Genomic DNA, 216303 nt, shown 5'->3' with positions numbered 1-216303 from the left:
GTCGTAACAAGGTAACTGTACCGGAAGGTGCGGTTGGATCACCTCCTTTCTACAGCGCTCCGCACCCTCTGCTTCACACCGCTCTCCAGCACTGTCTTCATCCCCAGCCCGGCCCCCTGAAAAGGAGGCCGGGCTTCTTTGTTGCTGTGGGTAAGGGCAGGCCTCAAGCAAAGGATGTGGGGATCGCGCGAGCCGCTACACTCGGCTGATGACTCCCTTCGAACAGGCCCAGCTGGATGTGAAGACGCTGACCCGCAAACCCGGAGTACCCGAGCTGCTGCAGCTGTATGCGCTGTACAAACAGGGCAGTCTGGGCGATGTGCAGGGAGACCGGCCACGGGGCTTCGATCTGGCGGGCGGTGCCAAGTTCGACGCCTGGGCCGCCCTGAGCGGCACGCCTCCCGAGCAGGCGCAGGAGGAGTACGTCGCGCTCGTCATGAAGCTGCGGGCCGCCGAGCTAAGCGTGATGGATTGACTTGAATCTCCGGTTTATCAAAGTGAGCTCCGTCTTCCGGTACTCCCTGTGCGCGTGAGGTGATAGCCCCCGGAATCCCGCTCGGCCGTCTCCGTCAATGGTTCTCTCAATGAGGTGTTCAGGCGCCGTGAGGTTTCCTGCTTATGGGAATCCGGGTAAGCTGCGGGCGTGACCGACGCGCTCGCCACACCGCCCGCGATGCTCGCCCAGGCCAAGGCCAGGATGCGAGAACTCGCGACCGAGTACGCCCGGGCCGTGCCGGGCCGGGACGCGCACAGCCTGATGGCGGGACTGCCGGACGTGAAACTGCTGTTCATGCCGATGGGCGACCGTGACGGTGCCTACGACCCGGAACACCACGTGATCATGATCAACTCCAGTGTCCGCCCGGAACGGCAACGGTTCACACTGGCGCACGAGATCAGCCATGCGCTTCTGCTGGGAGACGACGACCTGCTGAGCGACCTGCACGACGCCTTCGAGGGCGACCGGCTGGAGCAGGTCATCGAGACGCTGTGCAATGCAGGCGCGGCAGCCATCCTGATCCCGGCCGAACTGATGCAGGACATGCTGGAACGCTTCGGCCCCACGGGCCGCGCCCTGGGGGAGCTGTCCCGCCGGGCGGACGTGAGTGCCAGCACGGCGCTGTACACCCTGGCCGAGAACACGGGCGCTCCCGTGATCTACGCCGTGTGCGCCGTGACGCGTGCCGAACGCGAGGATGGCGGTGCGGTCGCTCCCGGCGGCCCGAAGGAATTGACCGTGCGCGCCAGCAGCGCCGCCCCTGGCGTGAAGTATTCCCTGCGGCCAGGAACGCCCATTCCCGCCGGACATCCGGTCGAGACGGCCATGGAGACGCGCCTGCACATCACTGAGGAGTCCTTCGTGCCGTTCCGTTCCGGGCGACGCATGCCTGCCTTCGTGGATGCCTACCCTGACCGGTACCGCGTGATGGCGAGCTTCCTGTTGAAGCCGGATCGCCCAACGGTGGAAGACTCTTCGGCAGATGGGCCGGAGGCTTGACCCGCCACTTCCGCCTGGAGTTCCAGTTTCCGGTTCCGGGTGCCGTGCGTGTGGCCGGCGGCTGGCAGCTGTCCTGGACGGGGACAGCGGTCATGGGGATCGTGAATGTGACTCCCGACAGTTTCAGTGACGGGGGCCGACACCTGGGTCTGGACGCGGCCCTGGCCTCGGCGCGCGCCATGCGGGATGCGGGCGTGCTGATGATCGACGTGGGCGGGGAGAGCACGCGGCCGGGAGCCGAGGTCGTGCCCGTGGCGCAGGAACTTGACCGCATCCTGCCGCTGATCCGGGTGCTGTCAGCCGAGAGCGTGGTCATCTCCGTGGACACCATGAAGCCTGAGGTGGCGGCGGAGGCCCTGCGCGCTGGAGCCCATCTGATCAACGACGTGACGGGCCTGCACGACCCGGAGATGGTTCTGGTCTGTGCGCGCGCCGGGGCGCCCGCCTGCGTGATGCACATGCAGGGCGAGCCACGCACCATGCAGCTTCGTCCTCAGTACGGGGACGTGGTGGCCGAGGTTCACGCTTTTCTGACTGAGCGGGCGGCCGAGGTGCTCGCGGCCGGGGTGCCTTCCGTGTTGATCGACCCTGGCATCGGTTTTGGCAAGACGCTGACGCACAATCTGGCGCTGCTGCGCGCCCTGCCGCAGTTCACGGCCGGGCCATTGCCGGTGCTGGTGGGGGCCAGCCGCAAGCGGTTGATCGACTTCATCGCGGAGGTGCCCACGGCGGCGGAGCGCGATCCGGGAACGCTGGCCCTGCACCTGCACGCCGCGCGCAGTGGAGCCGCGCTGGTGCGGGCCCATGCGGCGGCGGCCCACGTGCAGGCCCTGCGCGTGCAGGCGGCGCTGGACGACCAGCCCTGACCAGCGCGTCGCAGGGGCTACACTCGATCGCGTGACCAGCCGGGTTGTCCTTGAGGGACTGGAATTTCATGCGCGGCACGGCGTGTACGACACCGAGGCCGTGCTGGGCGCGCGGTTTGTGGTCGATGCCGAACTGCACTACGACTTCGCCAGGCTGCCCGACGACCTCAGGCGCGCCGTGAACTACGCCGCTGTGTACGACGCCATCCGGGACGAGGTCACGGGCCACCGGTACAACCTGATCGAGGTGCTCACAGACCGGATCGCGCGGCGGCTGTTGCAGGATCAGCGCCGGCTGAGCCGCGTGGTCGTGCGCGTCCACAAGCCGTTCGCGCCGCTTCCCGGTGTCTTCCGGGACGTGTACGCCGAACTGGCCCTGAACCGGGAGGAAGTCACGTCATGAGTGTGGCCTACGTCGGCCTGGGTGCGAACCTGGGCCGACCGCTGGAGACCCTGCGCTGGGCGGTCGGCGAAGTCGGTCGCCTGGGCACGCTGCGTGGCGTGTCGCGCGTATACCGCACCGCCCCGGTCGGCGGGCCGGCGGGCCAGCCGGATTACCTCAATGCCGTGCTGGCGCTGGACACGACCCTGCCCGCCGGGAGCCTGCTGCGCGGCCTGCACGCCATCGAGGCGCGGGGGGGCCGGGTGCGGCGCGAACGCTGGGCGGCCCGGACGCTCGATCTGGATCTGCTCACCTACGACGACGTGGTGTCCGGGGAGACGCCGCTGCTCCCGCATCCTCTGGCCTGGGAGCGGCCCTTCGTGCTGGTGCCCCTGGCGGAGCTGGCAGCGCACCTCGCAAATCCACGGACAGGGGAGCGGGTCGCCGAGGCCCTGACCCGGGTGGGTACGGCCGGCGTGATCCTAGAGGACGTGACCGGATGGCCCCCGGTCTGATCTGCCCCGCGACACTGGACGCTATGCTGGTGACGACATGAGCGAATTGACCCAGACGAACCGCCGCTCGGGCGTGGGCCGCGCCCTGCAGTGGCTCGCCCTGCTGCTGACCCTGGCCCTGCTGGGCTTCGTGACGGCGGTGGCCGTACGGAACAACCCCATCTACAGCGACCGAGAGGCAAACGGCATCAGCAAATACCGCTTCATCGAGCAGTGCAAGGAGGCCGCCGCCGACGCGGAGACCCTGACGGTGAACGCCTCCGGGCAGGCCGTCCCCCTGAAGACGCTGGTCACGCAGAGCCGCCCGCTGGCGACCGGAGAGCGCATCGGCAGCGCGCTGGAGGCCCCAGCGGCGGCCGTCGTGGCCGGCACCCAGAGCGTCGATGGGGGAGGCTGGACGCTCGCCGGCGTGCCCGTCACCATCAGCATCGTCGGAAAGAAGACCAGCACGCTGGGTCAGCTGCCCCTGCAATGCAGCTACGACAAGAAGGCCGGGAAGACCACGGCCCAGCTGCAACTGCCCGGCCAGGGCCAAGGTCAGTAAGCGCATCGGCCCCGTCAGTGACGCGCCGCTCCTTTACTGGAGCGGCGCCTTCTTCCTTGGCTCAGGAAGTGTCCTACATCACCACATCGAGACCGCTCAGGCATTCCTCGGCGATCGCGCGCGCCAGCGGATCGCGCGTGGCACGGGCATAACTGACGCCCAGGTGCAGGTGGTGCTGCCCGCCCCGCGCTCCGACCAGGGCGAGCGTCTGGTAGAAGGCCAGGTGCGTGTGCGCCAGCAGGACGTCCCGCGTGCGCTCCGGCGGCAGGACGCGGAGCAGGGCGAGCGCTTCCTCGTACGCGTCGAGCGCCCGGCGCTGGTCTCCCTCGACAGCCCACTCGCGCCCCAGTTGCAGGGCGCGGGCGGCCGTGAGGTAGGCGCTGCGCATGAGCGGATTCTACGGCAAGGGCGCCCGCCATTCCGGGCAGTGGTGCGGTGCCCTGGGCGGCACTCGTCTGCAGTGCGGTTCGTGCGGGTGTTAGCCTGCCGACAAGGACATCGGTACACAGCGCCCGGCCCTGCGGGAGTCGGGGCGGGAGGGCAGCATGGACAGCGCGCCACCACACAGCACGCCGCGGGAGCGCATCTTCACCATCGAGGCCACGCCCGTGAAATTCGGCCCCGGCGCCAGTGAGGACGCCGGGTGGGAACTCGTCCGCCTGAGCGTGCGGCGCGCCTTCGTGGTCATCGATCCGCAGGTGCGGGCCGCCGGGATCGCGCAGGGCGTGCTGGAGAGCCTGCGCGACGCCGGGGTGGAGGTCGTGCTCTACGACGAGGTGGACACGGAACCGGAGATCGGCGCGCTGAACCGGGCGGTGCAGGCGGCGCGGGCAGCGGACGTGGACGGCTTCGTGGCCATCGGCGGGGGCAGCACCATCGACACCGCGAAGGTCGCCAACCTGCTCACAACGCATGGCGGCGAGATCATGGACTGGGTGAACCCGCCGGTCGGGGGTGGCCGGATGCCAGCGGGGCCGCTGCGCCCGCTGCTGGCCATTCCCACGACCTCCGGCAGCGGCTCCGAGGCGACGACCGTGGCCATCGTGGATCTGCCGGAACTGGGGATCAAGACCGGCATCAGCCACCGCACGCTGCGGCCTGCTCAGGCGATCGTCGATCCGGAACTGACCCGCACGGCGCCCGCCGCCGTGACCGCCGCCGCGGGTCTGGACGTGGTCTGCCACGCCGCCGAGAGCTTCCTGAGCCGCCCCTACACCACCCGCCCGCGTCCCGAGACGCCCGCCGCCCGGCCCCCGTACCAGGGCAGCAATCCGGTCGCTGACCTGTGGTCCGCCGAGGCGCTGCGTTCCGGCGGTGCTTACCTGCGCCGCGCCGTGCAGGGGAGCGGCGACCTGGAGGCGCGTGGGGCCATGATGCTGGCCGCCACCATGGCCGGAGTGGGCTTCGGCTCGGCGGGCGTGCACATCCCGCATGCCTGCGCGTACCCCATCGCGGGCCTGCGCCATGTCGCGCACCCGGAGGGCTATCCCGGCACGAAGAAGTTCGTTCCGCACGGCTTCAGCGTGATCGTCACGGCCCCCGCCGCCTTCCGGTACACCTTCGCCGCCGATCCCGTGAAGCACGTGCGGGCGGCCGAACTCCTGACCGGAGAGGCCCAGGAGCCCGGTGACCGCGAGGCCCTGCCGCGCGCCCTGACGGCCTTGATGCGCGACGTGGGCGCCCCCACCCGCCTGGGCGACCTCGGCTACACGGCAGCCGATCTCGACATCCTGGTGGAGGGCGCGCTCAAGCAGCAGCGCCTGCTGGCTGTCGCGCCCCGCCTGCCCAGTCGGGACGATCTGGCGGCCATCCTGCGCGAATCGCTGTGAGCCCGCCGGTCAGCCGTCCAGCGGAATGACGGTGATGGGGCCGGTCTCGGCCGGGCCGTCGATGGTGAGCACCTCCAGCCGGCAGGGCAGGTCGTCGCGGCCCAGTTCACGCGTGAGGTACGTCAGGGCCGCGCGGTGCATCAGGGCGAGCTTGCGCGGGGTCACGGACTCGGCCGCGCTGCCGTACCGGATCTGCCGCCGCTGCCGGACTTCCGTGAACACCAGGGTGCCGCCCTCGCGCGTGATCAGGTCGATCTCGCCGCCGGGAATGCGGTAATTGCGGGCCACGATCTCACGCCCCAGCGAGGCCAGGTGCGCTCCGGCCCGCGCTTCCGCCTCCGCCCCCTTCACGCGGCCCCGGCCATCAGCTCACACGGACTCCGATGGAATCCCGCAGCCTGCAGGATGAAATCCGACCGGAGGAAGAAGGAGAGACTATGGATTCCGGGAGATGGACGGACAGTCGGTGGGGTTCCGACTGTCCGGGAATTGGACGGAATCCGTATCAGGCCAGCCACGCGGCCCAGTCGCTGAAATCCGGCACGGCCAGCGACGCGCCCGCGTCCAGCAGGGCCGGCGCGGGCGCGGTGGTCGTCAGGGCGACGACGCGGCACCCCGCACCGGCCGCGCTGCGCACTCCGTTCACCGCGTCCTCGTGCGCCAGACAGTCGGCGGCGTTCAGGCCCAGCCGTGCGGCCCCCAGCAGGAACGGTTCCGGGTGCGGTTTGCCGCGCGTCACGTCCTCTCCGGTCACGCGCGTCACGAAGCGGTGCCCGAAGCCGAGCTGCTCCATGCCGAAGGCCACGTTCACGAGTCCCGCGCTGGTCACCAGCGAGAACGGAATGCCGCGCGCCTCCAGGGCGTCCAGGTACGCGCTCAGACCGGCGACCTCGGTCAGGGCGCCGGCGGCCAGTTCGCGGTACCGGTTTTCCTTGGCATCGTCGAAACGGCCCGCGAGGTCGGCGTCGGGTGCGTGGCCCACCAGGCGTTCGATGATCTCCGGGTTGCGGCCGCCGTCGACCTTGGTGTCCAGATCCTCCTCGGTGAGGTGCAGGTTCAGCACGCTGCGGGCCGTTTCGGCCCAGGCCTGCCGGTGATGGTGGTTGTTCGCAGTGAGCACGCCGTCCATATCGAACAGCACGCCCGAGGGGCGCCAGGGCCAGGAATCCTTCATGGCCCCAGTGTCACGCATCCTCGGGGCCGTGCCCCAGGTCCATGAGCAGATCACGGTACAGCCGCGCGGCGTCTACCCGCACGTCGTCGAGCGTGGCGTGATCGTCCGACAGTTCCAGCGCGGCGTCGAGCGCCTGGGCCAGCACCGCCGCGTAGATGGGCCAGCGGCCCGCCGGGAAGGGAGGCGCTGTGCCGGGCTCCTCCGGGCCGCCATCCAGGGCGCGCAGGGCCGACTCGGCCGCCATCCGCTCGGCATCCTTCTTGCTGCGGCCCTCACCGACCGTGCCCAGCGGCTGCCCGCCTACCAGCACGCGCGCCCGGAACGTCAGGTCATGCGGCGGACCGCTCGACTCCGCCTCGAAGGTCGGCACGCCCAGGCCCAGTGCCGACACACGCGCGATCAGGTCACCCTTCGCATTCATGACCCAGAGCCTACCGCGCCTCGCCTGCTGCACCCCGCACCAGGTGCCGGAGCGCTAGCCTGACCCATGTCCTCCCGCCTGTCACGCCTTCACCTCCGGTTCCTCGGCCTGTGGGGTATGGTCGGCGGCCTGCTGGGCACGGTGCTGGGAGTCGCAGCGGTGCTCCCCGTGCAGCCCGGTCAGGTGTGGACGATCACGGCCACGACCGCCGAGCGAGAGCGGTTCACGACCACCCTGCGCCTGAACCCCGCCGCGCCCACCGGCATGCCCCTGGCGTTCCAGGCCGACCGTGGCGTGCTGCTCCTCGATGCCGCCCACGGCACCCTGATCGCCCTGGATCTGCTCGACGCCCGCGCGGGCGGCCTGGGCCTGGCATGCGTGGTGGACGGCGTGCTCGACGCGCCCGAACTGAACGGCGTGCTGGCCTCCGGCACGCTGGAGCAGTTGCCTGACCAGCTCAAAAGGGTGCTCGCCGTGGTTGCCGTGGCCCGCACGCCCACGGACCGCGCGGCGGCCGTCCAGGAGTTGCGGCTGGGCACCTGCACCCTGACCCGTTCGTCCTGACCGTCCGGGTGGATCTGCGGGTGAGGCGTCCATTTGTTTCTCTGCCTCCAGCTGGACGATGCCCTACTCCACCCGTTCGATCACCAGCGCCGTGGCATTGTCCGGGGCACCCGCCTCCAGGGCCAGTGCGATCAGGCGATCCACCAGCGGCTGGATGGGCAGGGTGGTCAGCAGCGGAATGAGCACCTCGTCCGGCACCTCGCCCCACACGCCGTCACTGACGAGCAGCACGCGGTCGCCCACGCCCATGACCATCGGCTGCTCCAGCGTCTGCACGTAATTCTCCTGGGGGACGCGCAGGCTGCCCAGCGACCTGAGTACCTTATTCCGTTCGGGACTGTTCTGCGCCTCCTCGGGCGTCATCTGCCCGGACGCGACCATGGCGGCCACGTACGAGTGGTCCCGGCTGAGCTGGCGCACCACGCCCGCCTGCCGCACGTATGCGCGCGTGTCGCCTACGTGTCCCAGCTGAAGGTGGGGGCCGCGCACTTCCACGCCGCTGAAGGTGCAGCCGCCGTCCCGCCCGGCCATGGCGGTCAGCACGGCCGCGTTCGCGTCCCACACCATCTCCGGAAGTGTGGCCTTGCCGGAAGTCAGGAAGGCGTCCACCGCAGCGGCGCTCGCCACCTCGCCCGCCGCCATGCCGCCCATGCCGTCCGACACACAGGCGCGCAGCACCAGCGTGGACGCGCCATGCAGACCGAGCTGCCGCCACGTGAACCCGTAACTGTCCTCGTTCATGGGCCGCTCGGGGTTCAGCCCCACCGACGTGGCCGCCGCCACCTGGTAAGCCGGCAGGGTCGGCGTGGTGAGTGTCTTCAGCGCGGCCAGCACCTCCGCCGGAGTCATCCGTTCCTCCACGGGTGCGAGCATGCCGCGCAGAAGCTGCGGCACGCCCGGCACACTCACGCCGTCCAGCACCGCGCCGGTCGTCCCCTCGGCGGGCAGCGTCCGGCCGGTCAGCCAGGAATACAGCAGCGCGCCCAGCAGGTACACGCCGCTGCGGGCGTCCACCGCCTGACCTGCCAGCACCTCCGGCGGGGTGAAGCCCTCGCGCACGGCGACCTCCGCCGGTTCGCCCATGCGGCTCACCCGTGGCGGAAAGCGCAGGCGCACGCCGCCCGGCGTCACCCGTGGCGAGTCGGGCTCCAGATCGACCACCGCGTTCCCCTGTTTCTCCAGCGCGAACAGCAGTCGGGTCAGCTCCGTGAGGTGCGCCAGCGCGGCGTCTGGGTTTACTGGGGCTTTTATGGTCTCACCGCCCACCGGCTCCAGCACATGCAACGCTCCGGCGGTCGAGAAGCGGGGCAGCGCCCGGTGTGGGGCCAGCGTCGCCCACAGCGGGTCTGGCCGCGCGTATACCTCGACGCTCGGGCCACTCGCCACGGGACTGGCGATAAACCAGCCGCGCCCCAGATCCTCGTTCAGGTGGTACCCGTCCAGGACATCGCCCACCACCGGCCCCGAAGTCGGCGCGGTGGGCGCGAACACCTCCTCCTCCAGATCGTCCGAGAAGCCAGAGGCAGCCGGTACGGAAGGAGCCTGCACGGATGCCGGTGCTGAAACCGCTGGAGCGGTCTCCACAGACTTGGGAACCAGCTCTCTGGACGCGCTGATGGCCGGAACGGCGTCTGCCGGCGGTGGAGCTGATGGCTCCGGCAGGATCGCAGGCCCGGATGCGGCGACCACGGCCGGAACGGCAGGCGCGGGAAGCTCCACCGGTTCTGTCGTCCCTTCACCGCCGGAATCGGATGCAGGGGCCGTGGGTGTGGTCGCATCGCCCGCCAGGGGAGAGGGAGACACGGGGTCGCCGGTTTCGTCCACCGATTCGGGCAGCGCGTCCTCGCCCAGCACGGGCAGGGGCAGGTCGCCGGGTTCAAAGGCCGTCAGGGCCGGCTCGGCCGCGTCGGACTCGGGCTGATCCGGTTCCGTGGGCTGCGCTGCCCGCTTCTGGCCGAACAGCTCGCGCAGGCTGGCAGCCGTGTCCTGCCAGTCCGGGGTGTGCTCCTTGTCGTCTGGGCGGGTCATCAGCCCTGGTGGAAGGTCAGCATCAGGTTCCCGAAGGCCACCTCGTCGCCGTCGTGCAGCGCCGCCGGTTCCTGCAGGCGCGGCGAGAAGGCGCCCTCGCCCGCATGCTTGACATACACGCCGTTGGTAGACCCCAGGTCGCGCACCATCCACACGCCGCCCTCGCGGTACAGCTCGGCGTGACGGCGGCTGATGTGCTCCTGGCCGCCCAGGCCCGTCAGGTCGATGTCCACCGGGCCGCTGGAGGCATCGAACCGGCCCACGACCAGCCGCTCGCCCTGCAGGGGAATAAACTCGCCGGTGGGCGCTCCGTACTTCTTGATGCCCAGCTTCGCGGGCGCGTCGGACGGTGCCGGAGCCGCAGCAGTGGGGGCAGCCACCGGGACAGAGACCGCCACGGGAGCCGGGTCGGTGGCCTCCGGCGTGACTGGCGCGGGTTCAGCGGCGGCCTCCGGTGCGGAGACGGCGTCGTCGACCGACGCAGGCGCGGGAGCGGTCGCCTCGGGCGCGTCGGTGACGGGCATGTCAGGGATGCCCGCCGCGAGTTCGGGGCTGGCCGGGACGGACGCGGTGGCCGGGTCGGTCAGGTCGCCGTCCACGGGTGCCGTGGAATCGGCCGCAGGAGCGGGCTCCGGGGTGATCGGGGCGGGTGCGGCGGCGTGCTGGGGGGTCAGTTCGACGCCGCAGCCCTCGCAGTACGTGGTGCCATCGGGATTGACGGTGCCGCAGACGGTGCAGGTGATGGTCATGGTGTGTTCCTCCAGGGGTAGGGGCGAGGGGACGTGTGGGCCGACGTTCAATCTCTTGCGTTGACCTCGGCGATCAACCGGGCGGAGCGGGAAGCAGGAACGAGGTGGTGCGGCGCAGAGGCATCCTGAACCCTCGGACGGGGAGCGGCACCATTCTCAGATACGGCGGATCAGCCGCAGAATGAAGATCGAGATGGTGGCCGCCATGACGCCCAGCGCCGCGACGGTCGGCCAGTGCAGGGCCGCGCCGTTCGCGTACAGCACCGCCAGCGCAGCCGTACCCAGCGGCAACGCGACGGGCAGCGCCAGCCACGCCAGCTGTCCGGCCACAAAGCCCACCGCCGCGCCGAGGGCCGCCGCGACCAGCAGGCCCACGGTGCCGAGTTGTCCTATGGCCGGCAGCAGCGCCGGCAGCTGTGCCAGCCCGGTCACGCCGCCTAGGCCGATACACAGCGCCACGAGGAGCGTGCGCGGCAGCGGATTGCGGCGCGGCGGCAGGGACAGATTCGGTGGGGCCGGGACGGGCTGCGGGAGGGGAACGGGGTTCGGCGTGGCCGGGACCGGCGTGACCACTGGGGTGGGCGGCTTGACAGGTACAGGCGGAGGGGCAGGCTGCGGTTGAGGTCTTGGGGCCGGGGGCGGCGTGGGCCTGGGTGCAGGAGCTGGGGTCGGTTGCGGACGCGGAACCGGCGCGGGCTGCGGCTGAGGGCGCGGAGCGGGCGCCGGCGGAACTGGAGCACTCTGCACCGGAGGGGATGGCCGGGGGATGGGCAACGGGGCGGCCGTCGCCTGACCGGGGCCGACCAGCAGTTCCTCCAGCGCGCGGGCCGTCTGCGGGCGGTCTTCCACGCGCAGGGCCATGGATTTTTCCACGGCGCGCCGGAGCGGGGCGGGCGTGCCCGGCGGCAGGGGCGGCAGCGGTGTACCCAGCATCAGGTCGGTCGCGGGGGGCGGCATCTGACCGGTCAGGGCGTGGTGCAGGGTCGCGCCCAGCGAGTAGATGTCCGTGTACGGGCCGTACCTGGCGCTGTTGCCGTACTGCTCCAGCGGCGCGTAGCCGGGCGTGACCAGCCGCGTGTGGCTCACCGTCTGCCCCGGCGCGAAGGTGCGCACGGAGCCGAAGTCGATCAGCACGATCCGCCCGGTCTTGTGCATGAAGATGTTGTCCGGCTTGATGTCCCGGTGCAGCAGCCCCGCGCCGTGCACGAGTTCCAGGGTCCGCGCCACCGAGCGCGCGACCTCCAGCGCCACGGTCGGGGGGAGCGGGCCGTTCTTCTCGATGGCGCTGCCCAGCGTCATGCCCTCCAGGAACTCCATCACGAGGTACGCGGTGCCGTTCTCCTCGAAGTAGTTCAGCACGCGCACGATGCCGGGGTCGTTGAAGCGCGCGAGCACCTTCGCCTCGTCCAGGAAGCGGCGTTTGGTTTCCTGGAATTCGGCGGTGCTCAGGTTGCCGGGCGGAATGACGGTCGCCACGCGCCGCTGCGAGCCGTCCACGAACAGTTCCTTGATCGCCACGCGCAGGCCCAGCCGCACATCCTGCGCGTCGTAGGTGATCCCGAAGCCGCCCCGGCCCAGCACGCGGCTCAGCACGTACTGTCCGCCGCCCAGCGTGCAGCCGGCCGGCAGGGCCAGGGCCGCCGTGACCGCTTTCGCAGCGGCCGAGGCGGCGCCGGGTGTGAGCGGCGCCCCGCAGGTGCGGCAGACGGTATCCGCCACGCCGACGGGCGAGCCGCACACCGGGCAGGTCGTGCTCGTCACGCGCGGCTCATACCGAAGTCACAGGGTTCCCGGCCATCCGGAACAGAACTGGATGGACGTCCATCACCTGAATTTCGGTGGTCATGGCCCAGCCTTCCCGTCGTTCCTCGTCTTCGCCTCACCGCCACTCCACGTCAAGCGCCGGTCATCCGCCGGATGTCCTCGTCCGACGGGAGGGTTCCGTCCGAGGCCTTGAGCGTCTGGGTCTTCGCGCCCAGGCGCATGGTCTTGGCGGTCCCCAGCGCAATGGTCTTGCTGCTGCCCAGCTCCCCGATGGCCTTGTCGAGCACCTGCGTCATCGCGCCGTTCCCGAGACGCTGGGTCATGCTGCGCGCCAGTTCCAGGGTCTTCGCGGCCTGCGCGGGGTCGTTGCGGGCCTCACGGGTCGCCTGGGCTACCAGTCCCTCGATGTTGCGCTGCTGCACCCACTGCATGATCCCCGGATCGACGCGGGCGGCCATGGACTCGTCGCCCGTGAACTCCACGACCACGTCCAGCGGGGGTACCTCGCCCCGGTAGTTCGCGCCGGGCACCTGGTACGTCAGGCCCAGCTGCGCCAGGCGCATGCGCGCGGCGGGGCGGGCGGGCAGCGTGAACTCCAGCACGTAGGTCGCGCCGATCCCGGCCTCGACATTCCCGAGTTGTAGCGGGCCGTCCACCCGCGCCACCTCGGTCTGCGTGGGCTGCACGCGGGTCACGCGTTCCAGCACCACGTCCTTCACGGTCCGCACGCTCAGGGCCACGTTCGTCACGACCTCGTTCGCGGCCTGCTTCAGGTCGCCCAGCAGCGCCTGCGGCAGTTCCGTGGCGCGCACGGCGGGCGGCTGCGGGTTGTCGGTGTCGGGGACGACGTCGATGGGCTGCCCCTGCGTGCGGTCCGTGATCATGGTCAGCAGGTCCGTGTTCACCTCGTCGCCCACGCCCACAGTCGTCACGGGAATCTGCAGACCGGCCAGCACGCCCGCCTGCTCCTCGACCACCGGCGCGTCGAAGGCCTGCCCGTCGGTCAGGAGCACCATGCGGCGGCTGCCGGTCTCCTGGCCCAGCAGTTTCGCGCCTGCCTGCATGCCCAGGCCCATGTTCGTGCCGCCCGAGTACCAGTCGAGCCGCTCCACCCCAGCCAGCAGGCGCGTGCGGTCCGTCGCGGGTGTGAACGGCACCAGCACGTCGGCCATGTCGTCGAACTTCACCAGCGCGATCCGGTCTGCCGGGTGCAGCAGGTCGGAATTGATGATCCCGGTCAGGGCTTCAGTAAGCAGTTCGAGCTTGTTCCGCGCTCCCTTGACGATCTCGTACTTCTTGCCGTCCACGGTGGTCGTCTTGCCGGTCGTGCCGGTCGGCTCGGTCACGACCTCCCGCATGGAGCCGCTGGTATCCACCACGAACACCACGCTCAGGTCAGGCCGCGCCTGTCGGGCCTGCGCGGTGGGTGTGACGGTCAGGGTCAGGAAGAGTTTCTGTCCCGCCGTCTGGGCGAGCAGGAACTCACGGTGGGGCTGGACCTTGGCATCGAGCATTCGGTTCTCCTTATCCACGCTCCATTATGGACAGTCCGGCTGAATGGTTCCCGAACGGGCGCTGAACTCCGCTCCGGCCAAGGCCTGTCGCAGCGCTTCGACGTCCGGCCACACGTACACCACCTCGCGCACCGGCCAGCCATCCAGGTCGTTCTCCTGCACTGCCACCTGCTCCCCACCGAGCGCTGCGTACCACGCGCGGATCGGATTGCCCTCCAGCGTCGAGAGGCCGACGCTGCCCGCCCCGGCGGCCCCCAGCACGCTCACGGCGGCAGACAGCAGCGCCCGGCCATGCCCGCACCCCCGCGCCTGCGGACGCACGTGCAGCGCCATCACCTCGGCCTCGGCCCCGTGGTACGGGTGAACACGGGCCAGCACGTAGCCCACGACCTCTCCGGCGTCCTCCGCGACCAGCAGCACGTCGTCCGGGTGATCCCTGGGCCACAGCAGCCAGTCTGCTGTCTGCTCCTCGACGCTCACGCCATCCCAGGAGCCCGGCGGGAACAGCGGCGCGTAGTCGTAGTGGTAATTGCCGACCTGTACCGCCGCGACCGCGGGCGCATCGGACGCGGTGAAGGGGCGCACGGTGGACACTGCGGCCCAGTGTGTGCCCCCCCAGCCCGTCCCCGGCATCCGCCGGCTGGCCTATGGCGGGGATGCCCCACACCGATGGCCGCAGTGATCCTTACCGCCGCCCGCGCTGTCTGACCTTCTGTCCAGGCACGGTCGCCTGTTTGAACTCCTTGCCCTGAAGCTTCGCCTCGATGGCTCGGATCTGGTCGCGCAGCGAGGCGGCCTTCTCGAAGTCCAGGTCTTCCGACGCCTGCCACATGTCGAGTTCCAGATCGGTGAGCTGCGCGGTCAACGAGTCGCGGTCCGTGCCCACGTTCGCGGAGCTGATCTCCTCGGGCTGCTCCTCGCCCCGGATGACGTCGCGTACGCCCTTGATGATGGTGGTGGGCGTGATGCCATGTTCCTCGTTGTACGCGGTCTGCTTCTCGCGGCGGCGGCGGGTCTCGTCCATGGCGAACTGCATGGCGGGCGTGACCGTGTCGCCGTACAGGATGACCTCGCCGTTGAGGTTGCGGGCCGCGCGGCCGATGGTCTGGATCAGCGCCCGCTCGCTTCTCAGGAAGCCGGGCTTGTCGGCGTCCAGGATGGCGACCAGCGACACCTCCGGCAGGTCGAGGCCCTCGCGCAGCAGGTTGATGCCGATCAGCACGTCGTAGTGCCCGAGCCGCAGGTCGCGGATGATCACCTGACGTTCCACGGTGTCGATGTCGCTGTGCATGTACCGGGCCTTCACGCCCTTTTCGAGCATGTACTCCGTGAGATCCTCGGACATGCGCTTGGTCAGGGTGGTGACCAGGGTGCGCTCGCCGATCTTCGCACGTTCCCGCACGCGGCCCAGCAGATCCTCGATCTGGCCGTTGATGGGCCGCACGCTGACCGGCGGATCGACCAGCCCGGTTGGGCGGATGATCTGATCCGCGATGCTGTCGCTGACCTCGCGTTCGAACGGCCCTGGCGTGGCCGACACGAACACGACCTGCCCGGTCTTGCTCATGAACTCGTCGAAGTTCAGCGGGCGGTTGTCCATGGCCGACGGCAGGCGGAACCCGTAGTCCACCAGCGTCTGTTTGCGTGCCCGGTCGCCGTTCGCCATTCCGCCGATCTGCGGCACCGTCACGTGCGACTCGTCGATGAAGGTCACGAAGTCGTCGTTGAAGTAATCGAGCATGGTGTACGGCGTGTGCCCGGCCACCCGCCCGTCGATGTGCCGCGAGTAGTTCTCGATGCCCGAGCAGTAGCCCAGCACCTTGAGCATCTCCAGGTCGTACAGGGTGCGTTCCTTCAGGCGCTGGGCCTCCAGCAGCTTGCCGGTCGCCCTGAAGTACTCCAGCCGCCCCTCCAGTTCCTCCTGGATGGTCACGATGGCCCGCTCGATGTTTCCCGCGCTGCTCACGTAATGTTTCGCCGGGTACACCACCGTGGCGTCCAGTTCCGCCAGCCGGTCGCCGGTCAGCGGATGCACCACCGTGATGCGCTCCACATCGTCGCCCCACAGTTCGATCCGCAGGGGCTGCTCGTCGTACGCGGGCCACACCTCGATCATCTCGCCCTTGGCCCGGAAGCGGCCCGGCATCATCTCGATATCGTTGCGCTCGTACTGCATGTTCACCAGGCGTCCCAGGATCTCGTCGCGGCTGACCGCAGAGCCCTTTTTCAGGATCAGGTTCAGTGCCGTGTACTCCTTCGGGTCGCCCAGGCCGTAGATGCAGCTCACCGACGCCACCACGATGGTGTCCCGCCGCGTGAGCAGCGACCGGGTCGTGGAGTGCCGCAGCCGCTCGATCTCCTGGTTGATGCTGGCATCCTTCTCGATGAACAGATCCTTGCCCGGCACGTAGGCTTCCGGCTGGTAGTAGTCGTAGTAACTGATGAAGAACTCCACCGCCGCGTCCGGGAAGAACTCCCGGAACTCGGATGCCAGCTGCGCGGTCAGGATCTTGTTCGGCGCCATGATCAGGGCCGGGCGCTGGGTCTCCTCGATGACCTTCGCCACAGAGTAGGTTTTCCCCGTGCCTGTGGCCCCGAGCAGGGTCTGGTAGCGCAGGCCGCTGTCCAGGCCGTCCACCAGGGAGCGGATGGCGGTGGGCTGGTCACCCGAGGGCGTGAAATCGGACTTGACCTTGAGCATGGAACCTCCGGGAGTGGGGAGTGCGGCAGCGGATGCCGAACGAATCTCCCCATTTTACGCCCCGAACGTAAGGGAACGGTAGGCGTAATGGCTGAAGGGAACCTTGACCTCCCCGCCCTACACTCCTCCCTATGCGCTCCCGCCCCGCCGCCCTGATCTTCATCCTGCTGACCGCGCTGATCGACATCATCGGGATCGGGCTGATCATTCCCGTGCTGCCGGGACTGGTGAAATCCCTGGCCGGCTCGGAGGTGGCGGGTGCCCGGACGATTGGTCTGCTCACCGCCGTGTACGCCGTGATGCAGTTCGTGTTTGCGCCGATCCTGGGAACCCTGAGCGACCGCTACGGGCGGCGGCCGGTGCTGCTGTTCGCGCTGAGCGGCATGGCGCTCGACTACGTGCTGCTGTCGTTCGCACCGAACCTGGCGTGGCTGTTCGTGGGCCGCGTGATCGCCGGGATCACTGGAGCGAGCCTGACGGTCGCCAACGCCTACATCGCGGACGTCTCGCCGCCCGAGGAAAGGGCGAAGAACTTCGGTCTGCTGGGCGCGATGTTCGGCGTGGGCTTCATCCTGGGGCCGGCGCTAGGCGGCCTGCTGGGCGAGTACGGGCTGCGCGTGCCCTTCATGGCGGCCGCGGCGCTGACCGGCCTGAACGTGCTGTACGGCCTGTTCGTGCTGCCCGAGTCGTTGCCCGCCAGCAGCCGGGGCAAGGCCGTGCAGCGCGGCGACCTGAATCCCCTGAAACCCCTCGCGGCGCTGGGCGCATACCCGATCCTGCGCTCCCTCACGCTGACCTTCGTGCTGCTGGGCCTCGCGGGGCAGACGATCTTCAGCACCTGGGTGCTGTACACCGAGGGGGTGCTGCGCTGGAGTCCGGCGCAGAACGGCGTGGCGCTCGCGTTCTTCGGCCTGCTCACGGCGGGCGTCCAGGCAGGGCTGCTGGGGCCATTCATCGCGCGCTTCGGCGAGCGGCGCACCATCATGACCGGTCTGGTCAGCAGCATCCTGGAATTCCTGGTGCTCAGCGTGGCCCGCAGCGGGCCGCTGCTCTACGCGTCGCTGGTCGTGGGGGCGCTGGGGGGCCTGGGCAACCCGGCCATTCAGGGCCTGATCTCCAAGCAGGTGGACGAGACCGAGCAGGGCCGCGTGCAGGGCGCGATCACCAGCCTGAACAGCCTGGTGGGCGTGGTGGGGCCGATCGTGGCGACCAGCGTGTACGCCTTCGGGATCACCCATCAGTTTCCCGGCGCGGCGTTCCTGATGGGCGCGCTGCTGTCGGTGGTGGGCACCCTGCTGATCCTGAACGTGCTGCGTAGTATTCCCGGCACGGGACGTGGTGAGACCTCCGGGAACGCGGTCAGCTGAGCGGCTGCCCGCCCGCACTGCCCAGCACGTCCGCCGCCACGCTCAGGAAGGCCCGCACGACGGGACTGCGGCCCTCGCTGCGGCTCCACACGGCGACGATCTCCACGATGGGGGCGTCGTCGATGGGCCGGTACACCACGCCGGGCAGCGACAGGCGCGAGAAGAACTCGATGGGCAGGAACACCCCGATTCCGGCCGCGACCAGCGACAGCAGGGTAGGCACCTCGATGGCCTCCTGCACGACGTGTGGCGTGAAGCCCGCCCCGGCGCACCAGCGCATGACCTGATCGAAGTACGTGGCGCGGATCTGGCGGGGGAAGAACACGAAGGATTCACCCTGCAGGTCGCTGATCTTCAGCCTGCGCCGGCGGGCCAAGGCGTGCTCGGCGGGCAGCGCGGCCACCAGCGGCTGCCGCCACAGCGCGCGGGAATCCAGGCTCGGATCCCGCACCGGCAGCAGCATCAGGCCCACGTCGATCTGTCCGCCGCGCAGCGCGGCCTCCTGCTCCTGCGCCGTCAGTTCCCGCAGATCCACGCTGACGTTCGGGTACAGCTCCCTGAATCTCCGCACGATCTCCGGCAGGCCGCCGAAGGCCAGCCCGCTCACGAAGCCGATGGTCAGGCGGCCCACCTCGCCCCGCGCGGCGCGGCGGGCACGCTCAACCGTCTGTGCCGCCAGCGCCAGCGTCTCGCGCGCGCCGATCAGGAACTCCTGTCCGGCGGGCGTGAGCTGCACGCGCCGGGTAGTCCGCAGCACCAGCGGCACACCGACCTCGTCTTCCAGATTGCGAATGGAGTTCGAGAGGGCCTGCTGCACCACGAACACGCGCTCCGCCGCCCGGCCGAAGTGTTCCTCCTCGGCCAGGGCGACGAAGTGACGCAGGTGCCTGAGTTCGATCATGCGTGCGTCCACGGTAGCAGCGCCGGGCGGCGCGCGTAGGATGGCCGTCATGTCTGCCCGCACTGCCGCCCTCCCTGCCGTGAGCACCGCCGTTCTGATCGCGCTGGGCGTGGTGTATCTGGTGTGGGGCAGCACGTACTTCGCCATCAAGGTCGCCATCGGATCGCTGCCGCCGCTGGGCATGCTGGGCCTGCGCTTCCTGCTGGCGGGCGCGCTGCTGTACGGCGTGCTGCGGCTGCGCGGGATGGCCGCCCCGACCCGGCGGGAGTGGGGCTGGAGCGCCGTGATCGGCACGCTGCTGCTGGGCGGCGGCACCGGCTTCGTGACCCTGGCCGAGCGTGATGCGAGTTCCAGCATCGCGGCCCTGATGATCGCGGTGTCCCCGCTGTTCGCCGCCGTCTTCGCCTCGCTGTGGGGCGAGAAGACCGGCCGGCGCGAGTGGCTGGGCATTGGCGTGGGCCTCGTGGGGATCGTGCTGCTGAACCTCGGGGAACTGCGGGCCACGCCCACGGCGGCCGTGCTGCTCCTGCTCGCGCCGCTGTGCTGGACCTTCGGCAGCCAGTGGTCACGCCACCTGCCGCTGCCCACCGGCCTGATGAACAGCGCCGCACAGATGCTGACCGGGGGAGTGGTGCTGACCGTCCTGAGCGTGGTGTTCCGCGAGCGCTGGAGCACGCCCACGCCCGGCAGCGTGTGGGCGCTCGCCTATCTGGTCGTCTTCGGCGGGGTGCTGGCGTACTCGGCGTACACCTACCTCGTGTCGCACGCGCGTCCGGCGCTGGCGACCAGTTACGCGTACGTGAACCCGGTCGTGGCGATCCTGCTGGGCGTTGTGGTTGGCGGCGAGACGGTCGGGCCGCTCGGGTGGGCCGCGCTGGCAGTGATCGTGGCCGGAGTGGTGCTCGTCGCATGGCCGGAGCGGGATGTGGTGGCATGAGGGCGGTGGAAGGGCCCGGAGGGTGACCGTGTTCCCGCTGTCCTGTGATCGTCGGCTTACGCCGTGCTCACGGCCATTCTGAAGGCGATGGGCTGGGTTCAGACGTCTGCTGCCACACGGTCAATTCACCATGTCGGGCGTCCCGGCTTGAGCCGATGCGCGTGAACCCCAGTTTTTCTAGGACACGCTCGCTGGGGCGATTGGTCAGGGCGGTCTGGGCCGTGACGCTCCGGACGTGTGGCTGCGTCAGAAGGTGCGCCACCAGGGCGCCCACGGCTTCGGTGGCGTAGCCCTTCCCCCAGCACGATGGATTGAACCCATAACCGATTTCCTGTGCTCCAGCCGCGTCGGGCGGGGCTTTTGCCCCGATCTGTCCCACGACGTCTCCGGTCTCCCGCAGCACCACACAGAAGTCCCCAGGATCGGCTGCCAGCCCCTGTGCCTTCATCTGGCGGAGCAGGTGCGGAAACAGGCCCAGTCGAACCCCCGGCCACTCTGGACTGAACTGTATGGTCAGTGGCCCTTGGGGAGTCACCGCGTTCAGCGTGAACGTGTCGGTTTCGAGCCGCCGCCGGATCATGTCACGGGACAGGGGCAGCAGAACCAGACGCCGTGTCGAGAGAACAGGCACAGGACGAGCTTACCGGCTGGGGTGGGCACCATACCGCTGGACTGCCCGCCACGAACCGTTGAAGTATGACCGGATGCCCTCGGTTCGGACACAGCGGCCGAGAACAAGCCCGGTTGTCACGCGCTTTCCGGTTGCCTTCTCAGTGAGGCTGGTACCAAAAGTGACGGAAGAGTTGACCGTCAGGCCCTGAACGCCTGCTGCATTCACCACCACTCATGGTGAATCACCGAAGAATTCCCTGTTGGAAGTGGGCAATGCGTGGGCCTAGACTGCTCGCATGACCACATCTCCGCCGAACAGGCCGCCCCGCGCCGGCATGAACGCCCAGGAACGGCAGCAGCTCAACGAGGTCGAGAAGAAGGAATGGCTCGACTCCCTGGCCTACGTCTTTGCCGACGCCGGCGACAACCGCGCGGCGGAGCTGCTGGAAGAACTCGACCACTACGCGTATTTCCATGGCGCGCCCATCACCTTCAAGCAGAACACGCCGTACATCAACACCATCGACGCCGACCAGCAGCCCGCGTACCCCGGCGACGCCGAGATCGAGCGCAAGATCCGCAACATCATCCGCTGGAACGCCGTGGTCATGGTCATCAAGGCCAACAAGAAGTCGGACGGGATCGGCGGTCACCTCAGCACCTACGCCAGCGCGGCCGAGCTGCTGGAGGTCGGTTTCAACCACTTCTTCCGTGGGCACGGGGCCGGGCAGGACCGCGACCTAATCTTCTACCAGGGCCACGCCAGCCCCGGCGTATACGCCCGCTCCTTCCTGGAGGGCCGCTTCGACGAGGCGCGCATGAACCGCTTCCGCCGCGAACTCCAGCCGGACGGCGCGGGCCTGAGCAGCTACCCCCACCCGTGGCTGATGCCCGACTACTGGGAGTTCCCGACCGTCAGCATGGGCCTCGGCCCCATCCAGGCGATCTACCAGGCGCGCTTCATCAAGTACCTGGAAAACCGCGAGCTGAAGCCCAAGGGCGATGCCAAGGTCTGGGCCTTCCTGGGCGACGGCGAGATGGACGAGCCGCAGAGCATCGGCGCGATCCGTTTTGCGGCGTACGAGAACCTCGACAACCTGATCTTCGTGCTGAACGCCAACCTCCAGCGCCTCGACGGCCCGGTGCGCGCGAACAGCAAGGTCATTCAGGAGTTCGAGGCGCTGTTCCGGGGTGCGGGCTGGAACGTCATCAAGGTCATCTGGGACAGCAAGTGGGACGAACTGCTCCAGAAGGACTACAACGGCACCATCGTCAAACGCTTCGAGCTGCTGGTGGACGGCGAGTCGCAGCGCTACGCGGCCTTCGGCGGCAAGGAGCTGCGCGAGAAGTTCTTCAACACGCCGGAACTCAAGGCCCTGATCGACGGCTGGAGCGACGCCGAGCTGGAACTGCTGAACCGCGGCGGCCACGACATCAACAAGATCTACGCCGCGTACAAGGCCGCCACCGAGCACAAGGGCAGCCCGACCATCATCATCCCGCGCACCATCAAGGGCTACGGCCTCGGCGAGAGCGCGCAGGCCCGCAACGTGGCCCACCAGGTGAAGAAGCTGGACTTCAGCACCCTGAAGGATCTGCGCGACCTGCTGGAGCTTCCGCTGACCGACGATCAGGTCGAGCACATGGAGTACTACCATCCCGGCCCGGACAGCCCCGAGGTGAAGTACACCCTGGAACGCCGCGCGGCGCTGGGCGGCACCATTCCCGCCCGAAAGGTCGAGTACCCGCACCCCACCATTCCCAACGGCGAGTTCTACGAGGAGTTCGCCAAGGGCAGCGGTGACCGGACGGTGAGCACCACCATGGCCGCCGTGCAGATCATCAGCAAGCTGCTGCGCGACAAGGAGATCGGCAAGTACATCGTGCCCATCGTGCCGGACGAGGCGCGTACCTTCGGCATGGACGCCCTGGTGCCCCGCATCGGCATCTACAGCCCGCGCGGCCAGACGTACACGCCCGTCGATTCCGGCAGCCTGATGGCCTACAAGGAAAGCGTCAACGGCCAGATGCTCGAGGAGGGCATCACCGAGGACGGCGCGATGGCGTCATGGATTGCCGCCGGCACCGCGTACGCGCACCACGGCGTGCCCACCATCCCCTTCTTCGTGCTGTACTCCATGTTCGGCATGCAGCGGGTCGGTGACCTCGTCTGGGCCGCCGCCGACCAGCGGGCGCGCGGCTTCATCCTGGGCGCCACCGCCGGGCGCACCACCCTGGCGGGCGAGGGTTTGCAGCACCAGGACGGCAACAGCCACCTGCAGGCGTACGTGGTGCCGAACCTCAAGACCTACGACCCGGCCTTCGCCTACGAGCTGGCGGTCATCGTCGAGAGCGGCATCCAGCGCATGTACGTGGACGGGATCGACGAGTTCTACTACGTCACGGTGGACAACGAGAACGAGGTGCAGCCGGCCATGCCGAATGATGGCCGCAGCCACGAGGAGATCCGCGAGGGCATCGTGCGCGGCATGTACCGCTACCAGAAGAGCCAGGGCAAGGGCAAACTCCGCGCGCAGCTCCTCGCCAGCGGCCCCGCCATGGGCGCGGCGCAGGAGGCCGTGAAGCGGCTGGAGGACTACGGGGTCGCCGCCGACCTGTGGAGCGTGACCAGCTACAAGGAACTCCACCAGGACGCCCTGCTGACCCAGCGGCACAACATGCTTCACCCCACCGAGGAGCCCCGCGTGTCCTACGTGGCCGGGCAGCTGTCCAGGGACAACGCCCCCGGCGTCCTCATCAGCGTCAGCGACTACATGAAACTCGGCGCGGACGGCCTGAACGGGCACCTCGACCGCAAGCTGTGGACGCTCGGCACGGACGGCTTCGGCCGCTCGGAGGCCCGCGAGGAACTCCGCGACTTCTTCGAGGTCGATACCAAGCACGTCGTTCTCGCCACCCTGTACGCCCTCCAGCGCGACGGCAAGATCAAGGGCGACATCGTCGCCAAGGCCATCACGGATCTGGGCATTGATCCGGAGCGCGACGCGCCGGTGCTGCGCTGACCCCTCCGGGCGGGCGGCCGACCAGCCGCCTGTGCTCACGCCCGCCTTGCCGCCCCCCTCTAGCCTTCTGCATCCTGAAAGGAGCCTCCCATGGCCACTGAACTGAAACTGCCCGACGTGGGCGACAACATCGAGCAGGGAACGGTCGTGACCGTGCTCGTGAACCCGGGCGACACCGTGAAGGCCGGCGACCCGATCATCGAGATCGAGACGGACAAGGCGGTCGTGGAGGTGCCGGCCGAGGCGGGCGGCACCGTCGAGTCCGTGAGCGTGAAGGTGGGCGATACCGTGAAGGTCGGCGGCGTCATTGCCACGCTCGGCGCCGACGCCAGCAGCCCCGCAGCAGGCGTCCCTGCCGCCGCCCCCAGCCAGGGTGGCGGGAACGAGGCCGCGCAGGCGGAGAGCAGCGCCACGTCTAGCAACGCCGGGCAGGCGAACGAGGTCGCGCAGCAGCAGCAGGCCGCCCAGAAGGAGCAGGCCGGAACGCCCGCGCCCGCTGGTTCGGCCGCGAGCGCTCCCGCGAGTGGCGGCGCGCAGATCACCCTGCCGGACGTGGGCGATAACATCGAGCAGGGCACCGTCGTGACCGTGCTCGTCAAGGAAGGCGACACGGTCAGCGAGGGCCAGCCCGTCATCGAGATCGAGACGGACAAGGCGGTCGTGGAAGTCCCGTCGAACGCCAGCGGCACCGTGCAGAGCGTGGCCGTGAAGGTCGGGGACACCGTGAAGGTCGGCGGGGTCATTGCCACGCTCGGCGCGTCAGGAGGGGCCAGCAGCGCCCCGGCCCCGGCGGCCGCTCCCGCCGTTTCGGCTCCGGCGCAACAACCCACGCCCGCTCAACCCGCCGCTGCCGCAAACGGGGGCGAGCAGCCCAGAGCGCAGTTCCCCACCTCGCAGGGCACGCAGAACCCGCAGACCTTCGACGGCCGCACCGTCGTTCCGGCCGCGCCCAGCATCCGCCGCCTGGCCCGCGAGATCGGGGTGGACATCCACGCCGTCCACGGCACCGGCATTGCCGGGCGGATCAGCGAGGAAGACGTCCGCCGCACCGGAGGCACCCCGACCGTGCCCGCGACCAGCGCCGCGCCCACCGCTGCCGGTCAGGCCGCCGCTCCAGCCGTGGCCGCTGTGCCCCTGCCGAACTTCGAGAAGTGGGGCAGCATCACCCGCGAGGACATGAGCGGCATCCGCAAGGCCACCGTGCGCTCCATGACCGCCAGCACGCTCATTCCCATGGTCACGCACTTCGACAAGGCCGACGTGACGCAGATGGAAGAGGTGCGCAAGCGCTTCGGGGCGCGCGTCGAGAAGGCCGGCGGCAAGCTGACCATGACGCACATCCTGATGAAGGTCGTCGCGAACGCCCTGCGCAAATTCCCCAAATTCGGCGCGAGCCTCGACCTGAACGCCCAGCAGGTCGTCTACAAGGACTACGTGAACATCGGCGTGGCCGTGGATACGCCCGTGGGCCTGCTGGTGCCGGTGGTCAAGGACGCCGACCGCAAGAGCATCACGGAACTCGTGCTCGACCTCTCGGATCTGGCCGCCAAGGCCCGCGACCGCAAGCTCAAGCCCGACGAGATGCAGGGCGCCACCTTCACCATCAGCAACCTCGGCGGCATCGGCGGGCACGCCTTCACGCCGATTGTGAACAGCCCCGAGGTCGCCATCCTGGGCGTGTCGCGCGGCGGCCTGGAACCGGTGTGGAACAAGGAGAAGGGCGAATTCGAGCCGCGCAACATGCTGCCCCTGAGTCTGACCTACGACCACCGCCTGATCGACGGGGCCGACGCGGCAAGGTTCGTGCGCTTCATCTGCGAAAGCCTGGAAGACCCCTTCCTGATCTCGCTGTAAAGCGAATTGAAAAGAACCCCCGTCCGTGTGGCGGGGGTTTTGCACTGTCCACATGGCGGATGTCCTTCCTATCCATCGCAGCTAGGCTCGGCCAGGAGGACATATGCGGAAGATTCTCAGCCTGTACGTTCGCAACTACGACACGAACCGCCTCGTTCGAGACGAGGTCGTGCCCGGCTCGGAATGGGTGCCCGCCGGTGAAGGTGTCGCCACGCGCAAGTGGGACGGCACCAGTTGCCTTGTCCGGAACGGCGAGCTGTGGAAACGCTACGACGCGAAGAAAGGACGCACGCCTCCCGGCGGGTTTGAACCGGCGCAGGAACCTGATCCGGTCACCGGGCATCACCCCGGCTGGGTGCCCGTCGGGGACGGCCAAGACGACATCTACCACCGTGAAGCCTGGGCCGGTGCGGCGCTGCCGGATGGGACGTACGAACTGATCGGCCCGAAAGTGCAGGGCAATCCCGAAGGTCTTCAGGCCCACCGGCTCGTTCCTCACGGTGCGGAACGGTTGGCCGATGTTCCACGCGATTACGTCAGCCTGCGTGCGTACCTGGAAGCCAGGCCGGACATGGAGGGCATCGTCTGGCACCATCCGGACGGCCGCATGGTGAAACTCAAACGCAAGGACTTCTTCGGCGGCCGCCGAAGCTGATGCCGAAAGGTCGGCTCTGGCTGCTTACAATCCATCTATGAACGATGACCTCCGCACGCTGTACTCCTGGGTGAAGTTCTCGCGTGAGCGGCTGTTCGCGTGGGCCGAGAGCTTGCCGGACGGCGTGTACACGCAGGAACGCCCGGACTTCGCGTACGGCAGCCTGCGGAACGTACAGGCGCACATCGCGGGCTGTTACCTCGTGTGGGTGGCGCGGCGCGGGCTGAAGGACACCCCCCATCTGGACTCAGAAGCGATACCGGACGTGGCCACCATGCGCGAGGTCTTCGCAGGCGTGGACGCGGTGATGGAGCGGGCCTTCGATGCCTTCACCACGCCGGACGACCTGTTCGACCTGGCCTTCCGGGATGAGGTGCTGCAGGTCACGCAGCGGTGGCTGGTCATGCACCCCATCACGCACGAGTTCCACCACAAGGGCCAGATGCTCACCATGGGCCGCGTCCTGGGGCACCCGTACCCGGCGGGGCCGGACACGGATCTGGGCCTGCCGGGCGAGGTGATGGCGCCGCATCTGGGCGGGTAGAGTCGTCCACGTCCCGCCGAACCTCGTGCGGCGGTCAGTCGGCCCCGCACGGAAGGCACGTTCGGCGCGGGGCGTGCCCTGTACTGTGGTGGGGTCGTTTCGACTGTGCTCAGGCTCGGGGGGGTCATGATGTCAGAGGAAGAGCAACTGCTCCTATCCACACCGGAACTGGATGGGCTGGTCGACCGTCTGGTGGACGATCCACGCTTCCTGAAGGCCCTGACAGACCGTCTGGTTCGGCGCAAGGCGTGGCGGGACGGGGTGCAGGACGCCGCCAGACGGCTGGTCGAAGCCGCGCCCACTGAGCCGGCCCAGGCTGGAGCGGAAGCGGAGGACTCGGGATCGCCGGTAGAGGGTGTGGATGCTCCAGCGGCCCCTGAGCAGCGTGGGCAGCGGGCGGTGCCGCCGGGCGCGGAGCAGGTGGTGGAGGTGCCGTGCAGCACTCCCCAGGAGATCCTAGATCGTTCGGTGATTTCCACGGCCCTCGCGGACTGGCTGGCGCAGAACCGGGCGCCCGGCTCGCCTCAGGTAGAAGACCCGTTCTCGGTGATCATCGACCTGAACCTGTCGCGGGCGGAGCTGGTGCAGGACACCAACGAGGCACTGGCCACCCTGATCCGGGAGCAGCTGGGCGGCGCGCGGGTGAATGCCACGAAGGGCAGGCTGATGCCGCAGTACGTGTTCGTGCGGCTCACGCGGTCGCAGCTGACCCAGCTGGTGAAACTGGATCTGGAGCAGGGAACCCGGTCGGCGTACAGCCTGCCGGACGCGCAGTCGGGGCGGCTGATCAAGCGGATCTGGCCGGACTTTCCGATCAAGGCGAAACTGCACCGCACGGGGGCGACCATCAAGGCCGAGGCGGCGCGCGTGGCCTTCGCGGCGGGCGGGCAGGACATCGTGTGGGCGGTCATGGATTCCGGGATCGACGGCGCGCACCCTCACTTTGCACGGCACCGCAACCTGGAGGTCGCGCCCCTGCAGCACACCAGCCTGCTCGACGACGACGATCCGAACGCGCAGAACCCGCTGGTGGACGAGTTCGGGCACGGCACGCACGTGGCGGGCGTGATCGGCGGGGAGTGGACGCCGGATCAGCCGTCGCCGTCCCCGCCGACCGAGCCGTTCCGGCTGCCCTTCGTGGCCCGCATCGCGTACCGCGAGGGCGAGGACGTGGAGTACCGGGAGCTGCCGCTGGAGCGGATCAGCGGCATCGCGCCGCGCACGAAGCTGGTGAGCTACAAGGTGCTCGACAAACTGGGCGAGGGGGAGGTGAGCACCCTGATGGCCGCGCTGGCCGACGTGCAGCAGCGCAACGGCTACGGCAAGGAGCTCAAGATCCACGGCGTGAACATCAGCATCGGGTACCCCTTCGATCCGGAGTGGTTTCCGTGCGGGCAGAGTCCGGTGTGCGTGGAAGTCGACCGGCTGGTACGAACCGGCGTGGTGGTGGTGGTCGCGGCGGGGAACAGCGGCTACGGCACGATCGCCAGCAAGCTGCTCGGCCCGGTGTCCACGGGCCTCGCCCTGACCATCAACGATCCGGGGAACGCGGAACTGGCGATCACGGTGGGCTCGGCACACCGTGAGGCGCCGCACACGTACGGCGTATCTTACTTCTCCTCGAAGGGGCCCACCGGGGACGGGCGGCTCAAGCCCGATCTGGTCGCGCCGGGCGAGCGCATCCTGTCGTGCGCGGCTGGGAAGAAGCGCGCGGATATGCAGGCCAAGGGCCTGGACGCCGATTACGCCGAGGACAGCGGTACCAGCATGGCCACGCCACACGTGTCCGGGGCGGTCGCGGCGTTCCTGTCGGTGCAGCGCGAGTACATCGGTCGGCCGGACGCGGTGAAACGCATCCTGAAGGACACGGCCACGGATCTGGGCCGGCACCGGGATTTCCAGGGAGCGGGCATGGTGGACGTGATGCGGGCCATTCAATCCGTGTAACGCGGACGCAGTGGGGGAAGACATGGACATTGCCGGAATTCCGTTCGTGACCGTGCAGTTCGGCCGTCTGGGCGAGCCGCTCGACCCGCAGGAGGGGGCGGCGGCCGTGGACATGGTGCGTTCGCAGAACCTGACGGACGTGCTGGTGTTCTCGCACGGGTGGAACAACAACATTCCTGCCGCCATGGATCTGTACACGCGCTTCCTGACGAACGCCCGCCCGCTGCTGGACGGCCCGCTGAAGGCCGCGTTCGAGGGGCGGCGGCTGGGCGCAGTGGGGATCGTGTGGCCGTCCATGCGGTACACCGAACCGGAACTCATTCCAGGCGGCGCGGCCAGCGCGGATCTGCGGCCCAAATTGAAAGAGGATCTGGAGGCCGCGCAGGAACTGTTCCAGGGCGTCACCGGCAGTCCCATCCCGGACGCACTGGAGGAACTCGCGCGGAACCTGGCGGTGCTGGAAGACAAGGGCAGCGTGCGCCGGGACTTCCTGAACGCCGTGAGGGCCCACCTGGCCGCCAGCGAAACCGAGCAGCACGAGGTGCCCATCCCGCAGAGGAACCTCACGGACGACCGCGTGAGGGAACGCCTCGCCACGAACGTGCAGGGTGTGGTCACGGGGGGTCCTGAGGGGCACGCGGCTGGCCTCTTTAGCGGGGCCTTGCAGGTGTTCCGGAACCTCCTGAACGTGACCACCTACTACGAGATGAAAGACCGCGCCGGACTGGTCGGCCGCACCGGCGTGCGCGATCTGCTGCGGGCGCTGCGGAGCGCCAACCCGGCCGTGAAGCTGCACCTGATCGGCCACAGTTTCGGCGGGCGGCTGGTGAGTTCGGCGGCGCGCGGCCCGGACGGCGACGCGCCCCTGGTGATCACGTCACTGAACCTGCTCCAGGCGGCGTTCTCCCACTACGCGTTCGCGGAGGCCAAGGACGACCTGCCCGAGGGCTACTTCCGGCCGGTGCTCACGGATCATCTGGTGAGCGGCCCGCTGCTGGTCACGCACACCCGGCACGACCTGGCCGTGGGGCTGGCCTACGCCGTGGCCTCCGCCCTGGCCGGGCAGGACGCCGCCGGGATCGGAGACGAACACGACCGCTACGGCGGCCTCGGCGGGAACGGTGCGCTGAACGCGGGGGCGGTGGAACTCACCCTGCAGGACGACACGCCGCTGGCCTTCGAGGGCGGCAGGGTCTACAACCTGCACGCGGACATCATCAAGGATCACGGCGACGTGACCCGCACGGGCGTGGTGCGGGCCGTTCTGCACGGCGTGGCGGCGACCTGAGCGGTGGGAGCTACTTCCCGTACTTCGTAAGCCGCCACAGGGTCACGCCGTTCACGATCATGAGCAGCAGGCACAGGCCAGCCATGACCCACTGCTCCTTGTAGAAGAAGCGGATGGTCAGGATGCCCCACCCGCAGACCAGCGCCGTGACCAGCCAGATCCGCCACGCGGGCGCGTTCATGTCGGTACCTTCATGCGCCCAGGGTACCGGGCGGACGCGGCCCTGACCGTGATCCTCACTTGCCCACGCTGGACGCCAGCGCGAGCTTCACGGCTGCCTCGGCGTTCAGCGTGCCCCGACCGCAGGTGTGGGCCGGCACAGGATCGCACGCACCGTTCGGGAAGGGCGTGGCCGAACGCGTCAGATATGAGCGCAAGAGGGCGGGACTTAGGTGAGGGCGCACGCTCAGCAGCAGGCTGGCCACGCCGGTCGCGTGCGGCGCGGCGAAACTCGTGCCGTCCGGGCTGCGTTCCCCGCCCGGCCCGCTGACCGAACTCGCGATGATGCCGTGCCCGCGTTCCCCGCCCGGCGCGGCCAGGGTCACGCTGCTGCCCCAGTTCGCGTAGTCGGGCCGCGTGCCCTCGGCCGACACGCTCGTGACCGTCAGGACGTTCCGGCACCCGGCGGGCGAGTACCCGCGCGCGTCCGCGCCGTCGTTCGCGGCTCCGGCGATGACCAGGGCGCCCTTGGCGGCAATCGTGTCGATGGTCGCCTGGATGCGCGGGTCGCAGCCGGTCAGGGGAATGAAATCCGCGTACAGGCTGAGGTTCAGCAGCCGCGCCGGATTCGGGTTCGTGGGCACGCCGGGCACGCTCATGCCGACGGCCCATTTCATGGCATCGGTCAGATCCGTGGGGTCGATCATGCCGTCGGTGCCGCCCACGCGGATGTGCACGATCTTCGCCCTGGGGTTGATGCCCACCATACCCTGTCCGTCCCGCCCGGCGGCAACGATGTTCGCCACGACCTCGGCGTGGTACGCGTACGGCCCGATGCCCGTGGCGTCCGGGTCGCGGCCGTCGCCGTCGCCGGAGCGGGCCTTGTCGCTCACGAAGTCGTAGCCGTTCACCACCCGCCCCGTCAGTTCCGGGCTGTTCACGAATCCGGTGTCGAGGACGGCCACCGTGACCGGCCCACCCGGCGCGAGCGTCCACGCCTGCGGCAGCCGGATCACGGGCAAGTCCCACTGCCTGGGATAGAGGGGATCGCTTGGCACGGACTGGGCCGAGGTCGGCGCCAGGGCCGGAGGCTGGACGTCCGACGCGCCGGGCGTGGGTGAGACGGGAGGAATCTCCGGTAGGGTGGGCCGAACCGGGCCGGGCGCGGTCTGGCCCGGCGGCAGCGCGGGAATGGGCACGAACCGGATGGCGTGCGTGGCGGCGGTCAGGGCCAGTCCCAGCAGCGCGCCGCCCAGCAGCAGGCGGCGCAGGCCCGGGGCGCGCGGAGTAGGTCGCGGATCCATTGCCCCGCAGTCTGCCGTTCCCGCCTGACGGGCGCCTGAGGAGCGCTTGCGGATACCATCACGTCATGACCACCGCCTCTTCTCCCCGCGCTCCGCAGGTCGTCGTCCTGACCGGCGCGTCGAGCGGCATCGGGCGGGCCACCGCCCACGAACTCGCGGCGCGTGGGCATACGCTCGTGCTGGCCGCGCGCCGCGCCGCCGATCTGGACGCGCTGGCCCGCGACCTCGACCCTGGTGGCCAACGGGTGCTGGCCGTGCCGACCGACGTGACCGACGACGCCTCCCGCCGGGCGCTGATCGCGGCGGCCACGGAGCGGTTCGGGCGTGTTGACGTGCTGATCAACAACGCCGGCATTACCGTCGAGAAGGGCTGGTGGTGGGACGACCCCGATCCGCTGCGGGTGCTGCGCGTGAACCTGGAAGCGCCCATCGAACTCGTGCGGCTCGCGCTGCCGGCCATGCAGGCCCGGCGGGGCGGCCACATCGTGAACATCGGTTCGGTCGCGGGCCGCGCGGCAACCAACGGCATGTACTCCGCGAGCAAGTACGGCATCCGGGGGTTCTCGCTGGGCCTGCGGCGCGAACTGCTGGGCAGCGGCGTGACCGTCAGTCTGGTCTCGCCGGGCTTCGTGAAGAGCGAGATGACGGCCAGCGCCCGCCTGCCCATGCCCGGCCCCGAGGTCGTCGCCCGCGCGGTCGCGGACGTGCTGGAGCGCCCCCGGCGCGAGGTGGTCGTCCCGAAGGGGTACCGCGTGGCCCTGTGGTTCGACCGCCGCCTGCCGGGCCTCGCGGACCTTCTCGTCAGCCGGGTGCTGATTCGCCGCCGGTACGCCCACGACCGAACACCCTGAGGGGAACGACGTGACTCGAGCGTCTCCCTGTGGACGCGGATCGCGCTGGTCGTCCGGGCGGACCGGCACCGCGCCCCGCTAGACTGCCCGCGTGATCCCTGTCAGGTCAGTCTTCCGCGCGCTGGCCCCAGTGCTGGAGCGGGGCGTCAGCGCCCTGGATCAGGCTGCCAGCGCCTTCCTGCAGCCCCGCCGGGCCCGCGGAAAACTGCTGCTCCAGCCGTATGTGGGCTGGGGCACCCCCAGCCGCGTGGAGGTATCGGGGCGGGTGCTGCTGCCCCGCACCATGCGCCCCCCGCAGACCGGCGATCCCCGGTGGCGCAACTTCCGCAACGCGCTGCGCCGCCTGTTCTCCCGCGAGGTCGGTGGGATCGGCGTGACCGGCACCCTGGACGGCCTTCCGGCACGCGGCGTCAGCGACTTCGACGGCTACTTCACCCTGACCTTCACGCCGACCGCGCCGCTGAGCCCCGGCTGGCACGAGGCCGCGCTGTGTCTCGACGCACGCGAGGGCAGCGCGACTGCCCGCGTCCAGGTCGTCGCGCAGGCCCGGTTCGGGATCATCAGCGACCTCGACGACACGGTCATCCAGTCGGACGTGACCAGCGTGCCGCGCATGCTGCTCACGGTGCTCACGGGCAATGCCCGCACCCGCTCGCCCTTTCCCGGCGTCAGCGCGCTCTACCGCGCCCTCACCCACAGCGAGCAGGAACGCAACCCGATCTTCTACGTCTCCAGCAGTCCATGGAACTTCTTCGATCTGCTGCTGCACTTTCTCAGTTACCGCCATATTCCGCTGGGCCCACTGTTCCTGCGCAACTGGGGCGTGGGCCTGCTGAACGGGCACGGCAGCCACAAGCACGCCGTGATCGAACGCCTCCTGACCCGCTTTCCGGAGCTGCCCTTTGTGCTGATCGGTGACAGCGGCGAGAAGGATCCGGAGATCTACGCGGAGGTCGTGCGCCGCTGGCCCCAGCGCATCCTGGGCGTGTACATCCGCGATGTGAGCGAGGCGCACCTGGACGCGGGCATCCTGGCCCTGCGGGACGAGGTGCGCCGGGCCGGCGTGGATCTGGTGCTGGCCAGCGATTCGCTGGACGCCGCCAGTCATGCCATGAGCCTGGGCCTGATCAGCGCCGAGGGGTACCGGGGCGTGCTCGCCAGCGTGACCCGCACCACGTAACCCTTCAGAAAAGAACGCGGGGGGTGCGGTGATCGCACCCCCCGCCCTGTTTTGGTCTGCTGCTCAGCTCTCGCCGCCGCCATTCCCGTTGCGGCGGCCCCGACGGCGGCGTCGGCGCTTGCCCGCGTCATCGCCGGACGTGCCCTGGGCCGGAGCGGGGGTGCTGGCTGCCTGTGCGCGGGGTGCGGGCGTCGACTGCTGGCCACCTGCCCGACCGGCGCCTGCGCCACCGCGTCCGCCTGCGCTGCGCTCGTGGGCACCCCGGTCGTTGCCGCCGCGCGTGTATCCCCGGCCGCGCTCCACGCCGGGCCGATCCGGACGGCCCCCACCCTGGCGCCCGCCGCCCTGGGGCTCCTCGGGAGGCATGTTGTCCAGCGTCCAGTCACCGAAGTACATGCGCTGCACCGTGATGTTCACGGGGCGCAGGTGCTCGTTGCGGGGGCGTTCCAGCGTGACCACCCGCCGCGCGCCGCGCGCCCCACCGCCCGTGCCCTGGCCACCCTGACGGCTTCCGCCCTGGCTTCCCGCATCGACGGGCACGCCGCCGAAGGTTCGTGGGCGGCTGCCCTGGCCCTGGGAGCCACCACGGGCCGCGGTCTGGGTGCGCTCGCGCGTGCTCGGCCGGGCCGGGGCCAGGGCGCTGCGGCCCTCTTCCGGGTCGTCCAGCGTGAACTTGCGCGGTTCACTGACCGGCACGGTCTCCAGGCGCTTCTGTTTTTCCTGCTCGCGGTCCTCACGGCGGCGGGCGCGGACTTTCACGGGTGAATCCATACTGTTCTCCTGCGGCATGACCCCTTCCTTGTAGGCGGGATCGGTGGGGTCGGCCAGCGTCAGATCCGTCTGACGGGCCAGGGGTTTCACGGTCTGAATGGTGACGTTCACGGGGTCACCCAGGCGGTAGCTGCGGCCCTTGCTGCGGCCACGCAGGATCTGCGCGTCTTCCAGGTACACGTAGTAATCGTCGTCCAGGTGCGAGATGTGCAGTTTGCCCTCTACACCATTGTCCAGCGCCACGTACAGGCCGCTGGCGGTCACGCCGCTCACGGTGCCGGGGAAGGACTCGCCCAGGTGCTCCTGCGCCCACTTGGCCTGGTAGTACTTGGTCAGGTCGCGTTCGGCCTCGGCGGCCGTGCGCTCGCGGGCGCTGGTGTGGTCGCCCATGCCGGGCAGCGCGGCCTGGAGGTCCGCCACGGCGCGGCTGCCCGCGCGCAGTTCCCCGCTCAGGACGCCGCGCAGCACGCGGTGAACCAGCAGGTCGGGGTACCGCCGGATGGGAGACGTGAAGTGCAGGTACTCGCCGAAGGCCAGCCCGAAGTGGCCGAGGTTCTCGCCCGCGTATTTCGCCTGCTGCATGGAGCGCAGCAGCAGCGTGTTCACGACGCTTTCGCGGTTCGTGCCGCGCACCTGCTTGAGCACCGCCTGGTACGCCTGCGGCGTGGGCTGCCCACCGGGGAACGAGAAGCCCAGCCGCCCGATGGCGTTCGTGACGTCCTGGAAGCGTTGCAGCGTGGGTTCCTCGTGGATGCGGAACAGGGCAGGCACGCTGCGCTCGATCAGGTAGCGGGCCACGACCTTGTTGGCCAGCAGCATCAGATCCTCGATCATGCCGCGCGCCGTCTCCTCGCGGATCGGGATGAGTTCCATCCTGCCGTCCGGGCCGACATCGACCTTGACCTCGCGCAGCTTGAAGTCCAGCGAGCCCTCGCGCAGGCGCTTCTGGCGCAGCTTGGTCGTGATCTTCAGCAGCAGGTGCAGGTCGCCTTCCAGCATGCGGGCCGCGTCGGGCAGCGTGGCGGTCGCCTCCGAGTAGGCCTGCACCTCGTCGTACGTCAGCCGGGCCTTGGAGTTGATCACGCTGGGCGCGAGCTGCACCTTCAGGATCTCCCCCTCGGCGCTCAGCTCGACCAGCGCAGTCATGGTCAGGCGGTCTTCGTACGGCACCAGCGAGCACACGCCATTGCTGAGGTGCTCGGGCAGCATGGGCAGCACCCGGCCCGGCAGGTACACGCTGGTCGCGCGGGCATACGCCTCCTCGTCCAGAGGGGTGCCCTCCTGCACGTAGTGGCTCACGTCCGCGATGTGCACGCCCACCACGAAGGTGCCTTCCGGCGTGGGCTGGATATGGATGGCGTCGTCGAAATCCTTCGCGTCACGGCCATCCACCGTGAAGATGTTGAAGCTCCGTAGGTCCAGGCGGCCCACCAGGGCGTCGGCGGGAATCTGTGCGGGAATGGCGTTCGCCTGCGCCTCCACCTCGGGGGGGAACGCGCCGCGCAGGCCGAACTTCACGATCACGGCCTCGGTCTCCGTGGCGGGATCGTCCTCGGCCCCTAGCACGCGCACGACCTGCCCGAAGACCTCATCCTCGCCGGTGTTCTCCGGCCAGTACAGTTCCGTGACCACGCGCGCCCCGGCCTCCAGCCCTTCCAGGCCCTCGGGCAGCACCAGAATCCGGTGCCGGGCGCGGTGGTCGTCGGGTTTCAGGATCGGGTGCCCATGGTGGAATTCCAGCGTGCCCACCAGCTGCGAGTACGCACGCTGCACGATCCGCACCACGCTGGCGCGCGGATTGCCGTCGCCCTTCTGCCCCCGGCGCGGCCCGGCCCGGTTGCCCACGTCGCCCCGACCCTCCATGCGCACCAGGACGATGTCACCGTTCCACGCTTCGAGGGTCTGCTCGGCCGGGATGTAGAAATCATCGCCGCCCGAATCGGGCACCACGAAGCCGAAGCCCGCCGCCGATGCCTGGAACCGACCGCGGACCAGGCTCATCGCCTCGGGCAGGCCATAGGTCTTCTTGCGCGTGCGGATCACCTGACCGTCCTCGGTCAGTTCGTCCAGCATGCGCTCCAGGTCACGCCAGTCGCCGATGCGTTCCAGCATCTGGCGCGTGAAGGTGCGTTCCAGATCCTTGACGTGCAGCGGGCGGCCCAGCTTGCGAAGCTGCGCGATCACCAGGTCACGGGCCGGGTCGCTCCCGGCGTCCTCCACGGCGGTGGGAACGGCCTCGGCCGCTGCCGGGCTTCCCCGTCCCTTGCGCCTGGCGGGCGTGGGTGGCGCAGACTCCTCGCCATCGTCGCCCGCCTGATCCACCAGCGGCCGCACGTGCGCGCGGGCCACGACCTGCACCGCGCCCGGAGCGGCCTCAGCCGGGACAGCCTCCACGCCGCCCAGCACTTCCGTCAGCGGGGCGTCCGGCAGGGGGCGCTTGCCCCGGCCTCCACGCCGCTTCGGCACCTCCAGAATCAGCGGCTCGTCCGCTTCCGGCCCGGCGGCAGGAGCGGCGTCCGCTGCGGCTGGCGGCACGGGCGTCGTCTCGACCGGGAGGGACGTGGCCGGACCGTCTTTCTTCCCACGCCGAACGGGCCTGACCGGCCCCTGCACGACCTCGGCAGCAGCGGCAACCGGTTCGACCGTGGGTGTCTTCCTTCCCCGGCGAGCGGTCGCGGCGGGTGCCAGAACAGGGGCCTGCTCGGACTCCTCGACCGGTTCAGGGGTGACGGGCACTGGATCGGGAGCCACCACCTTCTTCGGGCGACCCCGACGTGTGGCGGGAACCATGGCCGGTGACGCCGGGCCGGAAGCGGCGGGTTCGGCCTGGATCGGCGGGGCCTCGACAGGCACAACCTCGGCGAAGTCTGGGGCGACGGCCTGCTTCGCACTGGGACGGCCCTTGCGGGCGGGGGTGGTCTTCACGGGTGCTGTGGCCAGGACGGGCTCGGGCGGGTTCACGGCGGGCGTGGGAAGCCCAGCCTTGCGCGTGGAGCGGGCCGGGGCCTTCACAGGCACGTCGGTCGCCTTGGGAGGGGCGGCCGGGGCGGCGCTCCGGCGGGTGGTCGTGGTCTCTTTCGCCGGAGTCGCCTTGGTCGTGGCCGGCGTAGTGGCCTTCGCGGGCGTCTTGCGGGCGGGCGCGGCTTTCACCTCGGCCTTCGCCGGAGTCGTTGTGGGCCGCTGGCCTGAGCTGGTGTTCTCGGTCTTGGTGGATGGGGTGCGGGGCGCCTTGGCCTCCAGCACCGGATCCTGTTTTTTCTTAGGCATCAACGCACCTGGTCGTTCAGGACGCGCCCGTGAGGTTTAGCCTCGATTGGCACGCGGTCACCGGCCTTCTGGGCTTGCTCGGCCGACGGGCACCTGGTGCCGCACGCATCCCGCTCACGGGAACTTGGTGTTCGCTTCCTCGGGTCGCGCCCACCCGCGCTGCCCGGCTGGCTGTGTGGGGGCGCTGTCCTGTACCCGGCAGCACGGTCAGCATAACACGCGCACCTGACGGCACCGTGACGACCACCCCAGGCGGGCGTATCCTGATCACGAATCCACACCGACAGGGCCGTTTTCAGGGCAGCGTGACCAGACCGCTGAGTGGTGCGTGGTCGCTCAGCCGGGCTTCCCGATGCACGCTGACACCCTGCAGTGGTACACCCGACGCGAGCAGGTAATCGATCCGCCAGCCCACGTTCTTGTCGTACGCACCGCCCCGGCTACTCCACCACGTGTACTCGGCGGTGTCGCCCAGGTGAGCGCGGTGCGTGTCCACCAGCCCGGCCTCCAGGTGCGCGGTCATCCACGCCCGTTCCTGCGGCAGGAACCCGGAATTCTTCTGGTTGCTGCGCCAGTTCTTCAGGTCAATCTCGCGGTGCGCGATGTTGTAATCCCCGCCCAGCACCACCGGCCGTCCCTCCGCCAGCAGTGCGGACACCCAGGTCTGGTAGTCGCCCAGCATCCTCTCCTTGAAGCCCTGGCGCTCCTCGCCGCTGCTGCCGCTCGGCAGGTACACGCTCACGAACCGCACGCCACGCACCACCGCACTTATCACGCGGCCCTCGGCGTCCATCTCGTCGTGCAGCATGCCCGCCCGCATGTCCTCCAGCCCACCCCTCGCGAGGATCGCCACGCCGCTGTACCCCGCCTTGCGCGCCGGGAACCACACGCTCTCGTACCCCAGGTGCGCCAGCGCCTCCGGGTGAGGATCAGCCCGCACCTCCTGCAGCAGCAGCACGTCCGGCGCTTCCCGCTCGGCCCAGTCGACCAGTCCCTTGCGCAGCGCGCTGCGGATGCCATTCACGTTCAGGGTCGTAACTTTCAGACTGTCGGATGCGGGCATGCCGCCCGAGCATAGCGGAACGCGCGCTCCAACTTTTTGAACCGGGTGCTTTGTTCAAGACACGTTCAGCCAAACCAAAACCGACACCTTCATAAACGGCGTACGCTGCACTCACCATGGCTAACATCAAGTTCCTGAACGAAACCGACGGTGCCGAGTTCCGCATGACCCATCCCAAAGCCGAACGCGTCCTCAAGGACATCGATCAGTGGGCGCAGGCCAACGACTTCGAACACGTCGCCTTCTGGCGCGACCCCGAGGACGAGCATAAACTCTGGGTGCAGCTCGGCGACGACAGACTCAACTACTGGATTCACGACTCGACCTTCACCGAAGGCAAACATGAGACCGTCGAGATGCAGATGGACTACGCCCGTGGGGCCGCACGCCGCAGCGCCGCCGGGTACGGCAAGTTCGACAAGTAAGCATTCAGGTCAATCAGGGCGGCGGGCTCCGGCTCGCCGCTCACGTCGTCTGCACGGTGATGAGCAGTTGCAAGGTGTCTTCCGACATGTTCGGCTGGGAGGCAGTCGGCTCCTCGAACAGACGAAAGCGGCGCATCCCATCCAGGGTACGCGCCGCTTAACGTCTCCGTATTTACGCTTCAGGCGCGACCATCCTCGTTTTCAGGAAGTTGGTCATGACGGCCCCGCGTTTGTAGAAGGGGTTGTCCATGATCTTCACGTACAGGGGAATGGTGGTTTTCGGCCCCTGGATCACGGTCTCTTCCAGCGCGCGTTTCATGCGGGCAATTGCCTTGTCGCGGTTCTCGTGCCACACGATCAGCTTGCCGATCAGGCTGTCGTAGTGCGGGGGGATCGAGTAGCCGCTGTAGGTGTGGGTGTCCACGCGCACGCCGGGGCCGCCCGCGAAGTGCACGTCGTCGATCTTGCCGGCGGCCGGGCGGAAGTCCTTGTCGGGATCCTCGGCGTTGATGCGGCATTCGATGGCGTGACCGCGCAGCACGACGTCCTCCTGCTGGAGCTTCAGGCCTTCACCGGCGGCGATCTCGATCTGCATCCGCACCAGGTCGAGGTTGCTGATCATTTCGGATACGCAGTGCTCGACCTGGATGCGGGTGTTCATCTCCATGAAGTAGTAGTTGCCTTCCCGGTCGAGGATGAATTCCAGCGTGCCTGCCCCGGCGTAGTTCACGTGTTTCGCGAGGCGCACGCCCGCGCTCAGGATCTCCTGGCGCAGTGACTCGGGCAGGGTGCTGGGCGCTTCCTCGATCAGTTTCTGGTTGCGCCGCTGGATCGAGCAGTCGCGTTCCCCGATGTGGATGACATGCCCGGTGCCGTCGCCCATGACCTGCACTTCCACGTGGCGGAACTCCTCCAGGAACTTCTCCATGATCAGGGCCGGGTCGCCGAAGTACAGTTTGGCTTCCTCCTGCGCCTGCGCGAAGCCCTTGGCGAGCTCATCCTGCGTGCGGATGACCTTCTGGCCGCGTCCGCCGCCCCCGGCGCTGGCCTTCAGGAGCACGGGGTAGCCGATCTGCTTGGCGGCTAGCAGCGCGGCATCGGTGTCGTCGAGGACGCCGGTGCCGGGCACGACGGGCACGCTGCTCTGGGCGGCGATGTCGCGCCCGCCGGCCTTGCTGCCCAGGGCGCGCATGCTCTCTGGGGTGGGGCCGATAAACACGATGCCGTGCTCGCGGCACATCTCCGCGAAGTCCGGGTTTTCGGCCATGAAGCCGTATCCGGGGTGGATCGCCTCGGCGCCGGTCATCAGGGCGGCCGAGAGGATGTTCGGGATGTTCAGGTACGACTGGTTGCTGGCGGGTGGCCCCACGCACACGGATTCGTCGGCGAGCAGCACCGGCAGGCTCTTTTCGTCGGCGGTGGAGTACACCACGACGGTCTTGATGCCCATTTCCCGCGCCGTCCGGATGACGCGCAGGGCAATCTCGCCACGGTTGGCGATCAGGATCTTCTTGAACATGCTTGCCTCCGACAGGGAGGCTCCGGGCGGCGGGTTCTGGGTTCTGAACCGACGGAGTTCAGACGTCAGAGCCCACGGCCCAGGGCCCTCACTCGATGATGAACAGCGTTTGCCCGTACTCGACCGGCTCGGCGTTCTTCACCAGGATCTCGCGCACGGTGCCGCCCTGCTCGGCCTCGATCTCGTTCATGAGCTTCATGGCCTCAATGATGCACAGCACCTGCCCGGCCGCGACTGTGTCGCCGACCTTCACGTAGGGCGGCGCATCGGGGCTGCTGGAGGCGTAGAAGGTGCCCACGATGGGAGCTTTCACGGGCGTGCCCTTGCTGGCGGCTGGGGCGGCCGCGGCTGTGGGCTCGGCGGCGGCGGCAACGGTCGCCACGGCGGCGGGCTCGGCGCTGACCGGAGCCGAGGTCTCGGCGCTGGAGGCCAGGGCCTGCGGCGTGGGGCCGCTGGGGGACTGGAAGGCGGCCGGGCCACTCGGGGCCGTCACGGCGGCGTTCACGGCCTGCGGGCCGCGTTTCAGGGACAGGTCGAAGCTGCCGGTGCGCAGGGCAAATTCGCGCACGTCGGCGGACGTCAGTGCCGCGAGAATCTGTTTGAGGTCGTCTGGGTTCATGGCCCCTCCTGGGGTGGCGAAACGGGTGCGCCGGGTTGGACTGTGCATTGTGCCTGTGCTGCTGCGCTCCATCATGCCGCGCGCCGGGCCGGGCGCGGTGTCCCGGAGTGCCTAACGCGCGTTTGTCTGCACCGAGTGTACCGTCCGAATCCTGAGTTCCGGGTGCGGTCAGGCACGGCAACGCCGCCCCGGTCGCAGAACCTGGGGCGGCGCGCAGCGGAACTTAGGCTCGGCTGAGGTACATGCCGGTGCGGGTGTCGACCTTCACGCTGGTGTCCTGCTCGACGAACAGGGGCACCTGCACGACCGCGCCCGTTTCCAGCGTGGCGGGCTTGGTGCCGCCCGAAGCGGTGTCGCCGCGCAGGCCGGGATCCGTCTCCACGATCTTCAGAATCACCTGGTTCGGCAGGGTGATGCTCAGAGCCTTCTCGCCGTACATGGCCACGTCGACCTCGGTGTTTTCCTTCATGTACTTGGCGGCGTCGCTGACCAGGGCGGGGCTCAGGTGCACCTGCTCGAAGGTCTCCATGTCCATGAACACGAAGTCCTCGCCGTCCTTGTACAAATACTGCATCTTCTTACCCTCGACATAGATGTCCTGCAACTTTTCCGTGCTGTTGAAGGTGCGGTCGACGATCGAGCCGGATTCCATGTTGCGGAATTTCGTCACGACCTTCGCGCCGCCGCGGCCCATCTTCAGGTGGGAGTAGTCCAGGCACTCCCACAGGCCGCCGTCCATCTCTACTTTGGTGCCGTTGCGCAGTTCAGTCACGCTGATCATGGTGGTCTCCTTTGTTCTGTCCGGGCGCGCTCGCCTGCTGCCAGCGGGGGCACTACCCGACAACGCGCAGGAGTTTAGCAGAGGGCAGGGGCCCTCTTCCACCACCGCGTCACGGTTTGCTATGATGCTGCGGTTGCACGTCCGCCCCCGCCCCCTGGCCCGGGACCACACCCGGCCCGACGCGCGGCGAGGGCAGGGCAGCGAAGAATCAAGGAGATACGAACATGGAACTGAACGCAACGCCCCGCACGAGCCGGCAGAAGCTGGCCGAAGGCATGATCCCCGCCGTCGCCTACAACAAGGACAAGAACGTGTCCTTCGCCCTGGATCGCAAGGCCTTCGACCGGGCCTTCCGTACCCAGAGCACCACCGGCCTGTTCGACATCACCGTCGAGGGCGGCGAGACCTTCCCGGCGCTCGTGAAGACCGTGCAGATGGACAAGCGCAAGCGCACGCCCATTCACGTGGACTTCTACATGGTCACCTACGGCGAGCCCATTGAAGTGTCCGTGCCGGTGCACACCAAGGGCAAGAGCCAGGGCGAAGTGCAGGGCGGCCTGCTCGACACCGTCGTGCACAACCTGGCGATCATCGCGCCCGGCCCGCGCCGCATTCCGCAGGAACTCGTCGTGGACGTCACGCGCCTGAACATCGGTGACCACGTCACCGCCGGTCAGGTCAAGCTGCCCGAAGGCGTGAAGCTCGCCGGTGACGCCGATCTGGTCGTCATCAGCGTGCTGCCGCCGCGCATGAGCGCCGATGAGGCCGCCGCCGAGACGCAGGCCGCCCAGGTGGCCGGCATGGTCGCCGCTGGCGAACTGTCCGAGGAAGCTGCCGAGGCCGTCCTGGAAGGCGACGCCAGCCTGGACGAGGTCAAGGCCGAGGCGGCCGCCGCCGTGGAAGCCGAGAGCGACACCAAGGAAGACTGAGCCTCACGACCTGCGCGGCCCGCTCCTCGATGGGGAGCGGGCCGCGTTCTGTGGTTCTGCGTCTGACGGTCAGCTGCCCCGCAGGCACGCGGCCCGCTCGCCCGCCGGCCGCCTAGAGCAGAGTGTGGCGGCCGCGATGAAGTTGGAGATATCGCCCCCCACCCGCGCGAGCAGCGCCTGGAAGGCCGGCACCAGGGTGGCGTAGGCGGCCACCGCGCCCAGGGTGGCGTTGTTCACGCCCCGCGCGAAGAAGGCATCGTACCCGTCGTAGCCGCCCCACTGCGCCTTCAGGGTCGCGTAGTGGTCGTTCAGGCCGCTGAGAATGGCGGCCTTGCGCGTCCGCACCTCGGCTTCTGGAAGGGTCTGTGCGTACAGGGCTTCCAGGTCGTGCCGGGCTGTCAGCAGCAGCGCCTCGAAGCCCGCCGAGCGTTCCTGGGCCAGCCGGTCGGCCTCGCGGAGTTCCGGCGTGCCGTGTGCCGCCAGCCAGCGGCGGGTGCCTTCGGCCTCGATGGTGGTGGCGTAGGACTCGTTGAAGACCGTGTCGTCTTTGACGTACAGGCTGGGGTGCGACAGTTCGTGGATCACCGTGCGGATCAAGGTGGCGTCCGGGTAGAGCAGCATGGTCGAGAGCAGCGGGTCTTTGAGGTACCCCAGGGTGCTGTAGGCGCTGACCCCCCCCACGTCCACGTCCCGCCCGGCCGCGCGGCGCTCCTGCGCGTACGCCTGCGCGGCCGCCTCCATGAAGTACCCCCGGTAACCCACGCAGCCCGCGATGGGAAAGCAGGACGTGTCGAGCTGCACGCTGAATTCCGGCGCCGAGAAGACGTTCCACACCACGTACGGGCGGCCCACGTCCACGTACTTCAGGAAACTGCCATGATCCGGCAGGCCCAGGCCGCCGGCGCTGGTCGGTGCGACCGCGAAGGCGCGCACGTCGGCCGCGAGCTGCAACTTGCGGTGCACTCCGGCGGGCGTGGTGGGATCGGCCAGCACGTCCGCCACCGGCCGCGCCCGGCGCAGCAGGTCAAGTTGCCCGCCCGCCGCCTGCGACAGGTACCGGATCTCGCTGCACCCGCTCAGGATCACCGTCAGGGTGGCGACTCCCGCCAGGGCGGCCCACGTCCGTCTGCGCATACGTCCAATCCTACGCAGGGCAGCGTGATGATAGCGTGAAGGCCGCTCCTTCCTCCTTTCCAGGCGCGTTTCCCGAGGTGCCCATGACCCAGGTGGACTCTACGACGGACTTCACCCATGACCTGCTGGTGATCGGTTCCGGCCCTGGCGGGCAGCGCGCCGCGATCCAGGCCGCAAAACTGGGCAAGAAGGTGGCCGTGGTCGAGCGCAAGACGGTCGTGGGCGGCGTGTGCATCAATACCGGAACCATTCCGTCCAAGACCTTCCGCGAGGCGATCATGCACCTCAGCGGCTACAACGAGCGCGGGCTGTACGGCGCGTCGTACATGGTCAAGGAAGACCTGGGCATGGACGACCTGCTGCACCGCACGACCAGCGTGATCACGCACGAGCTGGACGTGATCCGTTCGCAGCTCCACCGCAACCGCGTGGATGTCATCGCCGCCGAGGCGAGCTTCACCGGCCCGCATACCCTGCGCCTGCGCGACGTCAGAGGTGGGAACGGCGGCGAGACGTGGCGCGAGGTGTCCGCGCGGCACATCGTGATCGCTGTGGGCACGCGGGCTGCGCGCGACCCCAGGATTCCCTTCGACGGCAAACGCATCCTGATCAGCGACGACATCCTCGACCTGAGCACCCTGCCGCGCACGGTCACCGTGATCGGCGGCGGCGTGATCGGCTGCGAGTACGCCAGCATGTTCGCCGCGCTGGGCGTGCGCGTCACGCTGATCGACAAGCGGCCCCGGCTGCTGGAATTCATCGACCACGAGATCACCGACATCCTGACCTACCAGTTGCGGCAAAACCGCATGACCCTGCGCCTGGGCGAGGGCGTGCAGGACGTGACCGCGCTGCCCGGCGTGGACGGCCGGACCGGCAGCGTGAAGGTCACGCTCGCCAGCGGCAAGGAGATCACCACCGACATGGTGCTGTACTCCATCGGGCGGGTCGGAGCGACCGACCGCCTGAACCTGGGAGCGGCGGGCCTCAGCGCCGATGGACGTGGCCGCATCGAGGTCAACGAGCACTACCAGACCGCGCAGGAACACATCTACGCAGTGGGCGACGTGATCGGTTTCCCCAGCCTTGCGTCGGTCAGCATGGAGCAGGGCCGCCTGGCCGCGTGCCACGCCTACGGCGTGCCCACCCAGAGCGTCCCGGAACTGTTCCCGTACGGCATCTACACCATTCCCGAGATCAGCACAGTTGGCAAGTCCGAGGAGGAGCTCACGCAGGCGGGCGTCCCATACGAGATCGGCAAGGCCCAGTACCGCGAGATCGCGCGCGGGCAGATCATCGGGGACGAGCAGGGCACCCTGAAACTGATCTTCCACATGGAGACCCGCGTGCTGCTGGGCGTGCACATCATCGGCAGCGGGGCCAGCGAGCTCATCCACATCGGGCAGGCGGTGATGTCCTTCGGCGGCACGGTGGACTACTTCGTGAACACGGTCTTCAACTACCCCACCCTGGCCGAGTGCTACAAGACCGCCGCCTTCGACGGCATCAACCGCCTGGGCAGCGTGCCCGTGCTGGAGCCCCGTCTGGAACCCGCCCCGGACGTGGGCGTGGTGATCCCGGCGGACTGAGGAACGGCCAGCCGATCCCCAAAGCGGCCTGGGGAAATTTTCATGTGCCGGCCCGATGCTCAACCTAGCTTCGGGCCATGCGACACACCTTCGTGACCGCCCTGCTGACGCTGCTGGTGACCACTGCACAGGCGGCGGAGGTGCGGGTGCCGAACAGCCGGGTCTCGTACGTGCTGGAGCAAAACGGCCAGGGTGCCAACACCAGCATCATCTACGTGGACGCCCAACAGGAGACCGCGACGAGCGGCCCGCGCAACTTCCTGAGCCTGAAGTGCGACGGCCAGGGCGGGTTTTTCTTCACCCTGAACACCCGGGGTACCCTGTACGGCGCGGGGCAGGAAGACAAGCTGAGCACGCTGTACCAGGTGCAGTACCAGGTGGGCAGCGCGGCCCCCCGTGGCGTGTCGGGACTGCGCGCGCCCACCTCGGGCGGCAAGCTGCTCACGGGCGCCCTGAGCCTGAACGGCACCGACGTGAACGACGCCATCGGCAAGGCGCTGGATGACGGCCAGACGGTGCGCCTGACCCTGACCCCGACCGATCAGGCCCCGGCCAGCGGCAAGCTCGACCTGAGCTTCTCCGGGAAGGGCTTCAAGACGGCCACCACGGCCGCGAACGGCTGCCGGTCGGGCAGCGCCGAGACGCGTGTGCCGGACAGCAACGTGTACTACAAGCCGGTCTCGCAGGGTGGCAAGAACCTCAGTGAGATCTACCTGGACGCGCGCGGCACGGCCGGCACCCAGGGCCGCGCCTTCCTGAACCAGACGTGTTTCGGCGGGGGCACATCGGTGTTCAGCATCGTGGCGCCCACGCCGCTGCTGAACACCACCCTGAAGGACAAGGCCGCCAGCATCTACACCGTCACGTACGCGGTGGGCGGCGGGGCGGCGGCCACGCCCGACAAGCTGCTCCCCACCGACAATCCCAAGGCGCTGGCCCTGGCCGACAAGGCGGCCAGTAGCGCCCTGATCGCTGCCCTGAAGGCCGGGAAGAGCGTACAGATCGTGGTGAAGCCCAGGGCCGGGGCCCTGACCGACCAGACCCTGACCTACCAGTTTGACGCGGCGGGCTACGTGACCGCCTGGAATGCCGTCAAGGCCTGCCAGTAGGCAGGGCTGGCCAGCGACGGGTGGCTGGAGGCCGACTCGCTCGCCTGAGCCTGTTCGCATCGTCGCGTGGCAGGCTCAAGCACCTTCGCCCCAGCCCAGGGCAAGCCGACCTTCCGCTGGCGGGGAAGGGCGGCTTGCGTGACTTTATCTGTGTGGGCACGGATGTGCCTAGGTGTGCCAAGTGTGGACAGAACCCGGATATCCGGCCGTCAGCTCCTGCGACGGGCGAGGAGGACATGCCACCGGTGAACCCTGGTTCTGGAGCCGAGTCTCTCCTCAGGAACCAGATTCAGTCGCCGGCCGGCAGACCGCGCAGCGAGAAGGCCTGTGGCGCGCGGCGGATGCGGCCCAGCCGGGCACGGGGCTGCACCTGGGGGGCGCGGCGGCGCTCGAACAGGTAGAACGCGGCGGGCACCACGTAGAAGGTCATCAGGGCGCTGACGCTGATGCCGCCCACGATGATGATCGACAGGCTGCGTCCGAACTCGCTGCCGCTTCCGGTATTCAGCAGCAGCGGAATGCTGATGACCAGCACGGTCAGGGTGGTCATGATGATCGGGCGGAAGCGCAGGCGTGAGGCCTCGATCAGGGCGGCCTTCAGCGGCAGCACCTTCATCTGCTCGACCACGAACTCCAAGTACAGGATCGCGTTCTTGGCGCTCAGGCCGATGAGCAGCAAGAAGCCCAGCACCCCGAAGATGTCCAGCGTGCTCCCAGTCAGGAACATCATCCAGTACGCTCCGGCCACCGCGAAGGGCACGGGCAGCAGCAGGTACAGCGGGTAGCGGAACGAGTTGAACTGCGCGCCCATCACCAGGTACACCAGCAGCATCGACAGGCCGAAGGCCTGCAGGCCGATGGTGCCCAGCTGTGAGCCCAGCGCGAAGGCGCTGTTCGTGTCGGCCTTCCCGACCGTGACGAGGTTGTCGATCACGCCCGCCTGCGTGAGCAGCTGCGTGTAGCGCTCCTGCTGCTGCGTGCTGCTCAGGGTGCTGGCCGGGTCGGGCTCGATGGTCAGGGTCAGCGAGTACAGGCGGTTGGTGCGTTGCAGGCTGGTGGGGGCGCTCGCCTGCACGATGCTGCCGAGCTGCCCGACCGGCACGGAACCCCCCAGCGTGTTCGAGTACACCGGCAGGGACAGCAGGGACTGGTCGTCCTTCAGCACGGTCGGGTCGAGTTCCACGGTGATCGGGTAGGTGACGCCGCCGATCTCGACGGTACCGCCGCTGCTGCCGCTGCCGTAGGTGCCCAGCGCGCCCGCGACCGTGCTGGCGCTCAGGCCGGCGTTGGCAAGCAGGGCGGCGTTTGGCACGAACTGGTTTTCCAGGGTGGTGTTGTCCAGGCTGCTGCTGGCGCTGAGCACCGAGTTGTCGGCCTCCAGGGTGTTCACGGCCGTCCCTGCGCGGGTCTTGAGCAGGTCGAAGTTGCTGGCGACCAGCGTGACTGCCTGGCTGTTGCCCTGGCCACGGAAGCCGCCGCCGCTGAACAGGTTGGCGCGCACGTCCGGCTGATCTGTAAACATGCTGCGCAGCGCCTGCTGGTACGTGGCGGTCAGCACCGAGGTCGCGGGCCGCTCGGACTTGTCCTTCAGGGTGATGTTCAGGTTGGTATTGCTGGTGGAGACATTTGCCTGCACGCTCTGCACTTCCGGGCGCGACAGGAAGTACGACTCCAGGCGGTTGCTGAGTTCGTTGCGCTTGCTCAGGGACAGGCCGCTGGGCAACCTCAGCCCGGCGCGCAGCGTGCCGGAGTCGGTGGCGGGCGTGAACGTGAAGGTCATTCGTGGCACGACCAGCACCACCGTCAGCGCCAGGAAGGCCGCCGCGACCAGCAGCACGCCCACGCTGGCGTGCAGCGCGCCGTCCAGGCTGCGGGCGTAGGCGTCCCGCACGAACGACACCCCACGGTCCGTGATGGCGTGCAGGGTGGTGGTCAGGGCTTCAGCCACGGCCAGCAGGACGCCCCACACGTACTGGAAGACCATCAGGGCCACCGGCAGCAGGATCAGGGCCAGCAGCCACGCATGGTTGGGAACCCGCGTCCACAGCAGCGCCCCGGCGGCCACGGCCAGCACCCAGAACCACCACGCGCGGGGCGCATCCAGTCCGAAGCGCACGGCCTGGGGCACGCGGGTCAACGTGCGCGGCACGTCCCGCCACCCCAGCGGTTCGGCGTCCGGCGTGTAGGCCATGCGCACCGTCAGGAACAGCAGCGCCTCCAGCCACGACATCAGCACGGCGGCCGCGAGGCCCAGCGCGAACTGCTTGACGTACTCGCCCACGATTCCGCCCATGAAGCTCACGGGGATCAGCACGGCCAGCAGCGACAGCGAGGCCGCCGCGACCGCGCTGAAGACCTCGGAGGCACCCTTCAGGACGGCCTGCACGCGGTCATAGCCCAGGGCGCGATACCGTTCCACGTTCTCCGCGACCACGATCGAGTCGTCCACCACGATCCCGATGGCCACGATCAGCGCCAGCAGCGACACCTGGTTGAAGGTGAAGCCCAGCAGGCCGTACAGGATCGGCGCGGCGGCCAGCGAGATGGGAATCGCGGCGATGACCGTGAAGGCCGTGTTCAGGCGGCCCAGGAACAGCAGCGCCACCACCGCGACGACCAGCGCCGTGACCCACAGTTCATGGGTGGTGCTGGAGATGCTCGCGCGGATCGGGCCGGTTGTGTCGTTGCTGAACGTGACCTTGTACCCGGTCGGGAGCTTCGTGCTGCCGATCAATGCCTTCACGCCGTCCACGACGGCCACGGCGTTGCTGCCCGACGACTGCTGGATGGACACCAGCACGACCGGCAGGCCGTTCACGCGCGTGACGCTGCTGGTCGTGGTGCTGTCGTGGACGGTCGCCACGTCCGACACCCGCACGCCCTTGGCCGCGTCGAGCAGCACATTCCCGATGTCCGTGACGCTCGTCAGCTTCGCGTTCGTGGTGTACGTCATCGAGTTGCCGTCACGCGTGATCGTCCCGATGGACGAGCTGACGTTGCTGCCGCTGATGGCGCTGGACACCGACTGCGGCGTCAGACCGTACGCGCTCAGGCGGTCCGGATTCAGCTGCACCTCGATCTGGCGCTGCGACCCGCCGCTGAGGGTGACGTCCGCCACGCCGTCCACACGCTGCAACGTAGGCACCAGCTGGGTATCCACGTAGTCGTACACGTCGGCCAGGCTGGCCGTGCCGCCGGACACGCCGAACTCCAGAATGGCCTGCGCGTTCGGGTTGAACGTCCGCACCGACGGCGAGCCGGCCCCGGTCGGCAACTGCCGCGCCGCGCCGGACACCAGCGACGCCACCTGGTTCGCGGCGGCGTTCTGGTCCGTGCCGTCCGCAAGCTGGAGGGTCACGCGGCTGCTGCCCGTGTTGCTGCTGCTGCTCAGCGTGGTGACGTTCGGCACCTGCGCCAGGGCGCTCTCGATCACCTGCGTGACCGAGGTGTCTACCGTGGCCGGACTGGCGCCGGAGTACGACGTGGTGACTGTGACCACCGGAATGGTGGTGCTGGGCAGCAGGTCCACGCCCAGCGAGCGCATAGAGATGAAGCCGAACACGACCACGCCGATAAAGATCCCGATGGCCAGCACATAGCGCGTGACCGAGAAGCCCACCAGCGGGTTCACGCCGGAGAACATGCCCTTCCCGACCTTGCGGATCACGGCATTCCTCCGGGGGGCGGGCCGCCCGCCTGGTTCGACGTGCTGCTGGCCGAGCCGCTGGCCGTGCTGACGCTCGCGCCGTCCAGCAGCCCGGTGGGCGGCTGCGTGACCACCTGCGATCCGGCAGCAATGCCGCTCACGGCGGACTGCGTGCCCGCCTGCCCCAGCACCGTGACCTGCGTGAGTGTCGCCTTGCCGCCGCTCACCGTGAACACGTAGGTCTGGTCACCGTCGGCCTGGAGCGCCGTGCTGGGAATCAGGACGCCGGTGGCGACCTTCGCGGTGTAGAACACCGAGCCCACGGCGCCCAGCGCCGGGATCGACGTGCCGGTGAAGCGCGCGGTGAGGGGCACGCTGCCGTTCGTGGGCGCGCCCGGATTCTGCGCGACCTTCAGCGGGTACTTCACGCTGCCGCTGGTGAAGCCCATGACCGTGCCGGGCGTCAGGGTGGTCGCCTCGGTCGCGGGGACGTTCACGTTCACCTGCCGGGCGCTGCTGACCAGCGTGAACGCCTCGCCGTTCGCCGTCACGTACTCGCCCGGCGCGACGTTCAACGCCGTGATCTGGCCGGCGAAGGGTGCGGTCACGCGCGCCGCGTCGGCCGCCGCCTGCGCCTGGTTCAGCGCCAACTGCGCCTTCTGCACGGTCAGCTGCGCTTCGGTCACGCCCTGCGCGCCCGACCGCTCATTTTCTGCGAGGTTCGCGCGCGCGGTCGTGAGGGTCGTCTGCGCCGCCGCCACCGCCGCCTGCTGAGCCGTGACCTCACTGCGCGCCACCGCGCCGATCGCCAGGAGCTGCTGCAGGGACGAGAGGCTGGCCTGCGCATTCGTCAGCGACAGCCCCGCCGCCGTGACCTGCGCCTGCAGGCCCGCCCGCGCGCCCACCGTGCTCGTCTGCTGGCCCCGCAGCTGCACCTGCGCCGAATCCAGCGCGTTCTGGGCGCTCTGCACCGCGCTGTTCAGGTCGGTGTTGCTCAGCGTGACGACCGTCTGCCCGGCCTTCACCGAGCTGCCCACCTGCACGCTCACGCCCGTCACCGTGCCGGACGTGCGGGCTGTGACGGCCGTGCTCTGCGCCGCCGCGACTGTGCCGGTCAGCGTGCGCGACGTGCTCAGCGTGCCGGACGTGGCCGCCGTGACCTGTACCGGGGTCACCACGCCGGACGCCGTCCTGGCTGCCGCGCCGCTGGTTGAGGTGGTGCCAGCCGTGCTGCTGCGGGTCGCCGCGCCCGAACGGCTCCCCGCCGTTCCCGCTGCCGCGTTCCCGGTGCCCGCCCCGGTTGCCGTCCCGCTGCCCGAACGGGTGCTGGAGCGGCTGGCTGTTCCCCCGCTTGCCGCACCGCCGGTCTGACCTGCGCCGAAGCCGCTGCCCGCTGAACTGCCTGTGCTGCCGCTGTCTGCGTGGCCCAGCTTGTAGCCGACGAAGCCCGCGCCGCCCAACAGCAGCGGCACGAACAGCCAGCCCCACGGAAAGGGTCGCCGGGGGGGCGTCGTCGGGCGGACCACCCGGCGCGGAGAGGATGGTGGGGGAGTGCCGGATGTCGAGACCTGTGCCATGCCGCCCATGGAACACGTCAACCGCGAATGAACGGAGAACGGCTCCGGCACTGTCTTTCGGTGTCTGAAAACGGCAAAGGGTGTCCAGGACGGTCTCGATCCGGCGCGACCACGTCTTCGCCAAATCTGCAAAATGAGAGGACGCTCAAGACAGTGGTACCAGAGCGGCGGCCAGCCCCACCGGGAGGCTGGCCGCCGCGACCGCGTGCGGAGTGGTATGTCAGGGCTGGCTGGGCGGCGGCTCCAGGGGTGGTAGGGGGGTGGGAGCCGGGTCGGCGGGAGCGGCCGGATCGGTCGGTTCAGGAGCCGCCGGAGGGGTATCGCCCGCGCCCGGTTCGGTCGGTGTGGCCGGATCTGCCGGGGCTGCTGTGTCTGCGGGTGCCGCGTCCGTTGGGGCCGTTTCGGTCGGGGCCGCGTCCGTCGCCGGGGCAGCCGTGTCGGGCGATGTCTGGGGTGCCGCGTCGCTCGCCACGAGGTCACGGGCGACCGCCACGACCGTGAGGCCCAGGGTCTCGGTCACGCGCACGGCCACCGTCTCCCCGCCTTTGTGCAGCGTGATGGTCTGGGCGGTGTCCGCCTGCGCGGCCGCACTGTCCGTGCCCGTGCTCGCGGCCTCGGTGAAGCCGTCGGCTTTCAGGCCGTCCACGGTGCGGCCCAGGGCGTTCTCCACCGTGCCCGCGTAGATCACGGCCTGGCCCAGCACGGTCGGCGTGGTCTTGAGCACCTGTTCACCGTCCAGGTGAGGCAGTTGTGTGGTCGTGGCGGTCACCGCCGCCGGGGCCTGCTCTGGTGCGGCCGGGGACGCGGTCTCTGTGGCTGGAGCCGCGTCCGTCGGTGCGGTCTCGGTGGTTGGTGCCGCATCGGTCGGGGCGGTGTCCGCCGGAGGGGTCTCGGCGGGAGTCGTGTCGGTCGGGGCGGTCTCGGCCGGGGCCGGCTCCGTGACCGGGGCCGTGACGGGCGGCGAGGTCACCGGCGGCAGGTTCAGTGGGGGCGGCTCCGCCGTCTGTGCCAGGGTGGTGGGCAGCAGCAGGCCGGTGCCCAGCAGGGCGCTCAGGGTCAGGGTATGCAGGGAAAACAGGGAGCGATTCATCATCGTCCTCCAGAAAGACGGTCAGAACGGCGCGGCGTGTGGTCGATCTCGCGCCGTCCGGCCGGTCGGGGCAAGCATGGGCGCCTGCCAGCGGAGAGGGCAGAGGGGCGCGCCCGGGGTGGGCGGCCCACGGTCACCCCACGGGGCGGGGTGGGTTCGGCGGCGGGAACGTCCGGCCGACCTGCATCACCGTACGGGCCGCGCCTGTGCCTTCCCGCCGGGAACGCTGAGGGCGCCCTGCACCCTGTTCTCCTGGGAAGTGCAGGAAGTGTTCACCGACCTCAGCGGCCCGCCACCGCGCGTTCACCTCTGGCTGGCCGTTCCGCCGGATCGGCCCCTCCACCGCCAGCGCCGTTAGCACAGTTGGCCCGGCTGGCGGTGAAGTCCGTTCCTCATGCCAGGAGGCCGGACTGGACGGCCTTGCGCGCCCCTGCGCGCGCCTGGGCTGAAGGTGGCCTCACGCCATGCGGGAACTCAGTGGCGCTCGCGTTGCAGCACCTGCTCGATCCGGCGGTCAGGAATCAGCCACATCAGGGCCACGCCGATCAGCATGACGCCGGATACCCACGCGCCCCACGCGCCCAGCAGCGGCGCGACGATCGCCACCACGTAGCCCGCCAGCGAGAGGTTGCCCTTCACGTCCTCGCCAATGGCGTCGGCCAGCAGGTGGTTCTCCGTGCCCGCGCCAATGATCACGCGCACCAGGATGGTGTACGCCAGTCCGGCCATCAGGGCCACCACGCCGTACGCGGTCATGGGTTCACGCGCGAAGTGCGATTCGCCCGCCCAGCCGGACACGAACGGGAACAGGGACAGCCAGAACAGCAGGTGCAGGTTCGCCCACAGCATCCCGCCCGTCACGCGGTGCACCGTGTGCATCAGGTGGTGGTGGTTGTTCCAGTAGATGCCCACGTACACGAAACTGATCACGTAGGCCAGGAATTTCGGCCACAGTCGCCCGAGTTCGTGCCAGTCGTGGCCCTCGGGCACCCGCAGTTCGAGCACCATGATGGTGATGATGATGGCCAGCACCCCGTCGCTGAATGCCTCCATGCGCGATTTCGTCATCATGTCTGCGCCCAGCATAGGGGGCGGGTGTGCGGCCCCGCCATTCGGCCAGGTCGTAGCGTGGGGCATGTCTGCCGAAGAACTGTCCCTGCCGCAGGGGGGCCGTGTGCCGAACAGCGCCCTGCCTGCGTGCCTGTATCGCGCCGCGCTCAGGGGGCTGACCCCACCGCAGATCGAGGCGCACCTCGCCGCCCGTGGCTGGAGCAACAGCTGGCGCAACGGCATCTACTCCTTTCACCACTACCACTCGACCGCGCACGAGGTGCTGGTGGTCGCGCGTGGGCACGTGACGGTCACGCTGGGCGGCGAGGACGGAGTGCAGCGCACCGTGGAAGCGGGCGACGTGCTGGTGCTCCCGGCCGGCACCGGGCACCGAAACGACGGGAGCAGCGCCGACCTGCTCGTGATCGGCGCGTATGCGGGTGGGCGGGCCTGGGACACCTGCCGCCCCGACCGCACCGACCCGGACGGAGCGCGGCGGCGGATCGCGCAGGTGCCGCTGTGGACGCAGGAACCGGCCGGGTAGACTCGCGCATGTCCACGCTGGCCGACCAGACCGCGTTCCTGCTCACCTGTGACCGCCTGAGGGCCGTGCAGCGCAGCACGTACCTGCACGACGGAGGCCGCTCCGAGAACAGCGCCGAGCACTCCTGGCATCTCGCTCTGATGGCCCTGACGCTGGCGGAGCACGCCCCCGCCGGAACCGACGTGAACCGCGTGATCCAGCTGCTGCTGGTGCATGACCTCGTGGAGATCTATGCGGGCGACCTGCATTTTGCCGTGCCGGACGCCGCCCACGCGCGGCAGGCACAGGCCGAGGAAAAGGGCGCCCACGCGCTGTACGGGCTCCTGCCCGAGGGTCAACGGGCCGAATTTCATGCCCTGCACGCTGAATTCGACGCCCGCTGGACACCGGAAGCCCGCTTCGCCCGCGCGCTGGACGCGCTCCAGCCCATGCTGCTCACCTGGGGCGAGGGCGGCCTGGGCTGTGTGGCGCGGGAACCGGAACTCACGGCCACACGGCTCCTGATCCTGAAAGCCCCGGCCCTGACAGCCTTCCCGGCCCTGTGGACGCTGGCTCAGGAGGTCGTGCAGCGGGCCGTGGAGTCGGGCACCCTTCCGCCCTGACAGGGAGTAGATTCGGGGCATCAACCGCGTTTGCGTTCCACCCGGCACCCGGCCGGCATCCGCCCTCCTTGTAAGCGAGGTTTTCGATGACGCACACCGCCCCACGGCCCGACGCCCCGCCTAGCCCCCAGCGCAGTCCCGTCGTCAACGACTTCACCATCAACGTCGCCACCGTGAACGGTAGCGGGTCGCAGACCTCCAATGCCACGCTGGTCGACGCCCTGTTCCACATGGGCATCCCGGTGAACGCCAAGAACATCTTCCCCAGCAACATCAAGGGCCTGCCCACGTGGTACTCGATCCGGGTGAGCGCGGACGGCTATACCGCCCGGCGGGATCACGCCGAGGTGCTGGTGGCCTTCAACGCCAAGACCCTCGACCAGGATCTGCGCGAGCTGCCCACCGGCGGCGTGATGTTCTATCCGGATCACCTGAAGCTGACCGTGGAGCGGGACGACGTGAGCGTGTACGCGCTGCCGGTGAACGCCATCATGAAAGAGCAGAACGTGGACGCCAAATTCCGCGACCGCATGATGAACATGGTGTACGTGGGCGCGCTGGCGCAGACCCTCGGCATCGAGATGGCCGCCATCCTGGATTACCTGACCCGCAACTTCGCCGGGAAGGCGAAGGTCGTGGCGAGCAACTACGACATCGCCCAGGCCGCCTTCGGGTGGTGCGCGACGAATCTGGAGAAGACCGATCCGTACGCCGTGCAGCGCATGAACGCCACCGCCGGGAAGATCCTGATCGACGGGAACACCGCCGGGGCGCTGGGAGCCATCTACGGTGGCTGCACGGTCGTCGCGTGGTACCCGATCACGCCCGCCACCAGCCTCGCCGAGGGCCTGATCGAGTGGATGCCGAAGCTCCGCCGCGACCCGCAGACCGGCACGAACACCTTCGCCATCGTGCAGGCCGAGGACGAACTCGCCGCGATTGGCATGCTCGTCGGCGCGGGCTGGGCGGGTGCGCGCGCCATGACCAGTACGTCCGGCCCCGGCATCTCGCTGATGGCTGAGTTCGCCGGGTACGCGTACTTCACCGAGATCCCGCTGGTCGTGTGGAACATCCAGCGCATGGGCCCCAGCACCGGCCTGCCCACCCGCGTGTCGCAGGGCGACCTGCTCAGCACGTACTACCTGTCGCACGGCGACACGAAACATATCGTGCTGCTGCCCGGCACGCCCGCCGAGTGCTTCGAGTTCGGCTGGCGGGCCTTCGATCTGGCCGAAGCCCTCCAGACGCCGGTGTTCGTGAACAGCGACCTCGACCTGGGCATGAACATCTGGATGTCCGAGCCCTTCGAGTACCCGAACCGGGCCATCCACCGGGGCAAGGTGCTGCGCGCCGAGGACATCGTGGCGCTGGGCGGCAGCTTTGCCCGCTACCGCGACGACGACCAGACCGGCGTCGGCCCGCGCACGCTGCCCGGCACGGACGCCCTGGGCGGCGCGTACTTCACGCGCGGCACCGGCCACACCGACGCCGCGACGTACAGCGAACACCCCGACGAGTGGCTCAAGAACCTCCGCCGGCTGGATCGCAAGCACGAGCACGCCCGCAACGTCGTGCCCGCCCCCGTTATCAGCGGCAGCGGCGCGAAGGTCGGGCTGATCAACATGGGCAGCACGGAACCCGGCGTCGTCGAGGCGCGCGACATGCTCGCCACCGCTGGCATCGCCACCGATGCCCTGCGTGTCCGCGCCCTCCCATTCTGCAAGGACGTCCACGCCTTCATCGCAGCGCACGAACAGGTCATCGTGGTCGAGATGAACCAGCAGGGCCAGCTTGCCATCCTGCTCCGGACCGAGTACCCCGAGTTCGCCACCCGCATCCAGAGCGTGGCGCACTGCGACGGCCTCCCACTCAGCGGGGCCTTCATTGCAGGCCGGGTGCAGGATGCACTGACCACCCCACAGCGCGAGGAGGTGCCCGCATGACCGCTCCCGCCCGTCCGCCCGCCCTGAACAGCGCCGGCCTGAGCAAGAACGACTACAAGGGCCTGCCCAGCACCCTCTGTCCCGGCTGCGGGCACGATTCCATCTCCAGCCGGATCATCGATGCGGCCTTCCAGCTGGGACTCAGGCCCCACAACGTCATGAAACTCTCGGGGATCGGCTGTTCCAGCAAGAGCCCTGCGTACTTCCTGAATGCCGCGCACGGCATCAACACCGTGCACGGTCGTATGCCCAGCGTGGCGACCGGCGCCATGCTCGCGCAGCGGCACCACACGGCCATCGGCGTGTCGGGCGACGGCGACACCGGCAGCATCGGCATCGGGCAGTTCAAGCACCTCGTGCGGCGCAACGTGCCCATGGTGTACATCATCGAGAACAACGGCGTCTACGGCCTGACCAAGGGGCAGTTCTCGGCCACTGCCGACGAGGGCCAACACCTCAAGTACATCGGCACCAACGAACTGCCCCCCTTGGACCTGTGCGCCGAGGCGATCATCGCCGGGGCGGGGTTCGTGGCGCGCTCTTTCGCCGGGGACGCCAAGCAGGTCACGGAGCTCCTGAAGGCTGCCATCGCGTACGGCGGGCTGGCCGTACTGGACATCGTCTCGCCGTGCGTGACCTTCAACAACCACGACGACAGCACCAAGAGCTATGCCTACGGCAAGGAGCACGAGGTGCCCCTGCACGACATCACCTTCATTCCCGACTACGCCGAGATCGCGGTGGACTACGACCCCGGCGAAGTCATCAGCGTGCAGCTCCACGACGGCCCCACCGTGCAGCTCCGCAAACTGGGCCGCGACTACAACCCCGCCACCCGCCTGGGCGCCCTGGCCCTGCTGGAGGAAGCCAAGGGCACCGGGGAACTGATCACCGGCCTGCTGTACCTCGACCAGAGCCGCCCGACGCTGCCCGAGGCGTTGCACCTGCCGGAGCTGCCGCTGGCCCTGCTGCCCGAGGAGCTGATCCGGCCGAGCCGGGAAAGCCTGGACGAAGTGATGGCGGGTTTCGCCTAAGTGGCCCATGAAACGGAGGAGGGAGGAATGCACAGGAAGACACTTGTCGGACTGCTACTCCTGGCCATGCTGATCGCCAGTTGTGGTCAATCGGGTGGCGGCACCGGAGGCTCACTCTGGAACGCGGCCACATGGAACGGCGGCACCTGGAAGTAAGCCCACCGCAGCACCACCAGCCTGAAGGAGTCCCGATGCGCAAGCCCACCTGGTTGGATGCCCGTTCGGCCGCTCTCGGCCTTCTCATCGGTCTCGCCGGCGCCTACGCGGCCACCGACGGCGCCGCCCTGATCGCCCACGTGTTCACGGCGGGCACCGTCATCAAGGCCGAGGAGGTGAACGCGAATTTTGCAGCGCTGGCGCAACCCATCACGACGGCCCGGCTGGCGGATGGCAGCGTGACCGCCGCGAAGATCGCCACGCTCGCCGCCGGACAGCCCGGGCAGGCGTTGACCCTCACCTCAGACGGCCTGGCGTGGGTGCAGGCCGGAACAGGGCCGCAGGGGCCGAAAGGCGATCCCGGCCCGGCTGGCCCTAGGGGTGATCCCGGCCCGCAGGGATCTCCCGGCCCGGACAAACTGCCGCAGTACTTCCAGACCGATGGCGCGTACAACAACTTCGCCAGCGGAGGCAGAGGGAGCCAGTGCGTGATCGGAGACGTGTGGCTGACCGCCGGCGCCGTTGGAGGGGCCGTGGTCGCTCAGGGACAGATCCTGCCGATTAGCCAGAACACCGCCCTGTTCAGCCTGCTGGGCACTCAATACGGTGGGAACGGTCAGACGACCTTCGCCCTGCCGGATCTGCGTGCCGTGTCTCCCAAATCCGCGAACGGTCAGGCCCTCACGTACGTGATCTGCACGGAAGGTGTGTACCCCAGCCGAAACTGAGCGGTTCGGTCAACGGGCCACGAACGACTCCACCTCGACCACGAAGCCGCCGGGCGCATCGAAGTAGAAGGTCAGGCGGCCGTGGTTCTGCTGGGGTTCCGGCACGGCGTAGCCGCCTTCCAGCAGACGTGCGCGGATGGCGTGCACCTGCTCGGGCGTGTCCTGTAAGAAGCCGACGTGGAAGGACTTCGGATAACTCACGTCCTTCGCACGGAACATGGAGAGCAGGAAGCCGCCCTCGTCGTGCAGGAACGCCATGTGCTCGTTCACGGGCATGTCGGAGCGGGTGAAGCCGAAGTACGTCTCGAACATCTCCACGCAGGCGGGCACGTCGGTGACGCTGAGGTTCAGGTGGTTGAGCTGCATCCAACTGTCATACCCCGGCCGGGCCGCCCTGTCTGAAGGCGGGCACGCAAAGCGGGAACGGTGAAGGGCCGCTCCACGCCCCCGCAGGGGAGGGTGAAGCCCCGCCAGCACCGGCCCGCACCCCGGCTGCCTAGCATCGGGCATGGCGAACAAATCATTGGCGACCCTGGCGAAGAAAATGCGTGGCCTCGACCTGTGCATGATGACGACCGTCACCAGTTACGGCCGCCTCGCATCCCGCCCCATGAGCAACAACGGCGAGGTCGAGTACGACGGCACCAGCTACTTCTTTACCTGGGCCGAGTCCCGCACGGCGAAGGACATCGAGAAGAACAAGCACGTGCAGCTGAACTTCCGTGCCGAAAAGGGCTTCCTGTTCGTGGCTGTGCAGGGCGAGGCGACCCTGAAGGACGACAAGGACGCCATGGCGGAGCACTGGCACAAGGAACTTGAGCAGTGGTTCAAGGAAGGGCTGGACACGCCTGGCCTGACCATGATCGAGGTCAGTGCCAAGCGCGTGAACTGGTGGGGCGAGGACGACGGTGAGATCGAATTGTAGGACTCATTCTTGCATCGCGTCCATCCAGACGATCTTGAACTGTTCGGCCGTCCAGCCCACCAGATCTGACACCTGACCATCGCCTATTTCCACGACGCGCCATACGCCGTCTGACCGGCGGGCTATATCCACCGAGAAGAATGGAGAGGGAATTCGCTCGGCCACGGTCTGTACGATGTCTGGCACAGCGCTCCCATTGGCCTCGAACGCGTGTCCGTCACGCACGAAGTATCGCGTCTCTGTATGGGTTTCCAGCGGTTCGAACTGACGGACGCACAGGCCGCCCTCAATCTGTCCCCGGAACTGTTCCATACGTCCCATCAGCTCCCCTATGTGTTCCGGGCGGGTGATGACGCTGCCTGCGCCAGTCTTCAAGGACTTCACGTAGTCTTTCACGAAGAACGCATCCCATCCCAACTCTGCCAGCTTGCCATCCATGCCGGTCAGGTCACTGAAGCACACCGTTTTGGGTGTCAGGTCGGCCAGCAGCGGGTACCAGTTCGGGATGTGGTGCGCCGCCAGATAAGCCGCGTGCGACGTGGCAAGCGTGGCTCCTGCAGAGGTCACGGCGTCCTCGAAATCGCGGTATGCATCTCCAGTGAGCATCCACCCCCGGTAGAGCACGGACTCGTCCGGCTCCAGCGGAGGGCGGAAGCGGCGGTCACTGTCGAGGGCGAACGTGGACACCTTCCAACCCAGCCCGGCGAACGCTGCCGCCTGATCGGCAAATGCCTCGTCCGGTTGCCGGGCGGTGAAGTAGTCGGCGGGAAACACCACGCGCCAGGCTGCTTGGGTCATGACTGCCACTGTAAAGCGGCCAGCCCCGCAGGACTGACCGCCTTTCCTTTTCCTCGCGTTACGCCGCGCCGACCTTCTTCGCGATGATGCCCTCGATGTACTCCACGACGCTCCTGAGGGGCACACGGGTCAGCACGTCCTCCAGGAATGCCGTGACCAGCATCTTCTCCGCGATTTCCCGGCTGATGCCGCGTGACCGCAGGAAGAACAGCGCCTCCTGATCGACCGGGCCGGTCGTGCTGCCGTGGCTGCAACGCACGTCGTTCGCGTTGATTTCCAGCTGCGGCACGCTGAAGTTGCGGGCCTCGCTGCTCAGCATCAGCGTGCGGTGCTTCTGGTACGCGTCCGTCTTCTGTGCGTGCAGATCGACTTTGATCATGCCGCTGAACACGCCCACGCTCTGGTCATCGCTGACGCCCTTGTACAGCAGGTCGCTGTGCGCGTTCGGCGCCGCATGGTGCTGCAAGGTGTAGTGGTCGAAGTGCTGATCCTCGTTCGCGAAGTACAGGGCCAGCATCTCACTGTCGCTGCCCTGTCCGCGCAGGTAGGACTGCATCTCCGTGCGCGAGAGGGTGCCCCCCATGGTCACGACCAGCGAGTTCAGGGTGGCGTCCCGGCCCACGTCGCCGCGCTGCCGCTGGATGTGCGTCACGCCCTTGCCCCAGTTCTGGATGCTCACGTACCGCACGCGTGCCCCGTCCTTCACGACGAGTTCCACCGCGCCAATCGCGTACGTCCCTTGCAGTTCCTCACTGTCCTGCTCGTCGATGAACGTCACCTGCGCGTTTTCCTCGGCCACAACCAGGGTGCGGGTCGCCGTGTACGTCCCCGCCTCGCTCATCACGCGGAAGCTCCCCAGGGGCAGTTCCACTTGCACGCCGCGCGGCACGTACACGAACGCGCCGTTCGTCCACAGGGCCGCCGCCAGCGCCGAGAACTTGCCCTCGCTCGGATCGGGCGACTTGCTGGGCGTCGTGCCCGGCGCGGCAATCGTCGTGTCGTCCGGCACCTCCGCCGGCACCACGCTGTACAGGTACTGCTGCACCTTGTCGGCGTGCTGCTCGACCGCCGTCTTGAGATCCGTGAAGATCACGCCCTTCGCACTCAAGTCTGCCGGGAGTTCCGTGCGGTACACCACGTCCGGGCCGTCCAGCACCAGGAACGCGCCCACGTCAGTCCCCGTCAGGCGATCCTGCACGCTCTGCGGCAGCGCCGACACGTCGGACACCACGTCCCGCTTGCCGTGTGGGCGCAGCTTCGTGAAGTCCACCGAGACGCGCGTGTACTTCCACGCCTCCACAGACTCTGTCGGGATATCGAGCGTGCTGAACAGCTCCAGCCCTGCCTGACGCTTCGTAGTCAGCCACTCCGGGCCAGCCTGCAACGCGAGTTGATCATTGAATTGGGTCATTGTTGCTCCTTTGGGTTCAGATGGTTGTTGAGTTGCTGCGCCAGTTCGTTCCGGCGCTCCTGCGATACCGCCTGGTCGGCCGGCACGCCCAGCAACTTGAAGATGTTCGGGCCTTTGAACTCCGGGGCCTGATCCGGCATCCGGGGAATGACATGCACGTGCAGATGCGGGTAATCGCCATGCTCGGCGAAGGTCACCGCGTAGGTCTTCTGCGCGCCGACCACCATCCGCAGAGCGTCCGTCAGCCGTTTCTGCACCAGCCCCAGCTCCTGCACCGCGTCGTCGCTCAGGTCGGCATACGAGAGCGCGTGCGTTCTGCTCAGGAGCACCAGCCAGCCCTCCAGAGCCGTATCGAACGCATGGACGACTGCCCAGTGCTCCGTGCCCCACACGTTCTCACTGGCGGGCAACGTGCCCAGCACCGCCAGCTTCTCGCAGATCACGCAGCCACGCACCGTCACCCCTCCACCCGGTCGTCCCGTGAGTTCCCGTCGCTGATGACCAGAAACTCCACGTCCTCCCCGCCCTCGTTCCGGGCCTGATGCCCCTGCTCCGGCCCGACTTCCAGACCGCTTGTGGCCGGAATGACGTGCGCCGCGCCCTCCACGTCCAGCGTCAGTTCGCCGCGCAGCACGTAGAAGAACTGCCGCACCCGCGAGTGCTTATGCCGGACTTCCTGCGTGCCCGTGGGCATCCGTTCCTGAATGACACTCAGGTTCGGCTTGTCCACGAGCTTCCAGCCGTCGCAGACATCAGCCCAGGTGTAGTGAGGAGCGGTGGCGGGGGAGATCATGGCAGCGGCTCCCAGTCTCCTGTCTGAAGGTTGAACTGCTCCGGTGCGTCGTACGAATAGCTGAGTAGGTACGCCGCACCGTTGAACTTAGCTTTGGTCTCGGACAGCCATACTTGATAGAACCAATCAGCGATAAAATGCAGTGTCTGGCGGAAAGCATCATCCGACCAGAACTCTTCCTCATCCGACAGACTCTCTGGATAGAGCCGATGCGGGTGGAGAAGTGTCCTAGTTTCCGTCGTTTCAAACCACCTCAATGGATTACCAGTATGGTCAAATGCGTAGACTGTGATGGGGGCACCCATGGTGTCGAACGTCAACTCAAACAGAAGACGGTGGACTTGGGATTGAAGTGGTTGAGAGAAGAGGTCGGCCAGTTCCTGTCGCAACTGACGCGTGAGGCCTGTCAGATGCATGTGGAGTGCATCGGCGTAGCGTTCCTGTTCTCCCAACTTGGCTCCTCCCATCCGTTTACCCGACCGAGCCTTCCATTTCCAGCTCGATCAGGCGGTTCAGTTCCACGGCGTACTCCAGCGGGAGTTCCTTGGCAATCGGCTCGATGAAGCCCCGCACGATCAGTCCGGCGGCTTCGTCCTCGCTCAGGCCGCGGCTCTGGAGGTACAGGATCTGCTCGTCGTTGATCTTGGACACCGTAGCTTCATGGCCGACACGGGCGTCCTTTTCCTCGATCTCGATGTAGGGGTACGTGTCGGTGCGGGCCTCGTCGTCCAGCAGCAGGGCGTCGCATTCCACATTCGTCTGGCTGCCTTTGGCGCCCTCGTAGATCTTGACGAGGCCGCGGTAGCTGCTGCGCCCGCTGTCCTTGCTGATGCTCTTGGACACGATGGTGCCGCTGGTGTGCGGGGCGAAGTGCACGATCTTCGCGCCGGCGTCCTGGTGCTGGCCGCGTCCGGCCATGGCGATGCTCAGGACTTCACCACGCGCGCCCTCTTCGAGCAGGTAGCAGGCCGGGTACTTCATGGTGACCTTGCTGCCCAGGTTGCCGTCCACCCATTCCATGACGCCGTTGCCGTACACGGCGGCGCGCTGCGTCACGAGGTTGTAGACGTTGTGGCTCCAGTTCTGGATGGTGCTGTACCGGAAGCGGGCGCCTTCCTTCACGACGATCTCGATCACGCCGGAGTGGAAGGAGTCGCTTGAGTATGCCGGGGCAGTGCAGCCTTCGATGTAGTGGGCCTGCGCGCCCTCGTCGATGATGATCAGGGTGCGCTCGAACTGGCCGCTGCTCTCGGCGTTGATGCGGAAGTACGTCTGGAGGGGGATGTCCACCTTGACGCCCTTGGGCACGTACACGAAGCTCCCACCGGACCACACGGCGCTGTTGATGGCCGCGAACTTGTTGTCCTCGGGCGGGATGATCGTGGCGAAGTGCTCGCGGAACAGATCCGGGTATTCCTTCAGGCCATCCTCGATGCTGAGGAACACCACGCCGAGCTTCTCCCACTCCTCCTTGAGGTTGTGGTACACCATCTCGGACTCGTACTGCGCGCCCACGCCGGCCAGCGCGGCGCGTTCGGCCTCGGGAATGCCGAGGCGTTCGAAGGTCTGCTTCACGTCGTCCGGCACGTCGTCCCACGAGCGGGCGTTGGCGCCTTCGGGCTTGATGTAGTAGTAGATCTCGTCGAGGTTCAGGCCGCTCAGGTCGGCGCCCCAGGTGGGCATGGGCTTGCTGAGGAAGATGTCCAGGGCCTTGAGGCGGAAGTCCAGCATCCACTGAGGTTCGTCCTTGGCCTTGCTGATCATCTCGACCACGTCGCGGCGCAGGCCCTTGGGGGCCTTGACGGCGTAGCGTTCAGGGTTGCTCCAGCCGTACTCGTAGCCGGCGTTGATGTCGTTCACTTCAGGATTGATGGTCATGTGGAGCTCCTTCGGAGGCGGAGTGGGGAGCGTCAGGCTGCGGGCCTGGGGTGCGGGGCTGCCGCCTTATGCCGTGGCCAGTTCCTTGACCCAGTCGTAGCCCTCGGTGTCCATCTTCTTGGCGAGTTCGGGGCCGCCGCTCTGCACGACCTTGCCGTCGAGGATGATGTGCACCTTGTCGGGGACGATGTAATCGAGGAGGCGCTGGTAGTGGGTGATGATCAGTCCGCCCAGATTTGGCCCGCGCATGGAGTTCACGCCCTTGGCGACGATCTTCAGGGCGTCGACGTCGAGGCCGCTGTCGGTTTCGTCCATGATGATGTAGTTCGGGTCGAGCATCAGCATCTGGAGAATCTCGTTGCGCTTCTTCTCGCCGCCGGAGAAGCCCGCGTTCAGGTAGCGTTCGACGATGCTTTCATCCCACTCCAGGGTTTTCAGGGCACCCTGCAGCTTGCCGTAGAACTCGGTGAACGAGACTTCCTCGCCCTCGGCCTTGCGGGCCTGCATGGCCAGGCGCAGGAAGTTGGCGATGGTGACGCCGGGAATCTCGACCGGGTACTGGAAGGCCAGGAACACGCCGAGGCGGGCGCGCTCGTCGGGTTCCATCTCGAGGATGCTCACGCCGTCGACCAGCACTTCACCCTGCGTGACGGTGTACTCGGGATCGCCGACGATGACCTTGGCGAGGGTGCTCTTGCCGTTGCCGTTGGGGCCCATGACGGCGTGCAGTTCGCCGCGCGGCACGATCAGGTCGATGCCCTTGAGGATCTCGGTGTCGCCGACGGTGGCGTGCAGGTTGCGGATTTCGAGCTGGTGGGGCGCGGTCTGTTCGGTCATGGGTCTCCTTGGCACGCCCGGGTGCGGGTGTGGTCGTGCGGGCGGCAGAATCCTTCTTGAGAATGATTCCTACTTGCCCCGGTATTTTACTCGGGTTGGGGGCTTAAAGTCGAGTGGTTTACTGCGGATTCTGCATGCCGTGCTGCACGCTTCCTGATCCGCAGATGACCAGCAGATGAGGACTGGCTATCGGCCTTTCACGCTTGCCACGTAGCGGCGTGTTACTTGGTTGGTGTGAATGTCCTCGACCTGATTCGCGCGGCCGGCCCCCTGCTGTGGGTGCTGCTGCTGCTGTCCGTGTACGTCGTCTACCTGGTCGCCGTGCGCGTTCAGGTGCTCACGCGCCTGGGGCGGGACGCCAGCGCGCTGATCGAACGGGCCCGCGCCGTCACCGCCGAGAGCGGGTCGGGCGCGGCCCTGGCCGAGGTGGATCGCGCGGCCCACCCCAGCCCCGCCGTGAGCGTATTGCGGGCGGGCCTGAGCCGAGCCGACCGTGGGGTCGAGGCCGCGTCCAGTGCCATGCAGGGCGCGCTGCTGGTCGAGGAAGACCGCCTGTACGCGGGCCTGAGCGCGCTGGGCACGGCCGCACAGGTCGCGCCGCTGCTGGGCCTGCTGGGCACCGTGATCGGCATGGTGCGCTCGTTCCTGGTGTTCAGCCAGACGACCGCGCCCACGCCCGAGCAGCTCGCCACGGGCATCAGCGAGGCACTGATCAACACGGCGGGCGGCCTGATCGTCGCCATCGTCGCGTATGTGGCGCGCGGCGCCCTGCGCGCCCGCGCCGACCGGATCGCCACGCAGGCCGAGCGCGTGCGGGAGGAACTGCCCGGCTGGCTGCGCCGCCCGGAAGTGTCCTTGAATTTTGAGGACATGCTGCCTGGGGGTGTTCGCCGGTGAGAGCCCGCGCGCGCGGCGGGGACGCCGTGACCTTCGACTTCGCGCCCATGGTGGACGTGGTGCTGCTGCTGCTGATCTTCTTCTTCCTGACCAGCAGCCTCGCGCCGCGCGACCGTGCCGTGCCGCTCACGCTGCCCGGCGCGAGCACCAGCGTGCAGCAGACCACCGCGCTGCCCGTAGTCAGCGTGGACAGCAGCGGTCAGGTCTTCCTGAACGGCCAGCCGACCGCCCTGCGTGAACTGGCCGGGCAACTGAAGCCCCTGCTGGGCGCTTCGGACGGCGTGGTGGGACTGCGCGCCGATGAGAAAGGCCAGTACGGCACGGTGGTCGGTGTGATGGACGAGATCCGCAAGGCCGGCGGGCAGAAGCTGGCGCTGGGTACCAAGGCCACGCCATGACCAGCCAGCCCATGCCCGGCGCGGCCCCGGGCCCCGGCCGCCCGCCACGCCCGCCCCTGACGCCTGAGGGCCGCGAGAAACGCCGCGCGACCCTGGCGACCGTGGCCGTGCACGTGGCCCTGCTGGGCGGGCTGCTGGCGTTCCTGGCTGACGTGAAGATCCCGCCGTCGTCGGCCCAGCCGCTGGAAGTGGTGCCGCTGGCGCCGCCGAAGCTGGCCACGTCACCCGCCACGCCCACGGCACCGATCATCCCGCCGAACAAGTTCCCTAACGTGCCCGTTCAGACCACTGCGCCGGAGCCCGTGGTGCCGGAGGTCGACGTTCCTAAACCCACGGTGCCCACGCCCGCGAAGTCCGTTTCCGTGAAGCCGCCGCCAGTCAAGCCTGTGGCCGTGAAGCCGCCGGTCGTGAAGCCCAGTCCGTCGCCAACGCCGTCGCCCTCGGCACGGCCGGCACCGGCGACGGCTGCACCGGCATCCTCCGGCGGGGCGACCACGACACCACCCGCGGCCCGGGCCCAGTCCGCCGCGCAGGCCAGTCCGGCCCCCCGCACGCCAGCCGTGACCCCAGCCCCCACGCGGACGCCGGCACCCGCCCAGGTGGCCCGCGCGTCCGGGCCGGCGACGCAGGCGGCGGCTCCCGTGACGCGGCCGACGAGTCCTGTCGCGACCTCGGCCCCCGTGACCCGGACGGCCCCCGTCCCCCCGGCGCCCGCGCCCAGGTCCGCGCCGGCCCTGAGACCGGTTCCCGTGCCCCGCCCTGCCCAGACGGCGCCGCCCGTGCCTACCAGCCGTCCCCGCGCGACGGCGACGCCCGCCCCGGCTCCTCAGCGGGTCACGACCCCGGCCCCGTCTCCGGCCCCCGTGGCTTCTGCCCCGGCGGTGCGGACGCCGACGCCGTCTGCCCGCGTGACCCCGGCCCCCACCACGACGCCCACCTCGGCCCGGTCGACGCCTGCGCCGGTTACGGCCCCCGCCAGCGCTCCCGCGGCGCCGATCACGCCCCGCGCCTCGGCCTCACCCGCCACTCCGGCGGCCGAACCGGCCTTGCCCGCGGCGTCGGCGCCTGCCGCCCCCAGTCCCGTGACGCCCCGTGCCGCCACCCCGGTCACGCCTGCCGAGACCAGCGCCGCGCCCACCCCCGCCACCTCGTCCAGGAGCACACCGGTCAGTGAACCGGAACCGGCGGCCCCGGCCGCGCCCGTCGCAGCCAGGGGTGGAAGCGGATCGGCGGCCCCAGTGGTGTCCGCGCGCCCCACGGCGGCCCCGACCGCCCCCACCCCCATCACGTCGCCGGCTCCCACGTCGAGCAGCGGAGCTGCGCCTGCCCGCGCGGGGGCCAGTTCTGCGCCCGCCCCGGCGCGTGCGCCCGAGGCAGCCAGCCCCGCCGCGCCCGTCGGGACGCCCTCCGGGGCTGGCCCGGCCGGTGCGGGGGCCGGCGGCAGCGGGGGAGCTGGTGACGCGCCCGCCGCGCGCGGTGCCGGCGGCGGCGCGGGAGCGGCGGGCACCGGTTCACCCGCCGGTTCCGGTGGAGGTGGTGGCGTCGCGCCGGCCGGAAATGGTGGGACGGGTGGGGACGGAAGTACCGGCGGCGGAGCCGGTGGCGCGGGCGGCACGACAGCACGCGCCGGAGCCGGTGCCGCCGGTACTGGCGCCTCGGCCGGGAAGCCCCTGTCGTGCACGGTGGTCATCGACGTGCGCGGTCTGGGCAACTTCCAGCGCGACATGACGAGCGCCGTGTACGACGACCAGGGCCGCAAGCTCTGGCCGGACGCGGCCCTAGTCAAGGGCGTCAGCAACGACCTCGTCCAGGAGGGGAACCTGCACACGTACATCACGTCCGAGTCGCAGATCGCCGCCTTCCCCGAGGTCACCCGCATCAAGGCGGCCCGCATCCGGCCCAATGCCCTCGCGCTGGAATCGAACGTGTACACCGACGTGTCCCTGTCGGTGCTCGCCACGGCGCTGTTCAAGTCGGCAGGTCAGGCCTGCCGCGTCGTTTACCTCAAGGACTGACGTCCCGGGGTCAAGTGTTTCAAGGAGACCGTCCTCATGCGCCAATCCTCTGCCGTGTCCGTCCTGTCCGCCGCCCTGCTGAGCCTGCTCACGCTGTCCGCGCCCGCCCACGCCTGGGTGCCGAAACTGGAGGAGACGACCGCGAAGAACGTCATCGACGGCGCGTATGCCCGCCGTGATCCGGTCGTCACGTTTCTGACCGTTGACCTGAACGTCAAGGATGGCGCGTTCGTGTCCGGCCCGGCGGCCGTTACTGCCTTCGACGGCGGCGACACCTGTATCAGCGACTGGCTGGCCGCGCCGCAGGCCTCAGGAACGGGCAGCCGCCCGCTCACCATCACCCTCAGCGGTCAGGCGGATGAGCTGGCCTTCCAGGCACAGGACTCCCGCAACAAGTTCCAGAACCTGAGCGTGAAAGACGCGCTCGGCCCCGATCTGAGCAAGGCGCGGCTGGCCGACGGGGAACTGCGGGTGGACATCGCCGTGAGGGGCCTGCCCAGCTTGCAGGCCCGCGGCGCGTATCTGGTGCGCCTGAAAGGCCCGGACGGCACCCTGGTCGCCCCGGTGCGCTCGTCGTACGTGAACGACTGGAAACCAGAGGCGGCCGGAACGGCGACCACGCCCGCTGCCACCAGCCCCGCCACCACGACCCCGGCGGCGGCCACGCCCGCCTCCACCAGCACTCCGTCCACGGCCACCCCGGCGGCCCAGGGGCCGTTCGCGGGCACGCTGGTCTACTACTTCCAGCCGCTCAAGGCCGGGATCGGGGCGAGCGACAAGACCGATCTGCTGCTGCGCACCGAGGCCGACACGAGCTGCGCGTACAGCATTCCCCTGAATCTCGGGGCCTTCCAGTAATGGTGCTTGCCACCACGGAACCGGTGGAGTAGACGGCGACCAGCACGGCCCGTCTGTGAAGAAAGCCTTGTGGGAGCACGGCACTGACCGGTGGTACAAGAGGGAGGTACCGGGAGGTACTCCGTGAGTCAGTCCCACCGCCGCCCCAGCTCCCCGCGCGCTCCACTCCAGGCCCCGACCCTGCCGGTCAGTGCCGTGCAAAGCGCGCTCGACGCGGTGGTGGACATCCTGGCCGTCGTGGACGCCCAGGGAGCGATCCTGACGGTCAACCGCGCGTGGCGGGCGTTCATGCACGAGAACGGCGGCAGCGAGGCCACGTGTGGTGTGGGCAGCAACTACCTGCGGGTCTGCGAGCAGGGGCAACCGCCCTGCGCCGATGAGGGCCCGACCGTGGCGGCCGGACTGCGCGCCGTGCTCGTGGGCGAGGCCGAGTCATTCGAGGCCGAGTACCCGTGCCATGCGCCCACCCGCGAACGCTGGTTCCGCGTGCGGGTCACGCCGTTCATGGATGGCGGAGCCCGCTTCGCGACCGTCCTGCACGAGGACATCACCGAGCGGAAGCACGCCGAGATCCGGGAATCCGACCTGGACTCCGAGGTGGCGCAGGTCGTCCGGGCGCGCACGCAGGAACTCCGTACCGAGCGCGACGAACTCGACGCCTTCGTGGGCGCGGTCTCTCACGACCTGCGTGCCCCGGTGCGGCACATCCGCAGTTTCATGCACCTGCTGCGCGGCCGGGCCGACGGTCGCCTGACCGATGACGACCGCCGCCTGCTGGACGTCATCGACGGCGCGGCCGGGCGGCTGGACGGCATGATCAGCGAGCTGCTGGGGCTGGCCCGCGTGTCGCAGACGACCCTGCACTTTCAGGACGTGAACCTCGCGCAGGTCGTGCTGCGCGCCTGGGCGAACATCAGTCCCGAGACGCAGGGCCGCCAGATCGAGTGGGTGGCCCGCGACCTGCCGGTGGTGCGCGGTGATCCCGACCTGCTGCGGCTGGTCTTCGAGAACCTGCTCGGCAACGCCATCAAGTACACGTCCGGCCGGGAGCAGGCCAAGATCGAGGTCGGGAGCCGCCCCGGCGACGGCGAGTGGATCGTGTTCGTGCAGGACGACGGCGTGGGCTTCGATCCGCAGTACACACACCGGCTGTTCGGGGCCTTCCAGCGCCTGCACAGCGACCGTGACTTCGAGGGCATCGGCATGGGCCTCGCGAACGTCAAACGCATCGTCGAGCGGCACGGTGGGCGCGTCTGGGCCGATGGGCACCCGGGCGACGGCGCGACCTTCTACGTGGCCTTCCCGAAGCCGCCACCGGCTGGCTAGGCGGCGAATCCGCCCGGTACAATCCGGGGCGTGCCCGCCTTTCCCCTCCTGGCCGTGGATATCGGCAACACCAGCACCGTGCTGGGCCTCGCGGACGACACGCTGAACCTCACGCACACGTGGCGCGTGCGGACCAACCGCGACGTCCTTCCGGATGACCTGGCCCTGCAACTGCACGGCCTGCTTACCCTGGCGGGCGCCCAGACGCCGCGCTCCGCGATTCTCAGCAGCGTGGCGCCGCCGGTCGGCGAGAATTACCAGCTGGCCCTGCGGCGGCATTTCAGCGTGGAGGCCTTCAGTGTGGCCGCCATGAACCTCCCGGACGTCTCGGTGGAACTCGACCAGCCGGATGCCGTGGGGGCCGACCGCCTGTGCAACCTGTTCGGCGCCGAGAAGTATATGGATGGCAAGGACTACGTGGTCGTGGTGGATTTCGGCACCAGCACGAACTTCGACGTGATCGGCCGGGGCCGCCGCTTCATAGGGGGGGTGCTCGCCACGGGCGCGCAGGTCAGCGCCGACGCGCTGTTCAGCCGGGCGGCGAAACTGCCGCGCATCACGCTGGCCGCGCCGCAGACCGCCATCGGGAAGAACACCGTGCACGCCCTGCAATCCGGCCTGGTGTACGGCTACGCCGAGATGGTGGACGGCCTGCTGCGCCGCATCCGTGCAGAGCTGCCGGGGCCCGCCGTGGCGGTCGCCACCGGGGGCTTCGCGCGCACCATCGAGGGCATCTGCCGCGAGATCGACCACTACGACGAGACCCTGACCCTGCGCGGCCTGGTGGAACTGTGGGCCAGCCGATGAGTGCGCCCCGGCGCATCGTGAGCCTGTTGCCCAGCGCGACCGATCTTCTCTTCGATCTGGGTCTGGGCGATCGGGTGGTGGGCATCAGCCACTCCTGCGACCATCCGGGCGTGGCGGGGCGCTCCGTCCTGACGCGGAGCATCGTGGACAGCGGGGCCCCGCAGGCCGAGATTGACCGCGCCGTGAGCGAGGCCGTGCGCGCGGGCCTGGCGCTGTACACCGTGGACGGCCCGCTGCTCGACGCGCTGGCCCCGGAACTCGTCGTCACGCAGGGCGTGTGCGAGGTCTGCGCGGTCACGCCGGGCACCATCGAGCAGGCGGTGCGGTACCTGCCCGGTTGCCTGCCCGCCGGGTCGGTGCTGAGCCTGGAGGGCAAGTCCGTGGCGGGGATCCTGGCCGACCTGCGCGCCCTGGCGGATGCGGCGGGCGTGCCCGACCGGGGAGAAACCCTGGCCGTCCGTGCCCAGGCCGAGTGGGACGCCGTGCCACCTGTCGCGCACGCGCCGCGCGTGCTGACGCTGGAGTGGATCGATCCGCCCTTCACTGGCGGCCATTGGGTACCAGAACAGGTTCAGCGGGCCGGAGGGGTGAACGTGCTGGGCGCCCCCGGCGTGGACAGCGCCCGCACCACCTGGGAGGCCATCGCCGCCACCGACCCGGACGTGATCGTGGTCATGTGCTGCGGCTACGGCCTGGACGAGAACGCCACCTTTGCCCGCACGGTGTTGGAGCGCCGTAACCTCCGCGCCGTGCAGAACCGGCAGGTGTGGGCCGTGGATGCGAACGCCCTGTACAGCCGCCCCGCGCTGGGGGTGATCCGGGGCGCGGCCGTGCTGGCCGACCTGCTGCGCGGCCGGGCGACCGATGGCGCCAGCGTCCGCCTCACGTAAACGACGCGGGGAGGGGCAGCCAGCCCCTCCCCGCGTGCGCCCGACGTTCCTCTACAGTCCTAGCAGGATGACCAGCTTGTAGAGCAGCCAGCCCAGCGCGATGCAGGTGGGAATCGTGAAGATCCAGGCCTGCACGATGCGCCCGGCGACCTGCCACTTGACCTTGCGGAAGCCCTTGGTGGTGCCCACGCCCATGATCGCGGTGGAGATCGTGTGCGTGGTGCTGACCGGGATGCCCAGGCGGCTGGCGACCTCGATGATCAGCGCGGCGCTCGTCTCGGCCACGAAGCCGTCCACGGGCTTCAGGTCCACGACCTTGAAGCCCATGGTCTTGATGATCCGCCACCCGCCGATCGCGGTGCCGAGGCCCATGGCGGTCGCGGCGGCCAGGATCACCCACAGGGGCACGGTGTCCAGGGTGGTGCCCAGGTACCCGGCGAGCGCGAAGGTGATGATGCCCATGGTCTTCTGCGCGTCGTTCCCGCCGTGGCTGAAGGCCATGAAGGCCGCGCTGAAGATCTGGAGCACGCGGAAGTTGCGCGTGACCAGCCGGGGTCGCATGCGGCGCAGTACGAGCCACGCCAGCAGGAACATCAGCACGATCGGCACCAGGAAGCCCAGGATCGGCGAGTACACCAGGCCCATCAGGGTCTTCTGCACGCCCTTGGGGATGATGATGCCCCACCCGCCGGCGGCGACGCCCGCCCCGACCAGGCTGAAGACCAGCGCGTGGCTGCTGCTGCTGGGCAGGCCACGCCACCACGTGAACAGGTTCCAGGCGATGGCGCTGAGCAACGTGGCGCCCACGACCTCCAGGGTGGAGTACTGCTGTGGCAGGATGTCCTTGCTGATGGTCTTGGCGACGGCCGTACCGGTCAGCGCACCCACCACGTTCAGGACGGCGCTCATGGCGATCGCCTGGGCGGGCGTGAGCACCCGCGTGGCGACCGAGGTGGCAATGGCATTCGCAGTGTCGTGAAAGCCGTTGATGAAGTCAAAGATCAGCGCCAGAGCGACGATCACGATCAGGGAGATCAGGGCAGTATCCACGGCCCGCCTACGCGTTCTTGAGCAGGATGCTCTCGACGGTCTTCGCGACGCGCTGCGCCTGGTCGCTGGCGTCCTCGATCAGGTTCGCGATCTCGCCGCCGCGCATGGCGCGGATCATGCCGGGCACGTCGGTCACGCCGTGGTACAGGGTGCGCTGCACCTCGTCGCTGATGGTGTCGCCCTCGTCCTCCAGCGTGCGGATCTGCACGGCGATCTGCGCGAGTTCACGGGCCTTTCCGGCGTCCTCGATCATGGGCATGCCCTGTGCGAGCAGCGCGCACTGCTGCTCGACCACCCGCGCGAGCTGCGCCATCTGCGGCAGGGGGCGCTCCACGCCGTACAGACTCAGCTTGCGCGCGGCGTCCTCCATGTCGTCCACCAGGTCGTCCAGCTCGTCGCGCAGCGAGATGATGTCCTCGCGGTCGAAGGGCACGATGAACGATTCGGCCAGCAGGTTCGTCACCTCGCGCGAGATGCGGTCGCCCTCGTGTTCCAGATCCCGGACACGCTGCACCTTGGTCTCGACGTCGGTGTAGTTCTCGAGCAGATCCACCAGGGCCTGCGCGGTCACGTGGGCGTTGCGGGCGCCCTCAGCGAACTTGGCCGCAAATTTCGGGTTGCTGGGCATGAATTTGGATAGAACCATGACAATCCTCCCGATTCTCCGCCCGGATGTCATGGGAGTGTCATGGCGGCCGGGCAGGAGAGCGCGGGAGGCCCTGAATGAACCTCCCGCGTGCGGATTCAGTGTACCCGCTGCCGGGCTTACTTCACGTTCAGGGGTGCGGTGAAGGTCGCGCGGCACGAGTTGGCGCAGTCGCGGGTGTTCGCGCCGGCCGGGGTGCTGCCCGCATCCGGGATGATGTCCCCAGCCCCGTAGCCGTCGCCGCCGAAGATGCCGGCCACCACGTTCACGCCACTGGCCGGTGCGCCACTCAGGCCCAGCGCGGTCCACGGAATGGCCATTTCAACCGTCTGGGCGGGCAGGGTGCCGGTGCTCACCACCGTGTACGCGCTGCTGCTCACGACTGAGGTGGCGGTCGCGCTGGTCACCAGCCGCAGTTCCGGGTTCTGGTTGTCAAAGCGGGCGACGAAGGCGTCCACACCGCCCATGCCACCGCTGAAGGTCGCCGCGCGTTTCCAGGCATCGAAGGTGTCGGCCTGCGTGGCCCCACCCGCTTTGGTATCCAGGTACACGATGGCCGAGTTGCCGCTCACCCGGTAGGTATACGCCAGGTACAGGTACGTGGCGTCGCTGTCGGCCTGAAGGGTCAGCCAGTTGTTGTCGGGGCCGAAGCCGCCCTCGGCGGGGCTCTGCACGTTCACTTTCGGGGCCGTCCAGTCGCCCAGCTTGCCGTCGATGCGGTACTTGCCGACCACCGTGCCGGTCAGGGCGCTCAGGTTGAAGTCCGCGCCGGTCTGCGGCGAGGTCGCGCTGCGGGTGGCGGCGTCGAAACCGTCCGCGCTGGCCCGCAGCGTCTGCGCGCCCGCCGGGGCGAACAGGGTGTACGTGCCGTCCGGGAAGGTCAAAGCGTAGTTCTGCTTGGGATTGGCGGTCGTCGCCTCGACCAGAGCGCCCGCCAGCGGAGTCCCGGCGCCCTTCACGGTGCCCTCGATGACGGTCGTGGGCGCGGGCACGTCGATGAAGTCGTAGGTGCCACTGTAGGCGTTCCCGCCCGTGCCGACCACGTAACTGCGGTTGCCCTGGCCGTCACCCTCGTACCCGCTGTTCTTCGCGCTGGCGCCGGTGTTGCCGAACTTGAAGCTGATCTCGCGGTACAGCGGCAGGTCGATCTGCGTTTTCCAGATTCCGCGCATGTTCTGCGTCATGGGGTACACGACCTGGCTGCCGGTGTCGAAGCGCCGCAACTCGATGGGGCCGTTGCCCTGGCTGCGGGCGTCCACCGTGAACGTCACCTTCGTGGTGTTCGTGGCGCTCGGCGTGGCCGTGACCGTCGCGCCCTTGCTCTCGGCTCCGCCCGCGTCCACCGTGACCACCCGGAAGGTCGTGGCGATGTCGTTCGTGACGCCTCGCGCCAGGTACGAGCCCTGGGTCGCCGGGAGGGGCGCGAAGTTCAGCAGCCGCTCGGCGCCCGTGCCGGTCTTCGCGTAGACGCGGTAGCCGCTCACGGCCGGATCGGTGCTGGGCGTCCACGTGAGGTTCACGGCGCTGTCGCCGGGCGTCGCTGCGAGGGCCGTGACCTCCGGCAGGGCGGGATTGACGGTACCGCTCGCGCCACTGCCCGCCGGGGCGGTCACGGCGAGCACGCTGCGGGGAGCCAGGGTGCCGACCAGCTTCCCACTGCTGACGCTCAGATCATGGGTGCGCCCCGTGATCTCCGTCAGCGTGGTGCCCGTGAAGGTGCCCAGCAACGGAATCCCGCCGCCGCTCAGGGTGGACAGGTCAACGGCCGTGTCACCGTTGTTCACCACGAATACCACCGGCTGTCCGGCCGTGCCCTTCACGCCGCTGACCACCCGGCGGTACGCCAGGACAGGTGCGCCGCCGTTGGGCCTCCACAGCTCCTGCTGCGCGCCGCGCGTCAGGGCCGTGTAGCTGCGGCGGGCCTGGGCCAGCGCGCCCAGCCGCTCGTCCAGCGTGCTGCTGGCCAGCTTGCTGAAGTCCATGTCCTCGCGGTTGCCCTGGCCGGTCGGGAAGTTGTACGGATCACCCTCGCCCACCTGCGCGTACTCGGTGCCCTGGTACACGCTGGGCGTGCCGCGCGAGAAGTATTGGGTCGAGAGGGCCATGTCCAGCCGCTCGGCCGCCTGCGCTGCCGTGCCGCCGCGCGAGGTCACCTCGTTCACGAAGCGCCGCACGTCGTGGTTGTCCACGAAGGTCGTCAGGCGCGTGGCATCCCGGTACACGCCGTCCTGCGCGAACACGTCGGCCATGCGGTCGAGGTTCCCACCCGCCGAACTCATCTGATCCTTGAAGGCGTAGTACAGCGCGAAGTCGAACACGCTGGGCGCCCCCAGGTCGTTCATGAACCGCGCCGTATACGCAGGATTGCCGTCGAACACCTCGCCCACCGACCACAGCTTGCTGGGATCGCCCGCGCCGCCCTTGGCGAAGAACTGCTGCCAGTACGCGTCCGGCACGTGTTTCATGGTGTCGATCCGCAGGCCGTCGATGCCGGTCGTATCGCGCCAGTACTTGATGAAGTCGTTCAGGTAGGCGGTGACTTGGGGCAGCTCCTGTCGGAAGTCCGGGAGGTCGGCCAGGCACATCGTCGTGTTGTCGGTTCCGCACTCCTTCTTGGTGATGTTGCCCTGCGGATCTTTTTCGTCGATCCGGAACCAGTCACGGTGTGTTTTCGTCAGGGTCGCGCCGTACCCGGCGTGGTTCACCACCACGTCCTGAACGATGCGAATGTTGTTCTTGTGGGCGTCCTGGATCAGCGCCTTGTACTCGGCAAGGGTGCCGAAGTGCGGATCGACCTTGAAGAAGTCCTCGGCCCAGTAGCCGTGGTAGCCGGCGAACAGCTTGCCCGTATTCGGCCCGCTGGTCGGTCCCGCGATGGCCGGCACCTGGAGGACCACCGGGCTGATCCAGATGGCGGTGAAGCCCATGCGCTTGAAATACCCGTCGTCGATCTTCGCTTTCAGGCCCGCGAAGTCCCCACCGTGCCAGGCCAGAGGATTGGTCTTGTCGGCCACGTCCCCGGCGTCCCTGTTCGGGCCGTTGTCGTTGGCCGTATTCCCGTTCGAGAAGCGGTCCGTCAGGGCGAAGTAGATGGTGTCGTCGCGCCAGTCGTGCGCTGCGGTCGCGGGCGTCTTGATCAGTCCGCAGGCGGCCAGGGAGAGGGTCAGAACAGGCATCAGGACGCCGCAGGCAACAGTGTGGAAGCGCTTCATTCCAGGGAACTCCTTGGGGGCCGGGTGTGCCGGCTGGTCGAATTGTCAGGCGTTCCCCAGTATGCACGCTGCCGCGCTTCGTGTACGCCCGCCGACGGTTTTCGCCATGCACCCGCCCTAGCCTGCCGCATGAAAGCCATCTGGAACGGCCGAATCATCGCCCAGTCCGACGACACCGTAATTGTCGAGGGCAACCATTACTTCCCGCTCGGCAGCGTGAACGCCGAGTACCTGAGTCCCAGCGCCACGCATACCTCCTGTCCGTGGAAGGGCGTGGCCAGCTACCACACCCTGAGCGTGGACGGCCAGGAGAACCGCGACGCCGCGTGGTACTACCCGGCCCCGAAGGACGCCGCGCAGCAGATTGCCGGTCGCGTCGCCTTCTGGAAGGGCGTGCAGGTCACAGCGGACTGACGCCGGGCCTTGCTGATCCCGGCGCGCCTCCCCCTCAGGTCGACCGGAGTTCTGGTTCCATTCCCTCGACGATGGTGCGGCGGGCACCGGCCAGCCGGGCGCGGTTGCCACCCGCGTCCCGCACGTCATCCAGCGCATCCTGCGCTCCGGCGAGCAGGGCCAGGCCGTCTCCCTCGCCGCCGTACACCGCGACCCCCACGCTGACGGTCACATTCACACCGTCCAGCGGCCGTGACGCGACCCGCAGGCGCAACCGCTCGCAGGCCGCGCGGGCCGCCCGTTCATCTGGGACGCGCAACAGGGCGGCAAATTCCGACGGGCCCAGTCGGGTCAGGGCGTCTTCGTCCCGCAGGGCTCCTTCCAGCGCGCGGGCGATATGCGCCAGCAGGCACCCGGCGAAGGCCTCCCCGCGCGTGGCCTCGATCTGTGGGTAGTGATCGATGATGATGACGGCCACCGCCAGTCCCTCCAGGCGGCGTGGAGTGGCCTGTCGCAGCCAGCGCCGCGCGGCGCGGCCATCGGGCAGGCCGGTCAGGCTGTCGCCCCGTCCGGTCAGGTCGCTGCCCAGGCGCTGCTGGCGCACCTCGCGGCGCAGGCGCAGCAGCCCGGAACGCTGGCCACCCAGCGCCGCCAATGAGGCCAGTAGCACCTGCATGACCACGGTGCCCATGGTCGTCGTGGCCAGCGCCGGGTGCAGCACACCACATACCAGCACTACCAGCACCAGGCCGCCCAGGGCCAGCTGGCTGGCCAGGCGGCCCGCCTCGCGACCCAGCATCCACACGTGCGCCGCCAGCAACACCGGAATCCACGGCCCGCACAGCGCCAGCGCTCCCAGGGCCACGTCCTCCGACCCGAGCAGCACGAAGGCCACGCGGCCCAGCAGGCCCACCCAGAGGCCCCCCAGCAGGCCCGTGAGCACCCGTTCCAGTGCCCAGCGGTCGGCCAGCAGGGCCGCGAAGGTGGCCAGCAGCAGCAGGGCGGGCAGGGCGTAGTGCTCGAAGGCGTCCAGCGGCCGTTCCAGCCACGACGGCAGCAGAGACAGGATCGCGACCGGGAGGGCCAGCAGGTACATGTCGCGCCGGTTCAGGCCCCCAGCCAGCAGGGGGCGGGCCGCGCGGTGGGGGCGGTTCGGCAGCACCGGGGGGGTCAGAGTGGCGGGGTCGCGCATCGTCGCGCGCATGGAATCACGCGCTCCGTCACATTCCTCGTGCTCGGCGGAGTTAAGACCGTACTGCTGATACCAAAACTCGGGCAGGAAGACCTGGGGCGCCGCCCTGTGGATGATGACTCCTGACCGGTGATCCGGCTTGGTTCATCCGGGGGTGAAGTCGGAGCTCAGGGCTGTTGGCCCGCAGGGGCCGCCACGCGCACCCCCGCGCCCTCCAGCGCGGTCCGCAGCTCGCGCGCCAGTCCAGCCGCCTCCGCGCCGTCGCCATGCAGGCACAGCGTTCGCGCGGGTACGGCGACCCGTTCCCCCGACACGGCCACCGTGAAGCCCTCCCGCGCGATCCGCACGCCCTGGGCAACGGCCTCGGCGGCGGGCAAGAGCGCGCCGGCCTGCCCACGCGGCCACAGGCTGCCGTCCGGCGCGTACCCCCGGTCGGCGAAGCCCTCGCCCAGCGCGTCCAGGCCCAGGGCCGCCGCCTCTTGCAGCATCACGCTGGTGTCGCCGGCGAGTCCATAGTACAGCGGAAGGCCGGAGTCGGCGGCCGCCTGCGCGATGGCGCGCGCCAGCACGGCGTCCTTGACGGCCATGTTGTAGAGCATGCCGTGCGGTTTCACGTGGTGCAGGGGCACGCCCTCGCGCGCGGCCACGGCTTTGAGAGCCTCGATCTGCTCCCGTACGAAGGCCGTGACCTCGGCGGGCGGGAAGGATAGTTCGCGCCTCCCGAAGCCTTCGCGGTCAGGAAAGCCTGGATGCGCTCCCGCCGCCACCCCGAAGCGCGCCGCGAGCCGCAGGGACTCCCGCATGGTGTCCGGACTCCCGGCGTGACCGCCGCACGCGATGTTCGCACTGGTGACGGACGCCATCACGGCTTCCTCGTGCGCGCTGCCCTCGCCCAGATCCGCGTTCAGGTCAATGCTGTGCTGTGCCATGACCGCAGCATAGGCATCAGCGGCCGTACCACAGCCGCAGGGCGGCCTCGGCCTGGCGCAATCCTCGTTCCTGGGCCTGCAGGGCGGCGTGCGCCCAGGCCAGGGTCACGACCTGGAAGGTCACGCGGTCGCCGGGCCGCAACTGGCCCAGGCGGGGTAGGTCGGCGCTCACCACGACCAGCGGGGTGGGATAGCCGCCGTGTGTGCCCGCGTCGGGCAGCAGCAGGATCGGCCGACCGTCCGGCGGGAGCTGGATCAGGCCCGGCACATTCGGGACGCTCACGCGCGCCGGATCGTGCGGGGCGGGAACTGTTGCGGTCAGGCGCACGCCCATGCGGTCGGCCTGCGTGCTGACCGTGAATGGCTGTCCCAGCATGGAGTCCAGCAGATCTGGCGTGGCGTCCGGGGTGGGCAGGACGTGCAGCAGATGTGGGGCCGTGACGGTCGTCCGGAGATCCACGTCGATGAACGCGCGGGGCGGCTGTGCCGCGGGCAGGGGAGTCCAGGTCAGCCGGTCACCGCGCCTCAGGGCGCGGCCCTCCTGCCCGCCGAAGGCGCCGCGCAGATCGGTGGAGATACTGCCAAACACCTCCTGTCCGTTCAGGCCGCCGCGCACTGCCAGGAAGGCCCGCGCGCCCAGCGACGTACCCGAGACCGCCAGGGTCTGCCCGGCCTGCACCGTCACCGCCCGCCACAGCGGGAAGGGCTGGCCGTCCAGCGTGGCGTCGAAGGGCGCGCCACACACGCTGAGCAGCGCATCGGCGTGCAGCCGCAGCGTGGGGCCGCTCAGCGTGAATTCCAGTCCGGCCGCCCCGGGTGCGTTCCCGACCAGGGCGTTCGCCAGCCGACGCGCGCCCGCGTCGGCCGCGCCGCCCGCCGGAATGCCCAGTGACCGGACTCGCCGACCCGCGTCCTGCACGGTCGTCTGCAGGCCGGGCCTCAGCACCTCGATCATGCCGGGTGCCCGCTCACGTCATTCCCTCAATCACGGCAGGGCCTCGAAACGCACGCGGTCACCCGGCTGCCACGGCACCGGCTCAGGCTGGGACAGGTCGAAGAACTTCATGGCTGTGTGCCCCACGATCCGCCAGCCGCCGGGCGTGGCGCGTGGGTACACGCCCGCCCAGGGGCCGCCCAACGCCACGCTCCCCGGCGGCACCCGCTCGCGCGGCGCGGCCAGACGCGGCATCCGCAGCTCCTGCGGCAGGCCGGTCAGGAACGCGAAGCCCGGCGTGAAGCCCAGGAACGCTACCTCCAGCGTCAGGCCGCACAGCGCCGCGATGAACTCCGCCTCGGTGCGCTGCGTGTGCGCCGCACACCACGCCAGATCCGGCCCCACGTCCGTCCCGAAGGTCACCGGGACGACCAGTGTCCGTCCCCCACCCTGCGCTCTGGGGTGCAGGCCGGCGAGTCTCGCCCGCAGAGCGTCCTCCAGTGCATTGCAGTCAGGGTGCAGCGGGTCGAACAGCACCGTCAGCACGTTCAGGGCCGGCACGCTCTCACGCACGCCCGGCAGGGGCCGCGCCCTCAGGTCGGCGTGCAGTTCCCGCGCCAGGGACGTGCCCACCACGAGCGCCGCGTCTCCCAGAAGCATGAAGGTGGGCCCGGACATACGGTCATGATTTCATGCGTGGCCCGCTACCCTGACCGGGATGTCCTCCCGAACGTTCCGCGTGATCGCCGTGCAGCCCAAGTGGCACGCCACGGACTTCACGTCCGCCGCCGCCTTTCGCGCCTGGATGCGCGCTCAGTTGGAGGCCGCCCGCCCCCACCTGGCCGGGGATCGCCCGACGCTGGTCGTCCTGACGGAACTCAACGGCCTGCCCCTGGTGCTGCGCGGCGGCCGCTGGGCCCTGGGCCTGCGAACCTTCGAGCGGGTGGCGGGCGCCCTGTTCCTGGCCCGTCTGCCCCGCACCCTGCCGGTGCTGCTGCGTGAGCGCGTGTCGCCCGTGCGGGCCCTGCAACTCGCGGACAGCGACGCGAACCTGCGCCTGTACCTGCACACCTGCCGTGACCTGGCCCGCGAGTACGGCGTGTACCTGTGCTGCGGTTCGGCCCCCACGCCCCGCTACCGCCTGGAGGGCCGCCGGCTGCGGCGCGAACCGGGGACGCTGACCAACCAGACCGTGCTCCTCGCGCCGGACGGCACCCTGATCGGCGCAACGGACAAGGTGCATCTCACCCCGTCCGAGGAGGCCGGCGGGGTCGACCTCACACCCGGCCAGCTTGACGAACTGCGGGTGTTTCCCACGCCGGTCGGCGACTTGGGCGTCGCCATCAGCCTCGACGCCTTCCGGCCAGACATCATCGGGCGCCTGGACGCGCAGGGCTGCACGATCATGCTGCAACCCGACGCAAACGGGGCCCCCTGGACTGGCCCGGACGGCCTTCCCCCCGACCCGGACGAGATTCGCGACCAGCCGCAGGCCTGGCTGGACTCCAGCTGGGCTGTCACCGCCCGCGGCGGCGTGATCCGCTACGCCGTGAACCCCATGGTGGTCGGCAACCTCCTTGACCTGACCTTCGACGGGCAGAGTGCCATTACCGGCCCCCCACGGGAAGCGCTGCAGCCGCGCAGCTACGTCATGACCACCCCCCGGCCCGGGTTTCTGGCGCTGGCCCCCTGGGTCGACGACGGCAACGCCGAACACCTGCGACGCGTGGGCCAGCAGCTCGCCGCGCACAGCGGCCACCCGCGCGAGAATGCCTACCTCACCGCCGTCCTCCACGCGGATCTGACGCTGTCCGCCACCACCCTGAGTACACCGTCCCGCACCGCGCACGAACTCGCCCTGAGTGCCCTCCTGAGCGGAAAAGTACCGCAGGCAAGGCCATTCCCCTGGCTGTTGCTCGTGCTTGCAGCCATCACCTGCGCGGTCAGGCGCAAGCGTTGACAACATCAGGGGTCGTGCCTATACTTCCCTTCGCACTTCCGCAGCCCCTTTGCTGTCGTGCGCCCGCCAGACCTGGGGGGTTGGCCGAGTGGTTGAAGGCAACGGTCTTGAAAACCGTAGTAGGGCAACCTACCGGGGGTTCGAATCCCTCACCCCTCGCCAGATGACAACACGGTGCTCCTGACTGGAGAGATGGGTGAGCGGCTTAAACCAAGCGTTTGCTAAACGCTCGTAGGGGTTATTCTCTACCGCGAGTTCGAATCTCGCTCTCTCCGCCACGCACCACCCGAGCAGTACCGATGTGCCCGTAGCTCAGCTGGATAGAGCGTCTGACTACGGATCAGAAGGCCAGGGGTTCGAATCCCTTCGGGCACACCAGACAAACTCCCTCCTAGAGGGGGTTTTTCCTTTGTGAGCCTGCGTCAGGAAGACTTGCGTGCCTTGTTTGTGTGCAGGGCGCCGATCCAGTTCAGCCGTCCAGCGGCAACCCCACGTAGTTCTCGGCTAGGGCCGTCGCCGCCGCGCGTGAGGAGGTCACGTACTCCAGGTCGGCCATGTGGATGCGCTGCTCGAAGGCGTTCTCCTCGGGGTTCACGTGCAGCAGGGTCGTCATGTACCAGCTGAAGCGCTCGGCCCGCCACACGCGGCGCAGGCAGGTGTCGGTGTAGGCGTCCAGCCGGGCACGCCCGCCGCCGGCGTAGTGCTGCTCGAGGCCCCGGAACAGGTACACGGCGTCGGCCACGGCGAGGTTCAGGCCTTTCGCGCCGGTCGGCGGCACGATGTGTGCGGCGTCGCCGGCGATGAACAGCGGGCCGCGCTGCATGCGGTCGGTCACGAAGCTGCGCAGTCCTACCACTCCCTTCTGGAAGATGCGCCCCTCGGTAAGCTGCCAGCCGTCCATGGCAAGTCGGGTCTGCAGTTCCTGCCAGATGCGCTCGTCGGGATACGCAGCGATGTCCTCAGTCGGTTCGCACTGGATGTACATGCGCTGTACCGTGTCCGAGCGGGTGCTGAGCAGCGCGAAGCCCCGCTCGTGGCGGGCATAGACCAGTTCGTGGTACGAGGGCGGCGCTTCCACCAGGATGCCCAGCCAGCCGAAGGGGTAGAGCTTGTGGTACTCGATACGGCCCTCGATGTACTGACGGCTGTGGCCCTGGGATCCGTCACAGCCGACCACGAAGTTGCCCTCGAGCGTCTCCGGGGGACTCCCTGCGCGGCGCCGGAACGTCACCTGCGGGCGGTCGTCGGTCGCGCGGCTCAGATCGACGTCCTGAACCCCGAAGTGGATCTGCCCGCCCTGCTCAACGTGGCCGGCGATGAGGTCACGCAGCACCTCGTGCTGGGGATAGACGGTGACGCGTTTGCCGCCGGTCAGCTCTTCCAGGTCGAGATGACAGCGCTCGCGGCCGTACTGGAGGCTGATCCCGCTGTGGACGTGGGCCTCCCGGTCGAGGCGCTCGCCCAGGCCCAGGTCGCGCATGAGGTCGGCCGTCCACTGCTCAAGGACCCCGGCCCGGATGGTCTGCTCGATCTCCTCGCGGGTGCGAATGTCCAGGATGACGCTCTCGATGCCCTGGCGGTGCAGCAGATGGGCCAGAAACAGGCCGGCGGGGCCGGCGCCGACGATCACGACCTGGGTGCGGGTGGGGTGGGTCATGCAACTCCTGTGGCACGGATGATGGATGGAGTGGTGGCCAGTCTGGCTGGCGCCGGGTCGGGGCGTCCTTCACTGTGCGTCGCGTATTCGGCCGGGACAAGCCAGGCATTCAGGAATGCTGAATGGCCGGCTTGTCACCACCGGGGTCAGACCGGACACTGGAGCCCAGCCCGTTGTGCATCACGCCTCCGCCCGCGCGGCGCCGCCCGGTTCAGCCCAAGGAGTCCTGTGCCTTTCGTCCCCACCTCCACCCTGACCCTGCACGTCCAGCGTTCCGGCGCGGCCGCCGCGCCGCCGCTGGTGTTCCTCAATCCCCTCGGCAGCGACCTGCGCGTCTGGGATGACGTGGCCGGCCACCTGGCCGCCGGTTTCCAGATCATCCGCTATGACCTGCGCGGTCAGGGCCTCAGCGACGCCCCGGACGGTGAGTACACGCTGGCCGATCATGTGGCCGACCTGGCCGGCCTGCTGGATGTCCTGGGGCTGGGGACGGTGTCGCTGGCCGGCTGCTCCCTGGGGGGGCTCGTGGCCCAGGCCTTCGCCCTGACGCATCCGGAGCGCGTCGGGCGGCTGGCACTGCTGGACACCCTGCCGCGGATCGGGAGCGTGGCCAGCTGGACCGAACGCAAGGCGCAGGTGCAGGAACACGGCCTGGCGGCGCTGGCCCCGGAGCTGACCCGGCGCTGGTTCGCGCCTGGCTACTTCGCCACCCACGCGGAGGACGCCCACGGGTACACCACCCTGCTGGCCCGCACGCCGCCGACCGGCTACCTGGGGAGCTGCGCGGCCCTGCGCGACGCCGACCTAACGGATCGGATCACCGCGCTGACAGCGCCCACCCTGCTCCTGTGTGGGGAGGAGGACGTGTCCACTCCGCCGGACGCCTGCCGCGCCCTGGCCCACCAGCTCGGGGCGGAGTTCGGGCTGATCGCGGGCGCCGCCCACCTGCCGATGGTCGAGCAGCCGCAGGCGGTGGCAGAGCGGCTGCTTACCTTCCTGCAGCCCGGGCAGTCCCGGTTGGAGCGGGGGATGGCCGTGCGCCGGCAGGTGCTGGGGGCGGCGCACGTCGACCGGGCCACCGCGCAGGCCACCGACCTCGACCGGGACTTCCAGCAGTTCATCACCGAGTACGCGTGGGGCGGCCCGTGGTCCCGAGGACACCTGGACACCCGCACCCGCCACCTGCTGACGCTGGCGATCCTGACCGCCCTCCCGCGCGAGCACGAGCTGGAGCTGCACGTGCGGGCCACCCTCAACACCGGTGTCACGCCAGACGACCTGCGCGAGGTGTTCATGCACGTCGCGGTGTACGCGGGCGTGCCGGTCGCCAACCGCGCCTTCGCCATCGCCAAGGCCGTCCTCAGGGAGGAGCCGTGACCCACTCCGCCGACCCCACCGCCCAGACATCCACCGGGTCGCCGCATCCGCCACACCTCTATCCGCCGTACACCAGCAGCGTGAAGCGCGCTCCGCACGAACTCCTGATGCCGCTCCCGGACGCCCTGCGCGATCACGGCGGTCCCGTCTTCGGCCGGGGGCTGCTGCGCTCCGACGACTTCGACACCACCCGCAACGCCCGGGTGAACGGGGAGCCGCTGGGTGAACGCATCACCGTGCGCGGACGGCTGCTGGATTCGTCTGGGCGGCCGATCCGGGGCGCCCTGATCGAGACGTGGCAGGCCAACGCCGCCGGACGCTACGTCCACCAGCACGATCGCCACGACGCGCCGCTGGATCCCAACTTCACCGGTACCGCCCGCATGCTCACCGACGACCGCGGCGAGTACGACCTGGTTTCGATCCGGCCCGGCCCGTACCCCTGGGGCAACCATCCCAACGCGTGGCGGCCTGCCCACATCCACTTCAGCGTGTTCGGCACGAATTTCAGCGAGCGGCTGGTGAGCCAGATGTACTTCCCCGGCGATCCGCTGCTGGCCCACGATCCCATCTACCAGGGCATCCCGGACGAGAAGGGCCGCGCCCGTCTGGTCAGCGCCTTCGACCTGAGTCTCACGCAACCGGGCTGGGCACTGGGCTACCGCTTCGACATCGTGCTGGGGGGCAGCGCCGCGACCCCCTTCGAGGAGCCCGACCATGACGACTGAGCGGCCTGTCCTGCTGCCCGAGACCTCCAATATTCCCGCGGATGCCTTTGGCCCGTCACCCAGCCAGACGGTGGGGCCGTACTTCCACCAGGGCCTGATCCACGGCTTCCAGGGCCACCAGAGTGCGGTGGGACACGTCACGGTGGATCCCTTCAGCGCGGAGGCCGGCGGCGTTCCCGGTGAGCGCATCCGCCTGACCGGGCAGGTCTTCGACGGTGACGGCGTGGTGATTCCCGACGCCCTGATCGAGGTGTGGCAGGCCGACGCGTTCGGGCAGTATGTCCACGGGCCGGACGCGGTGTTCACAGGCTTCGCGCGCACGCACACCCGCACACCGGAGGCCCGCTACGAGGTGCACACCATCAAGCCCGGCGCCGTATCCGGTGGGGCGCCCAAATTGTGGCTGTGGGTGGGCATGCGCGGCCTCCTCACCCATCTCTACACCGCCGTGTACTTCAGCGACGAGGACAACCGCACCGATCCGCTGCTGGCCGCCGTGCCCGAAGCGCGCCGCTCCACCCTGATCGCCCGGCGCCAGGAACTGCCCGCGGGCGTCACCTACGCGTTCGATCTGCGCATGCAGGGTGAGGGCGAGACCGTGTTCTTCACGCCATGAGGCGGCGCGCCGTTCCAGTCAAAGGGAGTCCAGCGTGCCGCTGACCCCGATGGATTCCGAACTCTTCGGCCAGATGTTCGCCCAGCCCGAGGTGGCGGCCCTGTACACCGATCACGCCTACCTGCAGCGGTTGCTGGACGTGGAGGCGGCCCTGGCCCGTGCACAGGCGCGGCTGGGCCTGATCCCACTGGCCTCCGCCGAGGCGATCACCGCCCTGGCCACCGACTTCGAGCCGGATCTGGCGCGGCTGAGCGCTGGCCTGCTGCAAGACGGCGTTCCCGTGCCTGCCCTCCTCGCCCAGCTGCGGCCGGCCCTCCCGCCCGAGGCCCGCGAGCACCTGCATTTCGGAGCCACCAGTCAGGACATCGTTGATACGGCCTTCGTGCTCGGCGCACGCGGCGCCCTGGCTGTGCTGCGGCGCCTGCTCCTGGAGGTGGGAGACCACCTCGCCGGGCTGGGCCAGAGCCACGCGGCCACGCTGATGCCCGGGCGCACCCATGCCCAGAACGCGCTCCCCATCACTTTCGGCCTCAAGGCTGCCGGGTGGCTCACGCCGCTCACCCGACACCTGGAACGGCTCGCTGAACTGGAGGGGCGGCTGTACGCCGTCAGCTTCGGTGGCGCGGCGGGCACCCTGGCGGCGCTGGGTCAGCGTGGGCTGGACGTGGCGCAGGCCCTGGCCGACGAGCTGTCCCTGAGCGTGCCCCCGACCCCCTGGCATGCCCAGCGCGACACGGTGCTGGAGCTGAGCGCATGGCTCACCGGCGTGTGCACCAGTCTCGGCAAGTTCGCCCAGGACGTCATCCTGCTCTCGCAGAGCGAGGTGGGCGAAGTGGGCGAGGGCGGCGGGGGTGGCGGCAGCAGCACCATGCCCCAGAAACAGAATCCCATCACAGCAGAACTGATCCTGGCAGCGGCCAGCACCAGCGCCGGCCTGCTCGCCGCCTCCGCACGCAGCGGCGTGCAGGAGCACGAGCGCGGCACGCACGGCTGGCAGGTCGAGTGGCTGGTCGTGCCGCAACTGCTCGGCCTGACCGGTGCGGCCCTGGCCCACTCGGCCCGCCTGCTCTCCGGCCTGGAGGTGCGGGCCGAGCGCATGTCGCAGAACCTGGCCGCCTCCAACGGCCTGATGCTCGCCGAGTCGCTGAGCTTCATGCTGGCCCAGGTGATGCCCCGAGCCGAGGCCCAGCAACTCGTGCGATCCGCTGCCAGCCGGGCTGCAGGCGGCGCGGGCCACCTTGTCACCCTTGTGCGCGATCAACTCGGCTCCCGCGGTTCAGACATCGACTGGGCCAGAGTCACGGAAGCCCACACCTTGGGCGTCAGCGCTGAACTTATCCAGCGGGCGCTCGACCACTACGTCCACGTCCGCGAGCTGGCGGCTCAGGAGCACAGATGACCACAAGTGAGGCGACGATCATGGAGCGGATCAGGGCATGAGAGAGGTGCCGATCCTCACCGCCGAGCAGGCCGCGGCGCTGGTCACATCCGGCCAGACCTTGCTGGTCGGGGGCTTTGGAATGACGGGCACCCCGGTTCATCTGGTGCACGCGTTGGCGGAGACCTCGGTGCGAGCCTTGACCTTCGTGGGGAACAACGTCGGGGAACCCGGACTCAGTGGCGGGCGGCTCCTCCGCAACGGGCAGCTCAACAAGGCCATCGGGTCGTTCTTCACGTCCAACCGCGAGGCGGTGCAGGCGGCCCAGGACGGCCGCCTGGAGGTGCAGCTGATCCCCCAGGGCACGCTGGCCGAAGCGCTGCGGGCGGGCGGAGCCGGGATCGGCGGCTTCTACACGCCCACGGCCGCTGGCACCGTGATTGCGGGCGAGGCCGATGTGCGGGTGCTGAACGGACGGGAGATGGTGTTCGTCCCCGCGTTGCGCGGGGACGTGGCCTTCATCCGCGCGTGGCGGGCGGACACCGCCGGCAACCTGCAGTACCGCCTGACCGAACAGAACTTCAACCGTGCGATGGCGACCGCCGCCGACCTCGTGATCGCCGAGGTCGAGGAGATCGTCCCGGTCGGGACGATCCCCCCGGAGCACGTCCATACCCCGGGCCTGTACGTCGATAACCTGGTGCAGGCCACCCTGACCGTGGACGACCTCGGCAGCAGCGCCGATGTGAAGGGCAGTGCCAGGAAGGTGGATGAGGCCCGCCTGGCCATGGCCCGACGGGCCATGGCCGAACTCCATCCCGGTGACGTCGTGAACCTCGGCATCGGCATTCCCACGCTGGTCGCCGACCTGATGACCCCCGACCTGGGGCTCGACCTGCACACCGAGAACGGCATGCTGGGCGTGGGACCGGCCCCGCAGGACGGCGGCGCCCTCGACTACCCGGTAAATGCGGGGAAGAGTCCGGTGACGGCGCTGCCGGGGGCGAGTTACTTCGATTCGGCCGAGAGTTTCGGGATGATCCGGGGCGGCCACGTGGACGTGGCCGTGATGGGTGGCCTGCAGGTCGATGCCCACGCGAATCTGGCCAACTGGGCGGTGCCGGGCAAACCGCTGCTGGGGGTGGGGGGGGCAATGGATCTGGCGTCGGGCGCGAGGCGGTTGATCGTGCTGATGACGCACACCGATCCGGATGGCACGCCGAAAGTCGTTTCGGCGTGCACGTTGCCACTGACGGCCCGCGGCGCGGTGAACCTGGTGATCACCGACAAGGCTGTGTTTGCGTTCCGACAGGGGCAGCTCACGCTGATCGAAGTGATGCCGGGCAGCACCCTGGAGGAGGTCAGGGCCACGACCGAGGCACCCTTCGTCGATGCCCTGGACGATTGAACCCAGCGTCGCAAGGTTTGACTCTATGCTGATGGTTCATGCTGGGGACGTTCGAGAAGGCCCGTCGGGTGCTGGATCTGTACTCCACCCGCTCTCCGGAATGGGGCGTCACGGAGGTCGCCCGGCGCCTAGATATTCCAGCCTCAAGCGCCCACCTGTTGATGACGTCCCTGACGCACATGGGACTTCTCCACCGAACGGTTGCGGGCCGGTACCGCCTGGGCTTCAAGCTGCTCGCCCTGAGTCAGATTCTCCTCTCCAACACGCCGTGGCGCGACGTATCCAGGGAGGTGCTCTCCGCTGAGTCCCAGCGGCATGCCGAGGCGTTGCATCTGGCGGCGTTCGATGGGGGTCAGGTGGTTGTCGTCGCCCGATTTGCCGGTCAGTATGCGGACAGCGTGATCCTGCCGGACGTGGGCGCTGTGCTGCCGGCTCTGGAGAGTGCCAGCGGGCGGCTGCTGCTGGCGCATCGGCCATGGAATGTGGTCAAACGTGTGCTCACGGAAGCTGCCCTGCCGGCAGATCGTGCTGAGGAGGCCTTGCGGGTTCTGGAGCAGGTGCTCCAAGACGGCCACAGCGTGTATGAGGATGGTCTGTCCTGGTCGGCCGCGGCGGGCGTCCGGAACCACAACGGCGAGGTCATCGCCACCGCCTGTGTCAGCCTGCCCCTGGAGCGTCCTGCTGAACAGCGGGCAGGGTTGCTGCAGGTCGTCCTCGCCATCGGACACGACATTTCCGAGCGGCTCGGGTATTTCAGCGCGCCCGGTGCGGAGACCCAGGCGGTGTGGACCTCCGTACAGGGGCAGGAGCGGCTTAGCGTGCGGCCCCGGCGCCACAGCTGATCGCCTTCCCGGCTTGGATCGGAAGCAAAATGGCCACCCGGCGAACGAGGACACGCTGCTCGACGAACAGTCGTTCCAGATCGCCAGCGGCGCGACCGTTGATCCTTAGCCCGACGGAGCCACACGGCGAGATCGACGTCCTCCTTCAGAGGGGGCCGCCACTATCGGCGCGATGGTTGGGCTGACGAGGGGTTGATCGGTGATCCGAAGTGCAGTCAGGCGAGCGGTGCGTCGGCCAAGTTCTGGAGTTGCGCGGCCCGTTCCGGCTGACCGGCTCGAAGGTAAGCGTCAGCGGCATCGTGGGCATACTGCGCAGCCTCGCCGAAACGGAAGGTGTCGCGGGCGTGTTCGGCCACGCGGGCGAACTGCGGCGCGGCCTCGCGCACGTCCCCACCCGCGTGCCAGTGCCGGGTAATACGGGCTGGTGGCACATGGTGGGCGGTGAGCGCGCGGGCCGCCGTGCTGCGCAGCAGTTGCGGGACGGCGCTGGGCATCGCCGCGAGCACCGCGTCGGCCACCAGATCGTGCTCGAAGCCCGAGCCGCGCATCACCTGCGCGCCCTCCAGTTCCTTCCAGGCGGCTACGGTATCCAGCAGTGGCGTGCCGAGCACCTGCGCGACGGGCTCCACGTCAAAGTTGCTGCCCAGGACGGCCGCCGGCGACAGCCGGGCCAGGTGCGCTGTAGAAGGCGCGAGCCACACCACAGCCGCCATCGGCGCCAGGCCACCTCAGTAGGGGCGCGCGACCCCATTGCCGCGGTCATACGGGCCGCAGGCACCCTCTACAACGGTGAAGTGGTGGGACGCCCATTGCGGGCTGTCGCCTGGAGAGCGAGCGAATTTGAACGGTTCGCCTTACTGGAGAAGTGGTACGCCCGGCGAGGTCGGTACAGGTGCGATCCACTCCATCAAGGGCGCTGACTTCGCCATGACGCGGCGCCGGTATGGTACCGTTGTTTAAACCGATTTAAACATGCTAACTGCAGCGGGGTTTCTATGAAGATCCGTGACATTGCAGGACATCTCAGCGTCTCGCCCGCCACCGTCTCGCTGGCCCTCAAGGGAGACGCTCGCGTGAACACCCTCACGCGGGAACGCGTCACCGCGTACTGCCGCGAGGTCGGATACACGCCCAGCTTCAGCGCCCGTAATCTCTCCGCCCGGCGCAGTTTCACGTTGCACCTGGTGTGCGCCCATGACGAGCACGACAGCCCCAACCGCTTCCTCACCGACTTCCTCGCCGGGGCCACCGAAGTTGCCTCCGCGCACCAGTACCGCGTGACGCTGTCGTTCCTGCGTGACGGTGACTTCCAGGCCCTGGAGCCGCATCTGCGCGACGGCAGCGCCGATGCGTTCATGCTCCTGAACCCCGCTGAGGCCGGCGCCTACGGCCTGTTCGAGGCGGCGGGCGCTCCCCTGCTGGTCGTGGGCCGCTACGACTCCCCGTGGGGCGAACGGGTGGACTCCGACAACGTCGCCGTCGGGCGGGACATCGCCGCGCATCTGCGTGCCCAGGGGTACCATCGGCCCGCTCTGCTCGGGCCGCTGGAACTGACCTTCACCGCCGACCGCTTCGCAGGGCTGAACGCGGGGGCGACGGGCGCGGGCCTGTTCGACTGCCGCGACATGGCCGGCGCCATGGCCGCCTGTGACCGCGCCCTTGAGGACGGCCATGACAGCGTCGTAGTCACTGACGACGCGCTGCTGCCCGGCGTCCTGAGGGCCCTGAAACGGGCCGGCCTCACGGCCCCGGAGATCGGCGTGGTCGGCATGGGCAATGACCTGTCCCCGTATCTCGACCCTGAGGTGACCTCCATCGACTTCGACGCGAGACGGCTTGGGCAGGTAGCCGCGACGCAGCAGCTGCGCTCCATCCATGTACTGCCTGCACCGGGCCCGCCGCTCCTCACCGTGGTGCCGCACCGCCTGATTCCCAGACGTTCCACACAGCGCTCACCGTCCTGAGATCACTGTCCTGACCGTCCGCTGGCCGTCCGTTCGCCCGCCCGCCCGTGAGGTTGTCACCTCGACTTCGGAGGAACACCATGCGTCACGCTGCCCTGCTCGCTGCCCTCACCCTGTCCACCGCCGCGTCCGCCGAAACCGTCACCCTGACCTTCACGGGGCTCAATGCCCTCGCCCAGCAGTGGTTCACGCAGACGGTCATCCCGGCGACCAACAAGGCCCTGGCCGCGCAGGGCAAGACCATCGCGGTCACCTTCCAGAACACCTCCAACGACGCCGAGGCCACCAAGCAGCAGTACGCCCTGGACCTGAAGGCCGGCCGCGGCGCGGACATCCTGTCCTTCGACGGCTTCTGGGTGCCGGAATTCGTGCAGGCCGGCCTGATCAAGCCGCTGGACGTCGTGGTCGGCAAGAACGCGACCGCCTGGGACGGCTGGGAGCAGATTCCGTCAGGCCTGCAGGGCATGCTCGGGTATCAGGGCAAGCTCTACGGGATCGGTTCCGGCACCGATGTGCGCGGCCTGTACTACCGCACCGACCTGTTCAAGAAAGCGGGCCTGCCGGTGCCGTGGACGCCGACCAGCTGGAACGACGTGCTGAGCGCCGCGCGCAAACTCAAGGCCCTGCCCGGCGTGACGCCGCTGCAGATCAATGCCGGCACCGCCATGGGCGAGGCGACCACCATGCAGGGGTACGACATGCTGCTCCTGGGCACCGGCACCCAGATGTACGACCAGGCCCAGCAGAAGTGGATCGTCCGCTCGCCGGGCATCCTCGACACGCTGAACTTCTACAAGACCCTCTACGTGGACGACAAGCTCGGCGACGTGCGCTGGCAGCTGATTCCCACGGGCCGTGACCTGAGCTTCAAGGCCTTCGCGGAAGGCAATCTCGCCATGGTGACCGAGGGCGACTACCTGTGGAGATCCGTGCTCAACCCCAACGATCCGAGTGGCCTGAAAAACCGCGATGACGTCGTCGGCTTCGCGCGCATGCCTGCCAAGGCGCCGGGTGCGGGCATCCGCAAGCAGAACTACGTCACCATCTCCGGTGGAACCGGGTACCTCATCAACCCCAACACCAAGCACCCGCAGGAAGCGTGGGCGCTGCTGTCCACCATGAGCGGCAAGCCCGCCCTGGACGCCTACCAGAAACTGGAGGCCCGCCTGCGGATCCGCAAGGACGTCGGCATTCCCGGCGACAAGACCATGCAGTACATGGCGACCACGCTGCTGCCCATCACCGTGACCCGGCCGATGCTCCCGGCCTATACCAAGGTCAGTGAGCAGGCCCAGCTGATGACCGAGCGTGTCGTGAGCGGCCAGATGACGCCGCAACAGGCAATGGACGCGTACGCGACCGCCGTCACGCAGATCGTCGGCGCGGGGAACGTCACCGAGGTGAAGTGAGCGCCGCGGCGGAGCCCACGCCTGGCCCGCGGCCCGCCCGGCCGCCGGCCCTGCTGGGCGTGCCGCTCGGCGTGGGCTTCCTGCTCCCCGCCCTGGCGCTCGTCACGCTGTTCCTGCTGGTGCCGTTCGCGTGGATCGTGGCCGTGAGCTTCACCAACCAGAGCCTGCTGGGTGGCCAGGCGCAGTTCGTGGGCCTCGCGAACTACGCGCGGATGTTCGACCAGGCGACGTGGCTGCCGGGCGGCATGGGGTACTCGCTCGTCATCACCGGCGTGTTCGTACTCGGATCGCTGGCCGGTCAGGTGGGCCTGGGGCTGCTGCTCGCGCTGCTGTTCTTCCGTCGGCGCGGCGTGTGGCGCGAGGTCGTGTTCACGCTGGTGACGCTGTGCTGGATCCTTCCGGACGTCCCGATCGCCTTCGGATGGCTGTCGTTCCTCGACCGGGATTTCGGGCTGCTCAACGCGGTGCTCGGCGCGCTGCACCTGGGCCGGCCCGACTGGACGCTCGACCATCCCCTCACGGCGATCATCCTGTTCAACATCTGGCGCGGCACGGCCTTTTCCATGCTGCTGTTCTCCGCGGCGCTCGAGGGCATCCCCCCCTCCTACCTGGAAGTCGCGTCGGTCAGCGGCGCCCGCTTCACGCAGCAGCTGCGGGACATCATCCTGCCGTCCATCCAGGCGCAGCTCCTCTCCGCCCTGGTGCTCATCACCATCTGGACGTTCAACACCTTCGGGCCGTTCCTGATCACGGGTGGCGGCCCGCTGAACAAGACCGACATCGTGGCCATCCACACCTACCGGGTGGCCTTCAAGTTCGGGGACTGGGGCCTGGGCACGTCCATCGCGATGGTCGTGATGCTGCTCAACCTCGTGCTCACCGGCGCGTACCTGCTCGCGTCCCGTCGGGGGGCCCGCGATGCGCGGGCGTGACGTCGCGGCCCGCCTGGGCTTCGTCTTCGTGACGGCCGTGCTGGCCGCGCTGTTTGCCCTGCCGACCCTGTGGCTCCTCACGGCGCCGTTCAACGCCCGGGCCACCCTGGAGACCGCGTGGCCCCAGCCGCCCACCCTCAGCAATTTCCGGCAGGTGCTCGCCAACCACGACGCGGTCACGGGGCTGCTCAACAGCGCCCTGCAGGCGACCGGCAGCATGCTGCTCACCACGGCGGTCGCGGCGCTCGCCGCGTATGCCCTGTCGCGCGCCCGGATTCCCGGCGCGCGGGTCTTCACGGCGCTGCTGCTGATGTTCTCCTCGGTGATCGGCGGCACCGTGGCCATGGTGCCCATCTACAACATCATCCTGAAGATGGGCCTGATCGACACGCAGCTGGGCGTGATCCTGGTCATGAGCGGCGGCCTGCTGCCCACCGCCATCTTCCTGCTGCTGGACTTCGTGAACGGCCTGCCGCGCAGTTACGAGGAGAGCGCGGCGGTGTGCGGCGCGCGGCCGTGGCAGTACCTGCCGCAGGTGATCGTGCCGCTGATCCGCCCCGGCCTGATGGTCGTGGGCGTGTGGGCCTTCGTGGGCGTGTGGGGCAGCTTCCTGACGCCGTATATCCTGCTGCGCAGCAACCGCAACCTGCCCGCCAGCGTGCAGGCGTACCAGTTCTACAACGACAACGGCCAGCCGGTGCTGACGCTGGTGTCCGCGTACTCGTTCCTGTACGTGCTTCCCGTGCTGCTGCTCTACCTGTGGGTCAACTGGAAGTACGGCTTCCGGTTTTTTGGAGGAATCAAAGGGTGACACACCACCGAGATGAGGAGTGCGGCGCGTCATGGCTGAACTGACCCTGCAGGGCCTCGAGAAGCGCTTCGGCGCCGCCGCCGCCGTGCAGGCGATGAACCTAATGGTGCAGGACGGCGAGTTCTTCGCGCTGCTCGGGCCGTCCGGCTGCGGCAAGACCACCACCATGCGGATGATCGCGGGCCTCGAAGCCCCCACCGCCGGACGCATCAGCATCGGCGGCCGCGACGTGACGGCCCTCCCCGCAGCGGAGCGCAACGTCGGCATGGTCTTCCAGGATTACGCGCTGTACCCGCACATGACGGTCCGGGACAACATCGGGTATCCGCTCAAGGTGCGCGGCGTGCGCGGCCCCGAGTACCGGCGCCGGGTCGATGAGGTGGCCGGGCAACTGCAGCTCGCGGCGCTGCTCGACCGCCGCCCCGGTCAGCTGTCCGGTGGGCAGCAGCAGCGCGCTGCGGTGTCGCGCGCCGTGGTGCACCCCGCCGACGTGTTCCTCTTCGACGAGCCGCTGTCGAACCTCGACGCGAAACTGCGCCTCGAGGCGCGCGCGTACCTCAAGCGCCTGCAGCGCGAGCTGGGCATGACCATCGTGTACGTCACGCACGACCAGGTGGAGGCCATGGCCCTGGCCGATCGCATGGCCGTGATGCAGGGCGGCGTCGTGCAGCAGGTGGGTCGCCCGCTGGACGTGTACCGGAACCCGGCGACGACCTTCGTGGCGGGCTTCATCGGCAGTCCACCCATGAACCTCCTGAGCGTCCAGGTGCAGCCGGGCGGCACCCTGCGCTGCGGCGCCCTGACGCTCACGCCGCCGCATGACCTGGGCGCCCTGGCGGGCCGGATACTGTCCCTCGGCGTCCGGCCCGAGCACCTCGCGCTGGATCCGGCGGGTGAACTGCGCGGCGACGTGGTCGCGGTGGAACTCCTCGGCGTGGAGACCATCGTGATGGTTCAGGTGGCAGACACCCTGATCGCGGTGCGCCTCCACGGCGAGGCCGAGGTGCCTGCGGAGGCGGTTGTGGCGCTGCGGCCCGACTGGAACCGGACGTCTCTGTTCGACGAGGAGGGGAAGCGCCTGTGACGACCCTGGACTTCGGGCCGGTGGTGATCGACCGCCACTACACGCCGCAGGACGCGGCCACGCAGCCGTACCCGCTGCTGCCCCTCACCGTGCCGCCCGGCACGCGCGGCCTCACGGTGACGCAGGAGGTCACGCCGGACAGCGCCACCGTCGACCTCGGGCTCGCCGACGCCGCGGGCGTGCGCGGCTGGAGTGGCGGCGCCCGGCGCGCCTTCACCGTGACCCCGACCGACGCCACGCCCGGGTACCAGCCGGGGGCTCTGCGCGCCGGCATCGCCGTGTTGCTCGGGCTGTACCACATCCCCCCCGAAGGCGCCGATGTGCGCGTGACGGTGCACTTCCACCCGGAGGGCTCCCTGCGCTGGTACCGGGGCGACCTGCACGCCCACACGTGGCATTCCGACGCCCACGGCCGCCCGGCGACCCTGGCAGCCGCGGCGCGGGACCGGGGGCTGGACTTCGTGGCGGTCGCCGACCACAACACCGTCACGCACCATGCGCACCTGCACGATCCCATCCTGCTGCCGGCGCAGGAGGTCACCACCTACCGCGGGCATTTCGTGGCGCACGGCCGTGCGCCCCTGCTGGAGTTCCGGCTGACCACGCCGGCACAGGTGCAGGAAGTGCTGCGCCGCGCCGCGAAGGATCGGCTGCTGACCGTGTTGGCCCACCCGTCGCCCACCTGTCCCAGCTGCGACTGGGCCTGGGGCTTTGAAGATCAGTTCGACGCCTTCGAGGTATGGAACGGCCCGTGGCTGACCCTGAACTGGATCGCGCGCGAGAAGTGGCTCACCCTGCTCGACCGTGGTCACCGCGTTCCCCCGGTGGGCGGCAGCGACCGGCACCAGGCCGCCGGATGGCCCGATCCCACGCCGCCCGAACTGCAGGTGGGCTCGCCCACCACCTGGATCCGCGCCGCCAGCGCCTACGGGGGTGACCTGTACGCCGGCATCCTGGCCGGCCGGACGTGCGTCAGCGAGCAGCCCGCCGGACCCCTGATCGACCTGAGCTCGCACGGCGGGCAGCTGCACTACGACGTCAGCGGTCCGCCGGGCGGCACCTTCACCGTGTACGCGGGCCGCGACGTGCTGTTCGAGTGCCCGTTCGAGGGGCCGCTGCGCGGGGAGGTGCCGGTTCGCGCAGCCGCGTACCACCGCGCGGAGGTCACCATCCCCACCCCGCCAGAGCACGTGGCCCTCGCCCGTGGGCGCTGGCCGGATCATGTGACGGACGCCGGGGCGGCGCGCAGCGTGCGCGCCCTGAGCGGCGTGGTGTGGCCGTGACCGGCGCCGAACGCGTGCACGTGGTGTGCACGTCCCACTGGGATCGGGAGTGGTACCTGAGCGCCGAGCGGTTCCGCTTCCGGCTGGTGCAGACCATCGACGCCGTGCTCTCGCTGCTCGAGGAGCACGAGACCTACACCTTCACGCTGGACGGCCAGGCCATCGTCCTCGAGGACTACCTGCAGATTCGTCCGGAACGGGAGGGCGACCTGCGCCGCTTCCTGCAGGGCGGCCGCCTGCGCGCCGGCCCGTGGTACGTGCAGCCCGATGAGTTCCTCGTCAGCGCCGAGGCGCTGCGCCGCAACCTCCGGCTCGGCTGCCAGCTCGTCCGTGACCTGGGCGGCGAGCCGGTGATGGTCGGCTACCTGCCCGACGCCTTCGGGCACCTGGCGGCCCTGCCCGCCCTGCTCCGGGGCGAGGGCGTGGACGCGGCGATCTTCACGCGCGGCACGTCCGCCGCCGTCAACGCGCTGGGCGACCTGTTCTGGTGGACGGCGCCGGGCGGCGAGACCGTCCTCGCGCACCGCGAGCCGATCGGGTACGGCATGACGCTCGCCGAGGCAGCCCCGGCCGCGACCACGCAGCTGCAGCGGGCGGTCGCGGCCCTGCAGGCCGAGGCCAACAGCCCGGAACTGCTCGTCCAACTCGGTTCCGACCACAGCCGCCCCCAGCGCAGCGTGCCGACCCTGATCGCCGGGCTCGGCGCGCCGTTCGTGTTCTCCGACCACCAGCGGTACGTGCAGGCGGTGCGGGCGGCGCAGCCGGAACTGCCGACGTACCGTGGCGAGCTGCGCAGCGGGGAGTTCCACCCGCTCCTGAGCGGCACGCTCTCCGCACGGCTGTACCTCAAGCAGCGCAACTTCGCGCTGGATGACCGCCTGCGCTTCAGCACCGAGCCGCTGCTGGAGCTTGCGGCCGCCACCGGCCCCGCGCCGGCCCCCGCCTTCCTGCGCCGGGCGTGGACGCTGCTGATCCGCAACCACCCGCACGACAGCATCTGCGGGTGCAGCGTGGACGACGTGCACGACGAGATGGACGTGCGCTCCCAGCAGGCCGAGGGGATTGCCGAGGAACTCGAGCACGAGGCCCTGACCCGCCTCGCCGGCGGCCCCCACGCCGGGCACGTCCTCGTCCTGAACCCGCAGGGCGCGCCCAGGGTGCAGCTGCGCGCCCTGCTCACCCGTGCGGAGGCAGCCAGCGCCGGCCTCCTGCTGGGGAACCGACCGGTCACGCTTACCCACGTGCACTCTGCCCTCGTTAGTACCCTGGCGGGCCCGGTCAGCGCCCTGCCCGAGTGGCTCGAGCAGCTGCATGACCGGCATCCCATCCGGACGCTCGCCTGGACGGTCGACGGGGATCACCTCACCGCCGAGGTGGACGAGGGGGCCACGCACCCGGACTGCCCCCCGGTCGAGGCGATGCTGAACGACGCCATTGACCGGGAGGTCAGAACCGTGGAGCTGCGCGTCCACCGCACCGAGGCCACCGTGGCCGCCGCACTCGTGGCGCCGCAGCGCGTGCAGGCCCTGCCCCTGACTATTGTCACCGCCTCCCCGCTGCCGGGCACCCACGCCATGGACAACGGCCGCCTCCGGGTCGACGTGGAGCCTGCGGCCGGCACGCTCGCCGTGACCGATCTCGCGAGCGGCCGCGTCTGGGGTGGTCTGCATGCCCTCCAGGACGTCGGGGATCGCGGCGACACGTACACCTTCAGCGTGGTGGACGGCCCGGTGCTCACGCCGGTTCTGGTCGCGAGCACCACGGCCCCGCTTGGGGCGGCCGGCACCCGACTCGACCTCACCTACGACCTCACGGTGCCCGGCCGGCTCGCGCCGGGCCGCGCCCAGCGCAGCGCCGGGACGGTTCGCATGACCGTCACCACCCAGGTGATCCTGTGGGCCGACGCCGCCCACCTGGAGTTCCGCACCACGTTCGTCAACGCGGCCGAGGACCACCGCCTGCGCGTGCACTTCCCGGGCACCGGCGAGGGCAGCCATGCCGACAGCGCCGACGTGGTGGTGTTCCGTCCCGAACGTCTCCCCGGGCCGGACACTGCGGCGTGGGCCGATCAACCCACGGATCAGCATCCTCTGGCCCACTGGGCTGCGAAGCCGTGCGGCGACGGCTATTGGGGCGTGGCGGCCCGCGGCCTGAGTGAGTACGGGCACCTGGGCGGCCTGAGTCTCACCCTCGTGCGCGCGGTCGGCTGGCTGTCCCGCGACGACCTGCCCGAGCGGCCCAGTCAGGCCGGCCCGCCGTACCCGGTGCCCGGCGCGCAGTGCCAGCGGCCCATCACCGCCGAATACGCCTGGCTGGCCCCGCACGCCTCCCTGGACGCCCTGGGTGCTGCGGCCCTCGCCTACGCGCACCCGGCCCGCGCGTGGGTGGTGCCGGCCGCGCCGAGAGGGCCCGTATGACGCGCTCCCAGCCGCCTGTCACGGTGCTTGTGATTGGTGCCGGCAGCCGCGGCCGCACCTACGCCGACTACCTGCGCCGCCACCCGCAGGAGGGTCGGGTCGTCGGTATCGCGGAACCGGAGGCGGCGCGGCGCGCGCACTTCGCGCAGCTGCATGGGCTGTCCCCGGAGGCCGTCCACGCCTCATGGCACGACGCCCTGAACGCCCCCCGCCGGGCGGACGCCGTGTTCATCACCACCCCAGATCACCTGCACGTCGCCCCCGCGCAGCGTGCCGCCGAACGCGGCTACCACATCCTGCTCGAGAAACCCATGGCCCCCACGGAGGCGGAGTGCCGCGCCATCGTCGAGGCGGTCACGCGGGCCGGCGTGATCTTCGGGGTCTGCCATGTGCTGCGGTACACGCCGCACACCCGGGCGCTCAAGCGGCTACTGGCGTCGGGCGCAGTGGGCGAGATCGTCAGCCTCCAGCATCTCGAACCGGTCGGCTTCTGGCATCAGGCGCACTCCTACGTGCGCGGACACTGGCGCAAGGAGGCGCAGAGCAGCCCCATGTTGCTCGCCAAGTCCTGCCACGACCTCGACTGGCTGCGTTACGTGGTGGGCCAGCCGTGCGAGCGCGTGTCGTCGTTCGGCAGCCTGAAGCACTTCCGACGCGAGAACCAGCCGCCCGGCGCCGCCGACCGCTGCGTGACGTGCCCGCCGGAGGTCGAGCAGGCCTGCCCGTACTCCGCCACCCGCCTGTATCTCGGGCAGGTCGCCGCCGGCGGCACCGGCTGGCCGGTCAACGTCCTCACCGAGCGTCCGACGGTCGAGACCGTGACCGCCGCGCTCCGGAACGGGCCGTATGGCCGCTGCGTGTACGCCTGTGACAACGACGTCGTAGACCATCAGGTGGTCAATCTCGAGTTCGCCGGGGGCATCACGGCCAGCTTCACCATGACCGGGTTCAACCGCATGCGTGGCCGGGAGACCCACATCTTCGGCACCCGGGGGGAACTCGTCACCGACAGCCGCACCATCCAGATCTACGATTTCCTGACGGAGCGTACCCAGACCATCGACACCGCCGCCGAGGAGGGCACGTATGACCTGTCCACCCACGGTGGGGGAGACGACGGGCTCGTGCGGGCATTCCTGGCCGCCGTGGCCGCCGGGGATCCCAGTCTGATCCTGAGTGGCCCTCTGGAGACGCTCGAAAGCCACACGATGGTCTTCGCGGCGGAGCGAAGTCGGCGCGAGGGTCAGGTCGCGTCCCTCCTGTGACGGCGCAGCACCTGCTGGGTGCGGCCCCGCTCCTCGCCCTGCACCCGTCGGGCCGGGGCCCGGACTTATGGAAGCGCGTACACCGGGTTGGTGAGCGTCTGCAGGCTGCCGTCGGGCAGACGAAGCTCCAGGTTCAGCCAGCGGCGGACGTCCAGCGTGCGTTCCACGGGCTCCTGGCCGCTCAGCGGCTGCTCCTCACGCCGACCGTCGATCACCCAGACCAGCGTGCCCTCGACGGGACGGAGCCATTCCAGCCGCACGTCGAGCGCGCCGCCCGGAAAGGATGAGCCCAGTTCCACGGCGTGCTCCCCCGCCCTGAACGAGGGCCTCAGCGCGGCGTCCGTCGACAGGTAGGTCGTGCCGGCGGCCAGTTGCGCGGCCAGCCGGGCGGGGTCGTCGGTGGCGGGCGTGCAGGTCAGGCCGTGATCCGGCCGGTACGCGGGGCCGTGGTTGTCGGTACCGGCCGTGGCGGTCACGTGCCGTCCGGCGTGCAGCAGGCCGTACCAGTGCTCGAGCGCCAGGGCGTTGTGATGCGCAGACCGCTGCCCGTTCCAGACCTCCAGGTGCGTGGCGTCGCCGGGTCGCAGGTCGAAGTACGTCCAGGTGCAGCCGGTGCAGAAGGGATCGCCGGGCGCGAAAGGATGGGCAATGGTCAGGTATGCGCCAGCCTCTGTCTGCAGGGCGTCGGACAGGGCGCGCATGCCCACCTGCTGGGTCATGGCCGTCCAGTCGGCGTATTCCGGACGGCCGATGATGACGCCGTGTCCGTAGTACGTCGTGAGTTCCAGGCCGGGCAGCAGCACGCCGGGGAAGTGCCGCGCCAGTTCGGCGCGTCCGCTGGTGGTGTTGTGGTCGGTCAGAGCCAGGAAGCGCAGGCCGCGCGTCAGGGCCGCCGCCGCCAGCTCTCGGGCCGTCCAGCGGCCGTCGGAATGGGTGGTGTGGCAGTGCAGATCGCCCATCATCCACTCGCCGGGCGCGAGCGGCGGCAGGCTTGGCAGCATGGACGGCTCGGCGTCGGCGTCGATGTCCGGGGCGGGCACCGTCTCGACCACCACTTCCGCGTCCAGCGCAGTCAGGGCCAGGTGCACATGCACGCCGACCGTCCACGTCCCGGCCTCGATCTCACCGGGCCGGTAGCCGGGCGTGGCGGCGCGCGCCGAGACCATCACCTCCTGCGCGTTGCCGTGCCGGTGCCCCGCCCCCCGAAAGCCGCCCGGGCCCGTGAGGCTGAGGGTCACGAGATTCTTGAGGTCGCCGAGCGTCCAGGGCGTGAAGGACAGCGTGACGCGCAGGGCGGCGGCGCCCTCCGGAAGGTTCACCGGGATATGACGGTGGGTCTTGGTGTCGCCCGGGGCGAGGGTGAAGGCGAAGCGGTGCCGTTCCATGACACGAGCCTAGGGCACCCGGGTCAGCGCACTGACATGGCCCTGACCGCGCGCAGACCGTCCCGTCACACGCCCGGCCTACCGTCAGGACGTCATGAACACCACTCTGTTGTGCGGACTCCTCCTGCTGGGCGCGATCGGTGGCGTCGCCTCGGCCCAAGCCCCGACCACGCTGAACCTGTACTCGGAAGGCGACGTGAACGTCAAGGATCTGTGGGAGAAGAACCTGATCCCCCTGTTCCAGAAGGCCAACCCGACCATCAAGGTGAACCTGGTGTTCAGCGCCCACGGTGCGAACTCGCAGTCCACCCTCGACCGCATGGCCGCCGCGAAGCAGGCCGGCAAGGTCAGCGGCGTGGACATCCTGGAAGGCCCGGTCGAGGACGCGGCCAGCAAGGGCCTGCTCGACAAGCTCAGCGTGCAGAAGGTGCCGCTGCTCGCCCGCGTGAGCCCGAACGTGCTGGCCCGCGCCGGCTCCTTCGGCGTGCCGTACCGCGCGAGCTCCGTGGTGCTGGCCTACGACTCCAGCAAGGTCAAGACCCCGCCCAGAACCCTCTCAGCCCTGATCGACTGGATCGGCAAGAACCCCGGCCAGTTCACGTACAACGCGCCGGACACCGGTGGCAGCGGCAACGCGCTGGTCACCCGCATCATGAAGCTCGGCATTCCCGCCAGCGCGTCCACCACCTTCGAGACCGACTACGACGCGGGCATGGAAAAGTACTGGGAGCAGGGCTTCACCACCCTCAAAAAACTCGCCCCGAACCTGTACCAGAACGGGCAGTACTCGCAGAACAACGTGGGCACGCTGCAACTGCTCGGCAAGGGTGCGATCACCATGGGTCCGGTGTGGTCCGACATGGGCCTGAGCTACCTCGCGCAGGGCCTGCTGCCCGCGAACATCAAGCTCACGCAGATTGACCCGCCGCTCTCCGGCGGCGCCGCCTACATCGGGGTGGCCGCCGACAGCGCCAACAAGGCCGCGGCGTACACCTTCCTGAACTGGCTGCTCACGCCGGACGTGCAGGCCATCGTGGCCGACAAGATGAACGGCTACCCCGGCGTGCAGCTCAAGTACATGCCGGCCGCCGTGCAGCAGAAGTTCGGCGATATGGCCGGGGACTACTCCTTCGGCTTCTCCAGCAAGTTCAACGCCGACATGACCCGCATGTGGTACGAGCGCGTCGCCGGCACCCCGCAGCCCCAGAAGTGACGTGCTGATCCCGCCCCTGAGACGCATGAACGGGAAGTCCCTGCTGGGGCTTCTCTTCGTGCTTCCCCCCCTGCTCGTGCTGACGCTGCTGGTGCTGTGGCCTGCCGTGGACGCCCTGCGCTTCTCGCTGGGGCTGGTGCCCGCGGGCAACGTGAACTACACGACCGGACTCGACCTGATCCGCAGCGACCATCCGACGCTGGCGGTGTTCTCCAGGCTCGTCTCGAATGTGGCCTTTGGACGTGACCTGCGCCTGACGCTGTTCGTGACGGTCACGGCGACGGCGCTGCTCACGGCACTCGCCTACTCCCTGGCACTCTACGGCCGCTTCCACAAAGGCCGAAGCACGGAACTGGTTCGCACCCTCTACCTGCTGCCGATGTTCATCCCGACCATCATCGCCGCGTACGCCATCACGACCTTCTACGGCGACAACGGGCTGCTGGAGGCGCTGCTCTCGAAGGTCGGCCTCGGCTACACCTCGCCGATCCGATTGCCCTGGGGCATTGTGCTCGGGCAGGTCTGGGTCGGCATTCCCTTCGCGGTGCTGATGCTCTCCAGCGGCCTGGACGGCATTCCCGAGGAGCAGATCGACGCGGCCCGCGACCAGGGCGCGCCGTTCTGGACGATCCTCACGCGGCTGGTGCTGCCGCTGAACCTCGTGCCGCTCCTGATCGTGCTGACCTTCTCGTTCATCGGCATCTTCGGGAGTTTCACGGTGCCGTACCTGCTCGGGCCGACCGCGCCCACCATGCTCGGAGTGAGCATGCAGCTGAACTTCGGTGCGTTCCGGCAGCCGCAGGTGGCCGTGGCCCTGGCGGTCTTCAGCTTCGCCGTGTGCGCGGTGGTCGGGTACCTGTATGTCGCCGCCACCCTGCGGCAGAACCGGGGGCGGGCATGAGCCGGACAGAGGTGGGCGCCGCGCCCGCCTCCCCGCCGGCCGGCGCCGCCTGGTTCCTGGGCGTTCCCGCCCTGAAGCGCGCCGTGACGCGCATCCTGATCCTGGCCTTCGGGCTCTTTCTGCTGCTCCCGATCTGGACGCTGCTGCTGTGGGCGGTCACGCAGAAGTGGCTGTTCCCAGGCGTGCTGCCGCAGGAATTCGGGCTGCGCTGGTGGCAGTGGGTCTTCACGAACGCCGATGTCGGCAAGGCCGCGTATTGGAGCTTCACGACCGCGCCGACCGTCACCCTGCTCTCGGCGGTGATCTGCCTGCCCGCCGCCTACGCTTTCGCGCGCTTCGACTTTCCCCTCAAGCGGCTGCTGTACGTGTCGCTGCTCGCCTCGAACGCCTTCCCGAAACTGGGCCTGTACATCGCCATCGCGGCGCTGTTCTTCCGCCTGAATCTGATCGGCACGTTCTGGGGCGTGGTGTTCGTGCAGCTCGTGAACTCGCTGGTGACTATGATCTGGATTCCCGCGGCCGCCTTCGGGGCCGTGCCGCGTGAACTGGAGGAAGCCGCGCGGGACGTGGGGGCCCGTCCCCTGCGGGTGTTCTTCAGCGTCACGCTCCCCATCGCGCTGCCGGGGATCATCGTGGCGCTGATCCTGACTTTCCTGGGCTCCCTGGACGAAGCGCAGGCCACGCTGATCATCGGCACGCCGGAGATCACCACCCTGCCGGTCGAGATGTACTCGCTGGTGTCCAGCTACCCGGAACCCGTCGGCGCCGTGTTCAGCGTACTGCTCGCCGCGCCGTCGGTCGTGCTGCTGCTCCTCGCGCGCAGATACCTGCTCTCCGGCTACCTCGCCGCCGGCTTCAAGGGAGGCTGAGATGTCCACCATCGAGTTCGACCATGTCCACAAGGTCTACGCCGGCCGCCCCGCCGTGGCCGATCTGAACCTCACCATCCCCAGCGGGGAACTGGTGTGCCTGCTCGGCCCGTCCGGCTGCGGCAAGACCACCACCCTGCGGCTGCTGGCAGGCTTTCTCACGCCCGATGCCGGGGACGTCCGCATCGACGGGCAGTCCATGCTGCGCCGGGGCCCGGAAACGCGGCCCACCGCGATGGTCTTCCAGCGCTATACGCTGTGGCCGCACATGAACGTGTTTCACAATGTCGCCTTCGGCCTGAAGCTGCGCCGCCTGCCCGACGCCCAGGTGGTGCACAAGGTGCATCAGGCCCTGACCCTGGTCGGTCTGCCCGGGATGGAGCGGCGCAGCCCGGCGCAGCTCTCGGGGGGGCAGCAGCAGCGGGTCGCCCTGGCCCGCGCGCTGGTGCTGGAACCCCAGGTGCTGCTGCTCGACGAGCCGCTCTCCAGCCTGGACGCCAAGCTGCGCGTCAGCCTGCGTGACGAGATCCGCGCCATTCAGCGCGAGCTGGGCATCACCACGGTGTTCGTCACCCACGACCAGGAGGAAGCGCTGGCCGTCGCCGACCGGATCGCGGTGATGGAAGGCGGCGTGCTCCAGCAACTCGACGATCCCGGCACGCTCTATGCCCGCCCGGCCACCCGCTTCGTCGCGGACTTCATCGGCCGCATGAACTTCCTGCCGGGCAGCGCCGGGCCGACCCTGGGCCTGGACGTGCCGCCGGGCGCGGAACTCGCCGTCCGGCCAGAGGACCTGCACTTCAGCGACCTCGGCGCGCCCTTCCGGGTGGAGCAGGTGCTCGACCTCGGCCCGGTGCGCGAGGTGCGTGGGCGCCTGGCGCTGCCCGGCCCGGTCGGCGCCGTGCCCCTGACGGTGCAGCTCGCGCGGGGCGAGGCCCCGGATATGGCCTTCGTCCGGGTGCGCCGCGCCCTGACGTATCAGAATGGTGCGCTGCTGGGCGACGCCGTGCCGTCCCACGGAATCCGCGCATGAGAACCACCAATCCGTACCTGATTGAACGCCGCGCGGCCGGTGTCCTGACCACCGCGCATGGCGGGGCGTCCTGGGCGGCCGGACCGAACACCCTGGAGGCGCTGCGCGCCGCGCTGGAGATCCAGCCGGACTACGTCGAGCTGGATGTGCACCTCACCCGCGACGGGCAGTTGCTGCTGTGGCACGACGGGCACATCGTCACGCCCGACGGTGGCCATGCCATTGCCGATCACACGCTGGCGGAGCTGCGCACCCTGTCCACGCCGGACGGCACCGTGATCACCCTGCATGAGGCGGCCGAGGAAGTGCGCGGCGTCAGCGGCCTGCTGATCGACCTGAAGGCCCCGGCGCTTCAGGACGCGCTGCTGGACTTCATCACGGCCCAGCGCGTGGAGGACGTGATCGTGTGCGGCGGGTACGTGGACACGCTGCTGGCCCTCAAGGCCGGGCGTCCGGGCGTGGCCGTCTCGCTGACGCCCGACGCGGAGACCTACCGCACCCTGGCGTCCAGCCTGCGCCACCTGCACACCCTGGACGCCGTGACCGTCTACTGGCGCACCGTCAACCGCGCGATGGTCGATGCCGCGCACGCGCTGGGCGTCCTGCTGCTGGCGTGGACGGTCGATCATGGGCCGGTGGCTGAACACCTGCTGGCCCTGGGCGTGGACGGCCTGACCAGCAACAACATGTCCCTGCTGCGCGCGCTGAAGCGGCGCGACGCCCAGGCCAGCGCCGGTGACCCCCGGCTGACGGTGCCCGGCTTCCCCGAATCATGACGTCCAGGCGTGCAGACCGCTTGACGTCTGGTGTGGTGATCGGCGCGCTCGGCGGGGCGCTGCTGGGCCTGGCGACCGGCTGGGATGCCGGGCAGGGCGCGGTGCTGGGGGCCGCCGTAGGCGCCGTCCTGGGCCGTCTGCCGCGCCGCGCGTGAGTCGCCCGGGCCGCGCCAGACCGGGATGACTGTTGCCTGACCGCCCCCCGCCACACTGCGCGCGTGAAAACACTGACCTCTGCGGCCCTGCTCGCCCTCGGACTCGTGCTGGGCGGATGCGCCCCGGCGATGGGCCAACCGTCCTCGGACGTCCTGCTGACCTTCAGTACGGTGGGCGACAGCCGCGAAGATCCCACCACCGAGGGCCTGAACGCCCAGAACAGGCTGTGGCTTCAGAACACCCGCGCGTGGACGCGCATCATGACGGAGGCGAACGCCCAGGGCTCGAAGGCCCTTTTCTTCAATGGCGACATGATCATGGGCTACACCACGGATCGGGCCACCCTCGACCGCCAGTACGCCTTCTGGCGCGGCATGACCGCCACCCTGATGGAACAGGGCACCTACGTGGTGCCGGTGCCGGGCAACCACGAGACCCAGGAGAAGGGCACCGACGCGGCCGGCAAGGGCTTCAAGCTGGCCCGCCCCGGCAATGAGGACGCGTGGCGCGCCAACATGGGCGACCTGATCCTCGACCAGACGCGTTTCGCCGCCCTGACCAGCCTGAACGCCACGCACTTCGATCCGGCGAACACGCCGGCCATCGGCGGCGCCGACACCATCACGACGGATCAGAAGCAGCTCACGTACTCCTTCGATGTCGGCCCCATCCACTTCGCCGTGATCAACACCGACGCGGTCGGCTGGGACAGCCACGCGCCGGTGGCGTGGCTGGGGGCGGACTTCGCCGCCGCGAAGGCACGCGGGCAGACCCGCTTCTTCGTGTTCGGCCACAAACCCGCCTATACCTACAAGTACAACGACAAGGTCGCGCCCGGTGGCATCGACACCGATCCTGCCAACCAGGCGGCGTTCTGGGACGTGATCGAGCAGTACGGCGCGACGTCCTTCGCCGGACATGAGCACATCTACCACGCCATGCAGCCCCGCAAGGATCAGGGCGGCAAGGCGTGGGAGGTCATCGTCGGCTCCGGCGGCAGCCCCTTCGAGGCCAAACCCGGCGACAGCACCACCCCGGTCGACCGGTACTACGCGTGGGCGACCGTGCAGGTCATGAAGGACGGCCGCGTGCACATCCGCACCTATGGTTTCGACGAGACCTTCGGCAAGACGAAGATGCTGGCCAGCTGGGATCTGTAGGCTGTACCTGGGCAGGGAAGCCATGTGCCACCGCGTTCGGACGCGCCCTGCTGCGTGCCTAGGACACCGAGGCTGCCGTGCAGGCCGAGCCTCCGGACTGTTCACGCGGTGCCCGTCGAGTGCAGTGGCGCCTGTTCGTGACCATCACCGACCGAGCTGTGTGCCGTGGCGTGTGCAGTGAAACCAGGGGAGAACGATACGTTCCGCGCGCTCATCGTTCAAGCGGCTGGGTCGAGCGTCTCGGCGCGCACCACCCAAGCTGAGAGCGCCGCCAGCCCCGTCAGGCCCCACAGTGAGGGGGAGTAGCTCCCGCCCCAACTGAACAGCAGGCCCACCGCGAAGGGCGTCAGCGCCTGGGCGAGGTTGACGGGCCAGGCAAGCCATCCGTTGACTGTGCCGAAGCGGTTCGCGTCGTAGCGCGCGAGCAGCAGCTCCGTGCGGGCCAGGGTGAGCGCGCCGTTGGCCAGCCCGAACAGTGTAATCGCGACGGCGGCGGCCCAGGTGGAGGACAGGGTGGCGAGGAGGAGTAGCCCGAGACCCAAGGTGACGAACAGGAGCGCGGTCAGCCGCCGAATGCCGAGACCATTGAGCAGCGGCGCGAACAGCACCCGGCCGGGCAGGGCCGCGAGACCCATCAGGCCAGCGAGTGCCGCTGCGACCGCTGACGCCTCCCCACGCGCGAGCAGCAGAGGCGCGAGTTGCAGGCCGGTGCCCACCGAGACGATGCGCGCCAGGGTGAAGCTCAGCACCAGGCGCCGAAAGGCAGGGTCGGGCTGAAAGCCAGGTCGGATACCCGTCCGTGTCCCCGCATCGTGGCCCGCACGCGGCAGCACGATCCACCCCAGCCCGGCCGTGATCAGCAGCAGGCCCGCGAGCGTCCCGAGGGCCACCGTCAACCCGCCTGCCTGAAGTCCCGCGCTGGTGAGCGGTACGAAGATAGTGCTGGCCAGCCCGGCCACCAGTGTGATCGTGAGCGTGGCGCGCCGACGGTCGGCCGGCTGGAACTGCTGCGCGACCACCACGAACACCGGCTCGTAGAAGGTCAGGGTCATGGCCACGCCCGCGAGCACCCAGCACGCCACGAAGCCCAGGTAGGTGGGGTGCAGGCTCAGACCGGCCAGGGCGGCGGCGCCGAGGGCCGCGCCGCCGCTGATGAGCGCCCGGCCCCCGAAGCGGTCGACCGCACGGCCGACGACCGGGGCCAGCGCCGCGTTGGTGAGGAGCGCCAGCGTGAAGGCCAGACCTGTCTGGGCGCGGCTCCAGCCGGTGACATGCTCGGTGGCGACCGCGAGCAGCGGCTGCGCGTAGTACAGCGCGCCGTAGCCGGCGGTGGAGAGAAACGCCAGCGTCCAGATCAGGGGACGCTGGCGGGGAGACGGGGAGGTCACTGCAGGCTGATGGGCGCCTGAGGCGTGCAGCACCCGCTGGCCGGCGCGCAGCCTTCAGCCTGTGCCTCGGCGGCCGGTTGCCCGCAGCTGTCTCCGGCCTTGCACTGCACGCCGGGTGTGCGCAGGTGGACGATCGTGCGCCCGGCCTGCTCGTCCACGTGGCTGACGTGGTACTGCAGCGCGGGCGAAGCGGCGTTGCCGTACTCGAAGCGCACCTCCGCCTCGTCCCGCACCGGAATCCGGCGGGTGACGCGGTCGTAGATGGCCAGGAACTTGCGGGTCGTCATGAAGCCGGCCTCGGCCTCCTGGGCGCTGCCGTCCATCAACTGGATCACGGTCTCGCGCCAGCTGGCCGCCTTCCCGCCGCAGTCCATCGCCTCGATACTTACGGCCTTGACCTCGGTGACGTGGTAGCCGGGGCCGATGAGCGGTTGGCCGAGCAGCCAGAACTCCAGGGGACGCTGTGATGGTGAACGCAGGGCGTCCAGGAGCGCTGCGGTCGAACTCTGGCCGGCGAGTCCGGGAATGGTCTGGGTCATGGTGGGCTCCTTGAGGGCGAGGCGCATGAGGGAGGCGGAGGCCGGACAGGCTCCCTGGAACTCGCGGGAGGCGAGCAGGGCGGCCGGGGCCGCTGAGCGGGGCACATTCGCGAAGCCGAAACGCGGGAAATAAGTCTCGGCCGTCGTCGTGAGCAGGTAGACGGCCTTCAGGTGACGGTGCCGGGCCTATTCGATGACTTCGTCGACAAGTCGAGCGGCGATCCCCTGCCCACGTGCGGTCGGCGCGACCGCCACCGAACGCAGCAGACCAACGTCGTCGTGCACCTCGAGGCCAGCCAGCCCGACCACTTCACCCTCTTCGGCGAGGCGAAAGGAGCTGAGATGTTCCTCGGCCCCGGCGGTAGGCAGGTGGACGGCCGCGAGGAGCTTCAGAACAATGGGCAGATCTGCGGGGGTCGCGTCGCGGATCAGCATGCGACACCGCCGTCACCGTCCAGCTCAGACTGGAGCGCCGCACTCAAGTTGCCGAGGATCTGCAGGGCCACCGCCTGTTCCGCTGCCGGCAGGCGGGCCAGCACCCGGGCGGATTGGGCGTTGAGCTGCGCGTCGAGCTCGTGGGCGGCCCGGTGCCCGGCATCGGTCAGGCGCAGCAGCAGGGCGCGGCGGTCGCCGGGGTGCGGCGCCTTGACCAGTCGACCCTGTTCCACCAGGTCGTCGGTGCTGCGGCTGAGCCAGGCTTTGTCGAGGTTCAGCGTGCGGGTCAGGGCGGTCAGGGTCTGGTCGCCCTCGCGCTCCAGGGTGGTGAGGATCGCACATTGGGTCGCGGACTGCACGTCGCAGCACGCGAAGTTGCGCTGTTGCAGTTGGGTGAACAGCCGAGTCACCGTTCGCAGCAGCGGGCCGGCCTGCTGCGGGGCCACTAGGTTGTTGTCTTCGACAACGGTCATATCCGAACTGTAGCCCTACGCAATAAAGTTGTCAAGGTCAACAGTTGTGGAAGTCAACGATCAGCTGTTGGAGATCGCTCAGGGCTGTGGGCTTTGAGGGGCGAATTCCTGCGCCTGATGTGGATCGGCCTCGATAGGCTCTCGGGGGCTGAGGACATGGTTCACCACAACGGCGAGTCCAGCCCCGAGGAGTGGCGCGGCCCAGTACAGCCAGTGCGCCGTCCAGATCCCGCTCGCCAGGGCCGGGCCGAAGGAGCGCGCCGGGTTCATGCTCGCTCCGGTGATGGGGCCGCCCATCATGGCTTCCAGGGCCACCACGCCGCCCACCGACCACGGCAACCCGCTGCGGAGCGCCACCAGGAGCAGGACGAAGGTCATGATCAGCTCCAGCACGAAGGCCTGCCCGACACTTCCGGCGGGAACCGTCACGCCCAGAGTGCCCTTCATCCCGAACAGCGCGAGCAGCACGAAGGCCGCCAGGGTGGCGCCCACCAGCTGCGCCGCGACGTAGGGCAAGACCCGGCCCATGGGAAACCGACCGGCCAGGGTCAGGGCGACGGTGGCGGCCGGGTTGATGTGCGCGCCGCTGATCGGGGCCAGCGCCGCGATGACCACGGCCACCGTCAGCCCGAAGGTGAGAGCAACGCCCGCATGCCCCAGAGCCCCGGTCTGGGCATCGACCACGGCGGCGCCTGGCCCGAAGAAGATCAGCGCGAAGGTGCCGATCAGCTCGGCCAGGAGTGCCCTGGACAGAGGGGCCTCCATTCAGGCGACGGTGACGGCGGAACTGTCGTCGTAGCTGGGCGGTACCGGCCGACCGTCCCTGAGGCTCTGGACGAACGCATCAAACTGGATCCCGAGCTGGTCGCGCACCGCGCGCCAGCGGTCGAGGCTGCCGCCGGATGGATCGGTGAAGGGGTAGTGGAGCCGCTCAGTCTTGCCGGGATAGACCGGGCAGGCCTCAGCGGCACTGTCGCACACCGTGATGACATAGTCGAAGTTCCAGGGGTCAGGCACGTCGTAGAGCGTCTTGCTGGTGTGCGTGTCGAGGCCCAGGCCGAGTTCCGCCATGACCGTCTTCGCATCGTCCTTGACCCGGGTGGCCTCGGTGCCGGCGGAGTACACCTCGAGATCAATCCCGATCCGGCGCGCCGCGTTGCGGGTCAGGGCCTCGGCCATCTGGCTGCGGGCGCTGTTGTGGGTGCACAGGATTAGGACGCGGGTCATGTCGCTACCTTAACAGAGCGATTTGATTCGGTGCGTCGGGGCCGGGTCAGGCGTGAGCAGCGCATAGAGCAGGTCGCCGCCGACGGAATACAGCCGCTCGCGTTCCAGGCGGTAGTAACTGTTCTTGCCCCGCTGCTCACTGCTCACTAGGCCGACGTCTTTCAGGGCGGCCAGGTGATAGGACACCTTGGACTGCGGCAGTGCCAGGATGGCCTCCAGATCGCAGACGCAGTGTTCGCCGTGGGCCAGAATCCGAATCACCTCGAACCGCACGTCGCTGGCCAGGGCCTTGAGGAGGTCAAGGACAGTCGTCGCGGCCTGATCGGTCATGGACGCAGTGTAGTTGATGGGATGCTGCGGCCGCCGGCCAGCATCTGGGCGCGTCATGTGGTGCGTACCGACTGGCCCTCCACCTCCGGGTCGAGTTCCACGTCATCCTGCGCAAGGAATCAGTGGGTGCCGTCGGCGTGGATCATCACGAACGCGTCTTCAACAGCGTCGCTGGTTCCGAGCTTATGGCAGAGTCCGTCGCGAAGGCCAGCCGATGATCGACCGCCGGCTCCTCGACGTTCCAGAGCAATCCAGCTCCGAATGCCCTGAGCAGGTCGGCCATGGCGCGGGTGTGGTCGCCTATTCGCGCGCGTGCTCCAGCGCACTGTCGATCAGCGTCGTGACGTGGTGATCGAGCAGGCGGTAGTACGCGACCCGGCCTTCCTTGCGAAACGTCACCACCCGGCCGGTGCGCAGCTGCCGGAGTTGATGGCTCATGGCACTCTCGCTGATCCCCACGACGCCTGACAGGTCGCAGACGCACAGTTCCCCCACACGCAGCGCGCTGAGGATCTTCAGCCGCGTGGGATCGGCCACCATTTTCAGGAAGGCGCTCGCCTGCTCGACACATCCGGCGTCCGGCAGCGTCAGCCGGGCCTGGCGCACCGCCTCCGGATGCACGCAGGCCACCTCACAGAGGTCGTCTTGAGAAACCGTTCTCACCACTCCAGTGTAGTGCGGGGTGCTAGAGCGCATGGTCGATGCATCACTGTCGAAACACCCAAACCGAGACTGGCCGTGGCCCCATGGCCAGTCCCATCTGAATCTGAGACAGGGTCAGGCCGGATGGACTGGACGGCATTCACGTCCGCGCGCCGCTGCGTCTCGTCCAGTGCGTCCACATCAACCTGGGTATTCTTTGCGGTGAATTCGGCTTCGGCTGCCCTAGACGGCTTGCCGTCGCTGAAGCCGGGCACGGGTGCTCAGGTGCCGCTCGGGGCGAGGGTGGGGGCCGGCCCTGTCGTGGCCTGCGTGTCGCCCTTCCCCTTCCAGCGCAGCAGCCGCAGGGCGTTGGCGGTCACGATGGCCGTCGCGCCGGTATCGGCCAGGATCGCCATCCATAGGTTCGTGTAGCCCAGCAGGGTGGTGATCAGAAAAATCAATTTGAGGCCCAGCGCGAAGGCGATGTTCCATTTGATGTTCGTCATGGTGTCGCGCGAGAGCTGCACCAGGTCGGCCACGCCCATCACCCGCTCGCGCAGCAGGGCCGCGTCGGCGGTCTCCAGGGCCACGTCGGTGCCGCCGCCCATGGCGATGCCCACGTCCGACTGGGCCAGGGCGGGGGCGTCGTTGATGCCGTCCCCGACCATGGCCACGCCACCCTGGGCCCTGAGCTGCGCGATGACCGCGAGCTTGTCCTCGGGCAGCAGGTCGGCCTGCACGGTCAGGCCCAGGTCACGGCCGATGGCCTGTCCGGTGCGGGCATTGTCGCCGGTGAGCATGACGGTGTTCACGCCTAGGTCACGTAGCTGCGCCAGGGCAGCCTTCGCGTCCGCACGGGGTTCGTCGCGGATGGCGATCAGGCCCATCGCCACCGAGTCACCCACAAGCACAACGGCCGTGCGGCCCTGTTCCTCGAACGCGGCAATCTGAAGCTGAAGGTCTAGAGTCAGCGGCGCCAGAGTCGCCGCGTGGCGGGGCGAGGTCACACTCAGGGCGCGGCCTTCGACCGTGGCGGAGACGGCCTTGCCGGGGATTGCCTGGGCGTCCGTGACCGGGGGGACGGTGACCTTCTCCCTGGAGGCCGCGTCGGTGATGGCCCGGGCCAGCGGGTGGCTGCTGCCCGATTCCACGGCGGCGGCGAGGCGCAGCACCTCGCTGCGGTCAATGCCGATGCCCACGATATCCGTCACGCGCGGCCTGCCGGCGGTCAGCGTGCCGGTCTTGTCGAAGGCGACCGTCCTGACGGTACCGATGGTTTCCAGCGCCGCGCCGCCCTTGATCAGCAGGCCGCGCCGCGTGCCCGCGCTGATGGCACTGGTGATGGCGGCGGGTACGGAGAGCACCAGCGCACAGGGGCAGCCGATCAGCAGCAGCGCGATGCCCTTGTACAGCCACGGATGCCACGGCTGGCCCAGGAGCAGGGGCGGTACCAGGGCCACCAGCGCGGAGACCAGCACCACGCCGGGCGTGTAGTACCGGCTGAAGCGGTCGATGAAGCGCGCCGTGGGGGCCTTGCTGCCCTCGGCTTCCTCGACCAAGTGGATGATCCGGGCGATGGTGTTGTCGGCCGCCGCCTTATCGACACGCAGCGTGAGCACGCCGTCGGTGTTGATGCTGCCGGCGTACACGGTCTCGCCCACCGTCTTCACGACCGGAACGCTTTCCCCGGTCACGGGGCTGTCGTCCAGGCTGGAGGTGCCGGTCAAGATGGTGCCGTCGGCGGGGACGCGGGCGCCGGGGTTGACCTGCACCGTCTGGCCCACGGCGAGTGAATCGGCGGGGATCTCACGCGTTCCGCTGCCCTCGACCAGCAGCGCGGTCTTGGGGGCCAGGGCGGCGAGGGCCTGGATGCCGGCCCGGGCGCGGCCCGCCGCGATGCCCTCGAGCAGTTCGCCCACCGCGAAGAAGAACACGACGACGGCACCCTCGGCCGCCTGGCCGATCAGCACGGCGCCAATGGCGGCCAGCGACACCAGCATGTTGATGCTGAAGGGATCGCCAAAGCGCGCACTGGCCACGGCCTTCTTCGCCAGAGGCCACACGCCGAGCAAGGTCGCGGCGATATAGCCCCAGGTGGCCAGGGCCGGCTCGACAAACCCGAACAGCCATGCGGCCAGCAGAAGCACTCCGGACGTGACGACCAGCTTGCCCTGTCCCGTGCGGTACCACGGCGTACCGGCAGGAGCGGCCTCGTGGACGTGACCGGCGTGACTGTGGCTGGCCTCGTCGTGGTCGTGTGCTCCGTGATCGTCATGGGCCTGGGGCGTCGCGGCGGATGGCGTGCCGCCGAGCAGAGATGGGGCATAGCCCAGGGCCTTGAGGTTGCCCTCAAGTACCGCGCGGGGCGTCTGATGTTCGTCAAGCTGCAGGTTCAGGGTCTGCCTGTTGAAGCTGGTTGTCACTTCCGTGGCGCCGGGCACGGTGGCGATCATGCGTTCGACTTTCTGCACGCAACTGGCACAGTCCATCCCGTCCACGAAGTAGGTCAGATGGGCCGTCTCCGGTTGTGGGGCTGCCGGGCGGGAGGAGGTCATACTCCCAGTATAGCTGAGCGGTTGCTCATATATGGCTCGGTTCATAGGTCAGTAAGAAGTGCCTCCTCTGCGTTGTGAGACCTACGTTGTCCGACCCGTTCCGCGGAAGTCCGGAGCGTGGGTCTGACGAGACAGAGGGCCCCGGTGCTCCCTCGCACGACCGGGGCCAGCGGGTCAGCCGGAGTGGAGCAGGTCCAATCATCCTCGTATCACGGGTGACCCGGTACGGTCGGCGCACACGACCCCACCAGGGTCTCAAGGAGGAAGTGATGCCCCACCGAATGCCCGTCCTGGCTGCCCTGCTGGCCCTGCTGCCCGCCGCCGCACACGCCCAGCCCGCCCGCCCCACGTTGATGTATGCCTTCAGCGACGCCCGCGAACGCCCGGCACCCGCGGCCCTCCGGGGTGACCTCCAGACGGCCAGAAGCTGGACGTGCCGTCCCAGTTCTCCGGTCGCCGCGCTCCAGACCAGCCTCAAGGCCATCGAGGCGCAGCTCGCGGGAATGGATCCCAAGGATCCCAACCGGGCCGTATTCCAGAAGATGCTCGATGACCTGCGGGCCAGCGCCACCACCCCGCCGGCGTCCACAGTACCTGCCCCCGCCCTCACGTTCGCGGCGGCCCTGAAGAATGCCCACAGCTGGTTGCAGCAGCATGAAGCGGCGGGTCTGCGGGCCTTCGAGGCCAGCCCGGACTCCAAAAACCCTGCCAGAGCCACGCTCGCCGCGCTGTCCGCCAGCACCCTGGGGAAACCCGGTGCCGCGCTGGCCGCGCTGTTGGCCGCCGAGCGCCTGAAGCCCGGCGATCCTCAGGTGCGCGTCAATCTGGGCGGGGTGCTGTCGAGCCTGGAACTGCCCGCCGAAGCGCTGGCAGTGCTGTCTGCTGTGAAGCCGGGTGCTGGCACCGGCGCGCTGGGGCTGTCCAACGAGGCGGTGTGGCAGAACAACCGCGGTTTCGCCCTGTTGCAACTGGGCCGCGCTGCCGAGGCCGAACGCGCGTTCCAGAAGGCCGTGCAGCTTGCTCCCGGGTTGGCGGAGGCCAGCCTGAACCTGGCCCGGGCGGAGATGTGTCTGGGCAAGACTCCGGCGGCCGTACAGCATTTCGGGGCGGGCCTGCGGCGCACCCCCAGTCCGGCCGCGCAGGCGACGAGCCCGCGCGCGGCGGCGCTGGCCCAGGAGATCACCACCCGCACCTCCGGCAGCCCGGCCGACTCGCCGACCCGCCGCCCGCTGCACGTGACCTACGACCTCTCTCATGGCCGGAGCACGACCCTGCCGAACCTCAAGATTCCCTGGACACCCGCCGAAATGGTGGCGCTCGAAGGGCAGTACCGCGCGCTGCGCGACGAACTGGGCACGCGCATGGAGGCCCTGAACAAACGTGGGGCCGAGGTCGAGCGGCTGCTCCGTGCGCGGGGGGAACCCTCGCCACTGGCCGCGTCGTACCGGAGTGCGCTGTGGTCGGCCATCCTTACCAGTGACCGTGAGCCGCGCCTCGCCGCGCTCCGCCGCACCATGGAGAAGTCCGGCCGGGCCCCCGACGAGATCTGGACGGCGTTCTGGCACTGCGAGGGCAACTGCAAGATCGACGTGTTCACGACCCAGGCCAGCAAGTCTCAGAATTACAAGGAGACCCTGCGCACCCTGTGCATCCCGGCGCTCGAAGCGGATCACAACCGCTTTCGCGGCGCGATGCTGAACTGGGCGACCGACATCGGCGCGTACCTCAAGGCGAGTTACCGCCTGGACACCGCCCTGGCCGCCAACTACCGCGACCCGCTGTGGCATGAACGCGCGTCCCTGTCGGCCGAGTGGCAGGCCACGGCGCTGTTCTGGGGCTACGTCAGCCAGGCATCCGCCTGGGCACTGGACATCAAGCAGTTCCAGGACAGCTGCGTGAAGGGCGACAGCGACATCCAGCCCTCGAAGGAACCGGTCGCCACGCCGCTGGAGCTGCCGCGATCCAGCATCTGTAAGGACCTGCTGGGCGGCTGGAGCACCAGCCTGACCGTCGGTGTGGGCAGCGTCACCATCAACTGCGACAGTGTCAGCGTCACGGCCGCCACCCCCGGCTGGATCGGGGCCTTCAGCACGCTCAGCCACTCCTTCGGCTCAGACGAGTACACGGTGTTCGTCGGGATTCAGGAAACCCTGACGGTGCCCGTGCCGATCACGCCCGTCGGGATCTCCTCGCAGCAGGGGGTCTATGTCACGTGGGGTGACAAGGGCGTGGTGGACGCGGGCGCACAGATCACGACCAGCGTCAGTGCCGGGGGCGCACTCGAGGAGATCGGTCTGAGCCGGGACCTGATCACGCCGGTAACCGGGGCGGTCAGCGGGCAGTGGAGTTTCGTCTCCAGCGGTGGCGCCACCCCGTGACCAAGGCGGAGCGGAGTCATCGGAGGTCTCCCGCTGCCCCGCCTGGACTGAGGGGAACGTAACGCGGCGGTAATGCCGTGTGGCCACCGTGGAGTATGGAAGCTCGGCGCGTCCCCTGCCACCTGGCGACACCACGGTGGCAGGCGGGCGTGTAGCTTGCTCGTATGCTCCTGAAGGTACTGGCCTTCGATTACGACGGGACGCTCACCCTGGACGGCACCATCGCGCTGTCCACCTGGGCGGCGCTGGAGCGGGCGCGGGCCGCCGGGTTCGTCCTGCTGCTGGTCACCGGCCGCATCCTGGATCTCCTGCCGAACCAGGTGCGGGAGTCGGACGTGTTCACGGCCATCGTCGCCGAAAACGGCGCGGTGGTGTACTTCCGGACGCGCCGGACGGTGGCGCTGCCCTTCGGGCGGGTGGATCCGGCGCTGGTCGCGGCGCTTGCGGCGCGTCCGCTGCCCCTGGAGCGGGGGCTGGCGCTAGTGGCGACCTGGGAACCGCATGACCGGGCGGTCGAGGACGAGGTGCGTCGTGCCGGAGGCGGCGCGGTCGTCGAGTACAACAAGGGCGCCGTGATGGTGCTCCCGCCCGGCGCGACCAAGGGCGCGGGCCTGCACTACGCCCTGAGCGAGCTGGGCTACAGCCTGCACAACACGCTGGCCTGTGGAGATGCCGAGAACGACCGCAGCATGTTCGTGATGGCCGAGGTCTCGGTCGCCGTGGCGAATGCCAGCGCCGGGATCCTGGCGCTGGCGGACGTCCGGCTGGACGCGGTGGCCGATGAGGGCGTCCGCACGCTGCTCGACACCCTGGTCAGCGGCGCGCCGGCCCTCCGGGTCAGGACGCGGGTGGAGCGGGAGAGCACCCTGGGCACCGACGAAGGCGGCCAGCCCGTGACGCTGAATGTCGGCACGTTGCTGCGCGGCACGCTGGGCGTGCTGGGGGCGAGCCGCAGCGGCAAGTCGTGGCTGGCGGGCCTGCTGCTGGAACAGGTCTCGGCGCTGGGTTACCAGTGCCTCGTGGTTGATCCCGAGGGGGACTACCGCACGCTGCGCGCACTGCCGCACGTGCTGGTGCTGGGTGGCGACGAGACCCACTTTCCCGACGTGCCGACCGTGCTGACCATCATGGAGTACGCCAAGGTGAGCCTGGTGCTGGACTTCTCGCTCGTCGGCGCCCCCGAACGGGACGAGTACATCACGGCGCTGCTGCGGGCCTTGCGGGCACTGCGGGCCACGCGGGGCCGGCCGCACTGGATCGTGATCGACGAACTCCAGAACCTCTGCCGGCAGGAGGACAGCGTTCTGGCGCGTGAACTGCTGGCCAGCGCGCAGGAGGGAGGCGTGGCCTTCGTCGCGTATCGACCGTGTCAGCTCTCGGCGGCGCTGCTGCGTCAGACCCGCCACTGGCTGCTGACCGCCCTGAGGCTGCCTGAAGATCTGGCGGCCATCGGCGGCGTCCTGACGGCGCAGGGGCATGATGGTGCGGCGCTGTGCCGCCTGTTGCCGCAGCTGACCCGTGGGGAGGGCGTCCTGTGTACGTCATCGGAGCCGCCGGTGGCCGAGCCGGCGCGGTGCACGAGCTTCCGGGCCTCGATCCGAGCGAGCCCCCATGTGCGGCACCTGCACAAGTACCTGATGGCCCCGCTGCCGTCGGGCCGGCAGTTCTACTTCCGGGATGAGCGCGGCGCCGCGTACGGTCAGGCGGCGTCGCTGTGGGAGTTCCGAGAAGCGCTCCACACGGTGCCCGTGGCGTCGCTGACGTTCCACCTGACGCGCGGGGACTTCGAAGCCTGGGTGCGGGGCGTCCTCCGTGACGATGCCCTGGCAGGGCAGATCCGCAAGCTCTCGCACACTGGGCTCACGGGCGAGGAGCTTCGCGTGCAGCTGGTCGAGGTGGTGCAGGAACGCTACGCCGAACTGGAACGTCTCACCTGACCGGCGCCATTCCGTCCGGCGCGGCCCGTCGTCCACCTGTCGGAGGGGGCGCACTGGACGACCTCGTGCTCCTTGTCTGGTGGCCTTCTGGCAACGGTTGGCCGGGCAATCACGGTCGGATCATCCGTCCCCAGGTACGGTGGCCGCATGACTGCCCAGGATCGCCCCGGTCTCAGCGCGCAGCGGTTCCTCGACCTGTGGCCTGCGCCCACTTCCACCGTCAGGCCTCACGCGACTGTTGCCACTGCGCCGGACACGATCCGGCGTGTGGCGGCCGAACGGTGGGCAACGTGGAGTGCGGCGGCCACGCCGCGACCGCTGGCGGTCTTGCTGCCCTGAGCCCACAGGTGGACGGTCGTCATTCTTCGCCGACGTCCGGCCGAGCCCGGTCATCCCCGTGCGAACCCCTGCCTGCCGATTCCTGACGACCCTGCATTCCAGCCCCTACCGCCTGGGCGGGAGGCCCGCAAGGGATGTGCGACCTGCCCTGGGGGTGTGGGTGGTTACGCCGGTCTGGCGCTTTGGGCGCGCGCCCAGTCCAGGGCCGTGGCGGCGTCCATGATGCGGCCCTGAGCCCTCAGCCGCTCGAATTCCTGTGTGCCCAGGGCGCCGGCGAGCATGGCCTCGGTCTGGGCGGGCGGCAGCGGTCCCTCATCCCAGTTGGGCGTGCTGATCTGTTCGCGCAGGGCCTGGGACGCGCCGTACAGCGTCGCTCCGGTTCGCAGGTCACCCTGTTGCAGCCGCAGGAGCGTGTGCGCCTCCAGGATCATGGCCAGCCCGTTCAGGTAGCCGATGGCCTGCGCGTGCCGCTGGGCCTCGTCCAGGTTTCCGGCCGCCTGGGCGTGCTGGCCACCCATGATCGCGGCGATGGCCAGGACCGCGTGTCCATGCAGGGCGTTGAGGTGATCCTCACGCGGCCCGGCCAGCGCCACCACCTGCGCGTACCACTCGACGATGCCCGGCGGGTCGCGCCGGGCCATTGCCTGGAACCCGTTGGCGCTGTATGCCAGCGCCAGGACGAAGGGATCGACGGTGCGGGCCGTTTCGACGGTGGCGCGGGCCAGTTCCCCGGCCCGGCCGGTCTCGCCCAGCTGCGTCAGGGCGAGGCTGAGGAAGACCGTGCACAGCGCCTGGCTGGCGGTGTCGCCCGCCTTCCCGAACTCCCGGACGGCCCGCTCCAGTGACTCCCGCGCGCCCTCGCGCTCGTACAGCCACAGCTGCATGATTCCCAGGGTGCCGTAGGCCTGCGCGGTCGCCAGGGGGCCGAGCGTCGCGGCCTCCGGGTGCGCGAGGAGGGCGAGGGTCGGCACCTTTGCGCCCACCATGCGGCCGCCGATCCAGGCGTACACGGCCACGCGCCAGCCCAGCTCCGCCGCGTCGTCCAGCCGGCCGTGCTCCAGCAGCCAGGTGGTCGCGGCGCGCAGGTTGAGCGCTTCGGCGGCCACCTCGTGAACCCAGCGCGCCTGCTGCGGCGTGGCCAGGGCCGCCTGCGCGCGGCGGCCCAGCTCCAGCAGGAATCCGGCGTGCCGTTCCCGCGCCGGGTGCTCCTGGCCGCTCTGGATCAACTGCTCCAGGGCGTACTCGCGGATAGTGGAGAGCATGTCGTAGCGCGGTTCTCCACCCGGTACCTCCAGCACCCGCACCAGGCTGTGGTCGATCAGGGTGCTCAGCGCCTCCAGGACGTCCAGCTGATCCGGCGTCTCCATGACCGCCTCGGCCGCCTCGAGCGTCCAGCCGCCGTGAAACACCGCGAGCCGCCGGTACAGGTCACGTTCGGCCGCCGGGAGCAGGTCATCACTCCACGCGATGGTCGCCCGCAGGGCCCGCTGCCGTTCCGGCAGGTCCCGCGCGCCCTGGGACAGCAGCGGCAGCGCGCGGTCGAGCCGGGCGAGCAGCGCCGCGGGTGCCAGGGCCCGCAGGCGCGGGGCGGCGAGTTCCAGGGCGAGCGGCAGGCCGTCGAGCCGCCGGATGATGTCATGCACGGCCTCCCGGTTTGCGGGGGTCAGGGTGAACTCCGGGCGCATCGCGCGGGCCCGCTGGACGAACAGCGCCACGGCCGGGTGGTCATCCGGGGCGCCGGGCGGCAGGGTCAGCGGCGCGACCGGGAACAGCCGCTCGCCGGTGATCCGCAGGGGCGAGCGGCTCGTCACCAGCACCCGCAGCTCTGGCGACCCCCGCACGAGCGCGGCGACCTCACCGGCCGCGCCGAGCAGCTGCTCGAAATTGTCCAGCACCAGCAGCGTCCGCTTTGCGTTCAGTACTCCCTGCACGGCCGGCAGCAGGCCGCTGCCGGAGTCCGGCACGCCCAGCGCGCGGGCCAGCTGGAGCAGCAGGGCGTTCGGATCGGTCTCGCCGGCCAGCGGCACGAAGGCCACGGCGCCCGGGAAGTCGGCCGTCAGGGTGCGGGCCACCTCGACGGCAAGCCGCGTCTTGCCGACCCCGCCCGGCCCGATCAGCGTCACCACGGGCTGGCGACCCAGCAGGGCGCCGCGCAGCACCTGGAGATCGTCGTCCCGACCGTAGAACCCCTCGGTCGTGAGGGGCAGTGCCCAGCCCTGCGCCGGGGGTACGGCGGCCGGGGCCGACCCGCCGCTGCGCTGCACCAGGTCCTCGCGCAGCGCCTGGAACCGCGCGGCGTCCTCGGGCATGAAGGTGGCGCGGGCATGACGCTCGGCGGCGTGCAGCGCGGGAATCGACTCGGTGGGGTGCCCGGCCTCCAGCCAGTGCTGCGCGATCCGGGCCGGGTTCGCGCCGATCCGCTCCAGGGCGCGCGCGGCCCCCCGGTGCAGCAGGGGCCGCAGCGACGCGGGGATGTTCCCGGCGACCGCCTCATAGACTAGGTCGTGCCAGAAGCCGTGGCCGCGCACGATCTGGGCGGCGCTCAGCTCCTCCCACACGGCCGCGACATCCAGCACCGGCGCCCCCAGCACGTCCGCGACCAGCGCCACATCGAAGTCCCGCTGCAAGATCGCTGCGGCCCGCGCCGCCTGGAGCGCCGGCGCCGAGAGCCGCTCCAGGCGGCGCTCGATCAGCTGCCACACCCGCGCTGGCAGCGGCAGGCGCTCGGGGAGGTCGTCCGAGAGCTGATCCGTCTCGATCAGGTGCTTGACGGTCTCCAGCAGGAAGAGGGGGTTGCCGCCGGTGTACTGCAACAGCCGTTCCCGCACCGTGGGCAGCGCCGGCACGCCCACATCGTCCATCAGGGCGTACAGGTCCGCGTCGGCCAGGGGCTCAATGTCGATGATCTCCGCCATGCCCAGTGCGGCCAGCTCCACGACGCGCTGCTCGCTGTCCGGGGCGACCTCGCCGCGACGGTACGTCACGATGGGCTGGGGCATGCGGCCGGTCACGCCCGCAGGCGGTGGAGTGAACCACATGTACACGCCGTCCTGGTTGGACGTGTCGTCGTAGTACTGCCAGTCGTCCAGCACCAGGCTCGGGAGCTGCCCCAGCCGCTCGATGAAGAACACCTGCATCGCCTGCCGCAGCCGCAGGACGTCCAGATCGCTCGCCAGCGGTGGGGCCAGCCGATCCGTGTCGTCGGCGAGTTCCGGCACCAGGCGCGAGAGTTCCCGGCGGATCCACGGCGCGACGGGCAGCTCGGGCCAGCGGGCCAGGGCGCTGCGCGCGTTGCGGGCCGTGGACGCGAACGGAACGGCCACGTCGCCCGGCCGCCCGCTGAGCACGGCCGTCTCGCCCTTGCTGGCGGCGAAATCCAGGGCCAGGCGCGTCTTGCCGGTGCCGGGATCGCCCCGCAGGTAGATCCAGCGTCCGGCGGTCCAGGCTGCCTCCATGCGCGCCCATTCCCGCTCACGGCCCACCAGCGACGGGGGCCTGAGCACCGAGAGTGGCAACGCCCGTTTCTCGGCGGGCGGCCCGGACGGCACCGACCCCCGTTCGATCTCCCGCGCCAGGGCCGCCGTCTCCGGGAGGGGATCGCTGCCGAACTCGCGCCGCAGCACCTCCACGCACTTCTGGTACGCACGCAGCGCCGCCGGGCGGTCGCCACGCAGGTAGTGCAGCCGCATGGCGCGCCGCCACGCGTCCTCCGAGACGGGATCGAGCTCCAGCAGGTGCCGCGCGAGTTCGAGCGCCTCCCCGTAGAGCCCGGCCTGTTCCAGGCGGCCACCCTCCTCGCGCAGGGCCGTGCCGCGCCAGTCGCGCAGGCGCTCGCGTTCGGACACCACCCAGTCGTCGAGTTCGGCGCAGTCGTCGTACGACAGTCCCGCGAGCAGGTCACCCGGCAGCGCCCGCAGCTCCTGGTAGCGGCCCTGCGCGTACCACTCTCTGAACTGCACGGCGTCCACCACGATTTCTGGCGGCAGCACCAGCGGATCGCCGGAGCCGAGCAGGTCTGTGCCCGCACTCAACCTCAGTTTGCGCAGCAGTTGCGAGAGGTTGTTGCGGGCCGTGGACTCCGGACTCTCCGGCCACAGCAGCCCGACCAGCCGCGACCGGTACGTGGCCCCCTCCAGGGCGAGGTACGCCAGGCAGGCGGCCATCTTCCGCTCCAGCCGCCAGCCCTCCAGCTCCGGGCCGCTGAGGGTCGCTGAACCCAGGAGCTGCAGGCGCCACGCTACAGGAGTGGTCATGGAGCCCCCATGGTACTGCCGGGCGAGCGCATCACCCTCCAATCACGGTGGCCCGGGTAGCGTCTGCTCACGCGTCAAGGAGGCGACATGCGTACTGACCACCCTGTTCGACCCGTACTGGAACCCACCGCCTACCTGCTGCGCGTCTGGTACGAGCCCAGCGACGGAGGGCCGGTCTGGCGCGCCTCGCTGCACTCGCCGGACGGCACGCCCCGGCAGTACTTCGCCGCTCCCGGCACGCTCCTGGCGTACCTGGGCACGGTGCTTGACCCGGAACATGCGACCGGGCCGCCCCCCGCGTCCTGAGCCGACGCTGGCCTTTTCATACAGACCCATAGCGAGGCCGGAATCTCACGCTGAACCAGCGCTGAGGACAGCCGGGTGATCAGCACGAGGCGCGCATGGTGCCGAGAAGGGCGATGCACACGCCGTGCATCGCCCATGGACACCGGCCAGCTCAGCGGGTTCAGGGCCGGGCGACGTACAGGAACGCGCGGCCCACGTTGCTGGTCGCGCCGCCGCATCCCCCGGACGGCTGGAAGTCGAAGGTCGCGCTGGCCGCCAGCGTCGGATCCTTCTGGCCCACGATCAGCGGGGACTTGTGGCCGTCGGCGTGGATCTCGGCCGCCGTGACGCGGTAGTGCCCGACCGGCACATCCTTGATGATCGGCTCACTCTGGTTCCCGGAGATGGTGAAGGCCTTGCCGGTGCTGCCGTCGATCAGCGGGCCGTCGGGGGTGAACGTCGCCTGCACGGTGGAGTCGGCGGGTACGGTGGTTCCGGCGTCGTAGTCCCCCTTCCACATCAGGCGCACCTCGCTGCCGAAGTAGGCGGGGTAGCCGCTGGAGTCCGGGATCCTGCCACTGAGCTGCAGTTTGAAGTTCCGGACGATCCCGGCGGTCGGATCCGGGCTGAACGCGTCGTACCCGCCGGGGTTCTCGGAGGCGAGGCGCAGGCAGTACGTCTGCCCGTGGTAGTCGGTCTGGAAGTACCCGATCGCGTAGTAGGGGACGTTGGGGAGCTTCGCGGACTGGTAGCGTCCCTGCCCGTCCGCGTGGGCGGTGAGCAGGCCGGTCGTGACGGCGGGCTTGATCCAGATCAGCGCGCCCGGCAGGGGTCGCCCCTGCGAGTCCAGCACCTGACCGCTGACGGTGGCCGGTGGCGCTTTTGCGGACGCGGCCAGGGCGGCACCCAGAATCATGCACAGCAGGGCGGGCAGGGATCGTGGCAGGTTCATCTGGATCTCCTTGGAAATGTGGTGGGATGACGGTGGGTTGGGCTCCGTGACAGGCCAGGCCGGGCGGGTTGGGGATCGACGAGGTCAGCGTAGGAATCGCGGCCTGATTGAAGCGTGATTGCCTGCAATAGGTGCGGCGTGTAGGGACGGCGGATCGACGTGATGCCCGGATCGTCCACGAGGCTGGGGTGGCCGGGCCTTCGTGGACATGCCCGTCGGTGGCTCTGGTTCAGGGGCGGGCGACGTAGAGGAACGCGCGCTCGACGCCATTGCTGGTGCCGCCGATACAGCTGCCGCTCTGCGGCCGGAAGTCCAGGGTCGAGGTCGCGCTTCCCGGCCCCGCGTAATCGCCCACCACCAGGGGCGTGCGCGCGCCGCCCTGGTGCACCTCGGTGGCCGTGACGGTGTAGTGCCCGACGGGAATGTCGTGGAGCATGTTCTCGCCCACGCGGGCCGAGGTCACGACCGTCTGCCCGGCGCTGCCGTCGATCATGGGGCCGTCGGGAACCAGGGTGACCTCCACGGTGGAGTCGCTGGCGACGATGTCCTGATCGTCCGTCCAGGTGCGGTGCATGATCCGTACGTCTGCCCCATAAAAGTTGTCGTGACCGTCGGGCATGGCGCCGCTGATGCGCCAGCGGAAATTGCGGGTGATGGTGCCGCTGGGATCCGGGCTGAAGGCGTCGTACTCGTTGAGGGTGGTCGCGGCGAGGCGCTGGCAGAAGGTCTGCCCACGGTACTCGGTGTGGAAGGCGGCGTAGGTGCGGTACGGAACGTCGACCAGGGCGGGGGACTGGTAGCGGCCCTGGGCGTCGGAATGCAGCGTGATCAGGCCGGTCGTGACGGCGGGGAGCACCCAGATCAGCGCTCCGGCCAGGGGGTGCCCGGCCTGGTCGAGCACCTGGCCGCTGACGGTGTTCGGGCGGTCGGCCGGGCCGTCGCCACTGCCGGTGGGGGGAGGATCGGTGGTGGGGATGGGGCCGGTCGAAGGGCCGCTTCCGCAGGCGCTCAGGGCGAGGGTCAGCAGGGCCGCGTGGATCAGGGTGAGTCGTTTCATGGGTGGTTCCTCCTTGCTCTGGGGCGAGGCCACCGTAGATGGAACGCCCTGATCCAGCCGTGATTGCGGGCGCTTCCCGCAGAGGACGCCTGTTGCGGGAGGAATAGGCCAGATGGCTGAGGCGAGATTGCGCGTTGTGCTCAGAGGGCGCAATCACCGGCCAATCACGCTGACGCCCATACGGTGGCGGCCATGAACGGACGGTTGCTTGGCGTACTGCTGACGCCGGGCACCGCTCCGGCGCTCGGCGAGACGCTGCCCGACACGCCGCATCCGTTCAGGCCAGGGGTGATCCACGTGAGTTGAGCGCCCCCAGCCGTATCGGCCCCTTGCCCCTCGTCCCCACACCCAGTCAGGAGACCGACCATGAACCAGCACCAGGACGCGTTCAACTATTTTTCAGCCACCTTCGACGGCACGATCGTTCACCACGGCCAGGCCGGCTACGACGACATCCGGGAAGTGTGGAACGCCGCCGGCCGCGACGTGACGCCCGCGCTGGTCGTCCGACCCGCCGACGCCCACGCGGTGGCGCACGCGGTTCGCTTCGCCGCCGGAATCGGCCTGCCGCTGGCCGTGCGCAGCGGCGGCCACAGCCCCGCCGCCTTCGGCACGGTTCAGGACGGACTGGTCATCGACCTCACGGCCCTGAAGGCCATCAATATCGACCCCGACACCCGCCGCGTCCGCGTAGAGCCGGGCCTCACCTGGGGTGAGGTCGCCGCCGCCCTGCATGAGCACGGTCTGGCCATCACGGCCGGGGACGTCGCCACCGTCGGTGTTGGCGGGCTCACCCAGGGCGGCGGGATCGGCTGGTTCGTCCGCCGGTACGGCCTCGCCATCGACCGCTTGCGTTCTGCGCAACTCGTGACGGCCACGGGTGACCTGCTCACCGTCAGCGACACCGAGCATCCGGAGGTGTTCTGGGCCCTGCGCGGCGCGGGCGCGAACCTGGGGGTGATCACCGCCCTGGAGTTCGAGTCGCACCCCGCCGGCATGGTCTACGGCGGCCTGCTCGCCTTCGACGCCAGCGATCCCGCCGAGGGGGCCCGCCTGATGACGACCTTCGCCCGGCTGGCCCACGAGGCCCCGGAAGCGCTGACCACGCAGGGCCTGTTCATGGCAGCGCCGCCCGCGCCTTTCGTACCGCCGCATCTGGTCGGCAAGACCCTCTTCGCGGTGGCGAGCGTGTACAGCGGGGATCTCGCGTGGGGGGACGCGGTTCTGGCCCCTTTCCGAGCGATGGGAACCGTCGGCTTCGACCTGACCGGGCCGATGCCGTACCCGGCGATCTTCCAGCTGACCGCGGACGCGGCCCAGCGCGGCTTCCGGCACGCCATCCGCTCCGGGTTCCTGAACGCGCTGGACGATCACGCCGCGCAGCAGCTCGCGGCCGAGGTGCAGCTCATGCAGCCGGGCCAGATCGTGCAACTGCGGCCCCTGGGCGGTGAGATGGCCCGCGTGCCGAACCATGCGACCGCCTTCTCGCACCGCACGGCCCGGTTCCTGCTGATGGTCAGTCAGGCCGTTCCGGAGGCCGGGCTGGACGCGCTGGCGTGGAGCATCACGAACCGGATGTTCGCTCCCTTCGAGGCCCAGGTCACCGGCCTGTACGGCAATTTCGCCAGCGGTCAGGACATCGATCCGGCCCGCACGGCATTCACGTCCGCGCACCGTGAGCGGATCGCGCGCGTCAAGACGCAGCTCGACCCACACAACGTCTTCGCCCGCAACGTCAATATCCGCCCGCAGGTTGCCGAGCCGGTGACGGCCTGAGCAGCGTCCTGGGACGGCGTCTGCCAGATGCGGAGGCCGTCCCGCCCTTTCCCTGGAGACCCGACATGATCCTGTTCACGCCCGTTCCGCCGGAACTCACCGTCGAGCACACGCCCGAGCAGATGGCACGCCTCGACCGGCGCTTCGCCCAGCAGGGCCGGTGGCCGGCCGACCCGACCCTGCTCGTGCAGGACAGCGCGGCCCTGCTGAACGCCCACCTGATCGTGCGTACCCGGCACGGCGAGTGGCGCGGCGATCCGCTCGCCCCAGCCCCCAGTGAAGGCCTGACCGAAGTGGAGTGGCAGGCCGCCCTGACGCTGGACTCGACGCCCACGGTGCATGTCAGCGCGGCGTACCTGACCGCCCTGAAGAGCTGGACGGCGGGCGTGGTCACCGTATTCACGGGGCCGTCGGCGGGCACGGCACCGCGGGTCGCTCGGGTGCTGAACCTCAGTACCTTCATCGACCGCCTGGAACTCGAGTTCCTGCTGGAAGGCGGCCTGTCCGGGGTGCCGGTACTGCGTGCCCATCGCCTGGAGCCGGGCGGCCGCCTGACGCTATGGCGGATGGAAAACCCCATGAGCGTGCGTTCGCGTCTCGGCCAGCCCCGTCTTGACACCGGGGGGCTGGATGCCGAACCGACGCCAGGAATCCGTGTGGAGTGCAACTGGGCATTCAGCGAACAGGCTTCCACGCGGAAGGTGCCCTTATTTGCTGTCTAGTACAGCCGTCTTGGTCGTAATTGGGGTGCATAGCCCTTCATCGTGCCATCCACGGGCCCTGGAGGCCTGACGGTACACGCCCACTGCTTCCCAGTTCCGAACGGGATCTGGGACGCCTGCCGTCAGGCGGGTGTGGCGGCGAGGCGGGCCCGGAGCACCTCCTGCATCGTCTGAGGGGGTCGTCCGAGCAGCGTGCTCAGGGTCGGATCGACCGCAGCGAATTCGCCGTTCCGACTGGCCCGGAACAGGCCGACGAGCATATCGGCGGCGCTGTCGGGCAGGCCGCGCCCCCGCAGGGCCGCCCGGTGCTCGTCGTCGCTCACCGTCACGCGGGCGATGGGCCGGCCCGTGAGCTCCGTGGCGATGGCCGCCAGATCGGCCAGGTCGAGCGCCTGCGACCCGGTCAGGGGGGGCGTGGGGCCTTCGAAGCGGCCCTCCTGGGCGAGGATGATCGCGGCGGCCTCCGCGAGGTCGGCGTGGGTCGTCCAGGACACGGGGCCATCGGCCGGGGCGGTCAGGGTGCCGGTGGTGGCGGCCGGGCCCATCAGCATCACGCCGCTGTCCGCATAGAACCCGTTGCGCAATGAGGTGAAGGGAACGCCGCTCTCCCGCAGCATCCCTTCGGTCTCGGCGTGATCCGGCATGGGGGCAAACGCCGAGGTAGGGCTGGCCCCCATGTGGCTGGTGTACAGGATGCGCTGCACACCAGAGGCCCGCGCGGCGTCGATGGCCGTGCGGTGGAGCGCGAGGGCCTCGTGGCCGGAGGCGTTCGCCGAGACGATCAGCACCTGGCGGGCGTTCTCGAAGGCGTGGCCCAGGCTGCCGGGATCACGGAAGTCGCCGTGGCGGACGCGCACGCCGCGCGCCGCGAGGTCGCTGGCCAGATCCGGGTCGCGCACGCTCACGCCGACCTGTGTGGCCGGTATGCGGTTCAGGAGCTGCTCGGTGATGGCGCGGCCGAGCTGACCGCTGGCTCCGGTGATGACGATCATGTGGCCTCCGTGCCTCCGGATTCCTGCGTCGTCTCCCGACGCAGGAATATCACCGTTAGCCATCTGATAATATCAATGATATTTGCTGCCCGCAAGGGCTGATGGGCACTCACGTATAGTCGGAGCGTGACGACGGATCGCCTGCCTTCCCGGTCTGCTTCCGAGGCGACCGGCGACGGTGTATTGCGCCTGCGAATCCTTGCGGCAGCCATCGACCTTCTTGACCGGGAAGGCCGCGACGCCCTCACCACCCGCGCGGTGGCCGCCGCCGCCAGCGTGCAGGCGCCGACGCTGTACCGGCTGTTCGGCGACAAGCGCGGCCTGCTGGACGCTGTCGCCGAACACGGCTTCGCGACCTACCTGGCGCAGAAGGAGGTGCGGGAACTTGGCCCGGATCCTGTGGCGAACCTGCGCGCCGGCTGGGATCAGCACGTGGCCTTCGGCCTCGCCCAGCCGGCGATGTTCGCGATCATGGCGGGCGATCCAAGGCCCGGCAATCCGTCCCCGGCGGCCGCGGCGGGCGAAGTACACCTACACCGCCTGATCCACGACCTTGCCGTGGCGGGTCGGTTGCGCGTGGGCGAGCGCGTGGCGGCCGATCTGATGCGCGCGGCCGGCCGCGGCACCGTCCTGACGCTGCTCGACCTGCCGCCACGCGAGCGCGATCTGCGGCTCTCCGAGGTCGCCCGTGAAGCCGTCGTGGCCGCGATCGTCGGCGACGCCCCGGCCGCTCCGGCGTCGGGCGTGGCGGGCGCGGCCATCACCCTGCGCGCGGCCCTGCCGGAGGTGAGTGCCCTGAGCACTGGCGAGCGCGTCCTCTTGGGCGAGTGGCTCGACCGGCTGATCGACCGCCAGCCCTAGGCGCTTTCGCGGAGCCCGGAGCGTGACAGCGTACTGGCGAGTCGTCGTGGCAAGCCTGACCCACGGCCCTTGCGGGCAGATATACCCCGGCTTAACCTTCCACCACCATCCTGCCCGGCATGATGTCCAACCCGACCCCGACCTCCATGCGCGGCTCCAGGGCGTGGTGTGCCCTCGGAACCGCCGCGTCCACAGTCGGGCTACTGGCGCTGGGCACCGAGGTGCGGGAACGCCAGCCGATCACGCTGGACATCGACGCCATGAGGTGGCTGCACGCCCACACGGACGCGGGGCTCCGGGCCGTCAGCGAGGTCATGAATATCGTGGGTGGGCCATGGGTGACGACCCCGCTCTTCCTGCTGCTGCCGCTGCTCCTGTGGTTCCTGACCCGGCCGGCAGTGGCGGTCTTCGCGGGTGTGGGCCTGTGGCTGGCCGAGACGGCGCAGTGGCTGCTCAAGGTGGCATACGGTCGGCCCCGCCCGAACCTGTGGCCCAGCGACGTGCACGTCTCGGGCCTGTCCTTCCCGAGCGGTCACGCGACCGCCGCGTCGGCCCTGGTCGCCGTCCTGGTCGTCCTGGCCTGGCCAACCCGCTGGAGATGGCTGGTGCTGGGCGCTGGCAGCATCTACGCTGCGCTGATGGGACTCTCCCGCGTGGTGCTGGGCGTGCACTACCCCACCGACGTGCTCGGCGGCGCCTTGACGGCCCTGACGTGCGTGTTCGCTTCGTTGGCCGTCATCCGCCCGCTGAGGCCCGCCTGATGCGCCTGCTGATCGTCGAGGACGATCCGCACATCGCCGAGCTGCTGCGTGACGGGCTTGGAGAGGACGGCCACGCGACGGACGTGGCCCCCACCGCCGCGATTGGCGCGGAACTCGCGCAGCTCTTCCCGTACAGCCTGCTGATCCTGGACGTGATGCTGCCCGAGGGCATCGACGCCGGCTACGTGCTGGGCCGGCAGCTGCGCGCTGCGGGCCTCGTCACGCCGATCCTGTACCTCACTGCGCGCGGCACGGTCGCCGACCGCGTCCAGGGACTGGATGCCGGCGGCGACGACTACCTGCTCAAACCCTTCGACTTTACCGAACTCAGTGCCCGCGTCCGCGCCCTGCTGCGCCGGGCCAGCGGCAACGCGCAGAACACCCTGAGTCTCCCCGGCGGCTGGGTCATGGATCTGGCGGGCCGTGAACTGTACCGAGCCGGGGTGCGGGTCGACCTGGCCCGCCGCGAGTTCGGGCTGCTGGAACTGCTCGCCCTGCATCCGGGACGCGTCTTTACACGTGATGAGATCATCGACCGGCTGTGGGGTGGCGAGGCGGGCGTGGAGCCCAAGCTGATCGACGTGTACGTCAGCATCATCCGCCGCAAGACCGACGACGCCCTGATCTCCACGCTGCGCGGCACCGGGTACCGGCTGGGGGGCGATGGGTGATCCACCGCCTGAGCCTGCGGGTCAAGCTGACGCTGGGCTACGCCCTGGTGTTCGCCGTGACGGTCGTGCTGGGCGGCGGCGGCGTGTATTTCGCGGCCGAGCGGGCGCTCGGCGCGTCGCTCGACGCCACGCTGCGGGAGACGGCCAGTGTGGCGCGGTCGAGCATCGGGCGAGTGGGCGGTCAGACGATCTTCACGCCGGATCTGCAGCCCAGCGCGGATCTCAGCATCGAACTGCTGCGCCTGGACGGCCAGGTGGTCGCGCGGGCCGGGAACGCCGTGGAAGGGGGCCGCACGCGCTTTCCCGTCGCCGCCGGACTGACCACCGAGGATGCCCGCCGGGTACTGACCCTGCCTGCCGAGGGGCTGGTGCTGCGGGTTTCCCGGTCGACCGAGGCGCTGTCCGGCTTTCTGGAGACGCTGGCGAAACTGCTGCTGATCGGCAGCGTGTTCATGATCGCGGCTGCCTGCGCCGCCGGGTACTGGCTCGCCGACCGCGCCCTGCGCCCAGTGGACGCCGTGGCCCGCACCGCCGACGCGATTGCCCGGCGGGGTGACTACGCCGAACGGGTGCTGCTGGCCCCAGGCAATGATGAGATGGCCCGCCTGACGAGAACCGTGAACTCCATGCTGGACGGCCTGTCGCACACCATCGAGCGGGAGAAGGCCTTCGCCCGCACCGCCGCGCACGAACTCCGCACGCCGCTGACCGTGTTGCGCGGGCGGCTTGACCTGACCCTGCGCAGACCGCGCGAGGCGGAGGAATACGAGCGCGCCCTGCGGGGCATGCGGGAGCGGGTCGAGGAACTGCAGACCATCACCGAGGGCCTGCTGGCCCTGGCCCGCACCGAAACCCCGACCTTGCTCGAAGCTGTCGACCTCGCGGCGGTGGCCGTGAGCGCCAGTGAAGCGCTGGAAGACACCGCTGTGACCTACGGCAAGAGGGTGATCGTGCAGGTCGAGCACGCCCGCGTCCAGGCGGAACACGACGGCCTGGTGCGGGCCGTGTGCAACCTGCTCGAAAACGCCCTGAAGTACGGTGAGGGCGAGGTCATCTCCCTGCGCGCGGCCGGCACCGACGTGATGGTGGAGAGCACCGGCCCCGGCCCGCGCCAGGAGGACTGGCCCCGGCTGCTGCTGCCCTTCGAGCGGGGGGCCGGACAGCAGGCCGTGAGCGGCAGTGGCCTGGGCCTGGCCCTCGTCGATGCGCTCGCCCGGCGCTGGCAGGCCCAACTCATTCCCACCTGGACGGACACCACGTTCCAGATCCACCTCCGCTTTCCGGAGGCGTGACAGCGCGCGTTCACGGTGAGCTAGCCGGAGGCCGGAGAACCACGCACGACAGGACTCAGAGTGCTCAGGCACCGCCGCGGGGCATGGTAGACGGCATATCCGTCACACCCCGCCCTGGACTCATCGGAGTGGGCGTGGATCAGGGTGTGGTATGGGGTTTATCCCCACTAGCCATGCTCCACGCCGGTGTCCGTCTACCGTCTCCTGCGGTCAATGGAGCGCCCCGGCCGCGAGCAGGGCCAGGATCACCGCGCCCATGAGCACGCGGTACACCGCGAAGCCCCGGAAGTCATGTGTGGACACGTAGCGCAGCAGCCACGTGACCGACAGCAGCGCCGTCACGAAGGCCACGACCGTCCCGATGACCAGGGTGACGCTCCCACCGGGAATGCTGCCCAGCGCGTGCCGGGCCTTGTACAGGCTGTACAGGCCCGCGCCGCCCAGGATCGGGATGCCCAGGAAGAACGAGAAGGCCGTGGCGGTCACGCGGTTCAGGCCGGTGAGCAGCCCCCCGACGATGCTGGCCCCGCTGCGCGACACGCCGGGAATGATCGCCACGGCCTGCGCCACGCCGATCAATGCGGCCTGACGGATCGTCACGCTGTCCAGATCCGGTTCGGTCAGCTCGACGCTCGCCTCATGGCGCCGGGTGTCCACCCACCACAGCACGATCCCGCCGAGGATGGCACTGATGGCCACGGTCAGGGGGGAGAACAGCGCCGCCTTGATGGCCTTCTCGAACAGCAGGCCGATGAGCACGGCCGGGATGGACGCCACGATCAGGTTCAGCCAGAACCGCCGGGCCCGGCGGCTGCCCTGGAACAGCCGGGTGAGCTGGCCGATCAGCTGCCGCCAGTAGTACAGGATCACGGCCAGGATGGCACCGAGCTGGATGACGACGGTGAAGACCTCGCCGGTGTCGTGGTACCCGATCAGGCTCTCGGCGACTATCAGGTGTCCGGTGGAGGAGACGGGCAGGAATTCGGTGAGGCCCTCCACCACGCCGAGGAGAACCGCTTGCAGCTCAGGAGTCATGGTCGCGACCCTAGCGGGGCAGGGTAAAGCCCAGGTATACCGGGATCAACATGCACGCCAGCGGGTTCCGTGAACTGCTGGCGTGCACAGGCTGCGAGCAGCCTCCGGGTTCAGGGGCGACTGGCCTTCCACAGGCTGATGCCCACGAAGACCAGCACCGCGAGGGGCAGCACGATCCATGCTCCGGCCAGGTGCGCCAGCAGCGCCGTGACGATCAGTGCCGCCACCACGGCCGCCGCCACCGTCCAGTCGTCCCCCACGATGAAGTCATACCAGAAGCTGAAAAAGCCAGTCACGTACTTCATGCGGGCACCTCCACCCGGGCGGCGCGCGCCTCATGCCGACGCCGCAACCACGTCACGTACCCGTACGAGGCCAGCGCGTACACGACCAGCAGCCCCAGGATCGACGCGTCTGCCCCCGGCCACACCGCTCCGGCGCCCTCGGCGGCCCAGAATGTGCCAAAGGTCGTGAGCATCAGCCCGACCACGAACTTCAGGGTGTTCTCCGGTACCTGGCTCAGCGGCCGGTGGATCAGCAGCCCCAGGGCCAGCACGACCAGCAGCGCCGCCCCCGCGCCCCACGCGGCCAGCCCGAGCCGCTGGGCGCTGGCTCCGAAGGTCACGACGATGAACGCGACCTCCAACCCCTCGAGCAGCACGCTCTTGAAGGTCAGGGCGAAGCCGTACGCATCGAGCGCGCCGGGCTTCACCGCGCCCTGCGCCTGAGCGGCGGCCGTCTCCTCGGCGAAGGCGGCGTCCTCGTCGTGCAGGGCCTTGAAGCCGCTGGCACGGAGCATGGCCTTGCGCCACCACTGCACGCCGAAGACCAGCAGCAGCCCGCCCACGATCAGGCGCAGGGGTTGCAGCGGAATCTGACTGAGCACAGGGCCAAAGACGGCGACGATGACCGCCAGCACGGCCAGCGCGGCGGCCGTTCCGATCAGGGCGGAGCGCCAGCCGCGTGTGAGGCCCACCGCCAGCACGATGGTCAGCGCCTCGACCATCTCCACCGAGGACGCGAGAAACGACGACAGGAACAGAAAAATGCCATTCATGGATTCACCTTGGACACCGCAACGAAGACGTCGTGGACGGGCACTCATCGGGGAGAAGGCGATCGGGACTGCCTCGGCGAACCGCCTGAACGGACTCTATCGCCGCCAGTCCAGTGCGGATTACGGCGCCATACACCGGCGCCCAACGTTGATCTGGATCGACCATGGCCGCACCCTAGGAAGCGCAGGTAAAGCGAAGGTATACCCTGGAACGGTGACAGCGTGCGGCCTGATGCTGTGGGCAGGCCGCACGCTTTATCTGACAGCTGTCAGTTCGATTCCACGTCGGCTGGGGTGAGCGCCACCTGATCGCGGCGGGTGACGGCGAGATAGCCCACGACGCCCAGGATGGCCAGCAGGAAGATCCCGCTGGTGGCCGTGGTGCCCAGGCCCAGCCCGCCATCGGCCTTCGCCTGCGACAGCGAGTCGCCGATCGACGCGCCCAGCGGCCGGGTCAGGATGTACACGATCCAGAACGTCAGGATGCCGTCCAGTTTCAGATAAACGTGTGCCAGGGCCGCCAGCGCAATCAGGCCCGCGAACAGCCCCACCGACACGAAGTACCCGAGCTGCAACTGCTCGGCCACCAGGTCGCCAGTCGCGGTGCCCAGGGCGAAGGTGAACAGCACCGCCAGCCAGTAGAAGGCTTCGCGCCGCGCCGTGAAGATCGAGTGGATCGACAGGGTGCCCTCGCGCCGCCACCACGCGAAGAAGGTGAGGGCCAGGGCCACGGCGAAGATGGCGCTGCTCGTCCACAGGCTGACGCCCAGGTTGTCGGTCAGGTTGTCGGTAATCAGGGTGCCGACCACGCTGATCAGCACGATGGCCGTCCAGTAGATGCCCGGTACATACCGGGTAGAGCGGAACTGTGCGATGAGGACGGCGATCAGGAGGGCGCCCATGACCAGGGTGGTGCCGGTCAGACCGAGCTTGAGGGTGGTGTTGAGGTAGTCGGCGGCGGTTTCGCCGACGGTGGTGGCGAGCACCTTGATGATCCAGAAGAAGGCCGTGACCTCCGGCACCTTGCTGATGACGGCGCGCAGGCTGCTGGCGTGGGGGTTAAGGGCCGTCGTCACGGGCAACGTCCGGGCCGGGCGCGGTGCGGGCGTAGGACGGTCAGCATCTCATTCATGGGGCCTCCGGCGCTCTTAGCGCGGAGGCAGCGTAGGCACGGCGGGTAAAGCCCGGGTATAGCGCCGGGGCCACCGGCGAACCGGCTGGGCCTGGTCTCCTGGGCCTGTCCGCCGCTTACCTGAAGGTGCCGTCCACCTGGAAGGGCTGACCGTCAAGGCTCAGGCTGCCGCCCTTACGGAGGTCGCAGATCATGTCCCAGTGCACGGCGCTGCGGTTCGAGCCGCCGTTCTCCGCGTAGGCCTGACCGACGGCCAGATGCACCGTGCCGCCGATCTTCTCGTCGAACAGGATGTTCATGCTGGGGTGCTGAATCCCGAAGTTCGTGCCGATGCCGAGTTCGCCCAGGAAGCGTGACCCGGCGTCGGTGGCCAGGGCTGCGCGCAGCACGTCCTCGCCCTCCTCGGCGCGGGCCTCGACGACCTCGCCGTCTTTGAAGGTCAAGGTGATGCCGCGCACCACGCGCCCGCCGTACAGGGTCGGCAGGTCGAAATACGCCACGCCGGTCGCGCTGCGCTCCAGCGGGGCCGTGAACACCTCGCCCGAGGGCATGTTGCGCTTGGCGTCGCTGTTGCTCCAGTTCCGCCCCTTCACGCTCAGGTGGAGATCGGTGCCCTCGGACACCAGATGGATGTCGTCGGCCGCCGCGAGCCGCTCGATCAGGCCCGCCTGGAAGTCGCGGATTTCACCCCACTTCTGCACCGGATCGGGATCATCGAGGAACATGGCCCGCGCCACGAAGGTCTCGTAAGCGTCGAGGGTCATCCCGGCCGCCTGGGCGCCGAAGTCCGTGGGGTACAGCGTGAGGTTCCAGCGGGGATGCAGGGTACTCATGGCGATGGGCGCCTGCGCGGCCCGGTGGCGGGCCACGCGCTTCACGTCGATATCCGGGACGGGCGGCGTGGGGGTCAGGATGCGGATCGAGGCGTCCAGGGCGCGGGCATCCTCGATCTCGACCGGGTGGAGCGAGTCGAGCACCTCGTCGCTGGCATGGCGCTGGACGTCCTCGAGCTGCGTGGGGTAGCTCAGGCGCACCACGGGCCGCGCGCCGCGCTGCAGCAGCGTGCGGTGCAGCGCCTCGATCAGCGGCAGGGCCAGGGTGCTGCCGCTGACCAGCACACGGTCTCCGGGGCGTGCGCTCACGCAGTAGTCCGCGAGCAGGATGGCGTGGCGTTTGGGGTCGTAGATCATGGGTCTCCTAGAGGGCCGTGACGGCGCCGCCATCGACGAGCAGGGTGCTGCCGTTCACGTACTGCGCGGCCGGGGAGCACAGGAACGCGGCGACCTGCCCGAACTCGTCGGGCGTGCCGAGGCGGCCCATCGGCACCTCACGCTCGGAGGCCTCGCGCACCGCCTGCCACGTCGTGCCCCGGCGGGTGGCGGCGGCCTCGTCGAGTTGCTGGATGCGTTCGGTCAACACGCGGCCCGGTGCCAGGCCGTTCACCTGGATGTTGTCGGGGCCGAGTTCCACGCTCAGCGACTTGCACAGGCCGTGCACGGCCGGGCGCAGGGCGTTGGACAGCGTGAGGTTGTCCAGCGGCCGCTTGACGCTGCTGCTCAGCAGGGCCAGGATGCGTCCGCCGCCGCCGGCCTTCAGGTGCGGCAGCGCGGCGCTGACGCTGCGCACGACGCTCATCAGCGTGAGCTGGTACGCCGCCGCCCACTGCGCCTCGCCCAGGGCCGCAAAGTTGCCGGGCGGGGGGCCGCCGGCGTTGCATACGAGGATCTTCAGGCCGCCGAGGTCGCGGGCCGCCGTGTCGATGAACGAGGTCAGGCTGTCGGCGTCGGCCACGTCGGCGGCGTAGGCACGGACTGGCGTGCCGGTGGCCTCCCCGATGCGCCGGGCAGCGTCCTGGGCGCGGTTCAGGTCGCGCGAGCACAGCGCGACGTGGGCCCCTTCACGGGCGAGTGCGTGGGCCGTGGCGAAGCCCAAGCCCGCGCTGGCGGCGAGCACGACGGCAGGCTGGCCGTTGAGTCCGAGGTCCATATCAGACGTGTCCGTACTTGGCGAGAACGTCGGGCAGGGTCGCGCCGGCTTCGAGGTCGGCCCGGATCAGGCGTTCCTTCTCGGTCAGCGCCTCGGCGCGCGTGAGCACCTCCTCGGCTACCTCCAGCGGAATCACGATCGCGCCGTCCACATCCGCGAGGATGAAGTCGTCGGGGCGCACGCGGACGCGCGCCGTCGTGGCGCCCGGCAGGTAGATCTCGACCTGCCACGCGTTCACCGCCCAGCGGCCGATGGACTGCACCGGCGTGCGGTAGCGGGTGTACACGGGAAAATCCATGCGATCCAGCCACTCGATGTCGCGGATGCCGCCGTCCACCACCGCGCCCACGCACCCCCGGTACTGCATGCCGCGCGCGATGAGTTCCCCGAAGAAGCACACGCCCTCGGCCCCGCCGCCGCTCCACACGCTGAGGTGGCCGGGCGTCAGGCCGCTGACGGCCTCCATCTTCTTCGCGTCGCCGGTGCCGGGGTACGGCGTCATCTGGCCCCGGATGGTGTAGGCCCAGCCGCCCATCTTCTCCAGGCGGGCCTTGATGGGCCACAGGTCGCTGGACAGGCCGCAGTCCGGCCGGCCGAGGTCGTCGAGCACGTCGGCGACATTGGCGGTATCGACCGTCATGAAGCGGTCGCGCAGCGAGAGTTTCTGGTCAGCGGTGAGGGTCATGGATGAACTCCTGGCGAGAAGGCGACGCGCATCTCGTCGGCGACGACCGTGGCAGGGGCGTGGCCGTAGGACAGCAGGGCGTCGTGAAAGGTGTGGGGGTTGAGGTTCAGTTCGGCGCGCAGCGCCTTGATGGTCTCGGTGCCGAGCCAGTACATCACGCGGCTGGCGGGAAACATGGCGTTGCGGGTGGTCTCGGCCCAGATGCGGGCCGGAGCGAAGTGCGCCCGGTCGCGGTAGAACGCGCGGGCTTCGTCCAGCGACCACTCGCCCAGGTGCAGCTTGAGATCCACGATGCACGACGCGGCGTTGCGCCGCTCAAATTGCGTGAGCAGCAGCTCCTCGGCCGGAGTGTAGAAGCCGGGCGCCTCGGCCAGCAAGTCCTCGGCGTAGCACGCCCAGCCCTCGACCATGGTGCCCGCTCCGAGCAGCGCGATGCCCGAGGCGCAGTCGGTGCCGGCCACGCGGGCGAGCACCGACCCGGCCTCGCGGGCGCGGGCGTTGTGGGTGTGGTGCCCGATGCTGCCGTGATGCACGGCGTGCACCAGCTTCACGAAGGAAGCGTTGTTCGCGCGCCGGTACGCGGCCATGTCTGCGCCGGGCGGCGTGACCCAGTACACGCTGCCGGTGCCCGGATTGAACGGCGCGGGCGAACGGTAGAACAGGAAGTACAGGTCGCCGGTGCCCTCGGCCCACTCCGGCAGGAAGCGGAAGTCCAGGCCGTAGTCGGCGGCGGGCGTCAGCAGCGGCCGGGCGGCGTCCAGCGCGCGGACATGCAGGTCGCGGTAGGCGTCGAGCATGCGTTCCGGCTCGGGGCTGACCTGCTCCAGCCGCGCGAGATGCTCCGTCCAGGGGAGGTTCCCCGGCAGCTGCGCCGCCCGCTCTTCCAGGTGGTGCGTCAGGCGCTCGAAGGCCTCGGTCGCGCGTTCCAGCGCCTCGCGTGGCCCGAACGGCAGGGCGTGCGTGACGCGCATCAGCAGATCCAGGTGCGCCTCGCCGCCCGCGACCGGCGCGTCCGGGCCAACCAGATCCTCGGCGTAGCCCAGCAGCGCGCGGGCCGCGCGGGCGGCGGGCAGGCGCAGCGCGTCGTCCCACAGGGGATGTTTCGGGAGCCCCGAGGTGAGCAGGTGGGCCGCCGCGCGAGCCTCGCGCCTCGCCCGCTCCGCGACGTCATCCGGACGGGGCCGGCCCTGCAGGTGGGCCCGCCCGTGCGCCAGGAAGGCGGGCATCGCCTCCAGCCGAACCCGCAGGGCGTCGCGCGTGTCCTGCACGTCGCCGTGGTGGCCGGGCAGCAGCAGCGAGATCACGCCGAAGGCGGCCTCGCCGGTGTACCACGCGGGATTGTCCTGGCGGGGCGCGCGTCGCTGCTCGGCGTCGGCGGTGCGGAGCTGGGCGTCCAGCATCCGCGCGTCGATCCGGGCGGCGGCGGTGGTCGGCCCGTCGCTGGCGTCCAGGGTGGCGCGCACGCCCGCCAGCGCGTCCAGCTCCGCCTCGACGCTGTCTGCCCCGACGGGCGGCAGCTGGTGGTCGTGGCCGGGCAGGCCCATGAACGTGGCGTCCACCGGCCGGAACTGGGCGTGCACCTTCAGGTAGGCGCGGGCGGCGTCGTGCGCGTCACTCACGCGCGCTCGCCCTCCGGCTGGTGCTCGTCGGGATACAGGGGCAGCGACACCCAGCGGCGCTCGCGGTACGACTGCACGATGGCGTTCACGGCCTCCTGGCTCTTGGCGCCGTCGTAGAAGGTGCACTCGGCGGGCGCGTCGTCGAGGATCTCGTCCACGAAGTGCCGCACCAGGTTGCGGTAGTACAGTTCCGGCCACGGCGTGTTCAGGGTCGTGCCGGGCGGCAGGGCGCTCTCCGGCAGCGTCACGTCGCGGAACTCGACCTGGTCCGGGGTGGCGAAGCGCAGCGTCTCGGCCACGCCGTTCTCCTCGACCAGGCGGGCGACCGCCGCGCCCTTGCTGCCGTACACGCGCAGTTCCACGCCGGGGTAGTTGCCCACCGCGATGTACGAGGTCTGGAGCATGCCCTGGGCGCCGCTGGCGAACTCGGCCAGCGCGACCGTGCCGTCCTCGACCCGGATGCGCTGCAGGCCCTCGCCGTAGCCGCGCACCACGCGCTCGGGCACGAAGTTGCTCATGCTGCCGATCACATTGGCGTATTCGCCCACGCACCAGCGCACCAGGTCGATCAGGTGCGAGCCGTAGCCGACGATGGACGATGGGATGAGCTGGCTGAAGTCCGCGCCCTGCGTGACCTGCCGCAGCGGGTAGTACGGGTCGAGGAACTGCGAGTTCTGTTCCAGGCCGTGCACGTGGTAGATCTCGCCCAGCGTGCCGTCTTTGATCCACGCGTGGATCTGCCGGATGGCCGGCGAGTAGCGGAATGTGAAGCCCAGCTTGGTGCGCACGCCGGCCTTCTCCGCTTCCCGCGCCGCCATGAAGGCGTCGGCGGCGTCGTGCGCGAGGGGTTTCTCGGACAGGACGTGCTTGCCCGCGCGGATGGCGTCGAGGCTCAGCGGCAGGTGCGTGTCGGTGGGCGTGCAGACGTCCACCATCTGCACGTCGGGATCGCGCAGCATCTCGCGGTGATCGGTGTACACGCGCTCGATGCCGAACTTCGCCGCCAGGGCGTGGGCACGTTCCGGCACGGTGTCGCAGATCGCCACCAGCCGCGCGCGGTCGTAGGCGTGGTAGCCGGGCAGGTGGGCCGATTCGGCCCACGCGTGCGCGCCGATCACGCCGACCCCAAGGCGCTGTCCGGGTTCGGGTCGCGGGCCGCTCACGGCAGCGCCTTGCCGAGGCTCTGGACGTAGCCCTCGAGTTCGTCGTAGTTCTGGAAGCCCAGCGGGCGTTTGCCGTCCTCGATCTCGTAGATCATCTCGCACAGCTTCGCGTTCAGGCGCGAGTCGGCGCCGGCCTTCTCGGCATAGGCGACCAGCTTGCCGTTCGAGGAGCGCACCTCGGAGGGACGGTGGCGGTACACGATGTCCCACCAGATGCCCGAGCCCTTCTTCTTGAACTGGTGCGCGTCCGGTTTCTGGTCTTTTTTCAGCAGCCAGATGGCGTGCCGGATGTTCGCCAGCAGCTTCTCGGTGTCCTCGGGCGTCTGGGGCTTGTAGTTCGCGGGGTCGAAGAAGTCGAAGGCCTCGACCGTGATACCGCTGGCCTCGGCGATCTCCAGCGCCTCGCGCACCACGGCCCCGGCCACGCGGGCGTAGCGTTCCACGCCCAGCGTCTCGGTCACGGGCGCGTCGGCCAGGGCGCTGAACACCACCTGGGCGCTGTAGACCTCCTTGGCCCAGATCTGGCCCCAGATGTTGTCGCTGAGCTGCACCTCGGTCAGGGCGCCCAGCGCGGCGGCGAGTTCCGCCAGGCGGGGCGTGCGCTCGCCGGTCATCTCGCCGAGCTGGATGGGGCCCTCGTGCACGAACTCGATGTAGCCGGGATCGACCAGCGCGCCGCCGTAATTGGGAATGGAGCCCATCACGCGCTCCTTGCCGCCCAGCCCGGCCGCTTCCAGGCGCGCGATGAGATCCGGCTCGTTGAAGCCGTTCTGGTAGGACACGACAAAGGTGTCCGGCCCGAAGTGCGGCAGCACGCTTTCCAGCGCGTCCAGGGCGTGCTGCGACTTCGTGGCGATCAGCACGGCCTCCAGCGGACCCTGAAGTTCGTGGGGGTGCAGCGCCTTCACGTCGAAGTGCCGCTCGCCGCGCACGCCGTCCACGCGCAGGCCGTCACGCTTGAGGGCATCGATGTGCTCGGCCCAGCGGTCGACCAGCGTCACGTCGTGCCCGGCCTGGGTCATCCAGGCGCCGGCAAGTCCGCCGATGGCGCCTGCGCCGATGATGGTGATCTTCATGTGTGCTCCTGTACAGGGTGGGGGGCTAAGTACATTGCAGCTCCCATTGCGAGTTTCCGGAACAGCTCCGGAAACTCTCCATTTCCGCTGCAACGTACTTTTTTCGATACTCGCTTCACTCGGTTGATCTGAAGATCAACATCGAGATACTCAGCTGCGCGGGTCGAGTGCGTCGCGCAGGCCGTCGCCGAGAAAGTTCACGGCCAGAACGGTGATCAGGATCAGCAGTCCGGGAAACAGGGCCAGCCACGGCGCGCTCTGGAGCCACTGGCTGGCGTAGTTCAGCAGGTTGCCCCACGTCGGAGTGGGCGGCTGCACGCCCAGGCCCAGGAACGACAGGGCGGATTCGAGCATGATCCCGCTGCCCACCGCGAGCGTGGTGGCGACGATGATCGGCCCGAGGGCGTTGGGCAGGATGTGGCGGAACATGATGCGGTTGTTGCTGCCGCCCAGCGCGCGCGACGCCTCGACGAACTCGCGCTCGCGCAGGCTCAGGAACTGGCCGCGCACGAGCCGCGCGGTGCCCATCCAGCCGAGGATGCCGATGATGGTGACCAGCAGCGCCACGTTGGGGCGCAGCATGCCGGAGAGCAGGATGACCAGCGGCAGCAGCGGGATGCACAGCACCACGTCGGTCAGGCGCATCAGGACGCTGTCGACCACGCCCCGGTAGTAGCCGGCGAGTGAGCCGATCAGGGTGCCGACCAGGGTGGCGAGCAGGGCGCTCGCCAGGCCGACGGCCAGCGACACGCGGGCGCCGTACAGGACGCGCGTGAAGGCGTCCCGGCCGAGCTGATCCGTGCCCATCAGGTGGGCGCGGCTGGGCGGCTGCGGCTGACCCATGATGCTGAGATCCTGGCCGTCGAAGGCGTAGGGCGCGATCTGCGGTGCGAACACGGCCAGCAGCCCGAGGATGCACAGCACCACCAGGCCGGTCACCGCCAGCCGGTGCCGCAGGAAGCGCCGCACGAACAGCCGCCAGGGCGTGTCGGCCGCCCGGCGCTGGGTGGTGGGCAGGGTGGCGTCACTCATAGCGGATCCGGGGATCGACCGCCGCGTAGGCGAGGTCGGCGAGGAGGTTGCTCAGGATCAGGGCGAAGGAACCGGCCATCATCAGGGCCATCAGCACCGGGTAGTCGCGGCCGTTCATGCTCTCGATGAACAGCCGCCCGATGCCGGGCCACGCGAAGATCGTCTCGGTGATGACCGCGCCGGACAGGATGGTCGCGAAGTCCAGCGCAACCACGGTGATGATGGGAATCAGGGCGTTGCGCAGCGCGTGGTGGTAGACCACCCGGCTGGTGGTGAGGCCCTTGGCGCGGGCGGTCCGGACGTAATCCTGGCCCAGGACCTCGACCATGCTCGAGCGCATGTAGCGGCTCCAGCCCGCGACCGACGCGAACGCCAGGATGCATGCGGGCAGGATCAGGTGGTGGATCAGGTCGAGCACCGAGTTGCTGCCGATGGTCTGGATACCGGCCGAGGGCAGGATTCTCCACTGCACGGCGAACAGCAGCTGGAGCATCAGCGCCAGCCAGAACACCGGCATGCTCACGCCCAGGAACGACAGGAAGGTGATCACGTAGTCCACGCCGCTGTAACGGCGCACGGCGCTCACGATGCCGAGCGGCAGCGCGATCAGCAGCGAGAGCACGAAGCTGGTGCCGCCCAGGATCAGGGTCGGCACGATCCGCTCGGCGATCTCCTGCGTGACCGGCCGCGCCGTGCGGATGGAGTAGCCCCACTCGCCGGTGAAGAACGCGGTGACCCACGACACGTACTGCACGGGCAGCGGCTGGTCGAGCCCGAAGGCCGTCCGCATCTGCGCGAGCGCCTCGGGGCTCACCGAGGGATTGTCGGCGTAGACGTCGAGCGGCCCCCCGGGCGCCAGGTGCAGCACGCCGAACAGCAGGAGCGACACCCCGAGCAGCAGGGGGAGCGTCCCGAGGAGCCGTTTGAGGAGGTGAGTCGCGTTCACAGGAACTCCGAATGGAGGGGCGGGCATGACCCGCCCGCCCTCACTTGTTCAGGTACCAGCCGCTGGTGTTCACGAAGTTGGTCATGTTCGTCGGGTTGGGCACAAACCCGCCGAGCTTCTCCGTCACGGCGATCATCGAGGGGTTGCTGGTCACGGGAATGCTGGGCAGATCCGTCATGAGTTCCGTCTGGAACTCGCGCAGGGCGGCGGTGCGCTGCGCCGGGTCGAGGGTGCTCTCGGCGCGGGCCAAGAGCGCGTCGATCTTGGCGCTGGCGTAGCCCTGGCCGTTGTTCACGCCCTTGCTGCCGAAGAACACGCTGTAGGTGGGATCGGCCGAGGTGATCCAGCCGCCGTAGAACAGGTCGTAGTTGCCCTTGTAGCGCGCGTCGCGGAAGGCCACGCCGGACTTGTTGTCGGGCTGGAGTTCGATGCCCGCCTGCTTCAGGGACGCGATGATGACCTGCTCGGCGTCCTCGTCGGTGGAGCGGCCGGCCTGCGCCATGATCTTGAAGCTCAGGCGCTTGCCATCCTTGGCGCGCACGCCGTCGGAGCCGACCTTCCACCCGGCCGCGTCGAGCAGCTGCTGGGCGCGCGCGAGGTTGTAGTCGTACTTGGGCACGGCGGGGTTGGTGTAGGAGAACACCGGCACGACCACGGTGTTGATCGGCGTGGGGTAGCCGCCCAGCGCCTTGCTCACGGCCGCCTTGTTGATCGCGTAGGCGAAGGCCTTGCGGACGTTGACATCCTTGAAGGCGTCGATGGTCTTGAGGTTGAAGTCCAGGTGCTGCCAGCTCAGGACGTTGTTCTTGACGATCTTCACGCCGGGCACGCCGTCGAGCTGCGTGACCTGCGAGTAGGGAATGCCGTAGGCGAGCTGCACTTCACCGGTGCGCACCTGCGTGACCAGCGTGTTGCTGTCGGGAATGATCTTGAAGATCATGCCGTCGAGGTACGGGAGCTGCACGCCCTTGCTGTCCTTGCGCCAGTAGTACGGGTTGCGTTCCAGGATCACGTACTGGCCGCGCTTGAATTCCTTGACCATGAAGGGGCCGGTGCCGAGCGGTTTTTCGTTGTAGGCGTCGGTGTTCAGATCCTTGCCGTCGAGCGTGTGCTTGGGGAAGATCCCGAAGGTGAACAGCGTGCTCATGAAGTCCGGGGCGACGCGCTTGTAGTTCACGACGACGGTGGTGGCGTTGGGCGTGTCGATCGAGGAGATGTCCTCGGTGCCGTCCTTGCTCTCCGCGATGAACTTGGGGTTCTTGACCGCTTCCCACGTGAATTTCACGTCCTCGGAGGTCATGGGCACGCCGTCCGACCACTTCAAGCCGGGGCGCAGGCGGTACGTGACGGTCATGGTCTTGCCGTCCGGCGCGATCTTGATGCCGCCGTTGCGCACGGTGGGCACCTGCGTGGCCAGCACCGGAACGTAGTTCGCCTTGGCGTCGGGCGCGACCAGACCCTCGACGACGGCCGCCTGGACGTCGCCGAGGAAGCCGGTGGAGTACACGTTCAGGGTGTCGATGTCGTAGCCGAGGCCGACCGTGAGGGTGCCGCCACGCTGCTGCGCGGCTGCCATTCCGCCTAGCAGAATGAGGCTCGCGACAGCGGTGCGGAGGACGTTTCGGGATGCGGAATGCGGGGTACGGATGTTCCGAGTCATGATGCAACCTCCATAAACGGGGTGATGATCAATCTCCACTGGGCCGACGCAATTCTTGTTGAACGCCTGGATTGTAAGGACTGTACCAGAGCAAGTCAACAGCAAAATGCGTGACTGATTTCACGATGCGGAATGGCGGGCTGGGTCTATGGTTCCACGATGCGGAATTTGCGCTACGCTCTCGGAGGAGGTCACAATGCCCACGCAAGACATCACGGTTCAGGATCAGGAACTCGGCCAGCGACTCACGGCGCTCACCATCGGCATGGATCAGCTCGAGCGCCGGCTCTCCCGCGGCCACGGCGTGCTGGACAGCGAGGGGCTCGTCCCGATCTATCTCGGCCAGGATCTGGTACCGGCGCCGGCCTACCAGGACTGGGAAGAGGTGCACACCGAGCTGGCCGCCCTCGACAGTGCCACGCTCCAGCTCGGTGCCGGCCCGCGGCGCGCCTTCCTGGAAGACATGCTGCGGTCGTTGCGCACGGCCGCCCGGCTCTTCGAGGGTGAGGAACTGAGTTTCAAGGAGAAGCTCGAGCAGCTCGTCGGCGTGCCGGCCGAGCCGGTCAGTGACGACGTGATCCACGACCTGCAGGCCACCATCGACACGCTGCTGCAGCAGGCCGGGTACCGCGAGGGCACCCTCGGCGAGCGCGTCCACCGCTGGGAAGCCGACGGGGCCATCGCGGCAGGCGAGCTCGGGGCGACCTTCACGGCCCTGATGCGCGAGGCGCAGAGCCGCACCGACGCCCTGATCTACCCCACCGGCGACTACACCATGGCGCTGAACGAGGTGCGCGGCGTGCCCTTCACCGCCCGCTGCAACTTCAACGCCGGGCAGATGGATCTGAACGTCGACCTGAACTTCACGCGCTCGGCCCTCAAGCACCTGGTGTGCCATGAGGTGTTCCCCGGCCACTCGACGCAGCTCCTGTACACCAAGAGCGCGGCCGAGCGCGGCGAGAGCACCGCCGACGTCCTGCTGTGCACCGCCAACGCCGTCACCGGCTGCGTGCAGGAGGGCATCGGCGACCAGGGCGTGCACCTGATCGACTGGGTCGAGGACACCAACGACGCCATTCACATGACGCTGCGGCGCCTGAGATCCTCGACCGCCACCAGCGCCGCGTGGTACCAGATGGGCGCGGGCTGGAGCGAGGAGCGGGTGCGCGCGTTCCTGGAGGCCTCCAGCTTCGGGCAGCCCGTGTGGATCGACGGCCGCATCCGTTTTGCCAGCTACAGCTTCCGGGGGCCCTTCATCGCCTCGTACTGGCACGGCGACGAGGCCGTGCGCTCGGTGCGCGAACGGATCCGTCCGGAGCAGCGGGCGGCCTTCATCGAGACCCTGTACGGCCAGATGCACTCGCCGCGGAGCCTCATGATGTTCCAGGCCTGAGGTCGAGCCGACATGAGTGAAAACGTCCAGAGCATCGAGCGCGCCCTGACCCTCATCAACACCATCGTGGACGCCCAGCGGCCCCTGAGCATCGCCGAACTCTCCCAGGCCGCCGGCCTCGCCCCCAGCACCATCCACCGCATCGTGCAGACCCTGACGGCCAACGGGTACATCCACCAGGATCACAGCACCAAGCGCTACGACATCGGCCCGGAGATCGTCGAGATCAGTCGGTCGCTGTACCTGCGGTACGACCTGGTGCGGCGCGTGCGGCCCTACCTGCAGGACCTCGTCGACCTGACCGGGGAGACCGCCCACCTGGCCGAGCTCTACGGCACCAGCGCCATGTACCTCAGCCAGCTCGAGCCCCTGAGCATGGTGCGCATGTTCACCACGCCGGGCTCCATCGCGCCGCTGTACTGCAGCGACGTGGGCAAGCTGTTCCTGGCCGACCTGCCGCCCGCCCGGGTCAGCGACATCATCCACAAGACCGGCCTGCGGCCCCGGACGCCGCACACGATCACCAGCGCCGACGACCTCGACGCGGCCCTCCAGGTCGTGCGCGAGCAGGGCTACGCCGTGGATGACGAGGAACGCGAGATCGGCGTGCGCTGCCTGTCCGCGCCGATCCTCAACGGCGCCGGCAAGGTCATCGCGGCGGTGGGCATCGCCGGCTCCAGCGGCCGCGTGCTGCGGGAACGCGTGCCGGAACTCGCCTCCTGCGTGCAGCAGGTGGCCGACCGCGCCGCGAGTGAACTGATCCTGCAACCCCAGGACGAGCCCGAGGCGCACCGCACATGACGGCGGCGACCCGACTGGAAATCACGCGGGCGGAACACGCCCAGCGGCGCGAACGGCTCGCGGCGCGGCTGCACGGCGCGGAGCTCGACGTCATCTGCGTGTTCGGCCCGGTGCGCGTCGCGTACCTCACGGGCTTCCACTTCGCGGCCACGGAGCGGCCGGTCGGCGTGGTGCTGACCGCCACGGGCGACGTGACCGTGCTGCTGCCCGAACTGGAGGGCGACCACTTCGCCCACCAGTGCCCGGATCTGCCCTCGCCCCTGACCTACCCCGAATATCCGGGTGGCGGCAGCGGGCGTCACCCGCTGAGCGTGCTGGCCGACCATCTGCGCGCCCACCACACACAGGGGCGCATCGCCGCCGACCACGACGGCTACGAGAACCGCTGGGGGTACCGGGGGCCGGCGCTCTCCGCGCTGCTCGGGCAGCCGGTCGCGGACGGCCTGGCCCTCATTGATGACCAGCGCATGGTCAAGAGCCCGGCGGAGATCGCCCTGATCCGTGAAGCATGCCGCTGGGGCGACCACGCCCACCGGCTGATGCAGGACGCCATCGCGCCGGGCGTCAACGAACTCGTCGTGTCGCACACCGCCAGCCTCCAGGCGACCCGTGAGATGCTGGCGGCGCTCGGCGACCGCTACGTGCCCAAGTCCCGCGAGGGACTGCCCGCCAACACCATGTTCATCGGCGGCGCCAACACTGCCCACCCGCACGGCCTGCACCGCAACGTGGGCGTGGAGCCGGGAGACGTCCTCGTCACCGGTGCCTACGGCGTCGTGGGCGGCTACGAGAGCGAGCTCGAGCGCACCATGCACGTGGGCAACCCCACCCCTGACTTCGAGCGGTACTTCGCCGCCATGCTCGGCGCGCAGGACGCCGGCCTCTCCGCACTGCGTCCCGGCCGCACCTGCGCGCAGGTCGAGGCCGACGTACGCGGGTACATCGAGGACACCCTCGACATGACCCGGCTGGTGCGGCATCACACCGGGCACGCCTTCGGCCTGGAGGGCCACGAGCACCCGTTCCTCGACCTCGACGACCACACCGTCATCGAGCCGGGCATGATCTTCTCCATCGAGCCGGGCCTGTACGTTCCCGGTCTGGCCGGCTTCCGACACTCCGATACGGTGCTGGTCACGGCGGACGGAAGTGAGCGTCTCAGTCTCTACCCCCGTGGCCTCGCCGAGCTGATCATTCCCCTGTGAATGCCAGCAAGGCCCGTGACAGACAGGGCTGAGAGCGGGCCGACGGATTAGTTTGATCCCGTCCATTCTGTCCACGGATTCGTCGGCCAGGAGCACAGAGCCTTTCAGCCACACCACAGAACCCCCGCCGCAAGGCGGGATTTTCCTTGTGTAGGGCTGCGCCTGTTTGGCACGCTGCGGCCAGATCGTCGAGATTGGTCTCGAACGGACTCCATACGGAATGGGGAACACGTCGAATACCCTCCAGCACCTAGGAATCGAACGCGACGTGGCCGCCGAACTGTCCAACGGGGCCAGACGTTCTCGACGGCGCTGGAACCGCTCCCGGCCAGGCGCTCCCGCTGACCGAGGCAGACTACTCGGGCGTCACGTACCTTCTGATCGACCGCCTTCCACGCACGCACACAGCGGAACCAAGGAGCACCGAACCATGACCTCATCCAGACCCGCCCTCCACGCCGCCGACCTTGCCGACCGGGATGTCGTGATCGTGTCCGCCTTGCGGACGCCGATCGGCACGATCCGCGGCAGCCTGTCCACCGTTCGTCCCGATGACCTCGCCGCCCTGGTGATCCGTGAGGCGGTGGCCCGCGCCGGAGTGCCGGCCGACCAGATCGAGGAGGTCATCCTGGGTTGCGCGAACCAGGCCGGTGAGGACAACCGCAACGTCGCCCGCATGGCGGGCCTGTTGGCGGGCCTGCCGGACAGCGCAGCGGGTCTGACGGTGAACCGCCTGTGCGCCTCGGGTCTCTCCGCGGTCAACACGGCGGCCCGCGCCATCCGGAACGGGGACGGCGACGTGTACGTCGCTGGGGGGGTGGAGAGCATGACCCGCGCCCCCCTGAGCCTGCCGAAAGGAGGAACGGCCTTCGCGACCGGGAACGTCACGGCGTACGACACCACGCTGGGCTGGCGCTATCCGAACCCCGCTATGGAAGCCCTGTTCCCGCTGGAAGCGATGGGGGAGACGGCCGAGAACATCGTCGAGCGCAGCCGACAGGGAGCGTACGTCGGCGGAGAGATCACCCGCGCGGATCAGGACGCCTTCGCGCTGGAGAGCCAGCGCAAGGCCGTGGCCGCCATCAACGCCGGGCACTTCACTGACCAGATCGTGCCGGTTCAGATCAAAGGGCGGAAGGGCACCACGCTGTTCGATACCGACGAGCATCCGCGCATGGCCAAGGCGGGCGACACCTACACCCTCGCCACGGACGAGGCGACCCTGGCCGGGCTGAAACCGGCGTTCCGGAAGGGGGGCACGGTCACGGCCGGGAACGCCAGCGGCCTGAACGACGGGGCAGCGGCCCTGGTGCTCATGAGCGCCTCGAAGGCGCGCGAGTTGGGAATCACGCCCCTGGCCCGCTGGGTGGGCGGTGCGGCGGCGGGAGTGGAGGCGCGCGTGATGGGGCTCGGCCCCATTCCCGCCACGCGCAAGGTGCTGGAGCGCACCGGCCTGAGCGTCGGCGACCTCGACCTGATCGAGCTGAATGAGGCGTTCGCCGCTCAGGCCCTCGCGTGCATCCGGGAACTGGGACTGGATGCCTCCCGAGTAAACGTGAACGGCGGCGCGGTTGCCCTGGGGCACCCGCTGGGCATGAGTGGAGCGCGGCTGGTCGTGGCCCTCACGCACGAACTCGCCCGCACCGGCGGACGCTACGGTCTGGCCACCTTGTGCGTGGGCGTCGGCCAGGGCGAGGCGGCGATTATCGAAAGGATCGAAGGATGAAGACTGTTCCAGTGATCACCGCACAGGACGCAGCAGCCCTTGTGAAGCCCGGCCAGACCTTGCTGGTGGGCGGCTTCGGGATGACGGGCACCCCCGTCCATCTCGTCCACGCGTTGGCGGAGACCTCGGTGCGAGATCTGACCTTCGTGGGGAACAATGTCGGGGAACCCGGACTCAGTGGTGGGCGGCTGCTCCGCAACGGGCAGCTCAACAAGGCCATCGGGTCGTTCTTCACGTCCAACCGCGAGGCAGTGCAGGCGGCCCAGGACGGCCGCCTGGAGGTGCAGCTCATTCCCCAGGGCACCCTGGCCGAAGCGCTGCGGGCGGGTGGGGCCGGGATCGGCGGGTTCTACACGCCCACGGCCGCTGGCACCGTGATTGCGGGCGAGGCCGATGTCCGGGTGCTGAATGGACGGGAGATGGTGTTCGTCCCCGCGTTGCGCGGGGACGTGGCCTTCATCCGCGCGTGGCGGGCGGACACCGCCGGCAACCTGCAGTACCGCCTGACCGAACAGAACTTCAACCGCGCGATGGCGACCGCCGCCGACCTCGTGATCGCCGAGGTCGAGGAGATCGTCCCGGTCGGGACGATCTCCCCGGAGCACGTCCATACGCCGGGCCTGTACGTCGATTACCTGGTGCAGGCCACCCTGACAGTGGATGATCTGGGCAGCAGCGCCGATGTGAAGGGCAGTGCCAGGAAGGTGGATGAGGCCCGCCTGGCCATGGCCCGACGGGCCATGGCCGAACTCCATCCCGGTGACGTCGTGAACCTCGGCATCGGCATTCCCACGCTGGTCGCCGACCTGATGACCCCCGACCTGGGGCTCAACCTGCACACCGAGAACGGCATGCTGGGCGTGGGACCAGCCCCGGAGGACGGCGGCGCCCTCGACTATCCCGTGAACGCGGGGAAGAGTCCGGTGACGGCGCTGCCGGGGGCGAGTTACTTCGACTCGGCCGAGAGTTTCGGGATGATCCGGGGCGGCCACGTGGACGTGGCCGTGATGGGTGGCCTGCAGGTCGATGCCCACGCGAATCTGGCCAACTGGGCGGTGCCGGGCAAACCGCTGCTGGGGGTGGGGGGCGCGATGGATCTGGCGTCGGGCGCGAGGCGGTTGATCGTGCTGATGACGCACACCGATCCGGATGGCACGCCGAAAGTCGTTTCGGCGTGCACGCTGCCGCTGACGGCCCGCGGCGCGGTGGACATGGTGATCACCGACAAGGCTGTGTTCGCGTTCCGACAGGGGCAGCTCACGCTGACCGAAGTGATGCCGGGCAGCACCCTCGAGGAGGTCAGGGCCACGACGGAAGCGGGCTTCGTCGATGCCCTGGACGATTGAACCTAAGTGTGGGGCGATGGATTTTGAGTTATAGAGCGAGTACACCACGGGCTTCGTCAGCAGGTGCTTCCGTTGGAAGCAGGCGCTCTTACGGCCATGTTTCAAGACAGTGGCGTTGCCACCGGCCTGTCCTCTGGGATCGTGAGGCCGCCCTAATGGCCTTGTCTTCCTGCCTCCTGAACAGGTAGTCGGAATCGCATTGCTCGCGCACGGCCTTCAAGCGTTGCAGATGCGGCTCGGATGGAGCCTGGGCAAGCACGTCCTCCTCGATGCCGGGGAAATTCAGGTACGTGCCGCCCCTAAAGCACGGTGCGAACGCCTCCAGACACCCACGGATCCACGCAATATTGCGGGCGCACGTCTCCAAATCAGGTTCGTCCCAGTTCGCCTCGAAGCCCAATAGGTACATGGAGTAGGCGCCGGCCTTCACGGGCATACGGTCGAGTGTGCCTCCCAGGCGCCACAAGTCCATGGTCGACAGCGGTGATGGGCTGCGGGCGGCCAGGGTGGTCAGCATTAGCGCCTCGTCCGGCAGGGCGGTCGAGTACGCAGACGTCCAGTCAGACTGGCGGCCGGACGGAGATTTCTGCTGCAACTGGGAGAACGGCTGGACACCACTCAGAGCCACCAGATGCTCCGCAGCTCACCGGCGGCAACATACCCAGCGTACAGGGCGGCCCGCATAGCGAACGAGTGGCCGTGCGCTGGCTAGAACACCATGGCGAACATCACGTCCGGGTCGAGCGGGTACACATCGAACTCGAAGGCGGTCGTCGCCCCTCGACCGCCAAGCCCTCCACGCAGCCCAGTGGTCGATCTTTTTCAGGCCTGTGCCTCAATCAACCCCGGCGCCGCCTGTCGAGCTGCGGATTTCTTGGAGCACTTTCTTCGGATTCCGGAAGGCGTACAGTGGGCGGACGTTCTCACTCACCCGGGAGATTGGCGTGACCGCTTCAGACTGTCGGCCTCAGGTGTATTTCCTCCTTTCCCTCTGGACTACACCGTGAAGGGGTGGCCGGTGGTGCTGGCCCTCGGTGCGCTGGGGGTGGGGTTCGCGCTGGGCCGGGCCGGGGTGCCTGGAGCGACAGTTCCGGGCGCCGCGTCGGTGTGGCGATCCATCGTGGATCAGGCGCACGACGATCCTGTGCCGGTTGACCCCATGAACAGCGATCCCCGCGAAGTGATTCCCCTCACGCCCGGCCCCGGCCAGCAGCCCGGAACCGGACCGCAACAGCCCGGGCAGGCGCCGGGTCAAGGAGAGTGCACGGTGCTGATGTTCAAGGACGGGCAGTTCTACCGCATGGAGCCGGGCACGGCCCCTGGCGGCAACACCCCGAACGGTGACAGCGAACTGTTCCCGGTGCAGCCTCCGCAGGCGCCCGCGCCGGACGCGCCGCAGTTCCCCGGGCCGGAGATCAGGTCGTGATCCCCGACGCTGCTCCCCTGACGCCGCTGCCGCCGGAGGCGGTCACTCAGGCTGCCGCCCGTCTGCGCACGCTGCTGTTCGAGGTCAAGAAGGTGATCGTCGGGCAGGATCTGCTGCTGGAGCGGCTGCTGGTGGCGCTGCTCGCCCGGGGGCATGTGCTGGTCGAGGGCGTACCGGGGCTGGCCAAGACCCTCACGATCCAGACGACCGCGCAGGCCATCGGGGCCACCTTCAAACGCATTCAGTTCACGCCGGACCTCGTGCCTGCCGACCTGATCGGGACGCGCATCTACAACCAGCAGACGGGTGAGTTTCAGGTCGAACTGGGGCCGGTGTTCGCCCAGCTGATCCTGGCCGACGAGATCAACCGCGCGCCCGCGAAGATCCAGTCGGCGCTGCTGGAGGCCATGCAGGAGCGGCAGGTCACGATCGGCACCCAGACCTTCCGGCTGCCCGATCCGTTCCTGGTGCTCGCCACGCAGAACCCCATCGAGTCGGAGGGCACGTACTTCCTGCCGGAAGCGCAGGTCGATCGCTTCATGTTCAAGGTGATCATCAGCTATCCGGGTGTCCACGAGGAAATCACCATCGTGGAGCGGGTGTCGCAGACGTTCCCGGCCATCACGGAGCAGCTGTCCGGGGAGGAACTGCGGGCCTTGCAGGCCATGGCCGACCAGGTGTACGTGCCCCCGGCCGTGATCGAGTACGCGGTGACCCTGGCGCGGGCGACGCGTTCCCCCGCCGACGTGGGCCTGCCGGACCTGCAACGCGCGGTCGCGTACGGGGCCAGTCCGCGCGGCAGCGTGAACCTGATCCTGGGGGCCAAGGCGCTCGCCATCGTGCGAGGCCGCGAGTACGTGCTGCCCGAGGACGTGCGTGACCTCGCTCCGGAGGTGCTGCGCCACCGCATCATTCCGTCGTATGAGGGCATGGCCGAGGAGATCCGGCTCGAAGACCTCGTGACCCGCGTGATCGCCGCCGTGCCCCTGCCGCGCGTGCACATGGGCGACCCGCACGGCACCCGCCCGCCGGACGGGCCACGAGATGACCTTTCTTAGACGCCGCCCGGCCCGCCCGGTGCCCCCCCCGCCCCGCGCCGAGGTGCGGCCGCCGCCGGAACTGCCGGCACAGTTGCTGCGAAGGCTGGAATTCAAGGTGGTGCGTCGCCTGGACGGGTTTCTGTTCGGCGATTACCGGGGGCTGTTCTACGGCCCCAGCCTGGACCTTGCCGAGGTGCGCGAGTACCAGCCGGGCGACGAGGTGCGCCGCATCGACTGGAACGTGACCGCGCGCAGTGGGCGGCTGCACGTGCGGCAGTACCAGGAGGAGCGCGAGCTGACCACCTGGCTGCTCGTCGACACGTCCGCGTCGATGAACTTCGGCACCCGCCGCGTGCTCAAGCAGGATCTGGCGCGGGAATTCGCTGGGGTGGCGGCCCTGATCGTCACCCGCCACGGCGACCGGCTCGGCGCGCTCACCTTCGGCCCGGCCGCCGGGATGGCCACGCCCCGCCACGGGCGGGCGCAGGCGCTGGCCGTGATGGCCCTGCTGTCCCGCCAGGCCGCGCCCGGCCCGGTTTCAGGCGACCGCACGACCCTGGAAGCGGCCCTGACGACCGCCGGCCACCTGATGCGCCGCCGCTCGCTGGTCTTCGTGGTCTCCGATTTCCTGGAGGCGGTGCCGCCCGGTGGCCGTGGCTGGACCGGCGCCCTGGGACGGTTGGCGCAGCGGCACGACGTGGTGGCCGTGCGCATCTCCGACCCGGTCGAGCGGGCGCTGCCGGATGTGGGCGGCCTGCGTGTCCGCGATCCGGAGACCGGCGAGGAACTGTGGCTGGACACCTCCAGTCCGCAGGTGCGCGCCGCGCACGCCCGGCTGGTGGAGGAACGTGACAGTGCGCTGCGCCGGGCCCTGCGGGCGGCGCGGGTGGATCTCCTCGACCTAGGAACCGAACGTGATCCGGTCGGGCCGCTGCTGCGCTTCGTGTCGGCCCGCCGGGGGCGGCGGCCATGACCTTCGACGCACCGCTGCTGCTGTGGCTGCTCGTGCTGCTGCCGGTGGCCCTCGTGGCCCTGCGGGTCTGGGCCCGCCAGCGTGACCGGCGGCGGCGCGCATACGCCGACCCGGCGCTGCTCGGGGCTGCCCTCCATGACGCGGCGCCCCGGCAGACCCGCTGGCCGCAGGCGCTGCAACTGGGCGCGCTGGGCCTGCTGCTGCTGGGCGCCGCGCAGCCGGTCGCGCCGGTGCGGCTGCCCTCCAACCAGGCTGCCGTGATGATCGCGCTCGACACCTCGCGGTCCATGCTGGCCGACGATGTCCGCCCGACCCGGCTGGCCGCCGCCCAGGGTGTCATCCGGGAATTCCTGCGCCTGTCCCCGTCGTCCACGCACATCGGGTTCCTGACCTTCTCGGATCGCGCGGCGGTGCTGGTGGCGCCCACCACAGACCGGCGGGCCGTGCTGGACGCCCTGGCGCGCGTGAAGCCCGCCCAGGCGACCTCGCTGGCCGGGGCACTGGTAAGCGCCGTGCGGGCCCTGCCGGGCCGGGAAGCGGCCACGCCCCCGCCCGAACTGGAGGGCACATCTTCCGGGAGCGGCGCCGCCCCGCAGGGCCCGTTTCCGCCCGGCGCGGTGCTGCTGCTCTCGGACGGGATCTCCAACCGGGGGGGCAGTCCGCTGATCGCCGCGCGCTTCGCCTCGATGTACGACGTGAAGGTGTACGCCGTGGCGCTGGGCCGTGAAGGCGGCGCCGTGAGCCAGATCGGGGGGCAGATGGTGTTCGTGCCCTTCGACAGCCGGGGCCTCCAGCGGCTCTCCCAGCTCACGAGCGGCGAATTCCTCGACACGCCCGACCCCGGCGAACTGCAGGGGATCTCCCGCAGCCTGGGCACTGCGATCCGCTGGACGACCACGCCCCTGACCCTGAGCGCGCCCCTCGCTGGGCTGGCCGCCCTCCTGCTGATCGTGGGCGGCGGGCTGGGCTTCAGGTGGCACCGGAGGATCCCGTGATGTTCATCTGGCCGTGGGCCCTGGCCCTGCTCGTCCTCCTGCCCCCACTGGTCTGGATCTACCTGCGCGGCCTGCCGAAGCCCGCGCGGGCCGCCGCCATCCACCCGGATCTGGCGCTGCTGGCCCGCGCCCAGGGCCGCCCGCATCCCGTCCGGCGGCACTTGCCCTCGGCACTGTACCTGGGGGCGGTGGGGCTGGCCCTGCTGGCGGTGAGCCGTCCCCAGGCCGCCGTGCCGCTGCCGGACGACCGCACGGCCATCATGCTGGTGCTGGACGTCTCCCGCTCCATGCGCGCCCAGGACATCGAACCCAGCCGCTTCGTGGCCGCCCAGCAGGCCGCCCGGTCGTTCGTGAAATCCCTGCCGGCCGGCACGCGGGTGGGCCTGGCCTCCTTCGCCGGGTCGTCCCTGCTGAATGCGCCGCCCACCAGCCGCCATGAGCAGGTGCTGGCGGCCATCGACGGTCTCACGCTGGGCTCCAGCACTGCCATTGGCGACGGCCTCCTTGAAGCCCTGAACGCCCTGGTCGACGGGACAGCCAGGGCGCCCACGGCGGATCAGAAACCCGCCGCTGCCATCGTGCTGCTGTCGGACGGCCGCAACAACAGCGGCGTCGACCCGCTCCAGGCGGCCTCCCGTGTCAAGACCTCCGGCATCAAGGTGTACACCGTCGGGCTAGGTACGGCCGGCGAATCGCTGCGCAGCGACCGCTGGAATCCGCCCGGCAGAAGCCTGGACGCCGCCACCCTGCAGCAGATCGCCACGACCACCGGCGGGCGCTACTACGAGGCGCGTTCGGCGTCTCAGCTCAGCTCGGTGTACCGGGAGATGGGCCGCTCCCTGGCGTGGAAGATGGAGTGGCGCGAGGTCTCCGGGATCGTCGGTGCCCTGGCCGGCCTGCTGCTGCTGGGCAGTCTGGGCCTGTCCCAACGCTATACCCGCCGCCTGCAGTGACACTGGCCCCCGAAGCGTGAACCCACGGCGGGGCCCTCGGAACGCGGGAATCTCACATCGCGGCGGCTGGCCGAAAGGTCACTGACAGACGCGGCGCTCTAGCCTGACGCATTCCATGACCGCCGTGCCCATCGCCCCCCAGCTTCCCAACCGTTTCCCCCATGATCCGGATGCTGTCCTGGCGGGCGGGGACGTGGCTGCGGCGCTGGCCACGCTGCTGAGCCGCCTGCCGACGGTTCTGGGGGCGCGGCTGTACCGCCGCGGCCATGACGGCCAGAGGCGGGTGTGGGCAGCCCTACATGCGGCGCCCGGTGTGGGTCACGACGACCTCCTGACAGTTCAGGAAGTCCTGAACATGCCGGGATCGGACGGCGTGACCGGAGGGGTCGAACTGCACCTGGACGTGCCCAGCTCAGAGGCGCCGTGCATCCGGGCCGTCCTGACTGGCCTTCTGCCCCCCCTGTGCGCCCAGCTGACCGCGCTGGAACTGGTAGAGGCGGCGGCGGCGGACCGCCGGGAACTGGCCCTGCTGGATCGCGCCCTGCGCGCCCTGGACGTGGCGACCGAACAGAACACGCTGTTCCAGAAGGTGATCGACGCGGTGCACGACCTGCTGGAAGTCGAGCACGTCGGTATCGGCCTGGTGAATGGCGAGGTGCTGAGCCTGCGCGAGGTCGCGGGTCAGGGCGAGTGGATCCAGCACTTCCCGCTGGGCGCGGGCGTGGCCGGTCAGGTGATCCGCAGCGGTCACGCCGCCCTGATCGAGGACGTGACCACGAACCCCGACTACTACCCCATGCATCCGGGCGTGGTGAGCGAGATCTGCGTTCCGCTGTTCGACGCCGGACGGGTCGTGGCGGCGCTGAACGTGGAGAGCGTCGGCCGGCGGCTGGGGGTGCGCGACCTGAGGCCCCTGCTGACGCTGGGCGTCTGGCTGGGTCGCGCGCTCGAGCGCCGCCGGGTGCAGGCCGAGACGGAACGCCAGCGGCTGGCCCTGGGCCTGCTACATGACCTGCGCACCTCCTTCGACCGCGCAGCCGACGAGGGAGCCGCCATCCGCGCGGTCGTGGAGGGCCTGAGCCGCACCTTCGGGTACTCGCACGTGAGCGCGTACACGGTGCGTGGCGACGAGGCCGTCCTGGAGCACCAGATCGGCTACGCGCGGGTCATTGACCGCATTCCGCTGGCGCGGGGCGTGATGGGCCGCTGCTGCCGCACCGGGCAGGTGCAGTGGCTCCAGGACGCCGCACACGACCCGGACGTGCTGCGCGCTGAAGACACGGTCACGTCCGAGCTGTGCGTGCCGCTGGTGATCGCCGGGCAGGTGATCGGCGCCGTGAACGTGGAGACGCTGCGGGATCATGCGCCGCTGCAGGCGTGGGATCGGGAGATCATCGAGTCGGTGGCCGGGTACCTGCAGCAGGCGCTGGAACGCCACCACCTGCACGAGCGGGCGAGGGCGCAGGAGGCCACCTACCGCCTGCTGGCCGAGCACACCACGGACTTGGTGTGCCTGCATGCCCCGGATGGCTCCCTGACGTACATCAGCCCCAGTGTCCAGAGTGTGCTCGGCTACGCGCCCGAGGAACTGCTGGGCCACACGCCGTGGATCGTCCTGACGCCCGAGGCTGCCCACGAACTGGCCCAGGGCACCCGCACCTCCTTCGAAACGCGACGCTGGCAAACCAACCACCGCGCCGGGCATCGGGTCTGGCTGGACACGACCATCACCCGGATCGCGGGCGACGAGTCCGGCGTGTACCTCTCGTGCTCGCGCGATGTCACGCAGCGGCAACGCGATCAGGAGGAACTGGAGTGGGCCGCCACGCACGACAGCCTGACGCGCCTCACCAACCGCGCGCAGCTGTACGCCTCGCTGGAACGCGAGATGGCCCGCGCCCGGCAGTCCGGGCAGCCGGACTACGCGGTGCTGTACCTCGACATGAACCGGTTCAAGGTCGTGAACGACAGCCTGGGCCACAGCGCCGGCGATGAGCTGCTGCAGGCCTTCGCCCAGCGGCTGCGCGCCAGCATGCGCCAGGGTGACCTGGTCTGCCGCCTCGGCGGGGACGAGTTCGCCGTGCTGATGACCGGCCTGCGCCTGCCGGGCCTGGAGGACGTGCAGGCCGCCGCCCAGCGCCTGCTGCGTGCGCTGGACGAGCCGTTCATGCTTCGCGGGCACGCGGTGCGCGTCACGGTCAGTATCGGCATCGCGCCGGGCGAGCCGCAGCACGCCACGCCCGCCGACATCCTGCGCGACGCCGACCTGAGCATGTACCGCGCCAAACGCGACCCGCACCACGGCGTCGCCACCTTCAGCGCCGACATGCACGACCACGCCGTGCGGCAGCTGACCCTGGAAGCGCACCTGCCGCACGCGGCCGCGCGCGGGGAACTGGAAGTCGTGTACCAGCCGATCGTGGCCCTGGAGGGCGGCGAGACCACCGCCATGGAGGCCCTGGTTCGCTGGCGGCACCCGACGCTGGGCGTGGTCTCCCCGCTGGACTTCATTCCGCTGGCAGAGGAGCTGGAGGTCATCTCCAGCCTCGGGGCCTTCGTGCTGGAGGACGCCTGCCGCACCTTCGCCGGCGTGCCCGGGGCGTGCCGCGTGCAGGTGAACGTCTCTCCCCGGCAGTTCCGGGGGGCGACCTTCGTGCGAACGGTGCGGGACGTGCTGGCCCGCACCGGCCTGCCCCCCACCCGGCTGGGCCTGGAAATCACGGAGAGCGCCTTGGTCGAGGACATCGACGAGGCCGCCCGCACCCTGGGGGAACTGCGTGCCCTGGGCATCTGCGTGCAGATCGACGATTTCGGCACGGGGCACTCCAGCCTGGCGTTCCTGCACCGCTTCCCGGTGGACGCCCTGAAGGTCGACCGGGCCTTCATCGCGAAACTCGGTGAGGACGAGGTCAGCGCGGATCTGGTTCGAACCGTGCTGCTGCTCGGGCAGGCGTTACGCGTACAGGTGATCGCCGAGGGCATCGAGACGCCCGCCCAGCGGAACCACCTGATCGCCCTGGGCTGCCGCAGCGGGCAGGGCTACCTGTTCTCCCGCCCGCTCGACCGCAGCGCGGCGCTCGCGTGGGTGGGCGCGCCGCCCGGCTGACCTCCACCCTCCACCACGACCTCCATCCCGTCCCCACTTTCCGGAGGGCCTGACATGCTCACCACCCTGTTCCTGACTGTCTGCGTGCTGTGCACCTGCGGGTATCTGCTGAGCCTGACCTACCAGCGCTGGCCGGTCGAACGCTCGGGCCGCTGGTACTTCCTGCGGCTGGCGGTGCTCGGCGGGATGGGCGTCCTGCTCATGCACTTCCCGGCCGTACTGCCCTCCGGCCCGACGGTGGATCTGCGGGCCGTGCCCGTCGTGTTCTCATTGCTGCGCTTCGGGCCGCTCGCGGGCGCCGTGGTGGCCGTCCCCATGCTGGCCGTTCAGGTGCTGGGCAGCGGCCCCCTCTCGCTGGACTCGGTCTTGCAGGGCGTGCCCAGCGTGCTGGCCATGCTGCTGTGCGGCGCCGCCCTGCACGCCGGGATGCGGCGGGCGCCGCCGGAACGCAGGCGCCGCCTGCGCTGGCCGGCCGCTGCGCTGACCCTGGCCGTGAACGGTGTGCCGCAACTGCTGCTGCCAGGCGGCCCTGACCTCATGCACAGCGGCTACCTGCCGGTGCTGCTCATAGGCGTTGCCGGATACGTGATCCTGAGTGCCATGATCGTGAACCGCGTGGGCCTGCTGAAGGTCACCTCGCGCTGGCAGTCCCAGGCGCTCCTCGATCCCCTGACCGGCCTCGCCAACCGCCGGCAGTTCGACCAGGATCTCGGGAATCTCGACCAGGGAGACGCGATCCTCGCGGTGGATATCGACCACTTCAAGCGCGTGAACGACACGCACGGGCACGCCGCCGGCGACAAGGTGCTGCGCGCGGTCGGACACGCCCTGCAGGGCGGCCTGCGCCACCACGACCGCGCCTACCGGCTGGGCGGTGAGGAGTTCGCGGTGATGCTCCGGCACGTGAACCGCGAGCAGGCGCAGGCCGTGGCGGAACGCCTGCGACGCGCGGTCGAGGCCAGACCCATGGCGGGCCTGGAGGTCACCATCAGCGTCGGCGTCAGCCTGGTCGCGCCGGGTGACGCGCCCGCCGCCGTGCGTCAGGCTGACGTCGCCCTGTACCGCGCCAAGCAGAGGGGCCGTAACCGCACCTGCGCGTGGCAGTCCGGCGACCTGACCGCGCTGGACGTGACCAAGACGATGATCGGCATCATCTAATCCCGACTCTCCCACCACGGATGTGCTTCGGGACAGCTTGGAAGGAAGCGGCTTTCCGCTACCGGACGGGTGCAGTTCACCGTTGCGTGGGGCTGGGACGCGAGAGTTTCCCGGCGATAACCGCGTGGCGCGCGCCAGTCGTGCCGGGCAGCGTGTTCGGCCAGCCCTGGAACGCGTAATACCCGAGCACAGCGAAGGCGGCGGCCTCGCGCGCGCCGGAGTTCCAGCCGCGCTCCTCGAAGGTCACCACGGGAACTGGAGCCAGCGCCGAGCGGAGTTGCGCCATCAGGGTCGGGTTCAGGGCTCCGCCGCCCGCCACGACGATCTCGTCGAGTCCCAGCGGCACGACGAACTCCTGGTACGCCCGCGCGATCGTCTGGGCACTGAACGCCGTGACGGTCGCGGCGATGTCCTCTGGATTCAGTTCGAACACGCCCGGCAGCGCCTGCAAATTCCAGCGTTCCCGCCCGGTGGATTTGGGTGGGGGGGCCAGCAGATAGGGATCGTCCAGCCACGAGCGGATCAGGGTGTCCGCGACGTGCCCCAGCGCGCCCATGCGGCCCCCCTGGTCGAAGCGCTGGTGGAACAGTCCGGCGGCCTCGTCGATCAGGGCGTTCGCGGGGCCGGTATCGAAGGCGATCACGCCCGCTCCGTCCAGGCCCGGCAGGTAGGTCAGGTTGCTGATCCCGCCCAGGTTGTGAACAGCGCGCCGTACGCCCTCCTCGGCGTACGTGATCCGGTCGGCAAACGGAACCAGAGGCGCCCCCTGCCCGCCGGCGGCCATGTCCGGCGGCCGGAAATCGGAGATCACGGGCTTGCCGGTTCGCTCGACGATCATGGACGCCTCGCCGATCTGAAGCGTGGAGCGGGTGTGCCAGCCGCGCGCCGCGTCCGGCGCGGGAATGTGGTGGATGGTCTGACCGTGGCTGGCGATCAGGTCGGCCTCTCCCGACAGGTCGGCGGCGGCCTCCGCGAGCACCTCGCCCAGCCAGAAGTGCGCCTGCGTGATCTCGCTGGTGCGCGCCTCGTCCCGGCCGGCAGCCAGCAGGGCATGGCGCAGGTCGTCCTGGAATGGGGTGTAACGGTGCTCCAGCACCGTCACGCGCGGCGCTGGCCCGCTGAGCGCCGGAGGCTGGCTGGCCGTGCCGAACTCCGGCCAGCCGGGCAGCTCGATCAGCACGGCATCGATGCCGTCCACGCTGGTGCCGGTCATCAGGCCCAGGATGCGGGGCGGGCGGCTCACCGGGCGGCCGGCGCGGCCATGACATCCGGCTGAAGGCCCGGCGGGTGGCACAGAACGGCGAACCGGCCTGCACCTGTGAAGTCGATCTCGCTGCCTGGAATCACGGCGGGTACACCTTCCTGAGAATGGCCCGGATGCGGGCGGCGTGGGGAACAGGGCGAACAGCGTCAGTATCCCGCTCCTGCCGGAGGCGGCGGGTCAGGCGTGGTCAGCACCTCCCGTGGCGGCAGGATCGTCCGCGGGTGGGCCGGCACAGCCAGAACGCTGCTGCCAGGGACGGTCGACGGGCCCCGCTGCGGGCGTCACGCGCGCCGGAACAGTACGACGGATCAGATCTGGGGCATGATGGGGGGGCGTGGCAGGTCGCCGCAGGGCCCTGCCGGAACGCCGGATCGCCGCCGCTCCATACCGGAGTGGTCGTGTGAACCGCGTTTCTTCTCACCCAATGCCGCAGCGCGGCCCGCCCCTGCGGGCGTCACACAGGATGTCCATGACCCCAACCCGAACGCCTTCCCGCCCGACTTCTGTCAACCCAGTCACTTCCCAGCCGGAGCGCACGTCCGATTCCGTTCCTGCCGTGCGCGACTGGCGCGCCATGCTGGGCGACCGCACCCCGACCCCCGTGCAGGAGGGCGCCATTCCCGCCCTGCTGGCCGGGCGCGACGTGATCACCACGGCCCGCACCGGCAGCGGCAAGACCCTGGCCTTCCTGATTCCGGCCGCGGCGCGCGGCATCGGCATGCGCGCCGTGCGCGGCATGCGGCCCGAGGTGCTGGTCGTGACGCCCACGCGCGAACTGGCCGTGCAGATCCGCGACGTGGCCCGCGAGCTCGGCATGCCCGCCGGGCGCATCACGGGCGGCATCACGCCCGGCCAGACGCGCAGCGAAGCGACCGGCAAGGGCCTGATCGCCGGGACGCCCGGCCGCCTCAAAGACCTGATCACCCGCAATGAACTCAGCCTCGCGGGCCTGCGCTACGTGGTGCTGGACGAGGCCGACGAGCTGCTGTCGCTGGGCTTCCTGCGCGATGTCGGCGATATCCTGCGCGCCGCGCAGACGCAGACGGGCTCCGGGCATGGGGGCGTGCACCTGCAACTCGCGATGGCCTCCGCGACGTTCCCGGCCGAGATCCGCTCGGTGGCCGAGCGCTTCATGGTGCGGCCCGAACGCATCGACATCGCCCCCGCCCGGCACGCCGACGCCGACGCGAATGCAGGCGATGTGATGGGTGGCGCGACCGGCGCGACCCACCTGCTGCTGAACACCACACGCGACGACGTCCTGAACGTGGCCGCCACCCACGCCCGCGACGCCCTGAGCAAACCCGGTGGCTGCGTGGTCATCTTCTGCCGCACCAAGGCCCTCGTCAAGCGCCGCGCCGAGCGCCTGAACGAACTTCTCGCCGGCGAGGTCGTCAGTCCGCTCCAGGGCAACATGGACCAGAAGAAACGCGAGCACACCATGACGCTGCTGCGTGAAGGCAAGTCCCGCGTGCTGGTCGCCACCGACATCGCCGGGCGCGGGATCGACCTGCCGGAAGTGCGCTTGGTGATCCACATGGACATCGCCTCGACGTCCGAGGATCACGTGCACCGCTCCGGGCGCACCGCGCGCGCCGGGCGGCCCGGCGTGAACCTGGTGCTGCTGATTCCCGAGCAGCGGGGCCTATGGCAGTCGGTGCGCCGGGGCCTGCCCGAGGCCCTGCACCCGCCCATGAGCCGCGAGGAAACGCAGATCGACCGCGCCATCCAGGAGAAACAGGGCCAGGGCAGCGGCGGTGGCGTGGCCCGTCAGGGCGGCGGGCACCAGCCGCGCGGGCAGGGCCAGGCCAGGGGTCAGGGACAGAGCGGCCAGCGCGCCCAGGGGCAGCAGGGCCAGGGTGCCGGACGCTCCGGCGGCCAGTCCAGCGGCAGTTCACGCGCTGGCAGTGCCCCGGCGGGCACCGGGGCCGGACGGGTCGGCCCGCAACCCGCGCGTGGCCGTGGCGGACGCCGCTGACCACCGCGTAACTTACTGACGCTCCGGGAATCATGTCCGGAGCGTCTTTGCGTGGTGGCCGTCAGCCGGGGCGGGCAACCAGGGCGCGGCCCTCGCCGTTCAGGTGGTACAGGCCGGTGGTCGCGGGCACCAGGGCCGTGGCGTACAGCGGCAGCTCCAGCGAGTTCAGGCCCGCCTCCAGCGTCAGGGAGCCCTCCACAGTCGTGACGATCTGGAAGCGGCCTGCGGTGTCCTGGGCCTGCTCGCCCGGTACGCCGCGCAGCGTGAAGTACTCGCACGCCACCAGTTCCCCCAGGCCCAGCGTGTCGTGTGCCGCCCGGAACTCGCCCTGTTTGCGCGGGTCGGTCACGCGCACGGAGTCCTCGATGTGCAGCCTGCGCCCGGCGCTCGCGGGCCGGTCCCAGTCGTACACGCGGTAGGTGGTGTCCGAGGCCTGCTGCACCTCGTACAGCAGCAGCCCCGGCCCCAGCGCGTGCAGAGTGCCCGCCGGAATGAAGATGGTGTCCCCGGCCACCACGTGGCGCCGCTGCGAGAGCGCCAGGATGTCGCTGCCGTGGCGGATTGCGGCGGCCAGCACGTCCGGCGTCGTGCCCGGAACCACCCCGGCCAGCAACTCCGCGTCGGGCGCAGCCTGAAGGATGTGCCAGGCCTCGGTCTTGCCGCGCTCGCCCGATCCCACCATCTCGCGGGCCTGTTCGTCGTTGGGATGCACCTGCACGCTCAGCCAGTCGCGGGGATCGAGCAGTTTGATCAGCAGCGGAAAGCCCGCCGAGGCGTCCAGGCCATGTCCCAGCAGCTCGTCCGGGTGCGCGGCCAGCAGGTCGGCGACCGTCCGTCCGGCCTGCGGCCCTTCGCTTACCACGCTCTGCCCGTCCGCGATCCAGGCCTCGCCGATCGGCGTGCCGTCCGGAGCGGGCGGCGCGAGCTGGTCACCGCCCCACACGCGCGGGTAGTAGCGGGGCGTCAGGGGCAGGAAGGCCGGCAGGGGCGGGGCGGCAGTCATGCCGTCAGGGTACGTCAGGCCAGCGCGGCGCGGCGACGCCATTATCCGTCCAGCCCTTCATGCCGGGTGAAGTGTTCGGGCGGTCAGCTCCCTTGCAGGCCGTGCTTGAGCACCTGGGCGAGCTGCCGGGTCTTGCCCGCCTGGTGTTCCTCGAGTTCCGCCGTGGCGGCGCGCAGTGCCGTCCGGTAGCCCTCGGCGCTGCGGCCCTCGCTGCCCTCCAGGGTCGCGACGACCGCCTGCACCGTGAAGTGCGCCTCCGGCAGGCGGTTGAGGTTCGCGCCCGCTCCGGCGTGCCGGGCGGCCAGCAGCGCGCCCAGCAGGCCCATCTCCTCGCTGCGGCTCATCAGTTCCCGCTGGAAGGTGCGGTCCTTGATGCCGGTGATCACGTCCCACGCGGCGTCCGACAGGGCTTCCTGTGGCGAGGCGGGACGCGACACCTCGACGCGGAGGTGCTCGCCGCTTCTCCACACGCGGCTCAGGGCGCCGCCACGCCCGGGCATCCAGTGGGTCTCGAAGTCGCGGGCGTCCTCGATCAGGGCTTTCAGGGTCGCGAAGGGTGCGTCGGCCGGGACACGGTGACCGTCGCTCAGCGCACCCCACAGGCTCAGGCCGCGCTCGTCGAGGGCCTGCATGGGTGCGTACGCCGCCGCGATCGCGGCCGAGCCGGCGCTGACCAGAGCGGTGCGCGCGCCGTCGGTGAGCAGCGCGATGTCGGCGGCGCCGCCGTCCTCGACGAGTTCGGCGGCGTGGCGCAGGTGGTGGAGGCCCAGGCCCCAGCGCCGCTGCGCCTGTACCAGCGACTCGGTGAGCGCCTCGTTCAGGGTCTGGGTGTCGGCGCCACTCTCGGCCAGGGCGGTCACGCGGCTGTCCACGGCGGCGGTCGCCATCAGGGCGTCGAAGGCGTCCAGGTGCGCGTACGGCGAGGACGGGGTGGGGGTGGTTTCTTTCGTTTTCACTCGGGCCATAGTCTGTCTATTCTGCCCCAAACAGAACGCGGCGTGTGTGGTGCCGTTCCGCTCCCCCGCTACAGTGAACACGTGCACGAACTCCAGTGGTCTCCGATCACGCTGGCTGCCGGGCTGCGCGCCCTGGACATGGCCGGCATCCTGGCCTTCGCGATGTCCGGCGCGCTGCTGGGCGTCCGCAAACGCTTCGACCTGTTCGGCGTGCTGCTGCTCGGCTGCGTGACCGCCGTGGGGGGCGGCGCGATCCGCGACACCCTGACCGGCCAGACCCCGCCCGTGTTCCTGCGCGACGAGACGTACCTGTGGGCCGCCCTGCTGGGCGCGGCGTTGGCCTTCGCCTTCGGAGCCCGCCTCGCGCGGTTCGAGCGGACCCTGAGCGTGTTCGACACGCTGGGCCTGGCCCTGTTCGCGGCGTCCGGCGCGCTGGGGGCCATCAATTTCGGGCTGGGGCCTCTGGGCGTGGTCTTCGCCGGGATGCTGTCCGGCGTGGGCGGCGGGATCATCCGCGACCTGATCGCCAACGAGGTGCCGGAAGTCATGTACCGCCGCGAGCAGCTGTACGCCACGGCCGCCGCTGCTGGGGCCTTCACGGTCTGGGCGCTGCACCCGCACGTCACGCCGTTCCAGGCGCAGTTCGCGGGCTCGGCGGTCGTGATCGTGCTGCGCTGGATCTCGCGCCACGGCTGGGTGCGTCTGCCCGTGCGGCGGCTGCCGGAGGGCTGAGCGGCCCGGCTGGGTGATGGGCCGGTGGCCTCAGCCCGCCCTACGCTCACGCTCTACAGTGCGCCCATGACCGAGTCGCGCCCCGTGATTCCCACACGCCACGTCACCTCCGGTGGCGTGCGCGTGTACCGGATTCCGGTGCCGGCCTTTCCTCACCTGCCCGCCAACGTCTACCTGACCGTGCGCGGTGATCCGGCCCGGCCCGACCACACGGCGCTCATCGACGTGGGCAGCGGCCACGAGGACAGCACGGCGGCCCTGCGCGCCGGACTAGAGGCGGTCCGCACCGACTTCGGCGAGGCCTGCTCGTGGACGGCGCTCTCGCGGATCGTGATCACGCACCCGCACCCGGACCACGTGGCGGGCCTGCCCTCCGTGCGGGGCCTCTCGGACGCGCCCGTGGCCGCCTTCCACACGGCCGTGCCGGTCATCGAGCGCCCGCAGGAGCGCCGGGCCGCGCAGCAGGCCAGCGTCGAGAAGCACCTGACCTGGGCGGGCATCCCCACCGACAGCGCCTACGCCGAGCGCCTGCGCCGCCGCGCCGGGAATCTCGCCCTGCCCCAGGGCGTGCCGGTGGACACGTCCCTGCACGATGGGGACGTGCTCGACGGCGTGTTCAGCGTCATCCACACGCCCGGCCACGAGGGCTCGCAGGTGTGCCTGCGGCTGGACGACGTGCTGTTCAGCGCCGACCACCTGCTGCCGCGCAACTCACCGCCGCTGATGCCCGAGCGGATGCAGCCCGGCGCGGGCCTGGGTCACTACCTGGCCTCACTGGACAGGGTAGAGGAGCAGCGCGGCGTGACCCTCGCCCTGGGCGGACACAACGGCCCCATGCCCGAGTGGAGATCCCGCATTCAGCACCTCAGGGATCGGTATGCCGACAAGCAGCGTGATGTGCTGCAAGCAGCCACCGAGCCCCGCACCGTGCACGACCTGATGCGCGAAGTGAATCCCGAGCTGAAGGCTGTGCAGGCGCTGCTGCTGCTCGACCAGACGGGCGCCCTGGCCGAGTACCTCGCGGCGCGGGGTGAGCTGCGCGAGACCCGCCGGGACGACGGCGCGGCCCTGTTCCAGCGGCCGGTGCGCTGACCGCGTTTCGTTCTGTCGGCCACCGGCAGCCCAGGGCCGTCCCAGTCCTGGCGCCGCCGTACACTGGCGCCATGACCCACCCCGACGCCGCGCCGCCCAGCGAGCAGGAGCAGTTGGCCGCCCTGCGAGCCGCCTACCCCACGCCCGAAGATCTGATCTCGCGCATGCACCGGGAACTGGACGCCCTGGACGCCGTGATCCGCAGCGCGGCGCCGTACTGGACGACCGTGCAGCCCGGCCGCGACTGGACGCCCGCGCAGGAGGCCGAACACACCATCGTCATCAACGAGGGCAGTGGCCGGCTCGTGCGGCTGATGCTGTCGGACAAGGACATCCGCCAGCCGCCCGAGGTGCCCGGCGTGTACCGCGACGGCAAGCGGCAGGCGCCGTCCAACACCGTGCCGACCGGCACCCACACGCCCGAGGAACTGCTGGCCCGCCACGCCGCCACCCGCGACCTGCTGACCGTGCACGCGCCCGCAAATCCACAGCGCAGGTACTACCACCCGTTCATGGGACCGCTGGACGCGCTGGACTGGCTGCGTATGGCCGCCTACCAGACCCGCCACCACCGGCAGGCCATCGAGCGGGGGCTGGCGGCGCTGCACCCAGCTCCCTGAATCGGCCTGCGCCCTGAGGGTCAGGCGGGTCGCGCCATCACATCCGGCGTGGCCCGCTCGTCCGGCTCTTCCCGCGCGCTCACCAGCGCAGCAGTGGCGGCAGCCATGTCGCCGATCTTCAGAATGACGGTCCACAAAGACGGGTCAGGGGACGGAGCCCCGTCGCCCGGCTCGTCGTAACACTGGATGCGGGTCAGGCGGATGGTCGGGTGGTCAGGCATGCAGTCCCTCCAGGACAGGTGACGGAACGTGAGGAGAGGTGGGTGCGCGGGCGGCGTGGCGGCCACTCCGGCTGAACCCGTCGTGCTGCGGCCGTCCCCCCGGACGGATACAGCTCGTGTCCGAGTATCCGGAGCGGGCGTGATCAACCCGTGATCGGGGCCGGGCGGGCGTCTGCCGCCACAGGCTTTGCTACCCTGGCCCGGTTATGACTCCGGAGCGGTACGCCAAGATCCTGCGAGTGCTGAGCAGGCGCCAGCCGACCCTGACCGTGCTGATGGATCAGGTCAACAAGCCGCACAACCTCTCCGCGATCATCCGCACCTGCGACGCCGTGGGCGTGCTGGAGGCGCACGCCGTGCCGCCGGACGACGGCCGCCCGCTGGACTTCGAGGGCCACACCTTCGAGGCCACCAGCGGCAGCGCGCACAAGTGGGTGCGGGTGCGCCGTCACGCCAGCGCCGCGCAGGCGGTGAGCGACCTTCAGGGGCAGGGCTTTCAGGTGCTCGCCACGCACCTCTCGCAGCGCAGCGTGGACTACCGCGAGGCCGACTACACCCGGCCCACCTGCGTGCTGCTGGGGGCCGAGAAATGGGGTGTGGGCGACGCGGCCGCCTCGGCGGCCGATGGCAACATCATCATTCCCATGTTCGGGATGGTGCAGAGCCTAAATGTATCAGTGGCCGCCGCGACCATCCTGTTCGAGGCGCAACGCCAGCGCCTCGCAGCCAGAATGTACGACGCGCCGCAGCTGTCCCCCGCAGAGTTGCGCGACCGGGCTTTCGAGTGGAGCTACCCGGACATGAGCGCCGAATACCGCGAGCGCGACGAGCCCTACCCCACGCTGGACGACGCCGGGCAGATCATCCTCTGAGCTGCTTTGGTGCGTTGTGTTCACGCCCGGCTGGAACGCGCGGCGCAGAGGGCGCGTAGACTGCTGGAACCGAGCCTCTTGAGCCGCCCCGGAGGTGGTTGTGGGGCCAGGAGCGACCGAACGTGAACACTGAAATCATCGTGATCCTGGCAACGCTGGCCGTGCTGGAAGGCCTGCTCTCGGCCGACAACGCCCTGGTCATGGCCGTGATGGTGCGGCCCCTGCCTGCCAGCCTGCAACAGAAAGCCCTGACCTACGTGATGTGGGGAGCCATGATCCTGCGCCTCGCAGGCGTGCTGCTGGCCAGTTTCATCATCAAGTACTGGTTCCTGCGGGCCTTCGGGGCCGCGTACCTGGCGTACCTGGTGATCGCCCACTTCCTGAAAAAGGGCAAGGACGACGGCGAGGGCCCGAAGGAACTCACCGGCTCGTTCTGGAATGTGGTGATCAGCCTGAACCTCGTGAACCTCGCGTTCTCCGTGGATTCCATCCTGGCGGGCGTGGCCCTCCTGAAACCCGCCATGCGGGACACTGCCACCGGCTTCTGGATCGTCGTGGCGGGCGGCATCATGGGCCTGATCCTGGTGCGCTTCGCGAGCACCTTCTTCCTGAAACTCCTCGACCGGTTCCCCGCGCTGGACGACGTGGCCTACGTGTTGATCGGCTGGATCGCCCTGAAACTCGGGATCGAGACGGTCGAGCAGGTCAGCGAGCTGTATCACCTGGGTATCAGCGCCCATATGCCGCCCGCCGTGTTCTGGACCGGCATGGCCCTGATCGCGGGTGTGGGCACTTTCATCGCCACCCGCAAGGCCGCCCGCAGCGAGGTGCAGGCGGACGCGGACGTCCGCGCGATCACCGAGCAGCGCAACCGCGCCGCGAACGACCCGCTCGACGGGCGCATCGACGGCACCTGAATCCATATCGCTGAGGGCCACCTGTCTGGGGTGGCCTTTCTGTTTCCCGCCCGTCCACTCAAATACGTCAGAACCTGACGTGCATGTCCATTACCCTCTGCACATGGCCGAACTCATGCTGTTCCACCACGCCCAGGGTCAGACGCCCGGATTTCTCGCCTTCGCGGACGATCTTCGCCACGCTGGACACGTGGTTCATACGCCGGATCTGTACCACGGCCGCACCTTCGACACGCTGGACAGCGGCATCGCGTATGCACGGGAGCTCGGCTTCGGCTCCCTGCTCGAACGCGGCGTAAGCACGGCGGACGGCTTGCCCGACGAGCTCGTCTACGCGGGCTTCTCGCTGGGCGTCATGCCGGCGCAGCAACTCGCCCAGACCCGGCCGGGGGCACGTGGCGCGCTGCTGCTCCACGCCTGCCTGCCCGCCTCGGAGTTTGGCGGGTGGCCTGCTGGCGTTCCCGTGCAGGTGCATGCCATGGACGCCGACCCGTTCTTCGTCGAGGACGGCGACATCGACGCCGCCCGCGCGCTGGTGGCCTCGGTGCCGGAGACCGAACTGTTCCTGTACCCCGGCGACGGTCACCTGTTCGCCGACCGCAGTCTGCCGTCGTACGACGCCGCTGCGACCGTCCTCCTGACGCGGCGCATCCTCGATTTCCTCCAGACATGTTGATCTCCTGACCTGACCAGGGCCACCGGTCAGGATCCTCGTCCCTGCCCATATGCCTGACCGGGGTCTGTTGGTGTCCGGCGTACACTACCCCCATGAGCGACCTTCTGGACACCATCCGCGACCTGGCCAAGAAGACCGACAGCAAGATCCTGATGGTCGTGCTGGACGGGATCGGCGGCCTGCCCCTAACCCTGGACGGCGATACCGAACTCGCCACTGCGAACACCCCCAACCTGGACGCCCTGGCGCGCGAGTCTCAGCTCGGGCAGGTCGAACTGGTCGGCGCGGGCATCACGCCCGGCAGCGGCCCCGGCCACCTGAGCCTGTTCGGGTACGATCCCCTGCATTACGTGGTGGGACGCGGGGCGCTGTCGGCCGTCGGGATCGGCGTAAAACTCGGCGCGGGTGACGTCGCCGTACGCGGCAATTTCGCCACCCTGGGCGCCAACCGCATCGTGGATGACCGCCGCGCGGGCCGTCCCAGCGACGAGAAGAACGCCGAGATCGTCACGAAACTCAGGGGCGCGATCAGCGACATCGACGGCACCCCAGTCGAGATCTACACGGAAAGCGAACACCGTTTCGTGGTCGTGTTCCGCGCGAACGGCGGCCCGGCCCTCGGCGCGAACCTCAGCGACGTGGATCCGCAGGCGACCGGCGTGCAGCCCATGACGGCCCAGGCGCATGACGACGCCAGCAAGAAGACGGCCGATCTCGTCAACGCTTTCGTACAGCGTGCCGAGGCCGCCCTACAAGGCGAGCCGCAGGTGAACGGGGTTCTCTTTCGTGGGTACAGCGACGTGCCGCACTTCCCCAGCTTCGACGATGCGTACCAGCTCCGGGCTGCGTGCATCGCCAGTTACCCCATGTACAAGGGCCTCGCCAGTCTGGTCGGTATGGACGTGCTGCCCGTCGAGGGCCACGAGGACGCCCTGGAAGGCAAGGTAAAAGCCCTGACGGACAACTGGAGCAGATACGACTTCTTCTACTTCCACGTGAAGAAGACCGACAGCACCGGCGAGGACGGCGATTTCCCCGAGAAGGTTCACAAGATCGAGATCTTCGACGACCTGCTCCCTCAGCTGCTGGCGCTGAAGCCCGACGTGATCGCCATCGTCGGCGACCACAGCACGCCCAGCAAACTCGCCACGCACTCCTGGCATCCGGTGCCGCTGCTGATCCGCAGCGAGTACGGCCGGAAAGACGCCGCCGCGCGCTACACGGAAGAGGAAGCGCAGAAGGGCAGCCTGGGCCTGCGCCGGGGCACCGATGTCATGCCGCTGCTGATGGCCAATGCGCTGAAACTGAACAAGTACGGAGCGTAAGGTCTCGCAAACTGGCACACTCCATCGCTCCGGTGGATCGGGGAAATGGGACGGCCGAAATGGTTGCCTGGGTGGCTCAGGCTGGAATCTCTCCTTCAAGAGGTTCTGGCCTCTGACCTAGACCCTCTGGGGTGCAAGTCGGCAGGGAAATGGTGGGGTTCCGCCCCCCACACTCTGAACGCTTCGTGCAGGCGCGGTTCAGGCGGGCGTCAGTTCCGGGCGGCAGGGTAGGGGGCGTAAGGCTGCTTCCTGGCGGCCCGGAGGTACCACATGCGTAATGCCCTGCTGCTTGCTGCCCTGACCCTCGCCCCCGCCGCCGGTGTGGCGGGCGCGCAATCCCTGAGCGTGAACATCAGCGCCGGGATTCAGTTCCCGCCCGTGGTGCAGACCCTGGCGAGCGTGGTGACCTTCCTGTCTCAGGGCGTGCAGGTCACGTTCCTGAGCACCACGGCGCAGCCGGTGGCGAACCTGAACCAGAGTGGCGGGATCGTGGTGCGGCCCGCGTTCCCCACCACCACCCGGATCACGCAGGTGCAGGTCGTGACCGCCACGCCCACCGGCACCATCCGCGAGATCTATCCGCTGGTGCAGCCCGTCACCGTGTCGCGCGCCCGGCCTCTGGCTCCGCAGACGATCATCGTCCGGGATCGGGATGGCCGTCACCGTACGCTGACGGAAGTCATGGGCCGTCAGGCCGCGTGGAAGAAGGCGCGCGGCCTCCAGAAGAAGCCCGGAGGCATGCCGCCCGGCCAGTACAAGAAGGAGAACGGCCACAAGTAACGAGGCGGTCGCCGAGTCATCGCCTGCCTGCAGGCCCGGAACATCCTGTGCTGGGTCTTCCGGTTTCATTGAACTGGCATGCCTCGCGGTCTCCCGCCCGCTACGCTGTGGGCCAGATGCCTGCCTGTCTTCCCGCCCCGCCAACCGGATGCTCGCTGTGAGCGGCGGTCTGGTCGCCCTGCTCGACGACGTGGCTGCCATCGCGCGGCTCGCGGCGGCCTCCGTGGATGATATCGGTGCAGCCGCCGGCCGGGCCAGCATGAAAGCCGTCGGGGTCGTGGTCGATGACACGGCCGTCACACCCCGCTACGTCACCGGCTTCAGCCCGGATCGGGAACTGCCGATCATCTGGCGAATTGCGCGCGGCTCGCTGCGGAACAAGGTGGTGTTTATCCTGCCGGCGGCGCTCCTGCTCAGCCAGTTCCTGCCAGGGGCCATCACGCCGATCCTGATGCTGGGCGGCGCGTATCTTTGTTTCGAGGGGGCCGAGAAGGTCTACGAGGCGGTAGCTGGCGGCCCTCACCATGCGGCCCCGGAGGAGGAGACCGCCACGCTCTCCAGCACCCAGCACGAGGGGCAGATGGTCTCGGGCGCGATCCGCACGGACTTCATCCTGTCGGCCGAGATCATGGCCCTCTCGCTCTCGGAGGTGGCTGACGAGCCGTTGCTGTCGCGCACCCTGATCCTGATCGTGGTGGCCGTGCTGATCACCGCGCTCGTGTACGGCGTGGTCGGATTGATCGTCAAAATGGACGACCTCGGCCTGAAGCTCGCCCGCAGCGGCACCGGCGCGGCCCGTGCGCTCGGCCGGGGGCTGGTGCGGGACATGCCGGCCGTCCTGGCGGCCCTCTCGGTGATCGGCACCGCCGCCATGCTGTGGGTCGGCGGGCACATCCTACTGGTGGGGCTGGAAGAATTCGGCGTGGGCGGCCCCTACCACGCGCTGCACGACGTCTCCGTTGCCGCCGGACATGCCGTGCCCGCGCTGGAAGGCCTGCTGGAATGGCTGGTCGAGACGCTGGGTTCCGCCATCGTGGGCGTGATCGTGGGCGGAATCATCGTCGCGCTGATGCACCTGCGACCGGGGCAGAAAGCGGCACACTGAAGCTCTGAGCCAACGGTCGCGTCCCCTGCCACAGACATCTCGGTCACGTCCTGGGAAAACAGGGTTGGCGCTCGCGGATTCGGCGCCCTGACGTCTATGCCAGTCCCTCCTGCCCGGGTCTTGCCTGGAAGTCGTCCCACGCGGCGCGCAGGCGCATGACGGCCTCGGGCAGGCGGGCGGGGTCGAGGGTGAAGGGAAGCCGCAGGTAGCGGTCGGGCAGCGGCTCGACGCCCATGCTCGCACCGGGAAACAGCCGGACACCGTAGGGCGCGGCGAGGTGCGTGAAGCGGCTCGCGCCGGGGCTGGGCAGTTCGATCCACAGGTACTGTCCGCCGTCCGATGTGCGGAACGTCCACTCGGGCAGGTGGATTCTCAGGAGGCCGGAGAGGAGGTCGCGGGCGGCGCTGACCTTCTCGCGCCGCTCCTGCCGCAGGCTGGGCAGGTCGTCCAGGAGATTCAGAGCGATGTGCTGCGACGGGAGGCTGCCGCCGAAATCCGCGAGCGTCTTTGCCTGCCCGAGTGGCCCGGCCAGCGTGGCTGGCAGGCGCATCCAGCCCACCCGCAGGCCGGCCCAGTACAGCTTGCTCAGCGAGCCGACATTGATGACGGAGGCCCCTGGCGCGAAGGTGCTCAGTCGGGCAGGTGGGGGAGTGTCCGCGAACCCGAGGTCGTACAGCGTGTCGTCCTCGATGGTCGGCAGGTGTGCGTCCGCGATCAGGGCGGCCAGTCGCTCGCGGGCCCGGGCAGGCAGCACCGTGCCGGTGGGATTCTGGAAGGTGGGCGTCAGAAAGGCGAGGCGGGGGCCGTGCGCGCGCACCAGGTGGGCGAAGTCGTCGGGATTCACGCCCCGTTCGCCCACCGGGACGCCGTGTAACTCGGCCCCGGTGGCGCGGAACACGTCGATGGCGCCGAAGTACGTGGGCGTCTCCAGCAGCGCGTGGTCGCCCCGGCGCAGCAGCGTGCCGGCGATCAGGGAGATGGCCTGCTGGGCGCCACTGGTCACGACGACCTGCTCGGGGCGGGTGGGCAGGCCCTCGCGGGTGTAGGAGTCGGCCAGCACGGCGCGCAGTTCCGGCAGCCCGTGCGGGTGGTAGACGCTCTCCTGGAAGGCCCCCTGCGACGCGGCCGTCATTCGCTCCTGCTGCGCGGGAGTAATCAGCGGCACGGCAATGGTGAAGTCTAGCGTGTCCTCCGCGTGGCGCCCTGACGTCACCGGCGTGCGCAGGGTCATGACAGGTGAACTGCGCGGCGCAGTGGGGGAGACGTGCGTGCCGCTGCCCACCCGCCGCGTGACCCAGCCTGTGGCCGCGAGGTCGTCGTAGGCGGCGACCACGGTGCTGCGGCTCACGCCGAGCAGGGGGGCCAGGGTACGTTCAGCCGGCAGCCGTTCGCCCGGTCTGAGGTGCCCGGTGGTCACGCCTTCCTGGAGCGCCGTGGTCAGGCGGGTCTGGAGCGTGCCGGAACCCCGCCGCCACTCGGCCAGCAACGCGGCCCAGCGGGGAGTGTCCGGGTCGGCCGTCATGCCGCCAGCGTAGCAGTCCAATCGGCCCGCCTGTGCAGATGAGCAGTCCAATGGCCGATCCATTGCCCCTTCCGGGCAGTCCAATAGGCGCGCACACTCAGGGCATGACTGTTGCCGTGGCCGCCCCCCGCTCCTTCTGGCAGGACTCGAACCCCGGCGCGCTGCTCAGCGGCCTGATCGCCGTCCTGATCGGCTGGGCTGGCCCGAACGTGCTGATCTACTCGGTCGCGCAGGCTGCCCACCTCTCGAGCGCCACGGCCATGTCGTGGCTGTGGGCGCACGCCATCTTCACGGGCCTGACCGGCATTGTCCTCAGCCTGCGAACCCGCATGCCGATCCTCAGCACCTGGAGCACGCCCGGCATCGCCCTGCTCGTCACGGCGCTGCCCGGTATTCCCTTTCCGGAGGCGGTCGGGGCCTTCCTGACGTCGGCCCTGCTGGTGATCCTGCTGGGCACCTTCCCCCCACTGACGCGCGCCCTCCAGGCCATTCCCACGCCGCTGGCCGCCGCGCTGAACGGCGCGATCCTGCTGCCCTTCGGCTTCCGGGCGCTCCAGGCCTTCGGGGAGACGCCCGTGCTGGTCGGCGCGATGGTTCTCGCGTACTTCGCGCTGCGGCAGGTCGCGCCCCGCTGGGCGGTCGCGGGCGTGCTGCTGGTCGGCGTGGCGGCCAGCGCGGGCCTGAACCTGTGGCACCCGGTGCCCGTGCCCTTCACGCTGACCCGCCCGGAATTCGTGGTGCCCGCCCTGAGCCTGCACGCCACCCTGAACCTGGCACTGCCACTCACGCTGCTGGCCTTCACCGGTCAGTTCGTGCCGGGCTTCGGGGTGTTGAAGGCCAACGGGTACGAACCGGCGCCGGGATCGGTTCTCCGCGCCTGCGGATTCGCCAGCGTGGGCGCGGCCTTCTTCGGCTGCCACAACCTCACGCTGGGGGCGCTGCTCGCCAACATCGTCAGCGGCCCCGAAGCGCATCCGGACAAAGACCGCCGCTACACGGCCGCCGTGTGGGCGGGGCTCTTCAACATCGCCTTCGGCCTGTTCGCCGGTACCTTCCTGCACCTGATGGGTATCCTCCCCCCCCAGGCCCTGGCGGCGCTCGCCGGACTGGCGCTGCTTGCCGCGACCGGCAGCAGCCTGCACGCCGCCTTCCAGGGCAGCGGCCCGGCCCGTCTGGGCGCGCCCGTCATCATCCTCGTGACGCTCAGCGGTATCACACCGCTGGGTATTGGTGCGGCCTTTTGGGGCATCCTGGCGGGTCTCGCCGTGAACTGGGTGGAAACCCGGCCCGCTCGCCCTTAGACACTGGCGGCAGGCTGCCGAGGTGAGCGAACGGGTGGAACCGCTTCTCCAGTTTGCCCGCCCGTTGCTCCGGGACGCCTGGAAGGCAATCCAGCGCCGATTGAACCTGGAATGAACCATGGACACGGTAGATTGAGGGCACCGACAACCCGCACCCCGCTTGCGTCCCGGAGGCTCCAGTCATGAACACGCCCCTGACCCCGCTCGACCTCATCCGCCGCGGCCTGAACATCTACCCGGACAAGACAGCCGTGATCCAGCCGGGCGGCCCCAGCTTCACGTACCGCCAGTGGGGCGGCCGCATCTACCAGCTTGCGCGGGCGGTGCAGGCGGCCGGGTTCGCAGGGCGGCATGTGGCGGTGCTCTCGCCGAACACGCACGGGGGACTGCTCACCTACAGCGCCGTGCCGTGGGCGGGCAGCGTGCTCGTTCCGCTGAACACGCGGCTGACCGGCGAGGAGTACGCCTTCCAGCTCCGGCACGCCGAGGTGAAACTGCTGCTCGTCGATGAGACGCTGCACGCCCGCGTCGAGCAGGCCGCGCTTGACCTGGGCATCGAGGTCTGGGTGCTCGGCGAGGGCGAGGCCGGCGCCGCCTTCGAGGCCCGCCTGGCCGCGCAGGATGACGCTCCGCTGCCCCTCCCGGTCACGGACGAGGACGCCACGCTGACCATCAACTTCACGTCCGGCACGACGTCCAGCCCCAAGGGCGTGATGCTCACGCACCGCAACTGTTTCCTGAACGCCATCGAGACCATCTACTACTTCAAGGCCGACCAGGACAGCGTGTACCTGCACACCCTGCCGGACTTCCACGCGAACGGCTGGGGCGGCGTGTGGAGCCCCTTCGGCGTGGGTGCCACGCATGTCACCCTGCCCGCCGTACGCGCCGACGCCGCGTATGACGCCATCGAAACCTACGGTGTGACCCACCTGTGCGCCGCGCCCACCGTGCTGAGCATGCTCACGAATCCAGAGCAGGCCCGCACGCTCACGCGGCCCGTGCGGGTGGCCACGGCGGGCAGTCCTCCACACGCGCGGACCATTGCGGACATGAACGCCCTGGGCTTTCACGTCACGCAGGTGTATGGCCTGACCGAGGTGAGCCCCCTGGTCACGGTCGCGGAACTGTCCGCCGCGCAGGAAGCCCTGCCGACCACCGAGCGCGCCCCACTGATCGCCAAACAGGGCTTCGAGATGATTCTCGCGGGCGAGGTGGACGTCATGGACGAGCACCTGACTCCCACCCCGCACGACGGAACGACCCTGGGCGAGATCATGGTGCGCGGGAATCTGGTCATGAAGGGGTACTACCGCAACCCGGACGCGACCGCCAAGGCCCTGGAGGGCGGCTGGTTCCACACGGGCGACGTGGCGGTGACCTACCCGGATGGCCGGATCGAGATCAAGGATCGCAACAAGGACGTCATTATCAGCGGCGGGGAGAACATCAGCAGCGTGGAGATCGAGGGAATCCTGTACGCCCACCCGGCCGTACGCGAGGCCGTGGTCGTGGCCATGCCCGACGACAAGTGGGGCGAGGTGCCCTGTGCCTTCATCGCCCTGCATGGCGGGAAGGAGGCCGGCCCGGACGAGCTGAGCGCCCATGTCCGCGCCCATCTGGCGGGCTTCAAGGTGCCCAAGCACTACGAGTTCCGCGATGACCTGCCCAAGACTGCCAGCGGTAAATTCCAGAAGTTTATCCTGAGAAACGAGGTGTGGCAGGGCCAGGATCGCAAAGTGAACTGAACCGCCGCACTCCTGCCGAACCCATGAGGGAGTTGACAGCAGTGGCCACGCATGATATGTTTTCATTTCTGGCCTGAAAGCGTTGTCGAGTAGGGTCGTGCAGTGCAGTCCACGTTGTACGTTCAAGCACTTGAGGGAGGCGCCCACCTCTGGGATTCACAAAAAACGGGCGCGCGAACAGCGAGGCCGGGCCATACCCGCCGAGCCGATCCACACGAGGAGCCTGCGGGCTCCTTTCTTTATTCCTGAGACAGCGAATTCCTCAAGCTGAGGCAAAGGACGAACGCCCACCGAACCCCACGCCGGTCGTCCGTAGAGTGCCGGCATGCCTGACACCCCTGCCGCACGCGCGCCACTCGACCACGCCCGTTACCTGCGCGACACCCTGGCCCTGGCCCGCGAGGCCCAGGCCGTCGGGAGTGCGCCCGTTGGCGCCGTGCTGGTCGATGCCGACGGGCAGATCGTCGGCCGGGGACGCAACCGCCACAAGGAACCCCAGACGGCCGAGCACGTCGGCCGCGCCGGTATCGCGCACGCCGAGATGGATCTGTATTTCCAGCTGGGCAATCCCGAGCAGCCCGAGACGTTGACCCTGTACACCAGCCTGGAACCCTGCCTGATGTGCGGCGGGGCCAGTGCCCTGATCGGGATCGGGCGAATCGTGTGGGCCACCGCCGATCCCTGGGGCGGTTCCGGCCGCGTGATCGAATGGTCGGATCACCCCGCCATGCAGGACACCGAGGTCATCCCCTGCCCGGACGCCGCGCTGGAGCATGAGGGTGCGGCCCTCTTCGCCCCCGAAGCGAAGCGCGCCTTTCCGGACGAGGGGTGGGCGCTGTGGCGCCGGAAATACCCGCAGGAAACGGGGGCGGTCGAGGCGACAACGTGAGATGGACTGCCCAGGTCGGCCGCTAGCCCTCTAGCGCCGCCAGCAGCGCCGCAAAAGCCTGCGCCGGTGACTTCCCAGCCGTATCGACCACCACGCGCTCCCCGTTCCACGGCTCAAACTCCCGCGCAGTTGCCTGTACGGACTCCCAGGTGGGTGGAATCCACTCGCCCACGTGGTTCGCCCGGTCGTCCCGCCGGGACTCGACCCGCTGCCGGTGCTCCGCCGCGTCCGAGCACACCACCTCGATGTTCACCAGCCGCGCTCCGGCCTCTGCGGCCACGCCCGCCCAGGCGTCCCGCGTGACCGCCAGCGGATTCACCACGTCCACCACCACGCGGTTCCCCAGCTGCAGGTTATCCAGCGCCAACGCATAAGACACGGCGTAGCCCTCCACCGTCGCCTTCAGGCCGCATCTGAGCAGCGCCGCCTCCACGGTGTCCACACGCAGGTAGGCGGCGTTCAGCTGCTGCGCGAGTTGCCGGGCCAGGGTCGACTTGCCGGTGCCGGGTAGGCCGGAGAACACCAGCAGGTGGGGCTGCGCGGTCAACGCCACCCCAGCGCCGGGGCCACGTCCTTCAGGATCGACTCGATGACGTGGGCGTTGTACGACACGCCGAGCTGGTTGGGCACGGTCAGCAGCAGGGTGTCGGCCTCCGCGATGGCGGTGTCGCTGCGCAGTTCCTCGATCAGCTTGTCGGGTTCGGCGGCGTAACTGCGCCCGAACACGGCTCGCGTGCTGTCGATCCGCCCGAACTGGTCGCGATCCTGTCCCTGTCCGCCGAAGTACATGCGGTCGCGGTCATCGGTCAGGGCGAAGATGCTGCGGCTGACCGACACACGTGGCGTCCGGGAATGCCCAGCCTCGGCCCAGGCAGCCCGGTAGGCCCGGATCTGCTCGGCCTGCTGCTCGTGGAAGGGCCTGCCGCTCTCGTCGAAGACCAGCGTGGAGCTCTGCAGGTTCATGCCCTTCTGCGCGGCCCAGACCGCCGTGGCCGTGGTCGCCGCGCCCCACCAGATCCGCTCCCGCAACCCCTCGGAATACGGTTCCAGGCGCAGCAGCCCCGGCGGGTTGGCGAACATCGGGCGCGGGTTGGGCTGGGCAAAGCCGCGCCCCTCCAGCAGTTCCAGAAACACGTCGGCGTGGTGCCGGGCCATGTCAGCCTCGCTCTCTCCCTCGGCGGGCGCAAAGCCGAAGTGCCGCCAGCCGTCGATCACCTGTTCCGGCGAGCCCCGGCTGATGCCCAGTTGCAGGCGTCCGCCCGAGATCAGGTCGGCTGAACCGGCGTCCTCGGCCATGTAAAAGGGATTCTCGTACCGCATGTCGATGACGCCTGTGCCGATCTCGATGCGGCTGGTTCTGGCCCCCACTGCTGCCAGCAGCGGGAACGGCGAGGACAGCTGCCGCGCGAAGTGGTGCACGCGGAAGTACGCGCCGTCTGCGCCCAGTTCCTCGGCGGCGACGGCCAGATCAATGGATTGCAGCAGCACGTCGCGGGCCGAGCGCGTCCCTGACTGTGGCGAGGGCGTCCAGTGCCCGAACGAGAGGAAGCCGATGTTCTTCATGGAGAGAGGATAGCGCTTATAGTTTATAAAGTAAACCGGTTTGAAGAGTAAATTAATCTGATGGTACGCCTCCTCGTCAATCGGCAGATGTGCCTCCGCCGACCAGCGCCTAACCTGATGGCATGATCCGCAAGCCACGCACCCATTTCATTGACCGGAGCGAGTTCTACGAAGTTACCGGCCGCCTTCAGCACTACGCGTGTTTTCATTGTCGTAAGGCGTTCAAGCAGAGTTTACGGGCACAAGGCAGCGAGGCTCCGTGTCCGCAGTGCCGTCAACCCATGACCAACATGGGCACAGACTTCAAGGCTCCACCGCACCGCAATCAGGAGCAGTGGCTCAAGGTCGAACGCCTCGCCCGCGCCGGCATCCGCTTTTTCCCTACCTGGCAAGATGGCACGCCCGGCGACCGTCCAGCTATTCTTGCGGAGGTGCCTGCGTTCCTGCGGCGCATCTTTCCGCCCAGCGCAGGACAGATGTATCTGGAGCGCGACCGCGGCACGCCATCACCTGCTCCACAGGAAGGCAGGCTGGAGCAGCAGGGACGCTTCCCAGGTCAGATTTATCGACTACTGGGCCGACCGCTCGAAACGGGCGCGGCCGTCGAACTTTTTGAACGCGGTCATTGGCAGCCCATCACATTTATTGGCAGGGGCAGCGGCAACGCCCCGATCCCCCAGCCCTTCGCTTACCCACGAGTTGATGACAGGACATACTTCAACCGGCGGCCACTCTTCCTCACCGGGAAACACCGCCTTCGCTGGCCTGAATAGAAAGAGGCCGGAGCATCACGCCCCGGCCTCTTTCTTTGACCATCAATTATTGACGATCAACCATCACCATCTTTAGAAGTCCATTCCGCCCATGTCGCCGCCGCCCATGCCCTGGCCGCCGTTGCCGCCCGCCTGGGGCTTCTCGGGCTTGTCGGACACGATGGCTTCGGTGGTCAGGATCAGGGCGCCGATGCTCGCGGCGTTCTGAAGGGCAGTGCGGGTGACCTTGGCCGGGTCGACGATCCCGGCGGCGATCATGTCATCCACGTACTCGCCGGTCGCGGCGTTGAAGCCATAGCGGGGCTTGTCGCTGTTGATCACGGCGTTCACGATGACGCTGCCTTCTTCGCCGGCGTTCACTGCGATCTGGCGGGCGGGTTCTTCCAGCGCGCGGATCAGGATGCGGGCACCGGTCGCTTCGTCACCGACGAGGCTCTCGGCGGCCTTGCGGACGGCCGGGATGATGCGCAGCAGGGTGGTGCCGCCGCCGGAGACGATGCCTTCCTCGACCGCCGAGCGGGCGGTGGAGAGGGCGTCCTCGTAGCGGTGCTTCTTTTCCTTCAGTTCCGTTTCGGTGGCAGCGCCGACGCGGATCACGGCCACGCCGCCGGCCAGCTTGGCCAGACGCTCCTGGAGCTTTTCCTTGGCGTAGTCGCTGTCGGTGGTGTCCAGTTCGCCCTTGATGGCGTTGACGCGGGCGTCGATCTCGCTCTGCTCGCCCTTGCCGTCCACGATGGTGGTCTCGTCCTTGGTAATGCGGATGCGCGCGGCGCGGCCCAGCATGTCCAGGGTGGTGTTCTCCAGCTTGTGGCCGAGGTCTTCGCTGACGACCTGTCCGCCGGTCACGGCGGCGATGTCGCGCAGCATTTCCTTGCGGCGGTCACCGAAACCGGGGGCCTTCACGGCGGCGATGTTCAGCGTGCCGCGCAGCTTGTTCACGACCAGGGTGGCCAGCGCTTCGCCTTCCACGTCCTCGGCGATGATCAGCAGGGGGCGGCCGGTCTGCGCGGCTTTTTCCAGCACGGGCAGCAGGTCCTTGAGGTTGCTGATCTTCTTCTCGTTGATCAGGATGTAGGCGTCTTCGAGCACCGCTTCCATCTTCTCGGGGTTGGTCACGAAGTAGGGGTTGATGAAGCCCTTGTCGAACTGCATGCCTTCCACGACGTCCACTTCGGTGTCGAAGCCCTTGGACTCTTCGATGGTGATGACGCCTTCCTTGCCGACCTTGTCCATCGCGCTGGCGATTTCCTCGCCGACCTGGTCGTCGTTGGCGGAGATGCCGGCGACCTTCTTGATCGCGTCGGAGTCCTCGACGGGCACGGCAAGCTTCTTGATCTCTTCGATGGCCACGGCCACAGCCTTGTCGATGCCGCGCTTCAGGGCCAGCGGGTTGGCGCCGGCGGCCACGTTGCGCAGGCCTTCTTTCACGATGGCCTGGCCGAGCACGGTGGCGGTGGTGGTGCCGTCACCCGTGATGTCGTTGGTCTTGCTGGCGACTTCCTTCAGCAGCTGCGCGCCGATGTTCTCGAGCTTGTCTTCCAGCTCGACTTCCTTGGCGACGGTGACGCCGTCCTTGGTGATCGTGGGGCTGCCGAACTTCTTCTCGATGACGACGTTGCGGCCACGGGGCCCGAGGGTCACTTTGACAGCGTTGGCGACGGCGTTCACGCCACGTTCGAGGGCACGGCGGGCCTGTTCATCGAATACAAGTTGCTTGGCCATGGTAGGGCTCCTTTAAAGAGTTGGGGGTGGGAAGGGGTCAACGCCTCTCCCCATACGGGAGGGAGTTGGGGAGACAGGGCGGGTGGCCAGGGTCACGGCCCACGCCCCCTTTACTCGACGATGGCGAGGATGTCGCGTTCGGCGAGGATGGAGTAGTTCTTGCCTTCCAGCGTCACTTCGGTGCCGCCGTACTTGGCGAAGTACACGGTGTCGCCCGTCTTGACTTCCAGGGGGGACTTGGTGCCGTTGTCCAGGGTCTTGCCGCTGCCGACGGCGATGACCTTGCCGCGCTGGCTCTTTTCCTTGGCGGAGTCAGGGACGTACAGGCCGCCGGCGGTCTTCTGCTCGGCTTCTTCGATAATTTCCACGAGAACTCGGTCGCCCAAAGGTTTCAGCATGTGGGTTCCTCCTAGAGAGATTTGGGATGTGGGGCCTTGAAACGCGCCGGACAGCCCGGCGGGTTTTTGCCGTTCCGCACGAGAGAATAGAGTCTGATGCCGAAAAATGTCAACTGTCCTAGTGTGAGAATCTGAGTGTGGTGCGCTCAAGATGCGCTGACACGGTCAATCTGCATGCGTGCCTGAAATATCATAGCGAAGACATATATATGTCATGTCAATATACGTGTGTTCGATCTGTTCCGGTGTCGATCCCACCTGTAGGAGGAATGTGTATGGCCGCCCGCCCCGCGATTCTCAGCCGCAACGCCTTCGAGGATGCCTTCACCGCCTTCAAGGGAGCCCCCCTCGCCCTGGCCGTCCTCGACCTCGACCACTTCAAGACCCTCAACGATACCCTTGGCCACGGCGAGGGCGACCGCGTCCTGCGGGGCGTCGAGCGCCTGCTGTCCGGCAGCCTGCCTACTGGCAGCATCATCGGCCGGATCGGCGGCGACGAATACGCCAGCATCCTGCCCGAAACCGCCGCCGAGACCGCCCTGATTCTCTTCGACGAGGTCATCAAGCACTTCCATATCCACCGTGACCCGCAGTGGCCCAAAAGCCTGGGCCTGAGCGTGGGGCTGGCCGCGCGGCCAGCGCACGCCACGCTGTACGCCGAACTGTACCGCGCCGCCGAAGAAGCCCTGCTGCGCGCCAAACGCGAGGGCCGCGCCCGCGCATGCATCTACGTGGAGAGCAAGATGGTTCTCAAGAGCAACTACTACAGCAAGAGCCAGCTCGACCGGCTGGCCAAACTGTCGGGTGCCCTGGGCCGCACCGAGGCCTCCCTGCTGCGCGAAGCGGTGGACGACCTGATCGAGAAGAACCGGGAGGCACTGTGACCGACCAGGCCGCGAAGAACCAGTGGGAACATCTCTTTCACGGCGAGTACGCCGACCGGCGCACGATCCTGATGAACCTCACGCTGGAGCAGGTCAGTGCCAGAGCGTCGGCACAGGCGCACTCGATCTACGACGAGCTGTGGCATACGGTGCTGTGGCAGAACATCATGGTCAACCGTGACGAGGCCCTGTACGACGCAACATGGCAGGCTGGCCGACGGTATCCGGAGCATCAACCCACGTCCCTGAGCGAATGGACGGCCCTGGTCGAGGACTTCCTGTCTGGGCTGGACAGCGCGCTCGCCTGGACGACCTCGCCAGACCGGCTGAATGCGGAGGTCAATCCGGGCGAGACGATGGCCGACATCCTGCGCGGCTTGGCGGTGCATAACGCCTACCACCTGGGAAAAATCGTGGCCATGCGTCAGGCCATGAACGCGTGGCTACCGCTCTCCTGAACCTGCAAGGCACGCTGCGCCTGATCCCTGGGTGGGCGGCACGCATCTCCTGATGGCGAAGAAGGGCATCTCCTTGGAGCGCGCTCCGGACGACATAGAGTGCGTGGCCTGGCGGCTGGCTGGTGGGTTTCGTCGACGCGCTCGAACCGTTTTTGAGGACGGTTCACGTGTATCAGGCGGATATGGTCTTCGCCCTCACCCTGAAGCAGTCCGGCACCCTGGCCGCCCTGCTGGCCGAGGGCGCCGAGCTCGCTGGGGCCTATAGCTGAACTCAGCCTTCCAGCATCCGCGCGCTGTGCCGGTCGTGGCGTTCCGCCAGCGCGGGCAGGTCGATGGCGGTCATCTGCCCGGCTTCCATGATCACGCGGCCGTTCACCATGTTCAGGGCCACGCGCGGCGGCGCGCACAGCGTCAGGGCGCTCATCGAATCGTGCCGCGCGCCGCTGTAGCCCAGGTCACGCAGATCGACAGCGATCATGTCGGCGGCGTACCCGGGCGCGATCTGCCCGATGTCGTCGCGGTTCAGCACAGCCGCGCCGCCGCGAGTGGCGAGCCACAGGGCGTCGTGGGCGGTCAGCAGGTCGTGTGCGTGTGGGGCCTGACCGGGTACGCCGCGCACCCGTGAGCTGAGCATGGCCTGCCGTGCCTCGGCCAGCAGGTGCGAGGAGTCGTTGCTGGCGCTGCCGTCCACACCCAGGGCGACCTTCACGCCCGCCTCCAGCAGCGTGCGCGTGGGCGCGATGCCGCTGGCGAGCCGCATGTTGCTGCTGGGGCAGTGGGCCACACCGCAGCCGCATGCGCCCAGCCGCGCGGCGTCGGCGGAACTGAAGTGCACGCCGTGCGCGAACCACACGTCCGGCCCCACCCAGCCCAGACTCTCGGCGTAGTCCAGGGGGCGCAGTCCGAACTGGTTCAGGCAGAAGGCATCCTCGTCGGCCGTTTCCGCGAGGTGCGTGTGCAGCATCACGCCCCGCTCCCGGGCCAGCACGGCGCTTTCCCGCATCAGGTCGCCCGTCACCGAGAAGGGCGAGCACGGTGCCAGCGCCACGCGGGTCATGGCGAGGCGGGCCGGGTCGTGGAAGGTCTCGATCACCCGCACCGAGTCGGCCAGGATGGCGTTCTCGCGTTCCACGGCCCGGTCCGGCGGCAGACCGCCCTGGGATTCGCCCAGGCTCATGCTGCCGCGCGTCGCGTGGAAGCGCACGCCCAGTTCACGCGCGGCGTGGATGGTGTCGTCCAGACGCACCCCGTTCGGGAACAAGTACAGGTGATCGCTGGACGTGGTGCACCCGCTCAGTGCCAGTTCCGCCAGGCCCAGTTGCGCCGAGTCGAAGGCCGCGTCCGGAGTCAGGCGCAGCCAGATCGGATAGAGCGTCCGCAGCCACTCGAACAGGCCCGCATCCGGTGCAATGCAGCGTGTCAGCGTCTGGTACAGGTGATGGTGCGTGTTCACCAGCCCCGGCAGCACCACGTGCCCGCTCAGGTTCCGCACGGCGGCGCCCTCCAGCAGTGCCGGGGGCAGGTCGGAGTCGCGGCCGGCCCAGACGATCACGCTGCCTTCCACGACCACCGCGCCATCGGGGATGGGCGGCATGGGGGCCAGCCGCTCGCCCTGCATGGGGATCAGCGTGTGAATGGAGCGCAGCACCGTCCGGGCGGGGGCAGTCATACCCCGAGGATAGGGGCGCTGAGGGCGGGATCGCCCAGGATCACCCTGCTCATTCCCTGTCGGGCCTCCCCGCCGGGGAGGACAGGGGTGGAAGGCCGGCCAGATCCTCCGGCCGCAGCGGAACCATGGCCGTGCGGATCAGGTAGGGCCGACCCTCCCCGTGGTCGCGGCGGGCCTGCTGAAGGCGATCCCGCAGCGCCTCCCACAGTTCACCGATCTCGCGGGCGGTGGCGTCGTCCAGGTGGTAGATCCCCGCGTAATCACCCCCCGGCTCGGGGTGGATGGCCTGCCAGGTCGTGCCCTCGGGCAGCGCGGTCTCGCTGTGGAGTTCCCCGCTGGTGTCGCGGTAGATCAGGCGGTTCGTCAGCCCCCGTTCCCGCCCGGCCCGCGCGCCCGCCCGGAGTTCGAGCTGGTGCAGGGGCGCGGCCTGCCGGGCGATCTGCGCCTCCAGATCCGCGAAGGGCGTCAGGGCGAAGGGCACCACGAAGGCGTCGGCCACCGCGCGGTAGACGCGTTCCGGTCGTCCGGCGCGGCGGCGCTGCCCGGTCTCGAGCAGCAGGCCCGCCGCCCGGAACTGCCGCACGCGGTACAGCAGCCGCTCAATCGAGACGCCCAGCTCGCGCGCCGCCTCGCCCGCCGTGCGTTCCCGCCCGATGAAGGGCTCCAGGAAACGCCGGGAGTCCGGGCGGGCCAGCAGACTCGCCTGCTCCTCCGTCCGCACCGTCCACCACGGCCCGCTCGGTCTTCCGAAAATCGTCTCCGGCATTTTCGGGAGTGTACGCCGAAGCTGTGGCCATGCTCAGCCTTCCCCTTCCCCGGAGCTTCCCGCGCGACTTCTGGCTGTACCTCGGCAGCGCCGCCGCCACCGCCGTCGCGGACGCCGTCCTGTTCGTCGCGCTGCCCTTCGTCGTTCTGGGAGCCCACGCCGGCCGGGTGGGCCTGGGTACCGTGCTGCTGGCCGCCAGCGCGCCGCGCTTCCTGGCCCCGCTGCTCGGCACACTCGCCGACCGCCTGCCCGGCCGGACGGTGTTGATCGTGACCGCCCTGCTGCGCACCCTGCTGCTGGCGGCCGTGGCGTGGCTCGTGCTGAGCGGCCGGGCGCAGCTGCCCGCGCTGGCCGCCTTCGCGTTCCTGAACGGCTGCCTGGTGACGCTGGGCTTCACGGCCGGCAGCGCCCTGGTGCCGCAGCTGGTGCCCGAGGCGCAGCGCCCGCAGGCGAACAGCCTCAGCAGCGCCGCGCTGATGGGCCTGCCGCTGATCGGCTACGGCGTGGGCGGCGTGCTGATCCACCTGCTCGGCAGCGCCCAGACCCTGCTGACCAGCGTGCCCGTCTACCTGCTTGGCCTGCTGCTGGTCACGCTGCTCCCGGCCCGTCCCGCTGCCCAGTCCGGCGCCGCGCGCGGCTTCTGGCACGACCTGCGGGGTGGCCTGCTCGTCGTGCGCGCCCAGCCGCTGCTGCTGGTCATGATCTTCCTGAGCTTCACCATGAACCTGACCCTGAATGTGGTGAACGTCCGCGCGCCCCTGTTCATGCAGCAGGTGGGGGCCGGAGCGGCCGGCTATGCTCTCTTCGAGGGCCTCAGCGCCGCGGGGGCCCTCGTCGGGGCGCTCGCCGTCGGAGTTCTGTCCACACGGTTCAGCACCGAGACGCTCATCAACCTGGGGCGGGTGCTGTGCGTGCTGGCCGTGCTCGGCTTCGCCATCGCGCAGCCGGTCGTCTGGTTTGTGACCGCCGGACTCCTGGGCCTGAGCCTGGGGGTGCTGGAGGTGGCCGCCGTGACCCGCGCCCAGGGCCTGGTGGCCGCCGGCACGCTGGGCCGCGTGATGGGGGTGTTCATGGGCCTGAACGCCCTGGGCCTGAGCCTGGGCGCGGTCATGGGCAGCTGGCCGCTGGCGTCCCCTGCGCTGTTCATCCTGCTGGCCGCCCTGCTCGGCGCACTGGGACTGCTGTGGAACCGGGCGGTGCGCCTGTCGCGGGACTGAGCCGCTGGCCCGCGGTGGGAGGTCAAGCCGCCGGAGTTGCAGCAGTGGTTTGCCACCGCAAGGACAGCCCCCCCTTCACCGACACGGAGGCGGCGGTCAGTCCAGCTGTCCCGCCGCCCACAGCAGGCCCCGCAAGACCAGTTCACGCGCCTCCATCACCTCGAAGTCGGCGTTCACGTGCCCCAGCGCGCAGTACGCCACACGGCCCTGACCGTACCGGCGCGTCCACGCGACCGGCATGACCGTGCCCGCAATCCAGGGGTCGTGTTCGCCCGTGAAGGTGGTCGTGGCGAGCACGGTGTTGGATGGATCGGTGTGCAGGTAGTACTGCTCGGAATGCATGGCGAAGTCTCTCAGCCCACGCGTGATGGCATGATCCGCCGTGATCTGCACCGTGTACTCAAAGATGTTGCCCGGATGGGCGACCCACTGCCCGCCCACCATGTACTGGTAGTCCGGCGTGTTCCGGAACGAGTCCCCGGCCCCGCCATGCCAGCCGGCGAAGCCCACCCCGCCCCGGACGGCGTTCAGTAGGCCTTTCACCTGCTCGGGCGTGATGGTACTCATGGTCACGCACTGCACGATCACCGCCTGCCGGGCCAGCAGGTCGGCGTCCAGGTAGACGTCCAGATCTCCGGTGACGGTCACGTCGAAGCCCTGATCGCGCAGCAGCGCGGCGAAGCGTTCGGTGGTCTGCTGCGGCTCGTGGCGGTCCCAACCGCCCCAGACCATCAGGGCGCGCGGCGTTTCAGTAGCAGTCATAGGTTCCTCCACAAGAGCACACCCGGCGCCGTGGGACGCCGGGCGAGAATCGGTCCGATCAGAACTCGAGGTACTCCGCCCAGCGGAAATCGGCGGGCGTGCGGCGGCCACTCAGATCCTGGCAGGTCAGGGCCAGGAAGGTGCCGGTGAAGCTCAAGCCGCCGCAGTGCTCGTCGGACAGCAGACCAGCACTGAAGGGCTCGCCTATGGCGTGCCACGTCTCGCCGTCCACGCTGTACCCGAACTGGAAGGTGGGGCCGTCATACACGACCTCCAGCTGGATGGGGCCGATGTCGCCCACGCCCACGTCGTGGGTCAGGTGCTCGCGGTAGATGCCGTTCTCGCAGGAGGTCACGTTCAGCGCGCGGCCGGCGGTCTCGTCGTGGCTCACGCGCAGGTACACCCAGTTGCGGGAGTCGTAGTACGCGCACAGGCCCGCCATCTGCTGGAAGTCCTCCGGCGCGAAGCTCAGTTCTGTCCGCAGCCGGGCGTGCAGGCTCTGAAGCCGGCGGCCGACCAGGGCCACGCTGTGGCGGCTCATCAGGGACTCGCGGCCATGCAGGCGCAGGCCCCCGTCCGTGAGTTCCACGCCCAGGAGGTCGGCCGGAGCACGCAGCGTCATCCACTCGGGGCGCAGCTGCGGGCCGCCGAAGTCATCACGGGCGGGCACGGCGGGCCAGGGGTGGGCGGGCAGGGCTGGGAGCTGCACGTGCTGGGCGGGGTGGTGCCCGCCCTGCGCCAGGGTCGGCCACCCGCCTTCGGGCCAGTCGAGCGCTTGGAGCGCCGTCTCGCGGCCCAACGGGCACTCGCCCTGGGGGGTCAGCGGGCGGCCGCACAGGTGGGCCATGATCCACTGTCCGTCCGGCGTGTCGGTGAAGCTGGCGTGCCCGGATTTCTGGATGGGCAACGCTGGCGCGTCCACGGCGGTGAGCAGCGGGCCCTGCGGATGCACCTCGTACGGCCCATGAATGGAGCGCGAGCGGGCCAGCGTGACGGCATGTTCCCAGCTCGTGCCGCCCTCGGCCGTCAGCAGGTAGTACCAGCCGTCTTTCTTATAGACGTGCGGCCCTTCCGTCACCTTGATGTCGGTGCCGGTGAAGATGATCTCGCGCGGGCCAACCAGGTTCTGCTCGGTGGGGCTGTACTCCTGCAGCACGATGCCCGCGAAGGCGTTGCGGCCGGGCCGGTGATCCCACACCATGTTCAGGAACCATTTCCTGCCGTCGTCATCGTGGAACAGGCTGGGGTCGAAGCCGCTGGAGTTCAGGTACACCGGCTCGGACCACGGGCCGTCGATGCTGGGCGCGGTCGTCAGGTAGTTGTGGCTGTCCTTGAACGCCTCCTGGATGCCCCAAGACTTCACGTCGGTATAGATCAGGTAGAACTGCTCGCCGTCGTGGCTCAGGCACGGGGCCCAGATGCCGCCGGAATCCGCGTCGCCACGCATGTCCAGCAGGCTCAGGCGATCCAGGGGCCGCGCCGCGAGCCGCCAGTTCACCAGGTCGCGCGAGTGGGAGATCGCCACGCCCGGATACCACTGGAACGTGCTGGTCGCCAGGTAGTAGTCCGTGCCGACCCGCAGGATGCTGGGATCCGGGTGGAAGCCCGGCAGCACCGGATTGGTGACAGTCACGGTGGGTCGGGTGGGGGGCTCGGCGGTCACGCGCCCACCGCCTTGCGCGTGCGGGCCAGGAAGTCCCGGTACCAGCGGCCGGACTGCTTGAGGGTGCGGGCCTGCGTGCCGAAGTCCACGTACACGAGGCCGAAGCGTTTGTCGTAGCCTTCCGCCCACTCGAAGTTGTCCATCAGCGACCACGCGAAGTATCCGCGCACCTTCGCGCCCTGCGTGATCGCGTCCTCCAGGGCCCCCAGGTGCGTCTGGAAGTAGCGGGTGCGGTCGGCGTCCTGCACGGTGCCATCCTCGTTTACGGTGTCCGGGTAGGTCGCGCCGTTTTCCGTGATGTAGATCGCGGGCGGGTCGTACTCCCGCTGGAGGCGCAGCATCAGATCCGTCAGGCTCTGCGGGGCGACTTCCCAGCCGAAGCCGGTGTACTCGCTGCCCTGGGGCTGGATGGCGCGCGAGTGTAGGAAGCCCTCGCCGGGCGCGTCCTCGACCACCGAGCGCGAGTACATGTTCACGCCCAGGAAGTCCGTGGGTACGCCCATGAGTTCCACGTCGCCGGGCAGCACCAGTCCCTGTGCCTGCGGGCTGGCGTCGCCCAGCAGCTCCACGATGTCCTGCGGGTAGCCGCGCCCGAACACGGGGTCGAGGTACCAGCGGTTCTGGAAGCCGTCCTGGCGGCGGGTCGCGGCGCGGTCTTCCGGCGTGTCCGTTGCGGGGTAGCCCTCGTACAGGTTCAGGGTGATGCCCACCTGCGCGCCCGGCGCGTGGGCGCGCACGGCCTGGACGGCGAGCCCGTGCCCGACCAGCAGGTGGTGCGCGGCGGCGTAACTCTCGGCCAGATCGGTATGCCCCGGCGCGTGGATGCCGACCGCGTGGCCCAGGAACGCGGCCACCCACGGCTCGTTGACCGTGATGAAGTGCTTCACCCGGTCGCCGAGCGCGCCCGCCACGAGGGCCGCGTACTCGCCGAAGGCGAGGGCGGTGTCGCGCGAGGGCCAGCCGCCCTGATCCTGGAGGGCCTGCGGCAGATCCCAGTGGTACAGCGTCAGCCACGGCGTGATCCCGCGCGTGAGCAGGCCGTCCACCATGCGGGAGTAGAAGTCCAGACCCTGCTGGTTGACCGGGCCGCGCCCAGCGGGCTGGAGGCGGGGCCACGCCACACTAAATCGGTAGGCGTTCACACCGAGGGACTGGATCAGGTCGAGGTCTGCCTCAAGGCGGTGGTAGTGGTCGCAGGCGACGTCACCGGTATCGCCGCCCCGAACCTGGCCCGGCGTGTGAGAGAAGGTGTCCCAGATGCTGGGGCCCTTGCCGTCCTCGGCGGGGGCGCCCTCGATCTGGTAGGAGGCGGTGGCCACGCCCCAGGCGAAGCGTGGCGGAAAGTGCAGGGGATCGGGAGTGCTGGTCATGGAAGCTCCGCGGAGGGTGATGAAAAGGCTTTCAGAACGAGGCGGGTCAGGCTCAGCGGAGGCAGGCCGACCGGAGCGGCCACGGCCAGAGAGCGGGGGGATCGGTCTGCGTTCACGTCGGCATCGGTGACGGTCTTCGCACCGACAAGAGAGTAGCCGGGCACGCTCAGCGTCAGGGGAGTGGCCGTGGCGGCAGTATTCAGCGCGAACACGGTGATGAAGCCGCCCTGCCGCGCAGCATGCACCCATACGGTCGGATCGTCGCTGCTCAGATTGACGGTCTCTCCCCGATAATGCGCGAGCTCACGGAAGGCGGCGTACGAGAATCGGGGGTACCCGGCATCATCGACCAGGCCGTGGTTGCCGGTCGCCATCAGCGAGAAGTAGGTGTCGAAGACCACGCCGCCTTCCGACAGGCGCAGGGCCGCCTCGGCCGCCCACAGCCCGCCCACGGCGTCCGAGAGGTGCGTGGCGCGGTCGCTGCGCCAGGACTGCGCGTACTCGGTCACGCCCTGCGCCAGGGGCCGGCCTTGCGCGAGCGGGTTGGTGGCCGGGTCGGCCCACAGGGTCTGGACACGCGTCAGAGTACCCTGCACCTGATCGATGCTGGCGAAGGCTGCCGCGTCGGTGCCGTCGCCGTTGCTCGGATACAGGTGCCAGGTGATCAGGTCGAAGGCGTCGCCGCAGCCCTTGATCGCGGCATCCAGGAACGGGCCGGGGTTGCTCACGGCCGGACCGGCGATCCTCGCGGCCGGATCGACCTTCAGGATGGCCGCTTTCTGGGCGCGCACCACGCCGCAGTACTTCTCCGGCGTCCAGCTCGGATCGGAGCGGTTGGTGGCGTACAGGTCGGGCTCGTTCCCGATCTCCCAGTACGCGACGTTCAGGCCCAGCTCCTGCGCCATCCGCACGAGGTCGGCGGCGTCGGCCGGCGTGTTCCTGGCCTCCGCGCCGTCGCGGTTGCCGCCGGGACGCGAGAACACGCGCGTCTGGAGCAGCAGCGGCGGCCTGCCCAGCAGCGTCCAGTTGGTCTTCAGCGTCTGGAGCGCTTCGGGCGTGCGGTTCTGCTCGTCGCCGATGTTCCCGCCGGGCCAGCGTAGCGCCGCTGGATTCAGGGCGTTCAGGGCCGGTACCTGCTCCACGACGGGCATCCAGTTCCCCAGGTTGAAGCCGCTCACACTGGCCGGGAGGATCGGGCGTGCGGGCGCGGGGCCGGGCGTGACCGTGGCCGCGTGGCTGCGGCCCGCCAGGACGAGTAGGGCCAGGGTCAGCAGACGGGTCACGTCAGTCCTTGACCGCGCCGCTGGTCAGGCCGGAGATGACCTGTCGGCTGGCGAACAGGAAGATGATCAGCAGCGGGATCACCGTCAGGACGACCATCATCAGCGTGGCGCCCCAGTCGGCGTTGATGTTCGTGGCGCCGCCCGTGATCTTGCGCAGCGACAGCGGCAGCGTCATGGTGTTGTCCTCGCTGAGTTTCATGATCAGCGCGCCCTTGAAGTTGTTCCACGAGCCCACGAAGGTCACCACGCCCAGGGTCGCCAGGATCGGGCGGATCAGCGGCACGACCACCTTGGTGAAGATGCCGAACTCGGTCGCGCCGTCGAGCCGCGCGGCCTCGATCAGCGACTTGGGCAGGGCGGACATGATGTACTGCCGCATCAGGAAGATCCCGAAGGCGTTCGCCATGCCCGGTACCCACAGCGTCTTGGGCGTGCCGATCCAGTGCAGGAAGTTGTTCATGACCAGGAAGCTGGGGATGTCCATGACCAGCGGAGGGATCAGCATGGTGAGCAGGATGAAGCCGAACAGGTACGCCTTGCCCTTGAACTCGTACATGGCGAACGCGAAGCCCGCCAGTGAGCAGAAGAACAGCGTGGTCGCCGTCGAGAGCATCGAGATGTACAGCGAGTTCCAGAACTGCCGCAGGGCCATGCCGGAGGTCGCGTTCATCATCTTGTGGAAGTTCTCGACGACGGCGCCCCCGAACCACAGGTGCGGCGGCACCAGGAAGATCTGATCCGTGGGCAGGGACGCCCACACGAACATCAGGTAGAAGGGCACCACCGACAGGAAGCAGGCGAGGCCCACGAACAGCCACAGGGCGGCGCGGCCGACCGGCAGGCGCAGGGCGCGCCGGGGCGGCCGGGGTGGAGCGGCCGGGGTGTCGAGTGGGGGCGTGTTCAGCGGCTGGGTGGTCATACGTCGCGCCCTCCGTCCCGGGAGAAGAGGTAGTTGTTGACCATGCTCAGGACGAAGATCGCCAGGAACAGCAGCCAGCTCATGGCCGAGGCGTAGCCCATGTCGAGGTCGCGGAAGGCCGTGTTGAAGATGTGCATGGCGCTCGTCAGGGCCGCGCCGCCGCTGCCGCCGCCCTGGCCGGTCATGATGAAGGGTTCCTCGAACAGCTGCATGTTTCCGACGATGGTCAGGGTGAACGCGTAGAACATCATGGGCCGCAGCAGCGGCAGCGTGATGTACCAGAACTTCTGCCACGGGCTCGCACCGTCGACCGTGGCAGCCTCGTACACGTCCTCACTGATGGCTTGGAGGCCCGAGAGGTACAGGATCACGTTCCAGCCCACGTAGCGCCAGAACACCACCGCCGCGACCGAGTACGGCACCAGCTGCGGCAGGGCCAGCCAGCGCACCGGCCCGAGGCCCACGAGGTGCAGCAGGTAGTTCAGCAGGCCCAGGTGCTCGGAATATAGCATGCCGAACACGATGGTGATGGCGACCGCGTTGGTGATGTACGGCAGGAACAGCACGGTGCTGACCGCGCTCTGCCAGCGCCGCAGGAACTGGTGGATCACGAAGGCGAGCGGGAGCGCCACGAGGTGCTGCGGAATGCCGGACAGCAGGCCGATCCAGATGGTGTGCTTCAGGGCCACCCAGAACTGGTCGCTTGGGCCTAGGGCGAGCGCAAAGTTCTCCCAGCCGACGAACTTCCAGTTGCCCAGGCCGTCCAGGGGATTCCACAGGTGAAAGGCCAGGAACAGGCTGAAGCCCAGCGGGAACAGCCCGAAGATCAGGAACAGGATGAAAAAGGGACTGGTGAACACGTACGGCGCGAGGCGCTGCTGGAACCGGGCGTAGCTCCAGGCGGATCGTGGGGGGGAACTGGACGTGAGGTTGGCGCGGTCTGACATGACGGTTCCTCTTCAGGCTCAGGGACGGTGGAGCGGGGGCCGACCGGGACGACTGCGGGCGGGCGGGGGCGCTGGAGGCCCCCACCCGCCCAGGTCGAATTCCGCCGTGCTTAGCGGGCGCGGCGCGCGATCTGGGCGCGGGCATCCGTGAGGGCCTGCTTGATGTCCTTGCCCTGTTCGAGCACGTTGGTCAGCTCGGTCTGGAGGATCTGGTCGGCGACCGAGTCGTACTTGTTCACGTCGATGGGCTGGGTCTTGGCGGCGGCGTCACGCCACAGCACGCGGGCCTGCTGGCCGCCGAGGAAGTCGACGGGTTCGCTGAAGGCCTTGTCCTTCTGCGCGGTGAGCAGCGCGGGGAAGGCGCCGTTGTCGCGGAAGGCGGTGATCTGCGAGGACTGCTCCAGCGTCATGAACTTAATGAATTCCCAGGCCCACTGCTTGTTCACGGCCTTGCTGGGAATGGCGTAGAAGGAGCCGCCCCACGAGGCGAAGCCCTTCTCGGGGAGGTTCTGCACGCGCCACAGACCCTTGGTGTCGGGGGCCATCCAGTTCTGCAACGCGCCTTGCAGCCACGCGCCGCTGAACTGCGTGGCGACGGTGCCCTTCTTGAAGGCGTCGTACCACTCGTTGCTCCACTCGCCGATCTTGGCGTCCAGGCCGGCGTCGCGGACTTCCTTGGTCAGGGTGAAGGCGCGCACGAAGCGGGCGTTGTCGGGGCCGACGAGCAGGTTGTTGGACTTGTCGAAGTACAGGCCTTCACCGGCTTTGAGGTTGGTGCGGACGACCACGTTGTAGACGCTGGACGCCGCGCTGATCAGCGACGCGCCGGTCTTGGCCTTGATCTTCTTGCCGGCCGCAATGTAGTTTTCCCAGCTGGTCTGCATGGTCAGCGGGTTCACGCCGGCCTTGTCGAGCACGTCCTTGCGGTAGAAGAAGGTACCGGGGCCGATGTCGGTGGGCATGGCCACGTAGCGGCCGTCGCTGCTGGTCGCCTGGGCGATGGTGAAGGGCGTGAAGAGCTTCTTGTACTGGGTGGCCGAGTAGGGCGCCTTGTTCAGGTCTTCGAGGCCCTGGCCTTCGGCGAACTTCCCGATGTAGCCGATCTCGACGGCCATCACGTCGGGCAGGCCCTGGCCGGTGGCGAGGGCGGTGGTCATGGCGTTGTGGTGATCGGCGTACTCCTGCGCTTGCAGCTTGATGGTGACGTTGGGATGCAGCTTGTTCCACGCGGGCAGGATGGCCTTGATGGCGCTGTCGAGGCTGGGGAAGGCCGCGACGGTGAGCGTGACCTTGTCCTGGGCCTGGGCGGAGCCGAGCAGCAGGGCGGACACGAGGGCGAGCGACAGGGACTTCTTCATGGTGAACCTCCGGGAGAGTTGAAAGCGCTTTCAGATGTGTGGAACGGCATGAGATTAACCGCTGGGCACGGTCATCGACTCACCTCGCTCGGCAGAACCGGACGACGGGCGCCGGCTGGGGGATGGGTGGATTCACGGACGATCAGTTCAGGCTTGAAGATCTGCATGCTCACAGCCTCACCCCGCAGCAGGCTCAGCGCGGCGCGGGCTGCCACCTCACCCATGTCGTAGATGGCCTGACGCACGGTGGTGAGCGGCGGCGTCATCAGCGAGGACGTGAACACGTCGTCGAAGCCGGTCAGCGACACGTCTTCCGGTACGCGGATGCCCCGGCGGTAAAGGGTCAGGCGGGCCCCCAGCGCCATCTGGTCGTTCGCGCAGACCAGCGCCGTGAAGGGCAGCCCGCTGTCGAGCAGCCGTTCGGCCGCCTGACGCCCACCTTCCTCGGTGTACTCGCCGGGTTCGATCAGGGCATCCGGCACGGTCACGCCCGCGTCGTGCAGCGCGGCATGGAAGGATTCGCGGCGTTCCACGGCGTCCTGCTGACGCTCCGCACCGCTGATGTAGGCAAATCGCCGGTGCCCCAGGTGCAGCAGGTGGGTCACAATCAAGCGGATGCCCTCGCGGTTGTCCATCACGATGCAGCTCTCGCTCAGGCCCCGCACGTCCCGGCCCAGGGCGACCATCGGCACCCGCTGCGAGACGCGCTCCAGAATCGCGTCGTCCAGGATGCCGCCCATCAGGATCAGGGCGTCCACGCGGCGCAGCAGCAGCACGTCCAGCGCTTCCTGCTCGCGCTCGGGCCGCCACTGCCCGCTGATCACCAGCGGGTGGTACGGCGTGTCGTTCAGCACGGCCTCGACCCCGGAGAGCGCCTCGCCGTAGAAGGTGGAGTTCAGGCTGGGCGTGATCACGCCGATGGTCAGGCTGCGGCCGTTTGCCAGGGCCTGCGCCTGCGGATTGGGCTTGAAGTTCAGCCGCGCGATGACCGCCTCCACGCGGGCCCGCTTTTCCGGCGTCACGTTGGCCGTGCCGTTCAGGATGCGCGACACCGTGCTGGGCGAGACGCCAGCTTCTTGGGCCACGTGGGCCAGGGTGACGGGTTCGAGCATACGGACTCCAGGGCGGGGCGTGAGCGGCAGACGTGCAGGCCGGATGCCTGCAACACGACTGGATTTGAGGTGACGTTACCGTACTTCCTTCTGAAAGCGCTGTCAAGACCCCCGTGGCGTGCAGACCCGCTGGCCGGAGTACGGGTGGACGGGCGATTCAGCCCGCCGAGTGCACAAACGGGCCAGCCCACCGGCGTGCGAAACGATCACACTCCTGACTTCAACGTGGCAAGATTCGTATGGATTACAAACTTAAGAATGCGGGGCAGGCGCCAAAATCGTTTCAGTCCTGCGGTAAGGCTGTGAGCAGATCGCATGCTGGCCGCACTCAAGGGCGTACTCCGTTCCTGCCCCTTGACGAGGACGCCCGCTGCCGCTACGCTCATGTTCGTTAATTCCTCTTACTTAAGTCAGCTGTGGCAAGGACATCCATGACCCCAACGCTCCCCGCCGGTGACCAGGGCTTCCTGAAACACCTCAACCGCTCGGCCGTGCTCGATCTGCTCCGCCGCGAGGGTGGGCTGAGCCGCGCGGATCTGGCGGCCCGCACCGGCCGCACCAAGGTCACGGTCGGCAGCGTGGTACAGGAACTCCTGACGGAAGGCTGGCTGCACGAGGGCGGCCTTCACCAGGCCACGGTCGGTCGCCCCGGCCGACAGCTGCACCTCAACGCCCGCCAGCACGTCATGTTCGGGGCCGAGGTCGGCGTGCTCGGCACCCGTGTGATCGCGTGTACCCTCACCGGTCACGTGCTGGCCCGCGCCCTGACCACCACACCCACCGGCGACCCGGACAGCGCCGCCCGCGACCTCGCCCGGCTGCTGCATGGCCTGCTGGCCCACCCCGACGTGAGCGGTCGGCAGGTGCTCGGCCTGGGCGTTGCCCTGCCCGGCCCGGTCGACCAGAGCGGCGAACTGGTGCACGCCCCCAACCTCGGCTGGACCCGCCTGCGCTTCCTCGACCGGCTGGCCTCGCACCTGCCGGGTCTGGGCGGCGTCCGTGTGCTGGAGAACGAGGCGAACGCCGCCGCCTTCGGTGAGGCCTACCTGCCGGATCGCCCTGGAGCCGCCGCCCAGGGCGGTCTGCTCGCCTACCTGAGCCTGGGCACCGGCGTCGGCGCGGGTCTCGTTGAGGGCGGGCGGCGCGTGCTGCGCGGCGCGCACGGCCTGGCCGGCGAACTGGGTCACACGGTCATACAGCCCGGCGGGCTGTACTGCCACTGCGGGAACCGGGGCTGCGTGGAGACGCTGCTGGGCGGCTGGGCCATCCGCGCGTCGCTGGGCCTGAACGCCCTGGAACCGCTGGACATCGCCCTGCTCCCCCGCGTGCGCGAGGCGGCCGTGCAGGTCACCCTCAGCCGCGCCGGCGAGGCCCTGGGCCTGTTGCTGGTGAACCTGCACCACACGCTGAACCCCAGCGACATCGTCATCGGCGGGGCCCTCACCCGCCTGGGAGGCCCACTCATGGACACCGCGCTCGACTTCTTCACCGCCCACCTCGCCCGCCGCAGTGGCGACACGCCGCCCGTCCGGGTGGAGGTTCGTCCGGACAGCCTGTACCTGCCGGCCCGGGGGGCCGCCGCCCAGGTGCTCGAACGCGCCATCAACGCGCCGGAGGTCGCGGCATGAGCGTACCGGTCACGCTCGGCGTGGATCTGGGCACCAGCGGCGTGAAGGCGGTGGCCCTGGACGCCACCGGGCGCGTGCTGGCCGAGGTCACCGAGACCTATCCGCTGCTCACGCCCCGCCCCGGCTGGACGGAGCAGCGCCCCACCGACTGGCTGGCGGGCACGCGTGCCGCCCTCAGTGCCATCGCGGCCCGCCTGCGTGAGCTGAACGCCACGCCCCTGGCCCTGGGCCTAAGCGGGCAGATGCACGGCCTGGTGCCGCTGGATGCCCACGGTGAGGTGTTGCGCCCGGCCCTGCTGTGGAACGACCAGCGCACCGGCGCCCAGGTACAGGCCATCGAGGCGCGCCTTCCGCGCGCCGAACTGGTGGCCCGCACCGGGAACCGCGCCGTGACCGGCTTCCAGCTCCCCAAGATTCTGTGGATGCGTGACGAGGAGCCCGAACTGTACGCCCGGCTGCGCCACGCGCTGATCCCCAAGGACTACCTGGGCTATGTCCTGACCGGCGTGCTGGCCGCCGAACCGTCGGATGCGTCGGGCGTGGGCGCGCTGAATCTCGCCCGGAACGACTGGGACACGGATCTCCTGCGCGAGCTGGGCGTCGATCCCTCGCTGTTCCCACCCCTCGTGCGCTCGTTGGACGTGACCGGCACCCTGAACGCCGACTGGGCGGCCCAGACTGGCCTCCCGGCGGGGCTGCCCATTGTCGCGGGCGGCGGCGACAATGCGGCGGCAGGGATCGCGCTGGGTCTGACCTCGGCGCGGCCGGACGTGGGCAGCCTCAGCCTGGGCACGTCCGGCGTGGTGTTCAGTCCGCTGACGACGCCCACGCCCGATTCCGAGGGCCGCGTGCACCTCTTCGCTCACGCTGACGGCGGCTACCACCTGCTGGGCGTGACCCTCTCGGCGGCGGGATCGCTGGAGTGGCTGCACGGCAGGCTCGCGCCAGACGTGCCCCTCCCCACCCTGCTCGACGAGGCCCTGGCTGTTCCGCCGGGCGCCGACGGCGTGACCTTCCTGCCGTATCTGTCCGGAGAACGCAGCCCCCTGATGAACCCGCAGGCCCGCGCCGCGTTCACCGGCCTGAGCCTCGCGCACGGACGCGGCCACCTCGTGCGCGCCGTGCTGGAGGGTTCGGTCGCTGCCCTGGCGGACGCCTACGCCGTCATGGCGCCCATCGCGCCGCTGGGGTCGCTGCTGTCGACCGGCGGGGGTGCCCGCTCGGAGATGTGGCTGGGTCTCGCGTCCGGAGCGCTGGGGCTCCCCGTCCACCCAACCACGGCGCGGCCCGGCGCGGCGCACGGCGCGGCCATCCTCGCCATGCCCGCCGCCGGCCTGCACCCGGATCTCACCGCTGCCATCGACGCCACCCGCCCCGACGCGCTGGAGGCCGTGCCCGCCATCGACATGCACGCCGCTCTGTCCGCCTACGCCCGCACCCGCGACGCGCTGTACCCCACCTGAGTTCGACGGTCTGAAGATCGAACGAATTGCCCCTTCACCGCCCCCATTCACCCAAGGAGCCCACCATGCCTGACTACACCCCGACGCCCGCCGACAAGTTCACCTTTGGCCTGTGGACGGTCGGCAACACCGGCCGCGATCCCTTCGGCGACCCCACCCGCCCCGCCCTGAAGGCCCCCTACCTCGTGCAGAAGCTCGCGGAACTCGGCGCCTGGGGCGTGAACCTGCACGACAACGACCTCGTGCCGATCACCGCCAGCGCCAGCGAGCGCGACGCCATCGTCAAGGAGTTCAAACAGGCCCTGTCCGATCACGGCCTCGTGGTGCCCATGGCCACCACCAACCTGTTCGGCGATCCGGCCTTCAAGGACGGGGCGTTCACCAGTGCCGACGCCCGCGTGCGCGCCTACGCCCTGCAGAAGACCATGCAGAGCATGGATCTGGGCGCGGAACTCGGCGCGACGACCTACGTCTTCTGGGGCGGCCGCGAGGGCACCGAGGTGGACGCCGGCGGCAAGCTGCTGGACTGCCTGGGCTGGTTCCGCGACTCGTTGAACTTCCTCGCGCAGTACAGCGAATCCCAGGGCTACGGGTACCGCTTCGCGCTGGAACCCAAGCCGAACGAACCGCGCGCCGACATCTTCCTGCCCACCGTGGGCAGCGCCCTGGGCTTCATCGCCACGCTGGACCGACCGGAGCAGTTCGGCGTGAACCCGGAGTTCGCGCACGAGACCATGGCGGGCCTGAACTTCACGCACGCGGTCGCGCAGGCGATCGACGCCGGGAAGCTCTTTCACATCGACCTGAACGACCAGAAGATGGGCCGCTTCGACCAGGACCTGCGCTTCGGCGCGGAGAATCCCAAGGGCGCGTTCTTCCTAGTGCAGCTGCTGGAGAGCAGTGGCTACACCGGTTCCCGGCACTTCGACGCGCACGCGCTGCGCACCGAGGACGAGGCGGGCGTGTGGGCGTTCGCACGCGGCTGCATGCGCACCTACCTGATCTTCAAGGAGAAGGCGCAGCAGTTCGCGCAGGACAGCGAGATCCAGGCGGCGCTGGCGGCCTACCGCGTGGAGGACGCGGAACTCGCCTCACTCACCGGCACGTTCAGCGCCGAGAACGCCGAGGCGCTGAAGGCCCGCAGCTTCGACCGGGCGGCGCTGGGCGCGCGGGGCCCCGGCCTGGAACAGCTCGACCAGCTCACCATGGAGCTGCTGCTCGGGGTACGGTAGGGGCATGAGCATGGCTGCGGGCCGGGCCGACCGGCGTTCCTGGGGGCAGACCCCGTCCGGCGAGACGATTCACTCCTTCACCCTGGCGCTGCCCGGCGGCGCGCAGGCCACCCTGACGGACTTCGGCGCGACGCTCGTCCGCCTGGAGGTGCCGAACCGGCAGGGCGTGCTGGGCGACGTGGTGCTCGGACATGCCCGGCCGGAACCGTACGCCGACCACGCGACCTCGCCGTACTTCGGGGCGACCATCGGGCGCTATGCCAACCGCATCGCGGACGGGCAGTTCACGCTGGATGGCCGGGCGTACCGGGTGCCCCTGAACGACGGCCCGAACGCCCTGCACGGTGGCCCGGCGGGCTTCGACCACCAGCTGTGGCAGGGCGAGGTGCGGGTGACAGGAGCTGGCCCGGCCGTGACCTTCACGCGCACCAGTCCGGACGGTGAGATGGGCTTTCCCGGCACCCTGCGCGTGTCCGTGACCTACACCCTGGCCGCGCAGGACGAGGGCTTGACCCTCAGCCTCGACTACCACGCGGTGACGGACGCGCCCACGGTCGTGAACCTCACCAACCACAGCTACTGGAACCTCACGGCCGAGCCCTCGCGCGGCGTGCTGGAGCACGACCTCACCGTGAACGCCACGCAGTTCACGGCGGTGCGGGCCGGCGGCATTCCCACGGGCGACCTGTGCCCGGTGGCCGGCACGCCCTTCGATTTCCGCTCGCCCCAGCGGGTCGGAGCGCGGGTCGCGGATGCCCACGAGCAGCTCGCGCTGGTGGGCGGGTACGACCACAACTACGTGCTGGACGATGCAGACGGAGATGGAACGGGCCTGCGCCTCGCGGCCGTCCTCTACGATCCCCAGTCCGGGCGCGAGCTGACCGTCCACACCACCGAGCCCGGCGTGCAGGTGTACTCCGGCAACTTCCTGGACGGCACGATCACGGGCAAGGACGGGCAGGTGTACGCGCGGCACGCGGGCCTGTGCCTGGAAACGCAGCACTTCCCGGATGCGCCCAACTGGCCGGCGTTCCCCTCCACCCGGCTCGATCCGGAGCGGGCCTTCACGTCGCGCACCGTGCACACCTTCCGCGTGCGCTGAAGAGGCCGGGTTCCTCAGAACAGGACGGAGCGGCGGTGCGGTGGCCGCTCCGATCCATCACCGTGGTTCATCCATAGAAGGCAGGTGATGGCATGAAGATCCCTACATCCCTGCTCGCGGCCCTGGTGCTCGGCGGCCTTGCGAGCGGTTCCGGGCAGCTGCCCACGCTGAAACAGGCGGCCCAGACGCGCGGCGTGCTGATCGGCGGCGCGGTCGGCAGCACCCTCTTCGACGACCTCGACCCGGACTACGCCGCCACGGTCGGGCGGGAGTTCAGCGTCGTGGTCTCCGAGAACGGCATGAAGTGGAAGGCCCTGGAGGGCAGCCCGAACGAGTTCGTGTACGGCCTCGCGGACGCCACCGTGGCCTGGGCCGCGCAGCATGGCGTCCAAGTACGCGGTCACACCCTGATCTGGCACGACAGCGTACCGGCCTGGGTGTATCAGCTGAAGACCCCGGCGGAGCTGCGGGCCGCCATGCAGAACCACATCACGCAGGTCATGACGCACTTCGGGAACCGGGTGCTGATCTGGGACGTGGTGAACGAGGCGATCTCCGATGCGCCCGGACACCCCCTGCGCGCGAACAGTCCGTTTGCGCTGGCCGGGCCGGACTACATCGACGCGGCCTTCCGCTGGGCGCACGCGGCGAACCCGGCCGCGAAGCTCTACTACAACGACTACGGCGCCGAGGCCCTGAACGGCAAGAGCGACGCCATCTACGCGCTGGTGCGGGGGATGCAGTCGCGTGGCGTCCCGATCTCCGGAGTGGGCTTTCAGGCACACCTGGACGCGAATTTCTCCGTGAAGGACTCCGGGATGCTGGAGAACCTGAAGCGCTTTCACGACCTGGGCCTCGATGTGCAGCTGACCGAGGTGGACGTCACCCTGCCCGCCGGCGGGGCGACTCCGGCGAACCTCGCGCGGCAGGCGCAGGTGTACGGCGACCTGATGAACGCCTGCCTGGGCGTGAAGTGCAGCGCCTTCGTCATGTGGGGCGTGAACGACGCGGGATCCTGGCGAGCGGGCGGCAAGCCCCTGATCTTCGACGACGACTACGCGAGGAAGCCCGCGTACGGCGCGGTGCTCGGGGCGCTTCAGGGCCACTGACCGGACGGGCTACCATCGGGCCATGCGGCATGACGTGATCCTCACGGACGGCAACCTCACCCTGCGGCCCCTGATGGACGCGGATATAGCGCTGCTGTGCGCGCTGGCGGCGACGTGTGGTGACGAGTTGCGCCACATGGGCTCGCCTCCCAGCAGCGAGGCGTACTACCGCGCTGGCCTGGACGCCGCGAACCAGCTGGTGTTCGTGATCGAGGTGGGGGGACGACTGGCCGGCAGCACCCGCTACGGCGACCTGCGCCCTGCCGATTCGGGCGTGGAGATCGGCTGGACGTGGCTGCACCCCCGCCACCACGGCTCGGGCGTGAACCGCCGCATGAAGCGCCTGCTGCTCGCCCACGCCTTCGAGCGCATGGGCATGGAGCGCGTGCAGCTGAAGACCGACATCCGCAACCGGCGCTCGCAGGCGGCCATCGCGGCGCTGGGGGCCACGCGCGAGGGCGTGTTGCGCGCCCACATGCGCCGCCCGGACGGCAGCATGCGCGACACCGTGATGTACTCGGTCACGGCCGTCGAGTGGCCCGCCGTGAAGGCCGCCCTGGACGCGCGGATCAGTTCCGCTTCAGCAACGGGTACGGGTTGAGCGCCCCGCCAGTCGCATAGATGCCGTAGTGCAGGTGCGTGGGCGTTCCCTTCGCGTTCCCGCTGTCGCCCACATAGCCGACCACGTCCCCGGCCTCGACCCAGTCGCCCCGGCTCAGGTCGGGGTAGCGGTTCAGGTGCGCGTAGTAATGCCGCTGCCCGCCCGGCCCGAGGATCATGACCGTGCGCCCGCCCAGCCTGTCCGGGCCGACATTCACGACGATGCCGCGCGTGGTCGCGTGGATGGGCGTGTCGCGCGGCGCGAAGATGTCCACGCCCTCATGGGTGCGCCCCTCACTGCGCGCGCCGCCCCAGGTGTCCACGAAGCGCGTGGTGGGCAGTGGGTTGGGCAGGCTGCGGGCCGTCGGAGTGGGGGCCGAGAGCAGGCCCGCGTAGCGCTGCGCGTTCTTCAGCATGGGCCACAGCAGGACCGTCCCTCCCGCCAGGAGTGCCAGGACGAACAGGAGGCCGAGCACGCGCTTCATGTCCCTACCATGCCGTGTCGAGGGCATAGAGGCATCGGTGGAAAGGTGCAGACGCTGGTATGAAACAGGGCGGAACGGGGGTCTAGTCCCGTTCCGCCGTACCCGTGTCGTTTACTTGTTGATGTTGCTGCTGATCTCCGTGACCGCCTTCTTCAGCAGGTCGCTGTACGGCTGGTTCGCCTTCTGCACGCCCTGCGCGGTCGCGGCGGCCCACGGCCCCCACACCGACCCCATCTCCGGGATGTTCGGCATGGGCGTGCCCATGGCCACGGCCTTGCCGAAGCCCGCCACGACCGGATCGGTGCGGAGTTTCGAGCGGGCCGACAGGCTGGTCGGAATCGAGCCGTTCGCCGCATTGAACGACAGCTGCGACGCTGAGGAGGTCAGCTGCCGGGCGAGCTGCACGGCCACCGTCTTGTTCTTGCTGTAGGCGCTCACCAGAATGCCACGCACGCCCACGAAGGGACTCCACTTGCCGGTCGCGCCGGGAGGCGTCGGGAAGGGCACGATGCCGTAGTCGATGCCCGCTTTCTTGATGTCGCCCATGTCCCACGGGCCGGTGTAGAACATGGCCAGCTTGCCGTCGACGAACGCGCTCTTCGCGGCGTCCTGGCTGACCCCCTCGGCCACCAGGTTGTACTTGTAGCGCAGGTCGTTCAGGAAGCCCAGCGCCTTGGCGGTGCCGGCGTTGTCCAGCCCGATGTCCTTGGTGTCCAGGGTGCCGCCGTTGTTCTTGAACACGTAGCCGCCGTAGGCGCTGACAAAACCGTAACTCTTGTACGGCTCGGCGATATCTGCGAGGTAGCCGAACTTGCCGTTGCCGGTGTTCGCCTGCGCGGCCTTCAGGAAGGCGTCCCAGGTGGTGGGGGCGCTCGGGACGAGTTTCTTGTTGTACACCAGCGCGACCGCCTCGGCGTTCAGGGGCAGGCCGAACAGCTTGCCCTGGTACGTGAAGGCCGAGAGCGCGGTCTTGTCGTAGTCCGCCTTGGAGGTGATGTACTTGTCCATCGGCTCGATCACGCCCGACGCCGCGTAGCGTCCCAGGCGGTCGTGGGGTTCGGTGGCGATCAGGTCCGGCCCCTGGCCCTTGGGCGCACTCTGGATGAACTTGTCCTGCGTCTGCGCGAAGGGCACGCTGACGAGGGTCACCTTGTTGCCGGTGGCCTTCTCGAAAGCGGCGGCCTGCGCCTTGATCCACGCGAGTTCGCCGGCCGCCTCGAAGGACGTCCAGAGCGTCAGGGTCGCGGCGTGCGCGCTGCCGAGCAGCGCCAGGGACAGAAGGGTGAAGGCTTTTTTCATGGGCTTCTCCTTGTGCGTCCTCCCCGGAGGGGCTGGACGACGAAACGGGCAGTCGATGTCAGGTGAGGTCATGGTCTATCCGGGCCGCGTGGGTGGCCCGGCGGCCCCTGGGCGTTCGGTCGGGCCCTCACGCGGCCCCGACCCGCAGGCTGGTGCTGCGTGCCTCACGCAGGGTGGGCGCAAACTGCTGCTGCACGATCGTGGTGAGCTCCCCGCGCAAGGCGCCTAGGAGCACGCTGGCGGCCGCCTCCCCCATGGCCTGTACCGGCTGCACGACGCTGCTCAGGCCGGCGGCCGCAGCGGCGGCGCTGCCGTCGAAGCCGAGCAGCAGGTACTCCTCGCCCAGGCGCAGGCCGTGGTCTTGCAGGTGTTGACGCAGGCCCAGCGCGAGGTCGTCGGTCATGGCCAGGATCAGGAAGGGGCCAGCGGGGCGCTGCAGGGCGATGTCACGCGCCGCGTGACGCAGGCCGTCCTGATCCGACGCCACACTCACCGTCAGCGCGGGCCGGATGCCGTGGCGGCCCAGCGTCTGGAGGACGCCGGTTCGGCGGGCCACGAACACGGGGGAACCGGGCGCGTCCGGAGCGTCCGCACCATCTAGAAATACGATGGGCAGGCGGCGGTCCAGGGCATACTCGGCGGCCAGCCGACCGGCGCTGTGGTTGTCGAAGGACACGCTGTGATAGCCGGGATGCTGGGCGTCGACCAGCACCGTCGGCCCCCGGAAGGGCGGCGCCGCGCCGTACAGTTCGTCCGGGTTCTGCGACACGATCAGCAGGGCGTCGGCCCGGTACGCCAGCGCGCCCGGCTCCCGATATCTCCGCACGCGTTGTGAGCCCAGCAGCGGGAACAGCGCCAGGTCGAAACCCTCATTCACCAGCGGCGCGTGCAGCGCCGTGAGCAGCGTCTCGTAGAAGGGCGTGCCGATCATGGGCAGCAGCGCCGACACGGCATGCGTGCGTCCCAGCCGGAAGTGCCGGGCGCCCACGTCCGGGAGGTACCCGAGGTGCTCAATGGCCGCCACGACCCGCGCGCGGGTGCCCTCGGAGATGTTGGGGTGGTTGTTCAGGACGCGGGAGACGGTGGTCGTGCCGACGTTCGCGCGCCGCGCCACGTCCCGCAGGCTGGGCCTACTCATGGAACACTTCCTTCTGAATCACAGGGTTGCCGGGAATGGTGACGGTACCACTGGGAGCTAGGCTTAGATCGTTCTGGACGAGGAGCAGATTGAAAGATCGAATTCTGCAGATCGTAAGCACATGGCGGGAGGCCGGACTGGATTGGTGACGATACCAATTTAAGGGCCAGACCTCCGAGCGTCAAGCCCGCTGCGCCTCCACCCACGGGTGTGAGCCCCGGTGGGGAGACGCGGGTGTTCCCGGCGGCAGGCAGAGTAGAATCCCCCGGTGCCCGTCCGCTCGACCGACGCTCCCGGCGTCCCTGAACCCACCGCGCCAGCCACGGCGTCGCTGTGGACGCTACCCGGAGGCCTCCGGGTGGCCTTCGAACGCCGCCGCACCCCCGGCTTCGCCTTCGACCTGCGCCTGCCGTCGGGCAGTGCCCACGACCCTGTCGGCCTGGAGGGCGCGACCGGCGTGCTGGAGGAATGGCTGTTCAAGGGCGCGGCGGGCCGGAATGCCCGCGCCCTGCAGGACGCCTTCGACGATCTGGGCGTCCGCCGGGGCGGGGGTGTGGGCCTGGAGGCGACCCGCATCAGCATCGGCGGCCTGGCCGCCGACCTGGGTGCCTCTCTGGCCCTGGCCGCCGACGTCCTGAGCCGCCCAGATCTGCCCGACAGCGAACTGCCCATCCTGACGGATCTGGCGCGGCAGGATCTGGAGGCCCTGCGGGACAGCCCCACGGATCGGCTGGCCGTCGCGTCGCGCGGGCTGGCGTTCCCGCGCCCGGCGGGTTCACCCTTCGCGGGCTTCGGCCACCCGGCCAGCGGCACGCCTTTGGGGCTGGCGGCCCTGACTCCTGCCGGGCTGCGCGCCCACCTGACCCGCTTCGGGCAGGCGGGCAGCGTGCTGGGCCTCGTCGCGGACCTCGACCCGCAGGAGGCGCTGGCGACCGTCGCAGCCCGCCTGGGCGACCTGCGGGCCGGTCGGAGCGACGCTCTACCTGCCCCCTACAGCGCCAACATCCGCGCCCACCTGGGCGATCCCGACGCTGAGCAGACGCATCTGAGCCTCACCGCGCCCGGCGTGTCTCCCGGTCACCCGGACTGGCTGCCGTGGCAGGTCGCGCTGGGCGCCCTGTCCGGCGGCAGCGCCAGCCGCCTGTTCCACGCCGTGCGTGAGGAGCGCGGCCTCGCCTACGCGGTCAGCGCCTCGCCGGTCATCCTGGGCGGCCAGGGCTTCCTGGCCACCTACGCAGGCAGCACTCCGGAACGCGCGCCCGAGACGCTGGAGGTGCTGCTCGCGGAACTCGGCCGCCTGCCGCGTGGCCTGGAGGCCGCCGAGTTCGAGCGGGCCCGCTCCGGCCTGCACGCCAGCGTGACCTTCGGCGCCGAGGGCCTGCGCGCCCGCGCCGGAGCCCTGACCCGCGACGTCGCCCTGTTCGGCCGGGTGCGGCCGCTCGCGGAACTGCGCGCCCAGCTCGCCGCGCTCACGCTGGAGCGGGTCAATGCCTTCCTGGCCGGGTACCACCCGGTGCGCGACCTGAGTCTCGTGACGCTTGGGCCGCAGGAGCTCTTCCATGCCTGATCCGTCCACCCCCTCCGCGACCACTGCCCAGCGCCACACCCTACCGGGCGGCCTGACCCTTCTGCTCGACCCGGACGTGGACGCGCAGACGGTGGCCGCCGGGTACTTCGTCCGCACCGGGGCCCGCGACGAGACGCCGCAGGAGATGGGCGTGAGCCACTTCATCGAGCACCTGCTGTTCAAGGGCTCCGAACACGTCAGTGCCGCCGACCTGAACGCCCGCCTGGACGACCTGGGCGGCCACGCCAATGCGTTTACCAGCGAGGAGGCGACCGTGTACCACGCGGCCAGCCTTCCCGAACGCACGGCAGACTTGCTGGCCACCCTGACCGAGCTGATGCGCCCCGCCCTGCGGGCGGCAGACATCGAACCCGAACGCGGCGTGATCCTCGAAGAGATCGCCATGTACGCGGATCAGCCCACCGTGCGCGTCGCGGAAGAACTGCATGCCGACTACTGGGGCGCGCACCCTCTCGGGTACCGGATCCTGGGCACGCCCGAGACGGTCAGCGCCCTGAGCCCCGACGCGCTGCGCCGCAACCACCACGACCGCTATGGGGCGGGGCGCATCACGCTGGCCGTCACGGGGGCCATCGACGCGGCGGCCGTGCTCCGCTGGGCACAGGACACGCTGGGCACGTGGCCCGGTTCCCCGCCTGCGCCGCCTGCTGTGCCCGCCACACCCGCGCACCCGGGCTCGCTGCGCCTGATCACGGATCACGCCCTGAGCCGCGTGCAGGTCGCCACGGCCGCGCCCGGCCTGAGCATCACGCACCCGCTGCGCGAGGCGGCCAGCGTGCTCGCCGACCTGATCGGCGGCGACAGCGGCGCGCTGTACTGGGCCTTGATCGACACCGGCCTCGCCGACAGCGCCGACCTGAGTCACCTCGACTACCACGACGCCGGCATCTTCGAGGGTGGCTTCTCCTGCGATCCCGAGCGCACCCAGGCCGTGCTGGACACCTACCGCACCATCCTGGCGAATGCCGCCGACCTGATCACCCCGGACGCCGTGCGCCGCGCCGCCCGCAAGCACGCCGTGAGCCTGCTGCTGCGCGCCGACACCCCGCAGGACCGGCTGTTCACCCTGGGAATGGAATACCTCGCGACCGGGCAGATCGTGACCGTTCCGGAACTCGTGGCGCGCTTCGAGCGCCTGACCGTGCAGGACGTGCAGGACGTCCTGACGCTGTGCCCGCTGGATCGCCTGTCCGTGGTCGCCCTCGGGCCCCTCGACCGGCTGACCTGACCCCGCTTCAGCGGGCCAGCACGGCCGCGCCCGGCCGGGCTCCGAAGCGCAGCGGCGCATGCCCCGGCACGGCTTTCGCCGCGAACTCCTCCAGACCCAGCCGGTCCGGCGCTTCCAGGTGGTAGCGGAAGTTCCACAGGTAATGCTGCACCACCCGCTCCGGCAACCCCAGCTTCCGCGCGTGTCGTCCGGCCACCTCCGCCAGATGCCCGATGCCCTCGCGCCTCGCCTCGCGCATCGCCCGGATCAACGCCGGGGGCGGCGGGTTGTCCTTGTGGTACGCCCACACCGCGAACACGAACGGGTGGCCGGTCAGCTCGAACCACTCCTCGGCCAGGTCCGTCACGGTGATGCCCCTGGCCGTGTGCGGCAGCGAGGTCATGGTCGTCTCCGACGTGAGCGGCCCCACCACGCCGTACCACTCGCGCAGCGCGCTGTCCCCGATCCGGAGTACTCCGTCGAAGCCCGCCGCGAGCAGGTCCTCCGCCGTGCCCTCGGCCCGCTCCAGCGCAGGCGACAGGCCCCGCTCCCGCAGCAGCACCTCCAGCAGCGCCACGCTCATCGCCGACTGACTGGTCAGGGCCACGCGCCGCAGGGCGGCCAGCGGGCGCGTGTGGAACAGGTTCAC

At 69.4% G+C, this 216303-nt stretch carries 200 protein-coding genes and 3 tRNA genes (1 of these 203 cut by a window edge); 108 read left to right on the top strand and 95 right to left on the bottom strand.

Annotation, left to right across the window (positions count from 1 at the left end; all coding sequences use genetic code 11):
* The first annotated feature begins 208 nt into the window (after positions 1–208).
* From E7T09_RS12250 to E7T09_RS12225, 6 genes are all read left to right on the top strand, one after another.
* The gene (locus E7T09_RS12250; RefSeq protein ID WP_136389450.1) at positions 209–475 is read left to right on the top strand and encodes an acyl-CoA-binding protein; all 267 of its coding nucleotides are present in this window, start codon (positions 209–211) and stop codon (positions 473–475) included.
* A gap of 168 nt (positions 476–643) precedes the next feature.
* The gene (locus E7T09_RS12245; protein WP_370293902.1) at positions 644–1498 is read left to right on the top strand and encodes an ImmA/IrrE family metallo-endopeptidase; all 855 of its coding nucleotides are present in this window, start codon (positions 644–646) and stop codon (positions 1496–1498) included.
* A complete protein-coding gene (gene folP, locus E7T09_RS12240) occupies positions 1495–2364 on the top strand; it encodes a dihydropteroate synthase (RefSeq protein ID WP_240741759.1) in 870 nt (289 codons plus the stop codon). The genes E7T09_RS12245 and folP overlap by 4 nt, the downstream gene beginning before the upstream one ends.
* Before the next feature lie 31 nt (positions 2365–2395).
* The gene (gene folB, locus E7T09_RS12235; protein ID WP_240741758.1) at positions 2396–2767 is read left to right on the top strand and encodes a dihydroneopterin aldolase; all 372 of its coding nucleotides are present in this window, start codon (positions 2396–2398) and stop codon (positions 2765–2767) included.
* Complete coding sequence (gene folK / locus E7T09_RS12230; RefSeq protein ID WP_136389448.1) at positions 2764–3261, top strand: 2-amino-4-hydroxy-6-hydroxymethyldihydropteridine diphosphokinase; 498 nt, start codon at positions 2764–2766, stop codon at positions 3259–3261. The genes folB and folK overlap by 4 nt, the downstream gene beginning before the upstream one ends.
* Before the next feature lie 37 nt (positions 3262–3298).
* Positions 3299–3805 carry a hypothetical protein gene (locus E7T09_RS12225; RefSeq protein WP_136389447.1) on the top strand — a complete coding sequence of 169 codons (507 nt, stop codon included), beginning with the start codon at positions 3299–3301 and terminating at the stop codon, positions 3803–3805.
* 73 nt (positions 3806–3878) lie between these two features.
* Here the strand turns inward: E7T09_RS12225 and E7T09_RS12220 are convergent, their stop codons facing one another.
* On the bottom strand, positions 3879–4193 hold the full coding sequence (locus E7T09_RS12220; protein WP_136389446.1) for a hypothetical protein: 315 nt from the start codon (positions 4191–4193) through the stop codon (positions 3879–3881).
* A 157-nt stretch (positions 4194–4350) separates the two neighbouring features.
* On the opposite strand from E7T09_RS12220, the gene E7T09_RS12215 reads away from it, so the two are divergent.
* Positions 4351–5634 (top strand): hydroxyacid-oxoacid transhydrogenase, encoded by a 1284-nt coding sequence (locus tag E7T09_RS12215; protein ID WP_136389445.1) that lies wholly within the window; start codon positions 4351–4353, stop codon positions 5632–5634.
* Between the two features lie 9 nt (positions 5635–5643).
* On the opposite strand, the gene E7T09_RS12210 is transcribed toward E7T09_RS12215, so the two are convergent.
* The 3 genes from E7T09_RS12210 to E7T09_RS12200 form a co-directional block, all read right to left on the bottom strand.
* Complete coding sequence (locus E7T09_RS12210; RefSeq protein ID WP_136389444.1) at positions 5644–5985, bottom strand: YraN family protein; 342 nt, start codon at positions 5983–5985, stop codon at positions 5644–5646.
* 154 nt (positions 5986–6139) lie between these two features.
* Positions 6140–6808 (bottom strand): HAD family phosphatase, encoded by a 669-nt coding sequence (locus tag E7T09_RS12205; protein WP_136389443.1) that lies wholly within the window; start codon positions 6806–6808, stop codon positions 6140–6142.
* 10 nt (positions 6809–6818) lie between these two features.
* Positions 6819–7229, bottom strand: a complete 411-nt coding sequence (locus E7T09_RS12200) for a putative dsRNA-binding protein (protein WP_136389442.1) — start codon at positions 7227–7229, stop codon at positions 6819–6821.
* A gap of 66 nt (positions 7230–7295) precedes the next feature.
* Between E7T09_RS12200 and E7T09_RS12195 the strand changes: the two genes are divergently transcribed.
* The gene (locus E7T09_RS12195; protein WP_136389441.1) at positions 7296–7793 is read left to right on the top strand and encodes a hypothetical protein; all 498 of its coding nucleotides are present in this window, start codon (positions 7296–7298) and stop codon (positions 7791–7793) included.
* A 63-nt stretch (positions 7794–7856) separates the two neighbouring features.
* On the opposite strand, the gene E7T09_RS12190 is transcribed toward E7T09_RS12195, so the two are convergent.
* The 6 genes from E7T09_RS12190 to uvrB all read right to left on the bottom strand — a co-directional run bounded on the left by E7T09_RS12190 (position 7857) and on the right by uvrB (position 16549).
* Positions 7857–9821 carry a hypothetical protein gene (locus E7T09_RS12190; protein ID WP_136389440.1) on the bottom strand — a complete coding sequence of 655 codons (1965 nt, stop codon included), beginning with the start codon at positions 9819–9821 and terminating at the stop codon, positions 7857–7859.
* The gene (locus E7T09_RS12185) at positions 9821–10570 is read right to left on the bottom strand and encodes an FHA domain-containing protein (protein WP_136389439.1); all 750 of its coding nucleotides are present in this window, start codon (positions 10568–10570) and stop codon (positions 9821–9823) included. Before E7T09_RS12185 ends, E7T09_RS12190 begins: the two co-directional genes overlap by 1 nt.
* Before the next feature lie 156 nt (positions 10571–10726).
* Positions 10727–12331: a serine/threonine-protein kinase gene (locus tag E7T09_RS12180; RefSeq protein WP_205747005.1), complete on the bottom strand. Its 1605-nt coding sequence runs from the start codon at positions 12329–12331 to the stop codon at positions 10727–10729.
* Positions 12332–12465: 134 nt separating this feature from the next.
* Positions 12466–13848, bottom strand: coding sequence for a VWA domain-containing protein (locus tag E7T09_RS12175; RefSeq protein ID WP_136389438.1), 1383 nt, complete (start codon positions 13846–13848; stop codon positions 12466–12468).
* Positions 13849–13872: 24 nt separating this feature from the next.
* Positions 13873–14442, bottom strand: coding sequence for a GNAT family N-acetyltransferase (locus tag E7T09_RS12170; RefSeq protein ID WP_168734822.1), 570 nt, complete (start codon positions 14440–14442; stop codon positions 13873–13875).
* Positions 14443–14533: 91 nt separating this feature from the next.
* Positions 14534–16549, bottom strand: a complete 2016-nt coding sequence (gene uvrB / locus E7T09_RS12165) for an excinuclease ABC subunit UvrB (RefSeq protein ID WP_136389436.1) — start codon at positions 16547–16549, stop codon at positions 14534–14536.
* Positions 16550–16680: 131 nt separating this feature from the next.
* On the opposite strand from uvrB, the gene E7T09_RS12160 reads away from it, so the two are divergent.
* Complete coding sequence (locus E7T09_RS12160; RefSeq protein ID WP_136389435.1) at positions 16681–17916, top strand: TCR/Tet family MFS transporter; 1236 nt, start codon at positions 16681–16683, stop codon at positions 17914–17916.
* Here the strand turns inward: E7T09_RS12160 and E7T09_RS12155 are convergent.
* Complete coding sequence (locus E7T09_RS12155) at positions 17909–18814, bottom strand: LysR family transcriptional regulator (RefSeq protein ID WP_136389498.1); 906 nt, start codon at positions 18812–18814, stop codon at positions 17909–17911. The genes E7T09_RS12160 and E7T09_RS12155 overlap by 8 nt on opposite strands.
* Positions 18815–18866: 52 nt before the next feature.
* On the opposite strand from E7T09_RS12155, the gene yedA reads away from it, so the two are divergent.
* A complete protein-coding gene (gene yedA / locus E7T09_RS12150; protein ID WP_240741757.1) occupies positions 18867–19754 on the top strand; it encodes a drug/metabolite exporter YedA in 888 nt (295 codons plus the stop codon).
* A 67-nt stretch (positions 19755–19821) separates the two neighbouring features.
* Here yedA and E7T09_RS12145 read toward each other — a convergent pair whose 3' ends face one another.
* Positions 19822–20385, bottom strand: coding sequence for a GNAT family N-acetyltransferase (locus E7T09_RS12145; RefSeq protein ID WP_136389433.1), 564 nt, complete (start codon positions 20383–20385; stop codon positions 19822–19824).
* A 277-nt stretch (positions 20386–20662) separates the two neighbouring features.
* Here E7T09_RS12145 and aceE point away from each other — a divergent pair, with 277 nt between their 5' ends.
* The 6 genes from aceE to E7T09_RS12115 all read left to right on the top strand — a co-directional run bounded on the left by aceE (position 20663) and on the right by E7T09_RS12115 (position 29677).
* Positions 20663–23389 carry a pyruvate dehydrogenase (acetyl-transferring), homodimeric type gene (gene aceE / locus E7T09_RS12140; RefSeq protein WP_136389432.1) on the top strand — a complete coding sequence of 909 codons (2727 nt, stop codon included), beginning with the start codon at positions 20663–20665 and terminating at the stop codon, positions 23387–23389.
* 90 nt (positions 23390–23479) lie between these two features.
* On the top strand, positions 23480–25243 hold the full coding sequence (gene aceF / locus E7T09_RS12135; protein ID WP_136389431.1) for a dihydrolipoyllysine-residue acetyltransferase: 1764 nt from the start codon (positions 23480–23482) through the stop codon (positions 25241–25243).
* 103 nt (positions 25244–25346) lie between these two features.
* Positions 25347–25898, top strand: a complete 552-nt coding sequence (locus E7T09_RS12130) for a DUF5565 family protein (RefSeq protein WP_136389430.1) — start codon at positions 25347–25349, stop codon at positions 25896–25898.
* Between the two features lie 37 nt (positions 25899–25935).
* The gene (locus tag E7T09_RS12125; protein ID WP_136389429.1) at positions 25936–26442 is read left to right on the top strand and encodes a DinB family protein; all 507 of its coding nucleotides are present in this window, start codon (positions 25936–25938) and stop codon (positions 26440–26442) included.
* A gap of 126 nt (positions 26443–26568) precedes the next feature.
* Entirely contained in the window at positions 26569–28389 is a 1821-nt protein-coding gene (locus E7T09_RS12120) for a S8 family peptidase (RefSeq protein WP_136389428.1), read from the top strand.
* A gap of 22 nt (positions 28390–28411) precedes the next feature.
* The gene (locus tag E7T09_RS12115) at positions 28412–29677 is read left to right on the top strand and encodes a hypothetical protein (protein ID WP_136389427.1); all 1266 of its coding nucleotides are present in this window, start codon (positions 28412–28414) and stop codon (positions 29675–29677) included.
* Between the two features lie 10 nt (positions 29678–29687).
* Here E7T09_RS12115 and E7T09_RS21910 read toward each other — a convergent pair whose 3' ends face one another.
* Both E7T09_RS21910 and E7T09_RS12110 read right to left on the bottom strand, forming a co-directional pair.
* Entirely contained in the window at positions 29688–29858 is a 171-nt protein-coding gene (locus tag E7T09_RS21910) for a hypothetical protein (protein ID WP_168734821.1), read from the bottom strand.
* 55 nt (positions 29859–29913) lie between these two features.
* Positions 29914–31140: a S8 family serine peptidase gene (locus E7T09_RS12110; RefSeq protein WP_136389426.1), complete on the bottom strand. Its 1227-nt coding sequence runs from the start codon at positions 31138–31140 to the stop codon at positions 29914–29916.
* A 65-nt stretch (positions 31141–31205) separates the two neighbouring features.
* On the opposite strand from E7T09_RS12110, the gene E7T09_RS12105 reads away from it, so the two are divergent.
* Both E7T09_RS12105 and E7T09_RS12100 read left to right on the top strand, forming a co-directional pair.
* Positions 31206–31991: an SDR family oxidoreductase gene (locus tag E7T09_RS12105; RefSeq protein WP_136389425.1), complete on the top strand. Its 786-nt coding sequence runs from the start codon at positions 31206–31208 to the stop codon at positions 31989–31991.
* Between the two features lie 91 nt (positions 31992–32082).
* A complete protein-coding gene (locus E7T09_RS12100; RefSeq protein WP_136389424.1) occupies positions 32083–33171 on the top strand; it encodes an App1 family protein in 1089 nt (362 codons plus the stop codon).
* 63 nt (positions 33172–33234) lie between these two features.
* Here E7T09_RS12100 and rnr read toward each other — a convergent pair whose 3' ends face one another.
* Together rnr and E7T09_RS12090 are read right to left on the bottom strand one after the other, a co-directional pair.
* A complete protein-coding gene (gene rnr, locus E7T09_RS12095; RefSeq protein WP_168734820.1) occupies positions 33235–37209 on the bottom strand; it encodes a ribonuclease R in 3975 nt (1324 codons plus the stop codon).
* Positions 37210–37504: 295 nt separating this feature from the next.
* Positions 37505–38272, bottom strand: a complete 768-nt coding sequence (locus E7T09_RS12090) for an exodeoxyribonuclease III (RefSeq protein WP_136389423.1) — start codon at positions 38270–38272, stop codon at positions 37505–37507.
* A 116-nt stretch (positions 38273–38388) separates the two neighbouring features.
* On the opposite strand from E7T09_RS12090, the gene E7T09_RS12085 reads away from it, so the two are divergent.
* On the top strand, positions 38389–38697 hold the full coding sequence (locus tag E7T09_RS12085; RefSeq protein ID WP_136389422.1) for a hypothetical protein: 309 nt from the start codon (positions 38389–38391) through the stop codon (positions 38695–38697).
* A 172-nt stretch (positions 38698–38869) separates the two neighbouring features.
* Here E7T09_RS12085 and accC read toward each other — a convergent pair whose 3' ends face one another.
* The 3 genes from accC to efp all read right to left on the bottom strand — a co-directional run bounded on the left by accC (position 38870) and on the right by efp (position 41616).
* A complete protein-coding gene (accC, locus tag E7T09_RS12080; protein WP_136389421.1) occupies positions 38870–40216 on the bottom strand; it encodes an acetyl-CoA carboxylase biotin carboxylase subunit in 1347 nt (448 codons plus the stop codon).
* A gap of 88 nt (positions 40217–40304) precedes the next feature.
* Positions 40305–40835: an acetyl-CoA carboxylase biotin carboxyl carrier protein gene (gene accB / locus E7T09_RS12075; RefSeq protein ID WP_136389420.1), complete on the bottom strand. Its 531-nt coding sequence runs from the start codon at positions 40833–40835 to the stop codon at positions 40305–40307.
* Between the two features lie 223 nt (positions 40836–41058).
* A complete protein-coding gene (gene efp / locus E7T09_RS12070; protein WP_136389419.1) occupies positions 41059–41616 on the bottom strand; it encodes an elongation factor P in 558 nt (185 codons plus the stop codon).
* 224 nt (positions 41617–41840) lie between these two features.
* Here efp and E7T09_RS12065 point away from each other — a divergent pair, with 224 nt between their 5' ends.
* The gene (locus E7T09_RS12065) at positions 41841–42545 is read left to right on the top strand and encodes a 50S ribosomal protein L25/general stress protein Ctc (RefSeq protein ID WP_136389418.1); all 705 of its coding nucleotides are present in this window, start codon (positions 41841–41843) and stop codon (positions 42543–42545) included.
* 69 nt (positions 42546–42614) lie between these two features.
* Here E7T09_RS12065 and E7T09_RS12060 read toward each other — a convergent pair whose 3' ends face one another.
* Positions 42615–43679 carry an aminopeptidase gene (locus E7T09_RS12060; RefSeq protein ID WP_136389417.1) on the bottom strand — a complete coding sequence of 355 codons (1065 nt, stop codon included), beginning with the start codon at positions 43677–43679 and terminating at the stop codon, positions 42615–42617.
* Between the two features lie 83 nt (positions 43680–43762).
* Here E7T09_RS12060 and sthA point away from each other — a divergent pair, with 83 nt between their 5' ends.
* Positions 43763–45268: a Si-specific NAD(P)(+) transhydrogenase gene (gene sthA / locus E7T09_RS12055; protein ID WP_136389416.1), complete on the top strand. Its 1506-nt coding sequence runs from the start codon at positions 43763–43765 to the stop codon at positions 45266–45268.
* Positions 45269–45345: 77 nt separating this feature from the next.
* On the top strand, positions 45346–46377 hold the full coding sequence (locus tag E7T09_RS12050; RefSeq protein WP_136389415.1) for a hypothetical protein: 1032 nt from the start codon (positions 45346–45348) through the stop codon (positions 46375–46377).
* A gap of 289 nt (positions 46378–46666) precedes the next feature.
* Here the strand turns inward: E7T09_RS12050 and E7T09_RS12045 are convergent, their stop codons facing one another.
* The 4 genes from E7T09_RS12045 to E7T09_RS12030 form a co-directional block, all read right to left on the bottom strand.
* On the bottom strand, positions 46667–50044 hold the full coding sequence (locus tag E7T09_RS12045) for an efflux RND transporter permease subunit (protein ID WP_136389414.1): 3378 nt from the start codon (positions 50042–50044) through the stop codon (positions 46667–46669).
* Positions 50041–51549, bottom strand: coding sequence for an efflux RND transporter periplasmic adaptor subunit (locus tag E7T09_RS12040; RefSeq protein ID WP_240741756.1), 1509 nt, complete (start codon positions 51547–51549; stop codon positions 50041–50043). The genes E7T09_RS12045 and E7T09_RS12040 overlap by 4 nt, the downstream gene beginning before the upstream one ends.
* A gap of 271 nt (positions 51550–51820) precedes the next feature.
* Positions 51821–52690, bottom strand: coding sequence for a hypothetical protein (locus E7T09_RS12035; protein ID WP_136389412.1), 870 nt, complete (start codon positions 52688–52690; stop codon positions 51821–51823).
* A 474-nt stretch (positions 52691–53164) separates the two neighbouring features.
* Positions 53165–53761 carry a TMEM175 family protein gene (locus tag E7T09_RS12030; RefSeq protein WP_205747004.1) on the bottom strand — a complete coding sequence of 199 codons (597 nt, stop codon included), beginning with the start codon at positions 53759–53761 and terminating at the stop codon, positions 53165–53167.
* A gap of 64 nt (positions 53762–53825) precedes the next feature.
* Between E7T09_RS12030 and E7T09_RS12025 the strand changes: the two genes are divergently transcribed.
* The 5 genes from E7T09_RS12025 to E7T09_RS22105 all read left to right on the top strand — a co-directional run bounded on the left by E7T09_RS12025 (position 53826) and on the right by E7T09_RS22105 (position 58747).
* Complete coding sequence (locus E7T09_RS12025) at positions 53826–54284, top strand: cupin domain-containing protein (protein ID WP_136389411.1); 459 nt, start codon at positions 53826–53828, stop codon at positions 54282–54284.
* Between the two features lie 8 nt (positions 54285–54292).
* Positions 54293–54886, top strand: a complete 594-nt coding sequence (locus E7T09_RS12020; RefSeq protein ID WP_136389410.1) for an HD family hydrolase — start codon at positions 54293–54295, stop codon at positions 54884–54886.
* Between the two features lie 86 nt (positions 54887–54972).
* Positions 54973–56829 (top strand): 2-oxoacid:acceptor oxidoreductase subunit alpha, encoded by a 1857-nt coding sequence (locus E7T09_RS12015; RefSeq protein ID WP_136389409.1) that lies wholly within the window; start codon positions 54973–54975, stop codon positions 56827–56829.
* A complete protein-coding gene (locus E7T09_RS12010; protein WP_136389408.1) occupies positions 56826–57863 on the top strand; it encodes a 2-oxoacid:ferredoxin oxidoreductase subunit beta in 1038 nt (345 codons plus the stop codon). Before E7T09_RS12015 ends, E7T09_RS12010 begins: the two co-directional genes overlap by 4 nt.
* 191 nt (positions 57864–58054) lie before the next feature.
* Positions 58055–58747: a tail fiber protein gene (locus E7T09_RS22105; protein WP_205747003.1), complete on the top strand. Its 693-nt coding sequence runs from the start codon at positions 58055–58057 to the stop codon at positions 58745–58747.
* A 9-nt stretch (positions 58748–58756) separates the two neighbouring features.
* On the opposite strand, the gene E7T09_RS12000 is transcribed toward E7T09_RS22105, so the two are convergent.
* Positions 58757–59113, bottom strand: coding sequence for a VOC family protein (locus E7T09_RS12000; protein WP_136389407.1), 357 nt, complete (start codon positions 59111–59113; stop codon positions 58757–58759).
* Positions 59114–59255: 142 nt separating this feature from the next.
* Here E7T09_RS12000 and E7T09_RS11995 point away from each other — a divergent pair, with 142 nt between their 5' ends.
* Entirely contained in the window at positions 59256–59672 is a 417-nt protein-coding gene (locus E7T09_RS11995) for a pyridoxamine 5'-phosphate oxidase family protein (protein WP_136389406.1), read from the top strand.
* Between the two features lie 3 nt (positions 59673–59675).
* Here E7T09_RS11995 and E7T09_RS11990 read toward each other — a convergent pair whose 3' ends face one another.
* From E7T09_RS11990 to sufC, 7 genes are all read right to left on the bottom strand, one after another.
* Positions 59676–60470, bottom strand: coding sequence for an ATP-grasp domain-containing protein (locus E7T09_RS11990; RefSeq protein ID WP_136389405.1), 795 nt, complete (start codon positions 60468–60470; stop codon positions 59676–59678).
* A 58-nt stretch (positions 60471–60528) separates the two neighbouring features.
* Positions 60529–61881 (bottom strand): Fe-S cluster assembly protein SufD, encoded by a 1353-nt coding sequence (gene sufD, locus E7T09_RS11985; RefSeq protein WP_136389404.1) that lies wholly within the window; start codon positions 61879–61881, stop codon positions 60529–60531.
* Complete coding sequence (locus E7T09_RS11980; protein WP_136389403.1) at positions 61878–62342, bottom strand: HIT family protein; 465 nt, start codon at positions 62340–62342, stop codon at positions 61878–61880. The genes sufD and E7T09_RS11980 overlap by 4 nt, the downstream gene beginning before the upstream one ends.
* Positions 62339–62674 (bottom strand): cupin domain-containing protein, encoded by a 336-nt coding sequence (locus tag E7T09_RS11975; RefSeq protein WP_136389402.1) that lies wholly within the window; start codon positions 62672–62674, stop codon positions 62339–62341. The genes E7T09_RS11980 and E7T09_RS11975 overlap by 4 nt, the downstream gene beginning before the upstream one ends.
* Positions 62671–63126: a hypothetical protein gene (locus E7T09_RS11970; RefSeq protein WP_136389401.1), complete on the bottom strand. Its 456-nt coding sequence runs from the start codon at positions 63124–63126 to the stop codon at positions 62671–62673. Before E7T09_RS11970 ends, E7T09_RS11975 begins: the two co-directional genes overlap by 4 nt.
* 19 nt (positions 63127–63145) lie before the next feature.
* The gene (gene sufB, locus E7T09_RS11965; RefSeq protein ID WP_136389400.1) at positions 63146–64552 is read right to left on the bottom strand and encodes a Fe-S cluster assembly protein SufB; all 1407 of its coding nucleotides are present in this window, start codon (positions 64550–64552) and stop codon (positions 63146–63148) included.
* A gap of 66 nt (positions 64553–64618) precedes the next feature.
* Positions 64619–65389: a Fe-S cluster assembly ATPase SufC gene (gene sufC / locus E7T09_RS11960; RefSeq protein ID WP_136389399.1), complete on the bottom strand. Its 771-nt coding sequence runs from the start codon at positions 65387–65389 to the stop codon at positions 64619–64621.
* Positions 65390–65623: 234 nt separating this feature from the next.
* Here sufC and E7T09_RS11955 point away from each other — a divergent pair, with 234 nt between their 5' ends.
* Positions 65624–66286: a MotA/TolQ/ExbB proton channel family protein gene (locus E7T09_RS11955; protein WP_136389398.1), complete on the top strand. Its 663-nt coding sequence runs from the start codon at positions 65624–65626 to the stop codon at positions 66284–66286.
* Positions 66283–66684, top strand: a complete 402-nt coding sequence (locus E7T09_RS11950; protein WP_136389397.1) for a biopolymer transporter ExbD — start codon at positions 66283–66285, stop codon at positions 66682–66684. The genes E7T09_RS11955 and E7T09_RS11950 overlap by 4 nt, the downstream gene beginning before the upstream one ends.
* A gap of 280 nt (positions 66685–66964) precedes the next feature.
* Here the strand turns inward: E7T09_RS11950 and E7T09_RS11945 are convergent, their stop codons facing one another.
* Both E7T09_RS11945 and E7T09_RS22100 read right to left on the bottom strand, forming a co-directional pair.
* The gene (locus E7T09_RS11945; RefSeq protein ID WP_136389396.1) at positions 66965–67261 is read right to left on the bottom strand and encodes a hypothetical protein; all 297 of its coding nucleotides are present in this window, start codon (positions 67259–67261) and stop codon (positions 66965–66967) included.
* Between the two features lie 249 nt (positions 67262–67510).
* Entirely contained in the window at positions 67511–68191 is a 681-nt protein-coding gene (locus E7T09_RS22100) for a hypothetical protein (RefSeq protein WP_136389395.1), read from the bottom strand.
* 187 nt (positions 68192–68378) lie between these two features.
* Between E7T09_RS22100 and E7T09_RS11935 the strand changes: the two genes are divergently transcribed.
* The 5 genes from E7T09_RS11935 (at position 68379) to E7T09_RS11915 (ending at position 72580) form a co-directional block, all read left to right on the top strand.
* The gene (locus E7T09_RS11935) at positions 68379–68699 is read left to right on the top strand and encodes a hypothetical protein (protein WP_136389394.1); all 321 of its coding nucleotides are present in this window, start codon (positions 68379–68381) and stop codon (positions 68697–68699) included.
* Positions 68700–68735: 36 nt separating this feature from the next.
* Positions 68736–69557: a hypothetical protein gene (locus E7T09_RS11930; RefSeq protein WP_205747009.1), complete on the top strand. Its 822-nt coding sequence runs from the start codon at positions 68736–68738 to the stop codon at positions 69555–69557.
* 123 nt (positions 69558–69680) lie between these two features.
* Positions 69681–70883 carry an ATP-binding protein gene (locus E7T09_RS11925; RefSeq protein ID WP_168734819.1) on the top strand — a complete coding sequence of 401 codons (1203 nt, stop codon included), beginning with the start codon at positions 69681–69683 and terminating at the stop codon, positions 70881–70883.
* A gap of 30 nt (positions 70884–70913) precedes the next feature.
* Positions 70914–71690 carry a type III pantothenate kinase gene (locus E7T09_RS11920; RefSeq protein WP_136389392.1) on the top strand — a complete coding sequence of 259 codons (777 nt, stop codon included), beginning with the start codon at positions 70914–70916 and terminating at the stop codon, positions 71688–71690.
* Positions 71687–72580, top strand: a complete 894-nt coding sequence (locus E7T09_RS11915) for an ABC transporter substrate-binding protein (RefSeq protein ID WP_136389391.1) — start codon at positions 71687–71689, stop codon at positions 72578–72580. Before E7T09_RS11920 ends, E7T09_RS11915 begins: the two co-directional genes overlap by 4 nt.
* A gap of 51 nt (positions 72581–72631) precedes the next feature.
* On the opposite strand, the gene E7T09_RS11910 is transcribed toward E7T09_RS11915, so the two are convergent.
* The 3 genes from E7T09_RS11910 to E7T09_RS11900 form a co-directional block, all read right to left on the bottom strand.
* Complete coding sequence (locus E7T09_RS11910) at positions 72632–73630, bottom strand: inorganic phosphate transporter (RefSeq protein WP_136389390.1); 999 nt, start codon at positions 73628–73630, stop codon at positions 72632–72634.
* A gap of 7 nt (positions 73631–73637) precedes the next feature.
* The gene (locus tag E7T09_RS11905) at positions 73638–74276 is read right to left on the bottom strand and encodes a DUF47 domain-containing protein (protein ID WP_136389389.1); all 639 of its coding nucleotides are present in this window, start codon (positions 74274–74276) and stop codon (positions 73638–73640) included.
* Between the two features lie 119 nt (positions 74277–74395).
* Positions 74396–77488: an alpha-amylase family glycosyl hydrolase gene (locus tag E7T09_RS11900; protein WP_136389388.1), complete on the bottom strand. Its 3093-nt coding sequence runs from the start codon at positions 77486–77488 to the stop codon at positions 74396–74398.
* 129 nt (positions 77489–77617) lie between these two features.
* Here E7T09_RS11900 and E7T09_RS11895 point away from each other — a divergent pair, with 129 nt between their 5' ends.
* Positions 77618–77902 (top strand): DUF427 domain-containing protein, encoded by a 285-nt coding sequence (locus E7T09_RS11895; RefSeq protein WP_136389387.1) that lies wholly within the window; start codon positions 77618–77620, stop codon positions 77900–77902.
* A 34-nt stretch (positions 77903–77936) separates the two neighbouring features.
* Here E7T09_RS11895 and E7T09_RS11890 read toward each other — a convergent pair whose 3' ends face one another.
* The 4 genes from E7T09_RS11890 to E7T09_RS11875 form a co-directional block, all read right to left on the bottom strand.
* Entirely contained in the window at positions 77937–79085 is a 1149-nt protein-coding gene (locus E7T09_RS11890) for a GGDEF domain-containing protein (RefSeq protein WP_136389386.1), read from the bottom strand.
* A gap of 155 nt (positions 79086–79240) precedes the next feature.
* The gene (locus E7T09_RS11885) at positions 79241–80002 is read right to left on the bottom strand and encodes a 5-oxoprolinase subunit PxpA (RefSeq protein ID WP_136389385.1); all 762 of its coding nucleotides are present in this window, start codon (positions 80000–80002) and stop codon (positions 79241–79243) included.
* A 16-nt stretch (positions 80003–80018) separates the two neighbouring features.
* Complete coding sequence (locus E7T09_RS11880; RefSeq protein ID WP_136389384.1) at positions 80019–80957, bottom strand: biotin-dependent carboxyltransferase family protein; 939 nt, start codon at positions 80955–80957, stop codon at positions 80019–80021.
* Between the two features lie 30 nt (positions 80958–80987).
* Positions 80988–81614, bottom strand: a complete 627-nt coding sequence (locus E7T09_RS11875; protein WP_136389383.1) for an allophanate hydrolase subunit 1 — start codon at positions 81612–81614, stop codon at positions 80988–80990.
* A gap of 40 nt (positions 81615–81654) precedes the next feature.
* Here E7T09_RS11875 and E7T09_RS11870 point away from each other — a divergent pair, with 40 nt between their 5' ends.
* The 4 genes from E7T09_RS11870 (at position 81655) to E7T09_RS11855 (ending at position 83274) form a co-directional block, all read left to right on the top strand.
* A complete protein-coding gene (locus tag E7T09_RS11870) occupies positions 81655–82896 on the top strand; it encodes a nitrilase-related carbon-nitrogen hydrolase (protein ID WP_136389382.1) in 1242 nt (413 codons plus the stop codon).
* Between the two features lie 74 nt (positions 82897–82970).
* Positions 82971–83058: transfer RNA gene (locus E7T09_RS11865), tRNA-Ser, on the top strand.
* Between the two features lie 24 nt (positions 83059–83082).
* Positions 83083–83174 (top strand) — tRNA-Ser (locus tag E7T09_RS11860).
* A gap of 23 nt (positions 83175–83197) precedes the next feature.
* A tRNA-Arg gene (locus E7T09_RS11855) sits at positions 83198–83274 on the top strand.
* Between the two features lie 91 nt (positions 83275–83365).
* Here the strand turns inward: E7T09_RS11855 and E7T09_RS11850 are convergent.
* Positions 83366–84553 carry a 4-hydroxybenzoate 3-monooxygenase gene (locus E7T09_RS11850; protein ID WP_136389381.1) on the bottom strand — a complete coding sequence of 396 codons (1188 nt, stop codon included), beginning with the start codon at positions 84551–84553 and terminating at the stop codon, positions 83366–83368.
* Between the two features lie 228 nt (positions 84554–84781).
* Here E7T09_RS11850 and pcaD point away from each other — a divergent pair, with 228 nt between their 5' ends.
* The 6 genes from pcaD to E7T09_RS11820 are packed head-to-tail and all read left to right on the top strand — an operon-like array spanning position 84782 to position 90902.
* Positions 84782–85930: a 3-oxoadipate enol-lactonase gene (pcaD, locus tag E7T09_RS11845; protein WP_136389380.1), complete on the top strand. Its 1149-nt coding sequence runs from the start codon at positions 84782–84784 to the stop codon at positions 85928–85930.
* A complete protein-coding gene (gene pcaH / locus E7T09_RS11840; protein ID WP_136389379.1) occupies positions 85927–86658 on the top strand; it encodes a protocatechuate 3,4-dioxygenase subunit beta in 732 nt (243 codons plus the stop codon). The genes pcaD and pcaH overlap by 4 nt, the downstream gene beginning before the upstream one ends.
* Positions 86648–87274 (top strand): protocatechuate 3,4-dioxygenase subunit alpha, encoded by a 627-nt coding sequence (gene pcaG, locus E7T09_RS11835; protein WP_136389378.1) that lies wholly within the window; start codon positions 86648–86650, stop codon positions 87272–87274. Before pcaH ends, pcaG begins: the two co-directional genes overlap by 11 nt.
* A 34-nt stretch (positions 87275–87308) precedes the next feature.
* Positions 87309–88673 carry a 3-carboxy-cis,cis-muconate cycloisomerase gene (gene pcaB, locus E7T09_RS11830; protein ID WP_136389377.1) on the top strand — a complete coding sequence of 455 codons (1365 nt, stop codon included), beginning with the start codon at positions 87309–87311 and terminating at the stop codon, positions 88671–88673.
* A 37-nt stretch (positions 88674–88710) separates the two neighbouring features.
* Positions 88711–90060: a 3-oxoacid CoA-transferase gene (locus E7T09_RS11825; RefSeq protein WP_136389376.1), complete on the top strand. Its 1350-nt coding sequence runs from the start codon at positions 88711–88713 to the stop codon at positions 90058–90060.
* 38 nt (positions 90061–90098) lie between these two features.
* Positions 90099–90902, top strand: a complete 804-nt coding sequence (locus E7T09_RS11820; RefSeq protein ID WP_136389375.1) for an IclR family transcriptional regulator — start codon at positions 90099–90101, stop codon at positions 90900–90902.
* A 215-nt stretch (positions 90903–91117) separates the two neighbouring features.
* Here the strand turns inward: E7T09_RS11820 and E7T09_RS11815 are convergent, their stop codons facing one another.
* Positions 91118–91615, bottom strand: coding sequence for a hypothetical protein (locus tag E7T09_RS11815; RefSeq protein ID WP_136389374.1), 498 nt, complete (start codon positions 91613–91615; stop codon positions 91118–91120).
* Between the two features lie 282 nt (positions 91616–91897).
* Here E7T09_RS11815 and E7T09_RS11810 point away from each other — a divergent pair, with 282 nt between their 5' ends.
* The 8 genes from E7T09_RS11810 to E7T09_RS11780 all read left to right on the top strand — a co-directional run bounded on the left by E7T09_RS11810 (position 91898) and on the right by E7T09_RS11780 (position 102067).
* Complete coding sequence (locus E7T09_RS11810) at positions 91898–92866, top strand: LacI family DNA-binding transcriptional regulator (protein ID WP_136389373.1); 969 nt, start codon at positions 91898–91900, stop codon at positions 92864–92866.
* Positions 92867–92946: 80 nt separating this feature from the next.
* The gene (locus tag E7T09_RS11805; RefSeq protein ID WP_136389372.1) at positions 92947–94275 is read left to right on the top strand and encodes an extracellular solute-binding protein; all 1329 of its coding nucleotides are present in this window, start codon (positions 92947–92949) and stop codon (positions 94273–94275) included.
* Positions 94272–95207: a carbohydrate ABC transporter permease gene (locus E7T09_RS11800; protein WP_205747002.1), complete on the top strand. Its 936-nt coding sequence runs from the start codon at positions 94272–94274 to the stop codon at positions 95205–95207. Before E7T09_RS11805 ends, E7T09_RS11800 begins: the two co-directional genes overlap by 4 nt.
* On the top strand, positions 95194–96018 hold the full coding sequence (locus E7T09_RS11795) for a carbohydrate ABC transporter permease (RefSeq protein ID WP_136389371.1): 825 nt from the start codon (positions 95194–95196) through the stop codon (positions 96016–96018). The genes E7T09_RS11800 and E7T09_RS11795 overlap by 14 nt, the downstream gene beginning before the upstream one ends.
* 31 nt (positions 96019–96049) lie before the next feature.
* Positions 96050–97102 carry an ABC transporter ATP-binding protein gene (locus E7T09_RS11790; RefSeq protein WP_136389370.1) on the top strand — a complete coding sequence of 351 codons (1053 nt, stop codon included), beginning with the start codon at positions 96050–96052 and terminating at the stop codon, positions 97100–97102.
* A complete protein-coding gene (locus E7T09_RS21900; protein ID WP_168734818.1) occupies positions 97099–98385 on the top strand; it encodes a CehA/McbA family metallohydrolase in 1287 nt (428 codons plus the stop codon). The genes E7T09_RS11790 and E7T09_RS21900 overlap by 4 nt, the downstream gene beginning before the upstream one ends.
* Entirely contained in the window at positions 98382–100802 is a 2421-nt protein-coding gene (locus E7T09_RS11785) for a hypothetical protein (protein ID WP_168734817.1), read from the top strand. The genes E7T09_RS21900 and E7T09_RS11785 overlap by 4 nt, the downstream gene beginning before the upstream one ends.
* On the top strand, positions 100799–102067 hold the full coding sequence (locus E7T09_RS11780) for a Gfo/Idh/MocA family protein (protein ID WP_136389368.1): 1269 nt from the start codon (positions 100799–100801) through the stop codon (positions 102065–102067). Before E7T09_RS11785 ends, E7T09_RS11780 begins: the two co-directional genes overlap by 4 nt.
* 65 nt (positions 102068–102132) lie before the next feature.
* Here E7T09_RS11780 and E7T09_RS11775 read toward each other — a convergent pair whose 3' ends face one another.
* Positions 102133–103452 carry a CehA/McbA family metallohydrolase gene (locus tag E7T09_RS11775; protein ID WP_136389367.1) on the bottom strand — a complete coding sequence of 440 codons (1320 nt, stop codon included), beginning with the start codon at positions 103450–103452 and terminating at the stop codon, positions 102133–102135.
* A gap of 94 nt (positions 103453–103546) precedes the next feature.
* Here E7T09_RS11775 and E7T09_RS11770 point away from each other — a divergent pair, with 94 nt between their 5' ends.
* The 7 genes from E7T09_RS11770 to E7T09_RS11740 all read left to right on the top strand — a co-directional run bounded on the left by E7T09_RS11770 (position 103547) and on the right by E7T09_RS11740 (position 109560).
* Entirely contained in the window at positions 103547–104665 is a 1119-nt protein-coding gene (locus tag E7T09_RS11770) for an extracellular solute-binding protein (protein WP_136389366.1), read from the top strand.
* Between the two features lie 25 nt (positions 104666–104690).
* Positions 104691–105566, top strand: a complete 876-nt coding sequence (locus tag E7T09_RS11765; RefSeq protein ID WP_136389365.1) for an ABC transporter permease — start codon at positions 104691–104693, stop codon at positions 105564–105566.
* Entirely contained in the window at positions 105563–106435 is an 873-nt protein-coding gene (locus E7T09_RS11760) for an ABC transporter permease (RefSeq protein ID WP_136389364.1), read from the top strand. The genes E7T09_RS11765 and E7T09_RS11760 overlap by 4 nt, the downstream gene beginning before the upstream one ends.
* Position 106436: 1 nt before the next feature.
* Positions 106437–107468 (top strand): ABC transporter ATP-binding protein, encoded by a 1032-nt coding sequence (locus E7T09_RS11755; protein ID WP_136389363.1) that lies wholly within the window; start codon positions 106437–106439, stop codon positions 107466–107468.
* On the top strand, positions 107465–108244 hold the full coding sequence (locus tag E7T09_RS11750) for a glycerophosphodiester phosphodiesterase (RefSeq protein ID WP_136389362.1): 780 nt from the start codon (positions 107465–107467) through the stop codon (positions 108242–108244). The genes E7T09_RS11755 and E7T09_RS11750 overlap by 4 nt, the downstream gene beginning before the upstream one ends.
* Positions 108245–108264: 20 nt before the next feature.
* Positions 108265–108399 carry a YMGG-like glycine zipper-containing protein gene (locus E7T09_RS11745; protein WP_205747001.1) on the top strand — a complete coding sequence of 45 codons (135 nt, stop codon included), beginning with the start codon at positions 108265–108267 and terminating at the stop codon, positions 108397–108399.
* A 63-nt stretch (positions 108400–108462) separates the two neighbouring features.
* Positions 108463–109560: a metallophosphoesterase gene (locus E7T09_RS11740; protein ID WP_136389360.1), complete on the top strand. Its 1098-nt coding sequence runs from the start codon at positions 108463–108465 to the stop codon at positions 109558–109560.
* 218 nt (positions 109561–109778) lie between these two features.
* Here the strand turns inward: E7T09_RS11740 and E7T09_RS11735 are convergent, their stop codons facing one another.
* From E7T09_RS11735 to E7T09_RS11695, 9 genes are all read right to left on the bottom strand, one after another.
* Complete coding sequence (locus E7T09_RS11735; protein WP_136389359.1) at positions 109779–110948, bottom strand: MFS transporter; 1170 nt, start codon at positions 110946–110948, stop codon at positions 109779–109781.
* A complete protein-coding gene (locus E7T09_RS11730) occupies positions 110945–111487 on the bottom strand; it encodes a DUF6428 family protein (RefSeq protein ID WP_205747000.1) in 543 nt (180 codons plus the stop codon). The genes E7T09_RS11735 and E7T09_RS11730 overlap by 4 nt, the downstream gene beginning before the upstream one ends.
* 186 nt (positions 111488–111673) lie before the next feature.
* Complete coding sequence (locus E7T09_RS11725) at positions 111674–111922, bottom strand: GNAT family N-acetyltransferase (RefSeq protein WP_136389358.1); 249 nt, start codon at positions 111920–111922, stop codon at positions 111674–111676.
* Positions 111916–112395, bottom strand: a complete 480-nt coding sequence (locus tag E7T09_RS11720) for a MarR family winged helix-turn-helix transcriptional regulator (RefSeq protein WP_136389357.1) — start codon at positions 112393–112395, stop codon at positions 111916–111918. Before E7T09_RS11720 ends, E7T09_RS11725 begins: the two co-directional genes overlap by 7 nt.
* A gap of 78 nt (positions 112396–112473) precedes the next feature.
* The gene (locus E7T09_RS11715; RefSeq protein WP_136389356.1) at positions 112474–113160 is read right to left on the bottom strand and encodes an MIP/aquaporin family protein; all 687 of its coding nucleotides are present in this window, start codon (positions 113158–113160) and stop codon (positions 112474–112476) included.
* On the bottom strand, positions 113161–113622 hold the full coding sequence (locus E7T09_RS11710; RefSeq protein WP_136389355.1) for an arsenate reductase ArsC: 462 nt from the start codon (positions 113620–113622) through the stop codon (positions 113161–113163).
* 9 nt (positions 113623–113631) lie between these two features.
* Entirely contained in the window at positions 113632–113952 is a 321-nt protein-coding gene (locus E7T09_RS11705; RefSeq protein ID WP_136389354.1) for a helix-turn-helix transcriptional regulator, read from the bottom strand.
* Positions 113953–114252: 300 nt separating this feature from the next.
* Positions 114253–114648 (bottom strand): helix-turn-helix transcriptional regulator, encoded by a 396-nt coding sequence (locus E7T09_RS11700; RefSeq protein ID WP_136389353.1) that lies wholly within the window; start codon positions 114646–114648, stop codon positions 114253–114255.
* A gap of 227 nt (positions 114649–114875) precedes the next feature.
* The gene (locus tag E7T09_RS11695; protein ID WP_136389352.1) at positions 114876–117149 is read right to left on the bottom strand and encodes a heavy metal translocating P-type ATPase; all 2274 of its coding nucleotides are present in this window, start codon (positions 117147–117149) and stop codon (positions 114876–114878) included.
* A gap of 269 nt (positions 117150–117418) precedes the next feature.
* Here E7T09_RS11695 and E7T09_RS11690 point away from each other — a divergent pair, with 269 nt between their 5' ends.
* The gene (locus E7T09_RS11690; RefSeq protein WP_136389351.1) at positions 117419–119527 is read left to right on the top strand and encodes a tetratricopeptide repeat protein; all 2109 of its coding nucleotides are present in this window, start codon (positions 117419–117421) and stop codon (positions 119525–119527) included.
* 164 nt (positions 119528–119691) lie between these two features.
* Positions 119692–121464 (top strand): HAD hydrolase family protein, encoded by a 1773-nt coding sequence (locus E7T09_RS11685; RefSeq protein WP_136389350.1) that lies wholly within the window; start codon positions 119692–119694, stop codon positions 121462–121464.
* Positions 121465–121691: 227 nt separating this feature from the next.
* Here E7T09_RS11685 and E7T09_RS22455 read toward each other — a convergent pair whose 3' ends face one another.
* Positions 121692–121826, bottom strand: coding sequence for a hypothetical protein (locus tag E7T09_RS22455; protein ID WP_255578429.1), 135 nt, complete (start codon positions 121824–121826; stop codon positions 121692–121694).
* Between the two features lie 141 nt (positions 121827–121967).
* On the bottom strand, positions 121968–126056 hold the full coding sequence (locus tag E7T09_RS11680) for an AAA family ATPase (RefSeq protein WP_136389349.1): 4089 nt from the start codon (positions 126054–126056) through the stop codon (positions 121968–121970).
* Positions 126057–126143: 87 nt separating this feature from the next.
* Here E7T09_RS11680 and E7T09_RS11675 point away from each other — a divergent pair, with 87 nt between their 5' ends.
* A complete protein-coding gene (locus E7T09_RS11675) occupies positions 126144–126362 on the top strand; it encodes a hypothetical protein (protein WP_136389348.1) in 219 nt (72 codons plus the stop codon).
* Positions 126363–126522: 160 nt separating this feature from the next.
* On the opposite strand, the gene E7T09_RS11670 is transcribed toward E7T09_RS11675, so the two are convergent.
* Together E7T09_RS11670 and E7T09_RS11665 are read right to left on the bottom strand one after the other, a co-directional pair.
* Entirely contained in the window at positions 126523–127293 is a 771-nt protein-coding gene (locus E7T09_RS11670) for a carboxypeptidase-like regulatory domain-containing protein (protein ID WP_136389347.1), read from the bottom strand.
* Between the two features lie 229 nt (positions 127294–127522).
* Entirely contained in the window at positions 127523–128350 is an 828-nt protein-coding gene (locus E7T09_RS11665) for a carboxypeptidase-like regulatory domain-containing protein (RefSeq protein ID WP_136389346.1), read from the bottom strand.
* Positions 128351–128716: 366 nt separating this feature from the next.
* Between E7T09_RS11665 and E7T09_RS11660 the strand changes: the two genes are divergently transcribed.
* Positions 128717–130126 (top strand): FAD-binding oxidoreductase, encoded by a 1410-nt coding sequence (locus E7T09_RS11660; RefSeq protein WP_136389345.1) that lies wholly within the window; start codon positions 128717–128719, stop codon positions 130124–130126.
* A gap of 65 nt (positions 130127–130191) precedes the next feature.
* Positions 130192–130848 carry a hypothetical protein gene (locus E7T09_RS11655; RefSeq protein WP_136389344.1) on the top strand — a complete coding sequence of 219 codons (657 nt, stop codon included), beginning with the start codon at positions 130192–130194 and terminating at the stop codon, positions 130846–130848.
* A gap of 122 nt (positions 130849–130970) precedes the next feature.
* Here the strand turns inward: E7T09_RS11655 and E7T09_RS11650 are convergent, their stop codons facing one another.
* Positions 130971–131840, bottom strand: coding sequence for an SDR family oxidoreductase (locus E7T09_RS11650; RefSeq protein WP_136389343.1), 870 nt, complete (start codon positions 131838–131840; stop codon positions 130971–130973).
* 126 nt (positions 131841–131966) lie between these two features.
* Here E7T09_RS11650 and E7T09_RS11645 point away from each other — a divergent pair, with 126 nt between their 5' ends.
* The 4 genes from E7T09_RS11645 to E7T09_RS11630 all read left to right on the top strand — a co-directional run bounded on the left by E7T09_RS11645 (position 131967) and on the right by E7T09_RS11630 (position 135425).
* Complete coding sequence (locus E7T09_RS11645) at positions 131967–132701, top strand: TetR/AcrR family transcriptional regulator (RefSeq protein ID WP_240741755.1); 735 nt, start codon at positions 131967–131969, stop codon at positions 132699–132701.
* A 119-nt stretch (positions 132702–132820) separates the two neighbouring features.
* Complete coding sequence (locus E7T09_RS11640; RefSeq protein ID WP_136389342.1) at positions 132821–133462, top strand: phosphatase PAP2 family protein; 642 nt, start codon at positions 132821–132823, stop codon at positions 133460–133462.
* Entirely contained in the window at positions 133462–134133 is a 672-nt protein-coding gene (locus tag E7T09_RS11635) for a response regulator transcription factor (protein WP_136389341.1), read from the top strand. Before E7T09_RS11640 ends, E7T09_RS11635 begins: the two co-directional genes overlap by 1 nt.
* Entirely contained in the window at positions 134130–135425 is a 1296-nt protein-coding gene (locus E7T09_RS11630) for a HAMP domain-containing sensor histidine kinase (RefSeq protein ID WP_136389340.1), read from the top strand. Before E7T09_RS11635 ends, E7T09_RS11630 begins: the two co-directional genes overlap by 4 nt.
* A gap of 210 nt (positions 135426–135635) precedes the next feature.
* On the opposite strand, the gene E7T09_RS11625 is transcribed toward E7T09_RS11630, so the two are convergent.
* The 13 genes from E7T09_RS11625 to E7T09_RS11565 form a co-directional block, all read right to left on the bottom strand.
* Positions 135636–136460, bottom strand: coding sequence for an undecaprenyl-diphosphate phosphatase (locus E7T09_RS11625; protein ID WP_136389339.1), 825 nt, complete (start codon positions 136458–136460; stop codon positions 135636–135638).
* A gap of 110 nt (positions 136461–136570) precedes the next feature.
* On the bottom strand, positions 136571–136765 hold the full coding sequence (locus tag E7T09_RS11620) for a hypothetical protein (RefSeq protein ID WP_136389338.1): 195 nt from the start codon (positions 136763–136765) through the stop codon (positions 136571–136573).
* Entirely contained in the window at positions 136762–137517 is a 756-nt protein-coding gene (locus E7T09_RS11615; RefSeq protein ID WP_136389337.1) for a COG4280 domain-containing protein, read from the bottom strand. Before E7T09_RS11615 ends, E7T09_RS11620 begins: the two co-directional genes overlap by 4 nt.
* A gap of 269 nt (positions 137518–137786) precedes the next feature.
* Positions 137787–138593 (bottom strand): hypothetical protein, encoded by an 807-nt coding sequence (locus tag E7T09_RS11610; RefSeq protein ID WP_136389336.1) that lies wholly within the window; start codon positions 138591–138593, stop codon positions 137787–137789.
* A 172-nt stretch (positions 138594–138765) separates the two neighbouring features.
* A complete protein-coding gene (locus E7T09_RS11605) occupies positions 138766–139839 on the bottom strand; it encodes an aminopeptidase (protein ID WP_136389335.1) in 1074 nt (357 codons plus the stop codon).
* A gap of 7 nt (positions 139840–139846) precedes the next feature.
* Positions 139847–140635 (bottom strand): SDR family oxidoreductase, encoded by a 789-nt coding sequence (locus E7T09_RS11600; protein WP_136389334.1) that lies wholly within the window; start codon positions 140633–140635, stop codon positions 139847–139849.
* Between the two features lies 1 nt (position 140636).
* Positions 140637–141320 (bottom strand): RraA family protein, encoded by a 684-nt coding sequence (locus tag E7T09_RS11595; RefSeq protein ID WP_136389333.1) that lies wholly within the window; start codon positions 141318–141320, stop codon positions 140637–140639.
* A complete protein-coding gene (locus E7T09_RS11590; RefSeq protein ID WP_136389332.1) occupies positions 141317–142939 on the bottom strand; it encodes a DUF885 family protein in 1623 nt (540 codons plus the stop codon). Before E7T09_RS11590 ends, E7T09_RS11595 begins: the two co-directional genes overlap by 4 nt.
* A complete protein-coding gene (locus tag E7T09_RS11585) occupies positions 142936–144102 on the bottom strand; it encodes a Gfo/Idh/MocA family protein (protein WP_136389331.1) in 1167 nt (388 codons plus the stop codon). Before E7T09_RS11585 ends, E7T09_RS11590 begins: the two co-directional genes overlap by 4 nt.
* On the bottom strand, positions 144099–145178 hold the full coding sequence (locus E7T09_RS11580; protein ID WP_136389330.1) for a ketopantoate reductase family protein: 1080 nt from the start codon (positions 145176–145178) through the stop codon (positions 144099–144101). Before E7T09_RS11580 ends, E7T09_RS11585 begins: the two co-directional genes overlap by 4 nt.
* 150 nt (positions 145179–145328) lie before the next feature.
* Positions 145329–146210, bottom strand: coding sequence for an oligopeptide ABC transporter permease (opp4C, locus tag E7T09_RS11575; RefSeq protein WP_136389329.1), 882 nt, complete (start codon positions 146208–146210; stop codon positions 145329–145331).
* Complete coding sequence (locus E7T09_RS11570; RefSeq protein WP_240741754.1) at positions 146203–147156, bottom strand: ABC transporter permease; 954 nt, start codon at positions 147154–147156, stop codon at positions 146203–146205. Before E7T09_RS11570 ends, opp4C begins: the two co-directional genes overlap by 8 nt.
* Positions 147157–147196: 40 nt before the next feature.
* The gene (locus E7T09_RS11565; protein ID WP_136389327.1) at positions 147197–148732 is read right to left on the bottom strand and encodes a peptide ABC transporter substrate-binding protein; all 1536 of its coding nucleotides are present in this window, start codon (positions 148730–148732) and stop codon (positions 147197–147199) included.
* Positions 148733–149012: 280 nt separating this feature from the next.
* On the opposite strand from E7T09_RS11565, the gene E7T09_RS11560 reads away from it, so the two are divergent.
* The 5 genes from E7T09_RS11560 (at position 149013) to E7T09_RS11540 (ending at position 155287) form a co-directional block, all read left to right on the top strand.
* A complete protein-coding gene (locus E7T09_RS11560) occupies positions 149013–150209 on the top strand; it encodes a hypothetical protein (protein ID WP_136389326.1) in 1197 nt (398 codons plus the stop codon).
* Positions 150210–150221: 12 nt separating this feature from the next.
* On the top strand, positions 150222–151010 hold the full coding sequence (locus tag E7T09_RS11555; RefSeq protein WP_136389325.1) for an IclR family transcriptional regulator: 789 nt from the start codon (positions 150222–150224) through the stop codon (positions 151008–151010).
* Positions 151007–152215: a Xaa-Pro peptidase family protein gene (locus E7T09_RS11550; protein ID WP_136389324.1), complete on the top strand. Its 1209-nt coding sequence runs from the start codon at positions 151007–151009 to the stop codon at positions 152213–152215. Before E7T09_RS11555 ends, E7T09_RS11550 begins: the two co-directional genes overlap by 4 nt.
* 430 nt (positions 152216–152645) lie before the next feature.
* On the top strand, positions 152646–153941 hold the full coding sequence (locus E7T09_RS11545) for a thiolase family protein (protein WP_136389323.1): 1296 nt from the start codon (positions 152646–152648) through the stop codon (positions 153939–153941).
* A complete protein-coding gene (locus E7T09_RS11540; protein ID WP_168734816.1) occupies positions 153938–155287 on the top strand; it encodes a 3-oxoacid CoA-transferase in 1350 nt (449 codons plus the stop codon). The genes E7T09_RS11545 and E7T09_RS11540 overlap by 4 nt, the downstream gene beginning before the upstream one ends.
* An 88-nt stretch (positions 155288–155375) precedes the next feature.
* Here E7T09_RS11540 and E7T09_RS11535 read toward each other — a convergent pair whose 3' ends face one another.
* The gene (locus tag E7T09_RS11535) at positions 155376–155804 is read right to left on the bottom strand and encodes a hypothetical protein (protein ID WP_136389321.1); all 429 of its coding nucleotides are present in this window, start codon (positions 155802–155804) and stop codon (positions 155376–155378) included.
* A gap of 486 nt (positions 155805–156290) precedes the next feature.
* Between E7T09_RS11535 and E7T09_RS11530 the strand changes: the two genes are divergently transcribed.
* From E7T09_RS11530 to E7T09_RS11500, 7 genes are all read left to right on the top strand, one after another.
* The gene (locus tag E7T09_RS11530; RefSeq protein WP_136389320.1) at positions 156291–156713 is read left to right on the top strand and encodes a hypothetical protein; all 423 of its coding nucleotides are present in this window, start codon (positions 156291–156293) and stop codon (positions 156711–156713) included.
* Entirely contained in the window at positions 156713–157771 is a 1059-nt protein-coding gene (locus tag E7T09_RS11525; protein WP_136389492.1) for a MoxR family ATPase, read from the top strand. Before E7T09_RS11530 ends, E7T09_RS11525 begins: the two co-directional genes overlap by 1 nt.
* The gene (locus E7T09_RS11520) at positions 157758–158726 is read left to right on the top strand and encodes a DUF58 domain-containing protein (protein ID WP_136389319.1); all 969 of its coding nucleotides are present in this window, start codon (positions 157758–157760) and stop codon (positions 158724–158726) included. The genes E7T09_RS11525 and E7T09_RS11520 overlap by 14 nt, the downstream gene beginning before the upstream one ends.
* The gene (locus tag E7T09_RS11515; RefSeq protein WP_136389318.1) at positions 158723–159721 is read left to right on the top strand and encodes a VWA domain-containing protein; all 999 of its coding nucleotides are present in this window, start codon (positions 158723–158725) and stop codon (positions 159719–159721) included. The genes E7T09_RS11520 and E7T09_RS11515 overlap by 4 nt, the downstream gene beginning before the upstream one ends.
* Positions 159721–160674 carry a VWA domain-containing protein gene (locus E7T09_RS11510; protein ID WP_136389491.1) on the top strand — a complete coding sequence of 318 codons (954 nt, stop codon included), beginning with the start codon at positions 159721–159723 and terminating at the stop codon, positions 160672–160674. The genes E7T09_RS11515 and E7T09_RS11510 overlap by 1 nt, the downstream gene beginning before the upstream one ends.
* Before the next feature lie 115 nt (positions 160675–160789).
* The gene (locus tag E7T09_RS11505) at positions 160790–163780 is read left to right on the top strand and encodes an EAL domain-containing protein (protein WP_136389317.1); all 2991 of its coding nucleotides are present in this window, start codon (positions 160790–160792) and stop codon (positions 163778–163780) included.
* 54 nt (positions 163781–163834) lie between these two features.
* Positions 163835–164938 carry a diguanylate cyclase gene (locus E7T09_RS11500; RefSeq protein WP_136389316.1) on the top strand — a complete coding sequence of 368 codons (1104 nt, stop codon included), beginning with the start codon at positions 163835–163837 and terminating at the stop codon, positions 164936–164938.
* 76 nt (positions 164939–165014) lie between these two features.
* Here E7T09_RS11500 and E7T09_RS11495 read toward each other — a convergent pair whose 3' ends face one another.
* Complete coding sequence (locus E7T09_RS11495) at positions 165015–166181, bottom strand: anhydro-N-acetylmuramic acid kinase (protein WP_255578428.1); 1167 nt, start codon at positions 166179–166181, stop codon at positions 165015–165017.
* A gap of 490 nt (positions 166182–166671) precedes the next feature.
* Between E7T09_RS11495 and E7T09_RS11490 the strand changes: the two genes are divergently transcribed.
* Positions 166672–168180, top strand: a complete 1509-nt coding sequence (locus tag E7T09_RS11490) for a DEAD/DEAH box helicase (RefSeq protein ID WP_136389314.1) — start codon at positions 166672–166674, stop codon at positions 168178–168180.
* Positions 168181–168241: 61 nt separating this feature from the next.
* Here E7T09_RS11490 and E7T09_RS11485 read toward each other — a convergent pair whose 3' ends face one another.
* Both E7T09_RS11485 and E7T09_RS11480 read right to left on the bottom strand, forming a co-directional pair.
* Positions 168242–169183: a type I phosphomannose isomerase catalytic subunit gene (locus E7T09_RS11485; protein WP_136389313.1), complete on the bottom strand. Its 942-nt coding sequence runs from the start codon at positions 169181–169183 to the stop codon at positions 168242–168244.
* A gap of 83 nt (positions 169184–169266) precedes the next feature.
* Complete coding sequence (locus E7T09_RS11480; RefSeq protein WP_136389312.1) at positions 169267–170148, bottom strand: DNA repair protein; 882 nt, start codon at positions 170146–170148, stop codon at positions 169267–169269.
* Positions 170149–170277: 129 nt separating this feature from the next.
* Here E7T09_RS11480 and E7T09_RS11475 point away from each other — a divergent pair, with 129 nt between their 5' ends.
* The 3 genes from E7T09_RS11475 (at position 170278) to E7T09_RS11465 (ending at position 172583) form a co-directional block, all read left to right on the top strand.
* Positions 170278–170871 carry a trimeric intracellular cation channel family protein gene (locus E7T09_RS11475; RefSeq protein WP_136389490.1) on the top strand — a complete coding sequence of 198 codons (594 nt, stop codon included), beginning with the start codon at positions 170278–170280 and terminating at the stop codon, positions 170869–170871.
* A gap of 66 nt (positions 170872–170937) precedes the next feature.
* Positions 170938–171963 (top strand): MBL fold metallo-hydrolase, encoded by a 1026-nt coding sequence (locus E7T09_RS11470; RefSeq protein ID WP_136389311.1) that lies wholly within the window; start codon positions 170938–170940, stop codon positions 171961–171963.
* 71 nt (positions 171964–172034) lie between these two features.
* Positions 172035–172583 carry a DinB family protein gene (locus E7T09_RS11465; protein ID WP_136389310.1) on the top strand — a complete coding sequence of 183 codons (549 nt, stop codon included), beginning with the start codon at positions 172035–172037 and terminating at the stop codon, positions 172581–172583.
* A gap of 20 nt (positions 172584–172603) precedes the next feature.
* On the opposite strand, the gene E7T09_RS11460 is transcribed toward E7T09_RS11465, so the two are convergent.
* A complete protein-coding gene (locus E7T09_RS11460; protein ID WP_136389309.1) occupies positions 172604–172804 on the bottom strand; it encodes a hypothetical protein in 201 nt (66 codons plus the stop codon).
* Positions 172805–173010: 206 nt separating this feature from the next.
* On the opposite strand from E7T09_RS11460, the gene trmH reads away from it, so the two are divergent.
* The 6 genes from trmH to E7T09_RS11430 all read left to right on the top strand — a co-directional run bounded on the left by trmH (position 173011) and on the right by E7T09_RS11430 (position 178479).
* Positions 173011–173676, top strand: coding sequence for a tRNA (guanosine(18)-2'-O)-methyltransferase TrmH (gene trmH, locus E7T09_RS11455; RefSeq protein ID WP_136389308.1), 666 nt, complete (start codon positions 173011–173013; stop codon positions 173674–173676).
* A 122-nt stretch (positions 173677–173798) separates the two neighbouring features.
* Positions 173799–174593 (top strand): TerC family protein, encoded by a 795-nt coding sequence (locus E7T09_RS11450; RefSeq protein WP_136389307.1) that lies wholly within the window; start codon positions 173799–173801, stop codon positions 174591–174593.
* Between the two features lie 103 nt (positions 174594–174696).
* The gene (locus E7T09_RS11445; RefSeq protein WP_136389306.1) at positions 174697–175269 is read left to right on the top strand and encodes a dienelactone hydrolase family protein; all 573 of its coding nucleotides are present in this window, start codon (positions 174697–174699) and stop codon (positions 175267–175269) included.
* Positions 175270–175361: 92 nt separating this feature from the next.
* The gene (locus E7T09_RS11440; RefSeq protein WP_136389305.1) at positions 175362–176594 is read left to right on the top strand and encodes a 2,3-bisphosphoglycerate-independent phosphoglycerate mutase; all 1233 of its coding nucleotides are present in this window, start codon (positions 175362–175364) and stop codon (positions 176592–176594) included.
* Between the two features lie 270 nt (positions 176595–176864).
* The gene (locus E7T09_RS11435) at positions 176865–177374 is read left to right on the top strand and encodes a hypothetical protein (protein WP_136389304.1); all 510 of its coding nucleotides are present in this window, start codon (positions 176865–176867) and stop codon (positions 177372–177374) included.
* A 157-nt stretch (positions 177375–177531) separates the two neighbouring features.
* Positions 177532–178479 carry a DUF808 domain-containing protein gene (locus E7T09_RS11430; protein WP_136389303.1) on the top strand — a complete coding sequence of 316 codons (948 nt, stop codon included), beginning with the start codon at positions 177532–177534 and terminating at the stop codon, positions 178477–178479.
* A gap of 94 nt (positions 178480–178573) precedes the next feature.
* On the opposite strand, the gene E7T09_RS11425 is transcribed toward E7T09_RS11430, so the two are convergent.
* Positions 178574–180001: a PLP-dependent aminotransferase family protein gene (locus E7T09_RS11425; RefSeq protein WP_136389302.1), complete on the bottom strand. Its 1428-nt coding sequence runs from the start codon at positions 179999–180001 to the stop codon at positions 178574–178576.
* 104 nt (positions 180002–180105) lie between these two features.
* Between E7T09_RS11425 and E7T09_RS11420 the strand changes: the two genes are divergently transcribed.
* The 3 genes from E7T09_RS11420 (at position 180106) to E7T09_RS11410 (ending at position 183939) form a co-directional block, all read left to right on the top strand.
* Positions 180106–181302 (top strand): benzoate/H(+) symporter BenE family transporter, encoded by a 1197-nt coding sequence (locus E7T09_RS11420; protein ID WP_168734815.1) that lies wholly within the window; start codon positions 180106–180108, stop codon positions 181300–181302.
* Between the two features lie 182 nt (positions 181303–181484).
* Entirely contained in the window at positions 181485–183050 is a 1566-nt protein-coding gene (locus E7T09_RS11415; RefSeq protein WP_136389300.1) for an AMP-binding protein, read from the top strand.
* 325 nt (positions 183051–183375) lie between these two features.
* Positions 183376–183939: a nucleoside deaminase gene (locus tag E7T09_RS11410; RefSeq protein ID WP_136389299.1), complete on the top strand. Its 564-nt coding sequence runs from the start codon at positions 183376–183378 to the stop codon at positions 183937–183939.
* A 22-nt stretch (positions 183940–183961) separates the two neighbouring features.
* On the opposite strand, the gene E7T09_RS11405 is transcribed toward E7T09_RS11410, so the two are convergent.
* Entirely contained in the window at positions 183962–184486 is a 525-nt protein-coding gene (locus tag E7T09_RS11405) for an AAA family ATPase (RefSeq protein ID WP_136389298.1), read from the bottom strand.
* Positions 184483–185502: an LLM class flavin-dependent oxidoreductase gene (locus tag E7T09_RS11400; protein WP_136389297.1), complete on the bottom strand. Its 1020-nt coding sequence runs from the start codon at positions 185500–185502 to the stop codon at positions 184483–184485. Before E7T09_RS11400 ends, E7T09_RS11405 begins: the two co-directional genes overlap by 4 nt.
* Before the next feature lie 122 nt (positions 185503–185624).
* Here E7T09_RS11400 and E7T09_RS11395 point away from each other — a divergent pair, with 122 nt between their 5' ends.
* Positions 185625–186275, top strand: a complete 651-nt coding sequence (locus E7T09_RS11395; RefSeq protein WP_136389296.1) for a hypothetical protein — start codon at positions 185625–185627, stop codon at positions 186273–186275.
* Between the two features lie 72 nt (positions 186276–186347).
* On the opposite strand, the gene groL is transcribed toward E7T09_RS11395, so the two are convergent.
* Both groL and groES read right to left on the bottom strand, forming a co-directional pair.
* Positions 186348–187997 carry a chaperonin GroEL gene (groL, locus tag E7T09_RS11390; protein ID WP_136389295.1) on the bottom strand — a complete coding sequence of 550 codons (1650 nt, stop codon included), beginning with the start codon at positions 187995–187997 and terminating at the stop codon, positions 186348–186350.
* 110 nt (positions 187998–188107) lie between these two features.
* Positions 188108–188395 carry a co-chaperone GroES gene (gene groES / locus E7T09_RS11385; protein ID WP_136389294.1) on the bottom strand — a complete coding sequence of 96 codons (288 nt, stop codon included), beginning with the start codon at positions 188393–188395 and terminating at the stop codon, positions 188108–188110.
* 275 nt (positions 188396–188670) lie between these two features.
* Between groES and E7T09_RS11380 the strand changes: the two genes are divergently transcribed.
* The 3 genes from E7T09_RS11380 to E7T09_RS21895 all read left to right on the top strand — a co-directional run bounded on the left by E7T09_RS11380 (position 188671) and on the right by E7T09_RS21895 (position 190006).
* Positions 188671–189279: a GGDEF domain-containing protein gene (locus E7T09_RS11380; RefSeq protein ID WP_168734814.1), complete on the top strand. Its 609-nt coding sequence runs from the start codon at positions 188671–188673 to the stop codon at positions 189277–189279.
* Positions 189276–189737, top strand: a complete 462-nt coding sequence (locus tag E7T09_RS11375; protein ID WP_136389292.1) for a DinB family protein — start codon at positions 189276–189278, stop codon at positions 189735–189737. Before E7T09_RS11380 ends, E7T09_RS11375 begins: the two co-directional genes overlap by 4 nt.
* Before the next feature lie 122 nt (positions 189738–189859).
* Positions 189860–190006, top strand: a complete 147-nt coding sequence (locus tag E7T09_RS21895) for a hypothetical protein (protein ID WP_168734813.1) — start codon at positions 189860–189862, stop codon at positions 190004–190006.
* 2 nt (positions 190007–190008) lie between these two features.
* On the opposite strand, the gene E7T09_RS11370 is transcribed toward E7T09_RS21895, so the two are convergent.
* Together E7T09_RS11370 and E7T09_RS11365 are read right to left on the bottom strand one after the other, a co-directional pair.
* Positions 190009–191406 carry an 8-oxoguanine deaminase gene (locus E7T09_RS11370; protein WP_205746998.1) on the bottom strand — a complete coding sequence of 466 codons (1398 nt, stop codon included), beginning with the start codon at positions 191404–191406 and terminating at the stop codon, positions 190009–190011.
* A gap of 49 nt (positions 191407–191455) precedes the next feature.
* Positions 191456–192172: a helix-turn-helix domain-containing protein gene (locus E7T09_RS11365; protein WP_136389291.1), complete on the bottom strand. Its 717-nt coding sequence runs from the start codon at positions 192170–192172 to the stop codon at positions 191456–191458.
* A gap of 29 nt (positions 192173–192201) precedes the next feature.
* Between E7T09_RS11365 and E7T09_RS11360 the strand changes: the two genes are divergently transcribed.
* A complete protein-coding gene (locus E7T09_RS11360) occupies positions 192202–193389 on the top strand; it encodes an MFS transporter (protein WP_136389290.1) in 1188 nt (395 codons plus the stop codon).
* Between the two features lie 96 nt (positions 193390–193485).
* On the opposite strand, the gene E7T09_RS11355 is transcribed toward E7T09_RS11360, so the two are convergent.
* The 8 genes from E7T09_RS11355 to E7T09_RS11320 form a co-directional block, all read right to left on the bottom strand.
* The gene (locus E7T09_RS11355) at positions 193486–194151 is read right to left on the bottom strand and encodes a ThuA domain-containing protein (protein ID WP_205746997.1); all 666 of its coding nucleotides are present in this window, start codon (positions 194149–194151) and stop codon (positions 193486–193488) included.
* 58 nt (positions 194152–194209) lie between these two features.
* On the bottom strand, positions 194210–195814 hold the full coding sequence (locus E7T09_RS11350; RefSeq protein WP_205746996.1) for a glycoside hydrolase family 43 protein: 1605 nt from the start codon (positions 195812–195814) through the stop codon (positions 194210–194212).
* Positions 195811–197184, bottom strand: coding sequence for a GH1 family beta-glucosidase (locus tag E7T09_RS11345; RefSeq protein WP_136389289.1), 1374 nt, complete (start codon positions 197182–197184; stop codon positions 195811–195813). The genes E7T09_RS11350 and E7T09_RS11345 overlap by 4 nt, the downstream gene beginning before the upstream one ends.
* A complete protein-coding gene (locus E7T09_RS11340; RefSeq protein WP_136389288.1) occupies positions 197181–198467 on the bottom strand; it encodes a hypothetical protein in 1287 nt (428 codons plus the stop codon). Before E7T09_RS11340 ends, E7T09_RS11345 begins: the two co-directional genes overlap by 4 nt.
* Position 198468: 1 nt before the next feature.
* Positions 198469–199386, bottom strand: a complete 918-nt coding sequence (locus tag E7T09_RS11335; protein WP_136389287.1) for a carbohydrate ABC transporter permease — start codon at positions 199384–199386, stop codon at positions 198469–198471.
* Positions 199383–200333 carry a carbohydrate ABC transporter permease gene (locus tag E7T09_RS11330; protein WP_136389286.1) on the bottom strand — a complete coding sequence of 317 codons (951 nt, stop codon included), beginning with the start codon at positions 200331–200333 and terminating at the stop codon, positions 199383–199385. Before E7T09_RS11330 ends, E7T09_RS11335 begins: the two co-directional genes overlap by 4 nt.
* Before the next feature lie 110 nt (positions 200334–200443).
* Positions 200444–201691: an ABC transporter substrate-binding protein gene (locus tag E7T09_RS11325; RefSeq protein WP_136389285.1), complete on the bottom strand. Its 1248-nt coding sequence runs from the start codon at positions 201689–201691 to the stop codon at positions 200444–200446.
* 71 nt (positions 201692–201762) lie between these two features.
* A complete protein-coding gene (locus E7T09_RS11320; RefSeq protein WP_136389284.1) occupies positions 201763–202803 on the bottom strand; it encodes a LacI family DNA-binding transcriptional regulator in 1041 nt (346 codons plus the stop codon).
* A 431-nt stretch (positions 202804–203234) separates the two neighbouring features.
* Between E7T09_RS11320 and E7T09_RS11315 the strand changes: the two genes are divergently transcribed.
* The 6 genes from E7T09_RS11315 to E7T09_RS11290 all read left to right on the top strand — a co-directional run bounded on the left by E7T09_RS11315 (position 203235) and on the right by E7T09_RS11290 (position 209938).
* The gene (locus tag E7T09_RS11315; RefSeq protein ID WP_136389283.1) at positions 203235–204431 is read left to right on the top strand and encodes an ROK family protein; all 1197 of its coding nucleotides are present in this window, start codon (positions 203235–203237) and stop codon (positions 204429–204431) included.
* Positions 204428–205894, top strand: coding sequence for a xylulokinase (gene xylB, locus E7T09_RS11310; RefSeq protein WP_136389282.1), 1467 nt, complete (start codon positions 204428–204430; stop codon positions 205892–205894). Before E7T09_RS11315 ends, xylB begins: the two co-directional genes overlap by 4 nt.
* A gap of 65 nt (positions 205895–205959) precedes the next feature.
* Positions 205960–207126 (top strand): xylose isomerase, encoded by a 1167-nt coding sequence (gene xylA, locus E7T09_RS11305; protein WP_136389281.1) that lies wholly within the window; start codon positions 205960–205962, stop codon positions 207124–207126.
* A 4-nt stretch (positions 207127–207130) separates the two neighbouring features.
* Complete coding sequence (locus tag E7T09_RS11300) at positions 207131–208228, top strand: aldose epimerase family protein (protein ID WP_136389280.1); 1098 nt, start codon at positions 207131–207133, stop codon at positions 208226–208228.
* Positions 208229–208320: 92 nt separating this feature from the next.
* Positions 208321–209337 (top strand): endo-1,4-beta-xylanase, encoded by a 1017-nt coding sequence (locus E7T09_RS11295; RefSeq protein ID WP_136389279.1) that lies wholly within the window; start codon positions 208321–208323, stop codon positions 209335–209337.
* A gap of 22 nt (positions 209338–209359) precedes the next feature.
* A complete protein-coding gene (locus tag E7T09_RS11290; protein ID WP_136389278.1) occupies positions 209360–209938 on the top strand; it encodes a GNAT family N-acetyltransferase in 579 nt (192 codons plus the stop codon).
* On the opposite strand, the gene E7T09_RS11285 is transcribed toward E7T09_RS11290, so the two are convergent.
* The 3 genes from E7T09_RS11285 to E7T09_RS11275 all read right to left on the bottom strand — a co-directional run bounded on the left by E7T09_RS11285 (position 209907) and on the right by E7T09_RS11275 (position 212859).
* The gene (locus E7T09_RS11285; RefSeq protein ID WP_136389277.1) at positions 209907–210422 is read right to left on the bottom strand and encodes a M23 family metallopeptidase; all 516 of its coding nucleotides are present in this window, start codon (positions 210420–210422) and stop codon (positions 209907–209909) included. The two genes, E7T09_RS11290 and E7T09_RS11285, sit on opposite strands and share 32 nt — an antisense overlap.
* Before the next feature lie 111 nt (positions 210423–210533).
* Entirely contained in the window at positions 210534–211721 is a 1188-nt protein-coding gene (locus tag E7T09_RS11280; RefSeq protein ID WP_136389276.1) for a maltose ABC transporter substrate-binding protein, read from the bottom strand.
* 127 nt (positions 211722–211848) lie between these two features.
* Positions 211849–212859, bottom strand: coding sequence for a LacI family DNA-binding transcriptional regulator (locus E7T09_RS11275; protein WP_136389275.1), 1011 nt, complete (start codon positions 212857–212859; stop codon positions 211849–211851).
* 268 nt (positions 212860–213127) lie between these two features.
* Between E7T09_RS11275 and E7T09_RS11270 the strand changes: the two genes are divergently transcribed.
* Both E7T09_RS11270 and E7T09_RS11265 read left to right on the top strand, forming a co-directional pair.
* Positions 213128–214426: a pitrilysin family protein gene (locus E7T09_RS11270; RefSeq protein ID WP_136389274.1), complete on the top strand. Its 1299-nt coding sequence runs from the start codon at positions 213128–213130 to the stop codon at positions 214424–214426.
* Positions 214419–215675, top strand: coding sequence for a pitrilysin family protein (locus E7T09_RS11265; protein WP_136389273.1), 1257 nt, complete (start codon positions 214419–214421; stop codon positions 215673–215675). The genes E7T09_RS11270 and E7T09_RS11265 overlap by 8 nt, the downstream gene beginning before the upstream one ends.
* 7 nt (positions 215676–215682) lie before the next feature.
* On the opposite strand, the gene E7T09_RS11260 is transcribed toward E7T09_RS11265, so the two are convergent.
* Positions 215683–216303 carry the 3' portion of a menaquinone biosynthetic enzyme MqnA/MqnD family protein gene (locus E7T09_RS11260; protein ID WP_136389272.1) on the bottom strand. The gene runs 234 nt beyond the window's last position, so only the last 621 of its 855 coding nucleotides appear in the window; the start codon falls outside the window, past its right edge; it ends in the stop codon at positions 215683–215685.

It is taken from the genome of Deinococcus sp. KSM4-11, assembly GCF_004801415.1.
In the GTDB taxonomy this organism is placed as follows: domain Bacteria; phylum Deinococcota; class Deinococci; order Deinococcales; family Deinococcaceae; genus Deinococcus.
The sequence above is the reverse complement of the archived record's forward strand: the minus strand, read 5'-3'. Positions and strand labels throughout refer to the sequence as shown.

Coding starts and splice junctions, on each gene's coding strand:
- E7T09_RS11490 (WP_136389314.1), top strand. CDS start 166,672: ATGACCCCAACCCGAACGCCTTCCCGCCCGACTTCTGTCAACCCAGTC.
- E7T09_RS11655 (WP_136389344.1), top strand. CDS start 130,192: ATGATCCTGTTCACGCCCGTTCCGCCGGAACTCACCGTCGAGCACACG.
- rnr (WP_168734820.1), bottom strand. CDS start 37,209: ATGCCTAAGAAAAAACAGGATCCGGTGCTGGAGGCCAAGGCGCCCCGC.
- E7T09_RS11660 (WP_136389345.1), top strand. CDS start 128,717: ATGAACCAGCACCAGGACGCGTTCAACTATTTTTCAGCCACCTTCGAC.
- E7T09_RS11425 (WP_136389302.1), bottom strand. CDS start 180,001: ATGACGGCCGACCCGGACACTCCCCGCTGGGCCGCGTTGCTGGCCGAG.
- E7T09_RS12130 (WP_136389430.1), top strand. CDS start 25,347: ATGCGGAAGATTCTCAGCCTGTACGTTCGCAACTACGACACGAACCGC.
- E7T09_RS12120 (WP_136389428.1), top strand. CDS start 26,569: ATGATGTCAGAGGAAGAGCAACTGCTCCTATCCACACCGGAACTGGAT.
- E7T09_RS11775 (WP_136389367.1), bottom strand. CDS start 103,452: ATGGAACGGCACCGCTTCGCCTTCACCCTCGCCCCGGGCGACACCAAG.
- E7T09_RS11365 (WP_136389291.1), bottom strand. CDS start 192,172: ATGCCGGAGACGATTTTCGGAAGACCGAGCGGGCCGTGGTGGACGGTG.
- E7T09_RS11850 (WP_136389381.1), bottom strand. CDS start 84,553: ATGACCCACCCCACCCGCACCCAGGTCGTGATCGTCGGCGCCGGCCCC.
- E7T09_RS11360 (WP_136389290.1), top strand. CDS start 192,202: ATGCTCAGCCTTCCCCTTCCCCGGAGCTTCCCGCGCGACTTCTGGCTG.
- E7T09_RS11890 (WP_136389386.1), bottom strand. CDS start 79,085: ATGCGCGCGACGATGCGCGACCCCGCCACTCTGACCCCCCCGGTGCTG.
- E7T09_RS11710 (WP_136389355.1), bottom strand. CDS start 113,622: ATGACCCGCGTCCTAATCCTGTGCACCCACAACAGCGCCCGCAGCCAG.
- E7T09_RS11510 (WP_136389491.1), top strand. CDS start 159,721: ATGTTCATCTGGCCGTGGGCCCTGGCCCTGCTCGTCCTCCTGCCCCCA.
- E7T09_RS12220 (WP_136389446.1), bottom strand. CDS start 4,193: ATGCGCAGCGCCTACCTCACGGCCGCCCGCGCCCTGCAACTGGGGCGC.
- E7T09_RS11320 (WP_136389284.1), bottom strand. CDS start 202,803: ATGCTCGAACCCGTCACCCTGGCCCACGTGGCCCAAGAAGCTGGCGTC.
- groL (WP_136389295.1), bottom strand. CDS start 187,997: ATGGCCAAGCAACTTGTATTCGATGAACAGGCCCGCCGTGCCCTCGAA.
- trmH (WP_136389308.1), top strand. CDS start 173,011: ATGACTCCGGAGCGGTACGCCAAGATCCTGCGAGTGCTGAGCAGGCGC.
- aceE (WP_136389432.1), top strand. CDS start 20,663: ATGACCACATCTCCGCCGAACAGGCCGCCCCGCGCCGGCATGAACGCC.
- E7T09_RS11345 (WP_136389289.1), bottom strand. CDS start 197,184: ATGACCAGCACTCCCGATCCCCTGCACTTTCCGCCACGCTTCGCCTGG.
- E7T09_RS11870 (WP_136389382.1), top strand. CDS start 81,655: ATGTCCTCCCGAACGTTCCGCGTGATCGCCGTGCAGCCCAAGTGGCAC.
- E7T09_RS11765 (WP_136389365.1), top strand. CDS start 104,691: ATGAACGGGAAGTCCCTGCTGGGGCTTCTCTTCGTGCTTCCCCCCCTG.
- E7T09_RS11325 (WP_136389285.1), bottom strand. CDS start 201,691: ATGAAGAAGTCCCTGTCGCTCGCCCTCGTGTCCGCCCTGCTGCTCGGC.
- E7T09_RS12050 (WP_136389415.1), top strand. CDS start 45,346: ATGCGACACACCTTCGTGACCGCCCTGCTGACGCTGCTGGTGACCACT.
- E7T09_RS11700 (WP_136389353.1), bottom strand. CDS start 114,648: ATGCGCTCTAGCACCCCGCACTACACTGGAGTGGTGAGAACGGTTTCT.
- E7T09_RS11605 (WP_136389335.1), bottom strand. CDS start 139,839: ATGATCTACGACCCCAAACGCCACGCCATCCTGCTCGCGGACTACTGC.
- E7T09_RS11535 (WP_136389321.1), bottom strand. CDS start 155,804: ATGCTGACCACCCTGGCCGCCCGCAGCCCATCACCGCTGTCGACCATG.
- E7T09_RS11780 (WP_136389368.1), top strand. CDS start 100,799: ATGACGCGCTCCCAGCCGCCTGTCACGGTGCTTGTGATTGGTGCCGGC.
- E7T09_RS11470 (WP_136389311.1), top strand. CDS start 170,938: ATGACCGAGTCGCGCCCCGTGATTCCCACACGCCACGTCACCTCCGGT.
- sufB (WP_136389400.1), bottom strand. CDS start 64,552: ATGACCATCAATCCTGAAGTGAACGACATCAACGCCGGCTACGAGTAC.
- E7T09_RS11930 (WP_205747009.1), top strand. CDS start 68,736: ATGCGCCAATCCTCTGCCGTGTCCGTCCTGTCCGCCGCCCTGCTGAGC.
- E7T09_RS11635 (WP_136389341.1), top strand. CDS start 133,462: ATGCGCCTGCTGATCGTCGAGGACGATCCGCACATCGCCGAGCTGCTG.
- opp4C (WP_136389329.1), bottom strand. CDS start 146,210: ATGAGTGACGCCACCCTGCCCACCACCCAGCGCCGGGCGGCCGACACG.
- E7T09_RS22455 (WP_255578429.1), bottom strand. CDS start 121,826: ATGACGACCGTCCACCTGTGGGCTCAGGGCAGCAAGACCGCCAGCGGT.
- E7T09_RS12065 (WP_136389418.1), top strand. CDS start 41,841: ATGGAACTGAACGCAACGCCCCGCACGAGCCGGCAGAAGCTGGCCGAA.
- E7T09_RS11265 (WP_136389273.1), top strand. CDS start 214,419: ATGCCTGATCCGTCCACCCCCTCCGCGACCACTGCCCAGCGCCACACC.
- E7T09_RS11790 (WP_136389370.1), top strand. CDS start 96,050: ATGGCTGAACTGACCCTGCAGGGCCTCGAGAAGCGCTTCGGCGCCGCC.
- E7T09_RS11915 (WP_136389391.1), top strand. CDS start 71,687: ATGAGTGCGCCCCGGCGCATCGTGAGCCTGTTGCCCAGCGCGACCGAT.
- E7T09_RS11720 (WP_136389357.1), bottom strand. CDS start 112,395: ATGACCGTTGTCGAAGACAACAACCTAGTGGCCCCGCAGCAGGCCGGC.
- uvrB (WP_136389436.1), bottom strand. CDS start 16,549: ATGCTCAAGGTCAAGTCCGATTTCACGCCCTCGGGTGACCAGCCCACC.
- xylB (WP_136389282.1), top strand. CDS start 204,428: ATGAGCGTACCGGTCACGCTCGGCGTGGATCTGGGCACCAGCGGCGTG.
- E7T09_RS11760 (WP_136389364.1), top strand. CDS start 105,563: ATGAGCCGGACAGAGGTGGGCGCCGCGCCCGCCTCCCCGCCGGCCGGC.
- E7T09_RS11280 (WP_136389276.1), bottom strand. CDS start 211,721: ATGAAAAAAGCCTTCACCCTTCTGTCCCTGGCGCTGCTCGGCAGCGCG.
- E7T09_RS12085 (WP_136389422.1), top strand. CDS start 38,389: ATGGCTAACATCAAGTTCCTGAACGAAACCGACGGTGCCGAGTTCCGC.
- E7T09_RS22105 (WP_205747003.1), top strand. CDS start 58,055: ATGCGCAAGCCCACCTGGTTGGATGCCCGTTCGGCCGCTCTCGGCCTT.
- E7T09_RS21910 (WP_168734821.1), bottom strand. CDS start 29,858: ATGAACGCGCCCGCGTGGCGGATCTGGCTGGTCACGGCGCTGGTCTGC.
- E7T09_RS11545 (WP_136389323.1), top strand. CDS start 152,646: ATGACCTCATCCAGACCCGCCCTCCACGCCGCCGACCTTGCCGACCGG.
- E7T09_RS12015 (WP_136389409.1), top strand. CDS start 54,973: ATGACGCACACCGCCCCACGGCCCGACGCCCCGCCTAGCCCCCAGCGC.
- E7T09_RS11690 (WP_136389351.1), top strand. CDS start 117,419: ATGCCCCACCGAATGCCCGTCCTGGCTGCCCTGCTGGCCCTGCTGCCC.
- E7T09_RS12010 (WP_136389408.1), top strand. CDS start 56,826: ATGACCGCTCCCGCCCGTCCGCCCGCCCTGAACAGCGCCGGCCTGAGC.
- E7T09_RS11875 (WP_136389383.1), bottom strand. CDS start 81,614: ATGTCCGGGCCCACCTTCATGCTTCTGGGAGACGCGGCGCTCGTGGTG.
- E7T09_RS11820 (WP_136389375.1), top strand. CDS start 90,099: ATGCTGGGGACGTTCGAGAAGGCCCGTCGGGTGCTGGATCTGTACTCC.
- E7T09_RS11410 (WP_136389299.1), top strand. CDS start 183,376: ATGCCTGACACCCCTGCCGCACGCGCGCCACTCGACCACGCCCGTTAC.
- E7T09_RS11400 (WP_136389297.1), bottom strand. CDS start 185,502: ATGAAGAACATCGGCTTCCTCTCGTTCGGGCACTGGACGCCCTCGCCA.
- E7T09_RS12200 (WP_136389442.1), bottom strand. CDS start 7,229: ATGAATGCGAAGGGTGACCTGATCGCGCGTGTGTCGGCACTGGGCCTG.
- E7T09_RS12035 (WP_136389412.1), bottom strand. CDS start 52,690: ATGAATCGCTCCCTGTTTTCCCTGCATACCCTGACCCTGAGCGCCCTG.
- E7T09_RS11515 (WP_136389318.1), top strand. CDS start 158,723: ATGACCTTCGACGCACCGCTGCTGCTGTGGCTGCTCGTGCTGCTGCCG.
- E7T09_RS12205 (WP_136389443.1), bottom strand. CDS start 6,808: ATGAAGGATTCCTGGCCCTGGCGCCCCTCGGGCGTGCTGTTCGATATG.
- E7T09_RS11290 (WP_136389278.1), top strand. CDS start 209,360: ATGCGGCATGACGTGATCCTCACGGACGGCAACCTCACCCTGCGGCCC.
- E7T09_RS11625 (WP_136389339.1), bottom strand. CDS start 136,460: ATGACTCCTGAGCTGCAAGCGGTTCTCCTCGGCGTGGTGGAGGGCCTC.
- E7T09_RS11880 (WP_136389384.1), bottom strand. CDS start 80,957: ATGATCGAGGTGCTGAGGCCCGGCCTGCAGACGACCGTGCAGGACGCG.
- E7T09_RS11665 (WP_136389346.1), bottom strand. CDS start 128,350: ATGAAACGACTCACCCTGATCCACGCGGCCCTGCTGACCCTCGCCCTG.
- E7T09_RS11555 (WP_136389325.1), top strand. CDS start 150,222: ATGAGTGAAAACGTCCAGAGCATCGAGCGCGCCCTGACCCTCATCAAC.
- E7T09_RS11810 (WP_136389373.1), top strand. CDS start 91,898: ATGAAGATCCGTGACATTGCAGGACATCTCAGCGTCTCGCCCGCCACC.
- xylA (WP_136389281.1), top strand. CDS start 205,960: ATGCCTGACTACACCCCGACGCCCGCCGACAAGTTCACCTTTGGCCTG.
- E7T09_RS11805 (WP_136389372.1), top strand. CDS start 92,947: ATGCGTCACGCTGCCCTGCTCGCTGCCCTCACCCTGTCCACCGCCGCG.
- E7T09_RS11445 (WP_136389306.1), top strand. CDS start 174,697: ATGGCCGAACTCATGCTGTTCCACCACGCCCAGGGTCAGACGCCCGGA.
- E7T09_RS12125 (WP_136389429.1), top strand. CDS start 25,936: ATGAACGATGACCTCCGCACGCTGTACTCCTGGGTGAAGTTCTCGCGT.
- E7T09_RS12115 (WP_136389427.1), top strand. CDS start 28,412: ATGGACATTGCCGGAATTCCGTTCGTGACCGTGCAGTTCGGCCGTCTG.
- E7T09_RS11460 (WP_136389309.1), bottom strand. CDS start 172,804: ATGCCTGACCACCCGACCATCCGCCTGACCCGCATCCAGTGTTACGAC.
- E7T09_RS11750 (WP_136389362.1), top strand. CDS start 107,465: ATGAGAACCACCAATCCGTACCTGATTGAACGCCGCGCGGCCGGTGTC.
- E7T09_RS11520 (WP_136389319.1), top strand. CDS start 157,758: ATGACCTTTCTTAGACGCCGCCCGGCCCGCCCGGTGCCCCCCCCGCCC.
- E7T09_RS12060 (WP_136389417.1), bottom strand. CDS start 43,679: ATGCGCAGACGGACGTGGGCCGCCCTGGCGGGAGTCGCCACCCTGACG.
- E7T09_RS12020 (WP_136389410.1), top strand. CDS start 54,293: ATGTCCACGCTGGCCGACCAGACCGCGTTCCTGCTCACCTGTGACCGC.
- E7T09_RS12175 (WP_136389438.1), bottom strand. CDS start 13,848: ATGCTCGATGCCAAGGTCCAGCCCCACCGTGAGTTCCTGCTCGCCCAG.
- E7T09_RS11475 (WP_136389490.1), top strand. CDS start 170,278: ATGGCCGGCATCCTGGCCTTCGCGATGTCCGGCGCGCTGCTGGGCGTC.
- E7T09_RS11670 (WP_136389347.1), bottom strand. CDS start 127,293: ATGAACCTGCCACGATCCCTGCCCGCCCTGCTGTGCATGATTCTGGGT.
- yedA (WP_240741757.1), top strand. CDS start 18,867: ATGTCTGCCCGCACTGCCGCCCTCCCTGCCGTGAGCACCGCCGTTCTG.
- E7T09_RS11695 (WP_136389352.1), bottom strand. CDS start 117,149: ATGACCTCCTCCCGCCCGGCAGCCCCACAACCGGAGACGGCCCATCTG.
- groES (WP_136389294.1), bottom strand. CDS start 188,395: ATGCTGAAACCTTTGGGCGACCGAGTTCTCGTGGAAATTATCGAAGAA.
- E7T09_RS11990 (WP_136389405.1), bottom strand. CDS start 60,470: ATGACCCAAGCAGCCTGGCGCGTGGTGTTTCCCGCCGACTACTTCACC.
- E7T09_RS11730 (WP_205747000.1), bottom strand. CDS start 111,487: ATGACCCAGACCATTCCCGGACTCGCCGGCCAGAGTTCGACCGCAGCG.
- E7T09_RS11335 (WP_136389287.1), bottom strand. CDS start 199,386: ATGACCACCCAGCCGCTGAACACGCCCCCACTCGACACCCCGGCCGCT.
- E7T09_RS11440 (WP_136389305.1), top strand. CDS start 175,362: ATGAGCGACCTTCTGGACACCATCCGCGACCTGGCCAAGAAGACCGAC.
- accB (WP_136389420.1), bottom strand. CDS start 40,835: ATGAACCCAGACGACCTCAAACAGATTCTCGCGGCACTGACGTCCGCC.
- E7T09_RS11420 (WP_168734815.1), top strand. CDS start 180,106: ATGACTGTTGCCGTGGCCGCCCCCCGCTCCTTCTGGCAGGACTCGAAC.
- sthA (WP_136389416.1), top strand. CDS start 43,763: ATGACCCAGGTGGACTCTACGACGGACTTCACCCATGACCTGCTGGTG.
- E7T09_RS11615 (WP_136389337.1), bottom strand. CDS start 137,517: ATGAATGGCATTTTTCTGTTCCTGTCGTCGTTTCTCGCGTCCTCGGTG.
- E7T09_RS11480 (WP_136389312.1), bottom strand. CDS start 170,148: ATGGCCCGAGTGAAAACGAAAGAAACCACCCCCACCCCGTCCTCGCCG.
- E7T09_RS11560 (WP_136389326.1), top strand. CDS start 149,013: ATGCCCACGCAAGACATCACGGTTCAGGATCAGGAACTCGGCCAGCGA.
- E7T09_RS11540 (WP_168734816.1), top strand. CDS start 153,938: ATGAAGACTGTTCCAGTGATCACCGCACAGGACGCAGCAGCCCTTGTG.
- E7T09_RS12090 (WP_136389423.1), bottom strand. CDS start 38,272: ATGCCCGCATCCGACAGTCTGAAAGTTACGACCCTGAACGTGAATGGC.
- E7T09_RS12195 (WP_136389441.1), top strand. CDS start 7,296: ATGTCCTCCCGCCTGTCACGCCTTCACCTCCGGTTCCTCGGCCTGTGG.
- E7T09_RS11300 (WP_136389280.1), top strand. CDS start 207,131: ATGAGCATGGCTGCGGGCCGGGCCGACCGGCGTTCCTGGGGGCAGACC.
- E7T09_RS11505 (WP_136389317.1), top strand. CDS start 160,790: ATGACCGCCGTGCCCATCGCCCCCCAGCTTCCCAACCGTTTCCCCCAT.
- E7T09_RS11825 (WP_136389376.1), top strand. CDS start 88,711: ATGAGAGAGGTGCCGATCCTCACCGCCGAGCAGGCCGCGGCGCTGGTC.
- E7T09_RS11285 (WP_136389277.1), bottom strand. CDS start 210,422: ATGAAGCGCGTGCTCGGCCTCCTGTTCGTCCTGGCACTCCTGGCGGGA.
- E7T09_RS11680 (WP_136389349.1), bottom strand. CDS start 126,056: ATGACCACTCCTGTAGCGTGGCGCCTGCAGCTCCTGGGTTCAGCGACC.
- E7T09_RS11295 (WP_136389279.1), top strand. CDS start 208,321: ATGAAGATCCCTACATCCCTGCTCGCGGCCCTGGTGCTCGGCGGCCTT.
- E7T09_RS11550 (WP_136389324.1), top strand. CDS start 151,007: ATGACGGCGGCGACCCGACTGGAAATCACGCGGGCGGAACACGCCCAG.
- E7T09_RS12225 (WP_136389447.1), top strand. CDS start 3,299: ATGAGCGAATTGACCCAGACGAACCGCCGCTCGGGCGTGGGCCGCGCC.
- E7T09_RS11640 (WP_136389342.1), top strand. CDS start 132,821: ATGATGTCCAACCCGACCCCGACCTCCATGCGCGGCTCCAGGGCGTGG.
- folK (WP_136389448.1), top strand. CDS start 2,764: ATGAGTGTGGCCTACGTCGGCCTGGGTGCGAACCTGGGCCGACCGCTG.
- E7T09_RS11755 (WP_136389363.1), top strand. CDS start 106,437: ATGTCCACCATCGAGTTCGACCATGTCCACAAGGTCTACGCCGGCCGC.
- sufD (WP_136389404.1), bottom strand. CDS start 61,881: ATGACCCAATTCAATGATCAACTCGCGTTGCAGGCTGGCCCGGAGTGG.
- E7T09_RS11975 (WP_136389402.1), bottom strand. CDS start 62,674: ATGATCTCCCCCGCCACCGCTCCTCACTACACCTGGGCTGATGTCTGC.
- E7T09_RS12105 (WP_136389425.1), top strand. CDS start 31,206: ATGACCACCGCCTCTTCTCCCCGCGCTCCGCAGGTCGTCGTCCTGACC.
- E7T09_RS11565 (WP_136389327.1), bottom strand. CDS start 148,732: ATGGCAGCCGCGCAGCAGCGTGGCGGCACCCTCACGGTCGGCCTCGGC.
- pcaG (WP_136389378.1), top strand. CDS start 86,648: ATGACGACTGAGCGGCCTGTCCTGCTGCCCGAGACCTCCAATATTCCC.
- E7T09_RS12110 (WP_136389426.1), bottom strand. CDS start 31,140: ATGGATCCGCGACCTACTCCGCGCGCCCCGGGCCTGCGCCGCCTGCTG.
- E7T09_RS12030 (WP_205747004.1), bottom strand. CDS start 53,761: ATGATGACGAAATCGCGCATGGAGGCATTCAGCGACGGGGTGCTGGCC.
- E7T09_RS11795 (WP_136389371.1), top strand. CDS start 95,194: ATGCGCGGGCGTGACGTCGCGGCCCGCCTGGGCTTCGTCTTCGTGACG.
- E7T09_RS11435 (WP_136389304.1), top strand. CDS start 176,865: ATGCGTAATGCCCTGCTGCTTGCTGCCCTGACCCTCGCCCCCGCCGCC.
- E7T09_RS11580 (WP_136389330.1), bottom strand. CDS start 145,178: ATGAAGATCACCATCATCGGCGCAGGCGCCATCGGCGGACTTGCCGGC.
- E7T09_RS11275 (WP_136389275.1), bottom strand. CDS start 212,859: ATGAGTAGGCCCAGCCTGCGGGACGTGGCGCGGCGCGCGAACGTCGGC.
- E7T09_RS11595 (WP_136389333.1), bottom strand. CDS start 141,320: ATGACCCTCACCGCTGACCAGAAACTCTCGCTGCGCGACCGCTTCATG.
- efp (WP_136389419.1), bottom strand. CDS start 41,616: ATGATCAGCGTGACTGAACTGCGCAACGGCACCAAAGTAGAGATGGAC.
- E7T09_RS11355 (WP_205746997.1), bottom strand. CDS start 194,151: ATGACTGCTACTGAAACGCCGCGCGCCCTGATGGTCTGGGGCGGTTGG.
- E7T09_RS11770 (WP_136389366.1), top strand. CDS start 103,547: ATGAACACCACTCTGTTGTGCGGACTCCTCCTGCTGGGCGCGATCGGT.
- E7T09_RS11395 (WP_136389296.1), top strand. CDS start 185,625: ATGATCCGCAAGCCACGCACCCATTTCATTGACCGGAGCGAGTTCTAC.
- E7T09_RS11315 (WP_136389283.1), top strand. CDS start 203,235: ATGACCCCAACGCTCCCCGCCGGTGACCAGGGCTTCCTGAAACACCTC.
- E7T09_RS12160 (WP_136389435.1), top strand. CDS start 16,681: ATGCGCTCCCGCCCCGCCGCCCTGATCTTCATCCTGCTGACCGCGCTG.
- E7T09_RS11620 (WP_136389338.1), bottom strand. CDS start 136,765: ATGAAGTACGTGACTGGCTTTTTCAGCTTCTGGTATGACTTCATCGTG.
- E7T09_RS11715 (WP_136389356.1), bottom strand. CDS start 113,160: ATGGAGGCCCCTCTGTCCAGGGCACTCCTGGCCGAGCTGATCGGCACC.
- E7T09_RS11485 (WP_136389313.1), bottom strand. CDS start 169,183: ATGACTGCCGCCCCGCCCCTGCCGGCCTTCCTGCCCCTGACGCCCCGC.
- E7T09_RS11815 (WP_136389374.1), bottom strand. CDS start 91,615: ATGGCGGCTGTGGTGTGGCTCGCGCCTTCTACAGCGCACCTGGCCCGG.
- E7T09_RS11685 (WP_136389350.1), top strand. CDS start 119,692: ATGCTCCTGAAGGTACTGGCCTTCGATTACGACGGGACGCTCACCCTG.
- E7T09_RS12190 (WP_136389440.1), bottom strand. CDS start 9,821: ATGACCCGCCCAGACGACAAGGAGCACACCCCGGACTGGCAGGACACG.
- E7T09_RS11675 (WP_136389348.1), top strand. CDS start 126,144: ATGCGTACTGACCACCCTGTTCGACCCGTACTGGAACCCACCGCCTAC.
- E7T09_RS12185 (WP_136389439.1), bottom strand. CDS start 10,570: ATGACCATCACCTGCACCGTCTGCGGCACCGTCAATCCCGATGGCACC.
- E7T09_RS11995 (WP_136389406.1), top strand. CDS start 59,256: ATGGCGAACAAATCATTGGCGACCCTGGCGAAGAAAATGCGTGGCCTC.
- accC (WP_136389421.1), bottom strand. CDS start 40,216: ATGTTCAAGAAGATCCTGATCGCCAACCGTGGCGAGATTGCCCTGCGC.
- E7T09_RS11415 (WP_136389300.1), top strand. CDS start 181,485: ATGAACACGCCCCTGACCCCGCTCGACCTCATCCGCCGCGGCCTGAAC.
- aceF (WP_136389431.1), top strand. CDS start 23,480: ATGGCCACTGAACTGAAACTGCCCGACGTGGGCGACAACATCGAGCAG.
- E7T09_RS11465 (WP_136389310.1), top strand. CDS start 172,035: ATGACCCACCCCGACGCCGCGCCGCCCAGCGAGCAGGAGCAGTTGGCC.
- E7T09_RS11330 (WP_136389286.1), bottom strand. CDS start 200,333: ATGTCAGACCGCGCCAACCTCACGTCCAGTTCCCCCCCACGATCCGCC.
- E7T09_RS11725 (WP_136389358.1), bottom strand. CDS start 111,922: ATGCTGATCCGCGACGCGACCCCCGCAGATCTGCCCATTGTTCTGAAG.
- E7T09_RS12215 (WP_136389445.1), top strand. CDS start 4,351: ATGGACAGCGCGCCACCACACAGCACGCCGCGGGAGCGCATCTTCACC.
- E7T09_RS11500 (WP_136389316.1), top strand. CDS start 163,835: ATGCTCACCACCCTGTTCCTGACTGTCTGCGTGCTGTGCACCTGCGGG.
- E7T09_RS11380 (WP_168734814.1), top strand. CDS start 188,671: ATGGCCGCCCGCCCCGCGATTCTCAGCCGCAACGCCTTCGAGGATGCC.
- E7T09_RS11885 (WP_136389385.1), bottom strand. CDS start 80,002: ATGGCACAGCACAGCATTGACCTGAACGCGGATCTGGGCGAGGGCAGC.
- E7T09_RS12000 (WP_136389407.1), bottom strand. CDS start 59,113: ATGCAGCTCAACCACCTGAACCTCAGCGTCACCGACGTGCCCGCCTGC.
- E7T09_RS11370 (WP_205746998.1), bottom strand. CDS start 191,406: ATGACTGCCCCCGCCCGGACGGTGCTGCGCTCCATTCACACGCTGATC.
- E7T09_RS11600 (WP_136389334.1), bottom strand. CDS start 140,635: ATGGACCTCGGACTCAACGGCCAGCCTGCCGTCGTGCTCGCCGCCAGC.
- E7T09_RS11895 (WP_136389387.1), top strand. CDS start 77,618: ATGAAAGCCATCTGGAACGGCCGAATCATCGCCCAGTCCGACGACACC.
- E7T09_RS11705 (WP_136389354.1), bottom strand. CDS start 113,952: ATGACCGATCAGGCCGCGACGACTGTCCTTGACCTCCTCAAGGCCCTG.
- E7T09_RS11650 (WP_136389343.1), bottom strand. CDS start 131,840: ATGATCGTCATCACCGGAGCCAGCGGTCAGCTCGGCCGCGCCATCACC.
- E7T09_RS12025 (WP_136389411.1), top strand. CDS start 53,826: ATGTCTGCCGAAGAACTGTCCCTGCCGCAGGGGGGCCGTGTGCCGAAC.
- E7T09_RS11900 (WP_136389388.1), bottom strand. CDS start 77,488: ATGAAGCGCTTCCACACTGTTGCCTGCGGCGTCCTGATGCCTGTTCTG.
- sufC (WP_136389399.1), bottom strand. CDS start 65,389: ATGACCGAACAGACCGCGCCCCACCAGCTCGAAATCCGCAACCTGCAC.
- E7T09_RS12250 (WP_136389450.1), top strand. CDS start 209: ATGACTCCCTTCGAACAGGCCCAGCTGGATGTGAAGACGCTGACCCGC.
- E7T09_RS11905 (WP_136389389.1), bottom strand. CDS start 74,276: ATGGTTCTATCCAAATTCATGCCCAGCAACCCGAAATTTGCGGCCAAG.